Here is a 204,944-nt window from a genome sequence, read left to right on the forward strand (position 1 = left end):
CATATTGAAGACCAAGTGGCACAAAAACGTTGTGGTCACCGTCCAAACAAAGAAATCGTGACCCAACAAGAAATGGTTGACCGCATCAAAGCTGCTGTTGATGCAAAAACAGATTCAAACTTTGTGGTGATGGCACGTACTGACGCATTACAAAAAGAAGGCTTACAAGCTGTGATTGACCGTGCATGTGCATGTGTAGAAGCAGGCGCAGATGCGATTTTTGCCGAAGCAATGACTGACATCACCATGTATAAAACTGTGTGTGATGCAGTCGGTGTACCTGTATTGGCAAATATTACAGAATTTGGTGATACGCCTTATTACACCACTGAAGAATTGGGCGAACAAGGCATTTCAATGGTGCTTTACCCATTGTCTGCAACACGTGCGATGCAAAAAGCAGCGCTCGAAGTCTTCCAAGCGATTCGTAAAGACGGTACACAAGTCAATGTACTGGACAAAATGCAACAACGTAAAGAACTTTACGAATTCCTTGATTATCACACTTTTGAAAATACATTAGACAAATTATTCACTGAAGGAAAATAAAAAATGGCTGAAGGTAAAGTACTGACAGGCGCAGGACTGCGTGGGCAAGTTGCAGGTAAAACAGCATTATCAACCGTGGGTAAAAGCGGTGCAGGCTTAACTTATCGTGGATACGATGTACAAGACTTAGCAGAAAATTGCCAGTTTGAAGAAGTGGCTTATTTAATCTTCTTTGGTGAATTACCAACAGCAGAACAACTTGCAGCATATAAAGCAAAACTCAAATCATTGCGTTCATTACCACAAGCATTAAAAGAAGTATTAGAACGTATTCCTGCTGACTCACACCCAATGGATGTGATGCGCACAGGTGTTTCAATGCTTGGTAACATCGAAACTGAAAAATCATTTGACGAACAGCAAGACGTTGCAGACCGTATTTTGGCGACTTTGCCAGCGATCATTTGCTATTGGTACCGTTTCAGCCATGATGGTGTACGTATCGAAGAAAATACCGATGATGATTCGATCGGCGCACAATTCTTGCATTTACTTCGTGGTGAAAAACCAAATGAATTGCATGAACAAGTGATGAATGTATCGCTGATTCTTTATGCTGAGCATGAGTTTAACGCATCGACATTCACAGCGCGTGTATGTGCATCGACACTGTCAGATATGCATTCATGTATCACAGGTGCGATTGGTTCACTACGTGGTCCACTCCACGGCGGCGCAAACGAAGCTGCAATGGAAATGATCGAAAACTGGACGTCACCTGAAGAAGCTGAACGTGAAATGTTGGGCAAACTTGAGCGTAAAGAAAAGATCATGGGCTTTGGTCATGCGATCTATAAAGACAATGATCCACGTAATGGCATCATCAAGATTTGGTCTGAGAAATTAGCGAAAGATGTTGGCGATACAGTGCTTTATCCAGTTTCAGTACGTTGTGAAGAAGTGATGTGGCGTGAGAAGAAATTATTCTGTAATGCAGATTTCTTCCATGCATCTGCTTATCACTTCATGGATATCGCAACCAAATTATTTACACCAATCTTTGTGATGAGCCGTGTAACAGGTTGGGCTGCACATGTGATGGAGCAGCGTGCAGACAACCGTATTATTCGTCCAAGTGCGGATTATACGGGTCCTGAACTGCGTAAAGTGCTACCAATAGAGGAGCGTGCTGTCGCTTAACGAAGTATTTATATTTGACTAAATAATAAAATAGACTTTCCTTTTGTATGAATGCCTAATAGTATTTATTAGGCATTTTTTTATTTAATCACCTCTATATTTAAATAAAAAAAACGGCAATGACGTTTTAAAACTGAAATGGATATCAGTGATATTTCAACTTATATTTTAAAGATGAGTAATCATTAAAATATAGAGAGAATAAAGCAAAAAAGGAATTTTATGTATTTTAAAATAACCATTGCAATGTTAGCTTTTGCCGCAAATTCAGTGTTATGTAGACTCGCTTTAGCACAAAATCATATTGATCCGATGAGTTTTAGTTTATTGCGTGTGGTGAGCGGCGCAGTTGTATTGGGGATTTTATTTTTATTGAGCGCAAGTCAATCAACAACAAAAATATCACTGCAATGGCGTTTTAAAGATGGTTTTTTTCTTGCACTTTATATTATTGCGCTCTCCGTTGCCTATGTAAAAATTGATGCTGGAGTTGGAGCACTATTACTATTTGGAACAGTACAATTGACCATGGTGTTTTATGGGCTTTTGAATGGTGAAAAAATTAATCTACAGAAAGGTTCTGGTTTAACCCTCGCACTTGCTGGAATTATTTTATTACTTTTACCAGATGCGCATGCGCCAGATTTGCTTTACTCAATGGTGATGATCATTTCTGGCATCGCTTGGGCTGCTTATAGTATTTTAGGTAAAACAGCAGAAAATTCATTTGCTGGCACTTTAACCAACTTTATTGTCGCAACGCCTTTGGTATTATTGGCAGCACTGTTTTTTTTCAAATCCATGCATTTTGATTTACAAGGGATTTTGCTGGCATTGGTTTCAGGTGGGCTGACCTCAAGTGGAGCATATATTCTTTGGTATTCGATTGTTAAAAAAATAGATCGGATTACAGCCAGTACAGTACAACTTTCAGTGCCTTGTTTAGCCATCTTGGGTGGTTCGTTGTTTATTGGGGAAAGTGTCAGTTTTAGAGTTGTTTTGTCATCGGCTATTGTGCTCTGTGGCATTCTTTTGGTGATTTTTGCAGTGTCAAAAAACAGCGCTGTAAAAGCGGTGCAACATTAAAATCAGAGCTTTATTCTCATTAATATTTGTATTTTATCCTGAAATTAATGATAAAAAACCCGCAATTTCTGCGGGTTTTTTTAAATCTGATAATTCAATATTCAGATTATTTTTCAGCAGCAATAGACGCAATCGCAGCATCTACGCCTTCAATTGAATCAGCTGCTTTTTTGATACGAGCAAGCGCATCTACAAGTACTTCATCCGCAGTTGCATAAGAAATACGCATGAAACCGCCTAAACCGAATGCATCACCAGGAACAACGGCAACACCAGTTTCTTCCAATAACCATTCAGAGAATTCTGTGCAAGATTTTAAACCTTTAGCACGGATCAATGGACGGATATTTGCATATGCATAAAATGCACCATCAGCAGGTAAACAAGAAATGCCATTGATTTCATTTAAGCCATTGACGACTAAGTCATGACGACGTTTGAATGCTTCAATCATTGGCTCAAGTACATCTTGAGGACCATTCAATGCAGCTTCAGCAGCAACTTGTGAAATAGAAGTTGGGTTTGAAGTTGATTGTGATTGGATTTTTTTCATTGCGCCAATCAATTTAGCAGGACCCGCTGCATAGCCAATACGCCAGCCAGTCATTGCATAGGCTTTAGACACACCATTTAGAACGATAGTACGCTCATAAAGATCAGGCGCTACAGTTGCAATGTTATAGAACTCGTCATCCCAACGGATCGGTTCATACATATCATCAGAAGCGATATAAACTTCTGGGTATTTACGTAGAACGTCAGCCAAAGCTTCAAGTTCAGCTTTAGTATAGATCATACCTGTAGGGTTCGATGGGCTGTTTAAAACCACTAAACGGGTTTTGTCAGTAATTGCTGCTTCCAACTGAGCAGGGGTGATTTTGAAACGTTGTTCTTCACCACATTTTACAATCACTGGAACGCCTTCAGCGATGATCACCATATCTGGATAGCTTACCCAGAACGGCGCAGGAATAATCACTTCATCACCTTTGTTTAACAAAGCAAGTGCCAAGTTAAAGAAAGATTGTTTACCACCGCAAGAAACCAAAATTTGGTTTGCTGCATAGTCGAGATTATTGTCACGTTTGAATTTTGCAATAATCGCTTTTTTCAGCCCAGGCGTACCGTCAACGGCAGTGTATTTCGTGAAACCGTTATTGATTGCGGCAATTGCTGCATCTTTGATGTGTTGTGGGGTGTCGAAATCAGGTTCGCCTGCGCCCAAGCCAATCACATTCTTGCCAGCCGCTTTTAATTCAGCAGCTTTGTTGGTCACAGCAAGCGTTGGAGACGGTTTGATGGCATTTACACGATCAGAGAGACGTACGTCCACGGCAGTATTCCTTCTTATAGGGATTTAAAAATAAAAAGCACACTATCATAGCTTAAAAATAAATAAGTCGTCGTTTAAAAAGTGTGCAAATTGACTAAAAAGGCACGAAAATCCAAAATTTATGTATCAATAAAATACAAATGAGATAGACATAAGTGCAAAACTCGCATCATCTAAAAAATTTACGTACAATATGCACAGTTAAAACTGAGAAAGTCTCATGAATACCCCAAATACTCCCAAAAAAAAAGCTGTGGCAAAGTTACCTTTCCCAGTGAAACAAGCCAATGATGCCAAACCTGCTGATGAAGATGTAGAGGGAATGCGCCCAAAACCTCAACAATATGCAGATCGGACTTGGATGCCACCTCGTGGTACTCGTCGCTCGATGGGTAAACGCTAGAAGGAACAGGCTTAAGCCTGTTTTTTTATACTTAGATTTGACCAATGAATTCTGTGTGTCTTTAAAGTTTAAATTACATTAAGCATTATAATAAGCCTGTTTCTTTTTATACATTAACTGATCTGCACGTTTAAGCATTTGTTCGACAGTTTCATTTTTTTGAATGGTCGCATAACCAAGTGCAATATAAATAGGCTGTGAAGCATAATATTGATTATCAATATGTAAGAGCTCTTCAATCGTTAATCGAAATGTTTCAACGGCTGCTTCATTTGCACCGACCATTAAAATAACAAACTCATCTCCTCCAATACGAGAAGCTGAAAAATTAGTATTGGTGATTGCTCTATTGAGTATATTGCCTACACGACGCAATAAACCATCTCCAATATCATGACCAAGTTGATCATTAATCTCTTTTAATCCATTCATGTCGATATAAATGGCTGAAATTGGGCGAACTAAACTACGTTCTAAACGGTTAATTTCTTCAGTATAAAAAGAACGATTATGTAGTTTGGTTAATACATCATGTTTTCCTAAATATTCTAAATAACTTTCTGCTTTTTTACGGGCAGTAATATCTGTTAAGGCTAATTGTACTAAACCCCAATCCTGTTCATAACCTGGAAAGACGGTAAACTGGAGTAGAACGTGACGAATTGAACCATCAAGTGCATAATTTATTGCTTCACGTTGATGGTGAATATTGCCATTCCAAAGTTCGATTAATTGTTCGCGAAAAGTTTGGTGCATTTCTTTAGACAAAACTTTATCTAAATTTTTAAACAGTGTTTCTTTATTTGGTGCTTTAAATAAATCTAAAGTGGCTTGGTTGACATCAAGTAAAATAATATCGTCGACACATTGATTAATAAAATCAGCATGAACATCTAAAAAAGTTACAAAATCTTCAATACCTAAAGCACGTAATTGATCAAGCCGCATTTTAACTCGACTAAAATCTTCTACCCATAATGAAGTAGGAGAATAAATAAAACGAGATTCAGCCAAACGTCGATTTTTTTCTTCTAAACGACATGCATTTTGATAATCACTAATATCTTCTGTTGTTAATAAAACACGGCTTAAATCTTGATATGCTTCAGGTAAAACAACACCTCTTAATTTAATATCAAGTCTTTTGCCTGAAATTGTATAATTTGTTGTGGTGCTTGAAAATTCAGTTTGACCTTGCCACAATGCAACCAGTTCAGAAATATGCGATTGAAACATTTCTTGTTGAAAAATGACGGCTAAATTTTGACATAAATGTTCTAAATCAACTGCTTCAAATACGTCTAAAGTTTTAGGATTTACTTTAATAATTTTAATTTTATGAGCACATAAGGTAACACGACTTAAATCTTCTTCTAGGAAACTTTTTAAATCGGTAACGCCTTGGCTTTTCCATAAATCAAACTGTTTTTTGACTTCGCTATAGTCTTCCAACCACATAGGAATAGGGGATAAATCAAAAATTGATGATTCTAAAATCGCCATTTTATATTCCTAACATTTATATTGGTTGGTCAAATAATAGAGAAATATAGCATTAAATATAACGTGATAGCAAAGTTATTTATCTTTGAAAATGCATTTTATGTCACATTTTATCGGATTTATGTGTATTTTATAAATTTAAAAATAAACATCAAAATTACAAAAAGTATTTTTAGAAATAGACTGAATGAATTTTGATAAATCACGTAATAAGTGTTTTAAAGGATCAAGAACGGTAATTTTGATAGTACAAGTTTTTTTGCTCATACATATCAAGATCGGTCATTTTTATTAAGGTTTCGATATTGGGTTCCGTGTCAGTACAGCCTACACCATAAGCAACACTAATTAAGCTATGAGGATGTTCGATATTATCTTTAATAATATCAGCTTGAATTTGACTTAATAATTGATAAGCCATAGCTTCTGTTGCGCTAGGCATCAAAATCACAAATTCATCACCGCCTAAACGAGATACAGAATAATGCGTATTTAAGGTGGCTTGACGTAAAATATTGGCAAAGCGTTTTAATAATAAATCACCACAATGATGACCCTTTAAATCATTAATTGTTTTTAAACCATTTATATCTAAATAAATACATGCCGTTGGAAGTATTGATTCTATTTGCAGTCTTTTCACTTCAGCATTAAAGAAATTACGATTATAAAGTTGAGTGAGTTCATCATGATGACTCAGATAATGTAAATAAGTTTCTAACTCTTTACGTGCGGTAAAATCAGTATAAGCAATTTGAATGGTATCCCATGTATTTACCGCATTTGGAAAAACCATTAATTGTTCTCTCACATGAATGGATTGTTTTTCTAAAGTTTTATATTCACAATCACGCTCTAAATGAGAATGACCTTGCCATAAATGTAATAACTCATCTTGAAAATGCTGACGACTATTTTCACTAAATAAAAAATGTGTGTTTTGATCAAAATGTTGTTTATTGTTTGCCTTAAATAAGGTTAATAAAGCTTGATTGACATCAATAGAACGAACACTTTGAAAACATATACTTAAAAACTCAGGATGTTGGCTAATATATTGTTTTAAGTCGTGTATGCCTTGTTGTTGTAAGCGATCAAATAATATTTTAACTATACTATAATCTTTCACCCAAAGTGCAGTCGGTGAATGGATAAATAATGACTCTGCAAAACGTCGAGCATTTTGATATTGTGAAATATCATCAGTTGTTAATAAAACATATTTCCATGAATTTTCAAAACCTTCTATAATATTTGCTCGAAGTTGCACATCAATCTGTCGACCTGAGCATGTGTAGTTTACAGCTGGCATAATGGAACCATCATTTTTTACCCATAAGCCCACAAAAAATTTAATTTGATGTATCGTAATTTCTTCAAAATGGAATTTTGAAAAATTTTCTAAAATTTCTTCTAAACTATTTGCTTCATATAAATCGAGTGAACTTTTATTAATATGTAAAGTTCGAATAGATGCCAAACATTCACGAAAACGATTAGGATCTTCTAATAAATATTGTTCAATATCGATGATCCCTTGCGCTGTCCATTCTGCAAAAAAATTACGGATACCACTAAAATCTTGTAACCACATTGGAATGGGGGATAGATCAAAGATTGATAAATCGACTTCTTCCATATTTGATCACCTCAGCGTTTTGCTTTATTTTCTGCCTTAGGCGGCGTGATGTTTTTTTGCCCGTTCCAAATGTCAATAAAATCGCTTTCATTGAGGTGATATAACTCTAACAAAGCTAAAATGACGCCACCTAAAGTTTTAGCTGCATCACTTTGAATATCAAGTTGTAAAACATTTTTATGGCTCAGTGTATTTAAAATATCACTAATTTCATAACTACGATCACGACCATTACTATCGGTTGGATACATTGGTGTATTAATCACGATTTTAGCTAAACTTTTTTCAGCTTCTGTGAATTGTAAATTTTGTAAAGCCTGATCCAGATCTTCACTAAAAATAATATCTTCTTGAATAAATGCGTGGAGTGAATGTTGAGTGAGTTTTGGTAAAGTTTTTTCTACAAAAGGTCTAAAAGAACTTGGAAAAATAACATTATGAGAAATACCTTTGAACATAGGGGCAATTTCTTCAACTTTATAGCCTGCAACACCACAACCTACAGCCGTAATAAAATACTTCGTTTTAGGATGATTTTTTGTATAAATTTTAAAGTCATCTACATAATGCGCAATTTGCGATAGAGGCATTTGTTGTAGATGTTCATTCATTGTGGGAATCGCAAAGCTTTGACCTGACCAACCTCGTCCCACACCTTTCATCGCACCAAAATGTAAATAGGCGATTTTTGCTGCACCGCCTTGATGTGTGCCCGCGAGATTACTGCCAAAAACAAAAACCGTATCTTCAGCTAAACTTTTAATAATACTTTCATCATGATAGTGGTAAGTCATTGACTGCAATCTCGTATTGGCTTTGTTCCATGTTGCAATTGAATGCGACAATGGTCAAGTGATCCGATAAAATATTTAAAAAAATGATGATCTAAAATAACATAGGAATTATTGATGCAAAGAAATAGACATATTCTGCAAAATATCCAAGCAGGTGATTTTTTAATATTAATTGATAAAACGAAACATAAAACTTTGGGTGAGCCTATTCAAATTCAAAAAATTGAACAACTTGAGCACGCGCAACAGATACATTATGTAGGACTGTATCAAATGAGAACAGTAGAGTTCTGTAGTCATATTGACCTACTTTCTTTTGCCTCTACAGCTTCAGATTTAAAGACTTTTTATGATGACTATCGCCAATATATACGCAGCTTAGCAGACGCAAATGATGTCAGTGCAATGTTACATTTTGCCGAGTTAAGTTATACATGGGCATTTCATGGCATTGGAAAAACGGATACCGCTATGGGGGAAGCAAAACAATATTATGAATTAGCCAGTGAACAGGGGCATACAGCAGAGCATGCGCAAGCAAGTTACGCTTTAGCCCAGATGTATTTGCGAATCCTTAATCCTGATTATGATGTTTACTTTAAGCTAAATCGTGAGGGAAATTTTCAATATTATTTATTACGCAGTGCAGAACAAGGGCATTGTATTGGACAATATCAACTGGCTTATTATATAGAATATGGTGAAAAAGGCTTTCAGCAAGATGATGAAAAAGCAGTGTATTGGTATCAACAAGCAGCAAATCAAGACAACCCACAAGCTTTGAATAATTTAGGCGATAAATATGAACGCGGTAAAGGCGTAAAACGAGATTATGCACAAGCTGTTGCCTATTATCAGCGTTCAGCAGCCTATGATATTGTTGAGGCAATTTATAATTTAGGGCGTTTATATTTACGTGGTTTAGGTGTAGAAAAAGATGAAGCGAAAGGACGTTCACTGATCATGCAAGCAGCAAGTCGATATTATAAACCTGCGCAACGCAAATTAGCGAAGTTGATTGAGCGAAATGAATAAAAAACTAAAAATGAGAAAGATTGCATCTGGAAATTTTACCCCCATAATTAAAGCTCATTATTCGGTTTTAGAAGTATTACGATGCAGGATAGTCAACCCTTTGAACTTATTACACAATATCAGCCTGCAGGAGATCAGCCGCAAGCGATTGAAAAATTAGTACATGGTGTCAATCAAGGCTATCATGATCAACTTTTACTCGGTGTTACAGGTTCGGGTAAAACCTACACTATGGCAAATGTCATTGAACAAACACAACGCCCAACGATTGTGATGGCGCACAATAAAACCTTAGCTGCGCAGCTCTATGGCGAGTTCAAAGCATTTTTTCCAAACAATGCTGTGGAATATTTCGTGAGTTACTATGATTATTATCAACCCGAAGCTTATGTTCCATCGTCAGATACATTTATTGAAAAAGACTCCGCCATTAATGACCATATTGACCAAATGCGTTTGTCTGCCACTCGTGCATTATTAGAGCGTCGTGATTGTATTATTGTCGCATCAGTATCTGCAATTTATGGTCTTGGTGATCCCAATGCATATATGAGCATGTTATTACATGTCGTACAGGGGGATCGACTGCATCGTGATGAAATTATTCGACGCTTAGTTGAAATGCAATATACCCGTAACGAGTTAGAGTTTCTAAGAGCAACTTATCGTATTCGTGGTGATATTATTGATATTTTTCCTGCTGAATCTGACCAACATGCAATACGCATTGAGTTGTTTGATGATGAAGTCGATTCTATTCGATGGTTTGACCCAATTACAGGCAAAATGGTACGTAAAGTGCCTCGTGTAACGATTTACCCAAAAAGTCACTATGTTACGCCTAAAGATAATTTACAAAGAGCCATTGGTACAATTCAAGAAGAACTCAAAGAGCGTTTAGTTTTTTTTCGTGAAAATGATAAATTGCTCGAAGCTCAGCGCATTGAGCAACGTACTCGTTATGACTTAGAGATGATGCAACAGCTCGGTTATACCAATGGTATTGAAAACTATTCACGGCATTTATCTGGTCGATCTGAAGGTGCTGCACCGCCGACTTTATTTGATTATTTACCTGAAGATGCTTTATTGCTGATTGATGAATCACATGTCACTGTGCCGCAAATTGGCGCAATGTATAAAGGAGATCGTTCTCGTAAAGAAAATTTAGTGAATTATGGTTTTCGCCTACCGAGTGCTTTGGATAATCGTCCAATGAAATTTGAAGAATGGGAGCGTCTTGTACCGACAACAATTTATGTGAGTGCAACGCCTGCAAGATATGAACTCGAAAAATCTGAGCAAGTCGTTGAACAAGTGGTACGTCCAACAGGCTTGATTGATCCTGAAATTGAAATTCGTCCAGTCTTAACACAAGTAGATGATGTGTTATCTGAGATTAATATCCGCAAAGATTTAAATGAACGTGTTTTGGTGACGACATTAACCAAACGTATGGCAGAAGACTTAACGTCCTATCTTAAAGAATATGGTATTAAAGTCGCTTATTTACACTCTGATATTGATACTGTGGAGCGCACGAAAATTATTCATGAGCTACGTTCAGGTGTACATGATGTTCTGGTGGGAATTAACTTATTAAGAGAAGGTTTAGATATGCCTGAAGTTTCTTTAGTTGCAATTTTAGATGCAGATAAAGAAGGCTTTTTACGCTCTGAACGCTCTCTGATTCAGACCATTGGTCGTGCAGCACGAAATATTAAAGGTAAAGCAATTTTATATGCTGACCGCATTACTGATTCAATGCAAAAAGCAATGGATGAAACAGAGCGTCGACGTAATAAACAAATCGAATTTAACCTTTTACATGGCATTACACCGCGTAGTGCAGTACGTCAAGTCAGTAAAGATATTGATACAGGCGAGCTTTTAAATGATGAGCAAATTGAGGTAAAACTTGATGAACAGGCGCAAGCATTAACGGCAGATGAGCAACACCTCTTGTCTGATCCAAAACTGCTTGCTAAGCATTTAGCAAAACTTGAAAAAGAAATGTTAAAAGCATCAAAAGAACTACAATTTGAGCAAGCGGCACGTTTACGTGATGAAATCGTACGCTTAAAAGCGCGCATGTTACAATAGTTGAACTTAGAAAGGCTGGGATTGTGGCTTATATTTAATTTAAAGATACATAAAGCTACAATTCTGGCTTAAATTTATGATTATTTTAATAATTATAAATGCAAAAAGTGAGGGGAAATGGGTGAGTTTAATGAAAAAAATACCCAAGTGGATCCATAAAAATAGCCAAATGATACAAAGAAACTTGTTGTTTACAATGAGTATTTTTGTTGCGATACCGAGTTATGCCGAAGACCGTTCACTTGCCACAGTACCCCGTGTTGAACTTGATAAATATCTTGGGCTTTGGTATGAAGTTGCACGTAAGCCTATGTATTTTCAAAGAGAATGTGCAAAAGACGTCACCGCACGTTATACCATCAATGAATATGGAAATGTTGAGGTAGATAATCGTTGTATTGATCAGCAAGGCAACCAATTACGTTCAATTGGTGAAGGTTTTGTAATGAATGATCCTTATAACTCAAAAATTAAAGTCAGTTTTTTACCTGAGGCAGTGCGTTGGATGCCATTTGGACGAGGAGATTATTGGATTTTAAAAATAGATCCACATTATCAAATGGCTTTAGTTGGAGAACCGAAGCGTAAATATTTATGGATTTTGTCACGAAACCCTCATCCTGATGAAAATAAAGTCACCGAATATTTACGTTATGCGCAAACGCTTGGTTTTAGTGTGAAAGATTTAATCCGTTCAGAACAGACAGAACCTTAGATGAATTTTTGAATGATATTTATACTTGAATTTTCAAATACATTTAAGGAAATATGCTTATAATACCTCTGTAAAATTATGTAGAGATGGCAGATGTTTAAAGGCGTTGCATTATCCGTTTTGGCATCAGTCACTTTCGGCGTTTTATATTTTTATACTCAACTTTTATACCCATTCGATCATCAGCAAACATTTGGCTGGCGGATTATTGCGACGTTGCCTTTTCTAAGTTTATTCATGTTTTATAGTGGTGATTGGACACATGTCAAAACCATAGGGCAACGTATCCTGCAAAAACCTGCATTATTACTCATTTTAATGCTAACTTCTGCTTTGACGTGCTTTCAGCTCTGGCTATTCTTATGGGGACCTATGAATGGGCGTGGCTTACAAGTTTCCCTTGGTTATTTCTTATTACCTTTATTTTTGGTACTCATGGGAAGTATTTTCTTCAAAGAAAAACTGTCTAAATTACAGCTTTTAGCTGTGTCATTTGCGGTTGTCGGTGTTGCACATGAAATTTGGCGTTTAGGCAGTATTGCATGGGAAACGATGTCCGTTGCAGTGGGATATTCTCTTTATTTTTTGATTCGTAAACGTATTCATACCGATAACCTCGGTGGGTTTTGGTGGGATATCTTAATTTGTATGCCTGTCGCAATTTATTTGGTACAAATGGCAGATGCACCATTGAGTATGTTTGTCGGACATTGGTATTTGTGGCTTGTTGTAGCAGGTCTGGGGCTGTTGAGTGCAATTGGTTTAGGTAGTTATATTTTAGCAAGCCGCTATTTGCCTTTGGTTTTATTTGGTTTATTGAGTTATTTAGAGCCTGTTTTGTTGGCGTTGGCTTCTTTTGCACTTGGAGAAAGTATTGGTCAAGATGAATGGTTGACTTATATTCCCATTTGGTGTGCTGTTGGTATTCTTGTGATTGAAGGAAGTTTGCATCTTTATACGCAAAAGCGTAATCGACAAAAACTACAACGAAATACACAAAAAATAAAACAACGCATTGAAAATGAAAAGTCTTAACCATGCAATTTTTTGATCATCAATATGTTGTTGCATGATCCAATCTAGAAATCATCGAAATAATTATACATATTTTGTAAATTTATAGTGAATATAGAGCAAAAAGTCCTTTGCTTGAGCAGCTTTCGATTCATTCTTTGTTAGAATTCCATTACAATACTAGGGTTTTTTAAACTTAGTCTAGATATACATAAAATAGAGGACGTATCTGTGAGCAAAGACACTATCATCGCCCTACACGCAGAGCACCAAGGTCGCTGGAAAAACCGTGAAGAAATCGCGGAACGTATGATTGCATTAATCGGTCAATTATACCGTGAAAAAAACATTGTGACTTCTGTTTACGGTCGTTCTTTAGTGAACCGTTCAGTAATTCAAATTTTAAAAGCACACCGTCGTACACGTATGATGGATGTTGAACTTTCTGTTGTTAACACGTTCCCTCTTTTAGAAGCGTTGGCTAAACTTGAGAATATCGGTTCGGCAGAAGTTGATTTAGGTAAACTTGCTGTTGAATATAAAGAAAAAGGCGGCGATGTTGATGCATTTGTTGCTCAAGCAGTTCAATCTTTAGAAGGTCGTCCTGCTCTTGTTGAGCCTAAAGATGTTGTGCTTTACGGTTTTGGTCGTATCGGTCGTATTTTAGCGCGTTTAATCATTAGCCAATCAGGTTTGGGTCGTGGTTTAAACCTTAAAGCGATTGTAGTTCGTAAATCTTCTGATGGTGACTTGGAAAAACGTGCGTCTTTATTACGTCGTGACTCAATTCATGGTCCATTTGCAGGTACAATTTCTGTAGATGAAGAAAATGAAGCAATCATTGCAAATGGTAACTTCATCAAAGTAATCTATGCTTCTAGCCCTGCTGAAGTAGATTACACAGCTTATGGAATCGATAACGCATTAGTGATCGATAACACAGGTAAATGGCGTGACATCGACGGCTTAACTCAACACCTTCAATGCGCTGGCGTTGGTCGCGTTGTGTTGACTGCTCCTGGTAAAGGCGACATGAAAAACGTTGTGTTTGGTGTAAACCAAGCAGACATCTTAGATGAAGACAAAATCATCTCTGCTGCAAGCTGCACAACGAACGCAATCACACCAGTATTAAAAGTGTTAGAAGACAAATACAAAGTGATCAATGGTCACGTTGAAACTGTTCACTCTTTCACAAACGACCAAAACTTAATCGACAACTACCACAAAGCGGATCGTCGTGGTCGTGCTGCGACTTTGAACATGGTTATTACTGAAACTGGTGCTGCTAAAGCTGTTGCAAAAGCATTACCACAGTTACAAGGTAAATTGACAGGTAACTCAGTACGTGTTCCTACACCAAACGTTTCATTGGCTATTCTTAACTTAACACTTGAGAAAGAAGTTGATCGTGAAGAAGTGAACGAATACATTCGTCAAATTTCGATCCATTCAAACCTTCAAGGTCAAATTGGTTATACCAACTCGACTGAAGTTGTATCTTCTGACTTTATTGGTTCACGTACAGCAGGTGTGTTTGATGCGCAAGCAACAATCACTTCGGGTAACCGTTTAACTGCTTATGTTTGGTACGATAACGAAGTAGGTTATAGCTGCCAAGTTTTACGTATTGCTGAACAAATGTGTGGCGTAAGCTACCCGAAAGTTCCTGCTGAAACAAATGCATAATTTGTAAGTCGCAGTAAAAAGAGCTTCATTTGAAGCTCTTTTTTATTCTAAATAATAAAAAAACATGAAAATTATCTTGGATTAATGATGAAATGGTTGACTTAAATTTATGCATCTTATGCGCTTTTAGACGCTATTTTTAGGCTTAAAAGAATTGATTTTTATCATTTTAAATCTACATTTTTCATGGTTTTGTCATTGAAGCAGCTTAGCATCAAAGCTCATTTTAGCCATATGAAAAACAACAATGAAATATCAATATTTAGCTTTATCTATAATGACTGCCAGTGTACTGGTTGGCTGTGGAAGTGATAAAGATAATACAACTGAACTTCCAACAAACTCAAAGCAAGTTTTAACATTAGAACAACCCCTTCAGTTTGGAGATCAAAATTGTCGTTTTGGTGGTATGGTAAAATTCTCTGGATTAGATTTAAATAACAATAAAAAGCTAGAGACTGATGAAATTCAAAAAACAGAAAATAAGTGTATTACGCAGAATTTATTTGCTCATGGTGTACATTTGAATTATGAGCTTATGGATATTAAAGGAATTGTCGATGGTGCAAAAGCTGGTAATTTTATTGAGTTTCGTCGAGGTGGATTTGGTTCAGATTTAGTTGCTCATCCAACACATAAAAATCAATACTATGCTTTGACAGACCGAGGACCAAATGCAGATTTTAACTTGAATAAAGACAACGGAAAAATGTTTCCAGATCCTTCATATACACCACGTATAGGTTTGTTTGAAGTGCAAACAGATGGAACTGTGAAAAAAATAAAAGAAATTTTACTCAAAGATCGCACAGGTAAAAATATTACAGGTTTGCCAAATCTTAATTTTGGTTCAACTAAAGAAGCAGCTTATGATATTTATGGAAAGTTATTAAAACAACAAACGGATGAATATGGTTTAGACCCTGAAGGTTTAGTGGCACTTGCAGATGGGACTTTTTGGGTATCAGATGAATATGGTCCACATATTGTGCATTTTGATGCAAATGGTCAAGAGCTTGATCGAATAAATGCTTTTACTGATGATACACGTCGTATAGGTGGCTATATTTTACCTGCTGAGTTTGCGAAACGTCGCCCAAATCGTGGTATGGAGGGATTAACCGTTACACCTGACGGGAAAACGTTGGTAGGCATTATGCAATCGACCATGGATAATCCAAACAATAGTGTGAATAAGTCCGATTTGACTCGTATAGTCAGCATTGATTTAGTCACGAAAAAAGTAAAACAGTATTTATATAAGCAAGAAGGTGGTACTAAAGCATATTCAAACTCTGCGATTACTGCGTTAAGTAATACTTCATTTTTAGTACTGGAACGTGATGGAGATTTTTATAAAGATAATCAAAATGCTTTTAAACGTGTGTATAAAATTGATTTACGCCAAGCAACGAATTTAGAAGAAGTTAAGGAAAATAACCAGATTAAACAAGATGAAAAACTGGGTTTAATCATTAATGGAAAAACTTTAGAACAATATGTTTTAGCTGAAGGTTGGCAAGGTTTAACTGCTTTAAATATTATTACACCAAATAAAACTTTAGTACTGGATATGAATAAACAAGTAAAATTTCCACATGATAAAATGGAAGGGCTATGGCTGATTGACCAAGAACGTTTAGGTTTAATTAATGATGATGATTTTTCATTATGGGTAAATAATGGTGTGCTTGAACAAAAATATTTAGATCAAGATAAAAAAGTTATTGATACAAATACTTTATATATTATCGATCATTTAGATTTAAAACCAATTCCATAAAATATAAAAATAACCAGAGTTTGATTCATTAAAAACTCTGGTTTTAATAAGTGACTTGTGATTATAAACTGATATGAATACAGCTAAATTAACAAACTATTATATTTTTATTACTTTTTTAAAGTTGGGCTGTATTGGTTTTGGTGGTCCTGCAGCACATTTGGTTTTATTTCATAATATTTTAATCAAAAAAATGCGTTGGTTAGATGAAGCACAATATTATCAAATATTAGCTTTGGCTCAAATTTTACCAGGACCAACCAGTAGTCAAGTTGGAATAAGTATTGGTTATCTTAAAAATGGTTATTTAGGCGCTTTTTGTGCTTGGTTGGGTTTTACTTTACCTTCTGCCTTGTTGATGGCGAGTTCAGCATTATTTGGGCAATATATTTTTAACACATTGAATAATATATTTTTTCATGTTATTCAGCTCATTGTTTTATCAGTGGTTATTTGGGCATTTTGGCAAATGTTAACCACTTTATGTCATCAGCTCTGGCAATATGTTTTGCTGATTTTTTCGACAGTTTTTATTTATACTGTGCCTATGGCGATGAATCAATTCATTGTAATTTTTATTGCAGCTCTCGTTGGTGGGTTTTTAGCAAAAGAGCAGCAACAAAAAGAAATTTTTTTAAAAGATTTTGAAGCTAAATTAACTGTTATAAAAAATTCTAAAGCTTATATTTGGCTATTCATTTTTATTGTGCCTTTTTTCTGCTTTCCACTATTTAATTATTTTTCCCCTTCGGTTTTAATACAAAGTATTGAAGGTTTTTATCAATCCGCTTCTTTAGTTTTTGGCGGTGGGCATGTTATTTTACCATTACTGCATCAAGAATTTGTGAGTACAGGGCTAATTTCAAATGATAAATTTGATTTAGGTTATGCTTTGGTGCAATTCGTACCTGGTCCATTATTTAGTTTTTCTAGTTATTTAGGTGCATTATTACCTTTAACACCCTCAGTCACTTTGAATATTATTATTGCAAGTTTTATTATATTTGTTCCTTCATTTTTTTTGGTATTTGGTACTTTGCCATATTGGTCATGGCTAATGAAGCAAAAAATAATCTATAAGTCTTTGCAAGGTATAAATGCAGCAGTGGTTGGTTTGTTATTGTGTTTAATTTATCAAATGTCTGAAAAATATATTATTCAAAGTGCTGATATTATTTTTGTTATTATTTTAATTTTTTTACTAAAAATGAAATTTCCTGTTTGGTTGGTTTTATTATCTACTTTTTTCACTTATTACTTTTATTTAAGCCATTATATTATGTGATTTTTGGGTGGAAATAGTTGTTTAAATATTTAATTCTTAATTTAAAAATTCTCATTTTTCGAAAATTTAAAACTTAAATTACTCAAAAAGCTAAACTTATCTATTTTTAATTATTTATAAAAACTAAATAAAAGTGAAAAATATCTGAGTTGAATAACGAAAAGAGAAAAATAATGACTGAATTGACAACAACAGAAAGCGAAAACCGACAAATACCATTTAAGAAAATTATCATTTCCATATTTGTTGTTATCGTGACGATATTTATAGCGATTGCTGTATTTAGTAATCTTTATCCAGTGCAATCACAAAGTATCACTCAGACTTTACAAGAAGGGTTTTCTAGCAAAAGCTTTTGGACTGCGGCAGGCGTTGGCTTATTTGCTCAGGTTGTAGATGGAGCTTTAGGGATGGCTTATGGTGTAACCGCCAGTACTTTTTTATTGTCTACAGGTGTGCCACCTGCTGCTGCTTCAGCATCTGTACATATTGCTGAAGTATTTACTACGGGCTTTTCAGGGCTGTCACATTGGAAACTAGGTAATATTAATAAAGCCTTGTTTAAGCGCTTGGTGATCCCTGGTGTTATTGGGGCGGTGATAGGTGCTTATTTATTAACAAATATTGATGGAAATGTCATTAAACCTTTCATTTCAGGATATTTATTGTTAATGGGGGTTTATATTTTAATCAAAGCCTTTAAAACGATACGCATTAAGACAGATCCTCCAACTTATGTTGCGCCTTTAGCAGTAACAGGAGGCTTCATGGATGCAATTGGTGGTGGTGGTTGGGGACCAGTCGTCACAACATCTTTAGTTGGTAGTGGACAAGACCCTAGGACAACCATTGGCTCAGTCAATGCCGCAGAATTTTTCTTGGCAATTGCTGGAGGGGCTGCTTTTGCTTTATTTGGTGGTTTTACCCACTGGACAGTCATTGCAGGTTTAGTCATCGGTGGTTTATTTGCTGCACCTATTGCTGCTGTATTATGTGCAAAATTACCTGCTCGTACACTGATGATAGTAGTGGGAATTTTGATTTCATTATTAAGTATTTATAATTTATACAAAGCTTTAGCTTAGTTTTTGGTCTTGGCATTGAAGAAACTCAATGCCAATATATTTGATTTTATACAAAACGCCTTAAATATTTTTTAAACGTTCAGATCCAATCCAATGTTTAGAAAATTGATAAGCTGCTCGTCCAGAACGCTGCCCACGGCTTTGACACCAACGTAAAGCCTCTGCACGAGTTTCCGCTGTAAATGGCATATTTTCTTTCGCCAAATAGTGCTCTACAATTTCTAAATATAAATTTTGATCCATTGGATAGAAGGATAACCACAGCCCAAAACGGTCTGAAAGAGAAATTTTCTCTTCGATTGCTTCTTGTGGATGTAACTCTTTATATTGTGGAACATCAACTTTAGTCACAGGTGTATTTTCATGCATAAACTCAGGGAGTAAATGACGACGATTACTGGTTGCATAAATAATGAAATTACTTGAACCTGATTGTAATGAACCATCTAAAACACTTTTTAAACTACGATAATTTTCATCTTCTGCGTTAAATGCTAAATCATCACAATAAACAATAAATTTTTCAGGACGATGCTGTATCGCTTTTTGGATTTCGGGTAATTCAGATAAATCGTCACGTTCAATTTCAATTAAACGTAAGCCTTGCTCATGGTATTGCGTTAATAAAGCCCGCACAATGGAGGATTTTCCTGTGCCACGTGAGCCTGTGAGTAAAATATCATTGGCAGGTAATCCATGTAAAAATTGTTCTGTATTTTGTAAGATTTTGGCTGTTTGGCGCTCAATACCTTTTAAATCTTCCAATAAAATCGCTTTAGGTTGGTAGATTGGTTTGAGTTGTTTATCTTGCCAACGATAGGCAGGTGCAGAAAAATCCGTTTCTTGTCGAGGTTCGGGAAGAACTTGTTTTAACTGTTCAAGTACAACGGATAAAGATTGGATTAAATGATCAGGTAAATCAAGAGTTGCCATAAGAGTTCGCTAATAATTAACAGTTTGGATTGATGTTAACATGTGCATCATCTCAGTGTTTATTTTATGCAATGAAAATGATCATCTGAGCCAAAAAATAGTTGTTTTGAGTAATTGCTTATATGTTGATTATTCAGCATAGTAACCTGATTAGATACTCTATTTAGAGTGGTATTAAAGGATAATGCGACAGATGAAAATAGAATTTAAACATGACTTTAATCCGCATCAAGCATATCGAATTAAAAAGTTAAAAAGACAACTGGCACAAGCTGAAAATTATGAGGAATGGAAATCCACAGCTTTAAAGTTAGATGAAGAAAGTGGAACGCAAGAGTGGAAATATGACAATAGTTCCCCTTATTTTGATGCTCAGATTATTTCCCATCGTTTAAATATTTTACGTCGCTACCGTCATCAGAAGCGTACCGCTGATCTTATTTATATTTTAAGTGAAGGTTTAAGTCATGATATTGCAAATATCGCCCATCCTTTGTTGTTCACAGAAACGTATGTTGGCACTAAAAAAATTATTGAAGATTATGTTGAAGAAGTAAGTCAAAGTCTCGCTTTTATTGCATCCGTGGCATGTGAGGATCTGAGCCTCGTTGAGAAAATTGAATTTTTTACCAACTGTGAAAAAGTATATGGTCAACCTGCGATGATGTTTTCTGGTGGTGCAACATTAGGTTTATTTCATACAGGTGTTTGTAAGGCACTGATGGAGCAAGATTTACTGCCAAAAGTACTGTCAGGTTCGAGTGCAGGTGCAATTATGACAGCAATGCTTGGTGTTTCAGAGCAAAGTGAAGTCCCTAATATTTTGTCTGGTGAACATTTTTATAGTGAGGCTTTTCATTTTCGAAGTCTACGAGAATTAGTCAGAGGTAATGGCGGTTTTGCTGATGTTAAATATTTAAAGAAGTTTTTGATTGAAAATTTGGGTGATTTTACTTTTGAGGATGCTTATAAAAAATCAGGTTTAGATATTAATATTAGTGTTGCACCCTATAATGCTTCACATGAAGATGCACGTATTATGAATAAATATACAGCACCTGATTTATTGGTGTGGAGTGCAGTTTTAGCGTCTTGTGCTGTTCCTATTTTATTTCCACCTGTACGTTTGACAGGGAAGCGTTATGATTCAGTACACACGCCTTATTTAGCGAGTACACGTTGGGTTGATGGTAGTGTACGCAGTGATTTCCCTCAAGAGAAAATGTCTCGTTTGTATAATATCAACTACACGATTGCCAGTCAGGTCAATCCGCATATCGTGCCATTTATGCAAACAGATGTTGAACGTTTTAGAACGGATTTATTAAGTTGGCCTGAGCGAATCGTCCGTAAACATGGCAAAACGATCGCGATGGATGTGATGGACTTTACTCGAGACCGAATGGGACGTATTCCCACTGTACGCAGATTGCTAGAACATGGTTATGGCATCATAGATCAGCGTTATTATGGTGATGTTAATATTATTGGAAATTATAGTTTCAAACATTATCAATATATGTTGCAGAACCCTCGACCAGAACTTTTTCAATTATTGCAACGTGAAGGTGAGCGCGCAACTTGGCCTAAAATTTCAAGTATAGAAACACATGCACGTATTGGTAAAACCATTCAACACTGCTTAGAGCTGTTAAATTTTAATTTGAAAAATAAAGTGAATACTACGCAGAAAGTAGAAGCATGAACATTAAATCATTGGGTACAGCGATAAATTCCGCTCGCAGCCAAAGTTTCGGGCGGAGAGTTTATTGTATAGAAAGTACAACAGGTAAATATTGGGTTAAGCAACAACTTGCTCATGTGAATGCGGAATATGAACGTGGTTTTTTAAATGAACTAGAGATATATCGCCGTTTGAATACTTTAGAATCTCCTGATCATTCATTTTTAAGCAACTTTTCAATTACGCAGGCGATGAGTTCTAATACATCTTCGGTACTTTTATTGAGTGATTCTTTAAACTTACAAGATGCAGCAGCACTTTTTGCAGAAAATTCATTAGAGCTACAATTTTCTCAAGTGATCTGTATTTTAAAGCAGAGTTTAGATGTCTTGGAAAATTTACATGAATTAGGTTTTATTCATGGTGATTTAAAGGTTGAACATTTTCGACAACAATCAGAACGCTTGTGTTTAATTGATTTTGAGCAGACATGTCATCTTGATGATGTAAAGCATATGCCAAATACAGCGACACCACGTTATATGGCGCCAGAATTATTTCATGCACAACCTAAATCAGTGCAAACTGATCTTTATGCTTTAGGAATTATTTGGTTGGAATGGTTAACCCAAGAAAAGTTGCAAGCAAAAAGTTATCAAGATTGGGCTTTTTTGCATTGTCAGGACTTAAAAATAGAATTAGTGCCTAAATTTTATGCTTTAAATGAGATATTAAATTTATTGCTCATGAAAAAAAAGCAGGCGCGTTGTACAAATATTTATCAAATAAAACAACTATTAAGCAAAATTGGCTAAAGAAAAAGCAGGGAAGTGTATTTTTGTTTTATATTTAAGCAAACGAGTGTTTTTTTCAAAAAAAGGACTTGTCAGATCATAATGATCTCTATAATATACACAGCCATTGGGGACGTGGCGAAATTGGTAGACGCACTGGATTTAGGTTCCAGCGCCGCAAGGTGTGAGAGTTCGAGTCTCTCCGTCCCCACCAACAATTATTAAGTTGTCCGAAAACTTAATAATTTGTGATAGAGGATTGGTGTAATGGTAGCATGACGGTCTCCAAAACCGTTCGTCAAGGTTCGAGTCCTTGATCCTCTGCCAACTTATTAGCCATTAAATTGGTGTTTATTCGGGGACGTGGCGAAATTGGTAGACGCACTGGATTTAGGTTCCAGCGCCGCAAGGTGTGAGAGTTCGAGTCTCTCCGTCCCCACCATATTCAAAAGGAGCAAGATTTTAAATCTTGCTTTTTTTATGTCTGGAATTTAGGAATAAAAATTTTAGGCACCCATAAGGATGCCTGATTTCTCTTTTATAATAAAAAAGAAATTTATGCTTTTAAATGATCTTCGAATTCTTCACCTAATTGAAATGCAAGATTGTTTCCTGCAAGGTCACATGTCACTAAACCGTATTCTTTTTTAAAACTAAATGTGAAACCTTTACCATCAGCTAAATTTTTAACAGAGTAACCTAACTTTTCTAACCAAATACGAAATGCGATAAGATTTTTTGCTTTAACAACCTTTTTCATGAAGATGCTCCTGAATTCCTGTCTATAAAAATTAATAGGGATGGTCGATAAATTTTTAAAGGGCAAAATAATAAAATAATTTTTTTATAACAATTTTTGATCAAGTTTAAAAGCGAGTTTTTTGTTTAAAGTACAAATTTCATTATCAAATACATAGTTGATTTTTATCTATGTGTTTGATAATAATTGATTTAACTGTAAGTTATTACAGTTTAGTTGAGCTATATTGAAATAATTTGAAAAACTCTAATATAAATCTGAATTTTCTCAATCTGTAAGAAAATATGACATAAATAGGTTTTATCAATTATTTTCTAAAAATACCATGCATTTGTTTAAATCATGCATGGTAAATCATTTTAAAAGTTGTCTTTCATCGCACGAATACGAGCAAATTCTTCTACACTTTCCACTCTTAAAAATGGATTAGTCTCAAGTTCGAGTTCAATAGTACTAGGTAAAGTAATTTTTCCTTCAGCACGTAGTTGCTGAACGTGTTCAGCGCGTTGTTGCAAAGCAATATTGTCGGGTTCTACATGTAAGGCAAATTTTGCATTAGATAACGTATATTCATGTGTGCAGTATACGTGTGTACGTGGTGGTAAAGCTGCGAGTCGATTAAGTGAGTGGTAAAATTGTTCAGCAGTTCCTTCAAACATGCGTCCACATCCCATAGCAAATAGTGTATCACCACAAAAAACGCTATCAATTTCATCAATAAAATAAACAATATGCCCAAGTGTATGACCAGGAACAGCAATGATCTCGACTTTTAAATCATGAAAAGTAATTTGATCATCATGTTGTAAAGGATGAGTGACAAAAGGAAGATGACTTAGTTCTTCGCGAGGTCCATAGACAGGAATATTTTTTTCAGTTATTAGAGCGGGGACACCACCCACATGGTCTTTATGCCAATGTGTCAGCCAAATTTGACTTAAAGTGAGTTGATGTGTCTGACAGTATTCTTCAACTAAATGTGCTTCTGTAGGGTCAATAACAACCACATTTTTACTTGAGGTATGTTCAATGAGCCAAATGTAATTTTGTAATTGATTTTTTACATCTATCACATGAATTTTGAAAGACATTTTTCACTTCCTTGCTGTATTCATCACATTTTATTGTAGAGAAAATACAGTGTGAATGATAGTTACTCTATGCAAGATGATAAAAAGCATTAATTTAAGTTAAAGAATTTTTAAATTGTTTTAAGTGTTAGTTTTTTGAACGAATAAAGGTAAATTTTGTTGTAATAATATTGTAAATGTAAATAATACTGATTCTTATTTATGTTTGTAAATTATTGCTATGTTATTTTCTTATTCACGTATTTATTGTGCTGTTGCTATGGCGCTATGTGCTTCAGGTATACAGGCAGAAATGCTGTCTAATGAAAAAATACAATTTCATGAAAACTTAGAAATTAGGACATTAAACCCTGTTATTTTACAAGCGAAGTCCAATATACAAGTTGGACAAAGTAAGTATACGAAAGAAGATTTAGAAAATATTCCAAATACGCAAAAAAATATCACTGACTTTTTAAAAGTAAATCCGAATGTGCAGTTTAACAATAATGCGCTTGCTGCAGGCAAACTCGGCGATTTGGCAGCATCGGATGTCAGTATTCATGGTGCATTATTTTATGACAATAAATTTTTACTCAATAATGTGAATATCGGTAATGCTTTGAATCCAGCAGATGATAAAGATGGAACAGGGATAGAATCTATTGATGGTGGTTCATTAACAGCAACTGTTAATACAGATTTGTTATGTGGTATTGAGGTATTAGATAGTAGTGTAAGTGCTGAATATGGCGAGTTTACAGGTGGCGTTATTCAGGCGAAAACCTGTATACCCAATACAGCAGTGGGTAAAATGCATGGCTCGCTTGCTTATGATTATAGCAGTAGTGATTGGACAAAGTACCATTTTGTTGATGCTGAAGAATTTGATGCTTTTGCCGATAATGATAATGCAAAATATCAAAAAAACTTTGTTAAACAAGGTTTAAGTAGTACGGTCTATGGTAAGCCAACAGAACGCTTAGGTTTGAGTTTGTCTGCATCACGACGTTGGTCGGAAATTGGCTTGGTTTCTAGTTATGCTGCTCAAGAGCCTGCTAATCAAACACGTCAAATTGATAATTTTTCAGGAAATTTATCTTATGATTTTGATGATAAAAATCAATTAAAGCTTGGTTTGTATTATCAAGAAGAAAGTAATAATAAGCATAATCCAAGTTTAGCCAATAGCTCATTTCAGTCGCAAAGTGAAAATCTGGCATTAGATTTTGAATTAAAGCATGACTTAGAGTATGCCGTATTAACACAAAATCTTGTTTTACAAAGCCAAAACCGCGCACGTGACTCGGCAAGTACATCCATGCTGGCATGGAATACATCACCCGATAAAAACTGGTCGACTCAACTTTCAAGCACTGAAGGGGGGTATGGTGATTTGGAAATGAGTCAAGACAACTGGGAATATAATTTAAAATCAAATTTTAAGGATTTTGAACTTGGTGGATTCATACACCATTTTAAAGCAGGTGTAGGTTATGGGCATTATCAGGCAGATTGGAAGCGTTTAGAGGATGCCTATATGTATTATTTACCTTCAAAGTCAAATGGTGGTTTAGGTACAAATACATGTACTTTAGCAGATGGAAGTGTCGATCCTTATTGTGATTTAAGTTATAGCAATGGTACGGTGTCGGGGCAATATCTGGCACGTCGTCGTCATTATGCTGAAGGGGAAATAGAGGTACAGCAAGATCGTTGGTTTAGTTATCTTGAAGATGAAATGCAGTTAGATCAATGGTTGAAGTTACGACTTGGGCTAAGACAAGATTATGATAGTTTATCTAAGAAAAATAATGTCGCGCCACGAAGTTTGCTACAAGTTTTACCATTTTCGAATGAGCGTTTGAATTTGAGTGTGGGCTGGAATCGTTATTATTCTAATAATGCTTTTAGCTATGCATTACAAGATGGAAAAAATGCCTTAACGAGTGAAGAACGTCGCAATAGTTTAGAGGATGCTTGGAAAGTCAGCAATGCAAATGCAGTCAGTAGCAATATTCAACGTACACAATTAGATGTCGCTTATAGTGATGAATCTCTTTTTGCGATCAGCTCGGTACTTGGAAATTGGCGTTCACAATTGAAATTTGTAAATCGTGATTATAAAGACCAAATACGAAAAGATAAAATTGCTGATACAGCCAGTGATTATCAATACACCAATAATGGACAAAGCTCAGCGAAAACCTATACATTGCAGGTTGATAACATTATACCAATCAATGCCTTGCAGGCTAAAAACAGCTTTAGTTTAGCCGTAGATTATAGTCAAGTTAAGCGTAATTTTAATGACTATGATGATTCTATGTACAATGAACAGCACTATGTTGAATATGATGGAAAAATAATTTCACAACTGGATATGCCTGCTGATAATTTTGCCCGACCTTTAACCGTTCGTGCGGTGTGGAATATGAAGTTTGATCATACGCCTTTAGCACTCACTCATTTTTTACGTTATCGATCTGCTTATGATGTGATGGAAAAAAGTACCATAGCTAAAAATGATCGCTATGAATACAACGGAGAAATTATACAAAGTCGATATAACCCTGAACGCTTATCTGCTGCGTTTACATGGGACACTCGCGCAACTTATGCAATGAAGATTGGTCGAGATTATACACTTAATTTAGGTTTGACTGTGAACAACGTCTTCAACCGTCATAATAAATACTATGAACAATCAGCAAGTCGCATTTTGTCAGAAACAGGTCGTCAATTTGTGGCAGATGTGCAGTTTAAATTTTAACTAAGTTAGGTAAGTTGAATCAAAAATGAAAGTATTTATCGTATCTATGATGACAATATGTGTATTAACAGCATGTACGTCTACAGAACTCAAGCAACACAATCAAACTCAAAAAATGCTCAATGCAGAATGTCGAGTAAATCCCGATATTCAGCGTAATGCTATTCCTCAGACGCCTAATAACATCAGTTTACCTGCATTTGGGCAAGGAATCATTGGCTGGGAAACGGGTGAGGAAGGGGCTAAGCAGCGTTTAAATACAATTCAACAGCAAGATGTGCAAAAAATTCAAGCTCAAGGTGTGACACTCGACATGGTAAAAGAGTGGCAAGCCTTTTATGAAAATGAAGTACAGCGAAATTCTTGTAACCCTACTGCACCTTATCGTGCTGCGCTCATGAAAAAAATCGCGATGTTATGGTCTACGACAAGCCAATAGTAAGTTAAAGTTATGTATTTAAGTACTTTTAAATGGTTAAATTTGACGATTTAAAAGTATTTTAAAAGCAAAGATTTATGCTAAATAATTCTTAAAATTTAGGCATTTAAAATAAAATAAAACTGAATGATCTTCATAATAAAACATAATTTGTTATAGTGGCTATACGATTGGGGAAACAATAATGCAATTTAATTTTGAAATTGACACGACATGGTGTTTAGAACAATTATTAAAAGATCAACGAATTACCGAACGCGACAAAGTTTTAGTACAAACCACGCATCGGCAACGAGATCAACTAAAATGGCATCCATTACAATGGATTGCGAGTTTTAATCTATCTGACCAAACTGCACCACAAAAAAGACTGACATTAAGCGTTTTATGTCAGTGGTTGTCTGAAAAAACACAACTACCTTTATATGTGATTGATCCTTTAAAAGCAGATGTGGCAAGTTTAACCAATGTGATGTCACAAGAATTTGCTTTACGTAATCGAATATTGGCTGTTGAGATACAGGATGATCAGGTTTTGATTGGTGTTGATCAGCCATTTATCCAAGATTGGATACAAAATTTAGAAAGTAGTTTAAAGCCTAAAAAAATTCAGCGTGTACTTTTAAATCCTGAACAACTACAACGTTATTTGGTGGAATATTACCAAGTCAGTCGTGCTGTTATTTCCTCGCAAAAAGCAGGTGCACATCATAAGGAAAATAAAGGTGTTGAAGCCTTATTGCAATTAGGTGATACCCAAAACCCTGATGCAAATGATCAGCATATTGTGAAACTTGTTGATTGGGTTCTACAATTTGCTTTTGAGCAACGCGCAAGCGATATTCATTTAGAACCACGTAAGGACAATGGGAAAATTCGCTTTCGTATTGATGGGGTTTTACATACCATTTACAACATGCCAGCAAACACTTTAACCGCTGTCATTTCTCGTATCAAAATTTTAGGGCGTATGAATGTTGCAGAAAAACGTAAACCCCAAGATGGGCGTTTAAAAACACGAACACCAAAAGGACAAGAAACAGAACTCCGTTTAGCAACGTTGCCAACAGCCTTTGGTGAAAAGTTGGTAATGCGTATTTTTGACCCTGAAGTTTTGGTGCGTAGCTTTAAACAATTGGGATTTGATGGAAAATTATTACAAGATTGGCAAGCCATTACCCAACATAGTCATGGCATTATTTTGGTAACAGGACCTACAGGTTCAGGAAAAACAACGACTTTATATTCATCACTTAAGCAATTAGCAACAGAACAAGTCAATGTCTGTACCATTGAAGATCCAATTGAAATGTTAGAGCCAAGTTTCAATCAGATGCAAGTTAATCATGGCATTGAGTTAGGTTTTGCCGACGGGATTCGAGCTTTAATGCGTCAAGACCCTGATATTATTATGGTTGGGGAAATTCGAGACTCAGATACAGCCAATATGGCAATTCAAGCTGCATTGACAGGGCATTTGGTGCTTTCAACTTTACATACAAATGATGCGCCTTCAAGTTTAACGCGTTTACATGATTTAGGCGTACAACCATTTTTGACAGCAGCAACAATTTTAGGTGTATTGGCACAGCGTTTGGTTCGTCAGCTTTGCCCACACTGTAAACAAGAAACGTTTATTAATGATCAAGAATGGAAACATTTAACTTTTGGTTATCAAATACAAATGCCTGATTTTGTATTTAAAGCTGTTGGCTGTGAAGAATGTCGTCAAACAGGCTATCAAGGTCGAGTTGGAATTTATGAGTTTATGCCAATTAGCCTAAGCTCAAAGCAGAAAATTTCGGCGCATGCAACTTTGGATGAATTACGTGCTCAAGCAAAACAAGAGGGCATAGACCCACTTCGTATTGCTGGTGCGCATAAAGTCATAGAGGGCGTGACCACTTTGGAAGAAGTATTAAGAGTCGTACCGTTAAATTAAATCTGTTTAAAAATAATTGACCATTTTTTAAATTTATTGAAAATTAAATCGTCATTTGAGAAGAAGCAGAGGTTTAGTGATAAATTTTTGCTTCAATAACAAAAACTTATTTTATCAAAAAAATCATTTCTAAGCTTTTGTTCAATCCTTTTTATGGGAAATAGCTAGAACTACGACACATTTTTAGTATAATTGTGTTTATAAAATAAACTTTTATTTGCAGATGATGAAAAGAATTTTTAAATTAATTGTTGTTAGTAGTTTTATTGCTTTATCTGCATGTGGTGGCGGTTCTTCAGATAACCCTGCACCTCAGATCAAACCTCAAGTGTCTCCACAAAAAAATCAGAGTGTACAATTTTTTATTGCAGCCCATCCTGATGATATTCAATTGTTTATGGCAAAAAATGCTCAATTTTATATTCAGCATAAAAATAAAAATGTATTTATTTTGACTACGGCGGGGGATGGTGGGCATGAAATCAATCTTTCTCGCTATTCACCTTTTAGTAAATCATTTTGGGCAACAAGACTTCTTGCCTATGAAAAATCTATTCATTATTGGAATAATAATCAAAATAATATTCAAGAAAAAACTTTAGAAGTTAATCAACATCTTTTACCACGTCGACAGTTTGGTGAAAATATTGTGATGTATAATTTTTTATTGCCTGATGGCAATATGCAAGGAAATGGTTTTCCTACTACAAATTTTCAAAGTTTAGAAAAATTGTATCATGGCAATATTAAGATGATTTCTAGTATTGATCAGAAAAACAAATATACCAAACAAGATTTTATAGAAACTTTAGCGCAAATTATTAAATATGAAGCAGGTGAAAAGGAGATTAGTTTTAATATTGCTGAAGATAATCTTTATATTAACCAGAAAGACCATTCTGATCATATTATGACCTCATTGCTTGTGCAAGATGTGAGTCAAAAACTCAATAATTGTATGTTAACCAATAAATATACAGAGTATGTAAATAGAGCAAAGCCGATTAATATGTCATCAAGCGAATATGATCAACACCAAAAAATGTGGAATGTGCTTAATTCCGTTTTAGTTGAATATAAATATGTAAATCCGTATGCGCGTGATCCACATTTAGTATGGTTAGGTAAGCAATATATCAGCTCAAATACAGTCGTAAACTGTAAAAATGTGCAAGAAAAATTAGCACAAAATTTACCTTAAAACTTATTTTAAAATTCACCAAGTTGATTTTGTAAAAACCATGAAATAATCATCAAAAATCAGGAATTCCTAAGATTCACCTCATCTTACTTTGTTTTAATGACTTTATCGAAAATGAATAGAGTGAGATATTTAACATGAAACTTATGACAAAAGCAGTATTATTTTCTACTTTAGTTGCTGTGACTTCTATTACTGTTGCAAATAATACCATCGTCAATCAAGCAGCGACTCAAACGCAAGTGGTTAATCAAACAGCTTTATATACAGCGACGACAGTCAAGCAAGCATTGACATTAAAACATGATGCTAAGGTTCAACTTCAAGGATATGTTGTAAAAGCGATTGGTGATGAAAAATATCAGTTCCGAGATAAAACGGGAACAATTACCGTTGATATTGATGATGATCTTTGGAAAGGTAAAGCTGTTTCTGCAAGTACTTTGGTGACTTTGAGTGGTGAGGTTGATGTGGATTATAAACCTACAAAACGTGTGGAAATTGAGGTTGATGCTGTTAAATTCTAAATCAGATCAGTGAGATGATGACACATGATTTTCATGTCTGATTAGACATCATGATAAAACCACATCAATAAGGATGTGGTTTTTTATGAAAATGTGATGTGAAAATTCGTGTTAAATTAATTGAGTTGAAAATAAAACTAGGTAAAGATTCATGCGAATTTTATTGGCTGAAGATGATGCATCACAGGCTGAAAGTATTCAAACATGGTTAGAAATGGATGGTTATACCGTTGATTGGGTAGAGCGTGGTGATCATGCCATTTTGGCAGTAAAACAACATCAATATGATTGTGTTTTACTGGATCGAGGGTTACCTCAAGCAAGTGGTGATCAAATTATTCATGTTATTCAACAACTAAAACAATCTCCTCCCGTTATTTTTATTACAGCAAGAGATACTATACAAGATCGTGTCGAAGGGCTAGATTTGGGTGCAAATGATTATCTGGTTAAACCCTTTAGTTTAGAAGAGTTATCTGCACGTGTAAGAACTCAATTAAGACAAAAACATAGCACAGGACAAGATCAGTTAAAATATGCTGATTTAGTTTTAGATTTACAAGGAAAAAGGGTGTTACAGCATGGCGAAAATGTGAATTTGACAGCAAAAGAGTTTCAAATTTTATATAAATTGATGCAAAAACCTGAACATATTGTGACACGTGAGCAGTTAGAAGAGTCCCTATATGCATGGGGTGATGAAATTGAGAGTAATGCAATAGAAGTCTATATTTACCAACTAAGAAAAAAAATAGGAAGTTCACGTATTAAAACCATACGAGGTTTGGGATATCGAATGAATGATGAATAATGGCTTGAATTAAATGAAAAAATCCTCAAAAAAAGTGGTGTCATTACAAAATAAACTGATCAAAACTGCAATGATGAGTTCGATTTTGGCTGGTCTAATTGCACTGATCGCTTTGTTAGGTTTTTCCATTTATCAGGCAATGTCTGTACAAGACGAAATTATGGATGAAATCTCAGACATGTTATTGATTTCGGATATTCGTCATCAGGCAGGGCAACAACTTGATGGGCTAAGTGATGAATTTGATATTGAATATCGCTTGGCATTGCAACAGCAAACTTTAACTCAGTCCGCAACATTTAAAACGGAATATGCAACCATAAAACCTTTTTGGTTAAGCCATTCAAGTTATGGTTTTGCTTGGCTCAATGGTGAAATTTGGCGTATTTATCAAGCTGAAAAAATGGAAGACCATCTGCATGTTTTAGTGATGCAACCTTTGCAAGCTCGTTTTAAAGATACTGGAAATAGTTTATTGCTCTATGGTGGAATTTTACTGGTTTTATGGTTAATACAAGGCTTAATTTTATATATTCTTCTTCAAAAACAGTTTCGATTATTTAAGTCTTTATCACAAGAAATTTCAGTAAAAAATATCAATGACTTAACACCTGTGCATGCAGAAATTCAACAATTTAAAGAATTACAGCCTTTGCTTGAACAACTCAATTTTTTATTGGCACGTTTGGATCATTCATTACTTGCAGAACAGCGTTTTACCGCAGATGCATCACATGAATTGAGGTCGCCCTTGTCAGCAATTCAAATGCGTTTACAGGTGCTTAAACGAAAGTATCATGATCTTGCTGAGCTACAGCTTGATTTGGCAAGTATTCAGCAAGATGTTTATCGAGGGACACAAGTTTTAGAAAACTTATTATTATTGGCACGGCTTGATCCAACACAAGCGACTCAATTACCAAGTAAAAAGGTAAATGTAAGAACGATTGTTGATACTGTTATTGCATCATTCACTGAAAGTTTGCAGCAGAAAAATGTGCAACTTCACGTGCAATATCATGATATTGAGTTGAATGTAAATGAAGAACTCTTTTTTATTTGTTTTAGAAATCTTCTTGATAATGCCATTCGTTACACACCTTTTGGCGGGACAATTGAGTTGGAGATGCAAGAAAATCAAAATAATGTGGAATGGCGAATTGAAAATCAGGGCAGTGGATTGACACAAGATTTGGTTGAGCGTTTAGGTGAGCGCTTTTATCGTATTTTAGGGAATAAAACACAAGGCTCTGGTTTAGGTTTATCTATTTGTAAGAAAATTATGGCATTACATCAAGGGCAAATCATCTTGTCTATTTCAAAATTAGGCGGTTTAAAAGTCCAACTGATTTTTATGAAGTGAGTAAGAAAGAGATGACTTTAGAGGAAATATTAGCGACGAGTGCAGAAAGTGAATTATTGTCATGTCGTGTGATTGATCATGTGATTATTTTATCTATTTATCATGATGAGCTAGAGCGAGTTATTGAGTTTAAATTACCTTATATTTCATTTCATTCAACATTTTCAGAACATTCGACCCCTGCGGTTTGTTTTATGAAAATAGAAAAGATCAGTGCTGTCTTAAATATTGAACATGGTGTTTATGTGGCTGCTCATGCATTTCCAGATTTTATGTATGAGATTAAACAAGGCTTGCATATTGCTTATGGTTTAAGAAGCGGTCAGTTTCAGTATATGTTACGTTTTATGGGTGTTTTTAAACTTAATATTCCTTTAAGAGATTTAGAGGATTGTCATTATTCTTTGAGTTAAAAAAGCAGTATGCGCTGATTCATACTGCTTGCTCCCACAATTCTTGTTTTAATTCATTATTTTTTTTGATTATTTAGTTAAAATAAGACGATTATTACGTGTTAAGCGTAGGCGATATTCTTCACCTGCATGCATAATGCGAATTTCACGTCCTAATGCAAATAGGTTGTTTGAGTGCAGCATTGGTAAAGCATGAGTTGATTCGTTGCGTGTGAATAAGCTAAAAGGTGCGTTCATTGTTATTACTCCGTGTGGGGCGTCATTTAGTGTTTTAAATGATAATCATTATCGAATAAGGCTGTCAACGATAATTTTTATCATTTTCAAAAAAAATCAATTTACTTACATTTCGTAAAACATGTGACGGGATAAATATGTCTAAACCAGTTGTAAATGTCGCGATTGCACTATTGTTTCATCAAGCTAAGGTTTTAGTCGGGTGGCGTACTGCAAAGCAGCATCAAGGAAATAAGTATGAATTTCCTGGAGGAAAGGTTGAGCAAGGTGAAACAGCAGAACAGGCATGTCGTAGAGAAGTGTTTGAAGAGGTTGGAGTTGACTTAGAGCAATGGCATAGCTTTGATATTATTCAGCATGAATATGATGATATTGTGGTGAATTTACACCTGTTTTATGCAAGTGTGACTACAGCTCAGTTGCAAGATATACAGCAACCTTGGGCATGGTATCGTCGAGATCAATTAAGAAATTTAAATTTTCCTAAAGCAAACCAAGCGATTATTGAGCGTTTGTATTGGTCGCCTTATATTAAGATTAGTGAAAATTTGAATGAAATACAGCACATTGCACCAGAAACTTTACTGTATTGGCGTATTGATGAATTACAAACGAGTCAATTACAGCAATTAACACAGTTAACTCCTGCACAGTTGGCAAATTTAATAATTAATATTGAGATTTGGGAAGGGCTTCCGAGTGAAATTAAAAAACAAATATTCACATTACATTTCAAGCAATATCAGGTGATGCAGTTAAACACTCAAAAATTACCTCATGGCGTGCGTTGTCTTGCAGCCTGTCATGATTTGGCTACTTTACAACAAGCGCAGCAGGTTGGTTGCGAGGCAGTTTTTCTGAGTCCTGTTTTAGCAACAGAAAGTCATCCTGACACAGCAACACTCGGTTGGGCACAGTTTTCTGATTGGGCAGCACACTCTACAATTCCTGTATTTGCTTTAGGTGGGCTTAAACCCAATGATCTGACATTTGCACAGCAGCATCATGCTTATGGTGTTGCTGGTATACGTGCATTTTAGGATGGTGTGATAGATGCAAAGGGCGTATTAAAGCCCTTTGAGTTGTGCTTGAGCTTCAGCAATGGTTTTGCTGTCTCTTTGTTGTTGTGCGGCTTGTAAAATGGTATTCCACAACTGTTTTCGCATGGCATTGCTTTGTGCAAAACTTAGCCCACGACGTGCTAAAGCGTCAGCATTACGTGCTTGCTTTTTATGATTTGCAATCATTGCTAACCATAAATAAGTTTCCGCCGATTGTGGTGCTAAGCGTTGCGCTTGTAAGGCATACTTTTCAGCCTCATCCCATTTTGTTTGTCGAAATGCGGTTTGGGTTTTTTGTATGAGTTGGTTAAATGCAGGAATGTTACGTCCATCATCAAATTTTTGTACGTTGGCTTTTTGCTCAGGTACAATGACTTGCATCGGTTCACGTTTGATTTCAGGGCGTTCATAAGGAATAATTTTTACACCATCAGGTGTTTCGACATGCGGTTTTTGTGTTACTGGTGGCTCAGGCTTTTTGCCTGAACCTGACTGTATTGGGGTAGATTGGCAAGCAGCTAGCCCCAAAAAAAGTGTTAAAATACCTAGAAATTTTATTTGCATAAAAAAGTACTCTTAATTTTGATAACTACCACTCGAAATAACACGTCCTTGATTGTTCAAATCTTGTTCCATGCTATTTTCACTTTCACGAATATAATTTTCCATATTATCGCTGTTGTTGTCATTTGATGAGTTGCTTTGTGTGTCAGGAATATAAGTTGGTTCAACTTCATAATGTGGCATCCCACAAGCAGTTGCTTGGCGTGGCACAGAATTACGTAACAGCGGAATGTATAAGCTATTGTCACAACCTTGAGCAGATAATAAACCTCGTTCACCATCAATCCACTGCCATTGTACATTGTCAGTTTGACGTAAATTGACAGGTTTTTGGCGTAATTGTTTCATGACACTCGTCCAAACAGGTAGCGCACCTGATGAGCCTGTTAAGCCTGTGATTTTGTTATCGTCCAAACCTAACCAAACGACAGCAAGATGGTTGCCTGAATAACCTGCAAACCATGAGTCACGTGTGTCATTGGTTGTGCCTGATTTTCCTGCAAGTTTTAGTTCAGGAGAAAGACTTGCATAAGCAGATTTTCCTGTACCTGAAGCCATGACTTGTTGTAAGCCATAATTTAAAATATAAGCAGCGGATGGGTCGATGGTTGGCTGTACATTTAAACTAAAACGTTCTAAGACACGACCATTTGCATCGACTACTGTACGAATGGCTTTGACAGGATATTTGAAGCCACCTGTTGCAAAGTTACCATAGATACTCATCACTTCCATCGGTGACATATCAACAGCACCTAAGAAAATAGAAGGATAATTAGGGATCGGAGATTCAACGCCAAATTTGCTCAGTTGGTTTTTAAAAGTAGATAAACCAAACTCTTGCCCCAAACGAACCGCAGATAAATTATAAGAATTTGCTAACGCTTGTACCATAGGCACATAACCATGACCACCACCACTATAGTTTTTAGGCGTCCATGATTTATTACCTTCAATTGGAATGCTAATCGGGCTGTCTTCAATTTGGCTTGCCCAAGTATAACGTCCAGATTCCAATGCACTTAAATAAATAATCGGTTTGAGTAATGAACCCACCTGACGTTTTGCATCAATAGTACGGTTAAAGCCAGTAAAGTCTTGTGTTGAACCCACTGCTGCAATTAATTCGCCATTTTCAGGTTGTGTGACTAAGACAGCCCCCTGTAAATCTTTTAAACGAGATGGATTTGCTCGTGCTAAGCGTCCAACTGTTTCACGGAAACTATTTTGTACTTTGGTTTGTGAGATCGGATCAAGTGTTGTGAAAATACGTAAGCCTTGATTGGTTAAATCGGATTCTTGATATTCCTTTTTCAATTGTCGACGTACAATATCTAGAAAATCAGGGAACTTTGCTGGACCTGTGGTTGGTTTTTTAACGACATTTAATGGGCGAGCTGTTTCACGTTCATATTCTTCTTGTGTTAAATAGCCCATCACGAGCATATTATTTAAAACAATATCACGACGTTTTTTAGCACCTTCAGGATTTTTCCAAGGGTTATATAGCGTTGGTCCTTGTACTAAACCGACTAAATATGCTTGTTGAGCAATATTAAGCTCACGTAATGGCAAGCCAAAATAAAACTGAGATGCTAGACCATAACCATTGATTGAATAGTTACCATTTTGCCCTAAATTTACTTCGTTTAAATAAGCTTCTAAAATTTCATCTTTATCATAATGTAATTCTAAAAGTAGTGACATGAAAGCTTCATTGACTTTACGTTTAAGCGTTTTTTCAGGTGAAAGATAAAAGTTCTTAATGAGCTGTTGAGTGAGGGTAGAACCACCTTGACGTTTACCACCAGTGACATTACTGACAACTGCACGTGCTGTGCCACGGAATGAAATCCCATGATGATGATAAAAGTTACGATCTTCAGTTGCAACTAAGGCTTCAATTAAGGTTTTAGGGACTTTATCTAGCTTAATCAGTACACGATCTTCATTATGCTGAGGGAAAATTCCGCCAATCAACATAGGTTCTAAACGTGCAATCCCTGTGCTTGATGGTTTAGTCGCTTTAATATCGGCAACGATATTATCTGTAAATGAAACTTGTAAAACTTGTTCAGGATCAACACTATCACCGAAGTCAAAACCACGTGTATGTACATAATATTGATTATTTTGTACAACATAACTTCCTGATTTTGCATAACTATCTTTTTTACTATAGCCTAATAATTTTAGTTCTTGTTCAAAATCACTGGCTGCAACAGGTGCATTTGCATATAATTCTAAAGGACGTGCAAAAACCTTAGCTGGAATATCCCAACGGTTACCTTCAAACTTATCTCGAATAATGGTGTCTAATCGAACCAAGTAAATACTAAAAGCTAAAAAAGCAGCAATAATGAGCACACAGAAAATCAGTGCGATTAAGCCTAGTCCACGTTCTGACTTCATAAAAATATGCAAAAAACCTGAGAAATTTGGCTAATCATGCGAAGCTTTTGAGGAATTTGCAATAATTAAACTGTGAAATTAAGCAATTTATCGGTCAAAGTAGACGAAAAAAAATAAATGAGTGAAATAAATCAATTTTATAAGATTAAAAGTAAATTTAAATTGATGATTTGAATATTGTGTATTTATATGAATTTTCAAAATTTTTAAGTTAAATAAAGCCAAATACGTGATCTCAATTTTTTATGTACGATGATTGTATGTGCTGATTTAGGATTGTTTTTTTATATATTTTTTCTCAGCTTTGATGTTTAAGTTTGTTGTAGTCAGGTTTAAAAATGAAGAGATTTCAATAAGATATTTATAAACTATAAATTAAGTGCTGTATTGCAATAGTTGCAATAAAAGTTTAAGCAATGCTGTTTAATATGTATAATTCATTGTGTAGTTTAAAATTACAATACAACTTTGTATGTGCTTGAAGGCAAAATAAATTGCGTTATTTTAAAGCAGAGTTTTGCAGCATATTTTGAATTGTTGTTAAAAGGAAATTGATGAATCCGACGCTTATTTCACCCAAAACATTTAGAAATATTGGTCTCATAGGACGACCTGATAAATCTTCTGTGGTTGATACTCTTTGCTTGATCCACGATCATTTACTGGGTTTAGGTTTGCATCCAGTTTTTGATTCAGAAACAGCCGAGTTGGTTCCTTATACAAACACACAAACAGTCAGTCGCCATTTACTGGGTGAAGTGGTGGATTTGGTGATTGTTGTTGGCGGTGATGGTTCTTTATTACATGCAGCACGTTCATTGGTGAAATACAATACGCCAGTTTTGGGTGTAAATAGAGGACGCTTAGGTTTTTTGACCGATATTAAACCTACAGAAGTCATTTTTAAATTAGATCAAGTCTTAAAAGGTGAGCTGCAAATTGATCGTCGTTTCTTGTTGGAAATGGAAGTTCGCAGCCAAAATCAAATCATTTATGAAGCAATTGCATTGAATGATATTGTCTTACATTCAGGCAAATCTGTACATATGATCGACTTTGAGCTTAAAATTGATGGTCAATATGTATATCGTCAGCATAGTGATGGTTTGATTGTATCTACACCAACAGGTTCAACTGCATACGCATTATCGGGTGGAGGACCTATTTTACATCCGAGTATGGATGCAATCGCTTTGGTTCCAATGCACCCACATACTTTATCTTCACGCCCGATTGTGGTTGGTGGACAAAGTGAAATTAAAATTGAAATTCGTGAAAATCGAGTATTGCCGATGGTCAGTGCTGATGGTCAACACAGTGTTTCATTAAATGTAGGGGATAGCGTACATATTCGTAAGCATCCTTTTAAATTAACTTTAATACATCCACCAGGTTACGACTTTTATATGGCATGTCGTACGAAACTTGGTTGGAATCAAGATTTTGATTCGTTTCAACAGCAGGATTAATCATGAATATTGAACAAATGCTTTCTGTATTAGATGCAGATGTAGTGGCGCGTTTAAGAACAGCCGTTGAAATTGGCAAATGGGCAAATGGCGTGGCATTGACACAGGAGCAGCGCCAAATTTGTATGCAAGCAGTTATTGCATGGGAGCATCAAAATTTAGCTGAAACTGAGCGTTCAGGTTATATTGATAAAGGTCATAAAGATGAAGGTGACGAATGTGATTCGCATGTTCCTGAACCTGAATTTAAACCAATTCGTTTTGTATAAGCTGTATGAAGGCAAGTGATTTACTTGCCTTTTTTGATTTTAGACTTTTGTTTCAAGTATTTTAGTTTTTCTCGCCTTATATCTAGTTGGTGTAGGTCATTCACATCACTTTAGTGACATCAAATAATAAATTTATAAATACAGAGGCTGCGTCAATATTTTTAATTGAAGGTAAATTTTTCAGTTTAATAGGATAAAACTTCAACTGCTAAAGTCTAGGCATTTCTGTATAATGCGTTAACTTAACCTCTAAGGAATCTCTCATGCACTTGGCGGCATTGCATACACCGAGCCAGATTCAACTTAATAAAGATGGAAATTTAAAACATTTCATCACCATCGAAGGGCTTTCTAAAGAAACCCTCACCAAAATTCTTGATACAGCCCATTCTTTTATCAATGATCAAAATCAACTCGTGACGAACAACCTACTTGAAGGTCGTACCGTGATGAACTTGTTCTTTGAAAATTCAACTCGAACGCGTACTACATTTGAAGCTGCTGCAAAGCGTTTATCTGCCAATGTTTTAAATATTGACATCGCACGTTCAAGTACATCTAAAGGTGAAACACTGCGTGATACCTTGTGGAACCTTGAAGCGATGGCGGCTGATATTTTTGTGGTGCGTCATTCTTCTTCAGGTGCTGCCCATTTTATTGCAGAAACTGTATGTCCGCATGTTGCAATCATTAATGCAGGTGATGGTCGCCATGCTCATCCAACACAAGCGATGTTGGATATGTTGACGATTCGCCGTGAAACCAAGAAAAAGTTTGAAGATATTGCCATTGCAATTATTGGTGATATTAAACATTCACGTGTTGCACGTTCAGATATCGCAGCTTTGCAAACTTTGGGTTGTCAAGATATTCGTGTGGTTGCACCGAATACTTTGTTGCCGCATGGTTTTGAACATTATGGTGAAGGTGTTCGTTTATTTAATAAAATGGACGAAGCAATTCAAGATTGTGATGTAATTATTACTTTACGTATTCAAAATGAGCGTATTGATTCTCCTGCACTTTCTTCGCAAGCTGAATTTTACAAAATGTATGGTTTAAACCAAGACCGTTTGGCTTTGGCAAAACCAGATTGTATCGTCATGCATCCTGGTCCAATGAACCGTGGTGTGGAAATTGATTCAAGTATTGCAGATGGTGACCAATCTGTGATTTTACATCAAGTGACCAATGGTATTGCGGTACGTATGGCAGTACTTGCCTTGTCTATGCAAGGTCAGTTACAAGAAAAAGGTTTGTTAGAAGCGATTGCGGTTTAAGGCAGGTATTAAAGTCATGAGTATTGTAAAAATTGAAAATGTACGTGTCCTTGATCCCATTCAGAAAACTGATACAGTAAAAACAGTATTTGTTGCTCAAGGTAAACTTGTTGAAGCAACAGATCATGTTGATGAAACCATTGATGGTCAAGGTAAATGGTTAATGCCAACGATGGTGGATTTGTGTGCACGTTTACGTGAGCCAGGTCAACAACAACATGGAACGCTAAAGTCTGAAGGTCGTGCTGCACGTGAAAATGGTATTTTGCATGTATTTACACCACCTGACTCTCAACCAATTGTGCAAGATAATGGTGCTCTAGTCCAAGGTCTGGTAGAAAAAGCCAAACTCGATGGTGGTATTTATTTACAAGTCATTGGTGCGCAAACTCAAGGTTTAAATGGCAAACAACCTGCAAATATGGCAGGGCTTAAAAAGGGTGGTTGTACTTCAGTGTCCAATGCCTATGCAACTTTTGAAGACGATGATGTAGTCATTCGTACTTTGGAATATGCTGCTGGCTTAGGTATGACGGTTGTGTTCTATCCAGAAGAACATCAAATTGCCAAAGATGGCTGTGTGCATGAAGGTTTCACTGCATCACGTCAGGGCTTACCAATGATTCCAGCTTTGGCTGAAACGATTGCCATTGCAAAATATTTACTCATGATTGAAGCGACTGGGGTAAAAGCACACTTTGGTTTATTGTCATGTGGTGCTTCTATTGAACTAATCAAAGCAGCAAAAGCGAAAGGCTTGCCAATTACGGCTGATGTTGCAATGCATCAACTGCATTTAACCGATCAATTGATTGATGGTTTTAATGCTTTAGCGCATGTTCGCCCTCCTTTACGTGCTGAACAAGATAAAGAGTTATTACGCCAAGGCTTAAAAGATGGTGTGATTGATGCGATTTGTACACATCATGAGCCACTCAGCGCTTCTGCAAAACTTGCACCATTTGCAGAAACTTTGCCGGGCATTACAGCATTTGATACTTATGTTTCTTTTGGTGTTCAGTTGGTAAAAGAAGGTTTATTTGAACCTTTACAATGGGTTGAAAAAGTAACTTTAGCACCTGCACAAGTTGCCAATATGACAGAGCGTTGGGCAAAAGAGTCTGGTTGGGTATTGGTTGATCCAAATTTAGAATGGACTGTAGATAAAAATAACGTTCTTTCTCATGGTAAAAACACACCTTTAATCGGTCAGAAAGTGACAGGTAAAGTGCTTAAAACATTTGCAATTTAACTAAGATTTTAATGAATTAGAGAGTCTGTTCACAGGCTCTTTTTTCTTTTGGATATGCACTTCATATTGTATATATAAATGTTGTGTTGTTTTTAGGATGATCTTTATCTGAAATTCGATTGATTCAAAACAATCTACTTTTCAATATAAAAATAATACTCATATTTGTAGTTTTATAAAAAATAGTAAAAGTATAAATCTGATTTTCTTCATTTAAATTTGATATAAGCAAAGCACATTTTCTTATTTTGATTTATAAGTGCACTGATTTAATCTGCAATTTAAATCAAGATGAAAGACGAACATGAGTACGCGAAATCGCAAAACTTTCTTAATCACGATCATTGTTATAGCAGCTTTAGCTACTTTTCTTGTTTATCAAAATCGCTCTGTACAGCCACAAAAAGCCAATTTACAGACGAATCAAGCAGATGTCGTGATCGCTTATCAAACAGGTGTTGACCCAAGTAAGGTTGCACAGGTCAATGGCGACTACGAAAAAGACAGCCAGCACAATATCAATTGGAAAAAGTTTGACTCAGGTTCGGATGTTGTCAATGCATTAGCCTCTGGTGATGTTGTTATTGGAAATATTGGTTCTAGCCCTTTTGCCGCAGCAGCAAGCCGTAACTTACCAATCGAAGCATTTTTGATTACTGCGAAGTTGGGTGGCTCAGAAGCGTTGGTGGTGCGTAATGCCGCTAAAATTAATCAAGCATCAGATTTGATTGGCAAAACCATTGCTGTTCCTTTTGTATCTACAACACATTACAGCTTACTTTCAGCTTTGAAACATTGGAATATTACAGAAAATCAACTCAAGATAGTGAATTTGCGACCACCAGAAATTACCGCAGCTTGGGAACGTGGTGATATTGATGCGGCTTATGTTTGGGAACCTGCATTAAGTAAAGCCAAAGCAACAGGACATGTTTTAGTTGACTCTAAACAAGTCGGTGAATGGGGCGCGCCTACATATGACTTGTGGGTCGTTCGTAAAGATTTTGCTGAGAAAAATCCTGAGTTTTTAAAATCTTTTGTTCAAACAACCTTAAAGCAAATCGACGCTTACAATGCTGACCCTAAAGCCTTTGTTGAAAATCAAAATAATATTGAAAAAATTGCGCAATTAACAGGTTCAGACCAGAAAGACATTCCTTTGTTACTTGCAGGAAATGACTATTTAAATGCGCAACAACAAACTCTAGTTTTATTTGGAGAGTTTGCAAAGAATATTTTTGATACAGCAACTTTTTTAAAGACACAAGGCAAGGTTGATCAAGTGAAAGCGGACTATAAAGAAAATGTCAATGCTCACTTTATTCAACCTTAATGGGAGAGGAAAATGGGGCAGTTGATTTTAAGTGATATAGGACTGACATTTCCGCAACAGTCACATGCTGTGTTGGAAAATATTCAGTTAGAGATTGCTGAAGGCAGTTTGACTGTTATTTTGGGTGAATCAGGCTGTGGTAAAACAACATTGCTCAATATTTTGGCGGGCTTTCAACAACCGTCAACTGGGCAAGTCATTTTAAATGGCAAAGTTGTTACACAACCTGATGCAGAACGTGCGGTAGTATTTCAAGAACATGCTTTATTGCCATGGTTAAATGTCGCTGAAAATGTCGGCTTTGCACTCAAGTTAAAAGGTTTAAAACCACAGCAGATTACTGAACAAGTTGAACATATTTTACAAACAGTTGGTTTGGCACATGTTGCTCATGCCAATATTTGGCAGTTGTCGGGTGGGATGAAGCAGCGCGTTGGTATTGCGCGCGCTTTAGTCAGTCATGCACCGTATATTTTGTTAGATGAACCTTTTGCTGCGTTGGATGCGTTTACACGTGAAAATATGCAGCAATTGGTTTTAGATCTTTGGAAAGATCAGCAAAAAAGTTTTTTCTTAATTACGCATGATATTGAAGAAGCACTTTTATTGAGTCAAAAACTGGTACTCATGACAGCACGACCTGGTCGTATTCAAGAAACACTCACTTTAAATTTTGCCGAACGTTATCGTCAAGGTGAGGATATTCGTTTTATCAAATCAGATCCTGATTTTATTGCTTTACGTGAACAACTCTTCAATCGTTTAAAACAGCAAAATCAAGCGTTGGAGCAAGTGATATGAATACGCAAAGCAAATCAGAAAATTTAAATGTTCTTGCAGAACATCAAGATTTAAGCCAGAACGCAAAAACAACTGAGTCAACTTATCGTGGTGGATTTAAAAATATTTTTCTACAGCATAAAAATATTTTTATTAGCACCTTGAGTGTATTGAGTCTTTTATTGTTGTGGTATGTGATCACAGCACTACAACTCGTTCCAGCACTATTTTTACCGAGTCCTTATGCAGTTTGGCAAAAATTTTTGACGGTTTCTCAACAAGGATTTATGCAAGCGACACTTTGGCAACATTTAGCTGCAAGTATTACTCGAGTATTGTTGGCACTCATTGCAGCAATTGTGGTGGGTGTGCCGCTTGGTTTATGGATGGGCATGAATAAATGGGTACGTGCTGTATTAGACCCATTGGTTGAACTATTAAGACCCATTCCACCCTTGGCTTATTTGCCGCTATTGGTGATTTGGTTTGGTATTGGAGAAGGAACAAAAGTTCTTTTGATTTTTTTCTCAATTCTTGCTCCAGTCATTATTAGCAGTGCACATGGTGTACTTAGCCATCAAATCAACCGTGAACGAGCAGCTCAGTCACTTGGTGCAACAAATTTGCAAGTTTTAAAATATGTCATTTTACCAACAGCATTACCACATATTTTGACAGGTATTCGTATTGGGTTAGGTGTAGGTTGGTCAACTTTAGTGGCATCTGAGCTTGTTGCCGCTGACCGTGGTATTGGCTTTATGGTGCAATCCGCAGCGCAGTTCCTGATTACAGATACAGTGGTACTTGGCATTATCGTGATTGCTGTAGTGGCTGTGAGCTTTGAACTCTTTTTACGTTGGTTGCAAAAAGAAATTTCACCTTGGTATGGGCAACAGATTTAGTTGGTAATGATCAGCTAATAAATTGAAAGTATATATTTTATTTAATTAATGATTTAAAAGAGAATGACCGTGAGCTTTGAAATTCAATCCATTCAACCGAATATTGGCGCAATTATTTCAGGTGTGGATTTAAACCAGTTATCTGAGGAACAAGTAGGCTTGATCCATCAAGCATTGCTCAAACATCAGGTAATCTTTTTTAGAAATCAAAAGCTTGAACCTCAGGCTCAAGCAGAGTTAGCACGTAGTTTTGGCGATTTACATATTCATCCGATTTATCCGACAGTTGAAGGCGTCAAAGAAATTATTGTGTTGGATAGTCATCGTCAAGATTTGCGCGATAATGAACTTTGGCATACAGATGTGACTTTTAGCCAAACACCACCGTTAGGCTGTGTATTGCAAGCGATTAAAATTCCTGAAGTGGGTGGAGATACATTGTGGGCAAGTGGTGTATCTGCATTTCGTTTATTAGATGAAAAATTAAAAGAAAAACTCAGAAATTTGACAGCAGAACATGATATTCGCAAGTCTTTCCCATTAGAACGTTTTGCTTCAACACCAGAAGAAAAAGAAAAACTAGAAGCAACATTTCGTAAAAATCCACCTGTGACACATCCTGTTATTCGTACACATCCTGAAACTGGTGAAGAATCGCTATTTGTGAGTGAAGGATTTACGACAAAAATTCATGAGCTAGATGAAGCGGAAAGCCATGAATTATTGGAGTTTTTATTTAAATATACCACTCAAGAAGATTTTCATGTGAGATGGCAGTGGAAAGAGGGTGATGTCGCAATTTGGGATAATCGCTGTACACAACATAAAGCATTGTTTGATTATGGCGATGCGCATCGTATTATGCGTCGTGCAACGGTTTTGGGTGATGTGCCTTATTATCAACAAGCAGCTTCTTAAACGTTATTTTTCAAATAAAAAAACCTGATCAATTGATCAGGTTTTTCTTAAGGCAGATTCAAAAGCCAAGTAAATTATAATAGACTGATAAAATTAATCTGCACGACGCCAAATTGTACCTTGACGAGTATCTTCAAGTACCACACCTTGATCTAACAATGACTGACGAATTTGATCTGCTTTGGCAAAGTCTTTGGCTTTTTTCGCATCGACACGTTGTTGAATAAAATCAGCAATTTGCTCTTCAGATAAAGCCAATGCTTCCTGACCAATATCTGACTTTAAGAAGTCATCCACATCATGTTGACCTAGACCTAAAATATTGGTCAAGTGACGTAAAGTCGAGTAGTAAATCGCAGATTGCTCAGCATTTTCTTCTTTGACAGCACGGTTTAATTCTCTAATCACTTCAAATAACACTGCAAGCGCTTCTGAAGTATTAAAGTCATCACGCATGGCTGTATTAAAGCGTTCAACTAAGGTTGTTTCCAAAGTTTCAACAACGGTATTGCCATACACTTGCTCATAGGCTTTAAAAGCATGATAAAAACGCGTTAAGGCATTTTTGGCTTCTTTAAGTGCAAAGTCAGAGAAGTTAACAGGGCTACGATAGTGCGAAGACACAATAAAGTAGCGAATCACTTCAGGATGGAATTTTTCCATTACGTCACGAATGGTAAAGAAATTGCCCAAAGACTTTGACATTTTCTCACCATCGACATTGATGAAACCCACATGCATCCAATAATTGACATATTGTTCGCCTGTTGAAGCTTCAGATTGTGCGATTTCATTTTCATGATGCGGGAAAGTTAAGTCTGAACCACCACCGTGAATATCGAAATGATTGCCTAAGCAGCAAGTCGACATTGCCGAACATTCAATATGCCAACCCGGACGACCATTGCCCCAAGGTGAAGCCCAAGACGGTTCATTTTCTTTGGCATGTTTCCAGAGTACAAAGTCAAACGGATGTTTTTTCTCTACTTCAACATCGACACGTTCAGACGCACCTGCTTGCATATCTTCAAGTTTACGACCTGAAAGACGACCGTATTTGGCAAATTTTTCAACTTCAAAATAGACATCCCCATTACTTGATGGATAGGCTGTACCTTTATTAACAAGGTTGCCGATCATATCTTGCATTTGGTCGATGTAGTCTGTTGCACAAGGTGCTTCATCAGGTTCAGCGCAGCCCAAGCGTGCTGCATCATCATTCATTGCGGTAATAAAACGATCGGTCAAAGCCGTAATACTTTCGCCATTTTCATTGGCACGGGCAATGATTTTGTCGTCAATGTCGGTAATGTTACGTACATATTTAACTTGCCAACCTTGACTACGCAAAAAACGAATAATGTAGTCAAATGCAACCATCACACGTGCATGCCCAATATGACAGTAATCATAAACCGTCATACCACAGACATACATGTCGATTTGTCCTTCTTTACGGGGTACAAATTCAACTTTTTTACGTTGCTCAGAATTGTAAAGAACAAAAGGTTGCATAGGTCTTCTAAATGCTTCATTAAAATGGTGCTTCATCTTAACCTATGCGTTTTTTTTCATAAAGTTAAAATGAAAATAAAGATAGGGTTTTGATTGCATTTTTTGTTGAATGATTTTAAATAATGCTTGTTTTGAAAAATAACAAATTCCTATAAAAGAATGCTTTAAATGCTTGGGGAAATAAAATGAACAAAAATAGTGGTTTTGCTAAAGGTACATTGGCGCATACAAATAAAGGTTTAGTGCCAATACAGGAACTAAAAGTTGGGGATATGGTTTTATCCTTGTCAGAAAGTGGCGAAGGAGAGACAGCTTATAAGCGTGTAGTGAATACTTTTAAATCTGCTGAGAAAAAAGAGTTAATGGGAGGTCTGTTTGATATTTTCTGTACGGATGACCATCCATTTTGGGAAATTGGTAGAGGCTGGGTTCCATTGAAAGATATGTATTTGGATGGAAAAGGTGTTTTTACTTTATCTAATCTTCGTAGAAATGAATCGCCACTAAATAATAATATTGAAGGATCTTTACAGGTATTTGAAGTAGATGAAGGCACACATGATGTATTTAATTTAGGTGGTCTATATCTAGCACGCTCTGGTACGGAAGGTGTTGCTGTAGCTTATTTCAGTAATAATAAATATGACTATCGAGCAAAAGATGGTGGATATTTACTTATCGATTTTAGAAAATATCCTGCACAGTATATTCTAACAGATGATAATGATAGTCTTTTGGGCTATTGGAAAAATCAGTGTTATGAAAAATTCAATCTTGACAAAATTGAGGAAGAAAAAAATCAGTACATTGTCCTAAGGAAAGGACGAGATGATATCGAAATTGCAGAGTACTCCAAAATATTACACGATTTTGATTTACATGATCGTATTTATGCATATGAAAATCGAAATAATGTTGAACTATTGCAGGACATAGAAAAACGATTTGAAGGTGCTTTTTCAGATTATGTTTATAATATTGAAGTTGAAGATTATCACACGTATTTTGTAGGAAAATATGGTTATTGGGTACACCAATAACCTAAATAGAATGAATTTTAAAAATAGTTAAATCGGTCACTCTACATAAATTATGCACATTCATTGCTAAGAAAATGAAAATTATACATTTAGAAAATACCTTCGCTGCATAGCTATGATAAAATTGCCAAAATTATTTTTTGCTTGCAGCGAGTGATCCTCTCTGCAAAGATCAGGTAAATCGACTTTGAATCCTACAAACATGCCGAATCAGATTGATTTTCAAAAAGTTGCACTCGAAACCCTCAGCATCGAAGAGCATGCTTTAGAAGTCCTAGCATCTCAAATTGATGAACGCTTTAGCCAAGCCTGTGAAATTATTTTACAGTGTAAAGGACGTTTAGTGATCACGGGAATGGGTAAGTCAGGTCATATTGGACGTAAAATGGCAGCGACTTTTGCATCGACAGGAACACCATCCTTCTTTATGCATCCTGGTGAAGCAGGGCATGGCGACTTAGGTATGTTGGTCAAAGGAGATGTGTTGATTGCGATTTCTTACTCAGGAAAAAGCGATGAAATCATGATGTTGATGCCATTGATCAAACATGTGGGTGTGCCTTTAATTACCATTAGCGGTCATGACAAAGGACCAATGCCACAAAATGCAGATGTTGCTTTGACTTTGGGTGATATTCAAGAGGCATGTCCACTAGGGCTTGCACCGACTTCAAGTACCACAGCAACTTTAGTTTTAGGTGATGCACTTGCAGTTGCGCTATTAGAAGCACGTGGTTTTACTTCGGACGATTTTGCACGTTCACATCCAGCAGGGGCGTTGGGCAAACGTTTGTTATTGCATGTCAAACATTTAATGCATACAGGCGAAGAACTACCAAAAGTATCACCTGATACACCAATGAATAAAGTATTGTATGAAATTTCCAATAAACGTTTAGGTTTAACCACCATCGTCGATGAAAATGATACTTTGCTCGGGATTTTTACCGATGGTGATTTACGTCGTTTAATTGATAAACAACAAGGTTTTGATGTGAACTTGGCGGTGTCTGAAGTGATGATTCAACATCCATCTACCATTTCGCAAGAAGCACGTGCAGTTGAAGCTTTAGAAAAGATGAACGAAAAGAAAATTAACCAATTTATTGTGGTTGATGATGCCAATAAAGTCATTGGTGTAATCAGTATGCATGACCTAATCCAAGCAGGAGTAAACTAAACCATGGCTTCTTATGTTTTATTAGAGCAAGCACGTCATATTGAAGCTTTGGTTTTAGATGTAGATGGTATTTTAAGTGATGGTTTTGTGACTTTGACCAATACAGGTGACGAAATTAAATCTTTTGATATCCGTGATGGTTTGGGTATGAAATTGGTGCAGCAAGCAGGGATCAAAGTCATCATTATTACGGGTCGAAAAAGTAATATTGTTGAAAAACGGATGTCTGACTTAGGCGTAGATTTGGTTTTTCAAGGTCGTGAAGACAAAGGTGTTGCTTTACGTGAAGCCTGTGCGCAGTTCGGACTTGATCCTGAAGATTGTTTATATATGGGTGATGATTGGCCTGATCTTTCTGCATTTGCAATCGCAGGTATGAAAGTGACTGTACCAAATGGTCATGTTGAAGTTCGTCGTCGCGCAGACTTGGTCACACAGGCAATGGGTGGGCGCGGTGCGGTACGTGAGGTTTGTGATATGTTACTGATGTCTAAAGGTGTTTACCAAGCACTACTTGAAAAATATACAACAATCCCACATTAATAGAGAAGTCCTGCATTTAAATTCAATATGTTGATTATTATTTATGGATACTAAAGTTTTGTATGTCACTGCTGTACTGATCGCTGCTGTCAGTGGTGGTTATTACTATTACAGTGGAAAAGGCAATAAGTTAGATGCCAATGCTGCACAGAGCATGACCTATTCTGCTGAAGGTATTCATGTCTTACAAACTGATGAAAAAGGTGATTTGCATCTTCGAGCGACTGTAGATCATTTAGAGCAAGATCTGAAAAAAGAAACTGCAACGTTAGTCAACCTGAATGCATCAATGTATGAAAATAACCAAGTGAATTCGACATTTTATGCCAAACAAGCCAATGGTTATGATGATAATGAAAAAGTGGTTTTAAAAGGGCAGGTGAAAGCAACTAAATTAGGTGAACAGGGGCAAATGGTCTTTTTAACGGATGAGTTAACAAGTTATCCAAAACGGCAGGTTTTAGAAACAACTCATCAAGTCACTGTAACTGCGCCTAATGCATCATTTATTAGCCAAGGTTTAAATGCAAATTTAAGCACAGGCGAATACGAATTTACACATATTCGAGGAAAGTATGTACCTAACTAAATATTTATCCCAACCACAAACTTTCCTAAAACAGTCTTTGTGGCTTGCAGGTTTACTCTGTGTTTCAGCAAGTTCTTTTGCCTTGCCATCTGACCGTAATCAACCGATTTCGTTATTGGCTGACCGAGCAACCTATAATGAAAAAACGGGTGTCACAACTTATTCAGGTAATGTTGTGATTGAGCAAGGAACAATGAAGTTACAAGCGGCTTCTATTGTGGCGCAGCTTAATAAAAGTAAACAAATTAGTACCATTACTGCAACAGGCTCACCTGCAAAATTTCAGCAACAGGTCGATACTGCAAAAGGTGTGGCACGTGGTGAAGCACAAAAGATTATCTATGATGCTGAAACAGGTTTGATTAACTTGATTGGTAATGCTTATCTTTACCAAGATGGCGCGAGTATTCGTAGTGGTACTTTAAAGTACAGTATGAATAAGGGTGATATTGAAGCCAACGGTGGTACTGGTTCTACAGGAACACCAAAAAGTCGAGTTCAAATTATCATTCCGCCAAATGGCAGTAAATCTTTCCCAGGGGCACGTGATTAATGAGTCAGGCATTAAACCAACCACAAACCTTATGTATTAAGCATTTGGCGAAAGTTTATAATAAACGTTGGGTGGTAAAGGACGTTTCTTTTAGCATGCAAAGTGGTCAAATTGTTGGCTTACTTGGACCAAACGGTGCAGGGAAAACCACAAGTTTCTATATGGTGGTTGGTTTAGTGCGTATGGATAAGGGTGAAATTCATTTAGATAATGAAGATATTTCAGACCTTGCTATGCACCAACGTGCAAGAAAAGGCATTGGCTATCTACCACAAGAAGCCTCTATTTTTAGAAAGTTAAGTATTTCTGAAAATATTATGGCAATTTTAGAAACACGTAAAGACCTCAACAAACAACAGCGCCAACAAAGACTGCAAGAGCTGTTGGAGGACTTTAAAATCACACATATCAAAGACTCTTTGGGAATGAGTGTGTCTGGTGGTGAGCGCCGTCGTGCTGAAATTGCACGTGCTTTAGCAGCCGACCCAAAATTTATGTTACTTGATGAACCATTTGCGGGCGTCGATCCAATTTCTGTTGGTGATATTAAAGATATTATTCGTCAGCTGAAAGATCGTGGCATTGGTGTACTCATTACCGATCATAATGTGCGTGAAACATTAGCCATTTGTGAACATGCCTATATTGTGAGTGAGGGTGCTGTTATCGCAGAAGGTTCGCCAAGTGATGTACTCGCCAATGAAACTGTACGTGAAGTTTATTTAGGTGATGATTTTACAGTCTAGTATAATATTTCTAATTTAATTTGTGACTTAATTTGCGATTTAAATAATTGAAAAAGAGAGCATTATGACTCTCTTTTTTTATTGCTGAAATTTAAAAAAAACACGTTATACTAAGTTTGCTGATTGATTATTGTTAATTTTAGTTTTATGCCATTTACTCTTGTATCCGAAGTTTTTTTTGAAGAAGACATTAAAAAGAGTCGCTTTCAGGCGATTGCTGCACCTGTTGAAAATGAACAAGAGATCAAAGCCTTTTTAGAAAAACATTTAGATTTGACAACAACACATCAATGTTGGGCATGGAAAATTGGGCATAATGTTCGTTTTAACGATGATGGTGAACCTTCAGGAACAGCAGGTCGCCCAATTTTAGCAACAATTGAAGGAAATGAACTGACCAATGTGATTGTATTGGTTAACCGTTGGTATGGTGGGATTAAACTCGGTACAGGGGGCTTAGTCCGTGCTTATGGAGGATGTGCTGGACAATGCCTGCTATTGGCTGAGAAAATTGAATTAATTGAAAAGAAAAATGTAAAATTTAACTGCATTTTTAATGAGTGGGCAATTTTTCAATATGAGCTAAATCAACAACAGATAGAATATACAGAACAATATAGCGCAGAGGGTGTAGAAATTATTGCGCGTTTACAGTTGCATCAGATTGAACCCTTAGCAGATAAAATTCAATATGTTACACGTGGACGAGAAAGTTTAAAGCTTATGGATGATGCAAATGACTGAAAACCGCTTATTAAAATACCGTGATCAGCATAAGCATCGTTTGAATTATATGCCATGGTTATATTATTCACTCAAGCCAAAAAATAAAGTCTGGGCAGAAGCTTGGCAAAAGGAATATCAAACTTACTTAATGGAAATGGAAACGGTAGAAATTGGAGAAAATTGTTTTATTTCGCCTTTGGCACATATTTTTGCAGAACCTGGACGAACGATAAAAATAGGTGACAATACTTTTATTGCAGCTGATTGTACTTTGCATGGTCCTTTAGAGATCGGCAATGAAGTCGCGATTAATCATCATTGCATTTTAGATGGTGGGCGTGTTGGAATTAAATTGCATGATCAAGTACGGATTGCAGCTTATTGTCATTTATATGCTTTTGATCATGGTATGGATTTGGCACAGCCTATTTATCAGCAAGCCGTCACTTCACAAGGGATTGAAATAGGAAGCGATGTCTGGCTTGGCGCACATGTTGGAATTAAAGATGGTATAAAAATTGGCGCACATGCAGTTGTAGGGATGAATAGTATGGTCACAAAAGATGTAGCTGAAAAAGAAATTGTTGCAGGTAATCCAGCACGTTTTATTCGATATCGTGATTAGCTTAACATTTTGTACAAATTAATCATTTATTCATTCAATTAATTACATGAACGCGTTCCAACCAATCAAAAAGTTATGTTACTTTTAGGATAGAGAAATAGACCTAGGGCGAAAATGCCAAAGAGAGGCTAAGATGAAACGAGTGATTGCATGTATTGATTCTTCACCTTGTATCAATGCTTTAGCAGAGGCAGCAGCATGGATTGCGCAAAAAACGAATCGAGAATTGGTACTTCTTCAAGTGCTTGATTATTATCCTGCAAGTTATCATCTAGGTGAAATTAGTGGTGTGATTGGCTTTGAAAGTAATGCAATGCTACTCAAAGAGCTTGCTGAGCTAGAGCAAAAACAAAGTGAATTAGCACTTGATTATAGTAATAATTTATTACAACACATTTCAACGATGATTCAGCAAAAATATGGCATTGTTCCAAGTCATATACAAGAAAAAGGTGATTTCTTAGAGCAAGGTTTTAATGTTCTTCGCGAAGATGATTTTGTTGTGATCGGGCGTGTAGGTGAGCGTTCGGCAGAGAAAAATAAAAGTATTGGGAGTAATGTCGAAAACTTTATCAGAGGTGCTAAATGTACCGTATTAACGGTTGGTGAAAACTTTAAAGCACCTACACGATTTATTTTTGCCTATGAATACTCTGAAACTTGTCAAAAAATGTTAGAGCGTGTGGAAAAAAGTGATTTACTACGGCAGTTACAATGTCATTTAGTCTATGTCGGTGATCACCCTGAGATTTTAAATGAACCTGCAAAACGTTTAAAAGAAGCAGGCTTAGATGTTGTGGTTGAATATCGTTATGGTGATGTCGCTGAAAATATTTTGGACTATCAAAATCAGCATCAAATTCAACTGATTGTCTTAGGCGCATTTAGCCATAGTAAAATTCATCAATTTTTCTTAGGTAGTGTAACCACAACAATATTCCGTAATGCCAATGTGCCTTTATTGGTCGTGAAATAAAGCTCTACAGGGGTCTCATTAGACGTTAAAAAATGGCTTTGCTGAATGATCACGCACATTGTTTTAGCTCAATTGATGATGAGATCCTACTTTATTTTTAAAAAATGGTTAAAAATAATCTTGGCTAAATATGTGTTGTGTAAAAAATGATCTTTGTTGAATATTAATTATATTTCAATAGTTTATTTTAAAATAAAAAAGTTATCCACAACTCTACAAACAAGTTAGGTGGATAACTTTTTTGAAAGAAATGAGATGAAAAATGATCATCTCTTTAATTTTGATTTAAAAGTACAATATCACGAATATATATACATATTATGTATATAACAATTATTTGACAATTGCAATCGCAAAACCATCATGTCCTTTGCTGCCTACAGTTTGTAACGCTGTGCATGATAAAATTTTAGGGTGATTTTGCATTGCTTTATACATTTCACGAATGCCTTCAATGCTTGGTTTGTGGTTGTCAGGATTTAAAATATCGCCTGAACGAATCACATTGTCTAAAACAATAATCGTTCCAGCGTGTGATAAATTCAGACTTAATTCCAAATATTCAGGATAACTTTGTTTATCTGCATCAACAAAAATAAAATCAAAGGGTTCAGTATCGGCAGGTAATGCTTTTAAAATGTCCGCAGCACGCCCAACTTTTAAGTCAACTTTTTGAGGTAGCTGAGCATTATCAATATTTTCTTGTCCTAAAGCAGCATGGGTATCTCGACCTTCAATTGTCAAAATATAACCATCTTCAGGCAAGGCACGTGCAAGCCACATTGTACTGTATGCTGCGAACGTTCCTAACTCTAAAACTCGTTTGCATTTGTTCATCTGAATCAACATTTGCAACAGCATGCCTTGATTGGGTGCGACAGCGAGATGATCAGGAAAACCACGTTCATCTGTATGTTTTAAAGTTTGAGTCAGAATTGGATCATCTGGAATTAAATGTGATTCGATATAAGCATCGATGTCTGACCACATTTGTTGCATATTATGTCACCTGAATTGAATCGTCACTATAGAGCTAGGTGCATTTTAAACTTTTAAAAGCAGAGTGCAATTCATGTTGATATTTTTCGGCTCGATTTATCTTGCAAATATAAAAAAAGAGGTCAGTAGACCTCATTTTAAATACAGCATATTTTTAAAAATTACACATTGAACTATTGCGACTGAGGTCTGGTCCCCAAGTTCGATAACCTTGTGTATCAATATGGATTTGACCCGAAGCATATAGACCTAAGCCCATATTGAAGTTTTGCCCATACTGTGACCAAAATTGACAGAGCTTAAATTTGGTATTTTCAATATAAGCATAATCTTGCGGTTGTGGATAAGCAGAACCTATACGAAAGTCGATTGCAGAGTTAAATAAATGACGTGAAGAACCAGCACCACCAGCACATTGATTCAAAGGTAAATCACGATAAACTGAAGTAACTTCAAAGTCTGTTAATACTTTAGATGCAACTAAGTATTTAAAAACACGTAAAGTTTGAATCTGATTAGACCAAACTTCACGGCTTGGAATCATATATTCAGAGCGACCACATTTTTGCCAATCACGTGCTGTTCTAAACAGTTCAAAACTTGGAATAATATTCGCGACATTATTTTGTTCTAAAAAGCGTTCATATTCACGAGCACGAGCTTGGTTATCATCTTGCATCAACCAATAGCGATAAGAAGCAGGCAATACCTTTTGCGGTACCGTATGCTGAATCACGACTTTTTCTTGAGGTATATAAATACGTTGGCTTTGGGTTGGTGTTCCGATGGTCTGACCTTTTTGAGGGGTGGATGAACATCCGATCATCATCATTGGAACTATGCTGATTGCAAATAAGCCCTTCAAAATATCTTTCATTTTATATATGTGCTTGTGAGTTAACGAGCTATTTTATGCTAATTTTTAGCAGCAAATCTGTATAAATTGCAAACAAATGTACAATTTCAGTTGGATTTATAAAAAAAGACCAGCTGGGCTGATCTTTTTCTTGATTACTTCTCTAAATATTGAAGTTTATCTGGTTTACCATTCCATTCTTCACGGTCTTCTGGCTGATCGCCAATTTGTGTGATGTTTGGCCATTTTTCAGCAAGTTCAGCATTAAGCTCAATAAAGACTTCCTGACCTTCTGGTAACTCATCTTCAGAAAAAATTGCATTTGCAGGGCATTCTGGTTCACACAATGCACAATCAATACATTCATCAGGGTTGATGACAAGAAAGTTAGGTCCTTCATAGAAGCAGTCAACAGGGCATACTTCTACGCAGTCTTGATATTTACACTTAATACAATTTTCAGTGACAACAAAGGTCATGGCGTCAGCTACCTAAAAATATGGTTCTAATTAATAATGGTGTATTTTAGGCAAAAACTGATGCAACTAACAATTCCTTTTATTGATATTTGTTATATAAATGGCTGTTAAATTCAAGGTAAAATCAATAAATTGGTTATTATTTGCTCTAAGTGACCTGATATCATGTTAAATTGCATATATAGCATTTATTAAGAATAGTTTAGCTGATTTTATTGGAAGTAAGTGAGGTGCATGGCTTGGTCATCATATTGTGGTTATAAAGTGGGATAACCTATATTTCGGTACTCAATTTAAAAAATAAAAAATAATTTTTAAAGCGTGAAAAACATCACGGTTTTTAAATTTTGGTTATGTTGTATATTAAAAGCGAGATACAGCATAAATAAACTCAAAAGGGTATATGCTTAAAATGAATAAATATTATATTTTCATCCTCACCTTGTTAGGGTTTTACCAAACGCATGCTCAGGTGCTTGAACCTACTCAGCAAATGATCACTGATAGTTTCACATGTGTAGCGAATGAAAAAGAGAGTACAAATGTTTTAAACTATTTAAATCGGCATAAGCAAGAAATGACGGATCATGAAGTTCAAAAACTCGATTTTCCTGAAAAATATGCAGTGCTTAAGCAGCCTGTTCGTATTTTAGGTATGACAGCTCAATATTATGCAGTGAATAAGGTCGAAGTAGATAAAAATCATCAATTTATGACATTTAGTTTGTATATTCCACATCAAAACTCTCTTCAGTTGATTGAAACATTAGCAAAAAAATACCAAGCAGTGCCAGACCAAGAATCTCATCAGATGTTTAAAGAACAAGGCTTAAATATTCGTATGTATCATTTAAGTGAAACCCAAACAGAGAAATACAAACGCCAACTTACAATGAATAATGCATGGTTGCCAGATGAGCAGCATAATCCTTGGGCATTTGTTGAAATTTCATGTGCGTATATACCTAAACAATAAAATAGCCATAAAACCTTTTGAGTTTGAATATTTGGAATTTGATTGATTATTCAACTAGTTAAATTTGAAGAATATGAACTCAAGAGGTTAAATTTTTTATTGAAAAATCATCAGTCGTTATCTTGATTAAAAATACAACAATGTTAAATTCTAGTAAGAAACTTAGATAAGTTTTCTTTTTGTTCAAAAAAATGAGATGAGTTAGCTCATGTTTTCAATAAGTTAAAAGTATAAGTTTTGGTAATAATCAATATTTAAATTTAAAGCTGCAAAGGATTTGCAACATGATTAAAAATGATATTCAACGCGCCCGTCGTATGCATATTGCCGATATTCCTACTCGAAGCGCTCAGCGTTTTGGTCATAAAACGGCTTTAGTTGATCAAGATCAGCGTATCAGTTTTAGCGAGTTTGATCGCTATGTTGAACAAATTGCCATGCATATGCATGCACAAGGCTTATGCAAAGGCGATAAAATCATGCTTTTTTCGCATAATTGTTGGCAATTTCCTGCGATTTTATATGCAGCGGCACGACTTGGTGTCATTGGGGTGCCCATTAATTTTATGTTGAATGCAAAAGAAGTACATTATCTGTTGCAACATGCCCAACCTAAAATGTTGGTTGTCGAAGATGATTTGTGTGCGGTGATGGAACAGGCTTTAGAAAAAATTGACTTTACACGACCAAAGCAAGTGGTTCTTGATTTAAATCAACGCACTATATCTGCTCAATGGAAAAATTTTGAGGAATATTTGGTTCAAACTGAAATTAAATTACCTGATGTTGAACTACATGCTGATGATGCAATTCGTATGATGTATACCAGTGGTACAGAGTCTTTACCGAAAGGTGTTTTACTAAGTAGTGAGGCTTTAATGTCACAATATACCAGTTGTATGGTTGAAGGGAAAATGAGTTCAAATGATCGAGAAATTCATGCTTTTCCAATGTATCACTGTGCGCAGCTCGATGCTTTTTTAAATGTAGATCTGATTTTAGGTGCAACCAGTTATATTTTTAGACGTTTTGAGCCAGATGTTGTGTTGGAAATGATTTCAAAAGAAAAAATTACCAAATTATTTTGTCCTCCTACAGCTTGGATTGCACTCTTAAATGCTGAAAAATTTAATCCTGTTGAATTAACATCATTAAGTAAAGCTTATTATGGTGCTTCAGCAATGCCGAAAGCTGTGATTGAAACATTACTGGAAAAATTACCACATATTGGTTTTTGGCAGTTTTATGGTCAAACTGAAATGGCACCTGTCGCTACAGTATTACATCCAGAAGATCATTTTGAATACGCTGATTCTGTTGGAAAACCTGCATTTAATGTTGAAACACAAATTATGGATGAACATGGTGTGATTCTTCCACAAGGTGAAATTGGAGAAATCGTACATCGTAGTGTTCATTTAACTGTAGGATATGACCAAAATGATGAGAAAAATGCTGAAAGCTTTAAATATGGTTGGTTTCATAGTGGAGATTTAGGTTATTTTAATGAGCAAGGTTATTTATATGTGGTTGATCGTATTAAAGATATGGTCAAGTCAGGTGGTGAAAATGTATCAACACGTGAAGTAGAAGAAGTCATTTATCGTATTGAAGGCGTAAAAGAGGTAGCTGTATTTGGAACGGAACATCCACGTTGGATTGAGGCTGTGACTGCTGTTGTTATTCCACATCAAAATGTTCAATTAGATGAAAGAATGATTATGAACTTTTGTGCACAACATTTATCTGCTTATAAGATGCCTAAAATGATTTATTTTGATGATGTTTTACCCAAAAATGCCAGTGGTAAAATTTTGAAAAGAGAGCTAAAACAACAATTTCAATCCTAAAAATAATTTTTTGCATAAAAAACAGACCTTAGATAAGGTCTGTTTTGTTTATTGATTTATTAAGTGTTGAGTAACTCTTTTAATTGATAGAGTTGAGCAAGTGCTTCACGTGGTGTGAGATTATCGACATCTAAGTGTGCCAAAGCATCTAAAGCAGGAGATGGTTTTTCGATTTCAACGACTTTCTCAATCACATCAGGTTCAGTATTTATATCACTAAATAAATCATTTTGGACATTGCTATTATGCTGTTGCTGCTGTTTTTCCAAGATTTTTAAGCGTTTTTGTGCATCTTTGATGACACTCTCAGGAATGCCTGCCAGTTTGGCAACCTGTAAACCATGACTTTGACTTGCAGGACCTTTTTGAACTTTATGCAGTAAAATTAAATTTCCATTGAGCTCTTTTGCAGTCACGTGATAATTATCAATCGCATTTTCTTGTGCCAATTCAGTGAGTTCAAAATAATGCGTTGCAAATAAACATAAACATTTGATACGCTTAGTTAAATCAAGCACACATGCCCATGCCAGTGACAAACCATCATAGGTGCTCGTACCACGCCCAACCTCATCCATCAGAACCAAAGATTGATTGGTCGCATGATGTAAAATTTGAGATGTTTCAGTCATTTCAACCATAAAAGTTGATTTCCCTGAAGATAAATCATCGGCTGAACCAATACGGGTAAAAATACGGTCAATCGGTCCGAGTTGTGCTGACTTTGCAGGTACAAAACTACCGCAATAGGCGAGTAGGCTAATTAAGGCAGTTTGGCGCATAAAAGTCGATTTACCACCCATATTTGGACCCGTAATAATTGCCATACGATGATTAAAGTCTAAATGTGTATCATTCGGTGTAAATGGAGTTTTACTCAACGACTCTACAACAGGATGGCGACCCGCAATAATATTTACCCCAATCTCAGGACTATATTCTGGGCGATTCCAATGATTTAAACGTGCTTGATGAGCAAAATTTGCTAATAAATCAATTTGAGCAATGGCACTGCTCATCATTTGTAAATTAGCAATATCATCACGTAATTGTTCAAGTAGCATTTCAAATAGCATTTTTTCACGAGCAAGTGCGCGTGATTCGCTTGATAAGACTTTATCTTCAAAGGCTTTTAGTTCAGGGGTAATGTAGCGTTCAGCATTTTTTAAGGTTTGTCGGCGAATATAATGCTCAGGTGCTTGTTCTGCTTGGGCACGAGAAAGTTCGATATAATAACCACTTACACGGTTATAACCAATTTTTAAAGTATTAATTCCTGTGGCTTCTCGCTCTTGGATTTCAAGATCAATCAAGAATTGACCTGCATGATCTCGAATTTGACGTAGTTCATCCAATTCAAGATCGAAACCTTCAGCAATGACATTACCATCACGTAATAAAACAGGTGGATGTTCAACAATTGCTGACATTAAGTGTTGATGTAAGCCATTAAAATCACCTAATTCTTCATTGAGTTGTTGAATAAGAGATGTTTGAGGTGCTGTTAAAATGGGTTGAAGTGCATGTCTTAACAATGGGATTTGTGCACAAGCTTGACGTAATTGTACTAAATCACGTGGGCGAGCACTGCCCAAAGCAACACGACTTAAAACTCGCTCGATATCGCCAATGTCTTTGAGAACTAAACGTACTGGTGACTCATGATAACCTTTGATGAGTATTTCTATTGCATCTAAGCGCGCATCTAAAACCGCTGTATCACGCAGAGGTTGCATTAATGTACGACTGAGCAAACGCCCACCCATTGCCGTTTGGGTATCATTAATTAAGGAAAATAATGAAGTGCCATGTTCAAATAATGGATCAATTATTTCTAAGTTACGGCGAGTTACAGGGTCTAAAGCAATAAAATCAGTACTTTGTTCAAGCTTTATTGAGCGGATATGAGGTAAAGCCGTTTTTTGTGTTTCTTTGGCATAATGAATTAAAGATGCAGCAGCAGCTTTTGCAAGTGGTAAATGATCAATTCCAAAACCCGATAAGGTAGAAACGGCAAACTGATCACATAATGTTTTCTGTGCATTATTCAGATTAAAATCTACGTTTGGACGCTTGGTGATTGGGCATTCGATTTGTTTTTTTATTGATTCAATAATTTGTGTGTCAACTAAATCCTCGTCAATTAAAATTTCGCTTGGCATTAAACGTGCTAATTCTAAAGGTAGGGTTTCAGGTTTATATTCTTGTTGTTGAACTTTAAAAATACCTGCGCTTAAGTCGAGCAGGGCAATTCCCATTTGATTTTGTTGAACACACAAAGCCAGTAAATTTGAGCTTTGATGTGCAGTTAACAGGGCATCATCTGTTAAAGTTCCTGGGGTAATAATACGCACGACGGCACGTTCAACAGGTGCTTTTCCTGTAACTTCACCGACTTGTTCACAAATAACAACCGTTTCACCTTTTTTAACTAAGCGTGCTAAATAACCTTCAGCAGCATGATAAGGTACACCTGCCATTGGAATGGGGTCACCATTGGTTTTTCCACGATGGGTGAGGGTGATGCCTAATATTTTGGCAGCTTTTTTGGCATCATCAAAAAATAACTCGTAAAAATCACCCATACGATAAAACATTAATGCGTGTGGATGCTGTACTTTTAAATTTAGATATTGCTGCATCATTGGAGTATGGGATTGGATATTCGCTATGATATTATTATCAATCATTGTTATTAATTCCTTTATTTTCAATGTCTTTAAAAATATTTAGCATAAATAGATAATCCAAGAGTTAAGAGGAGATTTGAAAGTATGACCTGTCTAATTTTAAACAAGCCCTCATTTTTGATCAATATTGTAAAATGAGCAACTTGAAAGGATAACAAACAATTCAGACTTTCTCTAAGGATTAAGCTGACTTTGCGCATTCAGATAGAAGATGAAAAAAATACTGGTACGAAGTGAGGTGAAGAATGCTTTTATTCTTTATAAAATATGCCTAATTTTTTAGATGTGAATACTCAAAATCTAATGATCCGTGAATGATCGAATCTGGCTTTTGAGAGATATTATTTTGATTATATTTTGACTCAAATCGTTTTACATGATCTCTAAGCAAATTTTTTTTCTTCTTTAATGTAAGGTAATTTAGAATTTACCCCCACCATATATTTAAAATCTGCCAGACTAAGCATGTCTAAATCTTCCTCACTATTGCCATATGCATAAATTTTATTATATTGATTTAAATCATATTTTTCTAAAACTCTAAGTCTTTTTTGCTCGCAACTACAGTCCAGTGTCGAATATGATCCAGTAAATAGACCATTTTTAATCTCAGTACCTGTACAAATTAAATCGATATTTAAAATTTGACAAATTGCCTCAAGATAAATATCAATGGATGCTGAAACAAGTACAACATCATCGCCATTTTCTTGGTGGATTAATAATTGTTGATAGATTGCAGGGTCAAGTTGAGCCATTAAACGCGTTGAATATTCTTCTGCTAATTCTAAAATTTCATCAGCATCGGCATCTTTAAACATGGCTTTAAAGAGTTTTGGGCGCATTGCATCGGCAGGATAAACCTTTAAATAGTAGGCTTGAATCCAAGGCAAAATCTTAATACCTTGTTTAACAATATGTCGTTTTGATAAAGCATAGAAAATAAACCCTGTGAAACTGTCTTTTTTACACAAGGTTCCATCAAAATCAAATAAGGCTAGGTTTTTATGCGTTTTGCTCGTTGCATGCATGTTTCATATCGTCCGTTTACGCGGCTTGCATACCAGTTAGTATTATAATCACGGCTCAATTTTGGACCAGAAATGACTACTTCAGGCATAATAGCATAGATTGGCTCTTTTCCTGTTTTATCTTGATAAAGTTTAGAAACAGCAATATAAGTTTGTGTTTTTTCAAAACTTTTCTCTTTTTCTTTTTTTAGATCACTACGCAGTTGGCGCGGTGTGACTAAAATATTGTTTTTTGAAAATAAGGTGATAATGGCTTTTTCTGTTGTCGTCATTGTAGAACGAGGATCACCATTTTTATCATAAGAAAGTAAGTCACCATCTAGATCTAAATTAATATCAGATGATTTTTCAATCATTTTTTGGAAAGCTGCATTACGACTTGAATACATTCCCGAATTATAGTCTGCAAAACGATAAATTGGGTTGTCGTAATTTGTAGGGTAAATCATTAATCGATGTATACCATAATATAAGCCACCAAATTCAGTATAAAGGTCATCACGTAAAGCATTGGTGTTCATGCTTGTGCGTTTATGTTCTTTGGCATAGTTGATATGAACTTGCATCGAACCCAATGTAGTGATTGGATTTAATTTTTCAGCAAAATCCTGACCAACCAGTTTTGCAGCCCCTGTCAAAGCGCTGATATGATAATGTTTTGTCATATAATCAAAAATTTCACGATAAAGAACATCAAGCTCTTTTTCATTTTTGACACGACTCATTTGTTTAAGATAATTATCTTCAGGTGTCGGTTGGTTTTTTAGAACATCTTGGAAATAATTAGCGATAGGTCCACCAATTGTTGTTCCTAGCTTGTCCTCAAATTTTTCTTGTAAACGCGTACTGACTTCTTTAACGGCTTTATCGCCTAAACCGGGTACATTCGGATTTGCAATAAAGTTTGATTCTTGATCAACAACCGCAATAATTGTACAAATATTTTCCTTATTGCGTGGGATTTTTAATTCTTCAGTGATATCAAAAATGTCTTGAGCCCAAGATTTTCGATCATTGACTCGGTTAGGAATCAATTTACGAATTTGCTCACTTTCGAGTTCTGGTTCGTCATCATGTGACCACCAAGAGCCATTGCCACAAGCGCTGAGCCCCAGTACTAAGACCATTAAACTTGCAGAGCGAAGAAAGTTTTTTTGTCGAGCAATTTTTTTCATACTAACGAAAACACGCTTAGAAATGGATGAGCAGGGTGAAGCAGCAAATTATACTATGTCTTAGTTTAAATGTATGAATATATATTGTATACGCATCTGGCAGTAATACAGTGAGCTATAGCCCTAACACGTAGTGAATGATGAATATAAAATAATTTCAAAAGGTACAATAATTTAAAATATATAGATGATTTATTCTTTAGTTTTATTAAAGAATAAATCAGAGATGAACGGATGTTTTCTTATTGATAGATGAATTAAACTGTTTGTTTAGTATATTTAAATATTGTCGTATTTAATTTTTTAGTATTTTATTCTTGAATAAAACATTAATATCATTTTTTGTCTTGAGTTAATATGTTAATAATCAGGTGTTTGTGTATTTTTATTGCTGGATTTTAAATTTGTTTTAAAAAAAATAGATCAAATGTAAATTTTTATTGATTAAAATGAGACCTATTTTAACTTGGTATTTTTTGTTAAACCGTTTTGTCAGAAAATAGAATACTATAACATTGATGTAGATAATCCCCAATTATCTACATAACTTTTTATACCTGCGTCTTTTGGCTGCAGGTTTTTTTTACTATATGGTTAATACTTTATAATAATTTATTGAAGGCGGTAAGATGAATATATGTATAGGCGGTTGTTGGCATGGTAGTAAATTACTCAAAGATGAGGAAAATGGCTATTTTCTTGCAAAGGATAAAGTCACTGGTAAGCCAACCACATATGAGAGAGCAGTTTTGAAAGTTGGAGAAGAAATGTATGTTTTTTGGATCGCAGATGATCTGAGTCATTTGGAAGCAAATGAAAAGATCAAAATTTATCTGGACAAAGTCAAGCAAGCTTTAGAATAAAAATTTCATAAGATGATTAAGCCTCCTATTTTGGAGTTTTTTTTATTCTAGCGAGGCAAAGTCTCTTATTTTAAAACACACCTACAAATTCTTTTCCCCAAATTTCCCCAATAAAAGAACCTGTAGGTGTGTTTATTATTTTTCATAGTTATTGGTTTTGAGTATAGCGATAATAAAATAAAACTCAAGTAAGCTATTGTTTTATAAAATAAAACATAGTTAATTGGTTGGTTTTAGCTAGAGTGTTGATTTTTAAATTATATATCAAAGTAAAATAAATATTTTTTATAAATTAATTAAATAATCATTCTTAAAAAGAATGTTTATTTGGTTGATTTTAGAGCATTTAGTGGTAACTCTTCTATTTTAAGAAAGAAATGTGATTGTTGGCTGTGATAGATAAATATTTTTTTAATGCTGCAGTTTTAGTTGAATCCGTCGTTTCAGAAACTTATCACTGATTTTATTTAAATATTGAATGATGAATTGCTCTAAAGTTTTTGACACAACGGCAGCTTCAGGATTTAGAATAGCCAGATTAACAAGAATCTCTGCTTTAAGCTATTTTTTGGCTCATGGCTCTTTTGTAAATATTCTTGTTTTAATCAATAGTGGTAATCCTTTACGAGTCATTCGTATTTAAGCTTTGTAGCGAGTTTTATCATTTACTGTAGTTTATTCTGCGATGATTTCTATTTTACGCCACAGATATAATTTGCACCACAGAGATAATGATGGTGTAAATGAGGTGTTAAAATCGTAAAAATGTTGTACAAAACCTTTGGAATATGGGAAACATAAAATTGAGTAAAAACAAAGTAATTGAAGAATTGTTTGATAGATCAAAGCATTCGCCAATTTTTGTTGCCCCGATGGCAGGTGGGATAGATTATTTATAAATAATTATAATAAACAATATTTTATATTGATTTGAGTGGTGCAAGGTGCAATGGAGGTGCAACCACTCATGTTTTATTAGAAATGAACTTTAACTTTTCATCGCATGCCAATCTTTTTTAGCTTCTTGTCGAGCACTTGTCAACCATAAAGCAACATCACTTAAATGTGCACACCAAGGGGAGTATTTACCGTCTGGCTTAAATACAGGAAAGGGTAAGTCACATTTGCATGCGCGTTTATTAGCCTGAATGAGTGATAAGTGTGGCAAGTAGTCAGCTAAGAGCTCTTCTATAGCTACGACAGGTTTACGATATTTCATTTGAAGTAACCATAAAGTGTCAAATGGATCTTCAATATTTGGTTTTACTCCCATTATTTTTGCTCCAAAACAGATTGAACGGCTTGTTCTTGTGATGCAAAAAGTTCTTCGATTGAATTAGAAAGATAACAACCAATTGCAAAACTCATAGATTCAAGATCTAACCAGATATCTTTTCCATGTAGAACCACATAATCATCTTCAAAGACCACTTCAGCTTTAATCATGCCCTTGCTCCTGTGCTTCAATTATGGCTTTGTAAACATGGAACATGCTCGCCTCTTCGTTATATGCCTTCCACATTGCATTAACCTGGATTTTTTGAGCCTCTCTCGGCACCAAAACAAAACCTTCAGAAGTTGCGCTTGTTTTACCCAAGCGATAACCCTGTAGGCAAGCAAACCATGCGCACTCCACACGCTCATCGTTATATGAGTCGATATGATCTTTTTCTAAAGAATATCCACTGTGCTCAACAAATCCATCTTTAATCAATTGTTGCTCAAATGCATTTCTTAAATTTTCGAGAGCGTTAATGTCTTCCCTAATATCCATCACAGCATCTTGACCAAAAACACTACGAGCTTGTGCCAAAACCTCATTTTCAATCGCTTGAGCAAATTCATACACATAAGAGTGTAGATCCATGTTGCCACTAGCTTGCTCTTTTAATGAGAAACCATTTGCTAGAGCCAATTCTTGAATTTTTTTAATATCCATTACGCCACCTTTCCATCAAGCTGCTTAAACTCAGCATTAGTTAAAATACTTGGATTCCCCAAAAACTGTTCTAAAGTCATATGAGCTTTTTTTAAGCCATACGAGTAATGATCATCGTAATAAACCACACCATTTGACACAAAATAAGAACGCGCTGTTGATAAGCTGACATGTGAAGAAAAGGCACATGTTCTAGGTTTCTTTCTACGTTGAACGCGCTGCTTGTTTGTTAATCCCATTACAACCACCATAATTCAAAGTTAATAAATACAAATCCATTCACGACTAATAAAATTTCAAGGAAAAACAGAGTCCATTCCATGTCTTCTCCTTAGGCTGCAAATTTCAAATAATTTGCGCTATGTGCTTTTTTCATCTTTAGATCGGCACAGGCATTTAATTCATTTAAAAATTTCACACCATATTTAAGCCATTGTTTTAAAAATAATTCGTAACGGATAACGCAATATTCATTCATCTTGTAAGAAGGGTGAGCCTTACCATCACAATATATTTTTGCGACATTTTCTCCTTTTTTAAGAAGCACACCTTCTTTACTCACTTTCCCTACATGACCACCATTAAACATCCAGTACATAAATGCGGTACATAAGCTATGCGGAATTTCAGGTAATTCAGATTTCATTGAGCATCTCCATCAGGTCCATTCTCCAACTCAAATCGACGTGCACGAATATAGCCCATGAGTTTCGGTTGAATATCTGGATGACGACTACCCACATCAATCTCTAGTACATCTAATGTTGTGAGGTCTAGAGCATTTTGAATCTGCACCATTAATGAAGGTGGTTGCCCTATGGGTTGAGCGTCAACATTCAACTCACTTAAACGTTTACTAATTGCATTAATTAATGGTTTACGCTGTTCTTCAGTCCACGGTTTTGTATATCGAACTAAAGCATTGGCTTCAACAGGACTTTGTGCTTGACTTGCTCTATTGATTAAATCAGTTAGATTTTCTTGGTATTTCTTCTCAGCCTCTGCATTTGCTTCTTTGACCAAAGCTTTTCTACGAAGTTCAATATGCCCATCAAGATGGTTTTTATGTGTAGATACCAGCTTAGGATTGTTGTGGATCTCAATTACAATCGCATCTAATTCATCGGCGCTCATTTGGAAAATTTTATACATTATCTCTTGTTTTATTTCAGAGCTTATACGAGACTTTTCTGTATCACCAAAAAATGAATCATTTGCGTTATTAGTTTTAGAATCAGAAACTAAGCTATCCTCTGAATCAATCTCAGCTAATCTCGCATTAAAACAAGTATTAAGATATTCATGTTGTTCATCACTTAAAGTTCCGTTTGAAGCAAAAGTGGTGCGGATCTTAATTAACTCTTGCGCTGTTTGAGCTGCTGTAATTTGTTCTTTAAATTGAAGAATCAGCGCATTAATTTCATCAGCTTCAATTTGTTTAAATTTGGCATATAGCTGCTCAATCATTGATTTTAGCGAGTTCAGGTCTCTTTTATTCAAATCACTGTTGATCGTAATTTGAGTTTCAATAGCAAAGACTTCACGCTCTCTAGTTGCTTCGTTCAATGCCTTGATGTATCGCTTTTTTACTTCTGTTGAAGTTGGTTTCTTCGGCTTTTCTTCAACTGGTTCAGGTGCGAGTTCAGTAGTAACCTCAGGCTCAACAACAGTTTCAACTTCAATAGGATCTAATGAACCGCCGTTCAATGTGATAAATGCACGTGCATGAGCAATAGCATCATCTGAAGTTTTATGTAAAAGCTTTGAAGCAATCAAACGTTTTAAATAAGTAGCATTGTCGGCAGTGCTTAAAATTTCAATAGGACGATCCACATCTAAAAGATTGGGTGCGTAATACACGGCAGAATTAATCAAGTCATCAAAACCTTGTAAACACTCAGGTACTTCTAGATCCAATTGACCGATTGTCATAAAACGAGGTGCAAGACAAAACTCATAATCAGCACCGAAGAAGACCGTAGCAGGGAATTGACTCAACTCGCTAAAGTCGAGCAGTTGCCCGACTGCACGACACAACACTGCTTGACCAGATGACATTGCTTCAAAAGCTTGTTTAGCGTTTAAGATTTCAGTATTCATGCAGTCATTCCTTGTTTAGCCAATTGATCAATTTCTTGTTTCACTAATTCGATTTTTGATGCCTCAATATTCATGAGAGAGTCCACGCCAAAGTGCTCACAGACAGACTTAATATCCAAACCGCGTTCAGAAATAAAACTTTGCAAATGATCACGTTGTTCATTAGAAATAGTTTGAGGGAGTATCTCCATTTCAAACCATTTGGTCTTTTCTTTGTTGTAGGTGAAACCAAGTTGGTATGCGTAATACTTCATGCACTCCCACATGTTTTTAAAGTTAGGGTTTTCTTGTTTTAGCTCTGACATAAGCACATTGAAATCACTTGTAAACTTTGCTTCTGTACAGCTCTTTTCCCATTGTTCCCATTCGAGTTTCAGCTTTTGACTTGCTTGCTGTTCTGGGGTCATAGTGTTTAATGTTGTTTTAACTTGCTCAATAAGGTCACCAAGAAAATGACTATTTGAACTTTTACGAAGATCAGGCACAGAGACATTTCCTAATCCACCTGCATCTTTTGAGTGATAACCTTCTTGTGATTGGAATTTAAGCATACGCTCTTGAATACCTTTTTTATTTGTTTCCAAACAGAGGTAAGCCATAGCATCACATAAGCGATAAATCTCTTGTCGATTTTTCCCACCAAGATCAGGGCGAATAAGCGTTAAGTTATCATTTTTGTCTTCTGTTGCATGAGCAATAAAAACGACATCACGACCACTTGTAATAATTTTATTCACAAAGGTGCTAAACATGTTGTTAGCTACACCTTGTACATTTAACTTTAAAGAGCCATCACCTTTTGTATTGCGTGAGTCGTTTGCTAGATGTGCTTTAATTAGATCAAGTACTCGCCCGATCGTATCAAAAACAACGGTTTGATAAGGCTCTAAGTCTGCCATATTAATATTTACGATATCATTCCAACATTCAGCCACAACCACATCAGCGCGACGGTTCACACCTGTACGATATGCACCTTTATCTGCATCAATAATTAATGCTTTATTTGCTGTCATACCCAGTGTGGTTTTATACATACCAGGATCACCATAAAAATAGACTTTGATTGCACTTACAGTGATTGGTTGTGTTGGGGGGATAATATTTATAGACATCACACAGCCTCCACTAAACGATTACGCTCAATAAAACCAATCAACAAGTTATTGATATTGCGGTGGTCGAGTTGATCAGTGAAGTCGCGGTATGGATTGCCTTTCTCGTCAAAGACTTTGATTTGACCGAGTTCTTTAATTTCTACAGCAGTGAAGCTTGATCCTGGTACACCGTAGCTATCAGCATGAGTTGCATATTCAAAAGGGAACTTTAATGTGAACTCATCAAGTTGAATCACAGCATAGCCAGTGCTTAATGAAGTGATTTCTACTGTTTGCACGGCGTAAGTAGAAGGGATGTATTCAGATGCTAGAGGTGGTTTGTATTCAGTGGCTTTTTGGTCATATGCCAAAGCAACGATACCCGTCGTGAATAAAGCACTGAGTGTGCAAACCTGTAAAAAACGTTTTGGCTGTACACGATGTGTAACAGCAGGGTTGATAGGATTTAGTTTTGCATTCATAATTGATCTCGCATTAAGTTGTAAAAAGCGCATTTGATTTGAGAGTCGGTGCGCTTTTTTTATTGCTTGTGATATAAATATAGTCAAAACTATAAATACAGTCAATAGTTGAAACTATTTAATATAGTTATTTCTATAAAAATAATAATTATGCTTTAATAGACAAAAGAAAACCAACCACTAAGGTGATAAGAATGAGCATGCAGCTTTCGAATGAAATATTTGAATGGCGTAAACAATTTGTTGAAAAGCTAATACTGAGCGGTGTGAAGCCTAAGGATTTGGAAGAGCAGGTGGGTGCTGCACAAAAACTTATTTACGGAAATCACATTAGTACAGTCGAGATTGAATGCCCACTGAGGGTTTTAGGTGAACTAAAAACCATTCTTTTGGAATTTTCACAAAAGAATGGCTGTCATGTGATTTCTAAGGTAAATCGTTAAACACACGCGAACCACCAGCAAGTGGCTGGTGATGCAGTAGTTTCTTTATTGGCAAGTTTTGATTTAGTAAGCTCTAACGCTAGGGCTTCTATAATTTCAGGTTTCATATTTTCTCCGATATTTATGGGTGTTTTGAGAACAATGTTGGTGCAGAGTCTCAACTTCATAATATCAGGGAAAGTATGGATTTTTAAAAAGAAAACCCACACTGGGTGGGTTATGGAGTTTGTTAAAATGACTAGAACTGAATTTAGGGCAGGGTTGTATGAAGCTTATATTAAATCAGGTTTTCAAGATCCTGCATTGATACAAGGGTATATATCTATTGCTGAGGCATTTGTATTTGATCAAAAAAAACATTCAGAAAAAAAGCAGCCTAAAAAATCAAAATGGAGACTCAACAAAGCCATCCTCAAAACCTCTAAAAAAGATAAAAATCAGGAAAATGGCTCTAATGCTTTAAAAGGATGATATTTATTTTTTACTTGATTTAAAAAATTGTTTTACTATTTTTGGTAGCTTAACAATATTGCTATCAATATTAGAAGTTATGACTTCTATGTTTTCAATTTTTTTTCTGAGTTGAGAAAGAAGCCATTCTGAATTTTTCTCCTCTAGAACTCCAACAACACTTCCACAAGATGAGCACTGGATGAATGTAAAAGGGTATGCAGAGCCTTTTACATCACTCTTTATTTCCAACTCAAATGATGCTGAATTACAGTTACCACATTTAGATGTTGCCACTTCATTTCTCCACCCGATCAGTAAGCTGCGTCGGGTTCGCAGTTTTAATTATCCGTTTCCTTAGGAAATATTGGTTTTCCTAACTTTCCTTCTTCACAAAGTTGAACAATCTGTTCATTGGTTAAGACAGGTATAAAATACGTTTCTCCAATATCCTTTGACAGGATTTTTACCTCTTCTGCTGTAAGGACGATCGCCTCATTATTTGCTGCTGCATCATTAATTCGAGTAATAATTTGATTGATTGGTAGTGTTGAGTTGTCCACGTTTTTCTCCAATACTTAACGAAAGTTAATTAAAAAACTTATTTCTCAGAATACTTTTCTAAAAAATCATCTACCCAGCCTTGTGCTACATCAAGATTGGTAATATCAGCTAGTTTTAGATTGGTGCCTTCAGCTTCGTTAAAGCCTTCAATAATCGCTTCAAAGATATTTACCTCACTAATAACCTCACGTGCCATTTCAGCAGCATCATAGCTTTGCTTGGCTTTTTTAAGTGAAGCTATTTGTTTATCAATGCCAGCAGCAATTTTATCTAATGCCAATTTAAATTCTTGACGATTAATTGTGAGCTCAGTTTTGGACTTATTAAGTGTTGCAATCATTATTCTTTCCTTTTTTCTTAAGGTTGAGCAATCAACTTAGTGCTTAATACAGTGGGAAATATTTAGTACTTAAGGCTTCTATTATGTGCAACAACAACCCCAATTATAGAGATCTCAATCTGGTTTGAGTTCAGCGTTGGGTAATCAGGGTTTAAAGGGACAAGTTCAATAACATCAACACCAAACTCATTTACACCAATTACACGGTACTTTTTAAAAGTTGTTCTTGCTACTCCATGTTGAATCTCTTGTGCAATAACAAGCGAACCAGGTTTGGCTTCAAGCGAGCCATCAACAACAAGCTCGTCCCCAGGTTGAAATTCTGGAGCCATGCTTAAACCCTCAACTTTTAGCGAGAATACGCATTCTGGACGCAAATTTTCATAGGTTGTCCAGCTTATTCCTAAAGGATTTATTCCATCATAGCCAACTTCATTAAGCAAACCTGCTTGCACATAGTCTAGTAAAGGTATTTGTCGTAAAGGGGTATTAGTAAAAGAAACATTACTCTCAGACTTGCAGGTGTAAGCAGGCATCGAACCGATTCCTGACTTAAGCCAATTAACATCAACCGCAAGAAAATCCGCTATCTCGGGTAAAAAAGCTGATTTTTGAGTTTTTCCTGATTCCAAGGCTTGATATGTGGGCTGTTTTATTCCTGCTGCGTCGGCGACCTCTCCTTGCGTCTTATTCGCCTTTAAACGAGCTTCTTTTAATCGATCAGCCAAAGTACTCATAAAATAATCCTTAAATTTCTCCTCTATTTTATAGTTACAACTATAGTTAATCAAACAGTTGTAACTGTTGACAATTAATAGTTAAAACTATAAATTAACTATAAATTATAGGAGTTCAATGAATGAATATTGAATTGGTTGGTTTATACAAGAGTGTTGTTGATCACTTTGGTTCTCAAACGCTCACAGCACAAGCCCTTGATTTAGAGCAGCCGTCTGTCTGGGCTTGGGTGAATGGCAAAGCAAAAATGTCGTCCGAGACTGCATTTCTTGTTCAAGAGAAAACGAATGGAAAATTTAAATACAAAGACTTATTTCCATCTCGAAAGAAAGCTCAACAAGTTGCCTAGAGTAAACACTACAAGCAAATTATTTCTTTTCTTTGCTTAAAAATATACGTGAAAGAAAACAAGGATTTCACAATGCAAGAAATTTCACTGAGTAGAGAAGCTCAAACTGCCATTTTTAAAATGATTAACCAAACGCAAGGAATTTCACCAAAAGAAATTGCTCAGGTTACAGGTGATTCACACAACACGATCTGTAATTACGGAAATGTGGGTATGCCTAATCATTTACCGAGTTTGAAGAAACTCGAGGCAATCATGATGTACACGCGAAATCCTGAAATTTTGAAAGTGTGGGCACATCAGTTGGGTTATGCCTTAGTTCCAGTTGATTGTGGTTCTAACAAGCATCATGAGTTATCAGTTTTTGAAGCAATGATGCAGCACAACATAAAGTCGGGTAAAGCCAATAAAGCGGTTTATGAGGCTTATGAAGATGGCGTTGTGACACCGCAAGAATATGAAACCATCCATCAACTCACACAGAACTTAATTGAGTTAGCAACAGCTGTGGATCTAGCAGCACTTAAACAAATGAAGAAATACACATCATGTGTAGAAAAGGAAAAAGCCTGATAGTTGAGATCAGGCTTTAACAATTCAAACTTGAGGGCATGAATATGAAATTAAATTTACCACAACATCCATGCACTAACAAGTGCACCGAGTTTAAAAACGAGCCGTGCAATCACTGTTTAATTATGGCGAATTCGCCAGAATTAGAATCGACTGAAAGTGATTTCTTAGTTGGTGATGTGGTGTGTATAACGGAGGCTTGGCGACCTAATACCAACAATCTTTATGTATTTGAGAATGTCATAGGTGATACAGCACAAGTTAGTTTATTTACATCTGGTATTAGCAAAACTATGGCAATTGCCGCTGGATTTTGCGTGAGCGTTAAAAATATCCGCCACGCCACAGTCGCTGAACTCCATGCCAACCGCCGTTTAACCAAAGCTGAACACGCTTTAGCGGAGGTGTCATGAACGCTGAACAAATCATCCAATCTTGGCATGAACCTGCGCTGAACACGCTAGGTTCATTGCTCTCAGCCCGTAAAGCCAATTTACGCAAAATCAATCGCCCTGAAAGCAATGCGATGGTATTGCAGCAAGAATTCATTGAATCACTGATGGATTTTCATCGGATCTCACTGTGGTTAGCCAGTGAAATTGTCGCGAGTTTAATCCGTGCGAAGCGTGTTGCCAAGTACGGTCGTTTTCTACAGATCAAGGAAGGTGCTTCACATGAGTAAATTCGTACCCAACTCATTTCAGGTACCTAATGCTTTTGTAGATGAGGTCTTAGCTAAGATTTCAGATGCATCAAGCAAAATCTACCTAGTTATTTGTCGTAAAACGCGTGGCTGGAATAAAGAGATGGATTCCATCTCTTTAACTCAATTTGAAGAAATTACGGGTAAGTCTCGCCCAACAGTAATCAAGTGTTTACGTGAACTCATCAAGTTTGGTTTGGTTGTAGAATTGACCAGTACGTTCCACGGAAATACCTATAAATTAGGTGATGAAACAAGCATTGCAATGATGGTCAATTTCCCTAGTAAAAATATTTTACTAGGTGAAAATCAATCAAATGGGGGTAAAAAATCTTTACCTTTGCTAGTAAAAAATTTTAACTACGCTAGTAAAAATATTTTACCTCTACTAGTAAAAAATTTTTACACACAAAGCATCACTATCAAAAACAACTCTACAAAGAATAAAAAAATAAATAAAAAAAGTGAGCATGTTCCTGAACAACCCAAAGTGGGAACACAAACCCTATACGATCCGAAATCAACTGAATTACCAAATTCAATAGATCGTGATTTGTGGAACCAATTTGTTGATATGCGAATCAGCATTAAAAAACCACTGACGGCAAATGCGGTCAAACTCATTTTGAAAAAACTCGAGTCTTATGGTGTCTTGGCAAATCAATCTTTGGAAAACTCAATCATTGGGAGTTATCAGGGGGTATATCAACCAAAACCTGAAACACACTCCAATCATTTTCAAAACTCAAATACACCTGAAGAACCAGGTTATTTCTCTCAGATGTTCGTAGATCGTCAAGAGTCAAATGTAATCGATGTAACTCCTGATGACCAAAATTTACCAATGGCAGGAGGTTTTTACCGTGAATAATCTAATTTGCCAAAACGATATCAAAATGCTGATTGCAACATTGAGAACGATTTACGCAACTCAGTTTAATAAAAACTTTCCTGCAGAAGGTAAAAATGCAATTCCAATGAATATGGTTGAGCAGATTGCATCAAACACATTGGCAGGTGTAATGCCACACCAGTTCCAACGAGGTTTGGTTTTACTGAGTACATCAGGTAAAACCTTCATGCCAAGCTTTGCCGAGTTCCGTACTTTGTGTATTGGCCAAGATTGGTGGAATGCTGAAAAAGCATGGGTGAAAGCCTGTGAGTACACCAAGATTATTGAGCACAAAGCAGTTGAAATTGAGAAAGGTATTTTTCAGTTCCAAGAAATCACCACGATCGCTAAATTTGCTTTAGATCAGGTAAGCCTGCTGATTGCTGATGGTGAGATGCATCGAGCAAAAAGTGAATTCATGAGTGTTTACAGTGAATACTTGGCTGAAGCGCAATTAAAAGGACGTGTCCAAGAATGGTACCAAGAACCAAGACAATTGACTTGGGATAATGATCAAGAGAAGCGAGTTGAGCATGTTGCTGTTTCGAATGAAGAGGCTCAAAAGAATCTCAACGATTTAATGGCGAAGTGGAATCTGAAAAATAGAAAAATTCATAAACCACAAGAATTAAAACCGAAAGCTAAACCGTTGAACACGCCCATCATCAATGAATGGCCAGATCCATTTGAACAACCTGATGCGTATTTAAAACAATGCGAGTTAGATGGTTGTGTGGTACCTGCAACGATTCGTAAGCAGTTGGGAGGTGGTCATGTCTAAGATGAATTTTCAAATAGGCAACTACGTAACACACTCAAGCACAGGTCGCCCTAATAAGATCAAGCAAATCCGCATTAGTAAGGGTGTGAGATGGTTAGGATTTGGCTCAAACACAATTGGTTGGGTTAAGGCGGATGATTGTGCGGTTTGGAATGGTCCTAGTGTGTTTGGAGGTGGAGCGTGAATAATCACCTATACAAAATTGGTCAAAAGGTTCGCCACAAATTGAGTGGTCGAGATTTTTACATCATTGGAATTAAAACATCATCGTATGCCATGACTGGATTAAGTGAGGCGAGATTGATTGTTCATGAAAATAAAAATGCTCCATCTCGAAACGGATTAGTAATGTGGCCATGTCACTGTAAAGTGATTGGAGATGGCAATGCTTAAACACATCTCTTGCGAGTCAGATTTAAAAAGCGTAATTCCTGAGACTTGGGCAAACGCTGTAACACGTTGTCAGGGTGGCGCACCACACAATTGCGGTGCTGATGGTCTTTGTGAACATGGTGGTGCTTGCTTTGAGGTTAAGGAATTAAGTTTAGAGCAGGCATTGCTTGAAATTGAACATCTTAAAAAAGAACTCGATGTAACAAGGGTGAGAAACAAACAAATTGAAGTTGGTCATTTAAATTTAATTGCTCGATTGGAACATACGAAAGAATTAGCGCTTAAAGATGGCAAGAGTGAGCGTGTATTCATGATTCGTCAATGTTTAACAATAATCAAGGGAAGTGTAGATGGATAACAAATTCAAAATAGGTGACCTTGTGCGAGTTGATACTTTGCCTGATGCACCACTCCGTGAAGTTTTGGGGGTGAGAGGTGATTTTATTTTAATCAACTTTGGAGGTTGGGAGGGATGGGTACAGGCTGGTGCATATGAGCTGATTTTGAGTAGTAAATTATGAGCAGCATTTCAGTTGCTGAGTATAAAAAACTATCTGGAAAACCACGGCGTACCAAGCGCCGTGTTGTTGTGAAGAAGGAGCGAGTTATTAGCGAGGGTGAGGCTAAACTCGCTCAGCATTTGAAGTCGTACAAGATCGAGTTCCAGACTGAGTTTCAATTTAATCCTGAGCGTAAATGGAGAGCGGATTTTTATATTTTAGGTAGTAAGGTTTTAATCGAGGTTGAAGGTGGGATCTGGAGTAATGGGAGGCATACAAGGGCACAGGGTTATTTAGGGGATATGGAGAAATATAACTCGGCACAAGAGTTCGGTTATTCAGTGTATCGGTATAGCACTGAGCAGGTGAAAAGCGGTAAGGCGATTGAAGACATTAGACGGTTGGTAGGTGATTTATGAATGGAATTGAATTTCTTGCATGGGTAGCAGCTGGAGCGATCATCTTTGGTGTGACTGCTTCGATCATTATTTTTCGAATGATGTGTCGCAATCACAAGAAGGCAGTCGAAGAATTTAAGAAACGTAGAAATTTAGGGTGATGGAATGAATATGGCGACAGAAGATTTTGCAAAACATAAAGACTTAATGATTATTCATGATTTACGCCGTTTATTATTTAAACCAAGTGCTGCACTTGTGGATTTCACATTATTGGATCTTGCACAAAAAACAATGGATGGTTTTAAAGATGGGGTGGGTGGTGCTCCCACATATGGAAGCAAAGTAAATAGTTCTGCTTTGATGATGCAGGATATGAGTGCGGAAAATTGTGCAATGTTATGGGCTTTGGTTCGATCAATTACTCCGAATGATCGTCACTTTGCCTTATTACATAATCTCCTAACCAGTGAGATCCGTTTAAAATTCAAAGAAGATGGGTTTCAAACAAAGCAGATCCCAAGTAAAGAGGCTGCTAAAGGTGTGGCGCGTTCAGCATTGATTCAGTTTTTATTTAAACGCGGTCTTTGTACTAAGTGTAATGGCAAGGGTTTTTTATTTGCTAAAGATGCTAGAAAGCATATTGAGTGTAGCAAGTGTGAGGGTAAAAAAGAGAACTCTTATAATCAGTCTGAGCGTCATCGTATTTCAGGGTTAGCAATTGCTCGAAAGAATTATCTGAAAACTTATGAGCAATATGAGCAATATGCTTTGGTAAAACTTGGCGATTGGCGTGTTGACTTAGATGCACATTTGCGTGGTTTTTTCTTCAAAGTTGCAGAAGAATACGATTTGTAATTGCATAGGTGCAAAATTAAGGGTATATTTTTCTATACTGGTCGTATTACGGTTTTCTGGGACCAAGTCATTAAAACCTCGCATTTGCGGGGTTTTGTTTTATTAAGGGTTGCAATAGAAATGAAATGGATTTTACCTTTAGCTTTTACAATATTTTCTACATCAAGTTTTGCTTATAAAATTACTGATTATTCAGGTAAATGTTTTACAGTAAATGAGAACAAAACGGAATCTTGTTTAATTCAAAGAGGTGTAAGCCCTGGTGGTGGTTTTATATATTTAGAAGTTGGTCAAAAAGAATACCTGATTGAGCAATCGACTACTTGTGGTGGTAATTGTAAGCCTTATTTGGGTACGACTCCTGAGGATGTTCTTCCTGCTAAAAAATATAAAAAAGGACAGTGGGATTGTTATAAGCAAGAAAAAGGGAAACTAGATTTGTGTTACTCAATTTCTAAATAAGCCTTATATTTATAAGCTTAGCTCACATTAGTGGGCTTTTTTATAAAAAAGATAATTATTTAGCGGTAAAAGGTGAGTGTAACTTTAGATTACACAATCCAAATTTGTAGATACATTATCGATTAGAAACTTTAAGAAAGTTTATTAGTGGTTGATACTACAGCTAATAATTGATAATTTATTGTTTACAAATAAATTGTAGAGATAATAATGGGTAGTTCTAATGACAAAGAAAATAAAAGTACATTGCTTTCAATTATCTTATTTATTTTGTTAATGGTAGCTTATGCATTTATTGGAACTAGCCTTTTGAAAACAGATAAAAATAATGTGCAGATTAAACAGGCGAAGTCTCAAAAATATTTTTAAGCAATAAAATTTAAAGAGCCATATTCATACTCCGGATGATCTGGGTGTTTTTTACTTATTATTTAAGTGATTAATTAGGTTATATAGGTTTATTGTTGTATATTAATTAAGCAGTAATGAAATAAGGTAGTAACATCATGGACTACTTTTTAAATGTTGTATTTTTCTTTGTTGTATTTTTAGTAGCCACATTAATTATTTTCCTCTTTGGAAACATTGATTCTGGTATGTGGTTTATAGGTAGTGTTCAGTCATAAATAAAGCTCACTTTTAGTGAGCTTTTTTTGTTTTCCATAAAAGAGACAATTATGGATAATTGTTGGCATTCAAATCAAATCGCTTGTATCGGTTACTAAATTACATAAATCCATCATTAAGATGGTTAAAAACATATAAGCTTTGTAATCTGATCTAAAAAGTGGTTTTATGAGAATAGTGTAAATGGTTTCACTATTTTGAAAAAACGATTAACAGTTTATATTTCCACAGATCAGCAAATATTAATACTCACTACTCCGCAGAGTGAGTATTTTTTTTCATTTGTAATTTTATTGACACTTATTTGCTTTTTTCTAACAAACTTACCAATGATGTTTACTTTTACAATCATTATGATGTCATTCTATTCTAATAAATAGATAGAAATAACCTTGATCAGCGCAAACAATTAAGGTCAAAAGCCTCATAGCAATATGAGGCTTTTTTATTTGCAGGTAATAAAATCTTTGGAAGACCATAATTTATAGCTTTATTTATATAGTAAAAAATGTAACTAATTAATTATTTTAGGATATTTTTTTTAGAGCCTTTAGAAAAAATAAGAAAATATTGAGACTTAGTTATATTTTTGTGTAAATGACAATTACAAAAGTTACTTAACACGTCATTTTTGTAACTTTTGATTGTAGTTTTTATTGCACATCTCTTTATTCTTAAATTTCTATAGATTACAACTTAACAGGAGTACGAAATGCCTCAATATCTCGCACTAGCTGAAAGTGTACTGGAGCGTATTAAAAGGGATGATCTTCAAATTAATAAGATGGACAGATATGATTTTTTAAATTTAATCATTTCTAATGTTAGAGAGTTAACTCAGTCAACCCATTTAAAAATGAATCAAAAAATTTGTAATGCAATTTTTAACTTTGAATCGAAAGTTATAGATTTGAGTTTGCTTCCTAATAATCTAGAATATGAAGATGAATTTTTATTATGGTTAGCAGGGTTTATTGAGCAAATAACAATAGATGAAAATAGAGTAGATCTCCCGCCCTTAAAAACACTAATAAAAGATCGTGATAAAAACAAGGTATCCAAGGAAGTAAAGGAGTTGTTTACCGATAACTTAAAGTCTGCTGAAGAAATTAACCAATATTTCCGTCAGAATAAAAATCAAGTAGCAGCTCAAGTAAATTAACTTATACATAGACAGTTGTGAAATTGCCTATTAATTTTATACCTACGATTTCCTACAAATTGTAGGTTTTTTTATGGGCTAAATTTATGGAAACTTCCGAATACACCGCACTCACCAAGAAGCAACCATTAAAACCAAAATCCAAAACTCGACCATTACCCAAAGCAACACAAAAATATTTAGAAGCTGAAGAAACCTTATTCCAAGAATTAGAAGAAAATAACATTGGTTATCGAAGAAAATTCCAATTTGAATCCACCAAAAATTGGCGATTCGATTTCTATATTGTGAAGCTCAATCTTCTTATTGAAATTGTGGGTAGCCCATGGTCAGTGGGTCGTGGTGGTAAGAAGATTGCAAATGCATTTAACAAATATGAACTCGCTGAAAACATGGGTTATGCGATTGAACGATTTGATCCACATACAGTTGAGTCGGGTTATGTGATTCGTTGGATTAAATCACAGTTATATGTATTAAAAGATGGAGTGGATCAAGAGAGTCTCTAATTAAACTTATACGTTTTGTAAAAAAGTAATATTTTTATGTGTTTTTAATTAACATATGATTAAAATCATAGTAATATAGTCGGAATAGGTAATACCCCAATTACCTATTTAATTTTATACCCACAATTTCTTAAAATCGTGGGTTTTTTTTATTTAAATTTATGCTATATATTAAAAATAATAATATGAATTAGGGGGATATGATGAATATCTGTATAGGTGGCTGCTGGCATGGCAGTAAATTATTGGCAGACCAAAAAACAAATTATTTTTTAGCAAAAGATAGGGCAACGAGTAAGCCTACGAGATATAGAAGACTAGAAGTAGTTTGGATGAATCACCCACAAACTTTTTGGGTTGCAGATAATTTAAATCGTTTAGAGGTCACTCAGAAAATACAACCTTACTTAAATAGGTTGCGCTCAAATTTAGATTATCAAATTTAAGAAATAAATTTTTAAAATATATATTGAGGCATGTTGAGCATCAAATCAGTGTTAGAGGTGTACTAACATTCTGCATGCTCAGCAAAAGAGTAAAGTAATTGATTAAGACCCACATTATGTATGTGGGTTTTTTATTGGATGAAATATGGAACAGATCAGACCATTTCCACCAACAGAACTGCTTGATCAAGCTGAGGAAGAGGAAACAATCCGTTTGGCACCTGCACCAGATCTAAAAGATTGGGTTGTTAAAAACTTTCTTACCATTGGCGGCGCGTTACATAATCCTGATCATGACCACATTGCTGAGCTACTTCACGACAATGACGAGTTCTTAGCATTTGCTTGGGCATCATCTGCGGCTCAATCTAAAAAACGTATGGTATTGGGTCAATGTGAAAAGGTGATGTTTAACGTGGGTGGATGGAAGAAAGCACGACAAGAACAACAGATGCGGGACTGGTATGGTTTCATACCGACGTATTTAATTACGATTGATGCGAGTTATTGTGAAAAGAGCAATGATCGTAATTTTTGCGCGTTACTGGATCATGAGCTTTATCACATTGGTGTAGAACGCGATGAAGATGGTGAAATGCTTTATAGCGATATGACAGGTTTACCTAAACACTATTTGGCAGGTCACGACGTTGAAGAATTCTTTGGTGTTGTTAGACGTTGGGGTGCGAATGAGTCAGTTAAACGTTTGGTCGAAATCACCAAGAATGCACCGTTTGTTCCTGATGTTGATATTTCTAAGTGTTGTGGGACGTGTGTGATTTGAGCTGAAAGGCTCTTTTTTTTGGCAATCTTGCTTGACGTAGCATGACAAAGGTGAGTTTATGGCAGCACTTAAAGAGCCTGTAAAAATCTTTATAGTTCAGTCTCTTGCTTGCTTTGAAACCCCTCAACAAGTAGCTGATGCTGTCAAGCAAAGATTTGGGTTGGAAATTGAAAGACAGCAATGTGAAAATTACGATCCGACCAAATATGCAGGTCGAAACCTGAGTAAAAAATTAAAGGATCTATTTGAGCGAACTCGAACAGACTTTAGAGAAAATATTGAAGATATTGCGATTGCGAATAAAGCATTCCGACTGAAAGAACTTCAAGGGATGTATGACGACTCTGGTAGGAATAAGCGACTTAAGCAGAATCTACTAAAACAAGCTTTTCAAGAAACAGATGGGCGAGTTACACGGCAGGAACATACTGGCGCAAATGGTGGTGCAATAAAAACAGAGACTGAACAAAAACAATCTCTACCAAAATACACACCAGATGAACTCGCCAACATGACACCACAAGAGCTTTCACGTTTAGCGATTACAGGTAAGTTATGACTTATGCATTAGAAGAAATCGCACCACTCATTAAAGATTGGACGATGAACACGCGTTTGCCTGAAGTTGTAGCTGAAATGACACGGCGCTATTACTACAAGGCTTTAATTGAGCAATGCGAGTTGAGCCAAGAGGCTGAGGTGTATAAATGCAAGAATGATCCTGTGCATTGGTTTAATCAGTGGATCTGGACATACGATCCACGTGGTATGGCATTTGGCTTACCTGCAAATATTCCATTTGTACTGCGCCCTAAGCAAGTCGAGTTAGTCGATTGGTTGTTGGAGCGTGAGAACACGCAGACACATGGCTTAATTGAAAAAAGCCGTGATGAGGGAATGTCTTACGTTGTTTTAGGTTTTTTCCTACATCGTTGGTTGTTTGTCGAAGGTTTTGCAGGTGGTGTGGGAAGTCGTAAAGAAGAACTCGTGGATAAGAAGGGAGATCCTAAAACCCTATTTCATAAGTTCCGTGACATGTTCTCAAAAATGCCAGATTGGATAAAGCCTAAAAAGTTTGTCGAAAAAGTTCATGACAACTATATGCGAATCATTAACCCAGACAATGGTGCAACCATCACAGGTGAGGCTGGCGATAACATTGGTCGTGGTGGACGTACCACAATGTACTTCCTTGATGAATGGGCATTCGTAGAACGTCAAGAAGCAGTAGATGCAGCAATATCACAGAATACGAACGTACACATTAAAGGATCTACTCCGAATGGTATTGGTGATCGATTCTATCGAGATCGTTTCAGTGGTCGTTATTCCGTGTTCACAATGCCTTGGCGAGCTAATCCAGATAAAAATTGGACTGTGGAATATAGTGGGAAGGTTATTCATCCGTGGTATGAAAAGCAATTAGCCACATTAGATGATGTGGTTTTAGCGCAAGAAGTTGATATTAACTATGCTGCATCTGTAGAAGGCGTGTTGATTCCAAGTGCTTGGGTTCAAGCCGCAATTGATGCGCATATTAAACTTAAAATTCAACCATCGGGTGAACGTATAGGTGGTCTCGATGTTGCAGATGAAGGTAAAGATAAGAATTCATTTGCTGATCGTCACGGTATTGTCTTGCAGTATTTAGCTACATGGTCAGGTGTTGGCGATGACATATTTGGAACTACGCAAAAAGCGATTGATATTAGTCTTGAGCGTAATTTAGATCATTTTCTTTACGATGCTGATGGGTTGGGAGCTGGATGTCGAGGCGATGCGCGTGTGATCAATGAGCTCAATCAAGAAAAAGGCATTCCTGAGATTGATGTGGATCCATTTAGGGGTTCAGGTTCTGTATTTGAGCCAGATGAGGAAATGGTTGAAGCGCGAAAGAATATTGATTTCTTTGCAAACTTGAAAGCGCAAGCATGGTGGTCACTCCGTTTACGATTCCAGAACACGTATCGTGCGCTTAAGGGAATGGAGTTTGATCCTGATTCGATTATTTCATTGTCCAGTGAAGATTTGCCAAAGGCTGAATTAGAAGCCTTAACAACTGAGCTGTCACAACCTACATACACAAAAAATGGCGCAGGTAAGATTCTAGTCAATAAACAACCTGATGGTGCCTCATCCCCAAACCGAGCAGACAGTGTGATGATCTGTTTTAGTGGGGTTCAAGGGCGTAAGGGTCTTAAACCTGCAGGTGCAGGTAGTCGAGTTTTTTAATTCATAGGTAAATACATGGCAAAGTCAAATAAAGGCAAAGCGTCAAAAAAGGCTTTGTCGAGTGGAAGTTTATATTCTCAAGAAGCTGTAACGCGTTTTTTAGTTAATTTTGGTCGTCAACCTGATACAGATGAGGTTTTAAGGAAAGCAGGTATTCAACGGCACAAACTTAAAATCATGCTAGATGATGATGAAATTGCCCAAACTGTTGAAACGCGCTTAGATGCTCTACTTGCTGCACCATTTCGCATTGAACCAAATGATACGGTAGAGGCTGAGTTTCTTAATGAGACAATAAAAGAGTGGTATTTTGAAATCGTATCATGTGGTCTAAACGCGCTGTTCTTTGGTTATTCTGTTCAAGAAGCTGTGTATGAACTAAAGCCCGAAGGTTATGTTGGTTTAAAATGGATTGGTGAGAAACCGATGCAATGGTTTGAGCCAAAGAATGATGGTCGCTTAATCTATCGACAAGATGGCATGATGACTGAAAAAGAGGTTGATCAAACTTTTAAATTCTTTCTAACACGTCGTAAAGCGAGTTATGAGCAACCATACGGCAAAGCCTTATTGGCTACTCTATATTGGTTATTCTTCTTCAAGCAAAACGGTTTCAAGTTTTGGGCTAAATTTTTAGAGCGTTTTGGCACACCGATTTTACTTGCAAAAGTAAAGAGTAAAGGCACAACCACTGAAGATATGAATAATGCATTGCTGAATGCACATGCTCAAAGCGTATTGACGATTGATGGTCAAGATGATGTGCAGATGCTTTCAACTTCTGGTACCAGTGGATCTACAGGTGGTGCGTTTGAATCTTTTAACAATCAATTGCTTCGCCAAATCCAAAAAGTTGTATTAGGTCAGACACTCACGAGTGGAAATGATGGTGGTGGTAGTAATGCTCTAGGTCAAGTACATGAGAATGTACGGCTTGATAAATTGAAATCCGATATTCGTTTGGTCACACCTACACTTCAAGCAGTTGTTAATGCATTGTGCAAATTAAACAATTGGAGTGAGTATAAGGTGATGGTGGGTGAAAAACCCAAGCCATTGAATAAGGACCAAGCTGAGCGTGACGCACATTTAAAGAATGCTGGAGCAAATCTTACACCGCAGTACTTTAAGCGTGAATATAGTTTACAAGAGGGGGATGTTGCAGAACCCGAACAAGTATCACAAACTCAATTTAACGCGCTACCAAAGCGCGTTTTTAGTTTTAAAGCGAGTTCGCAGAATATATCTTCACAGCAACAAGAAGTTGAAGAATTAACGGATGGTCAAGGTGATTTACAGCTTTTAAGTAATGAACAAATTAAGCAACTTGCTGCTGAGTCGAATAATCCAGAAAGTCTGATATTTAACTTAACGCAGTTGATTCCTGGTGCAACACGCACTCAGTTCACAACTGCTTTAGACCAAGCCTTATATGCTGCTGATATTTTAGGATATGCAACAGCGAGTGAGGAATAATGCGACCAGTTACATTTCTTGAAGCGCTTCATTACGCTCATAGTAAAAACATTGTATTACCTGATGAGTTTTACTCAATGGATCTTAAGATGCGACAAATGGCAACCACTGTGAGTTTTTTGTCGAGTCTTGAACAAGTTGAGTCGGTAATTAACTCGTTAAATAAAACTTTGGCAAATGGTGGTACTTTTCAAGACTTTCAGAAACTTGTCGCTGATGCTGAAATTATATTACCGAGGCACTATCTGGATAACGTATTTCGAACCAATATCCAAAATGCCTATGGATATGGGCGTTGGGTACAACAGGAGAGAAATAAATCTGGTCGCCCTTATTTAATGTATTCAGCGATCGAAGACAGTCGAGTTCGTCCTAGTCATCTTGCTTTGAATCGAATTGTGAGGCATATCGATGATCCATTTTGGTTGACACATTATCCGCCATTGGGATTTCGCTGTCGCTGTACTGTTATAGCACTTACGGAAGCAGAAGCACTCAAATATGGAATTACACCTGATGACAAATTGCCTGAAGTTGCTGAAGCTTTAGACTGGAGTTCACATCCATTGCAGTTTGGCGAGTTGGAAAGTCTGGTTGATAAAAAGATTAATGCTTCAGTTTTAGATCAGGAGTTTCTACTCAGTCAAAAACAAGCAATAAAGGCAGAATGGGGTGCATCTAAAAAGTTAAATAGTCTTTTAGCGCCAATGAGTCCATTAAGTCGAGACTTATTTGACACAATTGCAAATACTGTTATTCCGCTAGATCCATCAATTAGACCAAGCGCTATTAAAACATTGATTGATTATGTGCAAAGTAATGATGCTGCTTTAACTGCTTATTTAACTCAACCATCAATCAGCCTTGCCGATGATGTACTTAAGCGTTGGGTAAAAGAGGACATGGCAAAACTTCAAGCAATATCAGTAAATACAGCGACCACAGTAACAGGCTCAACGATGCTTGCTTATGCAGCATCTCTTGAGGTTGGTAAGACTATTACTCTGAACGCGCCATTATTTTTATCGGGTCAGTCAGATGTGATGATTCAAGTTGAAAATGCTAAAGGTCTTGGGATTGATCTTGAAAAGTTGAATGCTGGGCAAGGTGTTTTATTTGAGCTTGGTTTGGCATTTGAAGTGGTTTCGATTGAAACCAAGGATGGCCAGATGGTTTATACAGTAAAGGCTTTGATTAATTAAATGTAATAGTGATTAACAGTCAACAGAACAAGATAACCACCTTCGGGTGGTTTTTTATTGGAGCATGGAAAATGCCAGATGATGAAAAGCCTAATCAGTATTGTTTTCAGCTCGGGCAACTGAGTGTTGATAGTGCTGAAGAAGGCAAGAAAAAACGTACATTTTCGGGTGTTGCCTACAGCGGTGAACCCATCACAGACCACTGGTATTGGGATCGAATCATTTTTGATTTGGATTCTATGGAAGTGAAAGGGCGCATTCCTGCCTTGCTTGAACATTCACCACGACAACGTGCAGGAGCAATCAATACACACTCTATTGATCATCAAACAGGTTTAACTGTTTCAGGTGATCTAATGAGTAATGAGTTTGGTACTCAGGTCGCCCAAGACTCGGACGATGGCTTTCCGTGGCAGATGTCTGTGCGAATTGAGCCATCAGCCATTGAAGAAATTCAGGCAGGTGCATCTGTATCAGTCAATGGAAAGATTCATCAAGGACCTATCACCGTGTTCCGTGGCGGTCGTATTCGTGAAGTGTCTTTCTGTGCCTTAGGTGCAGATGACAATACCAACGCTGTGGCAGCAAGCCACACCCCTAAAACTAATTTTAATCAAGAGGACACAGACGTGACCGAACTCGAACAAGCAAAAGCAGAACAAGCAAAAGCTGAACAAGAACGTGATGCTGCACAAACAGAACTTAAACAGTTCAAAACAGATAAGCGTGAAGAAGATATCAAATCACTTGAAACTGTATTGAATAAACAATTTAGCGCAGAAGAAAAAACATCTTATACCAATATGGATGACTCATCTTTTGCATTCATGTCGCAACAAATGAAGCAGTTTGCGGGTGGTCAGCCTACACCAGCACCACCACAAAACAATACGGTACCACCACAGTTTGCGCATTTGTTTAGTCACCAAGCAACAGGTGGACAAGGTACTGGACAACAGGGTGGTGAAGAGAAACACCAATTCACAGCGGGTGCTCAAGCATTTGCAGCACAAAATAAAGGGGCTTAATCCATGAGTAATAAAACATATTTAGGCACAGTAACTCGCGAAACGCGCCCATTTAATTTGGATGTTTCTAAGTTACGTCGTGCGAATGCCAAGGTTACAACGGCAAAAACATATAAAGCAGGTGATCTGCTGACGCTTTCTGAAGCCAATGTGGTTGATCACGCACTTGATGAAAAAACATGGAATGTTGTTTGTGGTCAAGATGTAACAGCTGCTCAGGCAACAAAAATGGCAACAGATGGGATAGAAATCCCGATTTATTTTGGTGGCGTGTTCAGTATTGAAGCAATCCGTTTAGCAGGTGTGTATCTAGATCCTACCAAATATGATGCGGCACGTGCCAAAGCAACCCTAAACCATATTGAATTCTCAAAAGTATAAGGATCTAAATTAATGGCTCAATCATTTATTATTGATGGTGCACCACTCGAATTACTTGATGTAGGCGAGTTGGCGCTGATCCACTCAAACTACAAACCAATGAGCACTTGGATTTTAGAAAAGTTTTATCCAAATCGCCCTGCGTTTGATCGCGATGAAGTTCCACTAGCTGAACTTAATACGGTTCACGATCTTGCTCCATTGGTTTCACCACATCAACCTGGTAAACCATTTGACACTAAACGCGCTGCAAAAGTTGATTTTGTTAAGCCTGCGTATTACAAACCTAAAAATATGGTCACTGCTGCAACGTCATTTGATGAAGCCTTAATGGAGCGTTTGCGTACTGCAGGTATTATCTCAACAGGTAGTCAAAAGCTATCTGATCAAGAGAAAATGATCATTGCTCAAATTGCAGTAATGAAGCGTAATCATGATGCGATTGATAACTCGATCTTACTGATGGCGACAGAGTTATTGTTAAATGGTAAGTACCTGCTTCAGTCAGATGACTATGAATACAACATGGTTGATTATGAGCGTGACGCATCTTTAACATTTACGCCTGCAACCCCATGGAACCAAACAGGTGCAAAACCAGTTTCAGATTTAGAGTTGATCGAAAAGCGACTACTTGATGCAAATGGTGGAAGCTCGAAAGCTTATTTAATGTCAGGCAAGGTTTGGGCTGCATTATTTGCAAATGAAGAGTTTAAAGAGCGCTTCATTAAGCCTTATGCAGGTATTGCTGTGCCATATAAACCAAGCCTAAATGTTCAAGAAGATGCCTCTTTTAAAGGTTACTTGGATGATAAGGAGCTTTGGGTTTATGACGGCACCTATCGTTTGAAATCTGGTGTTAAGCGCTTTATTCCTGATGATTATTTTGGTGCTATTTCTGATCTAAATGGCTCTATTGCTCAGTGCAAAATTAAAAACACATTAGCAAATGGCGCTGTACAGAAATACTTTGACCGTCAATGGTATAACGAAGATCCAAGCGGTATTTTCTTAATGACCGAATCTGCTCCACTTGCTGTGCCATCAAATAAAAATGGTGTGTGCGGTGGTACGGGCTTTATTGTATAAGGAGTAAAAATGCCAAAGTATATTGCGCAACAATCCATCGGGCATTTTATGCCAGGTGATGAAATTAAGGGCTTGAGTGATGAACGCATTCAAGCCCTTTTAGCATCTGGTGCTATCGCAGAGCCGAAAGAGCCAGAGCTTGAAAAGGATGATGGTGCAGCAGCTCAGTTAGCGAGTTTGACTGCTGAGAATGCCGAGCTAAAAGCCAAAGTGACAGAGCTTGAAAAGTCGCTTGCTGCATCTGAAAAGAAACTCGCTGCTGAAATTAAAAAGACAGCAGCATCTTAAAAATAGGTGATCTATGTACGCCACCCGAAATGATTTAGAAACACGTTTCGGGGAAGGGGAAATGCAGCAATTAGAAATAATGCAAACAGTGAGCAATTCAATTGAAGAAGCTTTGCAGGATGCATCAGAAGAAATTGATAGCTATATTGCTGTGCGTTACAAGCTCCCTTTACCCCAAACGCCAAGTACTTTGAAACGAATAGCGTGCAATATTGCGCGTTACCGACTTTATTTTCAGCGACCAACGGAAGAAATTGAAAATCGTTATAAAGCTGAAATCGACTTCTTGAAACGTGTTGCTGATGGAAAAGCTGTCCTGAATATTCTCAATACTCAAAATGAAGTGACTGAAGAAAAACCTGTGAACTCGCCAACAACAATGCCAATCGGTAGTACTTATCGTGGTGGTGTTTTTGGTGATGATGTACTGGGAATGATGCCAAGCATTAAGTGAGGTGTATATGTCGGGTATTGGTATAACGATTGATGCAGATGCTGAATCTGCTTTAATGCAAGCCTTAGCGCGTTTAACAACTTTTGATCAACAAAAACCTGAACTATTCGATGCAATCGGTCACTCTATTGTCAGCAATATTCGTAGTCGATGGATAAATAGCGAGGGATTGGAAGGTAAATGGCGTATCTCAGGGCGAGTAAAGCGACAAGGTGGGACAACTTTACGTGACACATCACGCTTAATGAACTCTATTACTCACAATGTCACGGTAGATGGTGTTGAGATTGGTACCAATGTTGAATATGGTCCCATTCATCATTTTGGTGGTGAGATTCACTATGCTGCACGTATACGCCGTATGTACTTTAGACAAGATCAGCGTACAGGCTTGGTAGGCAATAAGTTTGTCAGTAAAGCGCGTTCTAACTTTATGCAAGAGGTCATGGGTAAAGCATACAAAGTTAATATGCCACGTCGACCATGGTTGGGTCTAACCGAGAGTGATGAACTTGAGGTGCTAACCATAATTCAGGAGCATTTAATAAATGACAGAAGAAAGTAACTTTTTTGCTGTACGCAGTGAGATTGCTGAGAAATTAGCTGAAATTGTTGATTTTAAAAAGATCTATACACCTGCGAATTCAGCGCAAGTGACAGAGTTATCTCAAGTGACTCCTAACGCCCAAGTTTACTATCGTCGTGTGCGTAAAACTGATGATGCGGGTAAATCATCAGCAAATATGTTGAACCAACAGTGGGAAGTCACGATTAGTGAGCGTCATGCTGCATCACAAATGTTTGATGGTTCAGCGGTGCTTGAAAGCGTGGGGCAGCTTACAACAAAAGTATTGAAGTTATTGTCTGGTTGGCAACCCAAGTCAAGCATTCGACCTTTAAATCTGATTGCGGTTGAAGAAGATTATTCAGCAACATGTGTGTATATCACGCTTGTTTTTGAGTCTAAATTTATTGTTTAAGGAAAATTATGGATAAGCAATACAAGGCTTTAAAACCCGTAGGTCGCTTTGATGGTGGCGATACGGTTGGTGGTCTGTCAAATGAACAGATTAAAAAATTAGTAGCAGATAAAGTCATTGAAGAAGTGAAATCATCTGCAACGGTAAAACTCGCTAAAGAGGTAAATAAAGCAAATGGCTAAGAAGAACTATATTTCATTGCAAGGTAAATTTTATTTATCTGAAATCGTAAACGGTGTTGCAGGTGCAATGCGCCACATTGGTAACGTTCCTGAATTTGAGCTTGAAATTACTACAGATCAAGTGGAACATCAAGAAAGTACGTCTGGGCAACGTACAACTGACTTTGTGTTGACGAAAACAACAGGTGTAAATTTTTCAGGTCAGCTTGAAGAGGTTGATGCTGAGAATTTGAAATATATTTTATCGGGCATGACTACTGAGGTTGCAAGTGTACCAGTCGTAGATCAAGCGCTGGGTACTGTGAAAGTTGGGCAGGAAATTAAACTCAATGGTTATGCGTTAACTGATGTCACTTTTAGTGCAGGTGCTACACCTGTAGCTAAGGAAAAATACACGCTTGATGCAGTGTTTGGTACTGTGATTTTTAATGAAGCAATTGTAGAGCCTGTAACAGCGAGTTATACCACTGGTGCAGTCAGCAGTACTACGATTGCGAGTGATTTTAATAAGGAATATGAATTGTTCTTTAAAGGTATTAACACAGCAACAGGTGGTCACATGGCGGTAAATTTGTGGCGTACTAAGAAGTCACCTGAAACCACATTCCCTCTAATTCATGAGGAATTAGGTCAGTATGAAATTTCAGGTCAAGCGCTATCTGATACAACAAAAGGTACGGATGCTGCGCTTGGTTTGTTTGGTTGTGTGGTTAATATTCCTGCAAATTAAAAAATTACAGGCACAAATGATGGCGCGTTAAGCGTCTTTTTTTGTGCCTGTTTTTAAGGATTTCATCATGAATGATTTTTTTCTTGCAAATAATGATGTATATATCAATAAGTATGGTCAAGAAATTAGACAATTTAAAGTCAAAGAATTAGAAAATTGGGTTTCAATCGCTGAACTTATTCGAATCGCACTTAAAAGAAATTATTCAGATGAAAGTATTGAAGCTGCAATTCAAGCAAATAAGTTTAAAGCAATAGCGATGTGTTTACTTGTAACAGATGCAACAGGTGCGCAAATTGATGAGATGATTCAAAATGATGCAGATAAATTTGTTGAATTATTTAAAGATGTGATTAATGTGAATAAAGCATTCTTTGATCAAGAGGATGCTAAAAAAACAAATAAACAAGAGAGTAAAAAAGACAAAACAACATGGTTTGATTCATTTCAAACATTGATTAGTAAAGGGCATAAACACGAGGATATTTTAAATTATAGTTGGGGTGCATTTATGAAATACTTAAAAGCAGCTCAGCGTAATGAGCGAAACCATTTATTAAGCTATGGTGCAACAATGCGGTTTGCTTATCATGCTAATAACAAAGGCTATGCGAGTTATACCAAAGAGATAAATAAAGAATAAATTTACATTGATCAATAATTGTCTTTTGGCTAACCTCTAAATACAACAAAAGGGGAATTATTGTGAAAAAATTATTATTAGCATCTTTATTGTGTATTTCTACATTTGCTGCTGCGACAGAAGTTCGTTCAATTCGAACATCAAATGATTTTATTGAACTCGGTAGCTCTAAAGATTCTGTTTATCAGAAGTTGGGTAAACCAAATAATATTAGTCATTATGTATTAAAAGATCGTGCTGGTTGGTCTCATGCTGCTATTGATTTGAGTTATAAAGTCGATAATGAGAATTATATTGTCACTATTGTGAATGGCGGTGTTTATAAAATCGAATGGGTGCGATGATTATGAGTAACAAGGTTGTTGAGTGTGTCGCGTGTGGTCATGTTGGCGCAACAGGTAAAAAGGGAAGTACTACAATTTTTATTGTTTTACTTCTTGTTATGTTTCCATTGGGTATTATTTATTGGATGCTTAATCGTGGTGGTGGTGTATGTAGTGCATGTAAAAGTAGCAATATCCGTTTGTATGTGCCTAAAAAACAAATACAACAATCAGCACAATCAATAAGTAATAATGTTCAACAAATACAATGCCCTGATTGCTGTGAGTATATTCGTTACGATGCTAGAAAGTGTAAGCATTGTGGAAGTATGATTGGTGGATAAAAGATTATTTATTAGTGTTATGTTTTAAGTGTCTTAAAGCGTATTCGTAAAATAGAAGAATTAATAATAGTTGGGTGAGTTACTGTAAAAAGTTGTAAGTCAATTTTATTGAATATTAAACAATCAAACTAAGTTTTATCAAAAAGCCGAGCTAATGTAGTTCGGCTTTTTTATTGCATATTTAAAAGTTGAGTAAATCGAATGGCTAGAGATCTTACATTTAAATTAATACTTAATGCAGATACAAATAACTTAACGCAAAATTTAGAAAGAAGCTCTGATGCTGCAAAGCAGATGTTTGATCGTATTAAACAAGAAGCAGATCGTTTACGTCAATCGATGCAAATGTCGGATGAAGTCAGCACACTTGTTCAAAGTTTTGACAATGCAAGACTAGAACTAAATAGGCTTTCGGATGCATCAGAAGTCAGCTCTGAAAATATTCAACAAATGGGTGAATACGGTCAGCAAGCAATTAACCGAATGCAAAGCGAGTTGCAGGAAGCGCGTTTGGAGTTAAATCGTCTATCTGCTACAAATGCCACACCGCACGATATTCAAAACGCTCAAGATCGAGTTCGTCAATTAGAGCGCGGTATTGATCAAACACGCATAGCAGTTGAAGCATACCAAGACGCAGCGCGTGCAGCTTCGGAAACACCGCCTGTACCTACAGAATTTCAGCAACAAATCTCTCGACTAGTTACAAATCTTGATGATGTTAGAAATAGCATTGATCAAAATGGTCGAAGTGCAACACATACAAGAGAGCAATTGGAGCAGCTTGCACGAAATGCAACACAACAATTGCAATTGTATGAACAGCAGCTTGAAAGCGCACGTTTAGAAGTTAATCGCCTTGCGGCAACAAATGCAACACCTGAGGATATAGAACGTGCTAGACAGCGAGTCCGTGAACTTGAAACGGGCATTGATCAAGCTACAAATTCATTGCGTGGTTTTGAGAATGCAGCAGGGCGTGGAACACGAGAGCTAGAGCAAGGTGCAAACAGATCAGATGCGGCCCTTGGTAAAGTGGGGCGCAGTATCAACGTACTACAAGGTGCAATGGCTGCACTCGGAATTGGCTTTGGTGTACATGAACTCGCACAGATTGCTGATAATTTTCAAAATATTTCAGCGCAAGTAAACCTTGTTTCTAATGATAGTAAAGAATTATACGAAGCATTGGAAGGTGTTCGACAAGTTGCAACGCGCACAACTTCAAGTCTTGAATCAACTGCTAACCTTTATGCGCGTATCAATCAGGCGGGTAAGGATTTAGGCGTTACTCAGAAGCAAGCATTACAAATTACAGAGGCGATTAATCAATCAATCCAAATTAGTGGCGGTAGTGCTGCTTCTGCTGATGCAGCAATTACGCAATTGATCCAAGGGCTTCAGTCTGGGGTTCTTCGTGGCGAAGAATTCAATAGTATGATGGAGCAAGCACCGCGCTTAACAACGGCTTTAGCTGATAGCTTGAATGTTACGAAAGGTGAACTTCGCGCAATGGCGGGCGAGGGGAAGTTGACTGCTGAGGTTGTAATCAAAGCATTGAAAGAGCAGTCTGCTGTAATTGCTGAAGAATATACTAAAATCCCAACCACTATCGGTGGTGCATTAACAAACCTGAAAACAAATTTCACCATGCTGATCGGTGAGATTGATTCAACAAATGCAGCGTCAAAAGGTATTGTTAGTACACTACTGATGCTCAGTGAAAATCTTGATGTTCTAAAAACATTATTTAATGATACAACTCAAGGTGTTTCATATTTTGGCGAAATTCTTGGAACGATTGACCCATCCATTATTGAATCAGTTAAGAATGCTATAGTTACAGCGTATGATGCTATAAAAATCTTAATTTCAACTGTTGTGGATGTTGGTGTAACTATATTTGATACATTCTCAACAGGTCTGGATGTGTTGTTTAGCTGGTCTGGTGTTATTGATGGTGAGGTAAATCAGAGTGTTAGTGGTTTAGCTGTTATCATTAATAGTGTTGCCATTGCAATAGGTGCTTTATCTGATGGCACAAAAGCAATAGGTATTGGTGTTAGTTTTTTAGTGGGGGCTTTTTATGATGTTGCAGCAGCAGCCACGTATTACATCAAGATGCTTACTTGGGGTGATGTTCGAAAAAAACTAGATGATGACTATAAAGTACTAACAGAACAGCGTGATAAGTATTATGCCGAAGCAGAGAAAAAAGTACTAGAATTTGAATCAAGCACTAAAAAAGCTCTAGACAATAGTGTTTTAAATGCTGATCAAGCAAATCAGAAAAAACTTGCTGATCATAAAGCAAATTTGACACGCATTTTGAGTGAAGAAGCTAAAGCAGAAGAACAGCTTAAAACAAATGCTGAAAAACGAACCGAACTTCAAGCAAAGTTAGCGGAAGCACGTGCAAATAATGACACTGTTGCAATTGGTAAAATTGTAAAGGAATCAAATGCACTGGATGAGGTTGATAATAGAGTCACTCAGAATCGCGTTCAGCGCGATAAGGATAAACTCGAATCAGCTAAAATCTTGGCTGAATCATCAATGGCTTTAAATAAAGGTGTTCTTAGTGATCTAACTAAAGAGGAGTTTTTGCGTGATGGGGTTATCGCAACAATCAATGATCAAGGAAAGCTTGAAGTTACTCATCATGAAAACTCAATCAGGCAAAATGCGGAACGTTTTGCAAAGCTTGAGGCATTATCTGTAGAAGAGAAGAAGCTTGCTCAAAATAGAGTTACTTCAACTCAAGAAACTGGTAATGCAATCATTCAAAACGAAGCATTTATTGCATCTGAAAAAGTGCGTTTAAATGATGTTGCCAATGCTGCATTGAAGGCGGGTAATTTTGAAGCATATAGTCAAGCAAAGTTAGATTTAGATGCTTTGGGTGGTGCTCAAGTAAAGGCAAATCAGCAGCGTGTAGATCAGCATCAACAGTCAAATAATGCTATTCAACAGATTGATGCATCTTCTTTTGCGATGCAAAAAAACTACTCAGATGAACAGGTTCGTTTATCACAAGTAGCAGTGCAAGCAAGAAAAGCAGGTGACTTTGATGCTTGGTCACAGGCAATGTTGCAAATTGATCGACTTGCAGCATCACAAACTCAGGCTGATCAGCGCGTTTCGCAAAGTGACTTAGATACATTGCGTAAGAAAGAGGAAATCACCCAAGAGAAGGTTTCGCTTGCACAACAAATTATTGACTCAACAAATGGCATCATCACGAAAGAACAGGAGTTGCAATTTACATCGCAAGGCTTAGTGGTTGAGTATGATGAGCAAGGTAAAGCTGTCATCAAGAGAAGCCAAACTTTCTCAGAGGCTGCAAAAGCATTAGGTCTTGATACTAGCCAAGCATTGAATCTTGTTTCAGAAGAATTTACCAAGTCAGAAGCAAGCCTAGATGTTGTTATTAATGGTCTTCAAGACATGGGTGCAACGGGTAAGCAAGCAACCGACATGATTTATCAGGGTTGGCAAAAATGGGCTGATCAGGCAAAAAACCAAGCTGAGATTGATGCTGCAAAAGCAAAATTAGTGGAGTTTGAAAAACAAGGTGTGCTCTCAGCGAAACAAGTTCAAATGGGCATGGAATATCTTGACCAAGTGAATGCAAAGATTCCTGAGAATATCTCTGAAATCGAGAAAGCTTATAAGTTGCTTGGTGTTACTTCAAGTATTGAGGCAGATAAAATGGCATCTGCTCAGATGAATGCTTTTAATGTAATGAAGCAATCTGGCACCGCATCGGCAGAACAGATTAGACAAGCACTCATTAATATGGCAGATAAAATTTATGCATCGGGTAATGCTGCAAAAATTGCTTGGTATGAAGGGGAGCTCGCTGCTGCTGGTCTTTCTTCATCTGTAGATGAGGCAGGAAAAGTCACAGTAGATGCTGGAACAAAAATGGAACACTCAATGCATCGCGTTCGTGATGCAACACGTGGTGCTCAGCAAGGTTTTCGTGATCTTGGTGCTGTTGCACGTGAAGAGGCATTATCTACAACTGAGGCGTGGGCGAAAGCACTTGATGCACAATCAGGCGGAATGCATAAAACACCTCAAGGTTCAAAAACTCGTATGGCGTATAACACTGAAGAAATTGCAGCAGAACTTAAAGCAATGGGTTACGACGATAAACGAGCGAAAGAGATAGCTGAGGATTTATATCAAAGCTCGAAAGGTCCTATGAACGGATACAAGAGTGCATCCTCTACATGGTTGGCTAAGAATGGCTATGACTCTGTTGGGGCATTTGCAAACGGAGGTGGTGGTCTATCTAATACACTTTATATCAAAGAAGCATTAGAAAAATATCAAAGCTATGCACCATCTACCAATACTGTTTCGATATCCAATCCCAAATCAACTCGTCGATTAGAAGTATCCAATGGTCAACAAACAGCAAAATTAGAAGGTTCTGATCAAGATGTAGATACGCTAGAAAGCATCATGAGTGAATTTGAAATGCTTAAAAAGAGTACTTAAATGAAACTAATACGTGTAGCAACCAGTGAAGCCGTTCTTATAGAGAACGGTTTTTTTTGGTCTGATGAATTTGATTACAAGCCGATTGAACAGAAACAGCAGTTTGCAGTCGATGGAACTTTAATTATTCAGGAAGGCAAAAAGAAAGCAGGACGACCCATTACTCTTGTGCCATCTAATGAAGGCATGGGGTGGATCAAGCGCCGCGAGTTGTCCAAGCTACAAGATTGGTCAGCACTGCAAGACGAACAATTCATACTTGAGTTTGATTACCCGCACGATAACCGTCGCTTTAATGTGAAGTTCAATCATCAAGAAGGTGCGATTTCAAACCCAAAAACAGTCAAGGATATTCCAACTGTTTCTGAAGATGACTATTACTCAGTCACGATTAAATTCTTGGAGTTATAACATGCCAATTGAAACCAATAATTTGGTTATCTATAAGTCTGAGCGTTTAACTGATACCACTGATGGTGGCGGCAAGTACTCAGGGCAGCAGCTTATTGATGGTCAAAGCAATAATTTATTTAACGATATTTCAGAACTCGATCGCACTATGGGTGATGTGTCGATGCGGAAGATCTTTCCTGCTGTAACGACAAATGACACCGATGTTTTAATGGGTGCCACGGTATTTATTTCCGAATTACCAGCAGATCCAAATGTTTCGGCAACATTGTTCAGTACAAAGGATTGGACAGACGAGCGTCAAAGTGCACAAAACCGTGTTGAGAGTTATCTTGCAAAAGGTGGTCAAGCAGTCGGTTTGCCACTCGACACGCATTGGAAAGGCATGAAGATCCTGCAAACTGTGATGTTTCCAAGTGAAACGGAGCTCAGTGCAGGGAATTCTTTCGTGATTATCTCAAATGAAGGTGGTGCTTTAGAGTTTGAGCAATACGTGCGTATTACTAAGGTTGAAACGCGCATCGGTAAAATGATTATTGATGGTAAAGAGGTTGAGTATAAAGTTGCAACTTATACTTTAAATGATCCTCTGCTTATAGATTTTGTTGGGGTATCGGTTCAACAGTGGTATAGCGGACAAAAATCTACTTCAATTTTACGTGAAACTTTAGTGGCAGATACAGGCAATTATTATTCAAGCGTGGGTGTTGCTGATGATGTGAATGTAGGTACATATACAGTCAATGCAAAGAGTATGTTTACTCAGTTAATCCCTGCAGCTCAGTCTGAAACTCCGATTATTGATGTCAATGCCAACTCGGAAAATATGACATTAATTGCAGGGAATAACGGGACCATCTCAGCGAGTTATCCAACTACGATTGGTGAAAATCAAAATCTGTATTTAGCCTCGAGTGTGATGCCTGGTACTGTGGCTTTTACGCTTTTCAACCAATCGATCACGGATCAGGGCGGTATCTTAAAGAATAACAATGGTATTCAAGTCGGAACAATTGACTATCAGCGAGGTTTAATCCGCTGGACACAAAGCGCAGGTACAGGTAATGCGACGTTAAATATCACTTTTAAACCTGCTTCTGCACCCGTGCAACCTTATCATTCTTATGCTTTGCCTGTGACGCAGAATAATCAAAGCGCCAATTGGACAGGGGTGATTACTCCGATTCCTGCGCCCGGATCGCTGACCATTTCTTATATGGCACAAGGTAAATTCTACGTGTTGAAAGATGATGGTTCAGGTATGTTGACTGGGGCGAGTTCCTCATTTGGATCTGGCACGATCAGCTATGAAACAGGATCTTGGTTGCTCACCACAGGTGCTTTGCCTGATGTGGATACGCCGATCTTATTGCTTTGGGGCACACCAATTACAACGTTTATTCGATCAAATTTAGCAGTTCAACCTGCTGCATTTGAATTTGATTTGGCACAACAAGGAATTGCTGCAAATAGCGTAACAGTGTCATGGTTGCTTGAGGGACAAAGCAAAACAGCAACATCAAACGCGCAAGGGAAATTTACAGGCGATGCCACAGGCACCATCAATTATGCCAAAGGTACAGGGCGCATTGTTCCAAGCAAACTACCGCAAAAAGGTACGGTGTTCACTGTGAACTATAACTACGGTACTGCACTGGAACAGACCAAAGCGAGTAGTCCTGATGCTGATGGGAAGTTAGTGCTTAATATTGGCAGTGGTGCAGCGATTCAACCGAATAGCGTAGAAATTGTAGTGCCGGTACGAGGATCCACACTCGCAGAAGTGACTTTAGTTGATCAGCCGATCAATGCGACTACAGGCAACATGGTCGACCTGTTCGGCAATATTCAAGGCACCATCACCTATGCTTCGGGGTTAGTGAGTATTACTCCATATCTCGATAAAACTATTGAAGTTACAAAATATACAGGTGTGCAATATATGTCATCTGGAGTGAGGACTGCCTAATGTCTTTTTTTTTACCACAAACAACCGAAATTGAAAAAGTTAATTCTCGACATGTTGCATACAGTGGCAGCCCTGATATTAAAATTAAATATCGGGATAGCTCAGGGACCAATGCTGATGTAAAGCAAATCACTGCTGAAAAGCTACAGTTTGATTTAACGAATGGTTTTGATGAGCAAGTTATTGTCGGTTCGGTGCGTTTCAAGCTCGGAAATAATACTTTTATTGATCGAGTCGGCACGCTGTATCGTGATGTGGATCCATCTAATAATAGTGGTACTTTGTCGGGTACGGTTCAATATGGCACAGGCAAAGTCGAGCTAAGCAGCTGGACACCAAGCGTTGATAACAATCTTGTTTTGCAGAGTTTAACGACAACCACAGATATCCCACCAATCAACCAAGTCAGTTTTCGCACACCTGCAATTCCGATTCGTCCGAGTTCTTTAACTGTAGTTGTAGGGACTTTGGAATTTGGTCAACTCACTTTACGAGCTGATGACAACGGTGTGATTGAAACTGCTGAAGCACATGGTGGGATTAATTACGACACAGGTTTTGTCGATCTGTATTTCTATAAAAAGACTGAAATCACTGTAGATAATCGGGAAGAAATTGAAGCAAAAAATTGGTATAGCGTAGAACTTGAATATGAAGAGTCAGGTAAACAATATATCAATTATCCAGTGTGGGTTGCACCTGAATCAGTACGCTACAACGCTGTGGCTTATAGTTATATTCCGCTTGATCAAGAGATCCTTGGTTTATCTGCAACACGCTTGCCACTTGATGGGCGCGTTCCGATTTTCCGCGTGGGTGATATTGGTATTATTAGTGCAACGAAAATGCATCAAATGACTGATCATGTCGCGGGTAAAACTTATGCACTGGATGATCAACGTATTGCCTATTGTGAACTTGAAGATAGTGCAGGTACTAAAGTCCCATACGATATGTATGTGGTGGATTATGACTATGGAAAATTTACTTTAAGCGGTGATTTTGCGTTAAATACTTTAGTTTCGCCGATTTCTGCCAAATATCGTTATCAAGATATGGGTCTAATCAAAGACGTGCAAATTAACGGTCAGGTGACATTTACTAAACCTGTAACGCATAACTACAGTGCTGCTGACTCGATTGTTGGATCTGCATTAGTGATCGGTGATATGCAAGCACGTTACACTCGAAAGTTTGTACAACAAACATGGAATAGTACCTGGGAAGATGAGGCATCAGGCGGTGCAATTTCAGCGCAGTACAATGATGCTTTATATCCGATTATTGTTACAAATAATGGTGCAGCACAGGAACGTTGGGCGTTGGTGTTTACTGACAATACGAATTTTAGAATTATTGGCGAAACATCTGGGCAGATTGGCACAAGTACTGTGAATACAGATTGTGAGCCAATCAACCCAGTCACAGGCGCACCATACTTTAGCGTGAAGAAAGAAGGTTGGGGTGCAGGTTGGGCATCGGGTAATGTTTTGCGCTTCAATACGATTGCTGCAACGTTCCCAATTTGGTGTATTCGCACTGTAAAACAATCCGAACCAAGTCAGATTTCAGATCAGTTTCAAATCATGTTGCGCGGTGATATTGATCGTATTGTTTGAAGATTAAGTTAATTTTATGACCGCTTTGTGCGGTCTTTTTTATGAGTAAATAAAAATGGTCGCAAATACAGATATTAAGTTTTATGTGCATACCAATAACAATGCACCACAGCTTACTAATAATTTTGGTTGCATGATAGATGTGTTAGATGCGTGTTTGGTGAATGGTTTTGGTGCTCAATCCGTTTCGACGCTTAAAGCATCAGGCAAAGTTGTCACTGTGACTTTTGGTGCCGCACATAATTTGATGCAATACCAAGTGATTAAGATTACAGGAGCGAATCAATCAGAGTTTAACGGTGAACATCGAATTTTATCTGTACCAAATGCGAATTCATTTACTTTTGAACTCGCGAATACAGCAACGGTAACGCAAGCATCGGGCACAATTGTATGTTCATTACCGCCATTGGGTTGGGAGAAACCTTTTAGTAGCACACATAGCAGTGGCACAGGTGGAAAAGCAGCGTATCGTTCTACCAATTTACTCTTACCAAGTCGTCCTTTTTTACGTGTTGTTGATGAACTAGATCCTGCATACACAGCAACGTATGCGAAATATGCAAAAGTTGGTCTAGTTGAAGATATGACTGATATCAATACGATGTTGGGTGTTCAGGCGCCGTATGACTCAGCTAGTCCTGATAAAAATTGGGTGGGTACGGGTTCAGGGACATCAGCAATGAATGGGTGGTCGAGATGGTATTATGCTCATGGTGCGGCATTTACTACAGCGACTAGTGATTCATCAGCACCACCTGTGGGTAATAGAAGTTGGGTGCTGGTTGGAACAAAAGATTATTTTTATATCCTTCCAACTGGAGTTACTAACAATACAGCAGCATTGTTTTATGGTTTCGGTTCTTTTGAAAAATTACTTCAAAATGACACAAGTAATCAGTTCTTGATTTCAACACTCATAAATAATACTGTAAATTCAGGGTATTATAAGGGGCAATCCACTGGAGGGGCTGGATCAGTATCAACCCAAAAAACACTAATTCAAAGAGCATATACACAAAATGCGCAGTATGTTGAAGCAACAACATTTTCACTTGCAGCGGCAGCTCAAGTTTACTCTGGGTCAGCAAATTACATTGGTGCTTCGTCGTTAACTAACAGTAGCCCATTCGCTCCCGTTTATCTTAATGAGACTGTACTGCGAGGGGTATTAAAAGGACTTTATTGGCTATTTCAAATAAAACCCTATGCGCATTTAGCATTTGTTGAGAATGATAAAGAAATCTTTATTGCACTCAATTGCGCGTGTACAACAACTACTGAAGGACAAGTCATTCTAAAAATAGGAGATTTATAATGTTGTTAAATCTCAAAGTAATTTCTGCTGTGAATAATTCAATAGAAGTCATACTGGTTAATACTAAAGGCTTAGCAATTATTGGTACTGTAACTGAAAAGAAAGTTCCAATTCCTTGTCGTGTGCGCTTGTTTGAGAAGAACACAGGGCGCTTAATTGCCGAAACTTTAACAGACGCACAGGGTAATTATGAGTTTGATCATTTAACTGCAGTTAAATTCTTTCTTGTTGCGCATCATCCTGCATCAACTTATAACGCTATTATTCAAGACAATGTGGTGCCGAAATGATTAGACCCTCACTTAATGCCAGTCTGTCATTACTACAGGCTTTAACTCTGTTTATAGACAAAGGTAGCGCAAATGCTACCTTTTCTTTTTATGATGATGCCAAACCTGCAAACACAACCATTGCAGCGAATGATTCCGCAAAACTTGTCACGCTTGAGCTAGAAAAGCCTTGTTTTAAGCAAATTAATTCAAACAGTATTGATTTAATGCCGACTTCAGAAGAAACAGTCATTAAAACAGGTACAGCAGTTTGGGCGCGTCTATACAACGGCGAAGGGCAAGTGGTTGCTGACTTTGATTGTGTGACTGATATGACTTTGAATACACGCAACTTAGTATTGGGTGGTTCGTGGAAATTGGACTCAATTACTTTTAGACCATCAACTTAAGAGGTGTACATGTGTCGAACTATACACCGCCCGATTCACACAATGTAATTCTGAATTTTGATGAGCTGAGTACTGGCAGCACCACTTTAGATTTTGGCGCAGAAGAACACTATGTGCCGAATACTCTTGATGCTGAGATTGATCTAAGCTTTATTTCTGAAATTGTAGGCACATACAAAGATGCTGTACCTACAGATCAAAATCGTATTGATGCGGTTGTGGATCTATCGTTTTTTACAGATATTCTAGGAACTTATGATCTTAATTTTAATCAGAGCATCTATTCTTTTTTAACAACGATGTTTCAAAAAGCAGTTGGCACTGAAACTGGACTGACTGCACGCTATGCTAAGCCGACTTTTAGGGCACAAAATAGTGCTTTTTATTTTGAGCAAGCACAAAGCCTGAGTCGTTATATTTCAAATCAGTATGAGCGAACACAGGTTTTACAGCGTGATATTCGAACTGTTTTTGAAGAAAGTACAGGGTTAAATACTGCGAAAAGCGTTTCTTGGAATCATGCTGAAAAATGCGTTATTGTTCGCAATATATTATTTGATGAAAGCAAAAAATTAAGAGTTCAACGCGAAAACCACTGGGACGAACTGATTAGAAAGCGTAAGCAATTCACTTTTTCACATGAAGTTGCTCATGTTTTTGAAAAACGTTTCGGGTTTATATGGGATACAGGCTTAGAACTCGTCACCAAATCCGACATTCCTTGGCAGCAAGCGCAGTCAATTTATTATCGTAAGCATCCAATTTTACCTTGGGCAAAACCCAAACCTAAAGAATATGTCGGTTCTGGTGATCTTAATTTTATTTGTTTATGGCATGACGTTGATGCACACAATGTTATTTTAAATTTTGGTGATGAGGACTGTATTCCGAGTCTTGCACCGCGTGATTGGTGGTATATCGTGAATAAAATAGAAGTCAGTCGCCTAGACAATGGTGAAAAAATAAAAGTCATTGATGGCAGCTATAACACAAGTCGAAGTCAGTGGTGTTGGTCCTACAACCTAACTGTACCTGCATCTGAAATTGGCAAACTTGAACCAATTAATGCGCAGCCTGTTATCCTGAAAATTCAAGTGAATGACAATATTCATCACATGTTGCTTGAGAACCGCAGCCGCTCCAGACGCTTTGCACAAGATGTTTGGAAATTAACGGGGCGCAGTCAAACTGCATTACTTGATGCACCTTATTCACCAACACGGTCTTTTCTGCAAGAAAATGAACGTACTTCTGTACAGCTCGCACAAGCTGAATTGGATCGAGTGAATAGTGATACACAATTAAATTGGCAATTGATTGATGAACTCGGTTGGATCGTACCAATCAATAGTCTGAGCTATGCTAATCAGACCCCGATTGCTGTGATTAAACAGATTGCTGAGGCTGGTGGAGGTTTTGTTTATAGTGAAAAAGGGAGCAATCAATTAACAATCAAGCCGAAATATAAAAAGACTTTTTGGGATGCGATGCAATTTGAGGATTATGATAGATTGCTACCTGAGGGCTTGGTGACAAATCAATCCACAGATTATGAACCTTATCCAGACTACAATGGTGTAACACTAACCAATGATCGTACAGGTTTTACAGGGCAGGTAAAACGTACAGGTACAGCAGGTGATGTACTGCAAGAAACAGTGAGTAATCCATTATTTACAGCGGTATCTATGGGCAGTTATGGCAAAGCATTGCTGGCTAAAGCAGGAATGATCGAAACCCATAGTCTAGAAATTCCAGTACAAAAAGATGTTGGAGAGTGCGCACCGGGAGAAGTTATTGCTTTTAATGCGGAATGGTGGGGCATTGTAGAGAGTGTTTCCGTGTCATTTACACATGCTGTGATCAATCAGAATATAACCGTGGAGCGTGTTCTCAATGAGTAATGTTTTACAGCGTTTATTTGATTTGATGCCGAAAGCACCTGAATTCGTCGGCACAATTACTAGCGTGAATCACCCTAATTATAAAGTTCTTGTCGCAGACGATTCGGGGCTTGTGATGTGCACAAGTAGCACTGTTTATAAACTAAATGATCGGGTTTTTGTATCAAATCAAGAGATTAAACGACTTGCACCTGCAGGTGTGGTTGTTCAAATAGAAGTTTAAAAACTTAACAAATCAAGTGTCCGAAAGGGCATTTTTTATTGCCAAAAAATTAAGGGGGCATATGTGAATGAACCAAGCGCATCAATTTGGAAAAAGTTAAATGAAGTATCAGATCGACTGCAAAAAGTATCAGAGCAGTTGGTAGAAACAAATGCAATTAATAAAGGTTATCACCAGGCACTTGATCAGCAACGAGTAAAAGTGGAACTGCTTGAGCAGCAAAACCATAAAGCACAAGGCGCAATTGCGATGCTGAAATGGGGGCTTGGTGTGGTGCTGACTGTTGCGTTGTCGGGTGGCACATGGACCATCAATTCAATTAATCAACTTAAACAAGATATGGCAATTATGCAAAGCCATCGAGAGGACAATAAATGAAATTAATCAATGAAAACCCATGGCAATATTTGTCAGTAAAGCTCCCAACATTGGGAGCTTTTTTTATGCTTGTATTAATTCCGCTTTTACAATGGGCATTAGATTTTCAGCTCATTCCAGAAGAACACGAAGCCGTAGTTATTGGAATTGTAATTCCATTGCTTGGATTAATCGGCAAGAAGATCTATCAACCAGAGCTACATGCACCACAATTAAATGGCATTAATAGTCTTTTGGCCACACCGAAAAATTCAAATGATTTAGCTTGGATGGTTGAAGCTAAAAAATATATTGGCTTGCGTGAAATCGTTGGCAAGCAACATAACAAAACTATCTTAGGATGGATCAAAGGACTTGGCGGTTGGTTCACTGATGATGAAACGCCATGGTGTGGGACCTTTGTTGCTCATTGCTTAAAGACTGCAGGTGTGAAATATCCAAAACATTGGTACCGCGCCTTAGATTATGTGAACTACGGATCCAAACTCGCAAAGCCTGCCTATGGATGTGTTGCAATTAAAACTCGCAAGGGTGGTGGTCATGTTTGTTTTGTGGTTGGTCGTGATCAAAAAACTAAAAAATTAGTCTGCTTAGGTGGGAACCAAAGTAATGCTGTTTCTTATGCATTATATTCCGATGGTGAATTTCAAGAATTCCGTTGGTATGGGAAAACGTGCCGACCTGCGGAGTCGCGTTATAATTTAGCAGTACTGAGTGGAGTGAGTGCGACGAAGGTGAGTGAGGCTTAAAGTAGAATATCTAGATTTGTTCTGAGTAGCTTATAAAATAAGTTACTCAGTTGGATATTATTTGCTTCTTTTAGTATTAATAGATAGAACCCAATGCTGTTTTTGGCAGCGCTCACATATTTGGTCAATTTTCTTAATTAAATGAGTATTTCCACAAAACATACATGAGTAAAATCTTTCAGGATAATAGTTAATTGTTTGTTTGTATTGATCTGGAAAAATTGGAAGCCCCCATTTTACTTCATCATCGTGAAATAGTATTAAACTTAAGCAACCTTCTGTTTCCAATAATGCAATTTTTATTTGCCCTAAATGTTCAATTTGCTGTTGGCGCATCTCAGAAAAAAATTCATCGTAAGAATATTTTTCATTTTTAATGCCATCTAAAACCAACATACCATCTCGAACAATATACATAGGTTTGCCTTCTAGTAAGCTTTCAATTTTTTTTGATTTCATTGTTAAATAAGTTGTACATCTATAGAGCACTAGAATACAAATAAAAATAGTAAGGGCTTGTATAAGAGGAAGATCCTCTGTAAACATTGGATCACCAGCAATTGATCCTAAACATAAGATAATAGCAATTTCGAAGATTGAAAGTTGTCTTACGCCACGCTTACCAGAAAACCTTAAAAAGATAATAATCATCAGATACATGATGATACATCTTAAAATGATTTCAAGAATAAAGCTTAATGATGAATCATGAATAAAAATTCTAAATAGTTCCATTATTAAAATTCTTATATAGATAACTATGAATATACCATATTCATAGTTATAAGCTGATTGATAAATTAGTCTTTATAAAGTCTATTTTATAAAGCTAATAACTATTGCTGTTTAGTGTAAATAATATCTGATAAATCAAAACCCAGTGTTTTAGCATAATCTAGATATTCATTTAATATTTGTTGATCAATATTTGGATCACGACTTAAAACCCATAAATATTTTTTATTGGGACTTCCCACCAGAGCAGTTTGATAGTTTTCATCCAGTTTCAAAATCCAATAATCACCACGACCTACAGGTAGCCATCGAATAATTTTAGGTAAGAAACTTACTTTAAGCTGACTATTTTTTGGAGCATTTTTTACAAAAGCTTCACCAATTGATTGGTTTAATTTCCCATTTTTACTAAAGCATTTATTATCAACTACGATATTTCCTTTCTCATTCAATGAGTAATTTGCAGTTACGTTATAATCACAAACTCTTTGAAAGTATAAAGGTTTTCTGGCAACTTCATGCCATTGCCCAGCATATTTGTATAGATCTACTTGTGGGGCTGTAGGTATGTCATCAGTATTTGCATTAACGAAAGTTGCTACGCCTAATAAAACAAGACCACCAATAAGGGCAATTTTTTTTAAATTCGATTTAAACATAATTTTCTCTTAAAGTAGATAAGGTGTAGAACCTAGAATTTAGTTTAAGAAAACTTAAATCCTTGTAAATTTTTATTATTAAAATATTAATATTTGTATAAATATAAGTTGATTTCATATAAATTAAAAATAATAAGCTTCAATTAACAATTAAATAAACTATGAAAATAATAATATTTAAATATTTTTACATTAGAGATACATCATAAAAATAGGTGGTGAAATATAGTAGATATTACTTTTTTTAAATGTATAAATGCTACATCTAAAAAAAGAAAATCAATATAATTTTAAGAGGAATAAGAAGATGACAAATCCAAATAGACCTGAAATTGATCGTGAAGTAGTTAAAGATTTACCAAAAGAACAAAGAGATGATTTAAATGCTGACCCTATTACAGGTGAACCAGGAGCTCATCCTGTTGGTACAGGTCTTGGGGCAGCTGGTGGCGCAGCAGCTGGTGCGGCAGCAGCTGGTGCGGCAGTAGGTGCTGTTGGTGGTCCAATTGGAGCTGTTGTAGGCGGTGTAGTCGGTGCTGTTGTAGGTGGTTTGGCTGGTAAAGGTGCAGCTGAAGCAGTGAACCCGACTGAAGAGGAAGCTTATTGGCGTAGCACAGCCAATAGCACTCCTTATTATGCAGATACCTTAAATACTTATAGCGATCTAGATTACGACAAAGATTATCGTTCAGCTTATCATCTAGGTTATACAGGTCGTAGTGAATATCCTGCTGAAACGCGCTTTGAAGATGCGGAACATGACTTAAAGTTGAAATGGGAACAGGTGAAGGGTACTTCACGTTTAACTTGGGAAGAAGCGAAACATGCTGTACGAGATGCTTGGAATCGCGTAACTCACTAAATGACAAGTTAAAAAAGAGAGGGGCTTTTAGATCCCTCTCTTTATATTAACACTTCACCATATAAGGGAATAAAAATGTCAAATCAGAATAAAAGTGAAAAAATTCAGCAGCTCGAATCGGAAGCCTATGTAGATCCTCAAAATAAAACTCTTACAAGCTCATTAGGAGTTAAAGTTGAAGATAATCAAAACAGTTTACGTATAGGTAGTAGTGGTCCAACCTTGTTAGAGGATTTTTTGCTCAGAGATAAGTTAATTCATTTTGATCGAGAGCGTATTCCGGAGCGTGTGGTACATGCACGAGGTGTAGGTGCTCATGGATATTTTGAGGCTTATCAAGGGAATGAAAAATGGACTAAAGCTCATTTCTTAACACACTCTGATATAAAAACTCCTATATTTGTACGGATTTCCACAGTTCAAGGAGGACGAGGTTCTGCGGACGTTGTCCGCGATGTGCGTGGTTTTTCCATAAAATTTTATACTCAGGAAGGTAATTATGATTTAGTGGGTAATAATATTCCTGTTTTTTTTATTCAAGATGCTATTAAATTCCCTGATTTTGTTCATGCAGTAAAACCTGAAGATCATAATGAAATTCCTACAGGTCAATCTGCTCACGATACATTTTGGGATTTTGTTTCTTTAAATACGGAAGCTGCACATATGACAACATGGGTGATGTCAGATCGTGCAATTCCTCGAAATTTACGATCTATTCAGGGTTTTGGCGTTCATACTTTTAGGCTAATTAATGATAAAAATGAAGCTTTCTTGGTGAAATTTCACTGGACACCAAAGCAGGGTGTAGCGCAAGTAGTTTGGGATGAAGCATTAAAGCTCAATGGTAAGGATCCTGACTTTCATCGTCGAGACTTATGGGATGCAATCGAAAAGGGAAATTATCCTGAGTGGGAGCTAGGTGCTCAAATTTTTACAGAAGAACAAGCATTGGAGTGGGAGTTTGATGTCTTAGATCCAACTAAACTTGTACCAGAAGAATTAGTGCCTGTGACGCGATTGGGTAAATTTGTGTTAAATCGAAATCCTGATGAATTCTTTGCAGAAACAGAGCAAGTCGCTTTTTCTCCCGCAAATATTGTTTCTGGTATAGACTTTAGTAATGATCCTTTATTGCAAGGTCGTTTATTTAGTTATACAGACACACACTTGCATCGCTTAGGTACACCTAATTTCAATCAAATACCGATCAATAAACCAGTATGTCCGTTTCATACAAATCGTCGTGGTGGATTTGCAAATCAACATATCCATAAAGGTAAGGCTAATTATGAACCCAATTCAGTAGATAATAATTATCCGCGGGAAGCAGCAGACGATAAGCAAGCATTTACTAGCTATCCAGAAAAAGTTCAAGGCAGTAAATTGCGTGTTCGTGCTGAAAGTTTTGCAGATCATTTTTCTCAAGCTACTTTGCATTATCGTAGTTTAAGCAAACATGAGCAGCAACACATGAAGGATGCTTATGCATTTGAATTATCTAAGGTGCAGGCAGAAGAAATTAGACAGCGTGTAGTATCTGAGTTACTAAGTCAAATTGATGAAGATTTAGCCCATTATGTAGCAAATGAACTAGGACTAAATGTGGAGAAAGCAAAGATTAAATCGCCTAATTCAGAAATAGTAATCTCCAAAAAGCTTAGTATAGATGCTTTTCCTGCCCTTGATATTGCACAACGTAAAATAGCAGTACTTGTACATGATGGTGCAAATGCCACCACTGTAAATAAAATTAAAAAATGGGCGGAAGAGAATAATGCTATCGCAGAAGTTTTAGCTCCAAGTGCTGCACCTGTAAAATCGGATGATGACCAAGAGATCAAAGTAGATGGTCGTCAAAATGGTGAGCCTTCAGTAACTTACGATGCTATTGTCGTTGTTGATGGTAATAATTTTGATAAGTTTAAATCTGATGGTGTTGCCAAGCACTATGTATTAGAAACTTATAAACATTTGAAGCCAATCGTTTTGGTAGGAGATAAATCCAAAATTATTGAGGTGTTAAATATTAAAGAAGACCAAAGTGTATTCATAACTGAAGATTTTTTATCTATACAGAAAGATTTCAAAAATGCTATTCAGCAACATAGAAACTGGGATAGAGAAGAGGTAGCAAAAGAAATACCGGCTTAAATGCAATGGTACTATGAAGCTTTTTTGTTATAGCTTTGATTTCTATTCATTGAGAGTAGCTATGAGTTGCTCAATATAAAATTTGAAACTATTGATAAGAGCCACCTACCTTTATAGATAGGTGGCTCCTTAACTTTATCTTTTCTCAATATGGTAATTTTCATCAAAGAAGTATGAGTCTGAAATGTCTAGCCATGCATTTAGCTCATATTCAAATTCAAGCACCCGATTTTTAAACAACCTAATAACACGATTATTCTTAAAACTAAAATGCGAAGTTTCAGCTGGTAGCTCAGACCAATCTACTTCACCACACTCAGAGAACCAGTCTTCCCAAGCTATTTGAATTTCAGATATGTAAAACTCTTGCTTCTCTTTATTCCAAGAAAATGGATGCTCTGTTTGTAATTTTTTCACATGTTTTCTAATAAAAAACTTATTCTTTTTGTGGTGCTCAATAAATTCAGCAATCTGATTTTTAATAAATTGATATGGAACATCAATTTCACTATTAATACTTAAATCATATGCTTCAAGAATATCCATTGCACCAAAAGCACGTTGAGTTTTATTCCACTCTTTATAGTGACTGCTATAGTCAGAGTCAGCATGACCAATTGCTTCAGCAAAGTCTAAACGTCGTTCACCACGCTTCTTTAAATTCACATATCTTTTTAATGTGTTCCATGATTCATGCAAAGTAATTGTTTGAAGTTTAGGGATAGAAAAACCATCCTCAGCGTAACGAGTTGCAGCTTCATGCCGTAAATCATGAAAGCGAAGATCTTCAATTTCAAGTTGAGAACACGCTCTGGTGAAGTATGTTGAAATAGTTGCTGCATTCATTGGAATTAATAATTTTTCATCGCCACCTAATTCAAGCATTCGAGCGCGTGTTTCTTTATCTAAAAATTTATTAATTAAGTCGATAGCCTTAGGTTCAAAGTGGGCATATTTATGGTTTCCTTCAGACCCATCTGGATGCTTAGCATCGCGCACGAGCCATTGTGTATTATGTTTATCATAATCAGAGAGTCTCAAAGAGCATATCTCATCTTCACGTCTACCTGAATAAATGGCAAACCATATGATTAAATGCATTGGAATGGATCTGCGTTTACGTTTCCATTTTTGATAAAAAAGTGTTGTGAGAGCTTGCAGTTCATCATTGGTGGGTAATCGATCTCGTACTTTAGATTTAGTTACAATCCGTGATTTACGTAAGCCAATTAAAGATTTATCAAACTCAGAAATAACATTCTCAATTTGCTCACCCCAAACATATTCAGCGTGAACCAAAACGGCTTTAATATGACTCATATCTTTTAAAGCGGTAGATGGAGCAACACCATCAATTCCTTTTAAAGGGTCTCCCTTGCGTCTAGAAATTGCATGATCCGCAAAATCCTGACGTGTTAATGAATAAATATTCTTCTCTGCAATCTCCATGTTAGATATATAGTTTAATGCTCCTGTTTTTGTACGAGCAAAATTATCTGCCTCGCTTAAATACCTTTTAATGAAATCAGCCAATGTTGCTTGCTTGACTTCAGCAACAGGGTTAAGAATTTTATCTGGATTCAATTCTATTTCAGCTTCGGTGCGTTTAATCCACTCATCAGCTAAAGATTTTTTACTAAAAGTTTTGGATGCTTTGAAATCAGGGTAGCCTTCTTTTTTTATGCGAACTTGAGCACGATAGCGTATAGTGCCATCCAATAGTTGACGTTTAGTGACTGTACCCATTAAATTGCACCCTGAGATTTCTACGGTGCAATCAGGGTGCAACAACAGGGTGCTAGAAGTCAATAAGAGTCGATTCAAAGAAGTTAAACGAGGTTAAAGAAATTGAGTCAAAACAATGTAGTTAAAGAATTGTTTGATAAACCAATAAGTAAGAAACTTTGGGTCGCACCTATGGCAGGTGTCACAGACCGTCCCTTTAGAACTCTTTGTAAATACTTTGGTGCAGGTCATGCCGTTAGTGAAATGATGACGTCTGATCAAACTTTACGTATGACCAAAAAAAGTCTGTATCGTGCCAATTTTGATGGTGAATTGGCGCCGATTTCCGCACAAATTGCAGGTTCAGAACCTGAGCAACTTGCTGAAGCTGCACGTTATCAAGTATCAAACGGTGCCCAAATTGTTGATATTAATATGGGATGTCCTGCTAAAAAGGTGTGTAATAAACTGGCAGGGTCAGCTTTACTCAAAGACGAAGATTTAGTCGCTCGTATTTTAGATGCTGTTGTGGCTGCGGTAGATGTTCCTGTGACTTTAAAGACCCGTTTAGGTTTTCTAAATGGTCATGAAAATATTATGCGAGTTGCCAAACGAGCTGAAGAAGCAGGCATCGCAGCATTAGCACTACATGGGCGTACGCGTGAAGATATGTATTTAAATACAGCACGTTATAGCTTAATCAAAGAAGTGAAAAGTATGCTGTCTATTCCTGTTATTGCAAATGGCGATATTGATAGCCCTGAAAAAGCCAAATATGTTTTGGATTATACAGGAGCCGATGCGGTCATGATTGGTCGAGCTGCGCAAGGTCGTCCTTGGATTTTTCGTGAAATTGCACATTATTTAGAAACGGGCGAACATTTAGCTGCACCAGATATTCAGGAAGTAAAAGAAGTATTACTCGGGCATTTATCTGAGCTTTACCAATTTTATGGTGAATACTCAGGTTGTCGTATTGCTCGGAAACATATTGCTTGGTATACCAAGGGTTTGCGTTCAAGTAATGAATTTCGTCAAAATATGTATAAAGTTGAAAGTACCATTGAGCAAGCAAAAGTTGTTGAAAATTATTTTAATCACTTACTTGATCAAGGACAGATCATGAGTGATGTTCAAGTTGAAAATGTAAACTTACTTGAAATTAAATAATTTAGCTTTGTGTATAAAAAACCACGCTAAAAGCGTGGTTTTTTTAAGCAGTTAAATCTAATTGAAATTAGATTTTACCTACTAAGTCGATTGAAGGAGCAAGAGTTGCTTCGCCTTCTTTCCATTTAGCAGGACATACTTCACCTGGGTGAGCATGTACATACTGAGCTGCTTTAACTTTACGAAGAAGTTCAGATGCATCACGACCAATACCACCAGCATTGATTTCGATGATTTGGATTTTACCTTCTGGATCGATTACGAAAGTACCACGGTCAGCAAGACCAGCAGATTCGATTAATACTTCGAAGTTTTTAGCAAGTGTCCAAGTTGGGTCACCAACCATTACGTATTGGATTTTTTTGATTTCTTCAGAAGAATCATGCCAAGCTTTATGAGTGAAGTGAGTGTCAGTAGAAACTGAGTAGATTTCAACGCCTAATTTTTGGAATTCAGCATAGTTGTCAGCAAGGTCACCCAATTCAGTTGGGCAAACGAAAGTGAAATCTGCTGGATAGAAGAAAACTACAGACCATTTACCTTTAAGATCAGCTTCTGTAACTTCGATGAATTGACCGTTTTGGAAAGCTTGTGCTTTAAATGGTTTAACTTCAGTATTAATTAAGCTCATCATTATCTCCATGATTGAAGTGAGTATCTAATTTAAAATTAGCATAAAGTATATTTCTTTATTGGGGAAATAGTATTTTTTTATGGTTAAAATCGGAAAAGAGAATTAACCAAACACGAAAACTATTTCTTCAAAAGATCATTTTGTTCATACAAGACAATTTTCAATATTGATTGATACATTAAAAATATGTTAATTGAATGACAAAACAATCCAATCAAATACACAAACAAGATGCAGTCAGTGACAGTGCTTTTCAAGGGTATTGTTGCAAAAAAGAAATAAAAAATATTTTAGTGTATATATTTTATTCAGCTAAGATGCTCATGGCTTGGCATGAAATTGTATAAAATGATCATTGATCAAAGTATTCGCGTTATTGCTGTGTTGGCTTTGCTGATTGCATCATTATCTCTGTTGGCAGGAGATAACGCATTTTGTCTGTATGAATATATCGGTGAAAATACCGTCTCCTCACTTAGTGAATTTAATGGTGGGATAAGCAAAGATCCAGACATATTTGGCATGTGTGCCATGACGGCATTGATTTTCTTGCTTCCCTTACTGTTGTCTTATCATCGGGGATGGTATGTATTGTTTTTTGCCATACTGATCGTGCTGCAAATGATTTTCCTGAGTACCATGATCGATTCACCTTCGGTATTGGGCTTGGTTTATGACAGTATTGTGTATTGTCAAAATTATTGGCTTTTGGCGTGGGTGATTGGACAATTGCTATTTTTTATTTTAAGTTTAGTATTTGTTTTTAATGAATTTTAAAAATAAAAAGATATTTGAAATTAATATTTATAAAATCATCATTTTAGTTTTCTCATATTTGGCAAGTTGTTGTATTTTTCAGATCGTCAAGACAGATTCAAACATCATGGGGGACGATGAAAATAATGGCTACTCATTATTATAAATTTATCGCAATTTTTATTTTAGTGCTTGCGTCCTTAAGTACCTTTGTTGCATTTGCGCATGATAACGCTTTTTGTGTGACAGCTTATGGCGTGGCAGAAGTAATCTATTTTAATCAACTGAATGGCTTTACATCGGATGAGCCTTTGCTTTTTGTTTTTGCAGGAATCATCGGAATATTTTTTGCTGTTTTTCTTGGTTTTACTCGAACTAAAATTTGGTTTTTGGTGATCAATGTGTTCCTGCTTTTGTGCCTTGCAATTCCGATGAATATGTTTTCTACAGCACCTTTTTATCAAGTAATGTATGACAGTATTTTTCTATGTAACCATTATATATTGTTGATCTCTGTTGTGATGTTTTATGTATATTGCTGGGTTGTCGTGCTGTATTTATTTAAATCTAAGCATTGAAAATAGATTAATCTTTAATTCTATAAGCGCACAGCGTAAAATATACGATTCAATTTTTAATATTTAGGAATGTGCATCTGTGCCAAATCAGTTTAATGTCGATCAATTGGTCATGGTTCGTGATCTTCATCGTTTAAATCGGCTTAAAAAAGGCAAAGAAGCCAACCCAGAAAAATTTCAAGAACTATTTGAAAAATCTAATCAACAAGTTAAAAAAAGATGTGCAAGTTTACCCACCATTAAACTGAATCAAGATCTGCCTGTCACACAATATGCAGATAAATTGATTGAAGCGATTCAAAATAATCAGATTATTATTGTGGCAGGGGAAACAGGTTCGGGTAAAACCACACAGCTTCCACAGATTGCCATGCTCGCAGGTCGTGGCTTGACGGGTATGATTGGTCATACCCAACCACGCCGTTTGGCTGCACGCAGTGTTTCACAACGTATTGCGGAAGAAGTGGGGCAAAAGCTCGGTGAATCGATTTCCTTTAAAGTCCGTTTTAATGAGCAAGGTTCTAATGACTCGATTGTTCGTTTGATGACAGACGGGATTTTGTTGGCAGAACTGTCCAATGACCGTTATTTAAATAAATATGACACGATTATTATCGATGAAGCGCATGAACGTTCGCTGAATATTGACTTCATCATGGGCTATTTAAAAACCATTGTAAAAAAACGTCCTGATTTAAAAATTATCATCACATCTGCAACTTTAGATGTAAATCGTTTTAGTCAGTACTTTAATGATGCACCAATTTTTGAAGTGGAAGGGCGCAGCTTTCCTGTAGAAGTCCGTTATCGTCCAATTTCAGAAATGACGATAGGTGGCAGTGATGACGATGACTTTGATGATTTTGAAGAAAATCTACCGCGTGCGGTGGTCAGTGCGGTAGAAGAATGTTTTCATGATGCGGAAAGTAAAGGGCATCCTGAACATGCGGATATTCTGATTTTTGCCAGTACCGAACAAGAAATTCGGGAATTACAGGAAACGTTGCATAAGTTTGGTCCAAAACATACCCAAGTTTTACCGTTATATGCACGATTGGCTTTGGCAGAACAACAAAAAATCTTTAATCCATCGGGTGGTGGACGACGCATTATTATTGCGACCAACGTTGCAGAAACAGCTTTAACTGTCCCGAATATTCGCTATGTGATTGATAGTGGTTTTGCCCGAATTTCTCGTTATAACTATCGTTCTCGTGTTCAGCGTTTACCGATTGAAGCAATTTCACAAGCAGCAGCCAATCAGCGTAAAGGGCGTTGTGGTCGTATTGCACCGGGTGTTTGTATTCGTCTTTTTAGTGAAGAAGATTTTCAAAGTCGTCCTGAATTTACCGAACCTGAAATTAAGCGTACCAATTTGGCATCGGTGATTTTACAGATGCAAAGTTTAGGCTTAGGTTCGGTTGAGTCTTTTGATTTTATTGAGCCACCTGATCATCGTTTGGTGAATGATGGTCGTAAGCTCTTGATTGAGTTGGGGGCGATTCATGATGAATCATCAGATAAAAACTCCACTCTTTTACAAAGAGGTGAGGAACGGATGGAGTTCCGCAAGGGAGATTTAAATAGTCGTAGCGAAAATTCAAATCCTCCTAAATCCTCCTTTGACAAAGGAGGACTTCAAAGCAAAAGCAAAGAGAATAAGAAGGACTTATTAAAAGGCGAACTCACCAAAATCGGTCTACAAATGGCGAAAATGCCAATCGACCCACGCCTTGCCCGTATGATTTTAGGCGGTGCGCATTTTGGTGTTTTAAATGAAGTCCTGATTATTGTCGCAGCCCTTGCAGTGCAAGATCCGCGTGAACGTCCTGCCGATAAGCAAATGCAAGCAGATCAGAAACATGCGTTGTTTAAAGAAGCGGATTCGGACTTTTTATTCTATATCAAACTATGGAATACCCTGACAGAAAACCGTGAAAATTTAACTGAAAATAAACGTCGTACTTTTGCAAAACAACATTTTTTAAGTTGGTTGCGTTTACGTGAGTGGAAAAAAACCCATGAGCAATTACTTGATTTAGCTCAAGGTTTAAAACTGTCTTTTAATGACAAAAAAGCCAGTTATGAAAATCTGCATCGTGCATTACTGACAGGTCTATTGTCTTTTATTGCCAATAAAACGGATGAAAAAAATGTCTATATGGCAGTGCGTCAGCAAAAAGCCCGAATTTTCCCTGCATCTGTCTTGCATAAAACCAATACGCCGTGGGTGATGGCATTTGAAATGGTGGAAACCTCGCAGGTTTATTTGCGGACTTTGGCAAAAATTGAACCTGAATGGATTTTATTGGCTGCACCAAATTTATTGAAACATCATTATTTTGAGCCGCATTGGGCGAAAAAACCGGGTGTAGTCAATGCTTATGATCAAATTTCACTGTTTGGTTTAATCATTGAGCCAAAACGTGCCACTAACTATGAAAAAGTAGATCAGCCTGCGGCACATGAAATCTTCCTACGTGATGCTTTAACCACAGGGAATTTGGGTACGACACCGCCATTTTTAAAGCACAATTTACTGAAACTCGAAGAAGTTGAACGCGTTGAAGATAAGTTACGTCGTCGTGATTTGGTGGTGGATGAAGAAACCATTTACCAGTTTTATGCATCCAAAGTACCTGCGGAAATTGCCAGTCGCCGTGCTTTTGAAGATTGGCGAGCAACGATCGAGCCGAAAAATCCACGTTATTTGTTTGTGGATGATGATGATTTGTGGATGAATGATCGTCCAACCACACAACAATTTCCTGACTATTTACACAATGGTTCATTGCGTTTAGCGGCAAGTTATCGTTTTGATCCAAGTCATGATGAAGATGGCGCAACGGTTAAAATTCCTGTACAAGCCCTGCCACAGGTTGATGAAAATATTTGGTCGTGGGGAATTCCGGGATGGCGTCTGGATTTAATCGAAGCGCTATTAAAAGCTTTGCCTAAAGATAAACGCCGTAATTTGGTGCCGATTCCTGATACAGCAAAAAAATTGATGAAAGCGGTAGATGCACAGCATTTACGTGAGCATATTTTCGACTTTTTAGCATTTCAACTGCGTGGCGAACAAATTACCGCCAAAGATTTTTCGTTTGAACGTATTGATCAATATCTGATTCCATTGATTAAAGTCATTGATGAAAAAGGTAAATTGATTGAAAAAGGACGTGATCTTGATGAGTTGAAAGCACGTTGCCGTACAGAAACACATAGCCCTGTCAAACAACTGAAAGGTGAATTTAAAACCTTCCCTGAACAGTTTGTGTTTGAAGCCTCGCAAAAAGTCACAGGCGTAGTGGTGAAACAATATCAGGCGCTTGTGGCAACCAAAGCATTTGCGCAGTTGGATGCAAAAGATGAATCGGGTGTGGTGATTCAAACCTTCAATGATCAGGATGAAGCGATTAAGCAACACCGTGAAGGGGTGATTCGACTGATTCATTTGCAATTAGGCGATTTGATCCGTCAGTTGAAAAAGCAAATCTCTAAACCTTTGGCTTTGGCTTATTCGCCATTGGGTGATTGCGCTCAGCTTGAACAAATGCTGGTTTATGCAACCTTACAAATGAGCATTGAAAAGTTACCCATTAATGCAGAAGAATTTGCGAAATTAACAACAGATGTTAAAAAGTCATTTTTAAGTCATGGTCAGGAAGCCTTGAAACTGATCAGTGACATTTATATTCAATGGCAACAGATTCGTCAGCAATTGCTCATGCTGGATCAAGCTGTATTTGGCAAAAATATGGATGATATTGAAGATCAGCTTGATTTGATGAGTCTGGCGAATTTTGTCTATACAAAATCAGCTGATGTTTGGCAAGAATATCCACGTTATTTAAAAGCATTGTTATTGCGTTTGGATCGTTTGCCGAATAATCTAAGTCGAGATGATGCTGCAATTAAAGACGTTGATCCGTGGATGGATAAATTGTTTAAGTTTAAACAGGATCCACGTGTCAAAGATGTGTATTTTATGGTGGAAGAGTTAAGGATTTCTTTGTTCTCTCAACCGATGAAAACCAAGATGCCAATTTCAGCAACCCGTATACAAAAAGTATGGGAAAAGCTCGGAATCAGTTAGAATAGAAATAATTTGAAATATTTGTGAATTTAGAGAAGGAGTTTTCCATGGGCATCCGCATTACAGGAACAGGCTTGTATCATCCCGAGGAAATCATTACCAATGAAGAATTGGTGGATTGTTTAAATGCTTATGTAGAACAATTTAACAGTGAAAATGCTGAAAAAATTGAAGCAGGTGAAGTCACTGCACGTCGTGGTTCAAGTGCAGATTTTATTGAAAAAGCTTCAGGTGTGAAACGCCGTTATGTGATTGAAAAATCAGGTGTGTTGGACATTAATCGTTTACGTCCACGTCTAGAAGAACGCTCAGATGAAGAGCTTTCTATTCAGGCTGAGTGGGGCGTAATGGCTGCGAAGCAAGCGATGGAAAACGCAGGTGTAACTGCTGAAGATATCGATGTGGTGATTTTGGCTTGTTCAAATTTACAACGTGCTTATCCTGCGGTTGCGATTGAAATCCAAACCGCGTTGGGTATTCAAGGCTATGCTTATGATATGAACGTTGCATGTTCGGCTGCAACTTTTGGTTTAAAACAAGCCTATGATGCAGTGAAAACTGGTGCGCGTCGTGTGTTGTTGGTGAATGTGGAAATTACTTCGGGTCATACTGACTATCGTTCACGTGATTGTCACTTTATTTTTGGTGATGTGGCAACAGCATCGATCATTGAAGAAACAGACAGCAAAACAGGTTTTGAAATTGTGGATACACACTTATTCACGCAATTTTCAAACAATATCCGCAATAATTTTGGCTTCCTGAATGGTTCAGAACTCACATCTCGTGATGATAAACAATTCCGTCAAGATGGTCGTAAAGTCTTTAAAGAAGTGTGTCCATTGGTTGCGAAAATCATTTCTACGCAATTGGAAAAGAACAGCATTCAGCCTGAAAATGTGAAACGTTTCTGGTTGCATCAAGCCAATGCCAATATGAATGAATTGATTTTAAAACTGATTGTGGGTAAACAAGTGGCGGAAGCTGACCCTGATTTAGTGCCAATTATTTTGGATGAATTTGCCAATACTTCTTCTGCAGGTGTGATCATTGCGTTGCATCGTACTGCGGATCAGGTCAATAATGGTGAATATGGCGTACTGTGTTCATTTGGTGCGGGTTATTCGGTAGGTTCGATTCTTGTGCAAAAGCATGTGGTTTGATGACTGAAAATATTAGTAAAACAATGAACAATGTGATCTGTTGAATGATTTGTTTTTAAAAATAATCCCTCCCCTTGCGTAGCAAAACTACTGACCTTTAAAAAAGGGAGGGGTATCACTTAACTAAGTCTGAGTGATACGCAAAATTCCCCTCTTTTTAAAAGAGGGGTTAGGGGAGATTAAATGATTTATCTAAAAATAAGTTTTTGTAGAGATACAACATGACCCTAAAAAAATTAGAAATTCAACATAATTCCAAATTATTACGTGTAATCAGTGCATTGCAACGTTATTACTTCCGTCCGACTTTTTTAGGGGCTGAAAACCTCAATCCTCAAAAACCTGCCATGTATGTGGGAAACCATACTATTTATGGTGTGTTGGATTCTCCGATTCTCATCGACTATTTATATAATGAACATAAAATTGCCATCGTGAGTTTGGCAGATCATATGCACTTTCATATTCCTGTCTGGAAAGAAGTGGTGAAACGTGTGGGTGGTGTCGATGGCGTACAAGCATATGCCAAACAAGCGATGCAACAAGGCTATTCCATTTTGGTTTTTCCCGGCGGTGGTCGTGAAGTCATTAAACGAAAAGGCGAAGCTTATCAACTGATTTGGAAGCAACGCTATGGCTTTTTAAAACTGGCACAGGAATTTGGTTACGACATTGCGCCATTTGTGGCTTTAGGTGGAGATGAAGTCTTTGAACTGGGTTTTGATGCCAACGTATTGCTTAGACAAAAATGGTTTAATAAAATTTTATCCAATCCAAAAATAGGTTCGTTTTTGAGAAATGGCGAGGTGATTCCTTCGATTCCAAAGCATATTATTCCCAAAAGAATTCCGTTTTATTTTAAATTTATGCCACGTTTAAGTATTGATCAGATTGAAACGATGGAGGATATGATTCAGTTTCGTGATGATTTACAGCAATTGATTTATGCTGAGATTGAAGCTTTAAAAGTGTATCGAGAAAGTGATTGTAAATAAATAATCAAAATTTTCTCTATAGATCATACTTCCATTTACATCAATGTCAGCTAATCTAGTCTCTATCAAAATAAATTAAAATGATGAAATCATGTATACAGCCTCATGCCTGTGTGGCGGAATTCAACTTAAAATTAATACAGAAATTCCTCAAGTGTTTGTTTGCCATTGTGGGCAATGTCAAAAAGCACAAGGTTCAGCTTTTGTTGCCATTGCGCCCATTGAAACTAAATACTTAGAAATTTTACAGGGGCAAGCATTATTTTCAGAATATTTTGCAACTGCGAATAAGAAGCGCGTGTTCTGTAAAGCATGTGGTTCCCCTTTATTTAGTGCGCGTTTAGATTTACCAGAAGTGATTCGTTTAAGAGTCGGAATCATCAATGAACCATTGAGTGCACATATTGCATCACATGCTTTTATCGACTATAAAGCAGCATGGTTTGAGATTTTAGATGAGGCTAAAAAATTCCACGAAGGGCTCAATTAAAAACGAAAATATAGCGATATTTTAGTGTAATTTTATTTGTTTTTAACGAGAAAATAACGCATTCCATATTTATATAAGTTTAAGGAAAATAACAAAACTTAAATAATTTGCCGAATTTTTCGGCGCATACTGATCCATGTAATAAAAAGTCACATAACAAATAAAATTTCATGTGAGGAGTATTGAAATGGATCTGATTTCATTATTGAAAGAAAGAGTGACCCCCATAGTACTAAAAGGTGAATCGACGTATTTAACAGAGAAAAGTACAGCATTGGCTGAGTTTTTCCCTTTTCTTTTAACTGTATTAAAGGCGAAGCCCAGTTTAATCTCGTTGTTTCAAAATAATTTAAATCCAAGATTAGATGATTTATTTAATACACATAGCACTTTGAAGGAACAATATCTAGATAGTGTTAGTCAACATGTGCCTCCTGGTGAAATTGAAAATGTTTTAAATCGGTCAATTCCAGCGACTTTAAATGTATTAGAAGATGAAGCGGGCTCTCATGACCCTGCTGTAATACAGCATTTTTTAGAACAAAATTATGATGCAATTTCTGCGGGCTTAGCTCCTTGGGCGCGAGGGATTTTAGCCGCTTTAGGGCTAGGTACTTTAGCTGCAACAGCAAATACAACATCACAGGCTGTGCCTCCTGTTACGCCAACACCTGTTGTGGAGGAGAAGAAAAAATCAAATTTTTGGCCAGCATTAATTGCTTTATTGATTCTATTGTTTTTGGCTTTTTGGTTACTGCGTAGTTGTAAGACAGAAGAGCCAACCCCCGTCACCAATAGCACAATGACCAGTTCTAGTCAGCAACCTGCATATTTCCAAATCTCAACAGACCAAGCAGGTGCATTAGTCACATGTCAGGCAAAGATTGGTGATGCAAATTATATTGATATTTTACAAAAAGAAGTCAAACAAATTTTTAGCCATCAAAATGGTTGTGGTGTAGATTCGAGTAACAATTTTAATGCAGCTCTCGTAGATCAGAATGCTTTAGTGAGTGTATTAAAATTGTTGAAAGGTGTACCAAATGTCAATTTGGTGTGGACAGGAAATCAAATCAGTTTACAAGGTGCAGATACTGCGAGTTTAAAAGCGTTAGCAGATAAAATCACACCGTTGGTCAAAGATGTGCAAGTCGTTGTAGGTGAAGCAGCAAGTTTAGATGAGGGCGCAGCGGTGACAAGCAGCATTGACAAAGCGAAAGCAGCTTTGAGCAATATTGACCCAAATCAAGTTCGTCCCTTAGATATTGCGACTGCATTAAACTTACAGATCATTAACTTTGCGACAGCATCCGCTGAGATTCCTGATGTGAATAAGTCGGTATTAGACCAAGCCGCAGCGTTAATGAATAAAGTACCGAATGTACAATTGGTTGTAAAAGGCTATACCGACTCGACAGGAAATGCTGAAGCAAATAAAGCATTATCACAAAAACGAGCAAAATCGGTTGTAGATTATTTGGTTGCAAAAGGTGTAGACCCAAGTAAATTACAAGCACAAGGTTTTGGTCAAGACCAACCTGTCGCAGACAATGCAACCAAAGAAGGGCAATTTAAAAATCGTCGTATTGAGTTCGAAGTGATTAATACTGAAACAGGTACAGTGCGTGAAGTAGATAACAACGGGGTTGAAGAAAAAACGCAATAATCACCAATAGCATTAAAACGGGCGATTTAGGTCGCTCGTTTTTATTTGCTTTCGTTTTAGATTATCTTGAAAATATGCAACTAGAAATAAAGTCTAAAATTGAGAAATTGACATGATGCGTATAAGTTTTATTGGTTCGGGTCGAGTTGCAACCCATTTAGCACAGGCTTTTGCTCGGCAGTATCAAATCGTACAAATTTTTAGTACTCATTTTGAAAATGCACAAAAACTTGCCAGTCTTGTACAGGCAGAAGCAATCCATCATCTTCAAGATTTTCAAGATAATATAGACTTATGTGTCATTGCTGTAAGTGATCAAGCTATTGCGCAGGTGATACAGCAGCTCAAACCTTATTTAAAAAATACACTGGTTGTACATAGTTCTGGAAGTACACATTTAAATGTATTGGCAGACCATTATGAGAATGTAGGCGTATTTTATCCTTTACAGACCTTTAGTTTTGAACGTGAAATTGACTGGGAAAATACCCCTTTATTTATTGAAGCACAGTCCGCAGTGAGTCAACAAAAACTAGAAATACTAGCAAATAGCCTAAGCAATAGGGTTTATCTCTATTCTTCAGAACAGCGTTTGAGTTTACATTTAGCTGCTGTATTTGCTTGTAATTTTAGCAATGCATGTTATGACATGGCAAAACAAGTTCTTGATGCTCAACAAGTAGATTTTAGTTTATTGTCTCCTTTGATTTTAGAAACCGCTCAAAAAGCCGTTCAAAATGAACCTAGATTGATGCAAACAGGTCCTGCGATGCGTGGAGACCATGTGATTTTGAATATGCATCAAGAAATGTTAGCTGCTTCACAACAACCTCATTTGACTGATATTTACCGCATGTTAAGTGAACAAATTATCAGTCGACAAAAAATAGAATAGTCTTGAGCTATATTTAGCTTGCAAAGAAAATGTGTTCATTTTATAGTCGATTTATTCTCTAAATAAAAACTTATAAAAATGAATGATCAACAATATTTATTAAAAGTCGTGCAATGGAAAGATTTAGTACATTTACAAACAAGAGATGTTATTTCTGAATTATTGATTTCAATACCTTGGTTATGTGCATCTTTGGCTTTTGCGTATTTGGCTTGGTATCCATTGGCATTATTTTGTTCATTTATGTTTTTTTTAACAGGCTTACGTCAAGTGCATAATGCTTTTCATTTTGCACTTGGAATAAGCCGAGAAAAAACACATTGGGTCATGTGGGTATTAAGCATTCTCATGTTAGGTTCAATGCATGCTGTACAAATTAATCATTTACGTCACCACCAATTTTGTATGCAAGATGAAGATGTTGAAGCGAAAAGTGCCCGTATGAAATGGTGGCAAGCCTTATTATTTGGTCCATTTTTTCCACTCATGTTGCATCAAAAAGCATTTAAAGTTGGCACAAAAACTCAGAAAAAATGGATGCTTGCAGAGTTGATTGCAAATGTATTATTTCTGGTTTTAGTTTTTGCAATTTTAGATTTTACTTTTTTAAAATATCATGTATTGGCAATGTTAATAGGACAATGTATGACGGCATTTTTTGCAGTTTGGACAGTCCATCATGATACTGAAGATCATATTTATATGGCACGTACTGTGAGAAATGAGTTTAAGCGAGTCGTGACTTATAATATGTTTTATCATGTAGAGCATCATTTATTTCCTGCTGTACCCACTCGGCATTTACATGTGTTGGCAAAGCGTTTAGATGCTTATGATCCCAATGTGGAAATTAGAGAAGTGTTTTAGTCGCTCTAAAAATGAAAAAATAAGCATGATTTTTTAATATCAGCTTTTAAACTGATTCATGAAATCCGTCAGTTTTATGCAGATGACGGATTTTTAAATCATTCAAAAATTAAAAGCTAAACAAGATATTACAGTCTTTTTCAAGTAAATAAGCCAATTAATCAGAAAATAACGCTGAAGTTATTTAAAGTGAATAATGGCAGAAATGAAGAGATCTAAAGCATTTTGAGTGTTTTGATTTAATTCAAATGAACAATTGATCCGAAGATGATGCGGTGTTTGTTCTGAACGATAAAATAAAGCCCCCGAAGCAATACCAATATTTTGTTGTAATAATGCATGATAAAGCACATTACTGTTGATTTGCTCAGGCAAAGTGATCCATAAAAAATAGCCCGATGGATAATAATGCACCTTACACGTTTCAGGTAATCTTTTACTGAGATATTGATAATACTGATTTTTTAAACGCTTTAAGGTGTTTCTTAAAGTTTTGAGATGCTTTTCATAATAACGATGTGACAAATAATCTGCTAAAGCACTTTGAATAAATGAATTGACAGAGAGCGTACTCATCAATTGCAAATGCTGAATACTTTCAGAAAATTTTCCTGCATAAACCCAACCAATACGAAAACCTGCACCCAATGTTTTAGAAAAAGAAGAACAATGCAGAACCAGATTTTGTTGATCAAAATACTTCATTGATAATGGTTTTTTATGATCAAAATAGAGTTCTTCATACACATCATCCTCAATCAGATAAATCTGATGTTCCTGCAATAATTTTGCCAATTGTAATTTAATCTCATCACTGACCGTAAACCCAATCGGGTTATGACTGTTGAGCATGAGTAAACAGACTTTAATTGGATAATTTGACACAGCATTTTTAAAAGCTTCAAGGTCGAGTCCATGTTCAGGGTGTTCAGGAATGGTGATGACCTTTAGACCCAGATGTTCTGTCGCCTGCCACGCCCCATAGAAAATAGTTTCTTGCAGTAAAATATAATCCCCAGGTTTGGTCAGGGTTTGTAAAGCCAGATTCAGCGCATCCAGACCACCAGACGTGATGACAATATCGGAAGGATCGGTGGGAATGCCTTGCATACAATAACGCTGTGCAATAAGTTTGCGTAGTTCCAGATTGCCTGGAGGCAAACTTGGCATTTGTTCATAGCTGAGTCGATGTCTTGCACGCTGTGCCAAAGTTTGCATGAGCTTGGAAGAATACAATAATTGGCTGTCTGGAAAAGCAATCCCAAAGGGCACAATCTGTTCCGACTGGATGGATTTTAAATAACGAAACACCGTTGAGTTAATTTCTATTTTTTCATTCAGAATCACTGTCTTGGCAATTTCCACACTGTCTGGATCTTCAGCAATAAAATAACCCAGTTTTTCTTTGGAATAAATCAGTCCCTGCGCCTCCAACTCTTGATAGGCATTCATGACTGTAATTAAGCTGAATCCTGATGTTTCCGCCTGTTGTCGCAAAGAAGGCAATTTTTCGTGAGCTTTCCATGCACCACTTTCAATCAAGTGCTTGAGACTGAGAGCAAGTTGTTCTGATTTGTACATAGGAAAGCACTCAAAAGATTGGACGGACGATGAGGATGAAATTTTACATTTTAAATATTATAAAATATAACAGAATGAATTGTGCTGATGATGTTGTTATAGTTTTTTCCTGACTTTTTGTAGCTACACACTCTCAGACTTAGGATCTAAAATCTTTAAAGATAAAGGATGAAAGGGCAGAGGTGCTACGGTGTTTGTAACTGAAAAAATGAATGCAATTTCAAGGCTGACTGAGCAGCAAGGCTTTTCAGAGCGGCTACACAAAAAACTCGAACAGCACTATGTCAATCTGGAAGCCACTTTATTACGTGCCAAAGTTTTACGTGAATTTTCCACCTCCAAAGTCCATTATATTGCCCAATCTGCCATTCAAGAGCATCAGAGCAGTCTGGCTTTTTTATTTGCGCCCTTTATTTTGGCAAATCTGAATCAAAGTGTGATCTACCATAGCCCTGCAACGCCATCTGTACTCAATGTGTTGAACCGTTATTATCAGGCGGAGCAAAAACAAAATTTAAAAATTGATGATGTATTGTCTGCTTTAAATCTATATCTGGATTTGGATGAAAATGAATTAGACGAAGTAGAATTTTTATATTTTTCCTTGCTCAAAGCTTTGTGCCGTGCCGATGTTACACAAATTTTCCTGATTACCGCATTGAAACTGGATATTGCCATCATTGCCGAAATTGAACAGTTTTTCAGGGTGGTCATCCATGTGATTAGCACTGATCCACAGGATAAAATCATCGCAGTTGATGATGTGAATATGCGCAAACTGTTATTTAAAAACAAGGATGATCAATATGTTGCCTTGTGTGGGAAATTTGCCACGCTCAATGCACAATTGTTATTGTGCTATGGCAGTTATAACTGTGCTCAGGCGACGCATTTGGTGGATGATATGTTCTATGCTGAACATATTTATGAAAAATTATCGGTATATGCCGAATATATGCAGACCCGTTTACAGCATCAAGCCAGTCTCAAACATGTCCAATTTCTCGCTTAAAGCGATTTTGGGCTTACTTTTGTCTCGGCGTTTAACGTATCAGGATAATATGCCATGCGTTTAGGCAGGCTTGGCAATATGGTCACTATTGCACGACAAATCACGGTCATTCTATTGGTTTGGGGATTGAGTTTTATTTTACAGAAATTCCTGCATATTCCAGTTGCATCTGGCGTGCTGGGTTTTTTTATCTTACTGTTATTATTGCATTTTAACGGACTGAAACTGACTCAGGTGGAACAGGGTGCAGATGTGTTACTGGCTGACTTGCTCCTGTTTTTTATTCCGCCTGTGGTCGGGATTCTTCAATATCAACAGTTGCTTTGGCACAGTGGCTGGAAAATTTTTGTGGTAATTTTTATCAGTACAGCGTTGGTGATGATGGCATCAATAGGAGCAGTGCGACTGTTTTTGGATGAGGATGTCGAGGCATGACTGATTTTTTGGGTATTTTTTATTTGGTGTGGACGGTTTTGTGCTATTTTTTTGCAAAAAAATGCTTTGTTCAAACCCAGAAAATTTATTTTTCACCCATTATTACGGTGCCTTTACTGACCATGCTATTGATTGTGATCCTGCATCATGATTTTTCTGATTATTATGGATATACTCAATATCTGGTGGCGATTCTTGGACCTATCACCGTGGCTTTTGCCATTCCTGTGTACCGTTATCGGGAAATGATTCGACAGCATTTTAAGGTGCTGATCGTCAGTTCAGCAGTTGCCATGTTGGTGGGTATGTTGAGTAGTTGGGCATTGGCAAAAGCATTTGATTTTGATGATATTGTCACCAACAGTTTATTGGCGCGTTCCATTTCCATTCCATTTGCCTTGGTGTTAACAGAAAAACTGGGTGGATCCATCAGTTTAATTCCGTTATTTACTGTGATCACGGGCTTGGTCGGTCTGCTTTTTGGCGATATGTTATTGCTTTGGATGAATTTTAAAAATCGTATTGCACAAGGGGCAGCATTGGGTAATGCAGCGCATGCAATGGGCATTGCCAAAGCTCGTCAACGCCATACATTAGAAGGTGTAATTGCCAGTTTATCCATGATTATTTCAGGTATTTTGATGGTGTTATTTGCACCTTTTATTGTCAGAATTTGCCAATTTTTAATTTTTTAAAATGGTATTTTTGAAATTTTGTTAAATTAATTAAATTGTTGATAATAGGTGAACACTGGCAAAAAGCATCATAGAATGCTTAAAACTGTCTAATCAGGAAATTGACAAATAGGTCAGTTTTTGACAGATTGATTTGCAGTGCTATTTCGTGATTTAAAACATGCAACACAACAAAAAAAATGAAAACTTAAGTGATTTCGATCATTATCATCGCGTGACCATTTTAGGTGGTGGTTTTGCTGGTTTAGGTGCAGCCATTAAGCTCAAAGAAATGGGGATAGATGATTTTGTGCTATTAGAAAAAGCCTCAGAATTAGGTGGGGTATGGCGTGAAAATACTTATCCTGGTTGTGCTTGTGATGTTCCTTCAGCTTTATACTCTTATTCATTTGCACCAAATCCTGCTTGGAGTCGTGTCTTTGCCCCTCAAGCTGAAATCAAAGCGTATTTATTTGATGTTGCTAATCAATATAAAATTATGCCACATGTCAAACTGGAACATGAGGCATTACAAGCAACATGGTCAGATGAAGATGAGTGTTGGATTATTCAAACAAATCAAGGGGAGTTTCGCTCTCAATTTGCGATTATGGCATGTGGTCCAATGCATGAACCCGTGATTCCAAATATTAAAGGAATTACATCTTTTGACGGTGAAATTTTCCATTCATCTCGTTGGCGACACGATATTGATTTAACAGGAAAGCGTGTTGCTGTCATTGGTACAGGTGCATCAGCGATTCAATTTGTCCCACAGATTCAACCAGATGTAAAACAACTGACCATTTTTCAACGTACCGCACAATGGATTTTGCCAAAATCAGATATGCCATTACTTGCACCTGTACGAGCTATGTTTAAATTTTTACCCTTTACTCAGCAGCTTATGCGCGGCTCAGTGTATGGGGTTTTTGAAAGCATAAATGGAGGAATTCAAAGTCCTGCGGCAATGATGCAATTTCAAAAAATTGCTCAATGGCACTTAAACTTTCAAGTGAAAGATCCGATATTACGTAAAAAACTAACACCAAACTTTATTATGGGTTGTAAACGAATTTTGCAATCAAATCATTGGTATCCTGCATTAGCACAAAAAAATGTAAATGTTATTGCGGATGCACTAGCAGAAATCAAAGGTCGAACTTTGATTGCTGCAAATGGTGAACATTGTGAAGCTGATGTGATTATTTTGGGCACAGGTTTTGAAATTGCAGACCCACCTATAGCCAGTCGTGTCTATAACCGTTTTAATCAAAAAATGTCTGATGTTTGGCAGGGTAGCGCAGAAGGCTATATGGGAACGATGGTTGAAGGTTGCCCAAATGGTTTTTTAATGTTTGGACCAAATATTGCAGTCAGTTCTTCGGCATTTATTATTATTGAAGCTCAATTAACTTATATTATGGATGCAATTCGACAGGCGTTAAAATTAGGTATTCATACAATTGAACCGCATCCTGAAATTACTCGAAAATTTAATGAAGAGGTTCAAGCTGCATTACAAACAACAGTATGGAATAAAGGCGGATGTCAAAGCTATTTTATTGATAAAAATGGTAAAAATAGTACGGTTTGGCCTTGGACAACATTTAAATTAAAACAAAAAATGAAACACTTTGATTTAAGCGAATATCGAGTGAACTATAAACCTGAAAATGCTACAAAAGTCACTCAATAATCGGTTGATTCTGATAAATTTAGATGATATTGTTTTTTGTATTAACACATTAAGTTTTTCATGTGTTGATTTTATTTAGCTCAAAGTGAGTACTCCTCTTTGAGCTATTTTTTTGTCAAATGTTAAGAAAGCCCGATAATAATGGATAATAAACCTGCTGCGATGAGTGGACCAACAGGTACACCACGTAACAGAGCAACGCCAGTTACTGTACCAATCAATAAACCTGCAACAATATTTGGTTGATTACTCATCAATTTCACGCCACGTCCACCTAGCCATGCAACTAAGATCCCAATCGCAATTGCTAGCAAGGATTTCCAACTGAGGAAAGACTTTAAAATAGCACCTCCTGCGATTTTACCACTTGCTATAGGCGTGAGTACACCAATCGTTAAAATAATGATACCAATGTTTAACCCATGATTTTGAAGAAGATAAAAATATTCACTAAGAGGCGTGATACGAAAAACAATCAATACAGCAGCAGCAATCGTGACTGCACTATTATGACTAAAAATACCACATGCCAATAAAACTAAAAGTACGATTAAGTTTAAATCTAGATGTGACGCAAAATTCATCATGAAGGTAGGAGACTAGCATTTGAGGAAAGCTTGAATAGTATAACAATCTTAAATGGGGCATACAAAGATTGGCGATTCGGCTACAATCTTTAGGCTAGATTCATACGATGGTAGATCAGAATGTTGCTCGAAAAAATTTTACAATCTCAAGGCTTTGGAAGTCGTAAATATTGCCAACAACTCATTAAAAATGGTGCAGTAACAATTGAAGATCAAGTGATTGATGATTTAAAATTTAAAATATCAGAACAACAATTGAACTTTAAAGTTGATGGTAAAGCTTATCTTTATCGTGAACATGTATATTTAGCACTGAATAAACCAAAAAATTATGAATGTTCTCATCAGGCTACACATCACTTTAGTGTTTTTGACTTGGTGGATGACCTGTTATTGAATCGTGGAGTGCAATGTATTGGTCGTTTGGATCAGGATACAACAGGTCTGCTTTTATTGACCGATGATGGTAAGTTCTTACAAGCATTAACGCACCCTAAAAAACATGTACCTAAGGTGTATATTGTTGAAACAGCAGATGAAATTAGTGAGGAACAAATTGAAAAACTCACCTCAGGTGTAGAGCTTCGAAATGAAAAAGGTATTTTTGCTGCAACAGATGTACAAAAAATATCAGAAAATAAATTATCATTAACGATTCATCAAGGTGTTTACCATCAAGTAAAACGTATGCTCGCTGCTGTAGGGAATAAGGTGATTACATTACATAGACAGCAAGTGGGATTATTAGATTTAGGACAATTAGCACAAGGTGAGTTTATATTTTTAGATGAACAGCAGATTCGAGCTGCAAAAAACTTAGATGAATTAATTGTCACGTTATAATTCATTTAATATATTTCAGCATATAGAGAAATAAAATTATAAATTTTGCTGTTTCATTGATTTTTATTTTAAAAAGCAATGATAGGTAGAAAATTCATCATCTCGAACAAATCCCATTTGCTCATATAGCTGATGGGATTGATAATTATTTTTTTGTGTTTCTAGGCTGATTCTTAAAGCATTTTCATGACGAGCAAATAAAATAGCAGTATCAATCAACTGTTTTGCTGAGCCTTGTCTGCGATAAATAGGCGTAACATAAACATCATCCAAAATATAATAAGTTGAACAAGCTAAAGAGGAAAAACCTAGATAAAGTAAAATAAAACCTGTGATCACTTCATTTTTGACATGAATAAAAATAACACTTTCTTTATTTTCAAAACGTTGCTTTAAAAAATTATAAGATTCTTGAAGGTTGGATGATGCACCATAAAACTGGCGATATTCATCAAATAAGACAGAAAGTTGTTTTAAATCTAGTTCAGTTGCACGTTTGACGATCATCCTGTTCTCTCTGTTGTTATCATTCTAAGAAATAATAACGAAAAAACGGGTTGCTCAACTCAATAAATTGTTTGCAAATGCGACACTGTTAAGTTTTGTCACTTTTTTCATTTAAGATGGCATTGAGTTCTGCAAAAATGTCTTCTTCATCTAAAGTTGATTTTTGGGTGTTTTCTGTACGTTTTGTATTTTTTAGCTTTAATAATTGTTCCATGTCTATGTTTTGATTTTCAATAGTAAAAGGAATAGATTTGGTTAACACAACTTGTTTGAAAAATAAACGGACTGCCTGTGCAGGTGTCATACCTAATTGTTTAAAAACAGCAAAAGCTTGCTTTTTTTCTTGTGAATCAAGACGTACTTGATAAACTTCGGTTTTTCGCATCAATTAACCAAAAAATAAGTGAAATTTGAAGCTTTCATTTTAATCAAACGAAATGTAAATTCAATAATTGCTACTCAAAAAACACAAAACGTCATTACGTTGTCATGCTAATGTCAGTTCTTTTTTTGACGTGAAGTACATTTTTCGTTGACTAATTGGATCAAAAAACGCCAATTCTTTAGCCAATAGCTGTAAAGGTTGACTAAAATCAGCATCATCTTTATGTGAAACTTCAGGATAAAATGGATCATTTTTTATAGGGATATTGAGATGATTTAAATGTACACGTAACTGGTGCTGCTTACCTGTTTCTGGTTTTAGTTGATACTTTGCCCATTTGAAATTATGTTCAATTAAATCAATTTCGGTAATTGAATTAACTTCACCTGTCACAACTTGCATAGTGTAAAAAGGATGCCCTTTCTCCATTCTTAACTGGACAGTTTGTGGAAACTTTAAATCAGCATGAAAGGGTGCAATGGCATGATAGAGCTTTTGTACTTGTCGTTCTGCAAAAAGTTGCTGATAAATACCGCGTGTATCAGGGCATTTGGAAAACAAAACAAGACCTGCTGTTTCTCGGTCTAAACGGTGAATTGGGGTTAGATTGGGGTTTTGAGTTTGTTTTTTAAGTCGAACAAGTAGTGTTTCTTGTAAGTACTTGCCTGTTGGACTAATGGTTAAAAAATGTGGTTTATCTATCGCAATAAAATGTTCATTTTCAAATAAAATTTCTTCTTTAAAAGGAACAGTAATTTCGTGTGCTAAAAAACGATAATAATAAATATGCGTATTTTCAAGATACATGCTGTGAAGCGTCAAAATTTGACCTTGTTCATCAAAAATAAGTTGATCTTGAAAACGTTGTTGCCATTCTGTTGGGGTAATATGTGGGAATTTTTCACATAAAAAATCAAATAAAGAGTGAGGTCTATTTTCAAGCTGAGGTAGATAAACTTGACTGGCATTCACGCCATTTATCATGGGTGGAATAAAGGTTGAATGTAAAGTTTGCATCAAAAATAGAGATCCAACTAGGATAAAACAAGGTTAAGAGTAAAATGCTTTTACACTTTTATTGGTTAAATTCTACGGGATCGTGAATAGGTTTTAAATGGTTGCAGTGTTATTATAGTCACTTGTTTCTACCCTGTAGTGAGTAAAATGCAGTATTCAGTTCAACTAAGCTTAAACAGTGAGCAAGACACACAAACACTAGCGCAAATATTGGCGCAGCATATTGCTCAGGGCGTAGTTTATTTGATTGGTGATTTAGGTGCAGGAAAAACAACATTAACACGCTATTGGCTACAAAAATTAGGTCATCAAGGGGCTGTTAAAAGTCCAACCTATACATTAGTTGAACCTTACGAGATCAATGGTAAAAGTGTTTTTCATTTTGATTTATACCGTTTAAATGATCCTTATGAGCTTGAATTAATGGGTATTCGTGATTATTTAGATATCGAAAATGCATTATTTTTATTTGAATGGCCATCAAAAGGTGGTGACGAAATCCCTCAAGCTGATGTTGTCTTAAATTTGTTAAAAACAGAAGATGAAGATGTACGTAAGCTCATCATTGAATTAAATGATGCGGTACTTTATGAACAGTTACAGGCAAAAGCCGTATAGGTCGTCGCATGTCAACTCAAGAAGTGAATTTAAAACGAATTCAAACATTACATCCTGCATTGGCTAACCAAATTGCAGCAGGAGAAGTGATTGAGCGCCCATCTTCAGTTGTTAAAGAATTATTAGAAAATTCCATTGATGCTGGTGCAACAGCATTAATTATACGTATTGCAAATGGCGGCAGCACTTTGGTTGAAATCATTGACAATGGTCATGGGATTCATCCTGAAGATTTAGCGTTGTCTGTGACACGCCATGCAACCAGTAAAATTCAAACAGCAGATGATTTACACGCAATTGTAAGCTTGGGTTTTCGTGGTGAGGCTTTAGCATCTATTGCGGCTGTATCACGTTTAACATTGATCAGTAGTCAAGATGATTCTGGCGTTGGTTATCAGGTTGAAGTGAACGGCACAGCTTTTGATCATCAAGAAATTCAGGCTGTTGCAAGTCAAAAGGGTACGCATATTCGTATCCAAGATTTATTTTTTAATGTTCCAGCGCGTCGTAAATTTTTAAAAAAGCCAAACACAGAATTTGGTCATATTGAAGAAATTGTTCGACGTTTAGCTTTAACTCATTTTGATATTCGTTTTGTTTTGGAACATAACGATAATATTCGTTTGAATCTGCCCGTAGCAGATAGTGGTGAGTTGCGTTTTCAACGAGTGCAGCAACTTTTAGGTCGTCAATTTACTGAAAATGCTTATTGGATTGATGCAGATAGCATTAGTATGCGTTTATCTGGTTGGTTGGGGCATCCATCTGATGCACGGGCACAAACAGATTTACAATATGTGTATGTAAATGGACGTATTGTGAAAGATAAAACAATTTCTCACGCATTACGTATGGCATATGATGGGATTTTACATGGGCATCAACATGCAGCTTATTTGTTATTTTTAGAAGTTGATCCTGAAAATATTGATGTGAATGTGCATCCAACTAAACATGAAATTCGTTTTTTAAACCAACGTGAAGTACATGAGTTTGTACGACATTTTGCTAAAGAAACATTGTCACAATTTCAAACAGCAACGGCAGATTTAGCGAGCGCAATGAAAACAGAACAGGTGCAAGCGATGCAGCAGCCTATTCAACCGCGTTATCAAGAACAGTTCCAACTTCATCAAAATAATACATCATTCACACAACCTGAGATACAGGAGAATAGCCTAAGCTTATCTAGTGCCAATTCTTCTAATCCTTCTGAAGCTGATACATTAACTGATTTTAGTTCGAAAGAACCCAAAGCTGTGCATTATCAACCGCAACCACAATATCGTAGTTCACCGCAGTTAAATAATGCGCTGAAAAGCTATCTTGCACCATTACGAGATGAGCAAGATCACTCATCTGCGGTACAACATGTATCAGACCAAGAATCTTTTGATCAGTCTGTAGCGGCTTTAAAACAGCAAAAAAGCACAGTTGTTGATGAATATCCTTTAGGCATTGCCATTGCACAGTTACATGGTATTTATATTTTAGCTCAAAATACCGAAGGCTTAATTATTGTTGATATGCATGCCGCACATGAGCGTATTTTATTACAACAAATGAAAATGGCATGGGACAAACCTGAATTTTGGACATCACAACAATTGTTGATTCCAAAAGTCATTTCAATTACCCGAATGCAAGCCACACGCATTGATGAATTGAAACCTCAGTTAGAGCGATTAGGTTTAGAAATAGACCAATATGGGGATGATCAAGTCATTGTGCGAGGAGTTCCTGCTATTTTGCATAAAGCTGACTTTACAGCGCTTGTACCAGAGTTATTGAATGATCTAGATCCAAATGATGAAGCACAAGCATTACAGCAAAAACGTGATCAAATTTTAGCAGGTATGGCGTGTCATGGTGCCGTGCGTGCGCATCGTATGTTAAGCCTTTCGGAAATGAATGCTTTATTACGTCAAATGGAACAAACTGAATTTGCCAGTCAGTGTAATCATGGTCGTCCAACATGGCGCGCCTTTCCATTGGCACAATTAGATAAATTATTTGCTCGAGGAGAGTAGTTGTTCATGTCAAATAAAATGCCTGTTATCAATTTAATGGGACCAACTGCGAGTGGTAAAACAGCTTTGGCATGTGAACTTTATGAGCAAGGCAATGTTGAAATTATTTCTGTAGACTCAGCATTGGTTTATCAAGATATGGATATTGGTACAGCTAAACCGAGTAAACAAGAGCAAGCACAATATCCACATCATCTCATTGATATTATTAGCCCTTTGCAAGTGTATTCAGCAGCAGAATTTGTCGAAGATGCATGTGGCTTAATTGATGATATTCATGCACGTGGAAAAACCCCTGTGCTTGTTGGCGGTACGATGTTGTATTTTAAAGCACTACTTGAAGGTTTATCTTCAAATTTACCTAGTGCAGATTATGCTGTTCGTGCGGCAATAGAAGCAAAAGGTGAGTCAGAAGGTTGGCAAGCTGTTTATGAAGAATTAAAAGCGGTTGATCCTCTTGCGGGTGAAAAATTTAAAGTCAGTGATAAGCAGCGAATCATTCGAGCATTAGAAGTATATCGTTTAACAGGACAAGCAATTACGCAGTTACAAGCGGAGCAACCTAAAAATATTGCATACCGTTATAACTTCCATAATTATGCTTTGCTGCCCGATCGAGCAGAATTGCATCAAAAAATCGATATTCGTTTAAAAAATATGTGGAAAATCGGATTTTTAAATGAGGTGGAGGCTTTGATTGAAAAATATGATCTTAACGAAAATTTACCTTCTGCAAGGTCAGTTGGTTACCGTCAAGCTTTAGAATATCTTAAAAATAGTGATAGAAGTCTTAAAAGTAAGCAAGAAATGGAAGATAAATCGTTGTACGCGACACGACAATTAGCCAAACGTCAATACACTTGGTTACGATCTTTGCAAGAATCCCACCAATTTAAAACCTATTTGACGATAAAGCAAGCACAAGAAGACTTGCGAAACTTATATGGATAAAGCAAAATTTACCTACTATCTTTTTTATAAATTTTAATTGAAAAATAAAGATAGTTTTTGCGCTGATTTTTAAAATTTTTTTGGAGTATAAAATGTCTAAAGGTCAAACTTTACAAGATCCGTTCTTAAATTCTCTCCGTAAAGAACGTATTCCAGTTTCTATATTTCTTGTAAATGGTATTAAATTACAAGGCCATATTGAATCTTTCGACCAATACGTAGTTTTATTGAAAAACACTGTAAGCCAAATGGTTTACAAACATGCAATTTCTACGGTTGTTCCTGCACGTAATCCTCGTCCTGCTGGTGCTCCTGCTGGTGCTCCTGGTCAAGCTGCTAGCGGTTTTGGTGGTCAAGGTAGCTTCGGTGGTCAAGGTGGCTTCGGTGGTCAAGGTGGCTTCGGTGGCGGTAACCAAGGCGGTTTTGGTGGTAACCAAGGTGGCTTCGGTGGTCAAGGCGGCTTCGGCGGTCAAGGTGGCTTCGGTGGTCAAGGCGGCTTTGGTGGTCAAGGTGGCTTCGGTGGTCAAGGCGGCTTCGGCGGTCAATCATCTTCAGGTTTCGAAGGCGAAACTAAATTTGAAGATGTACAAGATGATGAAAATAATCGTTAATTCATGATTATTGCATAAATTAAGCGTTTTAATTAACGCATTGAAATGGGTGCTTCTAGAGCACCCATTTTTTTATGTGCTGAAAACAATGATAAAGATCACTGTAAATATACAGTGCTTAATACATTGGTTGCATCTAATGCGAGTGCCATAAATAATTTACTTAGCATTTAAATTTACTGTAAAAAATAAGCTGATGTATTTTATTGTTTTTCTATAATATCTTTATTAAATGATAAGGTTTATTTTTTTAATTTTTGTAATATATTTATACTTTTCAATGATATATTTTCTTTTTTGTATTTGGTTTTTAATTAAAAATTATTTTTGATTGTATGGTCATTATTTATTGAAGATATTTTTCTTTTTTTTATAAAAAAACCAGTCAATTGAGACTGGTTTTTTTATTATTGATAAAATTATTGAGACTGGTTTTTATCATCTAAGCTTTTATCTTTAATTTCAACATAGGTATTAGCACGTAACTCACGTAACCAACCATCTAGTTCAGAGTCAAATTGACGTTCACCTAGGATTTGACGTGCCATACGTTTTTGATATTCATTGGTCATGTCTTGTTTACGAATATCTTGTACTTGTAAAATATGCCAGCCAAATTGTGTTTCAAAAGGTTGGCTAATTTCACCTGCTGGTGTATTTTGCATGACTTTATCAAACTCAGGTACCATCATCCCTGGACTTACCCAACCGAGGCTTCCTGCATCACGTGCTGAGCCTGGATCATTTGAATAGGTAGAGGCAAGGGTAGCAAAGTCGTCACCTGCTTTTAAACGATTGTAGATGCTTTCAATCATTTGTTTTGCATTTTCAGGTGTAACAATTTCCGAAGTTTTAATTAAAATGTGGCGTGTTTCATATTGCGTAACCAATGCTTTTTGTTCATTGCCTTTACGGTCAATTAATTTTAAAACGTGTAAACCATCTTGTGCTTTGATCAAATCTGTCGTTTGACCAGGGTTAAGTGTACTCACACGCGCTGAAAGTTCAGAAGGGATTGCTGAAAGTGGACGAAAGCCCATATCTGCACCTTCGATTTTTACATGCTCATTTGTGAATTTTTGTTCTAATGCTTTGACATCATTGCTTGTGTTTAAGTCATTTTTAATTTGCTTAGCTACATTTTCAAGCTCTTCTGGTGCAGCATCTCCAGAGATGCGTAGGTGCAGAACGTGAACTTCACTTCCTACAGCAGCTTGACCTTCAGGAGATTTTAGAAAGTTTTCTACATCTTGATCTGAAATTTTGATACGTGACATGACTTGTTGTTGGCGTAAACGCTGGATTAGAACATCATCAGCGACTCGATTGCGTAGTCCTTCATAGGTTCCTGGTGCAATTGCATCTAACTTCTGTTGAAATGCTTCTAAGCTCGTAGAACCAGACTGATTTGCAACTTTGAGCACAGCATCATTTAATGTTTTTTCATCTAGTTTTAAACCATAACGTTTTACTTGCTCAAGCTGAGCATTTTGTAGAATCAATTGATTTAAGATTTGACGCTGTAAATATTCTACAGGTGGAACTTCTTTCTTTTGTGCTTGAAGTTGATGAGCAGCTTCTGCTACACCTTGATCTAAGTCACTTTTTAAAATCGCTCGATCACCAACAACTGCAATCACTTGGTTGGTCGGTGCAGCAAATGTTGGCATTGATGAAGAAATAAATAATGCTAATGCAGTAGCTTTAAAAAGTTGTTTTAAGTTTTGCGTCTTCATTAATGTGTCCAAGTTTGATTAATTTTATCGAAGCCTAAGATACGATTTTCCAAGAGTGAGCCTAATTTATTGTTTAAGCCACCTAAACCTTTTAATGTAAACTCAACCATGACTGCGCGTTTAGGCTTAACATTTGGATCATTTACATTGTCTAAATCATTGAAATATTCACGACCATAGAGTGAAACACCCCAACAGCATGATTCATAATTTACACCAGCAAGATATTCACGTGCGACATTATTGTCCATGTCATATTGAACATGTCCCATAATACGCCAATTATCTTTTACAGGTTGTATAAATGATGCAACCACTTGATCGTATTGATCTTGTCGGTCTGGTAAATAATCTCGGTAGAAGTAACCTATATTGTACAAGTTGCCTTTATTGCCTGTGTAGTACAATTGGAAGTCACGTTGAGCATTATCACCATTTGACATCCATGCAGAGTTAGCACTCACAGTGAAATTTTCAGAGAGCTGGCTAGATAAACTAATGACAGGACCAGATTGACGGTCAGTATCAAACTCATCTTTTTGGCTTGCTTGTTCATTGAGTGTTACACGGCGGTCTGAAAAATAAAAACTTTGACCAACGCCTGCACGTAAACGCTCTAAACCTACTGTATCAAACAGGCTATAGCTTAGCCCTAAAGATAAGAAGTTATTATCTTCTAAACGGTCATGCCCATAAAAACGGCGAGGGTTAAACAATTGATCATAGCTAATAGATGCTGTGGTTGAGTCAAAGTTTGGATAACCATTTTGGTTTTCATAAGGTGCATAAGCATAAAAAGCACGAGGGGTTAGGGTTTGAAGAAATTTACCTTCACGTTCAAAAGTTAAACCAGTATCCAAAGTAAATTCTGGAACGACAACGGATTTGTTTTTATTGTCATTACTTTGGTTTGGATTGGTTGCATCAATACGGTCAATGGTCTTTTGATCATAAAATGTGTGTAAAGTACGTACGCTGGCTTGAGGGATCGCAAAAGCCCAAGGGTTTCTAAAGTTATAACGTGCTGAAAACTCGTTATATAGACGTGTACCACTAGGTTGATAAATAGAAGAATCTGAATTATTGATCAGATTAAAATCATTGATATCTTTTTGAAAATACGCAGTGTCATTATTAAATTCAAACTGTAAACCTTGTGGGTTACCTTTGACATAATTGACTAATAATTGTGGCAAGCGTGCATAAGGTTTATCAATGTCAGAAATGGTTTTATCCAAGGTCTGGAAATCTTCAACACGTAGCTGCGCGTTTAAACCAGGAATACCATGCCCATAGTTGAGTTCCCATGCACGACGTTGGTTTAACTCTGTACGTGAACTTGGATCACTGTCTAAGTCTGAGAAAAAGTCTTTATCTGAAACGTAGTTATATTCTAAATTTGTTGACCATTGATCATTGATTTGCCAATCATGTAATAAATGTAAATCTTTACGGTCTTGGTCGTTATATTCTTTGTCAGAAGGTAAATAGCTTCCCCAAATACGTCCTGCACCAAAGTCTTCAGTTAAATAACGAAAATCTCCAGCAGCTTGTACACCACGATCACTGATAATTCGAGGCGTAATGGTCGCATCATAATTTGGTGCTAAGTTTAAATAGACGGGTACAGCAACTTCAATACCACCGTCATTTGTAAAACCAAAGGTTGGGTTTAAAATCCCTGTTGTACGTCGATCATCTATCGGGAAATTAAAATAAGGTACAGCCAGTACAGGGGTGTCTTTTATATACAGTTTAGTGCCACGTGTGACACCACGTCCTGTATCTTGGTTGAGTTCAATTTCTTTTGCTTTAATTTGCCATGTTGGTGACTGCTCTGGAGGGCATGTACTATAGCTTGCATCTTCTAGAACTACCGTACTTGGTGAGGTCTTTTCAATTTTTTTCGCATGCCCATGCGCATGTGTTGCTTCAGCAATATAAAAACTATTGTTGAGCTCACCTGTTTGCTCTTTTAAGTTGTAATCAATTTCATCACTTTGTGCAATTAAGCCCCCTTGAGCCATTTGCACATTACCTTTGGCTTTAGCAAAGGTTTGTGTTTTATCAATAACCACTTCGTCAGCGCGTACCATACGACCATTTTGGTCAATGACAACATCTCCAGATAAAGTAGAGTCACCATTTGGGTTGTAGTAACCATGATCTGCGGTGATGATAGATGTCGTTTCTTCAGGTGATACGGCTTTTTGTTCTGTGTTGAATGGTGTTACCCAAATACCATCACAATAGCGATTGCTGACCCCTTGGGTATCACGAACTTGGGCTTGAGCAGAATCTTTATCAACATAATATTGACTATAAAAGTTTTGCCCAGGATAACTTTCTTGGATTGCTGATTTTAATGTTTCATTATCGGCAGCAGATGCAGTGTCCGTTGTTTCGGCATAGCTGGATACTGAACTTCCACAAAGAAGTGTCAAAATAGCAGTCGCTAAAGGATTAAATTTAAACTGATGCTTCATTTGTCTCATTAACCAAGTATGCAGATCGCAATTAATTATTGTCGAATCATAGAGAAAAAGTTGATAAGTAGCTACACTTAGCACTTCAAAAAATCAGCCTGTAATAGATTTAATTGCAAATGAAAACACAACGTGAACAATTGATACAAAAATGGATAACATCTGTACTCAATTCAGATCAATTTGAAATCAACTTTTTAGCAGGCGATGCTAGTTTCCGTCGTTATGCACGAATTAGCTTGAATAATAAAACATTTATGTTGATGGATGCACCACCTGAACAAGAAGATTGTGTACCTTTTGTGTCGATTGATGAATTCTTTGACCAACATGGCGTGCGTGTACCGCATATTGTGGCAAAAGACCTTGAGCAAGGCTTTTTATTGCTCGAAGATTTTGGTGATGTTTTGTTATCAACTTTATTGAATGATCATACTGTTGATGAGTATTATGCGCAAAGCTTTAAGCAGTTGGTGCAACTTCAAACCATTCAAGGTGAAGGGCATTTTCCAGCGTATGCATATGAAAAACTGATTTCAGAAATGGAATTGTTAACAGATTGGTTATTGCCTTCTTTAAAGATTCAGCCAACAACTGAAGAAAGTGCCTTGATTAAACGCACTTTTGCGATTTTAGCCAATGCTGCATTGGCACAGCCTCAAGTTATTGTACATCGTGACTTTCATAGTCGTAATTTGATGAAATTGGACAATGAAACAGATCTCGGTGTGATTGACTTCCAAGATGCTGTAATAGGTGCAGATACCTATGACTTGATCTCGATTACCCGTGATGCTTATGTACAATGGAATCCAGAGCGTGTTTATACATGGTTTAAAGTGTTCTATGACTTATTACCAGAAACACAAAAACAAGATCGTGATTTTGCTCAGTTTAAACAAGATGCTGACCTCATGGCGATCCAACGTCATATTAAAATTTTAGGAATTTTTGTACGTCTGTTTGAGCGTGATGGCAAGTCAGGTTATTTAAAAGATTTACCACGTGTGATGTGGTATTTGCTTGAAGAATCTAAACCTTATGCAGAATTACAACCATTTATGCAGTTTATTCATGCTACAGTTTTGCCGAAATTTGAAGAAAAATATGGCAAATACGAGGTTGTTGCATAATGAAAGCCATGATTTTAGCAGCAGGTTTGGGTAATCGTATGCGTCCATTGACGCTATATAAACCTAAGCCTTTACTTGAAGTTGGCGGAAAAGCCTTGATCGTTTGGCACATCGAAAAACTAAAAAGCATAGGTGTGACTGAGATTATCATCAACTCAGCATGGTTAGCAGATGTCCTGATAGGTGCCTTGGGTGATGGTTCGCAATATGGTGTCACCATTCGTTGGACACGTGAAGACGAAGGTTTGGAAACAGCAGGCGGTATTATCAATGCTTTGCCTTTGTTGGGTGATGAGCCATTTATTTTGTTAAATGGTGATGTGTGGACAACCTTTGATTTTGCACCTTTGCTAGATGTGAAGTTAAATGATGATTTAGCACATTTGGTTTTTGTGCAAAATCCTGAGCAACATCCCCATGGTGATTTTACCTTGGCAGAAGGTCGAGCGTATACTTTCGATCAAAATGTACAGGGTGAAAACCTTACTTTTAGTGGTATTTCGATTATTCATCCTCAACTGTTTGATGGTTTGGCGCAAGGAAAACGACCTTTAGCACCATTGCTAAAACAAGCGATGTTAGACAATAAAATTTCTGCGGAAAAAATGTCAGCAGCTTGGGTCGATGTTGGAACACCTGAACGTTTAATGGCGCTAGACTTACAAATTCGTCAAGGTGTCTATGCTTAAGTTGGACTTAATGTGCTTAATTGCGTATTAACTCAGCGTTCGCTAGTGTTCCACGATTTAGAAATCGGTATACTTTCCCCTAATTTTTTAGAGATGTTGTGTATTTATGCATCCATTTTTTCAAGAGTTAAAACAAGGCAGTGAAAAGCTTGGCTTAAAACTCAGTGATGAATCGCTTGGTCTATTATTAAAGTATCAAGATGCTTTAGTGCTGTGGAACAAAGCATATAACTTAACCGCAATTCGTGATCCTAAAGAAATGTTGGTGAAACATCTTTTGGACAGTTTAAGCATTTTAAATGACTTACCTGAAGGTCGTTTATTGGATATTGGGACAGGTGGTGGTATGCCAGGGATGATTATTGCCCTATGTCAACCTGAACGTCAGTGTGTATTGCTAGATTCAAATGGTAAGAAAATTCGTTTCCTTAAACAATTTATTGCCGATTTAAAACTACAAAATGTGATTGCTGTACAAACACGCGTTGAAAACCCTGAAAGTATTCAAGCATTAGGAAAATTTGACGTGATTACCAGTCGTGCATTTGCATCATTGACTGATTTTGTGACGGCATCAGCTCCATTTATGCATGAAAGCAGTGTCATTGCTTCGATGAAAGGTTTAATTCCTGAAGATGAAGTGGAACAGTTAAAAAACCAATTTAGTTGCGAAATTATTGAATTGCGTGTTCCACGTTTAGACGAACAACGTCATTTACTTTTATTAAAACAAATTTAATTCATCTTAGGAATTGGGGTTTACCATGGCTCAGATTATCGCAATTGCAAACCAAAAAGGTGGCGTAGGTAAAACCACAACGGCTGTCAATTTGGCTGCTTCATTGGCAGTACTCAAAAAACGCGTTTTATTGGTCGATATGGACTCACAAGGCAATGCCACAATGGGTTCAGGTGTTCAAAAAAATGATTTATTGTATTCAATCACTGATGTATTGTTAGGTGAAGTGTCGATTGAAAATGCAATTGCAAAATCAGAAGTGGGCTATAAAGTTTTAGGCTCAAATCGTGATTTGGCAGGTGTAGAATTAGCCATTGCAGAACATGAGGGGCGTGAGTTTATTTTACGTCATGCTTTGCAAGAAGTAGCAGATCAATTTGATTATATCATTGTAGATTGTGCGCCAAGTTTAAGCCTGATCACAGTGAATGCTTTGGCTGCTGTGGACAGTGTTTTGATTCCAATGCAATGCGAATACTATGCTTTGGAAGGTTTGGCTGATTTAACACAAACGATTGATAAAATTCAGCAAGCACTGAATCCAAGTTTAGAAATTGAGGGTGTATTACGGACAATGTATGATGCTCGAAATGCATTAACACGTGATGTATCTGCTGAGCTTGAACAGTATTTTGGTCGCAAACTTTATGAAACCGTCATTCCACGTAATGTACGCTTAGCAGAAGCACCAGCGCATGGTTTACCGATTATTTATTTTGAGAAAAGCTCTAAAGGTGCAGTTGCTTATTTAAATTTAGCAGCTGAAATTTTAAAAAAGAGTAAATTGAAAAAAGGAACGAAAGCATGACCACCAGAAAACGAGGCTTGGCGAAAGGTCGTGGCTTAGACGCATTATTAGGCTCTATTCAAAAAGAAAGATTACAACTTGAGTCACAAACATTGGATTTGGGTCAGTTTAAATATATTAATGTGCATTTATTGACGCGTGGTGAATATCAACCACGTCGCTTCATTAAAGAAGAAGACCTACAAGAGTTAGCGGCATCTATTGAAAAACATGGTGTGATGCAACCTATTGTCATTCGCCCGATTGATAATGAAAAGCATCCATATGAAATCATTGCAGGTGAACGTCGTTGGCGCGCAGCGCAGCTCGCTGGTTTAACTGAAGTTCCTGCCATTGTTCGTGAGTTAAATGACCAAGTTGCGATTGCTTTAGCACTCATTGAAAATATTCAACGCCAAGATTTAAATCCAATTGATCAAGCGATGGCGTTGCAGCGTTTTCACGAAGAGTTTGGTTTAAGTCATCAAGAAATTGCAGATACGGTGGGCAAGGCACGTACTACAGTCAGTAATTTATTGCGTTTGTTAAGTTTGGCTGAAGAAATCAAAGATTTTATGCAACAAGGCTTCCTTGATATGGGGCATGCACGTGCAATTTTGACATTGAAAGCCAAAGATCAACTGCATATTGCACAAGTTGTCATAGAAAAAAGTTTATCTGTACGTCAAACAGAACAACTCGTTCGAGATTGGAATACACCTAAGCAAGATAAAACCAAGATTATTGCGCCTGATGTTGAGCAATTGACTCAAAAATTGTCTGAACGTTTTAGTGCCAATGTCAAAATTGACTATAACAAGCAAGGAAAGGGTAAATTGGTCATCAGCTATAATTCTTTAGATGAATTAGATGGTATTTTAAATATTTGCCTTGCTGAAAATGATGCTTAATATACTTTCGTGTTGGTGAGAAAAAGTGGCGTATAAAACGCCACTTTTTTATTGTCTAAATTAATATGTTAGTGTGATTTCTGATTTTGTCGCTTCAGAAATTTGCTTTTTGCTCACAGGGTCTTGCTTACAGTTAAAGCTTTCAAATAAAGCCAATTGATCTGCAAAATGTGCATCTAACTGACCATTTTTATGTACAAAACCACTTTGACCCGGTGCAATGACTGAGCACATTGACACTTGATTTGGGCTGAGCACCACCTTGAAGCTCGCACTTCCTGCATTACTATAAGTTGATAATTGCTGTTCTGATTTTAAATCAGCCCAAGGAATACCCACTGAATTTTTTGCAGAAAAGTGCATATTGGCAACTGGCGTTTTCCAGTTATTTGGATTTTCTGATTTGTATTGTGTTTTAAGTTGTTTTAAGGCTAACTCAAGCGCATTTAACACAACATGATCAGGGTTTTCACCTCCTAAAAAGTCAACTTGTTGTGGAACGCCTGCATTTTTTTGTAAGGCATTCCAAATCAGTTTAGATGCTGGTGCAGGTTGGGCACTGCGCGGATCATTTTGTACAGGATATAAAGTATCGGTATATTTTTGATAAATTGTAGCAGGCAGATTTGGTTTTAACACCAAAATGATCATTTGATCTAACCATGCACGCATAATTGTTGGTGCTGCACCTTGATAATATTTTCCTGTACTATCTGGGTTTAATTTCATATCCCATTGTTCAAGTAATGGGGCAATACTTTGTGCCAAAGCAGATGCATGTTCACTTTTGGCAACTTTAATCATATCTGGAATGAAATATCGCGCATTTAAATCAGAACGTGATGAAATACGATTGATTTCCCAAATGTCTTGTTGGCTAAATTTTTCTTTGGCTTTTAATGGTTCTAAGATTTCATTCACGCGATCGACATAAGAAAAGTTAGAAGAATCAGCGAATAAGTTGTTATAGGCTTTATTATTCCAACTCGCAATATAGCCTTTAGCTGGGTTTAATTGCTGCGGATTTTTTGAAAAATCATAAAATCCTTGCCATTCCATTGAGCCATCACCAACCGCAGGTAACTGAATATTTTGGTTAGTCGGGCGAATAGGTAAACGTCCAAGTGCTGCTACACCAATATTATTTTGCGTGTCTGCATAAAACCATGTAATAGATGCCGCAACACGTGAAGCTTGGGTTAAGAAGTCCTTCCAATTGGTTGTTTTGGCTGCTTCTGCCCAACCGAGTAAGGTTTCAATTTCTTGTCCTTCCCAACTGCGACGTGTCGCATAGGCAGTATGATTGCTTTGATCCCAACTACTGACAAAACCTTGTTTGGTTTTGTAGACATCAAGAAGATGATCTTCTTGGTTTAAAACTTTAATTTTGATTTGTTTATGTTCAAAAGGAATATATTTCCCTTGATACAAATACTCTTTAGGGTTAGATGGGTTAAGCTGAATTTGATAAATATCATTGGTATCTAAAGAGCCAACAGTAGAGCCCCAAGCGATTTTGCCATTTGTACCAAATAAAATTGCAGGTAAGCCCACAGGCGTAATACCTGTTAAATCATAACCTGCACCATGTAATCCTATGCCATAGGTAATTGCAGGTGTATACCAACCTTGTTGTGGTGCATTATATAAAACTGCTTGACCTTCTTGCGTCTTATCTGCATTTAGCACCCATGCATTACTTGCAGTGGGTACATCATTAACTACACCATTTCCCATAGTTAAACGCATTTGTTGCATATAACTTTGTGCGCTATAACTTGAGATGGGTTTTAAATTTTTACTGATTTGAGCCTGAGCTTTTAATGGAGAATTTTCAGTATCTACAATGGTTGGGGCGGTAGGGTCATTGAGCCAACGCAATTGATTATATATTTTCTTTCCTTCCTCAGCACCTTTGGCTTTTTGTAGCTCTGTATATAAATCTAAATTTGCAACTTCAGAACTTGATGCAAAGAAGCGATTTAAAATCAGTCCAACCCAAACCATAGCGATATCTTCAGACTTCCATTCTGATGGTTTAAAACCATAGTCAATGAATTCTTTCGGCATAAGTTCAGGATTGGCAATGACTTCTTGAACGCGACGTGTAAAGCCTGCGGCATAACCATCAAAAATGGCTTTATCTTCAGGAGAAAGTTTGTCGAGTTGTTGGCGGATTGATTCAGGATCAAAGCGACTATGTGTAGCAATATCAAAAGCAAGATATTCTTTGCCTAAGACTTCTGCTGTCGTACCCCAGCCTGTACGTTTAGACATTTCCATTTGAAATAAACGATCTGTAGCAATCGCATATCCATAACCATAAAATAAACCATAGGTTTCATCTGCATAAATATGCGGCATACCATATTGATCTCGTTTGATCGAAATGGTTTTACTGGTTTCAGGGGGAGTACTCGGTGTAGATGATGAATTACAGGCAGATAGCAATAATGCAGCTATGCTGAGGCAACTCACCGTTACATTTTTTTTAAAAGCTGTACGATCCTTCGTCGATTTAACACGTCCAGAGTTAATCAAGTTTTTGCTCCTTTTTGTTTTAAATAACCTAATAAAAATATTCAGATTTTTATTGGCTTTAAAAATATTAAAGGCACAACATATATTATTCAATGTAATAATTAATTTAAAATTCCATTAATGAATGGAGTGATTTGCCATTGTGATTTTTTAAATTTTTAAAGATGCATTGTTTTAATTTAAGTTTTTCTAAAAAATGAGATTGAAATCTCATTTGAATGGTTATAAAATTAAAAAAGGTGATCAACTGAGCTTGATCACCTTATATCATTTCTAGGCAATAGATCATTGCCAAAGCATTAATCTATTTTCTTGAAAAGAAAATCATTGATCTTGTGACCTGCTTCAATACCACGACGCTCAAATTTAGTTTGAGGACGCCATTCAGGACGTGGGTAGCTATTGCCTTTACCTGCTAAATTTTCTAAGCGAGGACGGTTGTCAAGAACATCAAGCATCCACTCAGCATAAGGTTCCCAGTCAGTAGCAGCGTGGAAAGCTCCCCCAATTTCTAGTTTTTCTTCAACAAGAGGCATGCGGTCATGTGAAACAAAACGACGTTTGAAATGACGCTTTTTCTGCCAAGGATCAGGGAAATATAATTGAATGGTATTGATACTATTGTCTGGCATTTCGCGTAATACTTGGATTGCATCTGCATCTAAAACACGTAAGTTGCTTAGTTCTGCCATACCTGCTTCATAGACACATTGTGCAATACCCGGAACATGAACTTCAATACCAATAAAGTTGCGTTCAGGATTGGCTTTTGCCATGAGTACTAACGAACGTCCCATACCAAATCCAATTTCAACAGTAAGTGGGCGTTCAGGATGTGGAAAATGTTGGCGTAAATCACCAACAGGGTATTCCAAAATTAAATCACGATGTTGTTCAAGCGCAGAACGTTGTGAAGTATTTAGAGGCGCAGAACGACGCATAAAAGTCACAATTTCACGGTGCTCGTGCAAATTGTCTAACTCTACAACTTGCGCTCCAATTTGATCGTTTGACATAAGCTTGGGGATTACCAAAAATACAAAAGCGCTATTTTAAGTACTCTACTTTTCAAGTCAAACCTTTTATAGAGAATTCAAGCATAAAAAAGTGTAATGTGAACACTTTAGCTGGAATTGTCATGAAATATTCATGGCGATGTCATGTATGAAAACTAAGCTGAATTTAATTTAAACAAAAAATGTTCAAATCATGAAATTATTCAAGCCACATACACTTGCACTCAGTTTAACGCTGCTGAGCTGTTCTTTTTCAAGCCATGCACAATTGATGTTTAGCCAATATATTGACGGGTCAGCCAATCGCAAAGGTCTAGAAATTTATAATCCTGATGCCAGTAAAGTGAATTTAGCAGATTATGAAATCCAACAATTTAGTAATGGCGGTACAATTAAAACCTTAACAGTTACATTACAAGGTGAGTTGCCAAGTCAGCAGAAGTTCGTCATTGGTCGTTCAGAGTTAAAAGCAGCTATTGGTGATCAGGTCAATCAAGTTGCAGGATTATCTTTTAATGGTGATGATGCTTTAGTTCTACTTTATCGAGGAGTGCCTGTAGACCGTTTTGGTCGTGTCGGAGAGCGTCCTGAGGGTGGCTGGGGAACAGCAGTTAAGAGTGTAGCAAATAGCTTTCAACGTATAGAAACACAAAATAATGTTGTGAGTATCGAGAGTACTGCAAATTTTAATTTAGATCAGTCATGGACAGCATGGACAGATCGCAACGCTTTTTCAAATTATTTAACAGGGACAGTAACACCACCTGTAACGTCTATAAGTTGTAATGCAACAGATATCCCTATTGCTGATTTACAAACAGCACAGCAAAATCAAAATTATATTATTCGTGGTGTAATCACCGCAGATTATCGTTATCAAGATGGTTTTTCAGGTTTTTATGTACAAACTGCGGACAGTAAAGCCAAAGCTGACGTAAGCAATGCGATTTTTGTTTATGTTCCTACAAGCAGTCATATAACTGGGGGCAAAGTTGGTGAAGAAGTTATTCTTAGAGGACGCCTAAGTAATTATCAAAACCAATTACAGATTGATCAACTCAGCAGTAATATTCAAACGTGTAATACTGATGCAGCGAGTTTAGTTAGCCCACAAAGTTTAACTCTGCCATTTACAGACTTAAACTCAAGTACAGGTCATGTACCAAAGCGCTATCAAGGGATGTATGTCAGATTGCCTCAAACATTAACAGTGAGTGAAAACTATAGCTATGGGCGTTATGGAGATTTGTCTTTAAGTCTTGGGCGTTTGTATATTCCAACAAATTTATTTGCAGCAAAATCTCCTGAAGCGATTCAGTTAGCAAAACAAAACTTGCTCTCAAAAATCATTTTAGATGATGGTTTTAATAATCAAAACAGAACCCCTTGGTTGCCACAGTATTTTAATGCTAAAAATACCCTGCGTTCAGGGTATCAACTTAAAAATGTTGAGGGTATTTTAGAATATCGTTTTAATGCATGGCGTATTCAACCTATTCAAGGTCATACAGCACCTGAAGTAATTCAGGACAGTAATTTGCGCTCAGGTGTGATTGCGAAAGAAAAACAACAGATTCGTGTCGCTGCTTTTAATGTCCTAAATTATGATAATGGTGCAGAAAAAGGTTTTCCTACAGAACGTGGTGCTAGCTCACAAGCTGAATTTGATAAACAACATCTTAAAATTATCAGTGCTTTAAAGCAAATTGATGCTGATGTTTATGGCTTAATGGAAATTGCAAATAATGGCTATGCTGAAAATAGTGCAGTTACTTACTTAACGAAAGCTTTGGGTGCTGATTGGAAATATGTGATTCCACCTCATTCAGCAAAATTAGGTAGCGATGCGATTGCTGTTGCGATTATTTATAATGCTAAACGTGTGAAACCTGTAAAAGATGCTGTCATTTATGATGATGCAACGCAAATGAATCGTGTGACAATGGCACAAACATTTCAGGCTGTAAATGGTGGTAAGAAATTTACAATTGTTCCAAATCATTTAAAATCAAAACGTTGTGATGGTGCAACAGGTTTGGATCTCGACCAAAATGATGGGCAGGGTTGTTATAATCAAACACGTTTAACTGCGGTACAAAAATTGAGTCAATGGATTGCCACCAATCCAACCAAAGTACCAAATCCTCATTATTTATTGGTGGGGGATTTTAATAGCTACGCCAAAGAAGCACCTATTTTAGAACTTGAAAAAGCCAATTATAAAGCTTTATTAAATGATGAAAAAATCGGTCAAGCTAAGACGGCTTATAGTTATGTTTTTGGTGTGGCAAGTGATGCCAATGGTTATGGTGGTGCAGGAAATTTAGATCATGCGATTGCTGATCAAGATTTATATCCACGGGTAAGACGTGCATTTGCATGGCATATTAATGCTGACGAGCCTACAGCACTGGATTATAACGAAGAATATAAAACAGATGAGCAGAAGCGTGATTTCTATGCTGCTGATGCCTATCGCTCATCTGATCACGATCCGATTATTGTTGATTTAGATCTAAGAGGAAATACACAGGATCCTGACCATAATCAAGGAAATGGAAATAATCAGACAGGTTCTACCATCGCTGATTTTTTTGCAGCTTTATGGAATTGGTTAGGGCAAATTTTCTCAGCGAAATAAAATATAAACATAACTGAAAAAGAGAGTGTAATGCTCTCTTTTTTATTTTTACTTTTATAAATAAAGAATGACACGAATTAAAGTCGAGGTTGGTATGGACTGGATTTCAAAATGACCTCTTAGACGTTGCACACGAACTTGCATACTTTGCAAACCAACATGAAAGCCTTGCTGTACAAGAAGTGGGTCAAAACCTTGTCCATTATCATGTATTTCTAAAATAAGTTGTTGTTGATGTTGTTGTAATTTAACTTCAACACAGTTTGCATGGCTGTGTTTGACAATATTCGTTAAAGCTTCTTCAGCAACACGCAAGAGGGTTAAGCATTGTAAGGGAGTGGGCGTAATCACCCATGTTGGTGCGACAGTCCATGTGGACTGAATATCCATTTCTTCAAAAATTTGTACAAAACGATGCCGAATAGAAGCCACCCATAAAATAGGATTTTCGGGGGTTTTGGTGTCCAAACTGGCACTGGTATCAATCACTTGACGCAAATCATTGCGTAGTAATTTTAAAATAGACAGCATTTGTTGTTTTTCAATATGTTCATGATGGTCAACTAAAATAATGGAGCGAACTATTGATCCTCCAATACCATCATGTAAATCTTGTGCCAAATGGATTCTTTCTTGTAATTTAACATTGTCTAAGGCGAGGGCATGTTGCTGGTTCAGCAAAGTTGATAATTCAGACTGTGCATTTCGCACTGTATCTTCTAGCGTTTTGTTAAAATTCTCAATTCGTTTGGCATTGTTTGATAAACGTAAAGCCAATACAAAACCAATAAATAAACTGGTAATCGGTGCTGTGTATGGAGAGAGAACACTGCCTTCAAGTGTCATCATGTAATAAGCATCATTAAAGGCGATAGGAAGAAATGAAATTTGTACAAATGCTAAAAAATAACCTTCAGGAACTTTTGAACGATAGGCAATATAAGGATAAGTTATACATTTTAAGACAAAAATCAGCACTGCAAGTACAAAAATTACTTGATGAATCACAGGTTGAAAATGTTCGGGTGTAAACAAAATCGTCATGCTGCTGATTGCAACAAAAGCCCATAATGCTCTTTCGATGACTATAAATTTTTGCTTAGCAAATCGCCAAATCGCAATACAACTAAAAGTCACATAAAAACAGAAAACAATGAGATGAAGTTGATCAACTTGTAAATTATTTAAATGAAAAATCGGTTTAGGATACATCGCGATGATTAAATACATCGTCCAAAAACAACCTAAAATAGAAAACCAAATAAACGATTTATTACGACGATCAAATAACCAAACCAATATGCATAACAGAGCAATAACTAAATTAATCATAATATTGAGAATAGTGAGTGTACGTTTCTCAGTCAGATGATGTTGATAAATTGGCTGCATTTTTTGTGGCGATCCAATATATAAGCGTCCTAAACCTGCTTTTTGTGTAGGGACGCCAATGACATGAATAATCAGTTGATTTTTCCCATATTTTAAACTTGCAGCGGGCAATAACCATTGTTGTGGTAAGTGCCAATTTCGTGATATAGGGTCTGTTAAATATTGATCTTGATAAATCAGTTCATCATTTAAATAGATTTGTGCAGCCATGTTGATATTTTCAATGACAAGCTGTTGTGCAGTATGGGTATTGGTTGGGCAAAGATATGTCCAGTCGATGCTATACCATGCACTTTTTTGATTGTTTTTCCATTCTTTAGACCAATAGTCGGGTAGTTTTTCAACATTACGCCAACCTGATTGGGGGAAAGATTCTCCAGTTTGCCCTGAACCTTGAGCAACGCTTATTTTCTCGATTTTAGCGGTACAACTATCTTGAATTGTAGGGGAAATAGGGACAGCATTTGTTTTAGAAATAAAGAAAAAAATGAAAAACAAGAATATGAAGCAGTGACAAACCCATATCTTTTTCAATGAGCGATTTGTTTGCACCTGAAGAACATACTGTTGAAGCATATAAGCCATAACTCTTGATTTATTTAATCTTTGATCTCTATGAAAGTGAATGAGATGAAAGATCTTTTAAAATGTGTAAAGTTGCCCGAATGGTCGTTTCACCTTGAGTAGAATGCATTTCAAACTCACCCCCTAAGCGTTTAATTCGAACTTGCATGCTTTGTAAGCCAACATGAAAGCCTTGTTGCACACTTAGTGGGTCAAAACCGCACCCATTGTCTTGAATTTCTAAAATTAAAATATGATTTTCTATTTCAATTAAAGACACTTGAACTAGACTCGCTTGACTATGTTTGACAATGTTGTTTAGTGCTTCCTCAGCAACCCGTGCGAGCGTTAAACACTGTAAAGGGGCTGGTGTAGTCACCCATGTCGGTGGAATTTGCCAAATAGATTCAATATCCATTTCTTCAAAAATTTGTACAAAACGATGCCGAATAGGGGCTGCCCATAAAATCGGTGTGTCAGGGATTTTTGCGCCTACACTAGAACCCATATCTATGACTTGACGTAAGTCATTGCGTAATAGTTTTAACATGGACATCATTTGAGCTTTATCAACATGCTCATTTAGATCAAGTAAAATCATAGAACGAGAAATAGAGCCACCCAGTCCATCATGTAATTCATGTGATAAGTTTAGTCGCTCTTGTAAACGAATATTATTGATTTCTAATTGATATTTTTTATTTAAGGAATGTTCTAAATCAACGGTTACTTTTTCAACTGTATGGCTTAAGTTTTGATTAAATAATTCGACTTGATTAATACTTTGTGCAATACGCCAAGCCAAAATACAAGAAATAGCTAAACTGGTAAATGGTGCAGCAAAAGGTGTCCAAAAAAAAGCGTTAATATCAACATGTCGAATTGTTAAATCATGAATCGCAATAATAATAAAAATTAAAAAAATAGCAGCTAAAAATAACACTTCTGCATTTCGATTTTTAAAAGCGAGCCATTGAAAAAATAAACAATTACTTAAAAAAACAGTACAACTATAGAGAAAACAAAATAGGCTAACCTCTCTTAAATAGACAACAGGTGTAATAAAAAGAATTACACTAAAGATAATGGTTAACCCTAAAAGAAAATATTCAGTTTTTTTAAAATTTTTGTGTGCAAAACGCCATGAAAATAAGCATAAACAATAAACATAACCCAGCAATAAAATAAGATTTAAACGTGCTGTCATTAATGTATCTGTTAAAGGGATTGGTTTTGTCATTAAAATATTACTAATGAATCCAATCCAAAAAAATGAGGTTAATGCAAACCAGCCAAAAGCAGATTCTTTACGGCGAAATAACCAAATAAATAACCCCATTAAACCTAAAACTAAAGTAATAATCAGATTAATCACATAGGTGCTGCGTCGTTCTAAAACCAATCGTTTATATAATTGAGTAATATCATCTACAGAACTAAATTCAATGTTATTGATTCCAGAAGCTTGAGTATGTACGCCCACAACTTTCACTAAAATTTCATTGCGGTCTGTATGAATGGTCGATGCGAGTAGCGTCCACATACGTGGCATATTCCAACTACGAGATAATGGCTCTACTAAAGATTCATCTTGCCAAAGTAATTCGCCATTATGATAAACAGCACCTGCCATATTAATACGGTCGATGAGGAATGCGGCAGGTTGTTGTTGATCAAGTTTAGATGCACACTGTCTTTGCCAAATAATTTTATACCATGCCGTGCCTGAATAATTTCTCCAGTCCATATCCCAATTATGCGGCAGTACCACAGTTTTCCATCCTGTCTGCGGCACAGGATCATTATAATGAGATACTTGGGCAACTTGAGTGCTTAAAATTTTAAAATGACAATGAGCATTGCTTGCGTTATTTAAAGGTGTAGACGCATGGCTAGACATGATCCAGAGACTAGAAAAGATCAGGAACAGCCATGAGAAAACACCTGAGTTCAATCTAAGATCCCCATATGACGTGCTGCATCTACAGCCATAATTCGTGTTGAAACAGCAAGTTTTCTATAAATATGTTTAATATGTGACTCAATGGTATAGCGTGAAAGTGACAATAAATCAGCGATTTCTTTATTGCTTAGACCTTGAGAAACTAAAATTAAAATTTCTTGTTCACGTTTTGATAATACTTCAGTTTTTTCTTTATTGCTTGGATGATTAGACTGTGTTGCTAAGGTATCAATTTGCAATTTTTTTAAAATTTTTTGGGCAATAAATGGGTCAATTGGCGCACCGCCACGTAACACACTACGAATAGATAACATGACTTCTAAATTATCCCGTTCTTTGAGGACATAACCTGTTGCTCCTGCACTAATGGCATTTAAAATGACATCCTCAGTACTCCATGCAGAAACCACCAAAACCAAAATACTCGGATCATATTTTTTTAGGGTTTTAATAAAGTCGATTCCATTTCCATCAGGCAAACCTAAATCTACCAATGCAAAAGAAGCAGAATGCTTTTCTAAAAGTGAATTGGCTTGTGCTAAGTCTGTAGCAAATAATAAATTTTCTTTATGGTATCCCATATCTAGTAGGATTTCTTTCAAACGAATTTGTATGAGTGGTTCATCCTCCACAATAATTACAGGAACAGGTAAACTTAACTCATTATTAACCATAAAATTTCTCTAATAATTTGTTTTATATAATGTGCCTGTATTCTAGGCTTATAGATATCCCTGATATTAGGTATTTTTCTAAGTTTTTTATGTATTTTTGTATGAAATGCTTAAAATAAAAGCAGTTGAAAAACACATCTGATCACTTTTGGTGCAAAATTTTTTTTGAATAAAAAAAGAGCCTAGGATTAGACTCTATTTATAAGAAAATAAATCTTAAAAACTAAATGAAGTAACTGGTTTTAGTCATTAACTTTGAAATAGCCGTCATCGTAATTTTGACAGGGATCGGGAGGTTGACACCACCTGCATCTAAAGCAGTATCACGATGATGCAGTTCATCTTCATTCATTTGCACCAAAATTTTACGCGAGCGTTCATCTTGAGGTGGCAATTGACTGATATGATGTTGTAAATGCAAACTCACTTGACGTTCAGTTTCAGCGACAAATCCTAAGCTATATTTGTCGCCTGCGATTCCTGCTAATGCACCCATACCAAAAGATAAGCCATACCAAACAGGGTTCAGCAAACTTGTATGACTATCTAACTCTTTTAAACGGTCTTCACACCAAGCTAAATGGTCTTGTTCTTCAAGTGCAGCAGCTTGCATTTCACGACGTACATTAGGAAGTTTTGCAGTCAATGCTTGCCCATGATAGAGCGCTTGAGCACACACTTCACCGCTATGATTAACGCGCATTAAACCCGCAACATGACGCGCTTCGCTTACTGCCAATTTAGTTTCGGTATTGACTGAAGGATTCTCACGTTGTGCAGAGGTTGTTCCTGGCACTAAGCTTCTTAGGGCTTGATCAAAAGAATGAATAAATTTGTCGATACCCGTGTAATGACGCATGTCAATCCTCCAAAGTAATTTGGGTTGTTGCAAGTAATGGTTTTAAGCGTATGAGTAACCAAATACAAAATAAACCACTTAAAATCGCAGTGATACTGAAGAGTATTTTAATATCAAGTTTGAGTACACTTAAAATAATTATAGAGAATATTGCAGATGAAACCATGAAAATTGCATTAAAAATATTATTGGCAGCAACAACACGTGCACGATGGGATTTAGGTGCATATGCTTGCATCATGGCATATAAAGGCACAATATAAAAACCACCACAAACCCCCAATAATGTTACAGCACACATCACATGATAATATGCCCAACCTGCTTGGAAGACTTGGGCAATTCCCATTAAATCACCTGTATGTGTTGGAATAAAAGCTAAACTTGCTGCAAAATAAAATGCAAATAAAGTCAAACCGATTGCACCAATGGGCACCATTTTAATATTCACTTCACTGCCACCAAACTTACGGCACAACAATGAGCCAATACCAATACCAACAGAAAAAAAAGTTAATAATAAGCTAGAAACATTTTCATTGGCATGTAAGTTCTGCAAAGTCACTTGTGGAATCTGAGTTAAATAGGTAGCACCATAAAACCAATACCAAGAATTTCCTAATAAAACTAAAAAAATTAAAGGTAAGCTTTTTGCATATTTAATAGTTTGAAAACTGGTGCGAAAAAAATTCCAATCAATTTTTAAGTCATTATTTAGAGTAGGTTGTTTTAATATAAAACGACTGGCAATAAAACCAAGTACAGCAATAATAATGACAGTTAAACTAATCCAAAGTAAATTGCCTGCTGAAACTGAAATAACAGCGCCACCAATAATCGTTCCTAATAAAATAGCAATTGAGGTACCTGATTGAAATAAAGCATTACCTGACATTAATTCATTGGGTTTTAAAATTTCAGGCAAAATAGCGTATTTAATAGGACCAAAAAATGTACTATGAGTACCCATTAAAAAGAGGGCAAATAATAAAACCCATAAATTGCCCATTAAAAAACCTGCGGTTGCCAGCAGCATAATGAAAATTTCAAGAATTTTAATTGCACGAACTAAAAAGGAACGCTCATATTTATCGGCAATTTGTCCTGCTGTCGCAGAAAAAATAAAATACGGTAAAATAAATAACAATGCCGCAAGATTATTTAAAGTGCTGATGGAGGTGCCATTTAAATGAATCCAACCATAGGTAATGACAAGTAGTAATGAGCCTTTGAAAACATTATCATTTAATGCACCAAAAAACTGGGTGAGGAACATGGGCAAAAAACGTCGAGTTCCTAAGATATGTTCATTTTTTTCCATTCAGTAAGCCATTCATTTAAGTTATATTAAGAAATGTGAGCATTTGGTAACTATATCGCAAAATCATGTATGATATTTTTAACGTCCAAGATAATGTGAAAAGCCAAGTGTTTTCAGTTGGTTTTGGGAACTTTCATTACTCTTATTTTCCATTTATATATTATGGTGTTTAGAGCTTGCTATGCTAGCAAAAATCAAATTTAAAAAATCTATGCTTGCACATTGTATGTATGGCATTTTTAACACAAATGATCTAAATAAACTGTTGTGTGCGAGTATTTTTTTGAGTGTTTGTGCGGCACAAAGTTCCCATGCCTTAGAGACCAAAAATGTGGAGTCGCGCTCACAAACGTTGGCTGGAAATACGCAAAAACAGCTTGAAAATGCAGCCGAACAGCAAGGTCTAGGCAAAGAAAAAATTGACCAAATTGATGAACGAATCAAGGAAGTCAATCAGGATAAAGTCGCTGTAGATAGTGTAGAAATGCTGCAACAGCAAGAGCAAAATCCTGCAACTTTAAACGACTTTAAGCCGATCGAATTTGAACAATTAGAAGAACTACCTGAAAATAATGTTGATAGTGCTTTAGTGAATGAAATTTTTAAGGTTGCAGAAGAAGCCAAAGTCGAAGCACAAAACTTTCGAAGTGGTGTGGCTCAAGCACCTGAAATTACGGTAAATGATGCAACACAACAAGAAATTTCTGAAATTACCACAGCACCTACAGATGTGAAGGACGTCAATGAGCTAATTCGCTCTATTCGTGCAGACAATAAAATTGTGGTTGAAGCCAACGAGTCTGGTCGGACTTTGTCTGACATGAGCGTTGAAGATCAAGAGCCGAAGAAAGAAGCCAATATTTTTAAGCGTATTCTTTATAGTATTCGTCCAGCAAAATTTGATACTGCAAAAGTAGAGCGTATCAGTGCGGAGGTTGAAGGTGCGCCAACGATATTAGCCAATAATATCAAAGCAAAACTTTCGAGTTTTACAACGGAAGCATTTTCTGATTTTAATGCGGCAGTTCCTCAGCTTAGAACATTATCAAATCAAGCAGCACAAGCTGTTGGTTATTATAATGCGAAGTTTAAATTTCAAGAAATGAGTGAAAATAAAGTTAAAGTTATTGTAGAAGCCAATGATCCTGTTTTAATCGAAGAACAAAATATAGAATTCTCTGGTGCAGGGAAAAATTTAGCTCAATTACAAGTCATTCGAGTTTTACCTGAACAAGATGTTGGCGACATTTTAAATCATGGTGCTTATGAAGCGACAAAAACACGTATTGTTGATGCTGCAACGAATAATGGTTTCTTTGACAGCTATTGGCGATTACACGATGTAAAAGTGAAACAACCGCAGAATAAAGCAGATATTAACTTACGTTATGAAACGGGAGAGCGATATAAACTCGGTGAAGTTGAGTTTAGAATGAGTGACCCAACGAAACCTCTCCCGATTGATTTGAAAGTGTTGCAGTCGATGGCGCCATGGAAAGCGGGCGCCGACTATACCGCTTGGCGTGTAAACTCATTAGCAAATAACCTAACCAATTCACGTTATTTTAATTACACTTTGGTTGATGCTGTTAAACCAGATCCTATTGAAAAACCTTTAGAGTTACCTCCTGATTTACAAGCTTTAGTCGACCAAGAAAAAATTTCAGAGGCAGCATTTGCCGACCAAACTGAGAGTAAAAAAATACACCATTCAGCGACAGAAGTGACGCAAAATGTTGTGGATGAAAATCAGTTCGCAGGGGCAAATAGTGCTGAGATGAACCCTAATGCACGTATGATACAAGAACAACAAGAAGTAAAACAATCGGAAACTGAGCTATTACAAGAAAAGGCACGTGAGGAAAAAATCATTCCTGTTATTGTGACTCTAAATGCGGATCGTTTGAATAGTTTAGAAGCTGGTATTGGTTATGGAACAGATACAGGGGTACGTTTACGTGGGCAGTATCGCCGTGCCATTGTTAATCATTTAGGTCATTCTTTTGATGCCAATATGGAGCTATCACAGATACGCCAATCATTTGATGGTCGTTATAATATTCCTTATAAACATCCACTCAATGATTATATTAGTTTAGTGGGTGGATATGAGCGTGAAGAGCGAGACAGTATTGGTAATGACATGAGTCTTGTGATTGAGTCTGCTGTTGCAGGGGCAGACCGTATTATTAAAGGCTCACGTAAAGACTGGCAGCATGTATTTGGTGTGCGTTATCGTTTAGATCGTGTGACTCAATCGGGTTTAGTTGATCTTGAAAATATTCCAGATGCTTTTTTGATTCCTGGTGCAAACCAAGAACAAGAATCTTTATTATTAGGTTATGAAACTTCAAAAACCACCAGTGATAATCGTTTAAATCCAACACAAGGTTTTAAACAATCTTATAAAGTCCAAGTGGGCAGTAGTAGTTTATTAACAGATACAGACATGGCAATTGTCAATGCGACATGGAAAGGCTTGTATTCATTAGGTGAAAATAACGATCATCAATTTGTTGCAGGTTTAGAAACGGGTTATATTTTTGCTAAAGATTTTGCCAAAGTACCTTATAACTTACGCTTCTTTGCAGGTGGTGATCAAAGTTTGCGTGGCTTTGATTATAAAAGCTTATCTCCAGAAGAATATGGCTATAAAGTAGGCGGTCAGGCACTGGCAATAGGCTCTTTAGAGTATAATTATCAGTTTAAAGAAGGTTGGCGTGCTGCGGTTTTTAGTGATGTTGGTAATGCTTTTAATGATAAATTTTCGAATGATCCTGAATATAGTGTTGGGGTTGGTATTCGTTGGAAATCACCGATTGGTCCAATACGTCTAGATGTTGCTTCTGGGATTTCTGATCCAGATAAGCCTATACGCTTACATTTCTTTATTGGTTCACAACTTTAATGACATAATAATTTAAATTTGGGATGGTTATGGCTGAAGATAAGCAGCAAGATATTCAAAATAATGATCAACAGCCTCAGCAAAAAACTGGGCATGAACCTCCAAAGCGGCATATATTACGCAATATTCTGCTGTCTATCGGTTTGGTCATTGTTTTACTGATAGCTGCTTTAGTGGTGATGTTTTCGACAGATAAAGGTAGTAAATTTTTATTAGATCGTGTCGCAGCAAGTCAAAAAATTATCCATTATGATTATGAGGGTGGAAATTTATTACAAGGCATTATTTTAAAAAATATTCTTGTGACACTCGCAGCAGTTGATGTAAAAATTGATCGTGCTGATATCTCTTTAGGTTGGCGTGCAATTTTAGATAAAGAAATTCATCTGGGGCATGCAGATGTTCGTAATCTTAGAATCATTAGTAAATCTCCGCCAAGTGATGAACCTTTTAAGTTTAATGAAATAAAACTGCCTTTTGTATTACGTTTAGACAAAGCAGATGTAGACCATTTACAAATACAGACAGCAACGAGCAAAATTGATTTTAATGATGTTCATTTAGAAGAAGCTTTGTGGTCTGGTACTGCACTTAAGTTTAAAAATTCCCGTGTTGATATGGGATATTTGCTGGTAAAAAATGCAGAAGGTGCGATGGATTTTCAAGGGAAATATCCATTAAAAGCCAAAGCAGTGGTAAGTTTACCAGCCTTAAAAAGCTTAAATGTGCAAGATGTTTATATTCATGCTAGAGGCAGTTTAGATACCATTCAAGCAGGGGTTGCCACCCATACACCAGACTTGTTGACAGGTTGGGCGGTATTACACCCTATGCGCCCACATGTACCTATGCAAGGTGCATTAAATTTAAAAAATTACCATTTGCCTATTTTACCTGAACAAAAACTTTTAGCTAAACAGGGCATTGCAAAATTTAAAGGTGATATTCAAGGTTTAGATTTAGAGTTAGATACAAATCTAAGCGGTGCAAATATTCCACAAGGTCAATATAGTGCTTTGGCACATACTGATTTAATGACGCAATTAAATATTCAAAATTTTAATGGTCAGGTGATGGGCGGTGCAGTAAATGTCGCAGGTTTAGTGAGTTGGAAAGACCATGTCCAATGGGATGTTAAGGGGCGTTTAGATCGTATTAATCCTAAAGATAAGTTGATACCACAAGCGATTCAAGACTTTTTACCTCCAAGTTTAAATGCCAATATTGCTTCTAAAGGTGCATTACAAAAAGGAATGCATTTAACTGCAAATGTAGATTTTGATAAATATGAAGCATGGAATCTGAAGCTTGATCAAGCTGAGCAGAAAAAGAAAACACCTGAACCCATGCTGATGGACGTGCAGTGGAAAAATATTGATCGTGCAGTGCCTTATATTGGTTGGCTGAGCAGTGAGAGTGGGCAAGTTAAACTGGCACTGGTTGAAGGGCAACAAAACGTTCATGTGGCAACTGTGGTACGCCAGCATGAAAAAGGATCGCTTCCTGCAGGTCAATACAATGCACAATTAGATTTAAAAGGTCATAATTTACATGTGCCTACATTTAGCTATATTGCTGCTAAAGGTCGTTTAACAGGACAAGCCGTTGTAGAGTTACCAAGTGAAAAGCGCCAGTTAAAATGGAATGCTTCTTTAAATGCGACAGATTTTAATCCACAAGCAGTGCTTGCAACTGCACCTGTAAACTTGTTGAATGGTCAAATTAAAGCCAATGGTTATGCAAAACCAAATCAACAGATTATTCATTTAACAGGGATTGATTTGACGGGCAGAATGGCAGATCAAGCCAAAGCCGAAACGATTCAACTCAAAGGGACAAGTACTGCTGCAATCATTTTAAAGGATGAAAAAGCAGGTGGTGGCTTTAAAGGTTTTGCAGTCAATTACGATGGAACTTTGAATGCTTCACAATTTAAACAAGGCAGTGGTTTACTCAAAGTTCGTGTTTCAGGCACACCTGAGCTGATCAAAATTGCTGACTTACAACATGATGGTATTGCTGGAAAAATTTCTGCAAATGGTTTGCTTCATATCAGTAACGGTATCGGTTGGGATGTAAACGCTTCTTTAGTGCGCTTTAAACCACAATATTTTGTTTCTGCTGTACGTGGTGAAGTTTCAGGTAATGTGAAGACACAAGGCACTTGGTCTGATCGTTTGAAACGCATCAATATTCAAAATTTGAATTTGGCAGGTATTATTAATAATAAACCTTTACGCGGCAAAGGAAACTTAGCTGTAGTCTTAAATTCAAATGAAAAAGGCTTTATGCCACAACAGTTTGAAGCAAATAACCTATTTTTGTCTTATGCACAGAACCAAGTTCAAGCGACAGGAAATGCACAAAATTTACGTTTAAAAGTGAATGCTCCTGCACTTTATGAGCTGTATCCAGGGTTACGAGGTACAGCTTATGGCTATTTAAACTTACAAGCGCAACCACGTTTAAGTGCAACAGCAAACTTAAAAATTGATAATTTTGGTTTTAATAATAGCCTAAGTGTTGAAAAAATTAGTTTAATTGGTGAATTGCCAACATCTGAAAGTACACCATCTAAAATGGTGGCACGTATGGACAATTTACGTAGTGGTAATCGTCAAATTCAATATGCAGGAGTCACCTTAACAGGTACGCGCAAAGCACATTTATTGCAGTTACAAGGCTGGAACTATTATTCAAAATTTTATGTGCAGTTAGCAGGTGGCTTTAATGCACAAAATGATTGGTTAGGACAAATTCAAAAAGGTGAATTTGACTCTGTACGCGCACATCTTTTACAAGATCAAGCTGCACCTGTTATTTTTACTGCTGCAAAGTCTGAGGTCTATGTTGGACAGCATTGTTGGTCAAGTAAGCAAAGCAAACTATGTTTTGATCAGCCTGTACGTGTAAGCCCAACAAAAGGTAATGTGTCATTTCTTACACAAAATTTAAATTTAACTGATTTTGCTGCTTTTATGCCAGAAGGTTTAGCATTAACAGGTGAATTAAATGGTTATGCTAAAGCGGCTTGGGCACAAGGAGCACGACCAAAAATTGATGCTAAATTAATTACACGCAAAGGTAATATTGGAATTTCAGCAGAAAACCCAGATGATCCTGCAACATCCATGAACTATGATGAAGCAAGTGTCATTGTAAAAAGTGTTGCTCAAGGTGTATTAGCACGAGTAGATTTAAAAGCGCCTAATGTCGGTACGGGTTATGCAAGTGTAGTGATTGACCCATATTCAGAAGCGAAGGCAATGAAAGGTGAGGTTGCCTTTAATAAAGTGCAATTAAAAATCCTTAAACCATTTATTGCAGATGTACGCAAGATTGATGGTACTTTGTCTTTGGCTGGAAATATTGGCGGTACATTATCACAACCTACTTTTGATGGTGCATTACGTGTAGTCAATGGTGAGCTCAGCATGATTTCACTACCAATTAACCTTAAAAACATACAGTTTTATTCAAATATTCAACAAAACCAAGCCAGTATTGATGGCGCATTTAACAGTGGTCGTGGTGTAGGGAAACTAACAGGAAATATTGATTGGAAAAATGAACCACGTATCCAGTTGGTGCTTAAAGGTGACAAATTATTAGTACGTCAAGCGCCATTAATTACTGCTGTAGTGGATACTGATATTAGCTTAGATGCTTTGCCATTAAGTAAACGTGTGACGGTCAAAGGTAAAGTTGATGTTCCAAATGCTTTAATTTCAATGCCAGAGTCAAGTGCTACAGTTGTCAACGTTTCTTCTGATGTGCGTATCGTACGTGAAGGTGATAACCAACTGGCAATTTTGAAGGCTGCAAAACCTTGGGATATTCGTGCTGATATTGATGTCAGTTTGGGTAATAAAGTGATTTTCCAAGGCTTTAATAGTCGTATTCCATTGGTTGGGCGAGTGTATTTATCGCAGCGTGGTCTAGAAACAGCAATGCGTGCTAATGGTGCGATTGGTGTGAGTCAAAAAGTAACGATAGAAGCTTATGGGCAAAGACTGGATTTAAATCGAGCGATTGCACGTTTTAATGGTGCTTTGGCAAATCCAACATTAGACGTAGATACCAATAAGATCATCTCAGGAAGTACAGTGGGTTTACGTGTTACAGGCACGGCAAGCAGCCCAAATATCCAAGTTTATAATGATGCAGGATTGTCTGAACAAGAGGCAATGAATGCTCTAATTACAGGACGTATTAATGAAGGAAATAGTGGTTTGAGTAATGAGGCGGGCTTTAAGTCTGATATCAACAATACCATTGCAGCAGCAGGTATTAGTTTAGGCTTAGGCGGTACTCGCGCATTTACCAATCAAATTGGTCAAACTTTTGGTTTAAGTGGTTTAGCTTTAGATGCTCAAGGCACAGGTGATGATACACAAGTGAGTTTAACGGGTTATATTACGCCAGACTTATATATTCGTTATGGTGTAGGGGTATTTACACCTGTCAATAAACTGACATTACGTTATCAAATGAATAAACGTTTGTATTTAGAAGCAAGTCAATCTTTAGAAAAAGCAATTGACTTGTTCTATCATTGGCGTTTCTAACAAATAATATGTGGGTAAAAAAGGCTTTATACAGCGCGTTATAAAGCCTTTTTTTTTAGAAAAATATTGTTATACGAGGTGAAGCATACCTAGATTTTACTTTGCTAAAAACAGGCGAATTTAAAAAAATATTGACTCAATGCAATGAAAATAACAAGAAAAACTCCAAATTGAAGTGAATTTCAGTATGATAAGGCGCGATAGGAGATATTTATGAAAAAGTCAGTTATCTTTGCTGTACTCGGTACAGTATTGGTCTTATCAGGTTGTGCAGAAAAGAAACCTGCAACTCCAGAAGAAATTTGGCAAGGCTATTGCACAAGTATTGGTAATGCTGCCCGTTCGATTACATTAGATCGTCAAAATGGGATTACGAAGAAAGAAGCAGTTGAGTATGCAAATAAAGTTACAGATCCAACAACTAAAGGTTTTGTACTTGAGTATTTGGAAAAAATTTATGCTGTGTCTGATGCTGAATTAAAAGCAGATAAAGATGCAATACAAACAAAGTTTAAAGAACAAGCATATGAACAATGTTTAAAAACACCGCATGACCCGAAAAAAATGCCTGATTATAAACCGTTCTAAAAGAACGGTTTTTTTATGTAGCCAAAACTTGAACTGATCGCTACTATTTTTAATAATATTCTAACTATCTTTATATTATTTAACATAAATTTTTAAAAATTTAGAAAATTAAGGCAATGATGCAATTTACTCAAATTAAGCAATGTTTTCATGTACTCAGTTTTTCATTATTACTGGGATTTTCTATGTCCAGTTATGCAGATTCAAAAGCTGTTTCAAAATCTACGCAACAACTGATCAAGAAAGCGGATCAAGGTGATCTTGCAGCAATTCATCAACTGATCGTAATCTATGGCAAAGGTGAAATCGTTGCCAAAGATGAAAATAAAGCACTGTACTATGCCAAACAAGGGGCAGCTTTAGGTGATACACAGTCAAAATATATGACGGGTATGATCTTATTGCATCGTACAGATGTCTCGAAACCAGACATTGCAGAAGCAACAAAACTTTTAACTGAAGTTGCCGAATCAGGACATGCACAGACCCAAGCGACCTTAGGAAGTTACTATTTAACAGGGGAGCGTTTACCTAAAAATATTGAACTGGGCATCAAGTGGACAGAGGCTGCTGCCAAACAAAATCATGGTCTTGCACTCAATAATCTGGGTTGGATGTATTACAAAGGTACAGGAGTAAAGCAAGACAATCAGAAAGCAGTAGAATATTTAGAAAAAGGCATAAAACAAAATAATGCTTTGGCTTATGCTAACTTGGCAACACTGTATAGCCGTGGTGATGGTGTAAAACAAAATGATAAAAAAGCAGTCGAGTTATTGGAAAAAGCGGCTGAACTTGGCGAGGCAACAGCAAAAGTAAATTTGGCTTTGGCGTATTACAACGCTATCGGCACGAAAAAAGATCAGGATAAAGCATATCGTTTGATACAAGAAGCTGCTGAAGCAGGTGTACCGCAAGCCATTGCAATGTTGCAAGAGGCACAAACAGATTCAGAAGGTTGTCGTGAAGTTAAAAGTAGAGTCGATGGCAAGGTGTATACTGCGATTGAATGTCCATTATTCTAAATCAGTATTTCAAGATCACACAGCATTATCACTGAATTGGCTTATATCACAAATGTGAACAGAGCTTGTCATAAGTTGTTATAAAATATGATTAGCATAAAAAGTGAAAAGCATATATAAAATATAGAAATAGAAAATTAAAAATAGCCATAGCCAAGGAGTAAGAAAATGGAAGTTATTGCGTATCTACACAATGCAGACTTGCTCTTAGAGGATGCACAAGGTGTTGCTGTGATTGGTGGAAGTCATTATGTACTGAGTTTAGGTGATCAAGTTTTTTTTCATGAAATGATTGATGAACAGGCTAAAATTTATCAAGTTAAAATTTCATTTGCTTGTGCTGAACATGTGATGTTGCATGAAGATGAAGTGCAAATAAAGTTCGAAGGTGGTCATGATGCTTATCAGCAGTATATAAAGCGTACAACAGTCCACTAAGGTTGAATATTTTTGTAGAAAAAAATCAGGCAACTTATTTGTTGCCTTTTTTATGGTTAAAATCAAAGAGAAATTTACAGAACATAATATCTTGATATTTTTCTTTATTTAATTCTCATAATAGGAGAATTTCTTTGCTATTTAAGTTTTTTTGTTGAATAGTGAGCGAAGCTATACGACGTAAAATGAAAAGCGTTAGCTAAAAAGTTGCTGTTAAATGATCAAAGTTGATGAGTATTTATTTACAAAATAATGGTCATCACGAATAAACACGATCTTTGCATTAACTTTTAACGCGATTTTTAGTAAAATTTGACAGTCCATATTGCTTGTGTAGCTTTTATAAGCAGGAATTCACAGGTAAATTTTTAAAAAGAGGAATAACACCGTGCTAGAAGCTTACCGCCAACACGTTGCAGAACGTGCCGCACTCGGAGTCCCACCGAAGCCACTTGACGATGCTCAAACTGCTGAACTAGTTGAATTATTAAAAAATCCACCAGCTGGCGAAGAAGCATTCTTAGTTGATTTGCTTGAAAACCGTGTTCCAGCGGGTGTTGACCAAGCTGCATACGTTAAAGCTGCATTTTTGACGGCTGTGGCTAAAGGTGAAGCGACATCGAAATTAGTTTCTAAAGAACGTGCGGTTTACTTACTAGGTACTATGCTTGGTGGTTATAACGTTGCGCCTTTAGTTGAATTACTTGATGATGCTGCGCTTTCTGGTCTAGCTGCTGATGCATTGAAGAAAACGCTTCTTGTATTTGATGCTTTCCATGACGTTGCAGAAAAAGCAAAAGCGGGTAATGCAAATGCACAAGCTGTTATGCAGTCTTGGGCTGATGCTGAATGGTTCACATCTCGTAAAGATGTTCCAGAAGAAATTAAACTTACAGTTTTCAAAGTAACTGGCGAAACAAACACAGACGACTTGTCACCTGCACAAGACGCTTGGAGCCGTCCAGATATTCCATTACATGCAAATGCAATGTTGAAAAACGTACGTGATGGCATCAACCCAGAAGTTCCTGGTGAAGTTGGTCCATTAAACCAAATCAAAGACCTCATCGCAAAAGGCAACCAAGTTGCTTACGTGGGTGACGTTGTTGGTACTGGTTCATCTCGTAAATCTGCAACTAACTCTGTACTTTGGTTCTTTGGTGACGAGATCGCTCACATCCCGAACAAAAAAGACGGTGGTTACTGCTTAGGTTCTAAAATCGCTCCGATTTTCTTCAACACCATGGAAGATGCTGGTGCGCTTCCAGTTGAAATCGATGTTCAAAACATGAACATGGGTGACGAAATCGTTCTTAAAATTGACCATGCTGCTGCAAAAGTAACAGCGTTCAAAGACGGCGCGCAAATCGCTGAATCTGAACTTAAAACTCCAGTTCTTCTAGACGAAGTTCGTGCTGGTGGTCGTATCAACCTGATCGTTGGTCGTGGTTTGACCACTAAAGCGCGTGAAGCTTTAGGTCTTCCTGCTTCTACTTTATTCCGTGCGCCAGTTCAACCTGCTGCTACGGGTAAAGGCTTCACTCAAGCTCAGAAAATGGTTGGTCGCGCTTGTGGTCTTCCTGAAGGTCAAGGTGTACTTCCAGGTACTTACTGTGAACCTAAGATGACGACTGTTGGTTCGCAAGATACAACTGGTCCGATGACTCGTGACGAATTGAAAGACTTAGCTTGCCTAGGTTTCTCTGCTGACCTCGTTATGCAATCTTTCTGTCATACAGCTGCGTATCCAAAACCAGTTGACGTTCAAATGCAACACTCGCTTCCTGATTTCATCATGAACCGTGGTGGTGTATCACTACGTCCAGGTGACGGTATTATTCACTCTTGGTTAAACCGTATGCTTCTTCCAGATACAGTAGGTACTGGTGGTGACTCACATACTCGTTTCCCAATCGGTATTTCATTCCCAGCAGGTTCTGGTCTTGTAGCGTTCGCTGCTGCGACTGGTGTTATGCCACTTGATATGCCTGAATCTGTACTTGTTAAGTTCAAAGGTAAAATGCAACCTGGTATCACTCTACGTGACCTTGTACATGCGATTCCTTACGTTGCGATCCAAGAAGGTGACTTAACTGTAGAGAAGAAAGGTAAGAAAAACATCTTCTCTGGTCGTATCTTAGAGATCGACTTAACAGAAATGGAAACTGACCTGACTGTTGAGCAAGCATTCGAACTTTCTGATGCTTCTGCTGAACGTTCTGCTGCGGGTTGTTCTATCACGCTTTCTGAAGAGAAAGTTGCTGAATACCTGAAATCAAACATCACTATGCTTAAGTGGATGATTTCTGAAGGTTATGGCGATGCGCGTACTATGGCTCGTCGTGTTGAGAACATGGAAAAATGGTTGGCTAACCCATCACTTCTTAAAGCTGATGCTGATGCTGAATATACGAAAGTATATGAAATCGACCTTGCGACAATCACTGAACCAGTTCTTTGCTGTCCAAACGATCCAGATGATGCGAAATTGTTATCTGACGTTCAAGGCGTGAAAATTGACGAAGTATTCGTTGGTTCTTGTATGACAAACATCGGTCACTTCCGTGCGGCTGGTAAATTGTTAGAGAAAGTACCTGGTGGTTCTTTATCTACTCGTCTTTGGTTAGCTCCTCCAACTCGTATGGACGAGCGTCAATTGATGGAAGAAGGTTTCTATAACACTTATGGTAAAGCTGGCGCGCGTACTGAAATGCCAGGTTGTTCATTGTGTATGGGTAACCAAGCACGTGTAGCACCGAACACAACTTGTGTATCGACTTCTACTCGTAACTTCCCGAACCGTTTAGGTCAAGGTGCAAACGTTTACTTAGCGTCTGCTGAACTTGCTTCTGTTGCTGCTGTATTGGGTAAATTACCTTCTCCAGAAGAATACCAACAGTATGCAGCTCAAATTGACAGCATGTCTGCTGACATCTATCAATACTTAAGCTTCGACAAGATGGAATCTTATACAGATGCATCTAAAGAAGTAGATACGAAGAAAATTGCTGCTGCTCAATTGTCTTAATGAGCTAGGATAAAGAAAAGCCGAAAGGCTTTTCCCTAGCGCAAGAGCAAATCTATGATTTGCTGAGCAAAAGTAGTTTAAAATAAGGGCTGATTATTCAGCCCTTATTTTTGGTTTATAAAAATGAAAACTGTTCCAAATTTACAAGATTATAAAATTGATTTGATAAATATATTTAGCAATACAATGTATGTAGAAATATTAGCTGAAAAATTAAAACAGTTATTTATCGAGATTTTAAAACGCCATCCTTATATACTATTACCTGAATTTAAAATAGTTCCAACGAAAAGTTTACAACATTCAGTTTGGTACCAAGAGCCAAATGCAATTACTGAAACTTTAAATATTCACCAAGAAAAATGTGATCTTTATTTATGGCGATGTGTAGACCAAAAGTGGTATTTGGATGATTTATATAGTGATGTGAGTGAAGTTGCAGAGCAAATTTTAAAGAGTATTCCAGCATTTCATTCAACCCCTGAAAATCCAAAAGAAGTAAAAACCTTGCTTGAAAACGGTCTAATGAATTTTAAACCTGAAACTTTTCCAAAATTTTCTGAAAAAATCCTTGGTGATTTAAATGAAGTATTAACATGGGATGATCGCTTTATATTAGTAGGGACTCATGTAGAAAACTTAAAAATTTACAGTTATAAAGAATGGGATGATTTAATTCGACGTGAAAATTTTTATCAAGAAAATGGTGAATAAATGGCTTTAGTGCATGATTTTGTTGTCTTGAATAAAGAAGAATATACTTATAGTGACTATATGAATGTAATCAAAAAAGTCTCTTATGATGTTTCAATTCATGATGATCTGATTTTATATTATATGGATTATTTAAAATGGATTCCTTCATATAATCCATCTTTAAAAGTTAGACATACAGGCTTAAACTATTACGATATAACAGTTATTGATATTGAAGGGGCTACACAGGCATATAACTTATTTTTAAGTATTGTAGGTATTTTAAAACTTTCACCAGATATTTTAAAATTGAATGGTAGTTATTCGTACCAGTTGGCTGATGATGAAGACCCTTTTAGTGAAAGTAATGTTTATCGTATAGTTCGAGGTAGTTTAAAGCAAGATAAACTGATCTATCAACGAGATAAAATTGTTGAGCAATTTGAAAAATTGGCGAATTGCTTTAAAAGAGTTATAGATTCAAATGGTCAATTGTATGTTTTCCACATGGGAATTTAGAAAGTAGGTTTAATACGATGCCCAAACAATCCCGATTTCTCTGCATCGGTGGCTTCCTCAACGGAACCCAAGTTAAAGACCAAGGCGACAGCTTTATTTGTGTTGAAAATGGTAAAAACGTGACTTATTGCAAAAAAGAAATCTTTAACCAAGATGCATGGGATCATGACTATTATGTTTGTGAAACCACGACAGATAAAGAAGCACGAAATTGGGTCTATGACATAGACTGAAACTTATTTTTAAAAAGACAAATATTTCAAAGCCCCATTTTTACTTTTTAGGGGCTTTTTCTTCAGATATATCACACAAAAATATGAATATTTTTACAAAAACATTAAAAATTATTCGATCATCAACAAATCTGCACTATTGGCGAGTTTCAAAGGTCTTAATGCAAAAATAGAACGAGTATGACGAATCCCTTTCATCGAATATAAATTTTTCCGTAAAAAACGTTCATAATGTTCGGCATTTTTTACAGCAACTTTCACCAAATAATCATAATCACCTGTGACCAAATGTGCTTCTACAACTTCAGGCATATTTGCAAGGGTATGACTAAACTCATCTAAAATTTCATCATCATGCCGTTCAAGCGTGATTTCAATAAAGAATAATTCATTAATTCCCAAAGCTTTCGGGTTAATATTTGCTGTATAACCATCAATAATATTGGCATTTTCTAAACGTTTTAAACGTGTCCAGCAGGGAGAAGTTGAAAGATTTACCTTTTCAGCCAGCTCAGTCACACTCAAACGACCATCTTTGCGGAGTTCAGCTAAAATTTTTCTGTCTATGCGGTCAAGTTGATAATGGGTATCAGTCATTGTGAGCCTAGCGAAAATTGGGTGAATAAAAGCTTATCGCATTTTTAGAAGAATAAAATGAAAAATACGATATTTCAGCGTTTAATTGCTATAAAAGTAAACGTCTTATTTGGGCTTGAATTAATGATCATAAAAAGATTTAGACAATAAAAAGCCCCATTTTTCAGGGGCTAGTCGTATATAAAATCTAAGTTATATACTGTATGAGGCTCATCTCAAACTAAGTGTATTAAAACATAGAATGACAGAATATAAAAGTTTAAAAATAAATGTATTTGTTGTTAAATTGAACAAAAACATCTGAATAATTTGAACCAATTCAAAGAAGTGCTATGAAACAAGCTATACAAAAAATTAATTTATTCCTAGAATAAAATTACCCCTAAATGTTTATTTATAGACTATGTCAAAACCTAAGCAACCGACACAAAAACAATTATTGGCTGTCATTCAAACTCAAACAGCAATTGCAAAATTAGGACTAGATCTTAATGCTGTCATGACACTTGTGGCTGAACAAGCACAGTTAATTACACATGCGAAAGGTGCCGTTGTTGAATTGGCTGAAGATGGTGAGATGGTTTATCGTGCAGTGTCAGGTGGTGCAGCGCATCTTTTAGGCTTACGTTTGGGGCAACAAAACAGTTTGTCAGGTTTATGTGTTGAGCAAAATAAAATTTTATATTGTGAAGACAGTGAAGTCGATGCACGTGTTGACCAGATGGCATGTCGTAAAGTTGGACTACGTTCAATGGCAGTTGTACCCTTGATTCATTGTGGTGATGCTGTTGGTGTTTTAAAAATTTATTCGGAAAAAATAGCAGCCTTTAAAGAAGGCGATTTGCAATTATTAACTTTAATGTCTGAGTTGATTGCTGCTGCAATGTATCACGCGACTAAGTTTGGCGCACAAGCATTGTATAAACTTGCAACACAAGATCAATTAACTGGACTTGCCAATCGAGCTTTATTTTTAGATTGTTTGCGTCAAGGGCTACTCACTGCCAAACAAAATAATAAAAAATTAGGGATTTTAATGATTGATATGGATGGTCTAAAGGGGATTAATGACTTACATGGACATCGTTTGGGAGATGTTGCTTTAAAAGAAATCGCGCAACGTATTAAGCAGTCTTTACGTCATGATGATTTAGTGGCACGTTTAGGTGGAGATGAGTTTGCTGTGATTTTAGCCTCTGTTGAAAATCAGGAATTGGCAAGACAAGCAATGAATCGTATTTCTGAAACGTGTGGTTTACCTTTTGTATTTGAAAATCTTGATCTTAAAATTGGTGCAAGCCTTGGTTTGGCAATTTACCCTAAAGACGCTGAAGGTATTGATCAACTGATTGAATGTGCTGATCTGAATATGTATCACGATAAACGCAGTAGAAAACAGATTCAAGAATAAAGCAATTCAACAAAACTAAATCTGTTTGATACTGATGAAGCGTTTAATGAGCAACTTTATTTTTGAGCATGCTCATAAAGGTTTTTAAGATCATATTTTGATTTTTTCCTTTACGTGTAATCAGGCAAATTGGGGTGCTGTAATGTATTTTATTTTGTAAAATAGGTTGCATGACACGGTCTTCAACCCATTTTTTTGCATAATGGTCAGGTAAAAAGCCTAAAAATTTTCCTGTTAAAATTAAAAAGGCAATGCCTTCACGATCACTTGCTGTTGCGGAACAATCTAAAAGTTGGTGTAATTTTGCAGCTTCAGGGCTGATGGCGTAATTGGGTAAAACCGCTTTCCAATTTTTTAAGTCACTGCTATTAATTTCATGTAAATGATTAAACAGTGGATGATTTTTGCCGCAATATAAAAATGAATTTTCACTATAAAGTTCAAAATAATCCAAGCTAGATAAAGGCGTAACCAATGGAATTGCACCTGCATGTAACCGATTATCTAAGACGCGGCATTCAATATCTGAGAGGGTACACATACTAATATTAATGACAACTTCAGTATTTTCTTCAGCTAATTGCGCTAAAGTGTTGGTAATATATTCACTTTGCATCGTCACTAAGTTATTAATTAGACCAATATTAAATTCGCCTTTTAATGTGTGGTGCATTTGGTTGATTTTGGCACGAAAGTCTTCAATCGAAGCGGTAAGCACTTCAATATATTCTAAAATTTCTCGTCCTTCGTCTGTTAAAGCAAAACCTGCACGTCCACGTTGACATAAACGGACACCTAAGCGATTTTCTAAATCACTCATATGTAAGCTGATTGCTGAACGACTAATACCTAAAATACTTTCAGCAGAAGTAAAGCTATGACAATCGCATACTGTTTTAAATATTTTCAGTAATTTTAGATCAAAATCAGTCACTTGATTTAATTTTTTCGGTTTCATTTACTTTGGTTTTTTTATATCTAAACTCAAGATAATTTGAATTTATCAAAACTATGGCGCTATGTACACTCAAATGATAACCCTAAGAACAAGGAGAGTGAGGATGTTTGATCTTATAGATAATGGTGATGTGGCAGTAGAAAAAAATGAAACCACAACGCCGATGAAATTAAACTATCAAGCGCATTGGATGCCGTTTTCTGCAAACCGTAATTTTCATAAAGATCCACGCATTATTGTGGGAGCAAAAGGTGCTTATTTGACGGATAGTAATGGACGTCAGGTTTATGATTCATTATCAGGTTTATGGACGTGTGGTGCAGGGCATACTTTGCCTGAAATTCAACACGCTGTGAGTAAACAATTAGGAACATTGGACTATTCACCAGCATTTCAATTTGGGCATCCATTGGCATTCCAACTTGCAGAAAAAATTGTTCAACATATGCCAAAAAAATTACAGCATGTGTTTTTTACTGATTCTGGTTCTGAGTCTGCCGATACCGCAGTGAAGATGGCACGTGCCTATTGGCGTATTAAAGGTAAACCAAGTAAAACTAAACTCATTGGACGAGCACGTGGTTATCATGGTGTTAACGTTGCTGGAACAAGTTTAGGTGGTATTGGTGGGAACCGTAAAATGTTTGGGCAATTGATGGATGTAGACCATTTGCCACATACATTACAGCCAGATTTAAGTTTTACCAAAGGCTGTGCTGAAACAGGCGGTTTAGAGCTTGCAAATGAAATGCTGAAGCTGATTGAGTTGCATGATGCATCTAATATCGCAGCAGTAATTATTGAACCTGTTTCTGGTTCAGCAGGTTGTCTTGTTCCACCAACAGGTTATTTACAACGTCTAAGAGAAATTTGTGATCAGCATGAGATTTTATTGATTTTTGATGAGGTGATCACAGGCTTTGGGCGTATGGGAACATGGACAGCCGCAGAATATTTTGGTGTATGTCCAGATATTTTAAATTTTGCTAAACAAATTACCAATGGCGCAATTCCATTAGGTGGCGTCGTGGCGAGTCGTGAAATTTATCAAGCCTTTATGCAGCAAGATTTACCAGAACATGCGGTTGAATTTACACATGGATATACGTATTCAGCTCATCCTGTTGCTTGTGCGGCGGCTTTAGCGACACTTAATGTTCTTGAAAATCAACAATTGTTAGCTCAATCAGCAGCTTTAGCACCTACTTTTGAAACTTTATTACATGATTTAAAAGGGGCACCTCATCTTGTTGATATCCGAAATTGTGCATTGATTGGCGCATTACAATTAGCACCACGTGATGGCGATGCAACGATTCGTAGTTTTGAAATAGGCATGAAGCTTTGGAAAGCAGGTTTTTATGTTCGATTTGGCGGTGACACAATTCAGTTTGGACCGATGTTTAATAGTACTGAAACTGAATTACAACGTTTAATGAATGCTGTGGGAGATGCGTTATATCAGGTGAGTTAGTCATATGCTGAGTGAATAATATTTTTTAGAAAATAAGAAATGGATAGGAAAAATAATGAAGCGTATTGCAGGTTTTAATCTGGCTAAACCCAATAAAGACAGTGCTCAAATGAGCCTGTTTCAGGTGAAATGGCAGCGAGTCAAATCATTGAATGATGATCAGATGCTGAGTAGAACTGGAAAAATATGGGTGAGTCCGTTTATGCCAGATACACAATTTTCATTATTTTTTGATTTAGATGTTTGTGGTTTAGATGTATCTGATTTAGAAGATATTACGCCGAACACATGTCATAAAATAGTCATTCAGCAATGGTTTATTACAAATGTAGCGATTCAATTTGCAATGCCTAAGATGAGTTGAGCCTAAAAAGGGAAAATATGATATTTTCCCTTTTTCTTTTTTTTAATTGTGTTTGGAGAAATGTCGTTTAAATTTTTAGAATTCATTTTGAAGGAATCAAAGATGAACAATGAAACAACAACAAAATTAGGTGAAGGATTATCCAACCGACATATTACGATGATCAGTATCGGTGGTGTGATTGGTGCAGGTTTATTTGTTGGCTCTTCTGCAGCAATTGCTAAAGCAGGTCCAGCAGCAATACTGGCGTATATGATTACCAGTATTTTAGTTTTTTTTGTGATGCGCATGTTAGGTGAGATGGCTGTCACTCAGCCAGATACAGGTTCATTTTCAACATATGCACGTAAAGCGATTGGTCCTTGGGCAGGGTTTACCATTGGTTGGTTATATTGGTGGTTTTGGGTTTTGGTGATCCCAATTGAAGCCATTGCTGGTGCAGAAATTTTACATGCATGGTTTCCACAAATTCCAAGTGCAATTTATGCTTTTGCTTTTATTATATTGTTGAGTTTGGCAAATTTTTTTAGCACCAAAAGTTTTGGCGAGTTTGAATTTTGGTTTGCTTTAATTAAAGTCATTGCGATTGTGGTGTTTATAGGAATCGGATTAACTGCAATTTTTGGTTTTTGGCCCTTGGCTAAAGATGTCAGTGGAATTGGAAATTTAGTTTCAAATGGCGGTTTCATGCCACATGGCATGGGTGGTGTTTTATCTGCAATTTTAATTTCGGCATTTTCATTTTTTGGTATAGAGATTTTATCTATTGCGGCAGCCGAGTCTAAAAATCCAGAAGAAAAAATTAAACGTGCCACCAATTTAGTGTTATATCGTATTATTTTATTTTTTGTCGTGTCTATTTTTCTTGCGGTTGCTTTGGTTGACTGGCGTTCGCCAGATTTACAAAAATTTGGAACATTCCAATATGTATTAATGAGTCTGAATGTACCTGAAACTAAACTGATTATGGATTCGGTAGTTTTTATTGCTGTTGCAAGCTGTATGAATGCCGCAGTATATACCTCTTCTCGGATGCTCTTTGCTTTAGGAGCACGTAAAGAAGCACCAAACATGGTGATTAAGTTAAATAAAAGTGGTGTGCCTACCATTGCTGTTTTTGCGTCAACTTTCGTAGGGCTAATTTGTTGTGCTGTGAACTATATCTTTCCAGGTCAAGTGTTTGGGTTCTTACTTTCAACCACAGGTTCAATTGCATTATTGGTTTATTTGGTGATTGCATTTTCACAATTAAAATTAAGAACAAAACTTGAAAAAGAAGGCGCAGTTGTTCCATTTAAAATGTGGTTATTTCCTTGGCTCACTTGGTTTGTCATTGTGGTGATTTTAAGTGTGTTAGGATATATGTTCTTGTCACCTGCTTATAGCTATGAAACAGCTTTGTCTTTAGGGGTAACGTCTGTTGTTGTGATTTGTGGCTTGATTGTGACACGTAAGCGTAAATCTAGCCAATCTGTGGTGATGAACTTAGATTAGACCAGAACATTCAATTTTTTACAGTAGATAAAAACCATATAAAAAATGAGTATTTATCTGCTGTATTTATTTTAAACTTATGAAAATTAAAACATTATTTATTTTATTTTTGAAAATTTAAAATATTCTGTGGTTCTAAAATATGGTGTCAATCTGGAGAATGAATAAAAAGGTATAAAAATATACTTAAAAAGTTATGGAAAAATACATTTAAAAGTGAACATAATATCGCGAATGGACATAGTTATTCACAATGAAGGGTAAAATGTTGCTGACTTTTAAATCGCTCATTTCATATTGATCCAATTGAAAATACTGCCATTTTAAATTTTATTCAACACATTTTCTTTACATTGTGCATTGCTTAAGGAAACGCAATAACGATAACACGATGTTATCGTTTCACAGGATGAAAATGGATGAGTAATTTAAATATCCATAGGGAAAAAGAACAAAGTAAATCAAGTGTATATGTATGGTATGTCGTTTTACTTTGTATGTTGGCATATATATTTTCATTTATTGATCGGCAAATTTTAGCTTTGATGATTGAGCCAATTAAAGCAGATTTAAATTTAACAGATACTCAATTTAGTTTATTACACGGTTTAGCTTTTTCATTATTTTATGCCTTTATGGGCTTGCCTCTTGCTTATTTAGCAGACCGTTTTTCACGCCCTAAAATTATTGCTGTTGGGATTGTGTTTTGGAGTATTGCCACAGCATTATGCGGTTTAAGTAAAAATTTTATTCAGTTGTTTTTTAGTCGTATGGGTGTCGGTGTTGGTGAAGCAGCATTATCACCTGCAGCATACTCTATGTTTAGTGATATGTTCAGTAAGGATAAACTTGGACGTGCTGTGGCGGTTTATTCTATTGGTTCATTTGTCGGTGGTGGGATTGCCTTTTTAGTTGGCGGTTATGTGATTGGCTTACTTAAAGATATGAGCTTAATCCAAATTCCAATTTTTGGTGCAATTAAAGCATGGCAAATGGCATTTATTTTAGTGGGTTTGCCTGGTGTTTTTATTGGTTTACTCTTTCTTTTAACAGTACGTGATCCACAACGTAAAGGTCAGAAGTTAAATGCAGCAGGTCAAGTTGAAAAAGTGAGCATGAAAGCCACCTTTCAATTTTTAAAAAAGCATCGTACAACATTTAGCTGTCATTATTTTGGTTTCACTTTTTATGCCATGGCATTGTATTGTTTAATTAGTTGGTCACCTGCATTTTTCATGCGCAAGTTTAGTATGACACCAACTGAAGCTGGATATATGTTAGGTACGGTATTATTGGTTGCAAATACCTTAGGCGTGTTTTGTGCAGGTTGGTTAAATGATTGGTTGATTCAAAAAGGTCGTAAAGATGCGCCAATGATTACAGGTGTTATCGGCATTGTGGGTTTGGTTTTACCTTTAATTGCATTTACACAAGTATCAGAACTTTGGTTAGCCGTGACATTATTAGCACCTGCGATGTTCTTTGCATCTTTCCCAATGCCAATTTCCACTACAGCAATGCAAATGTTAGCACCAAATCAGTTACGGGCGCAGATTTCAGCAATTTTTCTCTTGATTAGTAACTTAGTCGCAGTTGGAATAGGCACAACTTTGGTGGCTTTGGTCACAGATAAAGTGTTTGAAAACCCTTTAATGGTTGGAACTTCATTGTCTATTGTTGGTGGGATTTCGTGTGTTTTAGCCTTTATTTTATTGAAAAAAGGCTGTAAAGCATTTAGTACCAGTATGCAGCAAGAACAAGGTCAAGGTATCTCATAATGTTTGCATGGCTTATATCTTATTTTAAAAGTGGTGATATATAGCCGATCATATAAATTGATTTGAGAAAAAAGTCTTTGTGATAGATTTTTGTGATTGCCCATTTGTGAATACGTGGGCTTTTGCTATTTTAAAAAAGAACAATAAAGCCAATGGAGGGCAGTAATGAAACAATTATTTAACTTTAATCATTTGCATTATTTAGATGAGTTTTTATTATTTAATTCCAATGATTATCAAACAATAAAAGATCAAATTAGTCATTATTTATGCCCACATCAATTTGATGTAAAAGCGGTGACTGATTTAAATACACGTTTAAATGGTTTTAGTTTTGGTCAGTCTGCTTTGTATGATTTGAAATATAGCGCACCTGTTGCGATTACGCTTGATGAAGATTCACCATATTATTTGTTTCGGATCACTTTAGAAGGTCAATGCAAAGTTGAATATGCACAAAACAAAGTAGTGCAATCTGTTGGGATTATGACAGTCACGCACCCACATACCAAAAGTCGTATTGTGACCAATCATCATTGTCGCAATATTATTTTAAAACTCAGTAAGCAAGAAGTAGAAACACAATTATTTAAAATGTTGGGTTATCGTAGTACAGAAGCAGTTATTTTTAATAGCGGAATGTCATGTACTGATGAAGGTTTGAGTGCCATTGTTGAAACATTAAACTATTTATGTCATGCCTATTATAATATTCAAAATTGGAGTTTTATTTCAGAAAGTTTTACCGCATATTTAATTGAGCTTATTTTATTAAAAGTACCCAATAATTATAGTCTAAAGTTAAATGAAAGGCGGCAACACGTTTTACCCAATTATATGAAAAAAGCTCAAAAATATATTCAACAACATCTGCGAGATAATATTACCTTAGCTGAATTAAGCCAGTTTTGTGCTGTTTCAACGCGTACTTTACAAAAAGGATTTAATCAATATTTTCAGCAAACGCCAATCGAATATATTCGTGATTTACGTGTGGAATTGGTGCATCAAGCCTTATTAAATAGTCATGAATATGAAACTGTATCTGATATTTTACTGGAAAATGGCATTCAAAGTTTTGGACATTTTTCGACGATTTATAAAAAGCGTTATGGTTGTTTACCTTCACAAACTTTAAAAATGCGTGTTGCCTAAAGTTAAAATGCTCAACATATTCTCTTCGTAAATGGAATAGTTCTGTCGCATACGGAGATGCCACCTGATTTTATTCGCTCTATGATGGAGGGTATCAATCAGGAGGATGAATAATGAAAATTACAGTATTAGGTGGCGGTCACGGATGCTATGCAGCAGCTTTAGAAATGGCAGAAAAAGGGCATGAGGTTGTTTTATGGCGTCGTGATACAGAGGCTTTAAATGAATTGGCAGCTACAGGTCAGCTTTTTGTCAAAGATTATCAAGGTGAGCGTTCAGTCACAGTGGGTTTTAAAGCGTGTCAAATCAACCTGCAAAATAATTTAGAGCAAGCTATTCAAGATGCTGAATTGGTGATTATTCCATTGCCATCAACAACACATTTAAATCTTGCAGCTCAAGCCGCGCCTTATTTTAAAGAAGGGCAAGTGGTGTTTTTACCACCGGGTACTTTTGGAAGTTTTGTGTTTGCTCAAGCGATGTATGATGCAGGCAATCATGCCAAAGTTGCTTTTGCTGAAACAGGAACATTGCCCTATTTAGTTCGTAAACATGGCGTTAATCATATCGTTGTGAGTGGTTATGCGACACGTTTACCTACGGGTGTCTTCCCAAGTCAGTTATCTGAGCATGCATTTCATATTTTAAAACAAGCTTATCCGAGTGTAGAGCCTATTGAAGATGGTTTAAGTGGGGCTTTGATGAATGCAGGTCCAATTATTCACCCACCACTGATTATGATGAACGCAGGTCCTTTAGAGCATTTTGAGGCATGGGATATTCATAATGAAGGAACACAGCCTTCTATTCGTCGGGTGACCAATGCGCTTGATGCTGAGCGTATACGTGTACGAGAAGCTCTAGGTTATGCTGCACCACATTTCCCACTCGCTGATCATTATAATAAGGAAGGTGAGGGTGATGAATGGATGTATGGACGTGGAGCACATGGAAAATTAACCGATAGCGGTGATTGGCGTGAAGATATTGACTTAGAAAAACATCGTTATATGTTAGAGGATACGCGTTTAGGTTTATCTTTGATTGTGTCTGTTGGACGTTGGGCTGGTGTAGCAACCCCTGTTGCTGAAGGTTTATTGAATCTTGCTTCTGCAGTTACAGGTAAGGACTTATATGCTGAAGGGCGTACTTTAGAAAATTTAGGCTTGGTCAATAAATCTAGACAAGACATGCAGATTTTACTGCAACAAGGAATTTAACATGTCTAAAATTCAAAATGTTGCAGTCGTTGGCGCTGGGCGTATGGGAAAAGCGATTGCAATCGCTTTCGGCTACGCTGGCTTACAGGTCAAATTAATTGATGCAAAAGTACGTTCTGAACAGGAGTTTTTACTTTATGAGCAGCACGTTAAGCAAGATCTTGCTCAAGAGTTGACTTTATTACAGGATATTCAATTTATTCAAACTGATCAAATGCAGATGATTCAAAATAATATTGAAATCATGGCAAAATCAGCAGCGATTGAATTTTTGAAAAAATGTGATTTGGTGATGGAGGCGGTGCCTGAACAATCACACGTTAAACAAGATATTTTGAGTTGGCTTGATCAATATATACCAACACAATGCATTGTTGCTTCAACCACATCGACTTTTTTAGTGACCGATATTGCTAAAATGCTGTCACACCCTGAGCGTGTTGTAAACGCACATTGGTTAAATCCTGCTTATCTGATTCCATTGGTTGAACTGAGTCGTTCAGAACAGACTTCAAATGAAACGGTTGAAGCGCTAAGATCTTTTTTAACACAAATCGGCAAAGTTCCTGTGCTATGTAATGCTAAAGCAGGCTATATCGTACCTCGTATTCAAGCCTTAGCGATGAATGAAGCTGCCCGTATGGTTGAAGAAGGTGTAGCATCAGCAGAGGATATTGATATTGCAATTCGTACAGGTTTTGGTTTGCGCTTTTCTGTACTGGGGCTGCTTGAGTTTATTGATTGGGGCGGTGGTGATATTTTGTATTATGCTTCACAGTATTTGCAAAAAGAACTGGGTGAGCGTTATGCAACACCCGAGGTTATTGTAGAAAATATGCAAAATAACCGAAATGGTTTACGTGAAAAACAAGGTTTTTATAATTATGAAAACATGGATGTCGCTGCATATAAGTTACAAGTATTAAATACATTTGCACAACGCATTGAACAGGCAAATTTAAAACCAAAATTTAATTGTGTTTAAAAAAATATCGTGATAAATCAAATCTTAGCTTCATGTTTTATCATCATTGAATGCTTTGACTTAAAGTTAAAAAACCGTTGTTTAAACAACGGTTTTTTTATTGGAAAATAATTTTAACTTGAAGGCATAAGATCGTAAATTTTTTTCATTTGAGCATTGAGTTGCTTCAGTTCATCGTCATCAAAAGCATTCAAAATACCTGAAAGTGTGATTTGGCTAATGGTATTGATCTGTTCGACTAATGAAAACCCTTTTTCTGTCAGTTTTACCATTGAAATACGTTCATCTTGCTCAGATGAAAATACTTCAACAATTCCATCCTCAACCAGTCGATATACTGCTTTGGTTGCTGTTGTTAATTTGAGTGTAGATAAATTTGCAATTTCGGTAATACTGGCTTGCCCTAAAGCATTTGCGCTCAGAATGATTTTACGGCGAGTATTGTCTATACCTAATTTTTTTATAGATTTTTCAATAAGTTGAGTGTATTTCCCATTCACTTGAGAAATCCAAAAAAATGGATAACTCTTCAAGCTTTCTGGCTCATTGTTGGGAAGAAATTGTTCTAAATTTTTAAGCATGGCCAAGCTATAACTGAGTTAAAAAATAATATATCCAATTATACAAGGATTTGAAAAAAAAACTTTAATTCTAAGTATAAAAAATACTTGACAATTACATTACTTTTTCTATTATTATAGTTATATATAAAAATACATGGAAAAGTGAATGAATATTGTTGCAGAGGATGTGCACTTAGGATCAGGAACGCTCACTGTGATGGTGAAAGATTCTATAGATATTCAAGGATTTAAAACACGTTCAGGCAGCCGTTCGTTAGAAGATAGCGCAGTGGCAGAAAATCATGCGGATGTCGTCGCACGAGTGCTTGCAAATGATTGCAAAATAACCGCCAAAACCAATTTACATGAGTTGGCATTTGGCATCACGGGTATTAATCATACATTTGGTACACCCCTTAACCCTAAATATCCAGATTTAATTCCGGGTGGCTCATCAAGTGGTTCTGCTGCTGCTGTTGCCGCACAGCTTGCAGATTTTACTTTAGGTACAGATACAGGCGGATCAATTCGTATGCCAGCAGCATGCTGTGGTGTATATGGTTTAAAGCCTACATTTGGTCGTGTGAGTCGCAATGGAGTTCATCCTGAGACGAGTTCTTTGGACTGTGTTGGACCTTTTGCAAACTCAGTCGAAATGATTGAAACCGCCATGCAAATTATAGATCCAAGTTTTGCAGCATTAAATGCCATAGAGCAAACACTCAAACTTGCATGGTTGGATGTAGATGCAGATGTAAGCGTCATTTCATGTATAGAAAAATTTTTATCTCAAAGAAATTTAGATATTGGGCATGAACATGTCGCATCTTTTACCGATGCTTTTCATGCAGGTATGCAAATCATTAATTATGAAAATTGGCAGGCTTATGCAGCACTCACCAAAACAGGTTTGATTGGTGCTGATGTACAAGGACGCTTGTTAAAAGCTGCGGAAACGACACAAGAACAAGTTCAACAAGCGGAGCAAATCAAAAAGATTTTTACACAAGAAATTGATGCGTTATTGGAACAATATGATGCTTTGATTTTACCCACTTTACCGCAGTTAGCACCCAAAGTTGTTGATGCTGAAAATACGGTGGCATTTTTAAACTTAACTGCTCTGGTTCGCCCATTTAACTTATCTGGGCATCCTGCAATATCCATTCCACTAGAAACAGAACAGGGCTTTCCTGTTGGATTACAAATCGTAGCTAAACGCAATGCGGATGAGCAGTTGTGTGCAATTGCAAAATTTGTCGTGAAGGCAGCGCAATAAATTACAAGGAGTTAGGTAATGAATGATTTATCTAGAGTATTTAGTTTTGACCAGAGTACAACGGTTGATCTTGAGACGTTGTGTCAGGAAATTCGTGAACGTGCAATCACAGGCGAGTTTGATGATCAGGCTTATGTCAGCCAAGACATGATTCAAAAGTTAAAACAATTGGGTGTATATCGTGCACTTGTGCCAAAACGTTTTGGTGGTTTGGAAGTTTCGCCAAGAACATTTTGTGAGTTAATTGAAAAATTATCTATGGCTGATGGCTCAGTGGGTTGGGTTGCAAGTTTTGGAATGAGTCCTGCTTATTTAGGTGGTTTGCCTGAGGAAACTTTGCAACTTTTATATAAAGATTCGCCTGATATTGTATTTGCTGGCGGAATTTTCCCACCGCAACCTGCTGAAATCACAGACGAAGGTGTGGTTGTAAAAGGTCGTTGGAAGTTTTCAAGCGGTTGTATGGGGGCAGATATTGTCGGTGTAGGAATTTCTCCACGTAAAGACAATGAAGCTCAAGGTTTACCGCGTATGGCAGTGTTGCCAGCACATAAAGTAAAAATTGAAATGACTTGGGATACGGTTGGTTTAAAAGGAACAGGCAGCCATGACTTAATTGTTGAAGATGTATTGGTTGCAAAAGAGTGGACTTTTGTTCGTGGTGAGCCTTCAAAACTGTCAGAACCCTTTTTTAAATATCCATCTTTATCTTTGGCAACACAAGTGTTGACGGTTGTAGGTATTGGCGTGGCAGCGGCTGCATTGGAAGAGTTTAAAAAACTAGCACCGGGTAAAGCATCGATTACAGGCGGTTCAGAAATTGCAAATCGACCTGTTACACAATATGAATTTGCGCAAGTTGAAGCAGAGTTTAAAGCAGCACGTACATGGTTCTATGAAACGATGGACGCAGTATGGAATGAAATACTTGCAGGGCAAAAACCGACAGAGCAACAGATTAGTGATATGCGTTTGTCTTGTACACATGCAGCACGTGTTGCAGCGCGTGTGGCTCGTAAAATGCAAATGTTGGCAGGGATGACTGCTATTTATACCAATAATGTGTTTAGTCGTTTTGTAAACGACACCAATGTCGTGACACAGCATGCTTTTATGGGCGACGCTACTTTACAAAATGCAGGTTCGGTAAGTTTTGGTCTAAAACCAACACCGGGTTATTTATAAGCATTTTTAGGCAAAAAAGTGAGTATTTAAGATGAATGACATGGATCTGACAGCAATCTTAGCACGTCTAAATAAGCTTGAAGCAGAGAGCGCGATTCGTAATTGCATCAACCGTTATATGGAAATCTGTGATGCATTAGATGCCAATACTGATCTGAATGAATTGATGGATTTATTTGACTCCAACAGTATTTGGGAAGGGATTGGCGAAAAATATGCCAAATCTTTTGGGCGTTATGAATCATGGCAGGCAATTTATGACATGTTCAAAAGCTATACCCAAAAAGAATCACATTTTGTCATGAATGCTCACTTTGTCAGCTCAGAACAAATTTATGTAGAACAGCAGCAGGCAAAAGCCACTTGGCTGATGTTGCAAACTTCAACGTTCCGTGATGGTCGCAGTCATTTAAATGCAGCCAAACTCAGTGTGAAGTTTCAACAACAGGCAGATGGAACTTGGAAAATAAAACATTTCCAGACTGAAAATATTTTAAGTCGCCCTGTATCGCATTGGGACAGTACAGCCGAATTGCCAGTACCGACCCAAAATTAACCAAGGATAAATGAAAAAGGATCATCAAAATGAATAGTATTATTCCAATGCAGAATATTGATATTGATTATAACGAGCTTGTGCAAAGTGATCGTGCGCATACATCTTTGTATAAAGATGCCAATATCTTTGAAGATGAAATGGAAAAAATATTTTATAAAACTTGGGTTTGGGTTGCTCATGCGAGTGAAATCCCAGATGCTGGTAGTTATAAAACAATGAACATTGGTAAACAACCTGTGGTTGCAGTACGTGATCGTAAGAAAAAAGTTCATGTGCTGTTAAACCGTTGCCGTCATCGTGCTGCAACTGTTTGTGAACATAAAAAAGGTAAAACCAATAGTTTTGTTTGCCCATATCACGGTTGGAGCTATGCACTTGATGGCAGTTTACGTGGTGTGCCATCTCCTGAAAGTTATGGTGAATGTTTAGATAAATCAGAACTGCCAATGATCAGTTTACGTGTCGAAGAATATAACGGCATGATTTTCGCGTCATTTAATCATGATGTAGAGCCACTAGAAGACTTTTTAGGTGCTGCGAAAAAATGGATTGATTTGTTCATGAAACAAGGCGCAGGTTATCCTGTCAAAGTTTTAGGTGAGCACCGTTTTACGTTCCCAGGTAACTGGAAAATTCAGTTAGAAAATACAACGGATGCGTATCATTTCCCATTGGTACACAAATCATTCCTCAGCTCTGTAGATGAAAAAACAGAAGAATTATTTAACTTTGAAAACCAACCAGGTTATGTCGAAGATTTGGGTAATGGTCATAGTGTGATGGTCATGATTCCTGAATTGGTTGATTTAGACGAAGAATTGATGGAACGTCCAATTCAAGAACGTTTTGAAGATTTGGCACAGGCTTTACGTGATGAAGGACATGAAGAATTAGAAGTGCGTCGCATTGTACGTGCAGTGGGTGGTTCAGGTTTTAACTTAAATATCTTCCCAAATATCGCTTGTTCAATGGCATTTTTCCGTGTAATGCAGCCGATTTCTGTAGAAAAAACTGAAATTCACCATTCTGTGATTACGATGGATGGTGGTCCTCAAATTGCGAACCAATATCGTCTACGTTTACATGAACATTTCCAAGGTCCATTTGGTTTTGGTACACCAGATGACGCTGAAGCATGGGAACGTGTACAAAAAGGTGCAAGTGCAGGTGATGATTTGTGGATCATGTTGAATCGTGGTTTACCTGGTGAAGTGAAAACGGAAGATGGTCTAAAAAGCGATGTGAGTGCTGAAACAGGGATGCGCGCTGCTTATCAGCAGTGGAAAAAGTTGATGACGGCTTAAGGAGAGTGCCATGAAAATTGATTTGAATTTATTAAATGAAGTGACTGCTTTTATTTGGGCTGAAGCAGATATGCTCGACCATTTTGAACATGAAGCATGGTTAAGCCTGTGGAATGAACAAGGTGTTTATATTATTCCGATTGATCCGACATTGACTGATTATGAAAATAATTTGAACTATGCCTATGACAATCATCATATGCGTCAACTTCGTGTGAATCGCTTAAAAAATGGTGAAGCAATTTCAACATCACCAAAAGCCAATACTGTACGTAGTGTGTCACGAGTACGCATTATTAAAGATGAAAATGGTGAGATCGTCTTACGTTGTGCGCAGAACTTACGTGAATTTCGTAAAGAAAATTTAAAACATTATACCGCAGATATTACATTCCATTTGGTACGTGATGCAGAACAAGGTTTTAAAATTAATCGTAAAATTATTAACTTAGTTAACTCTACAGATACTTTAGCGGGTATCAGTTACATTCTCTAGGAGAAAAAAATGAAACAGGTTGTTTTAGTGACTGGTGCTGCATCAGGTTTGGGAAATGTCATCGCTGAATATTTTGCAGCGCAAGGTCATCAGGTGATTTTATCGGCAAGTACTTTAGAAAAAGCTGAAAATGCTCAAGCACGTAGTGCACATGCAGACCATATGTTTCCTTTGAAATTAGATATTTCACAAGAAGCAGATTTTCATGCTGCTGTGGCGTGGATCGAAACGAAATTTTCTAAACTCGATGTGTTGATTAATAATGCAACAGTCACTAAGGCAACACCTGTTTTAGAAATTACAGCAGCAGATTTTGATTGGATTACCCAAGTAAATCAAAGAGGTACATTCCAAGCCTGTCAAATTATTGGGAAATATATGGCAGATAAAGGTCAAGGACGTATTATTAATATGGCGTCGTTGGCTGGGCAAAATGGTGGAACTGCAACAGGGGCACATTATGCGGCAAGCAAAGGTGCAATTGTGACCTTAACCAAAATTTTTGCGAAAGAATTTGCAGCAAAAGGGGTGACTGTAAATGCCATTGCACCAGGTCCAATGGAGTCACCTATTGTACATAGTGTCGTATCTGATGAAAAAATGGCACAGTTTATTCAAAATATTCCAGTGAAAGCCTTAGGAAGTATGGAATTTATTGCAGAAACATGTGCTTTATTGGCAAGTCCAAATGCTGCATTTGTGACAGGTGCAACATGGGATATTAATGGCGGATTATTTATGCGTTAAGCCTTGTGCTTAATGCATAAGAGGGAGAAAAATCATGACTACACTTTATCCTGTTGTTGTTAAAAACCGTCATATTGAAGGTGAAAATGTCGCAGTTATGGAGTTTGAATCTGCGACAGCAAAAGTACTGCCTAAAGTTGAGGCGGGTGCTCACATTGATGTGCATTTACCCAATGGTATGGTTCGACAGTATTCGCTTTGTCAAAATCCGAGCCAACAAGGCATATTTCGTTTGGGTATTTTACGTGATCCCGAATCACGTGGTGGTTCAGTTTCTGCATTTGATGACCTCAAAGATGGCATGCAAATTCAGGTCAGTGAGCCTAAAAATTTATTTCCACTGGTCAAGGCAAAACATAGTGTTTTGATCGGAGGTGGAATTGGAATTACGCCACTCATTACGATGGCATACCAGTTGCAACAAGAAGGCGCTTCATTTGAACTACATTATTGTGGTGCAAGTCCTGAGCGTTGTGCTTTTGTTGATGAAATTAAAAATGGTGAACTTGCGGCATTTACAAGCTTTCATTTTAAATCGGAAGGTGCAAGCCATCGTGAGTTTTTTGAATCTGCAATCAAAGATATTGATTCAGAAAGTCATATTTATACCTGTGGTCCAAATGGGTTTATGGACTGGGTGATTAATCTGGCAACAACACAAAACTTTTCTGAAAATCAGATTCATAAAGAATATTTTCAGGTTGATATTGAAACAGGTGGCGATGCATTTGAAGTGGTTGCGCAACAAAGCGGCAAAATTATCATGGTGAATGCAGAAGAAACGATTTTACAGGCTTTGGCACGAGAAGGTATTGAAATAGAAATGTCTTGTGAACAGGGTGTATGTGGTACATGTATGTGTGATGTCATCGAAGGTGAGCCTGATCACCGAGATGTTTATTTTACTGATGAAGAAAAAGCCAGTAATGAGCAAATATTAGTCTGTTGTTCTCGGGCTAAATCAGCGCGTTTGGTGCTTGATATTTAAATTTTTCAAACAGATATAGTCCATTTAGGAATAGGACCAAAGATTCAGGAGAGAATAATGAATGCATTACAAGCAATAGAGACTATGCAAATAGATCCAATGAAATTTCGTCGTGCTTTAGGTAATTTTGCGACAGGTGTGACGATTATGACTGCACAAAATGCAGATGGCGAAAAAGTAGGCGTTACAGCAAATAGCTTTAACTCAGTCTCTTTAGACCCTGCCTTAATTTTGTGGAGTATTGATAAAAAATCTTCGAGTTTTCATGTGTTTGAACAAGCAACACACTTCGCAGTCAATGTTTTGTCAGGCTCTCAAATTGAGCTATCGAATAAATTTTCACGCCGTAATATTGATAAATATGACGGTACAAGCCATCGTGAAGGTGCAGGTGGCGCTCCAATTTTGGCACATTGCTCTGTGGTATTTGAATGTGAACGCCATCAAATTATTGAAGGTGGTGATCATTGGATTATTATTGGCAAAGTTGTAAATTTTCATGATGAAGGGCGTAGTCCATTGGTATATCACCAAGGTGCATATTCTGGTGTGACTCCACATCCTTTATTGCAAGTGAAAGATACCAATGATCATGTTGAATATGATGTTGGAGCAATGCATCAAGGGCATTTACATCGTAACGTTTGTTATTTGATGAGTCGTGCTTTTAAATTTTACCAAAATGACTATATTCCAAAACAATTGGTGACGGGTTTTAGAACCAGTGAAGCCAGATTATTGTTAGTGCTTGGCAGTGGTACAGCTTCTAGCAAAGCTGATTTACCTCGAGATATTGCAATGCCAATGCGAGAGGTTGAGCAATCGGCGGCGATATTAGCCAAAGAAGGCTTATTGGTGGAAAATGATGGTTTTTATCATTTAACAGAAAAAGGTAAAAAAACAGCACATTATTTATTTGATATCGCCGATAGTCACCAAAATGAAGTCTTTGAAAAGTACCCTGAAAATGAAAAAGAGATTTTCATTAAAATCTTAAGAGATATTGCAGGTATTGTTTAAGACGTTTATTTACCGATAAAAAATGAAAGATTTTATCGGTAAATTTGAGGACTTGAAATTTCGATCAGTGTATTGTGCTGAGTCAATCATTAGGATGATGATTGTTGCAATATATGGTCTAAATTTTAAAAATAGCATCTATATCGATTTAAAATTCGATATATATTTTTAAAATTAACATGAAAATTACATGTATTTATGTTATAAAAATGCTAAGTCGAGAGACTTGTGATAATGAAAAATGGAGTTAAGGATATGGAAATTAAAAAAATATTACTGCTTTCAGCATTAACGACTGTTGCAGTAAATAGTTATGCAGAAATACGTATTGGTGTGGTGAGTTCATCTACTGGACCTGTTGCGATGGTCGGCATTCCACAACGTAATACAGTTGCTTTGCTGCCTAAAATGATTGGTGGTGAAAAAGTCACTTATATTTCATTGGATGATGCAAGTGACCCAACTGCCAGTGTAAAAGCAGTCAATAAACTGATCAATGAAAGTAATGTTGATGCGATTATTGGACCATCAGGTTCACCTAATGCCAATGCTGTTATCGGTACTATTGCCAAAGCGCAAGTTCCTTTATTAGCACCAGTTGGTACATCAACGGTCGTGTTACCGATGAATGAGCAACGTAAATGGGTATTTAAAACCACACAAAATGATGAGTTGATTGCAGAAGCTTTAGTCGATGATATGGTGAAGCGTAACATCAAAACTTTAGGTTTTATTGGTACAGCAGACCCTTATGGAGAAAACTGGAGCAAAGTTGTCAGTAACTTAGCAGCCAAGAAAGGGATTAAAGTCACTCAAAAAGAATCTTTTCAACGTCAAGATACGTCATTAACAGGGCAAGCGCTAAAATTAATTGCAGGTAAACCACAAGCGATTTTGGTGGCAGCACCAGGAAGTTCAGCCGTTACTCCACAAGTGGCTTTATATGACCGTGGATATCGTGGGCAAATGTACCAAACACATGGTGCAGCGTTGGATCAATTTTTAAAACTGGGTGGTAAAAAAGTTGAAAATACGATTTTAGCAGCAAGTTTAATGTTGGTGATTAATGAGGTGGCAAATACACACCCATCTAAAGCCATTGCATTGAAATATATGAATAATTATAAAAAGGCTTATGGTGAGTATCCCGCGACTTTTGGCGCTAACGTGTATGATGCAGGTTTGTTGCTTGAAAAAGCGATTCCAATTGCATTAAAGCAGTCTAAACCAGGAAATGTGAAATTCCGTCAAGCTTTACGCAGTGCATTGGAACAAACCAAAGAATTGGCTGCAACACAAGGCGTTTATAACATGACACCAATGGATCATAGTGGTTTTGACAAGCGTGGACGCGTGATGATTACAGTAAAAAATGGACAATGGACGTTGTTGAAATAATTCATCTTTTTTAATTTATTAATCTGCTATTTAAAATTTAGGGTGTAAACACTCTTAGCGGAGTGTTGCCTCTAAAATAGCAAGGATCAGGCGTTATGGATTTAGATATCGCATTAATTCTTGGGCAAGATGGCATTACCAGTGGTGCAATTTATGCGTTGCTCGCATTATGTATTTTATTGGTTTTTACCGTAACCCGAATTTTACTTATTCCTTTAGGCGAGTTTAGTGTTTTTGGTGCTTTAACACTTGCTGCAATTCAAGCTGGAACACCAAGCCGTATTGTCTGGTTACTCGTCGTATTTTTTGTTGTGCAATTGCTTATAGATGCTTATGTGAGTTTAAAAAATAACGCAAAGTTTAATTTAAAGAGTCATAGTCTATGGGGGTTTTATATTGCGCTCATCACAGCTGCAATGTATTTTTTGCCTTTAGCAGAGCTACCAATTTTTGTTCAAGTCATACTGGCTTTGGCTGTGGTTACACCGCTAGGTCCACAAATTTATCGTTTATTTTTCCAACCTTTAGTGGCTGCTAAGCCTTTAGTTCTACTGATTGTTTCGATTGCTGTGCATGTCGCATTGGTCGGAATCGGACTATTAATTTTTGGTCCAAATGGTGCGCAAACTAAACCCTTTAGCGAAGCGACTTTTGAAGTTGGTAGTTTGGTTGTGAGTAGTCAAACTTTATATATCTTATTTGCTTTTTTTAGCATGATTATTTTGTTGTGGTATTTTTTTGGTAAAACACTCTACGGCAAAGCATTAAGAGCAACGGCTGTAAATCGAGTGGGTGCTCAGCTCATGGGAATTTCTCCTATTTTTGCAGGAAAAATCACTTTTGCGATGGCTGCATTTATGGGGGCATTTGCAGGAATTCTCATTGCACCGATTACAACTTTATATTATGACTCAGGCTTTATTATCAGTTTAAAAGGATTTGTGGGCGCGATTATTGGCGGTTTAGCAAGCTTTCCTGTTGCTGCAATCGGTTCTGTTGTTGTTGGTATTATTGAAGCATTTTCAATGTTTTGGGCAAGTGACTATAAAGAAATCATTGTATTTACCTTGATTATTCCATTTTTACTTTGGAAGTCTTTAACCTCTCGTCAAATTGAGGAGGATCATGAATGAAGTCTAAGTATTTATTTATGGGCTTTGTTGCGCTCATGGCAATCAGTCCTTTCTTGCTACCCACCTATCAAGTCACATTATTAAATTATATTGGTCTAAATGCCTTAGTGGTTTTGGGTTTAGTCTTACTCACAGGCGTTGGCGGCATGACCAGTTTTGGTCAGGCAGCATTGGTGGGAATTGGTGCTTATTCAACAGCGTATTTAACTGTGACAGAACAGCTTCCACAATTTTTAGCATGGACAGGAGGAAGTCCTTGGGCAGCCTTGTTGTTGGGAATATTCATTACTGTGGTTTCTGCACTTTTAGTCGGTGGATTAACCTTAAAACTGTCGGGGCATTATTTACCTTTAGGCACAATTGCTTGGGGAATTTCTTTATATTATTTTTTCTCAACCATTGAAACATTAGGTGGGCATTCAGGGATTTCCAATATTCCAAATATTGCGATTGCAGGTTATGCCTTAGATACCAATAACAAAATGTTTTATCTGATTTGGTTTATTTTATTTATTGCGATTATTTTGACTAAAAACTTACTTAACTCAAGAGAAGGTCGTGCGATTCGTGCGCTTAAAGGTGGGCAAGTTATGGCAGAGTCTATGGGGGTGAATACCTTTAGATCAAAAATGGTCGTATTTATTATTTCTTCAGTTTTTGCGTCTATTTCTGGTTGGTTGTATGCGCATAATCAGTCCTTTATTAACCCAACGCCATTTGGTCTGCAAATGGGGATTGATTACCTATTTATGGCTTTACTCGGTGGGGTAAGCAGTATTTGGGGTGCAATTTTTGGAGCAGGCATTTTTACAATGATGCGCCAATGGTTACAAGACCTCATGCCTGTATTATTTGGTAATGAAGGACAGTATGAAACGATTGTCTTTGGCTTAATGATTGTTGTGTTGATGCAAAAAGCACCATCTGGTTTATGGCCGATGTTGGTAAAGTTACTTCCTCAGCGTTTTAAAGCCAATGATTTACATACTGTTTTAACTGAACCTACGCAAAAATTACCCAGCTTAGATTTACCTGCCAAAGGTACAGTCATTTTAGAAGCGAAAAATGTCACAAAAAAATTTGGTGGTTTAGTTGCCAATAACAATATGAATTTAAAAATTCATGCAGGTGAAATATTAGCCCTGATTGGTCCAAATGGTGCAGGTAAAAGTACCATGTTTAATCAACTTTCGGGGGTCGATGTACCAACCAGTGGCGAAGTGATTTTTTTAGGTGAAAAAATTAATGGCAAGCATTCTCGTGAGATCGCGAAAAAAGGACTCAGTCGGACTTTTCAGCATGTCAAAATTTTACCTGAAATGACAGTGCTCGAAAATGTCGTGATTGGTGCGCATTTACGTGGCAAAAAAGGCGTATGGGCATCTTTATTTCGCTTAGATCGTGAAGAAGAAAACAATCTTTTAAATGAAGCTAAATATCAATTAGAACGTGTCGGTTTAGGTGAATATCTTTATACCGAAGCGGGCAGTTTAGCATTAGGGCAACAGCGCATTTTAGAAATTGCACGTGCTTTGTGTGCGCATCCAAGTTTATTGTTACTAGATGAACCCGCAGCAGGTTTACGTTTCAAAGAAAAGCAAGCTTTGGCTGATTTATTAAGCAAATTAAAAGCTGAAGGCATGGCAATTTTACTGGTTGAACATGATATGGATTTTGTCATGAATTTGGTTGATCAGGTTGTCGTGATGGAGTTTGGTGAGAAAATTGCAGAAGGCTTACCAGAAGATGTACAAAAAGATGAGGCGGTGTTAGAGGCGTATTTAGGAGGTGTAGCATGAGCATCGTAACAGCAAATACGCAAGGGAAAAGCTTACTTGAAGTCAATAACTTAAGTGTTGCTTATGGCAAAGTCGAAGCTTTAATGAACTTTAATATGCGAGTGAATGAAGGACAAATTGTTTCTGTTGTGGGTCCAAATGGTGCAGGAAAAACCACATTACTTTCAGCCATTATGGGGGTATTGGGTTCAAAAGGTCAGGTTGAGTTTGATGGTCAAGTCGAACAATGCCCACAAATTGAAAGAATGGTGGTACGTGGTTTAGGACTTGTCCCTGAAAAACGAGAACTTTTCAGTACCATGACGATTGAAGATAATTTAATGCTAGGTGGCTTTCAGCGTTATCGTCATGGTGATCGGGCTTTAAAAGAAACTTTAGATGAAGTTTATACCATTTTTCCTCGTTTAAAAGAGCGTCGTATTCAAGAGGCAGGTACGCTTTCAGGCGGTGAACGTCAAATGTTAGCCGTGGGACGTGCTTTAATGGCAAAACCAAAATTATTAATGCTTGATGAGCCAAGTTTGGGGCTTGCACCTTTAATTACCCGTGAAATTTTTAAAATTATTGATCAATTGCGTGGACAAGGTGTATCAATTTTATTGGTTGAACAAAATGCGCGTGCTGCACTAAAACTTGCTGATTATGCTTATGTACTTGAAATGGGTGAATTATCTATGCAAGGAACAGGGCAAGATTTAGTTGAAGATCCTAGAATTATTGAAAGTTATTTGGGAATTAACAGTAAACATCAGGACATTCTGGCAATTTAGTAGGGAGTTTTGTGATGCAAAAAAATGCCAAAATTGCCATTTTAGGAGCAGGTGCAATCGGTTGCACCTTAGCAGCACGACTTATTTTATCGGGTTGTGATAGCGTTAGTTTGATCGCACGTGGTGAAAATTTTCAAGTTTTATCAAAGCAAGGTATTTATCTTAAAGATTTAACAGGTGAATATCATGTGCAGCCCTACCAAGTGGTTGAAGATTTAACCCAGTTAGATAAGCAAGACATTGTTTTTATTGCCACAAAATCCAATGCCTTGCCACAAATTGTGCAATCACTTCAGCATGTTTTACATGCAGAGAGTTTAGTTATTCCTTTAATGAATGGTATTCCTTTTTGGTATTTTTATCAGCAGGAAGCACAACAAGATATTCCTGTGGTGAGATGTTTAGATGCAGATCAGCAATTAATTCAGCAGTTTCCTTTAGCACATTTAATCGGTGCGGTTGTATTTATTACCGCAGAGCTAAAAGCTTATGGAAAAGTTGAGTCGAATAATCCGTATTTATTGATTTTAGGTGAACCAACTCATCAAATTACATCACGTTTAACAGCAGTTAAAAAAATCTTTGTTGATACAGAAATTGAGTTACGAATTACAGAATATATTCGAGATCAGATTTGGACGAAAGTGATAGCAAACTTAAGTTCAAATCCTTTGTCAGTTGTGGCAGGAGCCACATTAAAAGATATTTATTCACATCCTTATTTACGTGAAATTACGTTGCAAATTACACAAGAAGTACGGCAAGTTGCAGCAAGTTATGGCGCCCGTATCAGTATAGACCCAATGACTTTTTTACAACTTGGTGCAGATATGGGCGAGATTCATACGTCAATGTGGTATGACTATCAAAAAAAACAACCTTTAGAAATGGCAGGTATTGCAGAAGCAGTTTTAGAGTTAGCAGAGCGCTTTAACTGTCCGATGCCAGTCACCAAACATATTTGTAATCTTACACATTATTTGAGTCAACAATCACTTCAACCTTAAAAAGGATTTTTATGAATGCAAGTGTAAAACCCATTAGTATGTGTCAGCAGGAGTGGGAACTGCGCGTAAAATTGGCACATTGCTACCATTTGGTCGATTATTTTGGTTGGACAGAAACCATTTTTAACCATATTTCAGCACGTCTTGAGGGCGATGAAAATCATTATTTAGTCAATCCTTTTGGGCTAAATTATAGTGAAATTACACCTGAAAATTTACTCAAAGTTGATTTAGATGGTCATAAGGTTGAACCCTCTGAATATGATGCAAATCCAGCAGGTTTTGCTTTACATAGCGCAGTACATGGCGCACGACATGATATTCGTTGCCTCATTCATACCCATACCACACCAATTAGCGCAGTGGTACAAAAGAAAAATGGTTTTTCCTATGATAGTTTTTATGGTGCGCAACTCTATGGGCGTGTGGCTTATCATGCTTTTGAGGGAATTACTTTATTTGCAGAAGAAAAACAGCGCATGATTGAAAATTTAGCAGATAAGCATATTTTAGTGCTACGCAATCATGGGATTGCAGTAGGAGAAAATAGCATTGAAAAAGCATTTTTCTTACTTTGGACTGTACAGCGTGCGGCTGAAATTCAGTGTCAAGCAGGTGCACTAGGAGGCGAAGACTATCCATTAAGTGAAGAAGTAAAACAAAAATGCACAGATCTAACCGCAATGCTCATTCGTGACAGTGGTTTTGCCATTAAATTTTTTAATGCGATGGTGCGTAAAATGCAAGCAACAACAGCTTGATAGAACAAGCTTAATCAACAGGGAAAATGTGATGAGTATTATTTTAAAAGAAAAAATTGAAGCAAAAGCTGCATGGATCGGTAAGGATTTAGCACAAAATCAACAAAATTGGATTTATCAACTTTCACCACATAGTTTAAGGGTATTTGATCAGGCACTCAAACAAGTTGAAGCGAAACATTTAACCGCACCACATTTTACTCAGCAAGACTTTTTGATTGATGATCAAGATGTATTAGCAGAAATCGCACATTGGGCAGATGAACTCGAAAATGGTTATGGTTTTTTTGTACTGCGAGGCTTATCGGCAGAGATCTACTCTGAAACACAATTAGCCATTATTTATTATGGTTTAGGTTTATATTTGGGTGAACCTGTAACTCAAAATCCAAAAGGGGACTTGATTGGCTTTGTACAAAATGTCGGTGATCAAAGCCAAAAATCGACACGGGTTTATGAGACAAATACTTATTTACCTTATCATACTGACTTATCGGATGCAGTTGGACTACTCTGTATTCGTAAAGCCAAAGAAGGTGGTTTGAGTAGTTTAGTCAGTGCAGCTACCATTTATAATAAAATTTTAGCCGAATATCCTGAATATCTAAGTTATTTTTATCATCCGATGCCTTGTGCGCATTTAGGTGATGATATTGAACCACTTACGCCTATTTTTAGCTTTTATCAAAATAAATTAAGTTGTCGTTATATGCGTGCATATATTGAACTTGGACATGAATATCAAAACTTTAAAATTTCTCAAGTTCAAAAAGAAGCTTTAGATCTTTTTGATCATTTTATTCATGATCCTGATTTACGTTTAGATATGATGTTAGAATCGGGCGATATCCAATTTTGTAATAATTATGCAGTGATGCATTCTCGAACAGGATTTATAGATGATGAACATCCTGAAAAAAATCGTAAATTATTGCGCCTTTGGTTAAAAATGCCAAATGCACGTATGTTATCGCCAGAGTTCCCAGGCAGAAATGGTATAGCGGTTAAAGCAGCTTAAGAGATTAAACATTAAATTTAAAAAATGCTTTAAATGTAAGGTTCATTTGAGGCATTTTTTGTTTGAGATAAAGGATAAAACATAAAAAAAGATGTAATGTCGAAACACTACATCTGAAGAGGAAACATAAAAATAAAACAGAATTAATTCAAAATACCACGTAGAGCTTGCGTAAATTCTGTTGGGCATTCGATATTTGAAATATGAGAAGCATTAATTTCAAATAGCTGACTATTTGCAATGCGATCAACCATATACTGACCATCTGCAACCGTAGTTACAGGATCTTGCTGACCTGCGATTACAAGTACTGGAACTGTAATATTTTTCAATTCTTCACGTAAATCTGCTTTAGCCAAAGCTTCGCAACAACTTGCATAACCTTCTGCGCTGCCAGCTGCTAAGTCGTTACTTAAAGATTGTACAGTTGCGGCTTGGCTTTGGATAAAGCTTTCCGTAAACCATCTTGATGCCGCAGTTGCAGCAATGGTTTGCAGACCTTGTTGGCGTACTAAAGCAGCACGCTCATTCCATGCTTGTTCTTGTCCAATTTTTGCTGCGGTATTACACACAACAACATGATTAAAACGCTCTGGCTTATGAATAGCAAGCCATTGACCCGTTAAACCACCCATTGAAATACCACAGAATGTTGCTTTTTCAACCTGTAAATGGTCTAACAAATTCACAACATCTTGCCCAAGTTGTTCAATACAATATGGACCTTGTGGTGCAGAAGAAGCGCCATGTCCACGTGTATCATAGCAAATCACAAAGAAATCATTTTGCAATGCATCAATTTGCGGTTGCCACATGCTGTATTTTGTACCCAATGAGTTAGAAAATACAATTGCAGGCTGACTTGCATCACCAAAAGTTTGGTAATTAATTTGGGCATCATTGGATGTAAATGTTGGCATTTTCTTTTCCTCATCCTCTTTCTTCTTTGCGGAATGATATTCCTCATCCTTTAAGAAAGGAGGGAAGAAAGAGCAGTTATCTTTGTATAAAAAATCCCCCTAAATCCCCCTTTTTTAAAGAGGGACTTTACTTAGGAGGGATTAAACACGTTCAATAATCAAAGCAATGCCTTGACCGACACCGATACACATTGAGCACAGGGCATATTTACCACCTGTTGCTTCAAGCTGATTCAGTGCGGTAATCACCAAACG

Annotated in this window: 199 protein-coding genes and 3 tRNA genes; 150 read left to right on the forward strand and 52 right to left on the reverse strand. The window is 36.8% G+C overall.

The window, feature by feature from the left end; genetic code table 11:
• From HX005_RS10520 to HX005_RS10530, 3 genes are all read left to right on the forward strand, one after another.
• A partial coding sequence (locus tag HX005_RS10520) for an isocitrate lyase/phosphoenolpyruvate mutase family protein (RefSeq protein ID WP_286377327.1) occupies window positions 1-549 on the forward strand: 549 nt, incomplete at its 5' end.
• A 3-nt stretch (window positions 550-552) separates the two neighbouring features.
• On the forward strand, window positions 553-1,689 hold the full coding sequence (gene prpC, locus HX005_RS10525) for a bifunctional 2-methylcitrate synthase/citrate synthase (protein ID WP_286377328.1): 1,137 nt from the start codon (window positions 553-555) through the stop codon (window positions 1,687-1,689).
• 222 nt (window positions 1,690-1,911) lie between these two features.
• Window positions 1,912-2,775 carry a DMT family transporter gene (locus HX005_RS10530; protein ID WP_286377329.1) on the forward strand — a complete coding sequence of 288 codons (864 nt, stop codon included), beginning with the start codon at window positions 1,912-1,914 and terminating at the stop codon, window positions 2,773-2,775.
• Between the two features lie 106 nt (window positions 2,776-2,881).
• Here HX005_RS10530 and HX005_RS10535 read toward each other — a convergent pair whose 3' ends face one another.
• Window positions 2,882-4,108, reverse strand: a complete 1,227-nt coding sequence (locus tag HX005_RS10535) for a pyridoxal phosphate-dependent aminotransferase (RefSeq protein ID WP_286377330.1) — start codon at window positions 4,106-4,108, stop codon at window positions 2,882-2,884.
• Window positions 4,109-4,328: 220 nt separating this feature from the next.
• On the opposite strand from HX005_RS10535, the gene HX005_RS10540 reads away from it, so the two are divergent.
• Complete coding sequence (locus tag HX005_RS10540; protein ID WP_286377331.1) at window positions 4,329-4,511, forward strand: hypothetical protein; 183 nt, start codon at window positions 4,329-4,331, stop codon at window positions 4,509-4,511.
• A gap of 78 nt (window positions 4,512-4,589) precedes the next feature.
• Here the strand turns inward: HX005_RS10540 and HX005_RS10545 are convergent, their stop codons facing one another.
• From HX005_RS10545 to HX005_RS10555, 3 genes are all read right to left on the reverse strand, one after another.
• The gene (locus tag HX005_RS10545; RefSeq protein ID WP_286377332.1) at window positions 4,590-6,014 is read right to left on the reverse strand and encodes a sensor domain-containing diguanylate cyclase; all 1,425 of its coding nucleotides are present in this window, start codon (window positions 6,012-6,014) and stop codon (window positions 4,590-4,592) included.
• Between the two features lie 226 nt (window positions 6,015-6,240).
• Window positions 6,241-7,653 carry a GGDEF domain-containing protein gene (locus tag HX005_RS10550; RefSeq protein WP_286377333.1) on the reverse strand — a complete coding sequence of 471 codons (1,413 nt, stop codon included), beginning with the start codon at window positions 7,651-7,653 and terminating at the stop codon, window positions 6,241-6,243.
• 11 nt (window positions 7,654-7,664) lie between these two features.
• Complete coding sequence (locus HX005_RS10555; RefSeq protein WP_286377476.1) at window positions 7,665-8,447, reverse strand: A1S_2505 family phage non-structural protein; 783 nt, start codon at window positions 8,445-8,447, stop codon at window positions 7,665-7,667.
• Window positions 8,448-8,561: 114 nt separating this feature from the next.
• Between HX005_RS10555 and HX005_RS10560 the strand changes: the two genes are divergently transcribed.
• The 8 genes from HX005_RS10560 (at window position 8,562) to HX005_RS10595 (ending at window position 19,156) form a co-directional block, all read left to right on the forward strand.
• On the forward strand, window positions 8,562-9,482 hold the full coding sequence (locus tag HX005_RS10560; protein ID WP_286377334.1) for a tetratricopeptide repeat protein: 921 nt from the start codon (window positions 8,562-8,564) through the stop codon (window positions 9,480-9,482).
• 81 nt (window positions 9,483-9,563) lie between these two features.
• Window positions 9,564-11,585 carry an excinuclease ABC subunit UvrB gene (uvrB, locus tag HX005_RS10565; protein ID WP_286377335.1) on the forward strand — a complete coding sequence of 674 codons (2,022 nt, stop codon included), beginning with the start codon at window positions 9,564-9,566 and terminating at the stop codon, window positions 11,583-11,585.
• A gap of 169 nt (window positions 11,586-11,754) precedes the next feature.
• Window positions 11,755-12,300: a lipocalin family protein gene (locus tag HX005_RS10570; protein ID WP_322887905.1), complete on the forward strand. Its 546-nt coding sequence runs from the start codon at window positions 11,755-11,757 to the stop codon at window positions 12,298-12,300.
• 93 nt (window positions 12,301-12,393) lie between these two features.
• A complete protein-coding gene (rarD, locus tag HX005_RS10575) occupies window positions 12,394-13,335 on the forward strand; it encodes an EamA family transporter RarD (RefSeq protein WP_286377336.1) in 942 nt (313 codons plus the stop codon).
• Window positions 13,336-13,545: 210 nt separating this feature from the next.
• On the forward strand, window positions 13,546-15,003 hold the full coding sequence (locus HX005_RS10580; protein ID WP_107009882.1) for a glyceraldehyde-3-phosphate dehydrogenase: 1,458 nt from the start codon (window positions 13,546-13,548) through the stop codon (window positions 15,001-15,003).
• A 247-nt stretch (window positions 15,004-15,250) separates the two neighbouring features.
• Window positions 15,251-16,786 (forward strand): esterase-like activity of phytase family protein, encoded by a 1,536-nt coding sequence (locus HX005_RS10585; RefSeq protein WP_286377337.1) that lies wholly within the window; start codon window positions 15,251-15,253, stop codon window positions 16,784-16,786.
• Window positions 16,787-16,859: 73 nt separating this feature from the next.
• Window positions 16,860-18,071 (forward strand): chromate efflux transporter, encoded by a 1,212-nt coding sequence (gene chrA, locus HX005_RS10590; protein ID WP_286377338.1) that lies wholly within the window; start codon window positions 16,860-16,862, stop codon window positions 18,069-18,071.
• A 173-nt stretch (window positions 18,072-18,244) separates the two neighbouring features.
• On the forward strand, window positions 18,245-19,156 hold the full coding sequence (locus tag HX005_RS10595; RefSeq protein WP_286377339.1) for a sulfite exporter TauE/SafE family protein: 912 nt from the start codon (window positions 18,245-18,247) through the stop codon (window positions 19,154-19,156).
• Window positions 19,157-19,216: 60 nt separating this feature from the next.
• Here the strand turns inward: HX005_RS10595 and HX005_RS10600 are convergent, their stop codons facing one another.
• Window positions 19,217-20,089, reverse strand: coding sequence for an ATP-binding protein (locus HX005_RS10600; RefSeq protein WP_107009878.1), 873 nt, complete (start codon window positions 20,087-20,089; stop codon window positions 19,217-19,219).
• 193 nt (window positions 20,090-20,282) lie between these two features.
• Between HX005_RS10600 and HX005_RS10605 the strand changes: the two genes are divergently transcribed.
• The 5 genes from HX005_RS10605 to HX005_RS10625 all read left to right on the forward strand — a co-directional run bounded on the left by HX005_RS10605 (window position 20,283) and on the right by HX005_RS10625 (window position 23,009).
• Window positions 20,283-21,794 (forward strand): DUF3336 domain-containing protein, encoded by a 1,512-nt coding sequence (locus tag HX005_RS10605; RefSeq protein WP_107009877.1) that lies wholly within the window; start codon window positions 20,283-20,285, stop codon window positions 21,792-21,794.
• Window positions 21,791-22,588 carry a protein kinase domain-containing protein gene (locus HX005_RS10610; protein ID WP_286377340.1) on the forward strand — a complete coding sequence of 266 codons (798 nt, stop codon included), beginning with the start codon at window positions 21,791-21,793 and terminating at the stop codon, window positions 22,586-22,588. The genes HX005_RS10605 and HX005_RS10610 overlap by 4 nt, the downstream gene beginning before the upstream one ends.
• Before the next feature lie 108 nt (window positions 22,589-22,696).
• Window positions 22,697-22,781: transfer RNA gene (locus tag HX005_RS10615), tRNA-Leu, on the forward strand.
• 39 nt (window positions 22,782-22,820) lie between these two features.
• A tRNA-Trp gene (locus HX005_RS10620) sits at window positions 22,821-22,894 on the forward strand.
• A gap of 30 nt (window positions 22,895-22,924) precedes the next feature.
• Window positions 22,925-23,009, forward strand: a tRNA-Leu gene (locus tag HX005_RS10625).
• Window positions 23,010-23,123: 114 nt separating this feature from the next.
• Here HX005_RS10625 and HX005_RS10630 read toward each other — a convergent pair.
• Both HX005_RS10630 and gloB read right to left on the reverse strand, forming a co-directional pair.
• A complete protein-coding gene (locus HX005_RS10630) occupies window positions 23,124-23,327 on the reverse strand; it encodes a hypothetical protein (RefSeq protein WP_065991968.1) in 204 nt (67 codons plus the stop codon).
• Window positions 23,328-23,686: 359 nt separating this feature from the next.
• Window positions 23,687-24,418, reverse strand: a complete 732-nt coding sequence (gene gloB / locus HX005_RS10635) for a hydroxyacylglutathione hydrolase (protein ID WP_107009552.1) — start codon at window positions 24,416-24,418, stop codon at window positions 23,687-23,689.
• 220 nt (window positions 24,419-24,638) lie between these two features.
• On the opposite strand from gloB, the gene HX005_RS10640 reads away from it, so the two are divergent.
• The 8 genes from HX005_RS10640 to HX005_RS10675 all read left to right on the forward strand — a co-directional run bounded on the left by HX005_RS10640 (window position 24,639) and on the right by HX005_RS10675 (window position 33,866).
• A complete protein-coding gene (locus HX005_RS10640; RefSeq protein ID WP_286377341.1) occupies window positions 24,639-27,170 on the forward strand; it encodes a TonB-dependent receptor plug domain-containing protein in 2,532 nt (843 codons plus the stop codon).
• Between the two features lie 115 nt (window positions 27,171-27,285).
• Complete coding sequence (locus HX005_RS10645) at window positions 27,286-27,609, forward strand: DUF4951 domain-containing protein (RefSeq protein ID WP_373431874.1); 324 nt, start codon at window positions 27,286-27,288, stop codon at window positions 27,607-27,609.
• A gap of 184 nt (window positions 27,610-27,793) precedes the next feature.
• Window positions 27,794-29,551, forward strand: a complete 1,758-nt coding sequence (tfpB, locus tag HX005_RS10650) for a type IV pilus assembly ATPase TfpB (RefSeq protein WP_286377343.1) — start codon at window positions 27,794-27,796, stop codon at window positions 29,549-29,551.
• A 226-nt stretch (window positions 29,552-29,777) separates the two neighbouring features.
• Window positions 29,778-30,752 (forward strand): PIG-L family deacetylase, encoded by a 975-nt coding sequence (locus tag HX005_RS10655; protein ID WP_286377344.1) that lies wholly within the window; start codon window positions 29,778-29,780, stop codon window positions 30,750-30,752.
• Window positions 30,753-30,889: 137 nt separating this feature from the next.
• Window positions 30,890-31,279 (forward strand): NirD/YgiW/YdeI family stress tolerance protein, encoded by a 390-nt coding sequence (locus HX005_RS10660; RefSeq protein WP_286377345.1) that lies wholly within the window; start codon window positions 30,890-30,892, stop codon window positions 31,277-31,279.
• 151 nt (window positions 31,280-31,430) lie between these two features.
• On the forward strand, window positions 31,431-32,090 hold the full coding sequence (locus HX005_RS10665; protein WP_286377346.1) for a response regulator transcription factor: 660 nt from the start codon (window positions 31,431-31,433) through the stop codon (window positions 32,088-32,090).
• Between the two features lie 13 nt (window positions 32,091-32,103).
• Entirely contained in the window at window positions 32,104-33,453 is a 1,350-nt protein-coding gene (locus tag HX005_RS10670) for a sensor histidine kinase (protein WP_286377347.1), read from the forward strand.
• The gene (locus tag HX005_RS10675; protein WP_286377348.1) at window positions 33,450-33,866 is read left to right on the forward strand and encodes a hypothetical protein; all 417 of its coding nucleotides are present in this window, start codon (window positions 33,450-33,452) and stop codon (window positions 33,864-33,866) included. Before HX005_RS10670 ends, HX005_RS10675 begins: the two co-directional genes overlap by 4 nt.
• 69 nt (window positions 33,867-33,935) lie before the next feature.
• On the opposite strand, the gene hemP is transcribed toward HX005_RS10675, so the two are convergent.
• Window positions 33,936-34,103 carry a hemin uptake protein HemP gene (gene hemP / locus HX005_RS10680; protein ID WP_107009544.1) on the reverse strand — a complete coding sequence of 56 codons (168 nt, stop codon included), beginning with the start codon at window positions 34,101-34,103 and terminating at the stop codon, window positions 33,936-33,938.
• 137 nt (window positions 34,104-34,240) lie between these two features.
• Here hemP and HX005_RS10685 point away from each other — a divergent pair, with 137 nt between their 5' ends.
• A complete protein-coding gene (locus HX005_RS10685) occupies window positions 34,241-35,143 on the forward strand; it encodes an NUDIX domain-containing protein (RefSeq protein ID WP_286377349.1) in 903 nt (300 codons plus the stop codon).
• 27 nt (window positions 35,144-35,170) lie between these two features.
• On the opposite strand, the gene HX005_RS10690 is transcribed toward HX005_RS10685, so the two are convergent.
• Together HX005_RS10690 and mrcB are read right to left on the reverse strand one after the other, a co-directional pair.
• Window positions 35,171-35,728 (reverse strand): tetratricopeptide repeat protein, encoded by a 558-nt coding sequence (locus HX005_RS10690; RefSeq protein ID WP_286377350.1) that lies wholly within the window; start codon window positions 35,726-35,728, stop codon window positions 35,171-35,173.
• A 12-nt stretch (window positions 35,729-35,740) separates the two neighbouring features.
• Complete coding sequence (mrcB, locus tag HX005_RS10695) at window positions 35,741-38,140, reverse strand: penicillin-binding protein 1B (RefSeq protein ID WP_286377351.1); 2,400 nt, start codon at window positions 38,138-38,140, stop codon at window positions 35,741-35,743.
• Window positions 38,141-38,694: 554 nt separating this feature from the next.
• Between mrcB and HX005_RS10700 the strand changes: the two genes are divergently transcribed.
• The 8 genes from HX005_RS10700 to tauD all read left to right on the forward strand — a co-directional run bounded on the left by HX005_RS10700 (window position 38,695) and on the right by tauD (window position 46,343).
• Window positions 38,695-39,609, forward strand: coding sequence for an NAD(+) kinase (locus tag HX005_RS10700; protein WP_107009540.1), 915 nt, complete (start codon window positions 38,695-38,697; stop codon window positions 39,607-39,609).
• 2 nt (window positions 39,610-39,611) lie between these two features.
• A complete protein-coding gene (locus tag HX005_RS10705; protein WP_107009539.1) occupies window positions 39,612-39,878 on the forward strand; it encodes a YeaC family protein in 267 nt (88 codons plus the stop codon).
• A gap of 263 nt (window positions 39,879-40,141) precedes the next feature.
• Window positions 40,142-41,158 (forward strand): aspartate carbamoyltransferase catalytic subunit, encoded by a 1,017-nt coding sequence (locus tag HX005_RS10710; RefSeq protein ID WP_286377352.1) that lies wholly within the window; start codon window positions 40,142-40,144, stop codon window positions 41,156-41,158.
• A 16-nt stretch (window positions 41,159-41,174) separates the two neighbouring features.
• On the forward strand, window positions 41,175-42,410 hold the full coding sequence (locus tag HX005_RS10715) for a dihydroorotase (RefSeq protein WP_286377353.1): 1,236 nt from the start codon (window positions 41,175-41,177) through the stop codon (window positions 42,408-42,410).
• Window positions 42,411-42,714: 304 nt separating this feature from the next.
• Window positions 42,715-43,743: a taurine ABC transporter substrate-binding protein gene (tauA, locus tag HX005_RS10720; RefSeq protein ID WP_286377354.1), complete on the forward strand. Its 1,029-nt coding sequence runs from the start codon at window positions 42,715-42,717 to the stop codon at window positions 43,741-43,743.
• 12 nt (window positions 43,744-43,755) lie between these two features.
• A complete protein-coding gene (locus tag HX005_RS10725; protein ID WP_107009535.1) occupies window positions 43,756-44,544 on the forward strand; it encodes a taurine ABC transporter ATP-binding protein in 789 nt (262 codons plus the stop codon).
• Window positions 44,541-45,425 (forward strand): taurine ABC transporter permease TauC, encoded by an 885-nt coding sequence (gene tauC / locus HX005_RS10730; RefSeq protein ID WP_107009534.1) that lies wholly within the window; start codon window positions 44,541-44,543, stop codon window positions 45,423-45,425. Before HX005_RS10725 ends, tauC begins: the two co-directional genes overlap by 4 nt.
• A 63-nt stretch (window positions 45,426-45,488) precedes the next feature.
• Window positions 45,489-46,343: a taurine dioxygenase gene (tauD, locus tag HX005_RS10735; RefSeq protein ID WP_286377355.1), complete on the forward strand. Its 855-nt coding sequence runs from the start codon at window positions 45,489-45,491 to the stop codon at window positions 46,341-46,343.
• A 93-nt stretch (window positions 46,344-46,436) separates the two neighbouring features.
• On the opposite strand, the gene cysS is transcribed toward tauD, so the two are convergent.
• Window positions 46,437-47,858 carry a cysteine--tRNA ligase gene (gene cysS / locus HX005_RS10740; RefSeq protein ID WP_286377356.1) on the reverse strand — a complete coding sequence of 474 codons (1,422 nt, stop codon included), beginning with the start codon at window positions 47,856-47,858 and terminating at the stop codon, window positions 46,437-46,439.
• 185 nt (window positions 47,859-48,043) lie between these two features.
• Between cysS and HX005_RS10745 the strand changes: the two genes are divergently transcribed.
• The 9 genes from HX005_RS10745 (at window position 48,044) to HX005_RS10785 (ending at window position 54,836) form a co-directional block, all read left to right on the forward strand.
• The gene (locus HX005_RS10745; RefSeq protein WP_286377357.1) at window positions 48,044-48,898 is read left to right on the forward strand and encodes a Hint domain-containing protein; all 855 of its coding nucleotides are present in this window, start codon (window positions 48,044-48,046) and stop codon (window positions 48,896-48,898) included.
• A gap of 202 nt (window positions 48,899-49,100) precedes the next feature.
• Complete coding sequence (locus HX005_RS10750) at window positions 49,101-50,078, forward strand: KpsF/GutQ family sugar-phosphate isomerase (protein ID WP_107009530.1); 978 nt, start codon at window positions 49,101-49,103, stop codon at window positions 50,076-50,078.
• A 3-nt stretch (window positions 50,079-50,081) separates the two neighbouring features.
• A complete protein-coding gene (locus tag HX005_RS10755; protein ID WP_107009529.1) occupies window positions 50,082-50,621 on the forward strand; it encodes a KdsC family phosphatase in 540 nt (179 codons plus the stop codon).
• A 43-nt stretch (window positions 50,622-50,664) separates the two neighbouring features.
• The gene (gene lptC, locus HX005_RS10760; protein ID WP_107009528.1) at window positions 50,665-51,210 is read left to right on the forward strand and encodes an LPS export ABC transporter periplasmic protein LptC; all 546 of its coding nucleotides are present in this window, start codon (window positions 50,665-50,667) and stop codon (window positions 51,208-51,210) included.
• A complete protein-coding gene (lptA, locus tag HX005_RS10765) occupies window positions 51,197-51,763 on the forward strand; it encodes a lipopolysaccharide transport periplasmic protein LptA (RefSeq protein WP_107009527.1) in 567 nt (188 codons plus the stop codon). The genes lptC and lptA overlap by 14 nt, the downstream gene beginning before the upstream one ends.
• Window positions 51,763-52,509 carry an LPS export ABC transporter ATP-binding protein gene (gene lptB, locus HX005_RS10770; protein ID WP_107009526.1) on the forward strand — a complete coding sequence of 249 codons (747 nt, stop codon included), beginning with the start codon at window positions 51,763-51,765 and terminating at the stop codon, window positions 52,507-52,509. The genes lptA and lptB overlap by 1 nt, the downstream gene beginning before the upstream one ends.
• A 147-nt stretch (window positions 52,510-52,656) precedes the next feature.
• Complete coding sequence (locus HX005_RS10775) at window positions 52,657-53,253, forward strand: IMPACT family protein (RefSeq protein ID WP_286377477.1); 597 nt, start codon at window positions 52,657-52,659, stop codon at window positions 53,251-53,253.
• Window positions 53,246-53,860, forward strand: a complete 615-nt coding sequence (locus tag HX005_RS10780) for an acyltransferase (RefSeq protein ID WP_286377358.1) — start codon at window positions 53,246-53,248, stop codon at window positions 53,858-53,860. Before HX005_RS10775 ends, HX005_RS10780 begins: the two co-directional genes overlap by 8 nt.
• A gap of 133 nt (window positions 53,861-53,993) precedes the next feature.
• Window positions 53,994-54,836: a universal stress protein gene (locus HX005_RS10785; protein WP_107009523.1), complete on the forward strand. Its 843-nt coding sequence runs from the start codon at window positions 53,994-53,996 to the stop codon at window positions 54,834-54,836.
• Window positions 54,837-55,169: 333 nt separating this feature from the next.
• On the opposite strand, the gene HX005_RS10790 is transcribed toward HX005_RS10785, so the two are convergent.
• From HX005_RS10790 to fdxA, 3 genes are all read right to left on the reverse strand, one after another.
• Window positions 55,170-55,835, reverse strand: coding sequence for an O-methyltransferase (locus HX005_RS10790; protein ID WP_107009522.1), 666 nt, complete (start codon window positions 55,833-55,835; stop codon window positions 55,170-55,172).
• Between the two features lie 154 nt (window positions 55,836-55,989).
• Window positions 55,990-56,712 (reverse strand): M15 family metallopeptidase domain-containing protein, encoded by a 723-nt coding sequence (locus HX005_RS10795; RefSeq protein WP_107009521.1) that lies wholly within the window; start codon window positions 56,710-56,712, stop codon window positions 55,990-55,992.
• 134 nt (window positions 56,713-56,846) lie between these two features.
• Window positions 56,847-57,170, reverse strand: a complete 324-nt coding sequence (fdxA, locus tag HX005_RS10800; RefSeq protein WP_107009520.1) for a ferredoxin FdxA — start codon at window positions 57,168-57,170, stop codon at window positions 56,847-56,849.
• Between the two features lie 412 nt (window positions 57,171-57,582).
• Between fdxA and HX005_RS10805 the strand changes: the two genes are divergently transcribed.
• Window positions 57,583-58,146, forward strand: a complete 564-nt coding sequence (locus tag HX005_RS10805) for a hypothetical protein (protein WP_286377359.1) — start codon at window positions 57,583-57,585, stop codon at window positions 58,144-58,146.
• A gap of 284 nt (window positions 58,147-58,430) precedes the next feature.
• Window positions 58,431-59,996, forward strand: a complete 1,566-nt coding sequence (locus HX005_RS10810; protein WP_286377360.1) for a fatty acyl-CoA synthetase — start codon at window positions 58,431-58,433, stop codon at window positions 59,994-59,996.
• A gap of 59 nt (window positions 59,997-60,055) precedes the next feature.
• On the opposite strand, the gene mutS is transcribed toward HX005_RS10810, so the two are convergent.
• From mutS to HX005_RS10825, 3 genes are all read right to left on the reverse strand, one after another.
• Window positions 60,056-62,686 carry a DNA mismatch repair protein MutS gene (gene mutS / locus HX005_RS10815; RefSeq protein ID WP_286377361.1) on the reverse strand — a complete coding sequence of 877 codons (2,631 nt, stop codon included), beginning with the start codon at window positions 62,684-62,686 and terminating at the stop codon, window positions 60,056-60,058.
• Window positions 62,687-63,069: 383 nt separating this feature from the next.
• Window positions 63,070-63,717, reverse strand: coding sequence for an HAD-IB family hydrolase (locus tag HX005_RS10820; protein WP_286377362.1), 648 nt, complete (start codon window positions 63,715-63,717; stop codon window positions 63,070-63,072).
• Window positions 63,684-64,844 (reverse strand): DUF1615 family protein, encoded by a 1,161-nt coding sequence (locus HX005_RS10825; RefSeq protein ID WP_286377478.1) that lies wholly within the window; start codon window positions 64,842-64,844, stop codon window positions 63,684-63,686. Before HX005_RS10825 ends, HX005_RS10820 begins: the two co-directional genes overlap by 34 nt.
• Window positions 64,845-65,521: 677 nt before the next feature.
• Between HX005_RS10825 and HX005_RS10830 the strand changes: the two genes are divergently transcribed.
• Window positions 65,522-65,755: a hypothetical protein gene (locus HX005_RS10830; protein WP_107009514.1), complete on the forward strand. Its 234-nt coding sequence runs from the start codon at window positions 65,522-65,524 to the stop codon at window positions 65,753-65,755.
• Window positions 65,756-66,743: 988 nt separating this feature from the next.
• On the opposite strand, the gene HX005_RS10835 is transcribed toward HX005_RS10830, so the two are convergent.
• The 8 genes from HX005_RS10835 to HX005_RS10870 form a co-directional block, all read right to left on the reverse strand.
• Window positions 66,744-67,028, reverse strand: coding sequence for a pyocin activator PrtN family protein (locus HX005_RS10835; RefSeq protein ID WP_107009513.1), 285 nt, complete (start codon window positions 67,026-67,028; stop codon window positions 66,744-66,746).
• Window positions 67,028-67,201, reverse strand: coding sequence for a hypothetical protein (locus HX005_RS10840; RefSeq protein WP_286377363.1), 174 nt, complete (start codon window positions 67,199-67,201; stop codon window positions 67,028-67,030). Before HX005_RS10840 ends, HX005_RS10835 begins: the two co-directional genes overlap by 1 nt.
• Entirely contained in the window at window positions 67,194-67,694 is a 501-nt protein-coding gene (locus tag HX005_RS10845) for a hypothetical protein (protein WP_286377364.1), read from the reverse strand. Before HX005_RS10845 ends, HX005_RS10840 begins: the two co-directional genes overlap by 8 nt.
• Window positions 67,694-67,933, reverse strand: coding sequence for a hypothetical protein (locus HX005_RS10850; RefSeq protein WP_286377365.1), 240 nt, complete (start codon window positions 67,931-67,933; stop codon window positions 67,694-67,696). Before HX005_RS10850 ends, HX005_RS10845 begins: the two co-directional genes overlap by 1 nt.
• A gap of 92 nt (window positions 67,934-68,025) precedes the next feature.
• Window positions 68,026-68,340, reverse strand: coding sequence for a hypothetical protein (locus HX005_RS10855; protein ID WP_286377366.1), 315 nt, complete (start codon window positions 68,338-68,340; stop codon window positions 68,026-68,028).
• On the reverse strand, window positions 68,337-69,794 hold the full coding sequence (locus tag HX005_RS10860) for a hypothetical protein (protein WP_286377367.1): 1,458 nt from the start codon (window positions 69,792-69,794) through the stop codon (window positions 68,337-68,339). The genes HX005_RS10855 and HX005_RS10860 overlap by 4 nt, the downstream gene beginning before the upstream one ends.
• Window positions 69,791-70,909 (reverse strand): ATP-binding protein, encoded by a 1,119-nt coding sequence (locus HX005_RS10865; protein WP_107010277.1) that lies wholly within the window; start codon window positions 70,907-70,909, stop codon window positions 69,791-69,793. Before HX005_RS10865 ends, HX005_RS10860 begins: the two co-directional genes overlap by 4 nt.
• Window positions 70,909-71,373 (reverse strand): hypothetical protein, encoded by a 465-nt coding sequence (locus HX005_RS10870; RefSeq protein ID WP_286377368.1) that lies wholly within the window; start codon window positions 71,371-71,373, stop codon window positions 70,909-70,911. Before HX005_RS10870 ends, HX005_RS10865 begins: the two co-directional genes overlap by 1 nt.
• A 194-nt stretch (window positions 71,374-71,567) precedes the next feature.
• Between HX005_RS10870 and HX005_RS10875 the strand changes: the two genes are divergently transcribed.
• A complete protein-coding gene (locus tag HX005_RS10875) occupies window positions 71,568-71,816 on the forward strand; it encodes a hypothetical protein (protein ID WP_286377369.1) in 249 nt (82 codons plus the stop codon).
• A 21-nt stretch (window positions 71,817-71,837) separates the two neighbouring features.
• Window positions 71,838-72,287, forward strand: coding sequence for a hypothetical protein (locus HX005_RS10880; protein WP_286377370.1), 450 nt, complete (start codon window positions 71,838-71,840; stop codon window positions 72,285-72,287).
• A gap of 3 nt (window positions 72,288-72,290) precedes the next feature.
• Here the strand turns inward: HX005_RS10880 and HX005_RS10885 are convergent, their stop codons facing one another.
• From HX005_RS10885 to HX005_RS10900, 4 genes are all read right to left on the reverse strand, one after another.
• Window positions 72,291-72,563: a hypothetical protein gene (locus HX005_RS10885; RefSeq protein ID WP_065995083.1), complete on the reverse strand. Its 273-nt coding sequence runs from the start codon at window positions 72,561-72,563 to the stop codon at window positions 72,291-72,293.
• Between the two features lie 44 nt (window positions 72,564-72,607).
• A complete protein-coding gene (locus tag HX005_RS10890) occupies window positions 72,608-72,829 on the reverse strand; it encodes a hypothetical protein (RefSeq protein ID WP_286377371.1) in 222 nt (73 codons plus the stop codon).
• 38 nt (window positions 72,830-72,867) lie between these two features.
• Window positions 72,868-73,170: a hypothetical protein gene (locus HX005_RS10895; protein ID WP_286377372.1), complete on the reverse strand. Its 303-nt coding sequence runs from the start codon at window positions 73,168-73,170 to the stop codon at window positions 72,868-72,870.
• Between the two features lie 62 nt (window positions 73,171-73,232).
• Window positions 73,233-73,907: a LexA family protein gene (locus tag HX005_RS10900; protein WP_286377373.1), complete on the reverse strand. Its 675-nt coding sequence runs from the start codon at window positions 73,905-73,907 to the stop codon at window positions 73,233-73,235.
• A gap of 122 nt (window positions 73,908-74,029) precedes the next feature.
• Between HX005_RS10900 and HX005_RS10905 the strand changes: the two genes are divergently transcribed.
• The 43 genes from HX005_RS10905 (at window position 74,030) to HX005_RS11115 (ending at window position 108,456) form a co-directional block, all read left to right on the forward strand.
• Window positions 74,030-74,257: a Cro/CI family transcriptional regulator gene (locus HX005_RS10905; RefSeq protein ID WP_286377374.1), complete on the forward strand. Its 228-nt coding sequence runs from the start codon at window positions 74,030-74,032 to the stop codon at window positions 74,255-74,257.
• Window positions 74,258-74,329: 72 nt separating this feature from the next.
• A complete protein-coding gene (locus HX005_RS10910; protein ID WP_286377375.1) occupies window positions 74,330-74,830 on the forward strand; it encodes a phage regulatory CII family protein in 501 nt (166 codons plus the stop codon).
• A gap of 125 nt (window positions 74,831-74,955) precedes the next feature.
• On the forward strand, window positions 74,956-75,243 hold the full coding sequence (locus HX005_RS10915) for a hypothetical protein (RefSeq protein WP_286377376.1): 288 nt from the start codon (window positions 74,956-74,958) through the stop codon (window positions 75,241-75,243).
• The gene (locus HX005_RS10920) at window positions 75,240-75,512 is read left to right on the forward strand and encodes a hypothetical protein (protein ID WP_286377377.1); all 273 of its coding nucleotides are present in this window, start codon (window positions 75,240-75,242) and stop codon (window positions 75,510-75,512) included. The genes HX005_RS10915 and HX005_RS10920 overlap by 4 nt, the downstream gene beginning before the upstream one ends.
• Window positions 75,505-76,404: a phage replication initiator YdaU family protein gene (locus tag HX005_RS10925; protein ID WP_286377378.1), complete on the forward strand. Its 900-nt coding sequence runs from the start codon at window positions 75,505-75,507 to the stop codon at window positions 76,402-76,404. Before HX005_RS10920 ends, HX005_RS10925 begins: the two co-directional genes overlap by 8 nt.
• Window positions 76,397-77,206 (forward strand): hypothetical protein, encoded by an 810-nt coding sequence (locus tag HX005_RS10930; RefSeq protein ID WP_286377379.1) that lies wholly within the window; start codon window positions 76,397-76,399, stop codon window positions 77,204-77,206. The genes HX005_RS10925 and HX005_RS10930 overlap by 8 nt, the downstream gene beginning before the upstream one ends.
• A 1-nt stretch (window position 77,207) precedes the next feature.
• A complete protein-coding gene (locus tag HX005_RS10935; RefSeq protein ID WP_286377380.1) occupies window positions 77,208-77,390 on the forward strand; it encodes a hypothetical protein in 183 nt (60 codons plus the stop codon).
• Window positions 77,391-77,591: 201 nt separating this feature from the next.
• Entirely contained in the window at window positions 77,592-77,957 is a 366-nt protein-coding gene (locus HX005_RS10940) for a hypothetical protein (protein ID WP_286377381.1), read from the forward strand.
• Window positions 77,950-78,120 (forward strand): hypothetical protein, encoded by a 171-nt coding sequence (locus tag HX005_RS10945; protein WP_171405211.1) that lies wholly within the window; start codon window positions 77,950-77,952, stop codon window positions 78,118-78,120. The genes HX005_RS10940 and HX005_RS10945 overlap by 8 nt, the downstream gene beginning before the upstream one ends.
• Window positions 78,117-78,518, forward strand: coding sequence for a DUF559 domain-containing protein (locus HX005_RS10950; RefSeq protein WP_286377382.1), 402 nt, complete (start codon window positions 78,117-78,119; stop codon window positions 78,516-78,518). The genes HX005_RS10945 and HX005_RS10950 overlap by 4 nt, the downstream gene beginning before the upstream one ends.
• Window positions 78,519-78,668: 150 nt before the next feature.
• Window positions 78,669-79,355 (forward strand): hypothetical protein, encoded by a 687-nt coding sequence (locus HX005_RS10955; RefSeq protein WP_286377383.1) that lies wholly within the window; start codon window positions 78,669-78,671, stop codon window positions 79,353-79,355.
• Between the two features lie 120 nt (window positions 79,356-79,475).
• Window positions 79,476-79,817 (forward strand): hypothetical protein, encoded by a 342-nt coding sequence (locus HX005_RS10960; RefSeq protein ID WP_286377384.1) that lies wholly within the window; start codon window positions 79,476-79,478, stop codon window positions 79,815-79,817.
• Between the two features lie 1,339 nt (window positions 79,818-81,156).
• Window positions 81,157-81,606 (forward strand): hypothetical protein, encoded by a 450-nt coding sequence (locus HX005_RS10965; protein ID WP_286377385.1) that lies wholly within the window; start codon window positions 81,157-81,159, stop codon window positions 81,604-81,606.
• A gap of 86 nt (window positions 81,607-81,692) precedes the next feature.
• Window positions 81,693-82,115, forward strand: a complete 423-nt coding sequence (locus HX005_RS10970; protein WP_286377386.1) for a hypothetical protein — start codon at window positions 81,693-81,695, stop codon at window positions 82,113-82,115.
• Window positions 82,116-82,318: 203 nt separating this feature from the next.
• Complete coding sequence (locus HX005_RS10975; RefSeq protein WP_286377387.1) at window positions 82,319-82,561, forward strand: hypothetical protein; 243 nt, start codon at window positions 82,319-82,321, stop codon at window positions 82,559-82,561.
• 145 nt (window positions 82,562-82,706) lie between these two features.
• Window positions 82,707-83,345 carry a putative metallopeptidase gene (locus tag HX005_RS10980; RefSeq protein ID WP_286377388.1) on the forward strand — a complete coding sequence of 213 codons (639 nt, stop codon included), beginning with the start codon at window positions 82,707-82,709 and terminating at the stop codon, window positions 83,343-83,345.
• A 58-nt stretch (window positions 83,346-83,403) separates the two neighbouring features.
• Window positions 83,404-83,904 (forward strand): DUF2280 domain-containing protein, encoded by a 501-nt coding sequence (locus HX005_RS10985; RefSeq protein WP_180047261.1) that lies wholly within the window; start codon window positions 83,404-83,406, stop codon window positions 83,902-83,904.
• Window positions 83,901-85,577 carry a terminase large subunit gene (locus tag HX005_RS10990; protein WP_286377389.1) on the forward strand — a complete coding sequence of 559 codons (1,677 nt, stop codon included), beginning with the start codon at window positions 83,901-83,903 and terminating at the stop codon, window positions 85,575-85,577. The genes HX005_RS10985 and HX005_RS10990 overlap by 4 nt, the downstream gene beginning before the upstream one ends.
• A gap of 15 nt (window positions 85,578-85,592) precedes the next feature.
• Window positions 85,593-87,053 (forward strand): phage portal protein family protein, encoded by a 1,461-nt coding sequence (locus HX005_RS10995; RefSeq protein WP_286377390.1) that lies wholly within the window; start codon window positions 85,593-85,595, stop codon window positions 87,051-87,053.
• A complete protein-coding gene (locus HX005_RS11000; protein ID WP_286377391.1) occupies window positions 87,053-88,255 on the forward strand; it encodes a phage head morphogenesis protein in 1,203 nt (400 codons plus the stop codon). Before HX005_RS10995 ends, HX005_RS11000 begins: the two co-directional genes overlap by 1 nt.
• 71 nt (window positions 88,256-88,326) lie before the next feature.
• Complete coding sequence (locus tag HX005_RS11005) at window positions 88,327-89,283, forward strand: hypothetical protein (protein ID WP_286377392.1); 957 nt, start codon at window positions 88,327-88,329, stop codon at window positions 89,281-89,283.
• A 3-nt stretch (window positions 89,284-89,286) separates the two neighbouring features.
• Complete coding sequence (locus HX005_RS11010) at window positions 89,287-89,664, forward strand: hypothetical protein (RefSeq protein WP_286377393.1); 378 nt, start codon at window positions 89,287-89,289, stop codon at window positions 89,662-89,664.
• 12 nt (window positions 89,665-89,676) lie between these two features.
• Entirely contained in the window at window positions 89,677-90,753 is a 1,077-nt protein-coding gene (locus HX005_RS11015) for a major capsid protein (protein ID WP_286377394.1), read from the forward strand.
• Between the two features lie 9 nt (window positions 90,754-90,762).
• Window positions 90,763-91,041, forward strand: coding sequence for a hypothetical protein (locus HX005_RS11020; RefSeq protein ID WP_286377395.1), 279 nt, complete (start codon window positions 90,763-90,765; stop codon window positions 91,039-91,041).
• A gap of 13 nt (window positions 91,042-91,054) precedes the next feature.
• Window positions 91,055-91,495 (forward strand): gp436 family protein, encoded by a 441-nt coding sequence (locus HX005_RS11025; RefSeq protein WP_286377396.1) that lies wholly within the window; start codon window positions 91,055-91,057, stop codon window positions 91,493-91,495.
• A gap of 7 nt (window positions 91,496-91,502) precedes the next feature.
• On the forward strand, window positions 91,503-92,060 hold the full coding sequence (locus HX005_RS11030) for a phage virion morphogenesis family protein (protein ID WP_286377397.1): 558 nt from the start codon (window positions 91,503-91,505) through the stop codon (window positions 92,058-92,060).
• Window positions 92,044-92,475, forward strand: a complete 432-nt coding sequence (locus tag HX005_RS11035) for a phage tail terminator protein (protein ID WP_286377398.1) — start codon at window positions 92,044-92,046, stop codon at window positions 92,473-92,475. The genes HX005_RS11030 and HX005_RS11035 overlap by 17 nt, the downstream gene beginning before the upstream one ends.
• Window positions 92,476-92,483: 8 nt before the next feature.
• A complete protein-coding gene (locus tag HX005_RS11040; RefSeq protein ID WP_286377399.1) occupies window positions 92,484-92,657 on the forward strand; it encodes a hypothetical protein in 174 nt (57 codons plus the stop codon).
• Window positions 92,650-93,387 (forward strand): phage tail tube protein, encoded by a 738-nt coding sequence (locus HX005_RS11045; protein ID WP_286377400.1) that lies wholly within the window; start codon window positions 92,650-92,652, stop codon window positions 93,385-93,387. Before HX005_RS11040 ends, HX005_RS11045 begins: the two co-directional genes overlap by 8 nt.
• A 67-nt stretch (window positions 93,388-93,454) precedes the next feature.
• On the forward strand, window positions 93,455-94,030 hold the full coding sequence (locus tag HX005_RS11050; protein WP_286377401.1) for a hypothetical protein: 576 nt from the start codon (window positions 93,455-93,457) through the stop codon (window positions 94,028-94,030).
• A 62-nt stretch (window positions 94,031-94,092) separates the two neighbouring features.
• Complete coding sequence (locus tag HX005_RS11055) at window positions 94,093-94,374, forward strand: hypothetical protein (RefSeq protein WP_286377402.1); 282 nt, start codon at window positions 94,093-94,095, stop codon at window positions 94,372-94,374.
• A 2-nt stretch (window positions 94,375-94,376) separates the two neighbouring features.
• Complete coding sequence (locus HX005_RS11060; protein ID WP_286377403.1) at window positions 94,377-94,697, forward strand: hypothetical protein; 321 nt, start codon at window positions 94,377-94,379, stop codon at window positions 94,695-94,697.
• A 201-nt stretch (window positions 94,698-94,898) separates the two neighbouring features.
• Window positions 94,899-99,206 carry a tape measure protein gene (locus HX005_RS11065; RefSeq protein ID WP_286377404.1) on the forward strand — a complete coding sequence of 1,436 codons (4,308 nt, stop codon included), beginning with the start codon at window positions 94,899-94,901 and terminating at the stop codon, window positions 99,204-99,206.
• A complete protein-coding gene (locus tag HX005_RS11070; protein ID WP_286377405.1) occupies window positions 99,207-99,617 on the forward strand; it encodes a hypothetical protein in 411 nt (136 codons plus the stop codon). It begins immediately after the preceding gene.
• Window position 99,618: 1 nt separating this feature from the next.
• Complete coding sequence (locus HX005_RS11075; protein ID WP_286377406.1) at window positions 99,619-101,586, forward strand: hypothetical protein; 1,968 nt, start codon at window positions 99,619-99,621, stop codon at window positions 101,584-101,586.
• Window positions 101,586-103,205, forward strand: coding sequence for a hypothetical protein (locus HX005_RS11080; RefSeq protein WP_286377407.1), 1,620 nt, complete (start codon window positions 101,586-101,588; stop codon window positions 103,203-103,205). The genes HX005_RS11075 and HX005_RS11080 overlap by 1 nt, the downstream gene beginning before the upstream one ends.
• A gap of 55 nt (window positions 103,206-103,260) precedes the next feature.
• Window positions 103,261-104,523, forward strand: a complete 1,263-nt coding sequence (locus HX005_RS11085) for a hypothetical protein (RefSeq protein ID WP_286377408.1) — start codon at window positions 103,261-103,263, stop codon at window positions 104,521-104,523.
• Window positions 104,523-104,813 (forward strand): carboxypeptidase regulatory-like domain-containing protein, encoded by a 291-nt coding sequence (locus HX005_RS11090; protein ID WP_286377409.1) that lies wholly within the window; start codon window positions 104,523-104,525, stop codon window positions 104,811-104,813. The genes HX005_RS11085 and HX005_RS11090 overlap by 1 nt, the downstream gene beginning before the upstream one ends.
• A complete protein-coding gene (locus HX005_RS11095; RefSeq protein ID WP_286377410.1) occupies window positions 104,810-105,202 on the forward strand; it encodes a hypothetical protein in 393 nt (130 codons plus the stop codon). Before HX005_RS11090 ends, HX005_RS11095 begins: the two co-directional genes overlap by 4 nt.
• A gap of 11 nt (window positions 105,203-105,213) precedes the next feature.
• Complete coding sequence (locus tag HX005_RS11100; RefSeq protein WP_286377411.1) at window positions 105,214-107,106, forward strand: hypothetical protein; 1,893 nt, start codon at window positions 105,214-105,216, stop codon at window positions 107,104-107,106.
• Complete coding sequence (locus HX005_RS11105) at window positions 107,099-107,329, forward strand: hypothetical protein (RefSeq protein ID WP_286377412.1); 231 nt, start codon at window positions 107,099-107,101, stop codon at window positions 107,327-107,329. The genes HX005_RS11100 and HX005_RS11105 overlap by 8 nt, the downstream gene beginning before the upstream one ends.
• A gap of 63 nt (window positions 107,330-107,392) precedes the next feature.
• A complete protein-coding gene (locus tag HX005_RS11110; RefSeq protein ID WP_286377413.1) occupies window positions 107,393-107,707 on the forward strand; it encodes a hypothetical protein in 315 nt (104 codons plus the stop codon).
• Window positions 107,704-108,456, forward strand: a complete 753-nt coding sequence (locus HX005_RS11115) for an NlpC/P60 family protein (RefSeq protein ID WP_286377414.1) — start codon at window positions 107,704-107,706, stop codon at window positions 108,454-108,456. The genes HX005_RS11110 and HX005_RS11115 overlap by 4 nt, the downstream gene beginning before the upstream one ends.
• 57 nt (window positions 108,457-108,513) lie before the next feature.
• On the opposite strand, the gene HX005_RS11120 is transcribed toward HX005_RS11115, so the two are convergent.
• The gene (locus tag HX005_RS11120) at window positions 108,514-109,191 is read right to left on the reverse strand and encodes a DUF421 domain-containing protein (protein WP_286377415.1); all 678 of its coding nucleotides are present in this window, start codon (window positions 109,189-109,191) and stop codon (window positions 108,514-108,516) included.
• A 101-nt stretch (window positions 109,192-109,292) separates the two neighbouring features.
• Window positions 109,293-109,850, reverse strand: a complete 558-nt coding sequence (locus tag HX005_RS11125; RefSeq protein ID WP_286377416.1) for a lipocalin family protein — start codon at window positions 109,848-109,850, stop codon at window positions 109,293-109,295.
• Between the two features lie 307 nt (window positions 109,851-110,157).
• Between HX005_RS11125 and HX005_RS11130 the strand changes: the two genes are divergently transcribed.
• Together HX005_RS11130 and HX005_RS11135 are read left to right on the forward strand one after the other, a co-directional pair.
• Window positions 110,158-110,712 carry a hypothetical protein gene (locus HX005_RS11130; protein ID WP_286377417.1) on the forward strand — a complete coding sequence of 185 codons (555 nt, stop codon included), beginning with the start codon at window positions 110,158-110,160 and terminating at the stop codon, window positions 110,710-110,712.
• Window positions 110,713-110,787: 75 nt separating this feature from the next.
• Window positions 110,788-112,866 (forward strand): catalase, encoded by a 2,079-nt coding sequence (locus HX005_RS11135; protein WP_286377418.1) that lies wholly within the window; start codon window positions 110,788-110,790, stop codon window positions 112,864-112,866.
• Window positions 112,867-113,001: 135 nt separating this feature from the next.
• Here the strand turns inward: HX005_RS11135 and HX005_RS11140 are convergent, their stop codons facing one another.
• The gene (locus tag HX005_RS11140) at window positions 113,002-114,612 is read right to left on the reverse strand and encodes a tyrosine-type recombinase/integrase (protein ID WP_286377419.1); all 1,611 of its coding nucleotides are present in this window, start codon (window positions 114,610-114,612) and stop codon (window positions 113,002-113,004) included.
• Between the two features lie 129 nt (window positions 114,613-114,741).
• Here HX005_RS11140 and dusB point away from each other — a divergent pair, with 129 nt between their 5' ends.
• The gene (gene dusB, locus HX005_RS11145) at window positions 114,742-115,761 is read left to right on the forward strand and encodes a tRNA dihydrouridine synthase DusB (protein ID WP_265935924.1); all 1,020 of its coding nucleotides are present in this window, start codon (window positions 114,742-114,744) and stop codon (window positions 115,759-115,761) included.
• Between the two features lie 67 nt (window positions 115,762-115,828).
• On the opposite strand, the gene ahpC is transcribed toward dusB, so the two are convergent.
• A complete protein-coding gene (gene ahpC / locus HX005_RS11150) occupies window positions 115,829-116,392 on the reverse strand; it encodes an alkyl hydroperoxide reductase subunit C (RefSeq protein WP_068972746.1) in 564 nt (187 codons plus the stop codon).
• A 336-nt stretch (window positions 116,393-116,728) separates the two neighbouring features.
• On the opposite strand from ahpC, the gene HX005_RS11155 reads away from it, so the two are divergent.
• The 9 genes from HX005_RS11155 (at window position 116,729) to HX005_RS11195 (ending at window position 127,901) form a co-directional block, all read left to right on the forward strand.
• On the forward strand, window positions 116,729-117,172 hold the full coding sequence (locus tag HX005_RS11155; RefSeq protein WP_286377420.1) for a hypothetical protein: 444 nt from the start codon (window positions 116,729-116,731) through the stop codon (window positions 117,170-117,172).
• Window positions 117,173-117,297: 125 nt separating this feature from the next.
• On the forward strand, window positions 117,298-117,729 hold the full coding sequence (locus HX005_RS11160; RefSeq protein WP_286377421.1) for a hypothetical protein: 432 nt from the start codon (window positions 117,298-117,300) through the stop codon (window positions 117,727-117,729).
• A gap of 112 nt (window positions 117,730-117,841) precedes the next feature.
• The gene (locus HX005_RS11165; RefSeq protein ID WP_502872734.1) at window positions 117,842-121,825 is read left to right on the forward strand and encodes a DUF3418 domain-containing protein; all 3,984 of its coding nucleotides are present in this window, start codon (window positions 117,842-117,844) and stop codon (window positions 121,823-121,825) included.
• A 47-nt stretch (window positions 121,826-121,872) separates the two neighbouring features.
• The gene (locus HX005_RS11170) at window positions 121,873-122,988 is read left to right on the forward strand and encodes a beta-ketoacyl-ACP synthase III (protein WP_286377423.1); all 1,116 of its coding nucleotides are present in this window, start codon (window positions 121,873-121,875) and stop codon (window positions 122,986-122,988) included.
• A gap of 221 nt (window positions 122,989-123,209) precedes the next feature.
• Window positions 123,210-123,983, forward strand: coding sequence for a lysophospholipid acyltransferase family protein (locus HX005_RS11175; RefSeq protein ID WP_286377424.1), 774 nt, complete (start codon window positions 123,210-123,212; stop codon window positions 123,981-123,983).
• Between the two features lie 91 nt (window positions 123,984-124,074).
• A complete protein-coding gene (locus HX005_RS11180) occupies window positions 124,075-124,473 on the forward strand; it encodes a GFA family protein (RefSeq protein ID WP_286377425.1) in 399 nt (132 codons plus the stop codon).
• A 187-nt stretch (window positions 124,474-124,660) separates the two neighbouring features.
• The gene (locus tag HX005_RS11185; protein WP_286377426.1) at window positions 124,661-126,139 is read left to right on the forward strand and encodes an OmpA family protein; all 1,479 of its coding nucleotides are present in this window, start codon (window positions 124,661-124,663) and stop codon (window positions 126,137-126,139) included.
• Window positions 126,140-126,254: 115 nt separating this feature from the next.
• A complete protein-coding gene (locus HX005_RS11190) occupies window positions 126,255-127,034 on the forward strand; it encodes a Rossmann-like and DUF2520 domain-containing protein (protein WP_286377479.1) in 780 nt (259 codons plus the stop codon).
• 78 nt (window positions 127,035-127,112) lie between these two features.
• Window positions 127,113-127,901, forward strand: a complete 789-nt coding sequence (locus tag HX005_RS11195; RefSeq protein ID WP_286377427.1) for a fatty acid desaturase family protein — start codon at window positions 127,113-127,115, stop codon at window positions 127,899-127,901.
• Window positions 127,902-128,081: 180 nt separating this feature from the next.
• Here the strand turns inward: HX005_RS11195 and HX005_RS11200 are convergent, their stop codons facing one another.
• Complete coding sequence (locus HX005_RS11200; RefSeq protein WP_286377428.1) at window positions 128,082-129,482, reverse strand: aminotransferase-like domain-containing protein; 1,401 nt, start codon at window positions 129,480-129,482, stop codon at window positions 128,082-128,084.
• A gap of 190 nt (window positions 129,483-129,672) precedes the next feature.
• Here HX005_RS11200 and HX005_RS11205 point away from each other — a divergent pair, with 190 nt between their 5' ends.
• The 4 genes from HX005_RS11205 (at window position 129,673) to HX005_RS11220 (ending at window position 133,302) form a co-directional block, all read left to right on the forward strand.
• Window positions 129,673-130,494: a hypothetical protein gene (locus tag HX005_RS11205; RefSeq protein WP_286377429.1), complete on the forward strand. Its 822-nt coding sequence runs from the start codon at window positions 129,673-129,675 to the stop codon at window positions 130,492-130,494.
• Between the two features lie 54 nt (window positions 130,495-130,548).
• Window positions 130,549-130,929: a CidA/LrgA family protein gene (locus HX005_RS11210; RefSeq protein WP_286377430.1), complete on the forward strand. Its 381-nt coding sequence runs from the start codon at window positions 130,549-130,551 to the stop codon at window positions 130,927-130,929.
• Window positions 130,926-131,624: an LrgB family protein gene (locus HX005_RS11215; RefSeq protein ID WP_286377431.1), complete on the forward strand. Its 699-nt coding sequence runs from the start codon at window positions 130,926-130,928 to the stop codon at window positions 131,622-131,624. The genes HX005_RS11210 and HX005_RS11215 overlap by 4 nt, the downstream gene beginning before the upstream one ends.
• Before the next feature lie 160 nt (window positions 131,625-131,784).
• A complete protein-coding gene (locus tag HX005_RS11220; protein ID WP_286377432.1) occupies window positions 131,785-133,302 on the forward strand; it encodes a flavin-containing monooxygenase in 1,518 nt (505 codons plus the stop codon).
• Between the two features lie 122 nt (window positions 133,303-133,424).
• Here HX005_RS11220 and HX005_RS11225 read toward each other — a convergent pair whose 3' ends face one another.
• Entirely contained in the window at window positions 133,425-133,886 is a 462-nt protein-coding gene (locus HX005_RS11225) for a DUF441 domain-containing protein (protein ID WP_286377480.1), read from the reverse strand.
• A gap of 123 nt (window positions 133,887-134,009) precedes the next feature.
• On the opposite strand from HX005_RS11225, the gene HX005_RS11230 reads away from it, so the two are divergent.
• Window positions 134,010-134,732, forward strand: coding sequence for a pseudouridine synthase (locus HX005_RS11230; protein WP_286377433.1), 723 nt, complete (start codon window positions 134,010-134,012; stop codon window positions 134,730-134,732).
• A 63-nt stretch (window positions 134,733-134,795) separates the two neighbouring features.
• Here HX005_RS11230 and HX005_RS11235 read toward each other — a convergent pair whose 3' ends face one another.
• From HX005_RS11235 to HX005_RS11245, 3 genes are all read right to left on the reverse strand, one after another.
• Entirely contained in the window at window positions 134,796-135,239 is a 444-nt protein-coding gene (locus HX005_RS11235) for a GNAT family N-acetyltransferase (RefSeq protein WP_286377434.1), read from the reverse strand.
• Window positions 135,240-135,327: 88 nt separating this feature from the next.
• A complete protein-coding gene (locus HX005_RS11240; RefSeq protein ID WP_107007994.1) occupies window positions 135,328-135,624 on the reverse strand; it encodes a type II toxin-antitoxin system RelB/DinJ family antitoxin in 297 nt (98 codons plus the stop codon).
• 102 nt (window positions 135,625-135,726) lie between these two features.
• The gene (locus HX005_RS11245; protein WP_286377435.1) at window positions 135,727-136,641 is read right to left on the reverse strand and encodes a pseudouridine synthase; all 915 of its coding nucleotides are present in this window, start codon (window positions 136,639-136,641) and stop codon (window positions 135,727-135,729) included.
• Between the two features lie 147 nt (window positions 136,642-136,788).
• Between HX005_RS11245 and tsaE the strand changes: the two genes are divergently transcribed.
• The 4 genes from tsaE to hfq all read left to right on the forward strand — a co-directional run bounded on the left by tsaE (window position 136,789) and on the right by hfq (window position 140,851).
• Entirely contained in the window at window positions 136,789-137,259 is a 471-nt protein-coding gene (gene tsaE / locus HX005_RS11250; protein WP_286377436.1) for a tRNA (adenosine(37)-N6)-threonylcarbamoyltransferase complex ATPase subunit type 1 TsaE, read from the forward strand.
• Window positions 137,260-137,267: 8 nt separating this feature from the next.
• Window positions 137,268-139,289: a DNA mismatch repair endonuclease MutL gene (mutL, locus tag HX005_RS11255; protein WP_286377437.1), complete on the forward strand. Its 2,022-nt coding sequence runs from the start codon at window positions 137,268-137,270 to the stop codon at window positions 139,287-139,289.
• Window positions 139,290-139,295: 6 nt separating this feature from the next.
• The gene (gene miaA / locus HX005_RS11260) at window positions 139,296-140,240 is read left to right on the forward strand and encodes a tRNA (adenosine(37)-N6)-dimethylallyltransferase MiaA (protein WP_107007991.1); all 945 of its coding nucleotides are present in this window, start codon (window positions 139,296-139,298) and stop codon (window positions 140,238-140,240) included.
• A gap of 92 nt (window positions 140,241-140,332) precedes the next feature.
• Entirely contained in the window at window positions 140,333-140,851 is a 519-nt protein-coding gene (gene hfq, locus HX005_RS11265) for an RNA chaperone Hfq (protein ID WP_286377438.1), read from the forward strand.
• A 419-nt stretch (window positions 140,852-141,270) separates the two neighbouring features.
• Here the strand turns inward: hfq and HX005_RS11270 are convergent, their stop codons facing one another.
• On the reverse strand, window positions 141,271-142,587 hold the full coding sequence (locus tag HX005_RS11270; protein WP_286377439.1) for a peptidylprolyl isomerase: 1,317 nt from the start codon (window positions 142,585-142,587) through the stop codon (window positions 141,271-141,273).
• A complete protein-coding gene (locus tag HX005_RS11275; protein ID WP_107007988.1) occupies window positions 142,587-145,073 on the reverse strand; it encodes an LPS-assembly protein LptD in 2,487 nt (828 codons plus the stop codon). The genes HX005_RS11270 and HX005_RS11275 overlap by 1 nt, the downstream gene beginning before the upstream one ends.
• Before the next feature lie 119 nt (window positions 145,074-145,192).
• Between HX005_RS11275 and HX005_RS11280 the strand changes: the two genes are divergently transcribed.
• The 5 genes from HX005_RS11280 to HX005_RS11300 all read left to right on the forward strand — a co-directional run bounded on the left by HX005_RS11280 (window position 145,193) and on the right by HX005_RS11300 (window position 149,332).
• Window positions 145,193-146,206, forward strand: a complete 1,014-nt coding sequence (locus HX005_RS11280; protein WP_286377440.1) for an aminoglycoside phosphotransferase family protein — start codon at window positions 145,193-145,195, stop codon at window positions 146,204-146,206.
• Window positions 146,206-146,895: an N-acetylmuramate alpha-1-phosphate uridylyltransferase MurU gene (gene murU / locus HX005_RS11285; protein ID WP_286377441.1), complete on the forward strand. Its 690-nt coding sequence runs from the start codon at window positions 146,206-146,208 to the stop codon at window positions 146,893-146,895. Before HX005_RS11280 ends, murU begins: the two co-directional genes overlap by 1 nt.
• 106 nt (window positions 146,896-147,001) lie before the next feature.
• The gene (gene rsmG, locus HX005_RS11290) at window positions 147,002-147,634 is read left to right on the forward strand and encodes a 16S rRNA (guanine(527)-N(7))-methyltransferase RsmG (protein ID WP_107007985.1); all 633 of its coding nucleotides are present in this window, start codon (window positions 147,002-147,004) and stop codon (window positions 147,632-147,634) included.
• Window positions 147,635-147,659: 25 nt separating this feature from the next.
• A complete protein-coding gene (locus HX005_RS11295; RefSeq protein ID WP_107007984.1) occupies window positions 147,660-148,442 on the forward strand; it encodes a ParA family protein in 783 nt (260 codons plus the stop codon).
• Complete coding sequence (locus HX005_RS11300) at window positions 148,439-149,332, forward strand: ParB/RepB/Spo0J family partition protein (RefSeq protein WP_107007983.1); 894 nt, start codon at window positions 148,439-148,441, stop codon at window positions 149,330-149,332. The genes HX005_RS11295 and HX005_RS11300 overlap by 4 nt, the downstream gene beginning before the upstream one ends.
• A gap of 60 nt (window positions 149,333-149,392) precedes the next feature.
• On the opposite strand, the gene HX005_RS11305 is transcribed toward HX005_RS11300, so the two are convergent.
• Window positions 149,393-151,810: a penicillin acylase family protein gene (locus tag HX005_RS11305; RefSeq protein ID WP_286377481.1), complete on the reverse strand. Its 2,418-nt coding sequence runs from the start codon at window positions 151,808-151,810 to the stop codon at window positions 149,393-149,395.
• 362 nt (window positions 151,811-152,172) lie between these two features.
• Window positions 152,173-152,889: a tRNA (guanosine(46)-N7)-methyltransferase TrmB gene (gene trmB, locus HX005_RS11310; protein ID WP_286377442.1), complete on the reverse strand. Its 717-nt coding sequence runs from the start codon at window positions 152,887-152,889 to the stop codon at window positions 152,173-152,175.
• Window positions 152,890-153,082: 193 nt separating this feature from the next.
• On the opposite strand from trmB, the gene HX005_RS11315 reads away from it, so the two are divergent.
• Window positions 153,083-155,530, forward strand: a complete 2,448-nt coding sequence (locus tag HX005_RS11315; RefSeq protein WP_286377443.1) for an ExeM/NucH family extracellular endonuclease — start codon at window positions 153,083-153,085, stop codon at window positions 155,528-155,530.
• Window positions 155,531-155,584: 54 nt separating this feature from the next.
• Here HX005_RS11315 and HX005_RS11320 read toward each other — a convergent pair whose 3' ends face one another.
• The 5 genes from HX005_RS11320 to HX005_RS11340 form a co-directional block, all read right to left on the reverse strand.
• Window positions 155,585-157,420 (reverse strand): sensor histidine kinase, encoded by a 1,836-nt coding sequence (locus HX005_RS11320; RefSeq protein WP_286377444.1) that lies wholly within the window; start codon window positions 157,418-157,420, stop codon window positions 155,585-155,587.
• 115 nt (window positions 157,421-157,535) lie between these two features.
• Window positions 157,536-159,386, reverse strand: coding sequence for a sensor histidine kinase (locus tag HX005_RS11325; RefSeq protein WP_286377445.1), 1,851 nt, complete (start codon window positions 159,384-159,386; stop codon window positions 157,536-157,538).
• A 50-nt stretch (window positions 159,387-159,436) separates the two neighbouring features.
• Complete coding sequence (locus HX005_RS11330; protein ID WP_107007978.1) at window positions 159,437-160,123, reverse strand: response regulator; 687 nt, start codon at window positions 160,121-160,123, stop codon at window positions 159,437-159,439.
• 223 nt (window positions 160,124-160,346) lie between these two features.
• On the reverse strand, window positions 160,347-160,982 hold the full coding sequence (coq7, locus tag HX005_RS11335) for a 2-polyprenyl-3-methyl-6-methoxy-1,4-benzoquinone monooxygenase (RefSeq protein WP_286377446.1): 636 nt from the start codon (window positions 160,980-160,982) through the stop codon (window positions 160,347-160,349).
• 1 nt (window position 160,983) lies between these two features.
• On the reverse strand, window positions 160,984-162,303 hold the full coding sequence (locus HX005_RS11340; protein ID WP_286377447.1) for an MFS transporter: 1,320 nt from the start codon (window positions 162,301-162,303) through the stop codon (window positions 160,984-160,986).
• 181 nt (window positions 162,304-162,484) lie between these two features.
• Between HX005_RS11340 and HX005_RS11345 the strand changes: the two genes are divergently transcribed.
• The 9 genes from HX005_RS11345 to HX005_RS11385 all read left to right on the forward strand — a co-directional run bounded on the left by HX005_RS11345 (window position 162,485) and on the right by HX005_RS11385 (window position 176,306).
• On the forward strand, window positions 162,485-165,211 hold the full coding sequence (locus HX005_RS11345; protein ID WP_286377448.1) for an autotransporter assembly complex protein TamA: 2,727 nt from the start codon (window positions 162,485-162,487) through the stop codon (window positions 165,209-165,211).
• 29 nt (window positions 165,212-165,240) lie between these two features.
• Window positions 165,241-169,779, forward strand: coding sequence for a translocation/assembly module TamB domain-containing protein (locus HX005_RS11350; RefSeq protein ID WP_286377449.1), 4,539 nt, complete (start codon window positions 165,241-165,243; stop codon window positions 169,777-169,779).
• 213 nt (window positions 169,780-169,992) lie between these two features.
• Complete coding sequence (locus HX005_RS11355) at window positions 169,993-170,367, forward strand: hypothetical protein (protein WP_286377450.1); 375 nt, start codon at window positions 169,993-169,995, stop codon at window positions 170,365-170,367.
• 185 nt (window positions 170,368-170,552) lie between these two features.
• Window positions 170,553-171,392 carry a tetratricopeptide repeat protein gene (locus HX005_RS11360; protein ID WP_286377451.1) on the forward strand — a complete coding sequence of 280 codons (840 nt, stop codon included), beginning with the start codon at window positions 170,553-170,555 and terminating at the stop codon, window positions 171,390-171,392.
• A gap of 168 nt (window positions 171,393-171,560) precedes the next feature.
• A complete protein-coding gene (locus HX005_RS11365; protein WP_286377452.1) occupies window positions 171,561-171,830 on the forward strand; it encodes a hypothetical protein in 270 nt (89 codons plus the stop codon).
• A gap of 388 nt (window positions 171,831-172,218) precedes the next feature.
• Entirely contained in the window at window positions 172,219-174,858 is a 2,640-nt protein-coding gene (locus tag HX005_RS11370) for a bifunctional aconitate hydratase 2/2-methylisocitrate dehydratase (protein WP_286377453.1), read from the forward strand.
• 123 nt (window positions 174,859-174,981) lie between these two features.
• Window positions 174,982-175,572, forward strand: a complete 591-nt coding sequence (locus HX005_RS11375; protein ID WP_286377454.1) for a hypothetical protein — start codon at window positions 174,982-174,984, stop codon at window positions 175,570-175,572.
• Complete coding sequence (locus HX005_RS11380; protein ID WP_286377455.1) at window positions 175,573-176,073, forward strand: hypothetical protein; 501 nt, start codon at window positions 175,573-175,575, stop codon at window positions 176,071-176,073.
• 17 nt (window positions 176,074-176,090) lie between these two features.
• On the forward strand, window positions 176,091-176,306 hold the full coding sequence (locus HX005_RS11385; protein ID WP_286377456.1) for a hypothetical protein: 216 nt from the start codon (window positions 176,091-176,093) through the stop codon (window positions 176,304-176,306).
• 111 nt (window positions 176,307-176,417) lie between these two features.
• Here HX005_RS11385 and HX005_RS11390 read toward each other — a convergent pair whose 3' ends face one another.
• A complete protein-coding gene (locus HX005_RS11390) occupies window positions 176,418-176,903 on the reverse strand; it encodes an Lrp/AsnC family transcriptional regulator (RefSeq protein ID WP_107007967.1) in 486 nt (161 codons plus the stop codon).
• 403 nt (window positions 176,904-177,306) lie between these two features.
• Here HX005_RS11390 and HX005_RS11395 point away from each other — a divergent pair, with 403 nt between their 5' ends.
• Window positions 177,307-178,314: a sensor domain-containing diguanylate cyclase gene (locus tag HX005_RS11395; RefSeq protein WP_286377457.1), complete on the forward strand. Its 1,008-nt coding sequence runs from the start codon at window positions 177,307-177,309 to the stop codon at window positions 178,312-178,314.
• A 43-nt stretch (window positions 178,315-178,357) separates the two neighbouring features.
• On the opposite strand, the gene HX005_RS11400 is transcribed toward HX005_RS11395, so the two are convergent.
• Window positions 178,358-179,272 carry a LysR family transcriptional regulator gene (locus HX005_RS11400; protein WP_286377458.1) on the reverse strand — a complete coding sequence of 305 codons (915 nt, stop codon included), beginning with the start codon at window positions 179,270-179,272 and terminating at the stop codon, window positions 178,358-178,360.
• Between the two features lie 103 nt (window positions 179,273-179,375).
• Here HX005_RS11400 and aptA point away from each other — a divergent pair, with 103 nt between their 5' ends.
• The 7 genes from aptA (at window position 179,376) to HX005_RS11435 (ending at window position 187,742) form a co-directional block, all read left to right on the forward strand.
• Window positions 179,376-180,746 carry an omega-aminotransferase AptA gene (gene aptA, locus HX005_RS11405; protein ID WP_502872733.1) on the forward strand — a complete coding sequence of 457 codons (1,371 nt, stop codon included), beginning with the start codon at window positions 179,376-179,378 and terminating at the stop codon, window positions 180,744-180,746.
• A gap of 55 nt (window positions 180,747-180,801) precedes the next feature.
• The gene (locus tag HX005_RS11410; RefSeq protein ID WP_286377459.1) at window positions 180,802-181,110 is read left to right on the forward strand and encodes a hypothetical protein; all 309 of its coding nucleotides are present in this window, start codon (window positions 180,802-180,804) and stop codon (window positions 181,108-181,110) included.
• Between the two features lie 102 nt (window positions 181,111-181,212).
• Window positions 181,213-182,604 (forward strand): amino acid permease, encoded by a 1,392-nt coding sequence (locus tag HX005_RS11415; RefSeq protein ID WP_107007962.1) that lies wholly within the window; start codon window positions 181,213-181,215, stop codon window positions 182,602-182,604.
• A gap of 419 nt (window positions 182,605-183,023) precedes the next feature.
• Window positions 183,024-184,382, forward strand: coding sequence for a spinster family MFS transporter (locus tag HX005_RS11420; protein ID WP_286377460.1), 1,359 nt, complete (start codon window positions 183,024-183,026; stop codon window positions 184,380-184,382).
• Window positions 184,383-184,547: 165 nt separating this feature from the next.
• Entirely contained in the window at window positions 184,548-185,537 is a 990-nt protein-coding gene (locus HX005_RS11425) for an AraC family transcriptional regulator (RefSeq protein WP_286377461.1), read from the forward strand.
• A gap of 113 nt (window positions 185,538-185,650) precedes the next feature.
• Entirely contained in the window at window positions 185,651-186,757 is a 1,107-nt protein-coding gene (locus HX005_RS11430) for an NAD/NADP-dependent octopine/nopaline dehydrogenase family protein (protein WP_286377462.1), read from the forward strand.
• A gap of 1 nt (window position 186,758) precedes the next feature.
• Window positions 186,759-187,742 (forward strand): 3-hydroxybutyryl-CoA dehydrogenase, encoded by a 984-nt coding sequence (locus HX005_RS11435; protein WP_286377463.1) that lies wholly within the window; start codon window positions 186,759-186,761, stop codon window positions 187,740-187,742.
• Between the two features lie 113 nt (window positions 187,743-187,855).
• Here the strand turns inward: HX005_RS11435 and HX005_RS11440 are convergent, their stop codons facing one another.
• The gene (locus HX005_RS11440; protein ID WP_107007957.1) at window positions 187,856-188,323 is read right to left on the reverse strand and encodes a MarR family winged helix-turn-helix transcriptional regulator; all 468 of its coding nucleotides are present in this window, start codon (window positions 188,321-188,323) and stop codon (window positions 187,856-187,858) included.
• Window positions 188,324-188,471: 148 nt separating this feature from the next.
• Here HX005_RS11440 and HX005_RS11445 point away from each other — a divergent pair, with 148 nt between their 5' ends.
• The 15 genes from HX005_RS11445 (at window position 188,472) to HX005_RS11515 (ending at window position 203,769) form a co-directional block, all read left to right on the forward strand.
• The gene (locus HX005_RS11445) at window positions 188,472-189,584 is read left to right on the forward strand and encodes an amidase (RefSeq protein WP_286377464.1); all 1,113 of its coding nucleotides are present in this window, start codon (window positions 188,472-188,474) and stop codon (window positions 189,582-189,584) included.
• 18 nt (window positions 189,585-189,602) lie between these two features.
• Window positions 189,603-190,769 (forward strand): acyl-CoA dehydrogenase family protein, encoded by a 1,167-nt coding sequence (locus tag HX005_RS11450; RefSeq protein WP_286377465.1) that lies wholly within the window; start codon window positions 189,603-189,605, stop codon window positions 190,767-190,769.
• Between the two features lie 31 nt (window positions 190,770-190,800).
• On the forward strand, window positions 190,801-191,325 hold the full coding sequence (locus HX005_RS11455) for a nuclear transport factor 2 family protein (protein ID WP_286377466.1): 525 nt from the start codon (window positions 190,801-190,803) through the stop codon (window positions 191,323-191,325).
• A 29-nt stretch (window positions 191,326-191,354) separates the two neighbouring features.
• Window positions 191,355-192,632 (forward strand): aromatic ring-hydroxylating oxygenase subunit alpha, encoded by a 1,278-nt coding sequence (locus tag HX005_RS11460; RefSeq protein ID WP_107007953.1) that lies wholly within the window; start codon window positions 191,355-191,357, stop codon window positions 192,630-192,632.
• A 10-nt stretch (window positions 192,633-192,642) separates the two neighbouring features.
• Window positions 192,643-193,128 carry an aromatic-ring-hydroxylating dioxygenase subunit beta gene (locus HX005_RS11465; RefSeq protein WP_286377467.1) on the forward strand — a complete coding sequence of 162 codons (486 nt, stop codon included), beginning with the start codon at window positions 192,643-192,645 and terminating at the stop codon, window positions 193,126-193,128.
• A 9-nt stretch (window positions 193,129-193,137) separates the two neighbouring features.
• Window positions 193,138-193,875, forward strand: a complete 738-nt coding sequence (locus tag HX005_RS11470; RefSeq protein ID WP_107007951.1) for an SDR family NAD(P)-dependent oxidoreductase — start codon at window positions 193,138-193,140, stop codon at window positions 193,873-193,875.
• A 34-nt stretch (window positions 193,876-193,909) separates the two neighbouring features.
• Complete coding sequence (locus HX005_RS11475; protein ID WP_286377468.1) at window positions 193,910-194,863, forward strand: PDR/VanB family oxidoreductase; 954 nt, start codon at window positions 193,910-193,912, stop codon at window positions 194,861-194,863.
• A 54-nt stretch (window positions 194,864-194,917) separates the two neighbouring features.
• Window positions 194,918-195,883 carry a p-hydroxyphenylacetate 3-hydroxylase reductase component gene (locus HX005_RS11480; RefSeq protein WP_286377483.1) on the forward strand — a complete coding sequence of 322 codons (966 nt, stop codon included), beginning with the start codon at window positions 194,918-194,920 and terminating at the stop codon, window positions 195,881-195,883.
• Between the two features lie 255 nt (window positions 195,884-196,138).
• Complete coding sequence (locus HX005_RS11485) at window positions 196,139-197,281, forward strand: ABC transporter substrate-binding protein (RefSeq protein WP_286377469.1); 1,143 nt, start codon at window positions 196,139-196,141, stop codon at window positions 197,279-197,281.
• A gap of 95 nt (window positions 197,282-197,376) precedes the next feature.
• Window positions 197,377-198,414 carry a branched-chain amino acid ABC transporter permease gene (locus HX005_RS11490; protein ID WP_286377470.1) on the forward strand — a complete coding sequence of 346 codons (1,038 nt, stop codon included), beginning with the start codon at window positions 197,377-197,379 and terminating at the stop codon, window positions 198,412-198,414.
• On the forward strand, window positions 198,411-200,213 hold the full coding sequence (locus tag HX005_RS11495; protein WP_286377471.1) for a branched-chain amino acid ABC transporter ATP-binding protein/permease: 1,803 nt from the start codon (window positions 198,411-198,413) through the stop codon (window positions 200,211-200,213). The genes HX005_RS11490 and HX005_RS11495 overlap by 4 nt, the downstream gene beginning before the upstream one ends.
• Entirely contained in the window at window positions 200,210-200,983 is a 774-nt protein-coding gene (locus HX005_RS11500) for an ABC transporter ATP-binding protein (protein WP_286377472.1), read from the forward strand. The genes HX005_RS11495 and HX005_RS11500 overlap by 4 nt, the downstream gene beginning before the upstream one ends.
• A gap of 14 nt (window positions 200,984-200,997) precedes the next feature.
• A complete protein-coding gene (locus tag HX005_RS11505) occupies window positions 200,998-201,990 on the forward strand; it encodes a ketopantoate reductase family protein (RefSeq protein ID WP_286377473.1) in 993 nt (330 codons plus the stop codon).
• A gap of 11 nt (window positions 201,991-202,001) precedes the next feature.
• Window positions 202,002-202,751 (forward strand): class II aldolase/adducin family protein, encoded by a 750-nt coding sequence (locus tag HX005_RS11510; protein ID WP_286377474.1) that lies wholly within the window; start codon window positions 202,002-202,004, stop codon window positions 202,749-202,751.
• A gap of 31 nt (window positions 202,752-202,782) precedes the next feature.
• Entirely contained in the window at window positions 202,783-203,769 is a 987-nt protein-coding gene (locus tag HX005_RS11515; RefSeq protein WP_286377475.1) for a TauD/TfdA family dioxygenase, read from the forward strand.
• 143 nt (window positions 203,770-203,912) lie between these two features.
• Here the strand turns inward: HX005_RS11515 and pcaD are convergent, their stop codons facing one another.
• Window positions 203,913-204,689 (reverse strand): 3-oxoadipate enol-lactonase, encoded by a 777-nt coding sequence (gene pcaD, locus HX005_RS11520; RefSeq protein ID WP_107007941.1) that lies wholly within the window; start codon window positions 204,687-204,689, stop codon window positions 203,913-203,915.
• Between the two features lie 141 nt (window positions 204,690-204,830).
• Window positions 204,831-204,944, reverse strand: a 114-nt coding sequence (locus HX005_RS11525; protein ID WP_286376984.1) for a hypothetical protein, incomplete at its 5' end; no start/stop codon positions are given.

Source organism: Acinetobacter sp. R933-2 (assembly GCF_030325485.1).
GTDB lineage: Bacteria > Pseudomonadota > Gammaproteobacteria > Pseudomonadales > Moraxellaceae > Acinetobacter > Acinetobacter sichuanensis.

What these genes read in the sequence shown, in the direction of transcription:
- prpC (WP_286377328.1), top strand. Translation starts at nt 553, where the DNA reads ATGGCTGAAGGTAAAGTACTGACAGGCGCAGGACTGCGTGGGCAAGTT.
- HX005_RS10530 (WP_286377329.1), top strand. Translation starts at nt 1,912, where the DNA reads ATGTATTTTAAAATAACCATTGCAATGTTAGCTTTTGCCGCAAATTCA.
- HX005_RS10540 (WP_286377331.1), top strand. Translation starts at nt 4,329, where the DNA reads ATGAATACCCCAAATACTCCCAAAAAAAAAGCTGTGGCAAAGTTACCT.
- HX005_RS10545 (WP_286377332.1), bottom strand. Translation starts at nt 6,014, where the DNA reads ATGGCGATTTTAGAATCATCAATTTTTGATTTATCCCCTATTCCTATG.
- HX005_RS10550 (WP_286377333.1), bottom strand. Translation starts at nt 7,653, where the DNA reads ATGGAAGAAGTCGATTTATCAATCTTTGATCTATCCCCCATTCCAATG.
- HX005_RS10555 (WP_286377476.1), bottom strand. Translation starts at nt 8,447, where the DNA reads ATGACTTACCACTATCATGATGAAAGTATTATTAAAAGTTTAGCTGAA.
- HX005_RS10560 (WP_286377334.1), top strand. Translation starts at nt 8,562, where the DNA reads ATGCAAAGAAATAGACATATTCTGCAAAATATCCAAGCAGGTGATTTT.
- uvrB (WP_286377335.1), top strand. Translation starts at nt 9,564, where the DNA reads ATGCAGGATAGTCAACCCTTTGAACTTATTACACAATATCAGCCTGCA.
- HX005_RS10570 (WP_322887905.1), top strand. Translation starts at nt 11,755, where the DNA reads ATGATACAAAGAAACTTGTTGTTTACAATGAGTATTTTTGTTGCGATA.
- rarD (WP_286377336.1), top strand. Translation starts at nt 12,394, where the DNA reads ATGTTTAAAGGCGTTGCATTATCCGTTTTGGCATCAGTCACTTTCGGC.
- HX005_RS10585 (WP_286377337.1), top strand. Translation starts at nt 15,251, where the DNA reads ATGAAATATCAATATTTAGCTTTATCTATAATGACTGCCAGTGTACTG.
- chrA (WP_286377338.1), top strand. Translation starts at nt 16,860, where the DNA reads ATGAATACAGCTAAATTAACAAACTATTATATTTTTATTACTTTTTTA.
- HX005_RS10595 (WP_286377339.1), top strand. Translation starts at nt 18,245, where the DNA reads ATGACTGAATTGACAACAACAGAAAGCGAAAACCGACAAATACCATTT.
- HX005_RS10600 (WP_107009878.1), bottom strand. Translation starts at nt 20,089, where the DNA reads ATGGCAACTCTTGATTTACCTGATCATTTAATCCAATCTTTATCCGTT.
- HX005_RS10605 (WP_107009877.1), top strand. Translation starts at nt 20,283, where the DNA reads ATGAAAATAGAATTTAAACATGACTTTAATCCGCATCAAGCATATCGA.
- HX005_RS10610 (WP_286377340.1), top strand. Translation starts at nt 21,791, where the DNA reads ATGAACATTAAATCATTGGGTACAGCGATAAATTCCGCTCGCAGCCAA.
- HX005_RS10630 (WP_065991968.1), bottom strand. Translation starts at nt 23,327, where the DNA reads ATGAAAAAGGTTGTTAAAGCAAAAAATCTTATCGCATTTCGTATTTGG.
- gloB (WP_107009552.1), bottom strand. Translation starts at nt 24,418, where the DNA reads ATGTCTTTCAAAATTCATGTGATAGATGTAAAAAATCAATTACAAAAT.
- HX005_RS10640 (WP_286377341.1), top strand. Translation starts at nt 24,639, where the DNA reads ATGTTATTTTCTTATTCACGTATTTATTGTGCTGTTGCTATGGCGCTA.
- HX005_RS10645 (WP_373431874.1), top strand. Translation starts at nt 27,286, where the DNA reads ATGCTCAATGCAGAATGTCGAGTAAATCCCGATATTCAGCGTAATGCT.
- tfpB (WP_286377343.1), top strand. Translation starts at nt 27,794, where the DNA reads ATGCAATTTAATTTTGAAATTGACACGACATGGTGTTTAGAACAATTA.
- HX005_RS10655 (WP_286377344.1), top strand. Translation starts at nt 29,778, where the DNA reads ATGAAAAGAATTTTTAAATTAATTGTTGTTAGTAGTTTTATTGCTTTA.
- HX005_RS10660 (WP_286377345.1), top strand. Translation starts at nt 30,890, where the DNA reads ATGAAACTTATGACAAAAGCAGTATTATTTTCTACTTTAGTTGCTGTG.
- HX005_RS10665 (WP_286377346.1), top strand. Translation starts at nt 31,431, where the DNA reads ATGCGAATTTTATTGGCTGAAGATGATGCATCACAGGCTGAAAGTATT.
- HX005_RS10670 (WP_286377347.1), top strand. Translation starts at nt 32,104, where the DNA reads ATGAAAAAATCCTCAAAAAAAGTGGTGTCATTACAAAATAAACTGATC.
- hemP (WP_107009544.1), bottom strand. Translation starts at nt 34,103, where the DNA reads ATGAACGCACCTTTTAGCTTATTCACACGCAACGAATCAACTCATGCT.
- HX005_RS10685 (WP_286377349.1), top strand. Translation starts at nt 34,241, where the DNA reads ATGTCTAAACCAGTTGTAAATGTCGCGATTGCACTATTGTTTCATCAA.
- HX005_RS10690 (WP_286377350.1), bottom strand. Translation starts at nt 35,728, where the DNA reads ATGCAAATAAAATTTCTAGGTATTTTAACACTTTTTTTGGGGCTAGCT.
- mrcB (WP_286377351.1), bottom strand. Translation starts at nt 38,140, where the DNA reads ATGAAGTCAGAACGTGGACTAGGCTTAATCGCACTGATTTTCTGTGTG.
- HX005_RS10700 (WP_107009540.1), top strand. Translation starts at nt 38,695, where the DNA reads ATGAATCCGACGCTTATTTCACCCAAAACATTTAGAAATATTGGTCTC.
- HX005_RS10705 (WP_107009539.1), top strand. Translation starts at nt 39,612, where the DNA reads ATGAATATTGAACAAATGCTTTCTGTATTAGATGCAGATGTAGTGGCG.
- HX005_RS10710 (WP_286377352.1), top strand. Translation starts at nt 40,142, where the DNA reads ATGCACTTGGCGGCATTGCATACACCGAGCCAGATTCAACTTAATAAA.
- HX005_RS10715 (WP_286377353.1), top strand. Translation starts at nt 41,175, where the DNA reads ATGAGTATTGTAAAAATTGAAAATGTACGTGTCCTTGATCCCATTCAG.
- tauA (WP_286377354.1), top strand. Translation starts at nt 42,715, where the DNA reads ATGAGTACGCGAAATCGCAAAACTTTCTTAATCACGATCATTGTTATA.
- HX005_RS10725 (WP_107009535.1), top strand. Translation starts at nt 43,756, where the DNA reads ATGGGGCAGTTGATTTTAAGTGATATAGGACTGACATTTCCGCAACAG.
- tauC (WP_107009534.1), top strand. Translation starts at nt 44,541, where the DNA reads ATGAATACGCAAAGCAAATCAGAAAATTTAAATGTTCTTGCAGAACAT.
- tauD (WP_286377355.1), top strand. Translation starts at nt 45,489, where the DNA reads ATGACCGTGAGCTTTGAAATTCAATCCATTCAACCGAATATTGGCGCA.
- cysS (WP_286377356.1), bottom strand. Translation starts at nt 47,858, where the DNA reads ATGCAACCTTTTGTTCTTTACAATTCTGAGCAACGTAAAAAAGTTGAA.
- HX005_RS10745 (WP_286377357.1), top strand. Translation starts at nt 48,044, where the DNA reads ATGAACAAAAATAGTGGTTTTGCTAAAGGTACATTGGCGCATACAAAT.
- HX005_RS10750 (WP_107009530.1), top strand. Translation starts at nt 49,101, where the DNA reads ATGCCGAATCAGATTGATTTTCAAAAAGTTGCACTCGAAACCCTCAGC.
- HX005_RS10755 (WP_107009529.1), top strand. Translation starts at nt 50,082, where the DNA reads ATGGCTTCTTATGTTTTATTAGAGCAAGCACGTCATATTGAAGCTTTG.
- lptC (WP_107009528.1), top strand. Translation starts at nt 50,665, where the DNA reads ATGGATACTAAAGTTTTGTATGTCACTGCTGTACTGATCGCTGCTGTC.
- lptA (WP_107009527.1), top strand. Translation starts at nt 51,197, where the DNA reads ATGTACCTAACTAAATATTTATCCCAACCACAAACTTTCCTAAAACAG.
- lptB (WP_107009526.1), top strand. Translation starts at nt 51,763, where the DNA reads ATGAGTCAGGCATTAAACCAACCACAAACCTTATGTATTAAGCATTTG.
- HX005_RS10775 (WP_286377477.1), top strand. Translation starts at nt 52,657, where the DNA reads ATGCCATTTACTCTTGTATCCGAAGTTTTTTTTGAAGAAGACATTAAA.
- HX005_RS10780 (WP_286377358.1), top strand. Translation starts at nt 53,246, where the DNA reads ATGACTGAAAACCGCTTATTAAAATACCGTGATCAGCATAAGCATCGT.
- HX005_RS10785 (WP_107009523.1), top strand. Translation starts at nt 53,994, where the DNA reads ATGAAACGAGTGATTGCATGTATTGATTCTTCACCTTGTATCAATGCT.
- HX005_RS10790 (WP_107009522.1), bottom strand. Translation starts at nt 55,835, where the DNA reads ATGCAACAAATGTGGTCAGACATCGATGCTTATATCGAATCACATTTA.
- HX005_RS10795 (WP_107009521.1), bottom strand. Translation starts at nt 56,712, where the DNA reads ATGAAAGATATTTTGAAGGGCTTATTTGCAATCAGCATAGTTCCAATG.
- fdxA (WP_107009520.1), bottom strand. Translation starts at nt 57,170, where the DNA reads ATGACCTTTGTTGTCACTGAAAATTGTATTAAGTGTAAATATCAAGAC.
- HX005_RS10805 (WP_286377359.1), top strand. Translation starts at nt 57,583, where the DNA reads ATGAATAAATATTATATTTTCATCCTCACCTTGTTAGGGTTTTACCAA.
- HX005_RS10810 (WP_286377360.1), top strand. Translation starts at nt 58,431, where the DNA reads ATGATTAAAAATGATATTCAACGCGCCCGTCGTATGCATATTGCCGAT.
- mutS (WP_286377361.1), bottom strand. Translation starts at nt 62,686, where the DNA reads ATGATTGATAATAATATCATAGCGAATATCCAATCCCATACTCCAATG.
- HX005_RS10820 (WP_286377362.1), bottom strand. Translation starts at nt 63,717, where the DNA reads ATGCATGCAACGAGCAAAACGCATAAAAACCTAGCCTTATTTGATTTT.
- HX005_RS10825 (WP_286377478.1), bottom strand. Translation starts at nt 64,844, where the DNA reads ATGGTCTTAGTACTGGGGCTCAGCGCTTGTGGCAATGGCTCTTGGTGG.
- HX005_RS10830 (WP_107009514.1), top strand. Translation starts at nt 65,522, where the DNA reads ATGAATATATGTATAGGCGGTTGTTGGCATGGTAGTAAATTACTCAAA.
- HX005_RS10835 (WP_107009513.1), bottom strand. Translation starts at nt 67,028, where the DNA reads ATGGGAGTAAAACCAAATATTGAAGATCCATTTGACACTTTATGGTTA.
- HX005_RS10840 (WP_286377363.1), bottom strand. Translation starts at nt 67,201, where the DNA reads ATGATTAAAGCTGAAGTGGTCTTTGAAGATGATTATGTGGTTCTACAT.
- HX005_RS10845 (WP_286377364.1), bottom strand. Translation starts at nt 67,694, where the DNA reads ATGGATATTAAAAAAATTCAAGAATTGGCTCTAGCAAATGGTTTCTCA.
- HX005_RS10850 (WP_286377365.1), bottom strand. Translation starts at nt 67,933, where the DNA reads ATGGGATTAACAAACAAGCAGCGCGTTCAACGTAGAAAGAAACCTAGA.
- HX005_RS10855 (WP_286377366.1), bottom strand. Translation starts at nt 68,340, where the DNA reads ATGAAATCTGAATTACCTGAAATTCCGCATAGCTTATGTACCGCATTT.
- HX005_RS10860 (WP_286377367.1), bottom strand. Translation starts at nt 69,794, where the DNA reads ATGAATACTGAAATCTTAAACGCTAAACAAGCTTTTGAAGCAATGTCA.
- HX005_RS10865 (WP_107010277.1), bottom strand. Translation starts at nt 70,909, where the DNA reads ATGTCTATAAATATTATCCCCCCAACACAACCAATCACTGTAAGTGCA.
- HX005_RS10870 (WP_286377368.1), bottom strand. Translation starts at nt 71,373, where the DNA reads ATGAATGCAAAACTAAATCCTATCAACCCTGCTGTTACACATCGTGTA.
- HX005_RS10875 (WP_286377369.1), top strand. Translation starts at nt 71,568, where the DNA reads ATGAGCATGCAGCTTTCGAATGAAATATTTGAATGGCGTAAACAATTT.
- HX005_RS10895 (WP_286377372.1), bottom strand. Translation starts at nt 73,170, where the DNA reads ATGATTGCAACACTTAATAAGTCCAAAACTGAGCTCACAATTAATCGT.
- HX005_RS10900 (WP_286377373.1), bottom strand. Translation starts at nt 73,907, where the DNA reads ATGAGTACTTTGGCTGATCGATTAAAAGAAGCTCGTTTAAAGGCGAAT.
- HX005_RS10905 (WP_286377374.1), top strand. Translation starts at nt 74,030, where the DNA reads ATGAATATTGAATTGGTTGGTTTATACAAGAGTGTTGTTGATCACTTT.
- HX005_RS10910 (WP_286377375.1), top strand. Translation starts at nt 74,330, where the DNA reads ATGCAAGAAATTTCACTGAGTAGAGAAGCTCAAACTGCCATTTTTAAA.
- HX005_RS10915 (WP_286377376.1), top strand. Translation starts at nt 74,956, where the DNA reads ATGGCGAATTCGCCAGAATTAGAATCGACTGAAAGTGATTTCTTAGTT.
- HX005_RS10920 (WP_286377377.1), top strand. Translation starts at nt 75,240, where the DNA reads ATGAACGCTGAACAAATCATCCAATCTTGGCATGAACCTGCGCTGAAC.
- HX005_RS10925 (WP_286377378.1), top strand. Translation starts at nt 75,505, where the DNA reads ATGAGTAAATTCGTACCCAACTCATTTCAGGTACCTAATGCTTTTGTA.
- HX005_RS10935 (WP_286377380.1), top strand. Translation starts at nt 77,208, where the DNA reads ATGAATTTTCAAATAGGCAACTACGTAACACACTCAAGCACAGGTCGC.
- HX005_RS10940 (WP_286377381.1), top strand. Translation starts at nt 77,592, where the DNA reads ATGCTTAAACACATCTCTTGCGAGTCAGATTTAAAAAGCGTAATTCCT.
- HX005_RS10945 (WP_171405211.1), top strand. Translation starts at nt 77,950, where the DNA reads ATGGATAACAAATTCAAAATAGGTGACCTTGTGCGAGTTGATACTTTG.
- HX005_RS10950 (WP_286377382.1), top strand. Translation starts at nt 78,117, where the DNA reads ATGAGCAGCATTTCAGTTGCTGAGTATAAAAAACTATCTGGAAAACCA.
- HX005_RS10955 (WP_286377383.1), top strand. Translation starts at nt 78,669, where the DNA reads ATGGCGACAGAAGATTTTGCAAAACATAAAGACTTAATGATTATTCAT.
- HX005_RS10960 (WP_286377384.1), top strand. Translation starts at nt 79,476, where the DNA reads ATGAAATGGATTTTACCTTTAGCTTTTACAATATTTTCTACATCAAGT.
- HX005_RS10965 (WP_286377385.1), top strand. Translation starts at nt 81,157, where the DNA reads ATGCCTCAATATCTCGCACTAGCTGAAAGTGTACTGGAGCGTATTAAA.
- HX005_RS10970 (WP_286377386.1), top strand. Translation starts at nt 81,693, where the DNA reads ATGGAAACTTCCGAATACACCGCACTCACCAAGAAGCAACCATTAAAA.
- HX005_RS10975 (WP_286377387.1), top strand. Translation starts at nt 82,319, where the DNA reads ATGAATATCTGTATAGGTGGCTGCTGGCATGGCAGTAAATTATTGGCA.
- HX005_RS10980 (WP_286377388.1), top strand. Translation starts at nt 82,707, where the DNA reads ATGGAACAGATCAGACCATTTCCACCAACAGAACTGCTTGATCAAGCT.
- HX005_RS10985 (WP_180047261.1), top strand. Translation starts at nt 83,404, where the DNA reads ATGGCAGCACTTAAAGAGCCTGTAAAAATCTTTATAGTTCAGTCTCTT.
- HX005_RS10990 (WP_286377389.1), top strand. Translation starts at nt 83,901, where the DNA reads ATGACTTATGCATTAGAAGAAATCGCACCACTCATTAAAGATTGGACG.
- HX005_RS10995 (WP_286377390.1), top strand. Translation starts at nt 85,593, where the DNA reads ATGGCAAAGTCAAATAAAGGCAAAGCGTCAAAAAAGGCTTTGTCGAGT.
- HX005_RS11000 (WP_286377391.1), top strand. Translation starts at nt 87,053, where the DNA reads ATGCGACCAGTTACATTTCTTGAAGCGCTTCATTACGCTCATAGTAAA.
- HX005_RS11005 (WP_286377392.1), top strand. Translation starts at nt 88,327, where the DNA reads ATGCCAGATGATGAAAAGCCTAATCAGTATTGTTTTCAGCTCGGGCAA.
- HX005_RS11010 (WP_286377393.1), top strand. Translation starts at nt 89,287, where the DNA reads ATGAGTAATAAAACATATTTAGGCACAGTAACTCGCGAAACGCGCCCA.
- HX005_RS11015 (WP_286377394.1), top strand. Translation starts at nt 89,677, where the DNA reads ATGGCTCAATCATTTATTATTGATGGTGCACCACTCGAATTACTTGAT.
- HX005_RS11020 (WP_286377395.1), top strand. Translation starts at nt 90,763, where the DNA reads ATGCCAAAGTATATTGCGCAACAATCCATCGGGCATTTTATGCCAGGT.
- HX005_RS11025 (WP_286377396.1), top strand. Translation starts at nt 91,055, where the DNA reads ATGTACGCCACCCGAAATGATTTAGAAACACGTTTCGGGGAAGGGGAA.
- HX005_RS11030 (WP_286377397.1), top strand. Translation starts at nt 91,503, where the DNA reads ATGTCGGGTATTGGTATAACGATTGATGCAGATGCTGAATCTGCTTTA.
- HX005_RS11035 (WP_286377398.1), top strand. Translation starts at nt 92,044, where the DNA reads ATGACAGAAGAAAGTAACTTTTTTGCTGTACGCAGTGAGATTGCTGAG.
- HX005_RS11040 (WP_286377399.1), top strand. Translation starts at nt 92,484, where the DNA reads ATGGATAAGCAATACAAGGCTTTAAAACCCGTAGGTCGCTTTGATGGT.
- HX005_RS11045 (WP_286377400.1), top strand. Translation starts at nt 92,650, where the DNA reads ATGGCTAAGAAGAACTATATTTCATTGCAAGGTAAATTTTATTTATCT.
- HX005_RS11050 (WP_286377401.1), top strand. Translation starts at nt 93,455, where the DNA reads ATGAATGATTTTTTTCTTGCAAATAATGATGTATATATCAATAAGTAT.
- HX005_RS11060 (WP_286377403.1), top strand. Translation starts at nt 94,377, where the DNA reads ATGAGTAACAAGGTTGTTGAGTGTGTCGCGTGTGGTCATGTTGGCGCA.
- HX005_RS11065 (WP_286377404.1), top strand. Translation starts at nt 94,899, where the DNA reads ATGGCTAGAGATCTTACATTTAAATTAATACTTAATGCAGATACAAAT.
- HX005_RS11070 (WP_286377405.1), top strand. Translation starts at nt 99,207, where the DNA reads ATGAAACTAATACGTGTAGCAACCAGTGAAGCCGTTCTTATAGAGAAC.
- HX005_RS11075 (WP_286377406.1), top strand. Translation starts at nt 99,619, where the DNA reads ATGCCAATTGAAACCAATAATTTGGTTATCTATAAGTCTGAGCGTTTA.
- HX005_RS11080 (WP_286377407.1), top strand. Translation starts at nt 101,586, where the DNA reads ATGTCTTTTTTTTTACCACAAACAACCGAAATTGAAAAAGTTAATTCT.
- HX005_RS11085 (WP_286377408.1), top strand. Translation starts at nt 103,261, where the DNA reads ATGGTCGCAAATACAGATATTAAGTTTTATGTGCATACCAATAACAAT.
- HX005_RS11090 (WP_286377409.1), top strand. Translation starts at nt 104,523, where the DNA reads ATGTTGTTAAATCTCAAAGTAATTTCTGCTGTGAATAATTCAATAGAA.
- HX005_RS11095 (WP_286377410.1), top strand. Translation starts at nt 104,810, where the DNA reads ATGATTAGACCCTCACTTAATGCCAGTCTGTCATTACTACAGGCTTTA.
- HX005_RS11105 (WP_286377412.1), top strand. Translation starts at nt 107,099, where the DNA reads ATGAGTAATGTTTTACAGCGTTTATTTGATTTGATGCCGAAAGCACCT.
- HX005_RS11115 (WP_286377414.1), top strand. Translation starts at nt 107,704, where the DNA reads ATGAAATTAATCAATGAAAACCCATGGCAATATTTGTCAGTAAAGCTC.
- HX005_RS11120 (WP_286377415.1), bottom strand. Translation starts at nt 109,191, where the DNA reads ATGGAACTATTTAGAATTTTTATTCATGATTCATCATTAAGCTTTATT.
- HX005_RS11125 (WP_286377416.1), bottom strand. Translation starts at nt 109,850, where the DNA reads ATGTTTAAATCGAATTTAAAAAAAATTGCCCTTATTGGTGGTCTTGTT.
- HX005_RS11130 (WP_286377417.1), top strand. Translation starts at nt 110,158, where the DNA reads ATGACAAATCCAAATAGACCTGAAATTGATCGTGAAGTAGTTAAAGAT.
- HX005_RS11135 (WP_286377418.1), top strand. Translation starts at nt 110,788, where the DNA reads ATGTCAAATCAGAATAAAAGTGAAAAAATTCAGCAGCTCGAATCGGAA.
- HX005_RS11140 (WP_286377419.1), bottom strand. Translation starts at nt 114,612, where the DNA reads ATGGGTACAGTCACTAAACGTCAACTATTGGATGGCACTATACGCTAT.
- ahpC (WP_068972746.1), bottom strand. Translation starts at nt 116,392, where the DNA reads ATGAGCTTAATTAATACTGAAGTTAAACCATTTAAAGCACAAGCTTTC.
- HX005_RS11155 (WP_286377420.1), top strand. Translation starts at nt 116,729, where the DNA reads ATGAAATTGTATAAAATGATCATTGATCAAAGTATTCGCGTTATTGCT.
- HX005_RS11160 (WP_286377421.1), top strand. Translation starts at nt 117,298, where the DNA reads ATGGCTACTCATTATTATAAATTTATCGCAATTTTTATTTTAGTGCTT.
- HX005_RS11165 (WP_502872734.1), top strand. Translation starts at nt 117,842, where the DNA reads ATGGTTCGTGATCTTCATCGTTTAAATCGGCTTAAAAAAGGCAAAGAA.
- HX005_RS11170 (WP_286377423.1), top strand. Translation starts at nt 121,873, where the DNA reads ATGGGCATCCGCATTACAGGAACAGGCTTGTATCATCCCGAGGAAATC.
- HX005_RS11175 (WP_286377424.1), top strand. Translation starts at nt 123,210, where the DNA reads ATGACCCTAAAAAAATTAGAAATTCAACATAATTCCAAATTATTACGT.
- HX005_RS11180 (WP_286377425.1), top strand. Translation starts at nt 124,075, where the DNA reads ATGTATACAGCCTCATGCCTGTGTGGCGGAATTCAACTTAAAATTAAT.
- HX005_RS11185 (WP_286377426.1), top strand. Translation starts at nt 124,661, where the DNA reads ATGGATCTGATTTCATTATTGAAAGAAAGAGTGACCCCCATAGTACTA.
- HX005_RS11190 (WP_286377479.1), top strand. Translation starts at nt 126,255, where the DNA reads ATGCGTATAAGTTTTATTGGTTCGGGTCGAGTTGCAACCCATTTAGCA.
- HX005_RS11195 (WP_286377427.1), top strand. Translation starts at nt 127,113, where the DNA reads ATGAATGATCAACAATATTTATTAAAAGTCGTGCAATGGAAAGATTTA.
- HX005_RS11200 (WP_286377428.1), bottom strand. Translation starts at nt 129,482, where the DNA reads ATGTACAAATCAGAACAACTTGCTCTCAGTCTCAAGCACTTGATTGAA.
- HX005_RS11210 (WP_286377430.1), top strand. Translation starts at nt 130,549, where the DNA reads ATGCGTTTAGGCAGGCTTGGCAATATGGTCACTATTGCACGACAAATC.
- HX005_RS11215 (WP_286377431.1), top strand. Translation starts at nt 130,926, where the DNA reads ATGACTGATTTTTTGGGTATTTTTTATTTGGTGTGGACGGTTTTGTGC.
- HX005_RS11220 (WP_286377432.1), top strand. Translation starts at nt 131,785, where the DNA reads ATGCAACACAACAAAAAAAATGAAAACTTAAGTGATTTCGATCATTAT.
- HX005_RS11225 (WP_286377480.1), bottom strand. Translation starts at nt 133,886, where the DNA reads ATGAATTTTGCGTCACATCTAGATTTAAACTTAATCGTACTTTTAGTT.
- HX005_RS11230 (WP_286377433.1), top strand. Translation starts at nt 134,010, where the DNA reads ATGTTGCTCGAAAAAATTTTACAATCTCAAGGCTTTGGAAGTCGTAAA.
- HX005_RS11235 (WP_286377434.1), bottom strand. Translation starts at nt 135,239, where the DNA reads ATGATCGTCAAACGTGCAACTGAACTAGATTTAAAACAACTTTCTGTC.
- HX005_RS11240 (WP_107007994.1), bottom strand. Translation starts at nt 135,624, where the DNA reads ATGCGAAAAACCGAAGTTTATCAAGTACGTCTTGATTCACAAGAAAAA.
- HX005_RS11245 (WP_286377435.1), bottom strand. Translation starts at nt 136,641, where the DNA reads ATGCAAACTTTACATTCAACCTTTATTCCACCCATGATAAATGGCGTG.
- tsaE (WP_286377436.1), top strand. Translation starts at nt 136,789, where the DNA reads ATGCAGTATTCAGTTCAACTAAGCTTAAACAGTGAGCAAGACACACAA.
- mutL (WP_286377437.1), top strand. Translation starts at nt 137,268, where the DNA reads ATGTCAACTCAAGAAGTGAATTTAAAACGAATTCAAACATTACATCCT.
- miaA (WP_107007991.1), top strand. Translation starts at nt 139,296, where the DNA reads ATGTCAAATAAAATGCCTGTTATCAATTTAATGGGACCAACTGCGAGT.
- hfq (WP_286377438.1), top strand. Translation starts at nt 140,333, where the DNA reads ATGTCTAAAGGTCAAACTTTACAAGATCCGTTCTTAAATTCTCTCCGT.
- HX005_RS11270 (WP_286377439.1), bottom strand. Translation starts at nt 142,587, where the DNA reads ATGAAGACGCAAAACTTAAAACAACTTTTTAAAGCTACTGCATTAGCA.
- HX005_RS11275 (WP_107007988.1), bottom strand. Translation starts at nt 145,073, where the DNA reads ATGAAGCATCAGTTTAAATTTAATCCTTTAGCGACTGCTATTTTGACA.
- HX005_RS11280 (WP_286377440.1), top strand. Translation starts at nt 145,193, where the DNA reads ATGAAAACACAACGTGAACAATTGATACAAAAATGGATAACATCTGTA.
- murU (WP_286377441.1), top strand. Translation starts at nt 146,206, where the DNA reads ATGAAAGCCATGATTTTAGCAGCAGGTTTGGGTAATCGTATGCGTCCA.
- rsmG (WP_107007985.1), top strand. Translation starts at nt 147,002, where the DNA reads ATGCATCCATTTTTTCAAGAGTTAAAACAAGGCAGTGAAAAGCTTGGC.
- HX005_RS11295 (WP_107007984.1), top strand. Translation starts at nt 147,660, where the DNA reads ATGGCTCAGATTATCGCAATTGCAAACCAAAAAGGTGGCGTAGGTAAA.
- HX005_RS11300 (WP_107007983.1), top strand. Translation starts at nt 148,439, where the DNA reads ATGACCACCAGAAAACGAGGCTTGGCGAAAGGTCGTGGCTTAGACGCA.
- trmB (WP_286377442.1), bottom strand. Translation starts at nt 152,889, where the DNA reads ATGTCAAACGATCAAATTGGAGCGCAAGTTGTAGAGTTAGACAATTTG.
- HX005_RS11315 (WP_286377443.1), top strand. Translation starts at nt 153,083, where the DNA reads ATGAAATTATTCAAGCCACATACACTTGCACTCAGTTTAACGCTGCTG.
- HX005_RS11325 (WP_286377445.1), bottom strand. Translation starts at nt 159,386, where the DNA reads ATGTCTAGCCATGCGTCTACACCTTTAAATAACGCAAGCAATGCTCAT.
- HX005_RS11330 (WP_107007978.1), bottom strand. Translation starts at nt 160,123, where the DNA reads ATGGTTAATAATGAGTTAAGTTTACCTGTTCCTGTAATTATTGTGGAG.
- coq7 (WP_286377446.1), bottom strand. Translation starts at nt 160,982, where the DNA reads ATGCGTCATTACACGGGTATCGACAAATTTATTCATTCTTTTGATCAA.
- HX005_RS11340 (WP_286377447.1), bottom strand. Translation starts at nt 162,303, where the DNA reads ATGGAAAAAAATGAACATATCTTAGGAACTCGACGTTTTTTGCCCATG.
- HX005_RS11345 (WP_286377448.1), top strand. Translation starts at nt 162,485, where the DNA reads ATGCTAGCAAAAATCAAATTTAAAAAATCTATGCTTGCACATTGTATG.
- HX005_RS11350 (WP_286377449.1), top strand. Translation starts at nt 165,241, where the DNA reads ATGGCTGAAGATAAGCAGCAAGATATTCAAAATAATGATCAACAGCCT.
- HX005_RS11355 (WP_286377450.1), top strand. Translation starts at nt 169,993, where the DNA reads ATGAAAAAGTCAGTTATCTTTGCTGTACTCGGTACAGTATTGGTCTTA.
- HX005_RS11360 (WP_286377451.1), top strand. Translation starts at nt 170,553, where the DNA reads ATGTCCAGTTATGCAGATTCAAAAGCTGTTTCAAAATCTACGCAACAA.
- HX005_RS11365 (WP_286377452.1), top strand. Translation starts at nt 171,561, where the DNA reads ATGGAAGTTATTGCGTATCTACACAATGCAGACTTGCTCTTAGAGGAT.
- HX005_RS11375 (WP_286377454.1), top strand. Translation starts at nt 174,982, where the DNA reads ATGAAAACTGTTCCAAATTTACAAGATTATAAAATTGATTTGATAAAT.
- HX005_RS11380 (WP_286377455.1), top strand. Translation starts at nt 175,573, where the DNA reads ATGGCTTTAGTGCATGATTTTGTTGTCTTGAATAAAGAAGAATATACT.
- HX005_RS11385 (WP_286377456.1), top strand. Translation starts at nt 176,091, where the DNA reads ATGCCCAAACAATCCCGATTTCTCTGCATCGGTGGCTTCCTCAACGGA.
- HX005_RS11390 (WP_107007967.1), bottom strand. Translation starts at nt 176,903, where the DNA reads ATGACTGATACCCATTATCAACTTGACCGCATAGACAGAAAAATTTTA.
- HX005_RS11395 (WP_286377457.1), top strand. Translation starts at nt 177,307, where the DNA reads ATGTCAAAACCTAAGCAACCGACACAAAAACAATTATTGGCTGTCATT.
- HX005_RS11400 (WP_286377458.1), bottom strand. Translation starts at nt 179,272, where the DNA reads ATGAAACCGAAAAAATTAAATCAAGTGACTGATTTTGATCTAAAATTA.
- aptA (WP_502872733.1), top strand. Translation starts at nt 179,376, where the DNA reads ATGTTTGATCTTATAGATAATGGTGATGTGGCAGTAGAAAAAAATGAA.
- HX005_RS11410 (WP_286377459.1), top strand. Translation starts at nt 180,802, where the DNA reads ATGAAGCGTATTGCAGGTTTTAATCTGGCTAAACCCAATAAAGACAGT.
- HX005_RS11415 (WP_107007962.1), top strand. Translation starts at nt 181,213, where the DNA reads ATGAACAATGAAACAACAACAAAATTAGGTGAAGGATTATCCAACCGA.
- HX005_RS11420 (WP_286377460.1), top strand. Translation starts at nt 183,024, where the DNA reads ATGAGTAATTTAAATATCCATAGGGAAAAAGAACAAAGTAAATCAAGT.
- HX005_RS11425 (WP_286377461.1), top strand. Translation starts at nt 184,548, where the DNA reads ATGAAACAATTATTTAACTTTAATCATTTGCATTATTTAGATGAGTTT.
- HX005_RS11430 (WP_286377462.1), top strand. Translation starts at nt 185,651, where the DNA reads ATGAAAATTACAGTATTAGGTGGCGGTCACGGATGCTATGCAGCAGCT.
- HX005_RS11435 (WP_286377463.1), top strand. Translation starts at nt 186,759, where the DNA reads ATGTCTAAAATTCAAAATGTTGCAGTCGTTGGCGCTGGGCGTATGGGA.
- HX005_RS11440 (WP_107007957.1), bottom strand. Translation starts at nt 188,323, where the DNA reads ATGCTTAAAAATTTAGAACAATTTCTTCCCAACAATGAGCCAGAAAGC.
- HX005_RS11445 (WP_286377464.1), top strand. Translation starts at nt 188,472, where the DNA reads ATGAATATTGTTGCAGAGGATGTGCACTTAGGATCAGGAACGCTCACT.
- HX005_RS11450 (WP_286377465.1), top strand. Translation starts at nt 189,603, where the DNA reads ATGAATGATTTATCTAGAGTATTTAGTTTTGACCAGAGTACAACGGTT.
- HX005_RS11455 (WP_286377466.1), top strand. Translation starts at nt 190,801, where the DNA reads ATGAATGACATGGATCTGACAGCAATCTTAGCACGTCTAAATAAGCTT.
- HX005_RS11460 (WP_107007953.1), top strand. Translation starts at nt 191,355, where the DNA reads ATGAATAGTATTATTCCAATGCAGAATATTGATATTGATTATAACGAG.
- HX005_RS11465 (WP_286377467.1), top strand. Translation starts at nt 192,643, where the DNA reads ATGAAAATTGATTTGAATTTATTAAATGAAGTGACTGCTTTTATTTGG.
- HX005_RS11470 (WP_107007951.1), top strand. Translation starts at nt 193,138, where the DNA reads ATGAAACAGGTTGTTTTAGTGACTGGTGCTGCATCAGGTTTGGGAAAT.
- HX005_RS11475 (WP_286377468.1), top strand. Translation starts at nt 193,910, where the DNA reads ATGACTACACTTTATCCTGTTGTTGTTAAAAACCGTCATATTGAAGGT.
- HX005_RS11485 (WP_286377469.1), top strand. Translation starts at nt 196,139, where the DNA reads ATGGAAATTAAAAAAATATTACTGCTTTCAGCATTAACGACTGTTGCA.
- HX005_RS11490 (WP_286377470.1), top strand. Translation starts at nt 197,377, where the DNA reads ATGGATTTAGATATCGCATTAATTCTTGGGCAAGATGGCATTACCAGT.
- HX005_RS11495 (WP_286377471.1), top strand. Translation starts at nt 198,411, where the DNA reads ATGAAGTCTAAGTATTTATTTATGGGCTTTGTTGCGCTCATGGCAATC.
- HX005_RS11500 (WP_286377472.1), top strand. Translation starts at nt 200,210, where the DNA reads ATGAGCATCGTAACAGCAAATACGCAAGGGAAAAGCTTACTTGAAGTC.
- HX005_RS11505 (WP_286377473.1), top strand. Translation starts at nt 200,998, where the DNA reads ATGCAAAAAAATGCCAAAATTGCCATTTTAGGAGCAGGTGCAATCGGT.
- HX005_RS11510 (WP_286377474.1), top strand. Translation starts at nt 202,002, where the DNA reads ATGAATGCAAGTGTAAAACCCATTAGTATGTGTCAGCAGGAGTGGGAA.
- HX005_RS11515 (WP_286377475.1), top strand. Translation starts at nt 202,783, where the DNA reads ATGAGTATTATTTTAAAAGAAAAAATTGAAGCAAAAGCTGCATGGATC.
- pcaD (WP_107007941.1), bottom strand. Translation starts at nt 204,689, where the DNA reads ATGCCAACATTTACATCCAATGATGCCCAAATTAATTACCAAACTTTT.